We start from the raw sequence: 230,686 nt of genomic DNA, 5'->3' as shown, positions 1-230,686 counted from the left end.
GATCGCCGACGAGCACTTCGCGACCGTGCACCCCATATCGCCCTTGTCGTAGGACTCGTAGTAGAACGACGTCGGCCGCCACTGCACGATCCAACCCCACGGGTTCGACATGTACGGATGTTCCGAGTCCAGGCCGACGTGGAACGAGTACGCCGTGTAGTGGTAGTGCGCCAACGACGGCAGCCAGTCCAACCACTTCGGCAGCGCACTCCACCAACCGAAATTCTCCGCAGCCCACTGCCTGTCCCACGCATCGTCCGACCGGATCCACCCGGTCCAGCACGCCACATAGGTCACGAGCGCGATCGGCACGAGCTTGAAGAACGATGGGATGCTGTCGCGGATGAGCATCCCCAGCCACGGATGTACGACCCCGGCCCGAGACCGCGAATGCACGTCCCACAGCACGAGCAGAATCCCGAACACCGCCAGCGCATACAGACCCGACCACTTCACTCCCGTAGCCAGGCCGAGGCTGATCCCCGCCGCGAAGATCCAGGGACGCGCGCCGAGGCGGGGCCCGAAGTTGATCACGTCCCTTGACCTGGTCCGAGGCCGACGTTGGGTGGCTGCGGTGGGCGGGGCCGCCTCGGTGAAGGGGACGGCAGAGATCGACTCGCTGAGTTCGGTCGGGAAGGTTCGGGGAACCTCGGATGGGGAGGATGGGGTGGAGACGGCCGCCTCGGTGGGGGTCGGTGGGGGAGTGGCAGCCGCCTCGGCGAGGGGATCTGGATTCTGCTGTGGGAGGGCCGGTGCGAAGCTGTCGATCTCCGCGGTGCGCTGGGTCCAGGTGGCCAGGCGCTTCGTCACCTGCTCGCGGTCGAGGAGGATGAAGAAGAAGGCGAGGAGGACGAAGGCCATGAGCACGATGTCGAGCAGGCTCGTGCGAGAGTGGACGAAGTGCTCGCCGTCGATGGCGAGCAGGCCGGCGGCGACGCAGGCGAAGAATGCCGAGCGGAAGAGCTTCCACGCGATGACGCCGAGGAGGAAGATCGTCAGGGTGCCGATGATCGCCACGGTGAAGCGCCAGCCGAATGAGTCGTCGGCGCCGAAGAGGTCGATGCCCCACCCGATGAGCCATTTGCCCAGGGGCGGGTGTACGACGTATTCGGGAGTGGGCTCGATGACGCTGGGGTCGCCGGCGTTGAAGGAGTCGTCGGCGTTCTCGGGCCAGGAGCGTTCGTAGCCGAAGTTGAAGACCGAGTAGCCGTCCTTGACGTAGTAGGTCTCGTCGAAGATCAGGCGGTGCGGGAAGTCGAGGCGGAAGAAGCGCAGGGCCGCACCGATTCCGGTGATGACGAGCAGTGCGGGCCACATCCACAGCGGTGCGCGGGTGGCCCACATGCCGGCGTGGAAGGTTTCGCGGCGCATCGCAGCGGCACCGGCACGCACCTTTTCGCGTTTCCTCGCCAGGCGCTCGCGGGCGATGCGCCTGGTGGGGGCCGGGGAGTCTGCGGTGTGTGTCATCGGAGTCCAGTTTAGAGATCTCGGCGGGCGGGGCTCTCATGCGACCCGCAGGAACGCCAGCGGTTGTTGAGGGGGTGAGTCGCCACAGCATGAGGTTCGGCACCTTGAGCAGGATTCTTGGGCATTCGCCGACGTGCATCACTAGAGTAGTGGGAGACAGCCGGAGTCAGAGCGAATGGTGCACAACGTGTCGAATAACCCCAACTACCGCCCGAGCGATCCTCCCCAGGTCGGCTCGCAGCAGTTCAACAACAACTACGGGTCCCAGCCGCAGTACGGGCAGGGGCAGTCGGGCCAGTACGGTTCCGGCGCGGGACAGTACGGATCTGGTGCAGGTCAGTACGGTTCCGAAGCGGGCCAGTATGGGTCCGGTTCAGGACAGTACGGGTCCGATGCGGGTCAGTATTCGCAGGGGCACTACTCGCAGGCACAGCCTTATGGGCAGCAGAACTCCTATGGACAGTCCGGCGCCTACGGTCAGCAGAACGCGTACGGGCAGTCAGGCGCCTACAGCCAGCCGGGCGCCTACAGCCAGCCGGGCGCCTACAGCCAGCCCGGCGCGTACAGTCAGCCGATGACCTACGGTGCGCAGCCGGTCTTCGTCCGGCCCGCACCCAACAAGATGGCCGTGTGGTCGATGTGGATGGGCATCACCGGAATCGGCGGCGGATTCGTCTGCGGTCTGCTGTCGATGATTCCGTTCATCGGCGTCATCTTCAGCATCATCGCGATGCTCCTATGGATCGCACCGGTGCTCGCCGTGATCTTCGGCCACATCGGCCTCAACCAGATCAAGAACACCGGCGAAGACGGCCGTGGGCAGGCGATCGCCGGGCTCATCATCGGCTACGTGACCATCGCCCTCGGGCTCATCATGGCGATCATCATGATCGGCATCCTGGGCATCGGCTTCTTGGGCATGATGAGCAGCTACTGAGCCGCCGGACGTGACCGCGGACGACCGCCGAGGTCATGCGGGCACGGGACCGCCTCGTCTGACTTGGGGCCGTCCACCCGGGACACTCCGTGCACCCTGAGTTCACGCGGGTCCGGGGCGGTCGGGCCGCCTCGGCGAGGGGATTCTGCAACCTGTGGTGCAGGACTGCAACACGATTCGGCCACCGCGCTCGTCGCAGGTGGGTAGCGTTGATCTCAGACATCGGGACATCCGACGATCACGGCCCGAAACAGCCCTGACGATCAACGACAGCCAGCGGAACGGAACGGACATGAACACTCGCGTACTGCCCCTCGGGACCACCTACACCGGGTCGAACGGTTCGGCCCACGCACCCGCAGCGGCCCACGCACCCGTCGCGGTCCGCACGCCCGCACCGGCTCGTGTTTCCGCACCGGTCCATTCGCCGGCCCTGGTCCAGGCGCCGGTGACCTACGGGAACGGGGCACCGGTCGTCGTCTACCAGCAGGTGGCGCCGACGAACTCCTCGTCGATCGTCGCGCTGGTGCTCGGCCTCATCTCGTTCATCTCCTCGTTCTTCTTCCTCGGCATCGTCGGCATCATCTTCGGCCACGTCGCCCGCTCGCAGATCAAATCCCGCGGAGAACGCGGCAACGGGATGGCCGTGGCCGGGCTGTGGCTGAGCTACCTGAGCGTGCTCTTCTGGGTCGGATTCTGGCTGGTCTACTTCGGCGTCATCGCGCTCATGGTCGGCGCAGCGATCGCCGCCGGAGGAGGAACCGTCAGCTGACCGCCCCGCCAACTGTGACTGACCTGTAACCGCCCCGCCTTTTGCCGCCACCGACGACTCTGTACCGTTGAAGGCAACCACAAGGAGACTTCGCCATGAGCAGCCAGAACAACTGGAACAACCCGGACATGTACTACCAGCAGCCCCAGTCGAGCGCCGGCGGCTCATACGGTGCCCAGTCGTACAGTCAGAACAGCGCCTCCGCTGCCAATGCGCAGTACGCCGGCGGACCCGGCTACGTGTACCAGCCGCTTCCGCCGACGAATGTGCTGGCCATCGTCGGCATGTGCGCCTCGATCTTCGGCTTCATCTCGTCCGTCTTCATCGGCGGCATCGCCGGCATCATCATGGGCCACATCGCCCGCAAACAGATCCGCGAACGCGGAGAGCGCGGCGACGGCATGGCGATCGCGGCCCTGTGGGTCGGCTACATCGGCACCGCGCTGTGGGTCCTCTTCTGGGTCTTCATGATCCTCCTCTACGTCGGGTTGTTCGCCGTGCTCTTCGCGGCTGAAGGCGCTTCGTGACCGAGGATTCCACGATTCCCGATCGTGAGTTCTCCTCGAACGAGGAACCCGCCGAGGCCGCCGACCACCGAAACGACGACAACCCCACCGAGGCCGCCGACCACCGAGCCGACGACCTCGCCGAGGCGGCGCCGTCCGATGACATCGACCACACAGACCACGCCGAGGCGGCCCCGCCCGACCAGACCGATCAGACCGACCCCGCCGAGGCGGCCCCGCCCGACCTGACCGATCAGACCGACCCCGCCGGGCTGAGCTCCGGTCCGAACCTCACCGGCGGTCGACTGATCCTGGTCGGGACTCCGATCGGCAACCTCGGTGACGCGAGCCCGCGGATGCGGGAGGCCATCGAAACGGCCGATGTCATCGCCGCCGAGGACACGCGTCGGTTCCTGTCGCTGGCGCAGCGGCTCGATCTCACTCATACGAAACGGGTCATCAGCGTCTTCGACCACAACGAGGGCCACCGCGCCCCCGAACTCGTCGACATCATCACCGCCGGTGAGACCGTTGTTCTGCTCTCCGACGCGGGAATGCCCGCCGTCTCCGACCCCGGCTACCGCGTGGTCAGGGCCTGCGCCGAGGCGGGACTTCCGATCACGTCGACGCCGGGCCCGTCCGCGGTGCTCATGGCGCTCGCGGTCTCGGGACTGCCGAGCGATCGGTTCAGCTTCGAAGGGTTCCTGCCGCGCAAGTCCGGGCAGCGCAAGACCCTGCTGACCGAACTCAAGGCGGAGAAGCGGACGATGGTGTTCTTCGAAAGCCCGCACCGGATCGCCGATGCGATGGACGACTTCGCCGAGATCATCGGCATCGACCGGCCCATGGCCATCAGCCGCGAACTGACGAAGACCTACGAGGAGACTCTGCGCGGAACCGTCGGTTCCCTGCGTGATCAGGCCGCCGGGGGACTGCGCGGGGAACTGACCCTTGTGCTCGCCGGTGCCACCGCGGTCGAAACGGCTCCGGAGGACCACCTCGGCGAGGTCAGCGCGCTGGTCGACTCCGGAGTGCGCGCCAAAGATGCGGCTGGGCAGGTGGCGAAGAAGTTCGGCCTGTCCAAGCGCGACGTCTACGAGGCCTGGCTCCACCGCGAGTGAAGAACTTTGCGCGGGGCGGGACTGTTCGGGCGGAGGTGCTGCTGAGCGCCTGTGGCAGATGATCCCCCGGGATGCCGTCCACGGGTCACTGGATGCCTGAGTAGTGTTCTGCATGCTTACCGCAGAAGGATGCACTCGCACGCTCCACCTTGTTGAGAAGTTCGGTACACCCTGCTCTGAATTGCACATGGAGAAACCTGGGCACTTTGGAAACACCTGTATCGAAAACGGCGTCAGGCTTGCGCAAATGCTGAGAGATTGTCGCGGTGAGTCGTTATCGGTATCGGTTAGATCCTCACCTGTTTGGGGTAGGAAGGGTCGACGACTTCGACGTAATTTCCTGTGGACGGTGCGAATCTATCCACAGGCAGTGATTCAACCTAGTGACTAGACCGCGGTGAAGCCGCACGATCAGCAGATGACACTTGAATATCTGGACAGGTACAACGTCGTCGACTACAGAACCCTCAGAGCAGTCGGGATGACCCATGCAGCCATCTCCAGTGCTGTGAACTGTTGCCTGCTGAAGTTGTCACGTGGAACCTATTCGATCGTCCGTGCCTGTACTGAGAGCAAACACCGGTCGGTGGCGAAATTGATCAATGATGAAGACTGGGTCGAGTATTTTCGTACGACGACAGCGGCCGGCCGGGCAGCTGACTACCGGTTCGAGGAACACATGGCGCGTCTGAAAATCGTGCATTATCGCCACTTCCGGGCTGCAGACGCTGTCAGCGGAGCCTCGGCCGCGATTCTTCACGAGCCGCCGTTGTACGAAGCCGAGTTGGATCGGATAACTGTGTCGAATCCCTCCGCGGCTTCACGCAGCCCTGAGATCATCAGGCGGCGGCGACAGTTCAGCTCCGAGGACGTGTGCACGATCCACGGGGTCAGGGCCTTCACATCGGTCCGCTCCGGACTGGACATGATTACAGAGAGTGGACCGGCCGACGGCATGGCCGCGTTGGAAGGCGGATTGCGCACGCAGGTTGAGAAAGAATCCGGCGATTCACAGATCGGCAAGAACAATCCGCGGCGCATGCATAAGATCGGCAGAGAGATCGTGGCTCGTGATTTTGTTCCAGCAGCGATGCGACTTCGCCAGGGGAGGGAGTGCGCCCTGCGAATACTGACGATCATCAGTCCGCTGTCGGAGAACTACGCAGAGAGCCGGACATCCTTCGCGCTTCACCAGACGGGTCTGCACGACTTCACTCAGCAGTGGAACGTCGGACGCGACGGTGACCTTCTTGCGAGACTCGATTTCCTGCATCGGCCGACCAACACTGTGCTCGCATTCGACGGAGGTCAGAAATACGCCGACTTCGGTGGCGAGCGAATCAAGCATGAAGGTCGCCAGCAGAACGAGTTGTTGAACATGGGCTTCCGAATCGTGCATTTGGAGTTCGGCGACGTCATGAACTTGAAGCGGTTTGAGACGAAGCTGTTCGCACAGTCCCCGCAGCTCTTGGATTATCGAGGCAAACCGACTCTGAAGTAGTGCAGATGCCGGCAACTCCAGAAGGCTTTGCACTGTGGTCAATGGGAAAACGAGTGGATCCGCTCCTGGCACGAACAGTGTGGAAGACAAGAGCTGCGGAAAGCACTCGTGTCTTTGAATTGCACAGGTTGTTCAGTGGGCAGTTCTAAGAAACCTGTACCTAACCGACGGCGGAGGTGGGTTCATGCCATCTGGAGGCCGAACTCAGTTCAAGGCCGCAGACGGTCATTCCGCCGCGGATACGGGCAGCGCTGGAAAGCGCCCACGCGCCCTACGGCGCATCCACTCCGAGCCCTCCACACACTTTCCCGCACCTGCCATCCGCCTGCGCCGTGTTCCCGCAACGTCAAGCCTCCACCCGTTGACGGTGCCACACCCACCCGCACCGCGCACCCACCCGCTCACCGCCAGCGGACCCATGCGCGCCCGTCGCACCGCGTCCCTTAGACTGAGTTCCCTATGGGTTACTACTTGACGACAGCGATTGCCTACCCCAATGGGGCCATTCACATCGGGCATGCCTATGAGTACATTGCGGCCGACACGATCGCCCGGTTCAAGCGACTGGACAATCATGATGTGTTCTTCTGCACCGGCACGGACGAGCACGGACTGAAGATGCTGCAGGCGGCGAACAAGCTCGGCATCACCCCCAAGGAACTCGCTGACGACAACGCGAAGAACTTCCGCGACACCCAGCTCGCCCTCGGCTCGACCTTCGACCGGTTCATCCGCACCACCGACGACGACCACTACACCGCGTCGCAGGCCATCTGGCGCAAGCTCGAAGAGGCCGGCGACATCTACCTCGACACGTACTCCGGCTGGTACTCCGTGCGCGACGAGGCCTTCTACACCGACGACGAGACCGAGGTCGTCGACGGTGTCCGCCTGTCCAAGGAAACCCGCACCGAGGTGACCTGGACCGAAGAGGAGTCCTACTTCTTCCGCCTCTCGAAGTACCAGGACAAGCTGCTCGAGCTGTACAAGAACCACCCCGAGTTCATCGGTCCCGACTCCCGCCGCAACGAGATCGCCTCCTTCGTCTCCTCCGGGCTCAAGGACCTCTCCGTCTCCCGCACCACCTTCGACTGGGGCGTGCCCGTGCCCGGCAACGACAAGCACGTGATGTACGTGTGGATCGACGCCCTGACGAACTACATCACCGCCGCCGGCTTCCCGGACGACGACGAGAAGTTCGCGAAGTGGTGGCCCGCCGACGTCCACATCATCGGCAAGGACATCATCCGCTTCCACTCGGTCTACTGGCCCGCGTTCCTCATGAGCGCCGGCATCGAGCTGCCCAAGCGCGTCCACGCTCACGGCTTCCTCTTCAACTCCGGAGAGAAGATGTCGAAGTCCGTCGGCAACGTCGTCGACCCGCTCGACCTTGTCGACGCCTTCGGCCTGGACACCCTGCGCTTCTTCCTCTTCCGCGAGTTCTCCTACGGCCACGACGGCTCGTACACGAAGGACTCGATCATCACCCGCAAGAACTCCGACCTCGCCAACGAATACGGCAACCTCGCCCAGCGTTCGCTGTCGATGATCCAGAAGAACTGCGATGCCCAGGTGCCGCAGCCAGGCGTTCTCAGTGAGGCGGACGAGAAGCTCCTCGCCCTCGCCCGCGCCGTACCGGAGACCGCCCGACGCCACGTCGACACCCAGGCTCTCCACCTCTACGTCGAGGCCTGCTGGAAGGTGCTGTCCGAGGCCAACCGCTACTTCTCCGCGCAGGAGCCGTGGAAGCTGAAGAAGACCGACCCCGATCGCATGGCCACCGTGCTGTGGGTGACGATCGAGGTCGTACGCATCATCTCCATCCTCATCCAGCCGGTCATGCCCGATTCCGCGGGCAAGATCCTCGACCTCCTCGGTGTGCCCGCCGGCAGCGGTGAGGCCGGTGCGAAGGTCCTGCCGACCGCCGTCGATTCCGGATCCGGCGCCGAGGCGATGGGTGCCGTGTCCGCGGGTGCGGGCATCGGTGTCGCCGCCGGTGCCGCCTACGCTTCGGCCGCCCTGGCGCCGAACGTCGCCGAGGCCGCTGCCGATGGCATCGCCGCCGCCGAGGCGGATCCCCGGTCGTTCGCGGCCGTCGAGTTCCCGCTCGAGCCGGGCACGCCCCTGCCGAAACCCGAACCGGTGTTCCCGAAGTTCGTGGAGGAGACCGAATAATGGCCTCGCGCGCCGCCGGAACCTATCCACCGGTGCCCGAACCGCTCGCTCACCCCATCGTCGACACCCACACCCACCTCGACATCTGCACGGGTGTTCGGCTGCCGTTGGGCGCCGGCGAACCGGAACCCGAGGTGACCCCGGAGACGGACGAAGAGTTCCCGACGCTGGATTTCTTCCATGACACCGCCGCCGAGGCAGGTGTCCGTCGCATCGTCCAGATCGGCTGCGACCTGCCGGCAGCCCGGTGGACGACGGCGCTCGTGGCATCCCAATATTCAGGCACCCCCGCCGAGGCGGCCACGCAGGTGGGATCCCTCGCCGAGGCGGCCGACCCCCGCACCGTGCCCACTCCTCCTGCCGAGGGGCGGACGTGGATGATCGGCGGAGCCGCACTGCACCCGAACGAGGCACCGCGGCTGGCCGAACGCGGCCTGCTCGACGACGCTCTCACCGAGATCGAATCGCTCGTGAGCTCGCATGAGCGCATGCGTGTGGTGGGGGAGACCGGTCTCGACTACTTCCGCACAGCAGAGGAGGGCGTCGCCGAACAGCAGCGCTCCTTCCGTGCCCATATCGAGATCGCCAAGCGCACGGGACGTGCACTGCAGATCCACGACCGGGAGGCACACGCCGATGTGCTGCGCATCCTCAAGGAGGAAGGCGCCCCCGAGGTCACGATCTTCCACTGCTACTCCGGAGACGAGGCAATGGCCCGCGAGTGTGCCGCGGAAGGCTACTACATGTCGTTCGCCGGCAACCTCACGTTCAAGAACGCCGACGAACTGCGGCGGGCCGCGGCGGCGGTTCCACTGGAGCTGCTGCTGACGGAGACCGACGCACCGTTCCTCACCCCGCATCCTCACCGCGGGAAGCCTGGAGGTCCCTACCTCACGGCGATCACGGCGCGGAAACTCGCCGAGGTGCGTGGAATGAGCGAAGAGGATCTGTGTGCTGCCGTGTGGACCAACGCGGAGCGGGCCCTCGGCAGCTGGGACTGAGAACTCCAGCCGATCGATGAGACAGCCGACCGTTGGCGCGTGTCGCACAGCGACCGTCGGGCTGGCCCGAGCCTCAGGCTCAGTGAGCGAGGTAACGAATCGGTGCGCCGCCTCGGCGAGGAAATATCACGATCGGGAATGCCCCTAAAACATGGGGAACTCCAGGTCAGACACGCCCTCAGGAAACTCACACCGTTACATTTCCGTGATATTTTGCGAACCGTGTAACGAATCGGTTACAGTGAACGGGTCGATAAACTCTGCTCAGGGATATTTTTGTGATTGATTTTCTGAAGAACCGCAAGGTTCAGATCGCTGCACAGGCGGTCGTGATCACCGGACTCGTCGGTGGCACGGGCGCGGTTGTGACCATGAACAAGCCTGTGACCTTGGAGGTCAACGGACAGGCCGAAGAGATCCGAACCTTCGGCGGAACGGTCGGGGACATCCTCGACAGCCACGAAATCGATGTCGATAAGCGCGACCAGGTCAAGCCCGGTGTGGGCACCAAGGTCGACCGTGACATGACGATCACCGTCAACACGGCGAAGAAGGTGGCGCTGTCCGTCGATGGCGAGGAAACGAACGAATGGACCAACGCGAACACCGTGGGTCAGGCTCTGGCCGACCTCGGCGTCGACGCGAAGGGCGCCGATCTCAACGCGAAGGCCAGCCAGCGTCTGAAGGACGAGGGCAATGACATCGAGGTGACCACGTCGAAGGACCTCACCGTCGTCGCCGATGGCAAGGACCACAAGGTCTCGGCCGCTGTGGGCACCGCGAAGGAGGCGCTCAAGGACACGGGCGTCAAGCTCGACAAGGACGACTTCCTGTCCGTGCCGATGTCCGCCGAGGTCTCCGACGGCCAGGTGCTCACCGTCAACCGCGTGAAGAACGACACCGTTAAGGACAAGCAGACCATCAAGGCCAAGGTCGAGACCAAGAAGTCCGACTCCCTCTACGAGGGTGAGACCAAGGTCGAGACCGAAGGCAAGGACGGCGAAAAGCAGGTCACCTACAAGGTCAAGACGATCAACGGCGAAGAGGTCAAGAAGGAGAAGAAGGACGAGAAGGTCCTCTCCGAACCCAAGACCAAGGTCGTCATCCAGGGCACCAAGAAGAAGGAAGAACCGGCGGACACCGGCGGCTCCGACTCGGGTGATTCCGGCGATTCCGGTTCGAGTGACTCCGGTGACTCGAGCACCGGCGGCGGCTCCGGCGGCGGTTCCATGTCCACCGCTGAGATCAAGGCGATGCTCGGCGGACCCGGTTCCAAGTGGTACTCGGTCGTCGAGTGCGAGTCGAACTTCAACCCGCGTGCATCGAACGGCACCCACTTCGGTCTCTTCCAGTTCCTGCCCTCGACCTGGGCGGCCATGGGCGGCAGCGGCAACCCGTCGGATGCCAGCCCGCAGGAACAGTTCCAGCGCGCCAAGAAGCTCCAGGCTCAGGAAGGCTGGGGGCAGTGGGCCTGCGCCTGATCTGAGATCAGAGCCGGTTTGCCGACTGGGCGCCTGAAGACAATGAACTCTGGCCGCCATTGACAACAGATATCGACAACTGAGCTGAGGCGGTCAGCAAGGAGCGTGGGCCCCGAGGAGAGATCCTCGGGGCCTATGCTTTTTTGGCACAGCTTCCGACAGCCTGCAGCCCTCGGGTATGGAGACCCGGGACCAGCGAGGACCGGCTGGCAACGGCGAGTTCCGGACGATTCGTGCGGGAAATGCGGCTCGAATCCCGCATGGATCGTCCGGAACTCGGTACGAGAAGCTGGCGTACGCCCGGAACTCGGCGGCTGAAGCGCCCGGCTATGACCCTCCCGAACCCACCCAATCTGAACTTTCGCCCAGAGCATGACGAATTGCTGGCACTCAAGTTGACCGAGTGCTAAGAGCGTTCTAGAGTCAGAATTAGCACTAGCACTCATTGAGTGCCAGTTTCATGAGACGGTCGAATCGCTCGGCACCCGCGACGACGAGAGGTTCATGGCAACAGCCGCCGTCTGACTCGATGAAATAGAACCCAGCGAAGGGAGAGGGCCCGATATGTCGGTCTCCATCAAGCCACTCGAAGATCGGATTGTCATCCGTCAGGTCGAAGCAGAACAGACTACCGCCAGTGGTCTGGTCATTCCCGAAACCGCCAAGGAAAAGCCTCAGGAAGGCGAAGTTGTCGCAGTGGGCCCGGGCCGCGTTGCTGACAACGGCAACCGCGTGCCGGTCGACGTCGCCGTCGGCGACAAGGTCATCTACTCCAAGTACGGAGGCACCGAAGTCAAGTACGCAGGCGAAGAGTTCCTCGTACTCTCGGCTCGCGACGTGCTCGCCGTCATCGGCTGAATCCCCTGAACAACAACTTCACTGACAGGAGGACGAATGCCTAAATCATTGGAATTCAACGACGAAGCCCGTCGTGCACTCGAAAAGGGTGTCAACACCCTGGCCGACACCGTCAAGGTGACACTGGGACCCAAGGGCCGCAACGTCGTGCTCGACAAGAAGTGGGGCGCTCCCACGATCACGAACGATGGTGTGACCATCGCCCGTGAGGTCGAGGTCGACGATCCGTACGAGAACCTCGGCGCACAGCTGGCCAAGGAAGTCGCCACCAAGACCAACGACATCGCAGGCGACGGAACCACCACTGCGACCGTTCTCGCTCAGGCCTTCGTCAACGAAGGACTGCGCAACGTTGCCGCAGGTGCCGCACCCGGACAGCTCAAGCGCGGCATCGAGACCGCCGTCGAGGCCGTCTCGCAGCAGCTGGGCACGATCGCCCGCGACGTCGCCGACTCCTCGGAGATCGCACACGTTGCCGGTCTGTCGGCTCAGTCGCCTGAGATCGGCAAGCTCATCGCCGATGCCTTCGACAAGGTCGGCAAGGACGGCGTCATCACGATCGACGAGTCGCAGGCCGCGTCCGTCGAGCTCGAGATCACCGAAGGAATGCAGTTCGACAAGGGCTTCCTGTCGCCGCACTTCGTGACCGATGCCGATCGTCAGGAGGCTGTGCTCTCCGACGCTCTCATCCTCATCAACCAGGGCAAGATCTCCAACATCCAGGAGCTCCTGCCCGTCCTCGAGAAGGTGCAGCAGGCCGGCAAGCCGCTGTTCATCATCGCCGAGGACATCGAGGGTGAAGCTCTGTCGACCCTGGTCGTCAACAAGCTGCGCGGAATCATCAACGTCGCCGCCGTCAAGGCTCCCGGCTTCGGTGACCGCCGCAAGGCCATCCTCGAGGACCTCGCCGTCCTCACCGGTGGCCAGGTCGTCACCCCGGACATGGGCATGAAGCTCGACCAGGTCACCCTGGAAGAGCTCGGCAACGCCCGCACCATCACCGTCACCAAGGACAACACCACCATCATCGATGGTGCCGGTGCCGACGATGCTGTTGCCGGTCGTGTCGCTCAGATCCGCGCCGAGGTCGAGAACACCGATTCCGACTGGGACCGCGAGAAGCTGCAGGAGCGCTTGGCCAAGCTCTCCGGCGGAGTCGCCGTCATCAAGGTCGGCGCCGCCACCGAGGTGGAGCTCAAGGAGCGCAAGCACCGCGTCGAAGACGCCGTGTCCGCTACTCGTGCCGCCATCGAAGAGGGCGTCGTCGCCGGCGGTGGATCGGCTCTGATCCACGCTGCGAAGGTCCTCGACGGCAACGACCTCGGTCTGACCGGTGACGCACTCACCGGTGCCGAGATCGTCAAGCGCGGAGTCGTCCAGCCGCTGCGCTGGATCGCTGCCAACGCGGGCCAGGACGGCTACGTCGTCGTCGCCAAGGTCCAGGACCTCGAGTCCGGCCAGGGCTACAACGCCGCCATCGATGAATACGGCGACCTCATCGGCGCCGGAATCATCGACCCCGTCAAGGTCACCCGTTCGGCACTGCGCAACGCCGCTTCGATCGCCGCCCTGGTTCTCACCACTGAGACCCTGGTCGTCGAGAAGAAGGACGAAGAGGACGAGGACTGAGCCACCCGCTCGGACGTCAGTCTTCTCTGACCACGACAGTGGCCCGGAACATCACGTTCCGGGCCACTGTCGCATTCACTGTCGCATTCACCCTCACCGAGGCGGCCCGTCCTATGAGATCGCCCGTGCCGTTCCGAGGTCGCCGACTTCGCCGGTTCGGCCTGTCGTCCCCGCCTCTGTTCACTCGACTGTCGCGCCTCATTCACTTTCCCGAGGTCTCTCGCAGCTATGGTGTCGCGGAGGCTCCCGATCCGGGACCTCTCCGCAGATCCAAGGGAGATATGAAGCGCATTACGATGATCGGCGATGTCGGGTGGAGCCGGTTCTACCACCTCGGCGATGAGGCGATGACGGAGCTGGCCATCGATGAGCTTCGTGCCCGAGCGGATATCGCCATCACGCTTGTCGCCGGTGAACCCCAGCACGCGAGCGAAATGTACGGCGTCGACGCTGTCAGACGCATCGGGTTCAGGCGCGACCGACGTCCCAATACCTCTCGGCTGAAGACGATCCTCGACTACGTCGCCGGAGATCGGAATGCGCTGAAGGCAGATGACCCGGCGATCGATGTCATTGAGGCAGTCCGGGACTCTGATGCCGTCATCATTGCGGGCGGCGGCAACCTCAACTCGATGTTCGCCCATCACATCTACGAGCGGGCGACCCTGGCGAAGATCGCCCGTGCCCTCGGCAAACCGTATGCGTTGACCAGCCAGACGCTCGGCCCGCTCATCTACGACGAGGATCGGGACATCGTCCACGATCTCCTCGCCGAGGCGGAGTTCGTCGGAACTCGTGAAAGCTACACGACCCAGCTCGCCGCCGACCTCGGGCGAGGTTCCGCGACCGTGCGCCGTCAGGTCGACGACGCGTTCTCATTGACAGCGCGCGACGAGGACCGGTCTGCCGTATCGGATCTGACAGAGCGTCCATTCATCCTGGCGAGCTTCGCCGAGAAGGCCTCAACCCCGATGCTCAGCGATGACGATTACCACGGGCGGCTGGCGGAACTCACTCGTCGACTCGCCGAGGATACCGGTCTGCGGGTGCTGCTTGTGCCGCACGGAGGGGCGCTGCCCCCGGCACCGGAGACGAGAGACCAGCTCACTGATATGAAGATCGCTCAGGCCAGCGGGCATGCCGAGGTCGTTCCCACGCGGATGCTCACAGCACGAGAGCTCATCGCTCTGACGGAACAGGCTCAACTGGTCGTTGGGACCCGATACCACGCGGCGATCTTCGCCGGAGCTGCGGGCATTCCCTTCATCTCGTTGGCTCCCAATCTCTATTCGTCCATCCGCATGCGCGGAGCCGCGGAGAACGTCGGAATGGAGGACTACGTGCTGCCGCTCGATTCGGTCGACGACATCGTGTCGACAGCTGTCGGCGCGGTGGGAAACCGAGACGAGCTCAGGGGCCGATTGAGTTCGCAGTCGCAGAAGCGCCGTGCCGAGCATCGGAAGTGGTGGGACTTCGTCGTCGCGAAGACGCTGGGCGACACCCCCGGAGCGGCGGAGACCGAAGCGCCCGGCTTCTTCCACGCCGAAGCGATCGACAACCCATTCGTCGACAACATCGGCGTAGTCCGCGAACGTCTCAACGCCGTCCAGAACTACGGGCTGGTGATGGCGCTCAAGGACCGGAAGGCGGCACGGGCGAACGAAGAGGTGCAGGCGGTGAAGTCGCAGCTGCAGCGCGTACGCACCGAACGCGACGAGGCCCGCCGACGTAATGAGCGCCGCGAGGCAGAGCCTGTCGTGCGCGCTGCACGACGAGTCGAGAGCGCTAGCCGACAGTCTGCAGACTTCGCCCGCCGCACCTATCGGAAGCTGCGCTCCTCACGTCGGCGCGCCTAGTCGCGGTTCGCTTCGAAAATGGCGCGAAGGCGAGCGAGATCGGCGCGGACCATGTCGGCGTCGCGGTCGAACTCGGCATCATCGACACCCGGCAGTCGATAGAGGGTGAAGACCACCTCGGCGCCGGTGCCGTTGGCGAGCACCCGGACGGGATTGTGCACGATCGTGCCGTCGGGGAAGATCACATCGTGATCGAGGATGCCCAGCTCCGTGTGCGGGCCGAAGCGGACCTCGACCTCGCCCATCGGAGAGTCCGTGATCCAGCGGCCGGCCGCCTCGCGGATTCCATTGCTCAGTCCTGCGGCCCAGGCCGGAAGGTTCGCGGGATCGCCGGCGAAGGCGGCCACCTCGGTGGGGGAGGCGTCGATCGACGTCGAGAGGTGAAGCGCGGTATAAGTCATGTCCCCAGTGGAGCACATCGCGCGCCGCGGGAACAGAGAGTGCCCACTCGAACGTGCTGCACAAGCAGGCGGTGAGGAGCTCTCACTGTTTCAAGCCGTACAGCCGCCTCACACCTACTGGCCAGTCGCTTTTCATGTTTCTTAAGCCTGATCCTCGTTAGTCTGGAAATGACAGCTTGCACCGACGCATGAGGAATCTATGACCACCGGCCCAACGATGCCCATCGCCCGACTTCGCGACGTTTCGAAGGTCTTCGATCCGAAAGGGGCCGCGGTCACGGCCCTCAGTGGAGTCAGTCTCGACATCGCACCGGCCGAACTGACCGCGGTGATGGGGCCCTCGGGATCTGGGAAGTCAACACTCATGCACGTCCTCGCCGGACTCGACCGGCCCACGTCCGGCGAGGTCCACCTCGGCGAGCAGGAGATCACGACGCTTGGCGACGACGATCTCACGGCTCTGCGCCGGCGCCGGATCGGGTTCGTCTTCCAGGCCTTCAATCTCGTGCCCACCCTCACCGTCAAGGAGAACATCCGACTGCCCTTCGAACTCGACGATCGTCGCCCGAACGCTGACGAACGCGCCTGGATCTCCACGGTCGTCCACCGCCTGGGGTTGGAGGACCGGCTCAAGCATCGACCCAACGAGATCTCCGGCGGCCAACAGCAGCGCACCGCCATCGCCCGGGCACTTGCGACCCGCCCCGATATCCTCTTCGCCGATGAACCGACCGGCAACCTCGATGCGAAATCCGGTCGCGAGGTCATGGCGATCATGGTCGAGGCCGTCCGCGACTTCGGCCAGTCGATCGTGCTCGTCACCCACGACCCGATCGTCGCCGCCCATGCCGACCGCGTCATCTTCATCGCCGACGGCACCCCGGTGACCGAACTGAACGACGCCATCACCGCCGAGGCGATCGCCTCGACCATGCTCGACATCGACGAACGCGCCGACACTGCGGTGAGCCGATGAACCCGCTGCGCGAAATCCGGACCAACCCGCGGCAGTTCTTCCCCAGCGTCCTCGTCGTCTTCATCGCCGCCCTCTTCGGCACCGCGATCATGCAGGGCATCGCGATCCTGACCGCGTGGCTGTCGTCCGAGAAGATCATCGCCGAATCCGAGACCGCGCAGAACCTGCTGACGATGGTCGGCTTCACCTTCTTCCTCATCGCCCTCTTCGTCTCCGCGATCGTCATCGCGAACACGTTCTCGATCATCATCGCCGGTCGCAGCCGCCAGCTGGCTCTGCTGCGCCTCATCGGGGCGTCGTCGAAACGGCTGCGCAGGGCCGCCTCGGCGGAGGGACTGATCATCTCCGTCCCCGCCGCGGTGCTCGCCTTCGCGGCGTCGACCGGGCTGGCGAAAGCGGCCCAGAATTATCTGGGCAACGCCATCACCGAGGAGGTCGCCCTCCTCACCCCGACCATGGCCGTTCCCGCCCTCGCCACCATCATCGTGACCTGGCTGTCGGCGTACCTGGGGGCGCGCCGCATCACGGGGATCTCACCGATCGAGGCGACCTCGCAGGCGGTGGAGGTCCGGCCGGAGGATGCCCGCGCCTCATTAGGGGGACTCACGGCCTCGCTGATTCTGCTGTCGATGGGTCTGACGTTCCTCGTCAACGCCGTGATCGGGGCTGCCGACCATCGGATCAGCCTGATCAGCGTGGTGCTCACCGCATTGGGGTCGAGCCTGACCTTCCTCGGCGTCATCATCGGCCATCCGTGGATCCTGCCGCCCCTGCAGGCGGCGATCGGCTGGCTGTGCGGGCGCACCGCGGTGTCCCGGTTGGCGGCCTCGACGATCGCCCGTCATCCCACCCGGAATGCCCGTACGGTCATCGGGCTCGTCATCGGCATCACGCTCATCGTCATGTTCGCCACCGCCATGACCACCTTCCGCGATCAGCTGCTGCGGTACGCGCGGTCGCTCGGCGAGGAAGGGTGGGGCGGCCTCGAGGACGCGCTGGCCACCGTCATCGACAAGTCGATGCTGTTCGCGCTGGCCCTCATCCTCTTCTCCGTGATCATCGCCGTCATCGGCGTCGCGAACACGCTCATGCTCTCCGTGCGTCAGCGCACTCAGGAGATCGGGCTGCTCATGGCGCTCGGCCAGACCCCGAAGCGCGTGCGGCGGATGATCACCGCCGAAGGCCTGCAGCTGAGCCTGACCGCCTGCCTGGTCGCCGTGCCGTTGGGCATCGGGTTCGGGTGGGTCGGCGCACTGACCCTGCTCTCACCTCTGCTCGGCCTCTTCGCTCCGAGCGTGCCCTGGACGGTCGTCATCGCCGTCATCGTCGGCACCCTCATCGCCGTGTTCGTCGCCAGCCGCGAACCCGCCCGCGCAGCCACATCGATCAGTCCCGTCGAGGCGCTCGAAGCCGTGTGAGGTGCGGGGGCTGGAGGTGCGGCCGACCGCTTCCGGCTACTGCTGCGCTGTCACTTTCTCCGTCGCCGCCCAGGTCGCCAGCAGCCGCAGCTTCTCCGAGGTCGGCGAATCAGGCTCGGCGACATAGGTCGACAGTGCGATGGACGGGGAGGAGGCAAGAGCGAGCTCTTCGAATCCGAGATCGAGTTCGCCGACCTCGTGATGGTGAAGCGTCTTGGCGCCGGTGCGGTGAATGCCGACATCGTGGGCGGCCCAGCGTGCGCTGAAGTCCGTGCTTCTCGTGGACAGCTCGCCGATGAGCTGGGTCAGCTGCCTGTTGTGCGGAGTCTTGCCGGCCTGGGCTCGCAGCATGCGCACGCAGGTGCCGGCCGCCTCGTCGATGTTGCCGAAGAAGGTGTCGGCTGCGGGATCGAGGAAGACGAATGCGGCCATGTTCGGCGGGGCGGAGTCCGACCTCTTCGTGGGGCTGGCAAAGACGACGTCGAAGAGAGCCCGGCCGAGAGTATTCGCCGCGACGATATCGAGCTGTTGGTTCAGCGCGACCACCGGTGACTCACTCATCGAATCGATGAGCAGCTGAACCTGCCGCGGTACGGACACCGCAGACCTCGGGTGCCGACGCGCCCGCGCGGGCCGACGGGACGTGCGAGCCAGGTCGTAGAGGTAGGCGGTCTCGTCCTCACCCAGCTGCAGCGTCCGCGCGAGGGCGTCGAGGATCTCGTCGGAGACGCCGCTCAAGTCGCCCTTCTCGATCCGCGTGTAATAGTCCACGGACACACCGGACAGCATCGCGACCTCTTCTCGGCGCAGACCGGGGACGCGTCGCACACCGCTGCCGGTGGGCAGTCCGACCATGTCCGGGGTGATCTTCGCCCGGCGTGTGGTGAGGAAGTCCCGCACTCTCTCGTCTTTCGCGCTCATATCACCATGCTAAGGACCGTCATCGACGGGAGCCAGGTTCTCCGAGAACCTCCGAACGGGAGGCTCCCGTTCGAACGGGAGGCGCCCGATCGAAGAAGGGCTGCGCACGATCGGCGAAGGGGGTTCTGACAGAACCTACCGCGAACAGGCAGACCGAAGAAGTATGGGTGGTGTCGAAGAGAGCGGGGACCGATCCGATCTCTCGACGAACACGACCACGACCGAGCTTGGAGGAACCGATGACTGAAGGTACGGAGCGCGTGAGCTTTCGTTCTCCGGGAATGGCCTGGGACCTGGCAGGCGTCATTCACCGCCCAAAGGGATTCGACCCGGACGGGTCGTATCCGGCGATCGTCAGCGTGCATCCCATCGGCAGCTGCAAGGAGCAGACAGCCGGGACTGTGTACGCAAAGGCTCTGGCCGAGGCCGGGTATGTGGTGCTGGCCTTCGACGCCAGCTACCAGGGCGAGAGCGGCGGGCAGCCGCGACTCGTCGAGGATCCCGCGCAGCGAGTCGAAGACATCAAGGTGGCGATCGACCACCTTGTCACACTTCCCTACGTCGATGCCGACCGGATCGGCGGAATCGGTGTGTGCGGCGGTGGCGGGTATGTCATCAGCGCAACCATGACCGATCGCCGCATCAAAGCCGTCACCTCCATCACCGGAGTGAACTTCGGCCGGCTCAGCCGTGAGGCCTTCAGCCAGTACGACCCGATCGCTGCTTTGGAGCAGATGGCTGCGCAGCGCACCGCCGAGGCCCGCGGCGAGACGACCCGTGTCGATGACTACCTGCCCGAATCCGTCGAGGCGGGAAAGCAGGCAGGCATCGACGACATCGACATGCTCGAGGCCACCGATTACTACAAGACTGATCGCGGGCAGTCACCGGGCGGGGCCACAAGCGCAGCGTTCTCGCGGCGTTCGGCGGCGGTCGGCTGGGACGCGTTCTTCGATGCCGAACAGCTGCTCACCCAGCCGCTGCTCGTCGTCATCGGCGACAAGCCCGGCGGGTTCGGTGCCTACCGTGATGGGCAGGAGATCTACGGTCGTGCGGCGTCGACGGACAAACAGCTGCTCGTGCTGCCGGACACGTCCCATTACGACCTCTACGACCAGCCGGAACCCACAGGCAAGGCCATCGAGGCCGCAACTGAGTTCTTCGGCACCCACCTGTAAGCGCACGATCACACCCGAGTGCTCACTGTTCGCAGAGCCGAGCGGTAACAACAACCGAGCCCCGCAAGCAACCGACCAAGGAGAGAACCATGAGCGAGAACATCGACATCACAACCCGCAACGGCTACGGCACCACACTGTCGGCCGTGATCAACTTCCCGCCGGAATTCGACGCCTCGAAGCAGTACCCGGCGATCGTCGTCTCCCATCCGGGCGGCGGCGTCAAGGAGCAGACCGCCGGGCTCTACGCGGGCAAATTAGCGGAGTTCGGCTTCGTCACCGTCGCCTACGATGCGTCCTTCCAGGGCGCGAGCACCGGTGAGCCGCGCCAGCTGGAGAACCCGCACATCCGCACCGAGGATGTGTCCGCCGTGGTCGACTACCTGACAGGACTCGATTACGTCGACAACGAGCGGATCGGCGGAATGGGCATCTGCGCCGGTGCCGGCTACACCGCGAACGCCGCGATCAACGACCCGCGCATCAAAGCAGTGGGCACGGTCAGCCTGGTCAACATCGGTCAGATGTTCCGCAACGGGTGGACCAACGACGTCGCCGATGCCGACGCCTTCCCGCTGCTGAAGATGGGGTCGGATGCGCGCACCACCGACGCCGCCGGCCAAGACAACCCGTTCCCGCTGGCCCCGATGAAGGAGGAAGACGCTCCGAACGAGGAGCTGCGTCAGGCGTGGGAGTACTACCACACTCCTCGCTGTGAGCACCCGAACGCTCCGGGCTTCATGACCGCACGGAGCCTCTCGCAGATCATCACCTACGATGCGTTCCACAAATCTGAGGCCTTCCTCACCCAGCCGCTGCTGGTCATCGCGGGCAGCGAGGCCGGCTCGAAGTGGATGAGCGACGACCTCTACGAGCGCGCAGCGAGTGCTGACAAGGCCTTCCACGTCGTCGAGGGCGCGAATCATATGGAGCTCTACGACGGAGAGAAGGAAGTCGCCGAGGCTGTGAGCAAGCTCGGACCCTTCTTCACCGACAAGCTCTGAGCAAGCTCTGAGACCGAAGGATTCCGAACCTGGGCCCTCTGAACTCTGAGGACCACGACCCCGAATCAAAGAATAGCCGCTGTCCCGCGCCACAGGTGCGGAGGCAGCGGACCTCCACAAACGAAAGGTTGGCCGAGACAATGGCTGCATGGACCGAAGACGAACTCAACCGCATCAACGCAGAGACCTATTTCACCGTCGGGGCAACCCTCCCGGACGGCACAACACCGAAGAACGTCGACATCTGGTCGGTACCCGTGGGAGAGCGGATCTTCATCCGCTCCTTCAACGGCACACAGGGCAAATGGTACGGCCCTGCCCTGGAGACCGGTCGCGGTCGGATCTCCGCCGGAGGCGTCGAGAAGGACGTCCGGTTCGTGCCTGTCGACTCCGAGGACGAGGAGACGAACCAGGCCGTCGACGATTCGTTCCTGAAGAAATATGCCGACAGCAAGTACTCGGTGACGATGTCGACCGAGCCGGTGCGTCGCAATACCCTCGAAGTCGTCCCCGTAGACTGACAAGCCCCGTCAACGGACAGTGTCCCGGAGGCTCAGACTCAAGCCTTCGGGACTCTGACATGCGCAGAAGGCCCCGATCATGACCGCTCAGACCCGTTTTCGTCTCGTGCCGATGACGCCCCGCGACCCGTCGGAGGAAGGTCGTACCGCCTCGACGTTGGAGCTGTTCTTCGACCTCGTGTTCGTTGTCGCGGTGAGCACCGCCGCCGTGTCACTGCACCACGCCCTCACCGAGGGCCATACGGTCGACGGGATCGTCAACTACGCCATCGTGTTCTTCGGGATCTGGTGGGCCTGGATGAACTTCACCTGGTTCGCCACCTCTTTCGACGTCGACGACTGGCTGTACCGAGTGCTCACCATCGCGCAGATGGGCGGAGTGCTGGTGCTTGCCTCCGGCATCGGACCCGCCTTTGAGGACCACGACTTCTCCGTACTGATCTACGCCTACGTCGTCATGCGCCTCGCGCTCGTGGCCCAATGGCTGCGTGCCTCCCGTTCGGCGGGCGCGGCACGCCGTGCCACCCTCATCTACGCGGGCGGGATCGCTGTCGTGCAGGTCCTGTGGCTCGCCTCCCTGATGCTGCCTGGCTCGATGTTCACCTTCGCGCTCGTCGTGCTCATCGTCGCAGAGCTCGCCGTGCCGATCGTCGCCGAACGCACGGGGACCACTCCCTGGCATCCTCATCACATCACCGAGCGGTATGGTCTGTTCACTCTGATCGTGCTCGGAGAGAGCCTGCTCGGCTCCGCCAATGCGATCATCGAGGCACTCCACGACACCGAGGAGCTCGGTTCGCTCATCTGGGTCGCCGTCCTCGTGCTCATCGCGACCGCAGCCCTGTGGTGGATCTACTTCTGGCCGCCCCATCATCGCGTGATCGGCAGCTTGTCCCGGTCGCTGGCCTATGGCTACGGGCACTACTTCATCTTCGCGGCCGCCGGTGCGTTCTCCGCCGGCATCGAAGTGGAGATCGATGTCCTCACCGGACACAGCGAACTGCACCAGCCGTGGGCATCATTCGCCTACACGGTCCCGCTCGCTGTCTTCGTCTTCGGCATCTGGCTGCTCGCGATCCGGCGGCACGCGGATCCCATCGTCAACACCGTCGTGCCGGCGGCCGGCGTCGTGGTGCTCTTGGACCCGCTCCTGCCGGTGCCGTTCGCCCTGACTGCCGTCATTCTGACAGGCGTCGTCGCCGTCCTCGTCTGGCGACGGCCGCGCGAAGTCTCCGCTGCCGACTGACAACCAGCTGATTCCCCTGCCGACAGCCGGACTGCGGCTGTCAATGCAGACACAGACGGACGTGCCTCAGCCGGCGGCCACCTGACTGCGCAGCCTGTGCTTGAGCAGTTTGCCCGACGGGTTGCGCGGCAGCTCGTCGATGGTGAAGATCTCGCGCGGGAGCTTGTAGCGCGCGAGCTTATCGGAGAGGAAGTCGCGCAGCTCATCGACGGAGAAGTCCTCGCCATCGGTGGTCGTGATGAAGGCGACGACCTGCTCGCCCCACTGCGGATCCGGCTTCGCCACGACAGCGACATCGGCGACCCGGTCGTGAGCGATGATGGCCTCCTCGACCTCGAGGGAGAACACGTTCTCACCGCCGACGATGATGACGTCTTTCGATCGATCGACGATGAAGAGATACCCGTCCTCGTCGAGCCGGGCGAGATCACCGGTCTTGTACCACTCACCCTCGAAGGCCGCCTCGGTGGCTTGGGGATTGCCGAGGTATTCGCGCATCCGGGTGTCACCGGCGAACCAGATCTCGCCGGTCTGACCGGGGCCCGCCTCGGCGCCGTCGGCCGTGACCACGCGCATGGCGTTGCCGACCATGGCGTGCCGGCCGACGGATCCCGCCTTGCTCAGCTGATCCTCGGGCCCGAGAAGGCAGCCGGTCGGACCCATCTCGGACATGCCGAAGAGGTTGTAGAACTGGTTCGTCCCGTAGGCCTCGATGAGCATGGCCGCCGTCGCGCGGTCGATCGGAGCGCCGCCGTAGTTCCACCGGCGAATGGACGAGAAGTCGTAGTCGGCGAAATCGAAGCCGAGCTTCTTCGCGGTCATGATCGGCGCGACATAGGCGACAGTGGGTCCGAAGAACGTCGTGATCTGCTCCGCTGCGATGATCTGCATCGACTCCACCGGGTGATACGCCCGCTGGAGGACGACGGTCCCACCCATCTGGATCGTCGGGATGAGGGCGATATTCAGCGGAGCCGAATGCCAGATCGGCATGCAGATGAGGTACCGGTCGTCGCTGCGGTAGCCCATATTGAGGTTGATGAGCGTGCCGACCTGGAAGATGTTGCGATGCGAATGCACGCAGCCCTTCGGTGAGCTCGTCGTGCCCGAGGTGTAGAGGATCTGCGCGACCTGTTCATCGGTGAAGTCGCCGGGTTCGGCCTCTGCGGCGGCATCGAGCTGCACGTCGAAGCTGCCCGGGGTGTTGGGTTCGGTCTCCAGCCAGGTGATGTCCGGTGCTCCGGCCCGCGCGATCTCGGCGAGTTCGGTGCTGACGATGCCGAGCCTCGCTCCCGAGTGCTCGATCGTGTATTCGACCTCCGGAGTTTGGAACTTGTGGTTGACCGGCACGACAGTCGCGCCGAGGTACCACGCACCGAAGGCGGCGAAGACGAACCCCGGGACATTGAAGGTCATGATGGCCACGACATCGCCGGAGCCGACGCCGTTGTCGGCGAGCACCTGGGCTGCCTTGAGTGCCCGGTGCCGCAGCTCGGTGTAGGTGAGGCGCTGATCCTCGAAGACCAGAGCCTCCTTGTCCGGGTGCCGCAGAACGGTGGTGTCGAGCATGGTTCCGAGCTTCATTGCTTCTCCCTGTGACGAGTGCCATACTGAAAACAATTGAACCACGATTCATTTCTTTGGGGAAGTGAGCCCTTCGACGATCCGAGGTGAGGATGGCGTACCGCGCAACCCAGCGCACTCGGGCCAACGCCGAGGCACGCCGGGCCGAGATCGAACGTGCCGCTCGACATGTCATCGCTCGCGGAGGATTCGCCTCGGCGAGCGTGGCCGCGGTCGCCGCCGAAGCTGCCTGCAGCGCCGGATCGATCTACACGTATTTCAGCAACCGTGATGAGCTGCTGCGGCTGGTCTTCGACCAGGCCGCCGGCCACGAACTCGACGTCATCGCCGGCACCGTCGACGAAGCATCCACTGCCGCCGAGGTCGCGGAATCGACCGTCGAAGTCTTCGTCCGCCGAGCCGTGGCCGGGCGCAGGCTCGCCCACGCGCTGCTGCTTGAAGAGGTCCCCGAACCCGTGCAGAGCGAACGGCTGCGGCTGCGCCGAGGATACGTCGCCGTCATCGGGGAAGCCCTTGGCCGGGTGGGCGGTACGACGATCCCCGCCGAGGTGGTTGCTCGGTCGATCGTCGGAAGCGTGGGAGAGAACCTCGTCGACATCCTCGATCCGGCCACCCCGAATCCGAGCTCCGCAGAGATCGAGACCCTCATCAAGGCACTGACCACGTTCACCCGATCCGCATTAGGAGAACCATGACCGCGACGCCCGACACCGCGTCAACGAAAGCGAACCCTGAAGTCGCGCGCTCCGCAGAACCTGCGGCGGAACCCACCACCCCGCGGACGACGCATACGGTGTTCAACCAGGCGCCGCCTCGGCGAGATATCAACGAATTCACGCTGAACACGGCCCTGAAGGATGCGCTCGCCCACTATGCGCCGGATGCCGCGCATGACGAGCTCGACCGCATCGGAGCGCTCGTCGGCAGCGCCGACTTCATCAATGACGCGCGCCTGGCCAACGTCCACGGGCCGGTGCTGCGCACCCACGACGACTGGGGCAACCGCGTCGACGAGATCGAGTTCCACCCGGCCTACCATCGGATCATCGGCGATGCGCTCGATGCGGAAGCCCACTCCTACGCCTGGACGCACCCCGGGCCGGGGGCGAACGTCGAACGAGCCGTGCGGTTCATGCTCTTCTCCCAGATCGAACCCGGCCACGCCTGCCCGGTGTCGATGACGCACGCGGTCGTGCCGTCCCTGCGCGCCGACTCCGCGCTCGCCGATTTCTGGGTCCCGCGCGCCACCGCTGCCGACTTTGATCCGCGGCGGATCGACCCGGCGGCGAAGACCGCAGTGACCTTCGGCATGGCGATGACGGAGAAGCAGGGCGGATCGGACATCCGCGCAAACACCACCTACGCGGTTCCGTCCGGAGACCACTACCTCCTCACCGGCCACAAATGGTTCTGTTCGGCTCCGCAGTCCGACGCCTTCCTCGTCATCGCCCAACTCGATGAGGGACCGAGCTGCTTCGTCGTGCCCCGAGTGCTGTCCGGCGGTGACCTCAATTCGGTGCGGATCCAGCGGCTCAAGGACAAGCTCGGGAACAGATCCAATGCCTCCTCGGAAGTCGAGTTCGACGCCACGCACGGGTGGCTGCTGGGTGAGCCGGGCAGGGGAGTGCGCACGATCATCGAGATGGTCGCCCAGACCCGGCTCGACTGCGTCCTCGGTTCGGCCGCGGGGATGCGCCAAAGTGTGGCCGAGGCGGCCTGGCACGCCCGCGGGCGTGCGGCCTTCGGCACCACGCTCATCGACCAGCCGCTCATGCGCGCGGTCATCGCCGACCTCGAGCTCGAAACCGAAGCGGCCACCTACACGGCACTGCACCTGGCGGCCGCCTATGACGACGACAGCGCCGAGGCGGCCGACTTCCGGCGTCTGGCCACGGCCGTCGGGAAATACTGGATCTGCAAACGCGGTCCAGAACACGCGTACGAAGCACTCGAGTGCCTCGGCGGCAACGGCTACACCGAAGCGTTCCCACTGGCCCGCCGCTACCGGGAGCAGCCGGTGATGGCGGTGTGGGAAGGCTCCGGAAACGTCATCGTCCTCGACGTGCTGCGTGCCTTGGCCCGTGAGCCGCGAAGTGCCAAGTCGTTCCTCGGCTTCCTCGAGACCGGCTTGGGCAAGCACGCGGACTTCGATGCAGCCTACGAATCGTTGGCGCGGTCGCTGCAGTCAGCGGTGCAGGATCTGGATTCCGGGGATGCGGCGGCGCAGGCGGCCCTGCAGGGGCGAGGCCGAGTTCTCGTGGAGAAGATGGCGCTGCTCATGCAGGCGGCGATCCTCTTCGAATCCGCGCCAGCTGAAGTGGCATCGAGTTTTGCGGCGGCCCGCCTCGGTGCCGATCGAGGCCGCGAATACGGTGCCCTGCCCGACGGCGTCGACATCGACTTCCTCGTCGAGCGGGCGTGAGCGGGATGCCCTGTCGCTGAAAGCACAGTGTGAGTTGAACAGCCCATGTTTGAAACTGGGCTATTCAACTCAAACTGTGCCGCGACGCGGGGCCTCCGGCGCGCAGCCGAGTGCGGTGGGGGCAGGGTGCAGCGGGGCGGTTGCTCAGTCGCGGCGGTGAGCGGAGACGCAGCGGCGGCGGTCGATGCGCATGACCCTTCCGCGGTTGCGCAGGCGACGCTGAACGCAGTCCGGCGGTCCGTCGAAATCCGGTCGCGGAGTGCGGGTGACGACGGCAGGTTTGTGCTCGAAGGCGAATGAATCGGCCTCCCACTCCGGGGCGCGTCGCGCGCCGAACTCAGAGGTTTCGATGAATGACCGGAACTCCGCGACCAGGCGCTCCTGCATGTCATAGAGGCTCTCATCATTGCCGGGGTAGTCGAGGAGGACTTCAACGGCCTCCCCGGCGACGACGATCCGCGCGAAGAGCCGACGCTCATCGTCGGAATCGCGGAGCATCGCGATGCTGTCCCACTCGTGATCGGCGAACATCGCGAGAACGATCGGAGTGACGACCTTCTCGCAGAGGACATCCTGCGTGAGTTCGATGCGGTCCATGTGTCCCACCATAGGTGCTCAGTCGGCGGGAATTCGAAGGCGTCTCGGAGTTTTGCGGAAACCGCGGCCGATCTGCGGTATCCGGCAGATTTCGTGCGGTTCCGCGCCAGTGCTTCCACGCCAGAGCTTCCGCGACCGTGCCTCCGCGACCGTGCCGATGGTGGCGCCGCATCGACTGGGGACGATGGTGGCACCGCATAGACTTGGCCCCATGCCCCGCAGTCCGCTCCCGCCTCGAGAGGGAATCTCGGCGACCGCTCTGCGCGCTCCCGGTGGCAAGGCCACCCACGCGAAGAACCACCTGCCCGTTCCCGACTCGATCGGGGACTGGCTGGAGACCGAATTCCCCGAGGCGGCCCCCGAGTCCCGACAGGCGCTGCTGACCGATGGGGACATGTGCGACGAGGCGGGGCGCACGGTGACCTGGGACGATCCGGTCATTCCCGGCGGGTTCTACTTCTTCCACCGTCCGGTCCCACCCGAAGAGCGGATCCCCTTCGACGTCGGGATCGTGTTCGAGGACGAGGACCTGATCGTCGTCGACAAACCTCATTTCCTCGCCAGCACCCCGAACGGATGCTTCGTGCGCGAATGCGTCGTCACCCGGCTGCGTGTCGATCTCGACCAGCCCGACCTCGTCGCCATCCACCGCCTCGACCGGATCACCGCCGGTCTGCTGGTCCTGTCGAAACGGCCCGAGACGCGCGGCCGCTACCAGCGTCTGTTCCAAGACCGCAGGGTCCACAAGACCTACCGAGCCCTGGCGTCGGCGCCACCGGCAGACATGGAGTTTCCTGTCATCCGCGAATCACGTTTGGTCAAACCGGTCGGCGGACGCCAAGTGCTCGAAGTCGCAGGGGAGCCGAACGCGGTCAGTCGGATCCGCCTCGTGCGCACCATCGGAGCACGGGGACTCAGCCCCAGTAGGACTCGAGTGGATACGGATGGCGCTGGGCCGCCTCGGCGAGGGGGAGGTGACCATGCACCGTCCGAATGGGCGGGAGACGGAGACGAAGGGCCGCCTCGGGGAGGGGTTGCCGAGTACGAACTTGCGCCGGTCACGGGCAAGACGCACCAGTTGCGGGTGCACATGAACGCGCTCGGGCTGCCCATCCTCGGTGATCCGGTCTATCCGGTCGATCTTGCCCCGGATCCGTACGACTTCTCGTCGCCGCTGCAGCTGTTGGCCGCGGAGATCGCATTCGACGATCCGCTGACGGGGTGCCCGCGCCATTTCAGCTCGCGTCTGAGCCTCGACCCGGGTGCCGTCGCTGCGTCCTGAGCGGTCGACTCAGGCAGAGTCGGCGGCGAAGTTCGCCCACGGCCGGCGGGGACACGGTAGCCTGGTGGTATGAGTCCACATTCCCCCGGCTGCACGTCAGAGGCGATCGTCGCCCTTGTCCGCACCCGCATCACCGACGGTGAATACCCGGCGGGAAGTCCGGTCCGCGATGGTGCCTTGGCCAAGGAGTTCAACGTTTCGCGCAACACCGCCCGCGAATCGCTGAGCCTGCTGCGCCACGCCGGGCTGCTCACCCAGGAACCCAACCGGGGCTTCTTCGTCTCCACCTTCGGCATCGACGAGCTCAAGGACCTCTACCGTGCCCGCCGGGTCTTCGAGATCCGCGCCGTCCAGGAATCGCAGGACGCCACCGACGAGGCGATGGCCGCCGTCGAAGCCTCCGTGGTCCGGGCCGAAACCGCACCGAAGAACGAAACCTGGGCCGATGCGCAGGAACACTCGGCATCGTTCCACCGCGCGATCGTCGGCCTCCTCGGTTCACCACTTCTCGACGAGTTCTACCTCAACCTCATGGCTCGGCTGTCGACGACGTTCTCGCGCTCGCCCGAACCCGGCAAATACCACTCGCACTGGGCGAACCCGCACCGGGACATCCTCGAGAAGATGAAATCCGGGGACCGGCAGGGCGCCGAAGGACTGCTGCGCATCCACCTCGACGACTCCGAAGCATCGACCCTCGACCTTGCACGGTCCGTGGGGGAGGGGCGGTAGATCTTCGGTGAGGATGGGGCGGCGGCCACCCGCTTCGGTGAGGGATTGACGATGAGCCGCCTCGGTGAAGGATTCCCGCACGAATCCGACAGCTTTCCCCGTGTAGTCAGTCTCACAGTGCTCGGTACTTGAACCCATAGCGGTCGACTGTCGCGCTCCGATAGCATTGAGCCACCGTATCTTCGCGTCGAAAGGCTGTCTTCATGGGAATCCCTGAGCAGGAATCACAGGCCGCAAACGATCCGTTCTCGCTGACGGGACTCACGTATGACGATGTCCTCCTCCTGCCAGGCGACACCGATGTCATCCCTTCCGAAGCCTCCACGGCCTCCCGGCTGACCAAGGAGATCGAGCTCAACATTCCGCTCGTCTCCGCGGCGATGGACACCGTGACCGAATCCCGGATGGCGATCGCCATGGCCCGCATCGGCGGCCTGGGCATCATCCACCGCAACCTCTCCGCCGAGGATCAGGCGAACCAGGTCGATTACGTCAAGCGCTCCGAATCGGGCATGATCAACGACCCGCTGACGATCACCGCTGACAAGACGCTGGAAGAGCTCGACGAGATCTGCGGCAAGTACCGCATCTCCGGACTGCCCGTCGTCGATGAGAACAATGTGCTCGTGGGCATCGTGACCAACCGCGACCTGCGCTTCGTCACCCGCAGCGAGTTCCCCACGCGCACCGTTGCCGAGACCATGACGAAGATGCCGCTGGTCACTGCCCCCGTCGGCGTGGCCGCCGAGAAGGCCTTCGAGCTGCTTGCCGAACACAAAGTCGAGAAGCTGCCCCTCGTCGATGACAACAACGTCATCCAGGGCCTCATCACCGTCAAGGACTTCGTCAAGACCGAGGAATACCCGCTGGCCACCAAGGACGACGAGGGGCGCCTGCGAGTCGGTGCCGCCGTCGGATTCTACGGCGACGCCTACGAACGTGCAGGACTGCTCGCCGAGGCGGGAGCCGACGTCCTCGTCGTCGACACCGCCAATGGTCACGCCCGCGGAGTCACCGACATGATCAAGAAGGTCAAGTCCGATCCGGCGTTCTCCGCCGTGCAGATCATCGGCGGAAACGTTGCCACGAAGGAAGGCGCACAGGCGCTCGTCGAGGCCGGAGTCGACGCCGTCAAGGTCGGCGTGGGACCCGGATCGATCTGCACCACCCGCGTCGTCGCAGGTGTCGGCGTCCCGCAGGTCACCGCCGTCCACCTCGCCGCTCAGGCCGCCCGAGCCGCCGGCGTCCCGGTCATCGCCGACGGCGGACTCCAGTACTCCGGTGACATCGGCAAGGCGCTGGTCGCCGGTGCCGACACCGTCATGCTCGGCTCCCTGCTGGCCGGATGCAACGAGTCGCCGGGCGAACTCATCTTCGTCAACGGCAAGCAGTACAAGGCCTACCGAGGCATGGGCTCGCTGGGCGCGATGGCTCCGCGCAAGGGCAAGTCGTATTCGAAGGACCGCTACTTCCAGGCCGATATCGCCACCGACACCGACCTCATCCCCGAGGGCATCGAAGGTCGCGTCGCCTATCGCGGTCACCTCAAGCAGGTCGCCCACCAGCTCACCGGAGGTCTGCGCCAGACGATGTTCTACGTCGGCGCCCGCACCGTCGACGAGCTCAAGGCCAAGGGCAAATTCGTCCGTCTGACCACGGCTGGGCTGAAGGAAAGCCACCCGCACGATATCCAGATGACCGTTGAGGCCCCGAACTACGTCGTGAAGTGAGGTAGTGAGGTCCCCCGAAGGAGGGGTCTCTGGTCGATGAGAAGCCGCAGCTTCCGCGTTCGCGCGGAGGCTGCGGCTTACTTCATGAGGGGACTCGGGCGGTGAATCTCCCGAGTTCCGGACGATCTGTGCGGAATTTTGCCTCGGGGCCCCGCACGAAGTGTCCTGAACTCGTCAGCTGGATCCGCCTGGAACGTCTCACGATGTTGGACAACACACCTCAATGTGACGAAGGCCACTCAGCGCTTTTCGGCCCGATGCACCCGTAGTGCGAACAGCCTCCTTGCCGCATGAAACCTGGGCGCGGGCACCGCCTTGCCCGACGGATGCGCGACGCCCGTAGTCGTCGGGCCGGCGAACAGACTCTTCGCCAATGCAGAAAGTTAGGGTAGGTTTCCCTAATGCGAGCCGCGCTTCGCGGTGCGCATCATCGAAGGAGGAAACCTCACAGTGACGACTTCTCTGCTCTACGACACCGAAGCGACACCCACCTCAGCACCCCTTCAGACCCCCGAAATCCCCCACACCGATGCCCTCCTCGGCGCCCACAGCGCAGACGAGTACACATCGCTCATGCACGACGTCGTCGACATCCTCGGCGAACGTTTCCGCACCATCGAGCGGGCCGCCTCGGCGAAGGATCGCTCCGGACTCCAGGTCGCAGTCGATGCCGTCGACCTCGACACCGCAGGCGTCGGCAACGCCGAAGCCCTGCGCGAAGTCGACGCCCTCTACGCCGACAATGCCGTGTGGTTCCACCACCCCAGCTACGTCGCCCACCTCAACTGCCCGGTCGCCGTCCCCGCCGTCGCCGCCGAAGCGATGCTCGCCGCCATCAACACCTCGGTCGACACCTACGACCAATCCGAGGTCGCCACCCTCATGGAACGCCGGCTCATCGAGTGGACCTGCGGCCACCTCGGCTTCGCCGGCGGCGACGGAATCTTCACCTCCGGAGGCACCCAGTCGAACCTCCAGGCGCTGTTTCTTGCCCGCGAAAACGTCCTCGGCGAGGTGGCAGGACACGATGAGACCGAACCTCGCCGAGGCGGCCCTGGCCTGGGCGCGCCCACCCGTCGTGACCTGCTGTCCCGGCTGCGGATCCTCGCGACCGACCAGGCCCACTTCTCCGTGTCGCGCGCGGCATTCCTCCTCGGCCTCGACGCCGAGGCGGTCGTGACCGTCCCGACCGACCAGTCCGGCCGAATGGACGCCGAAGCGCTCAACGCCAGCCTCCTCGCGATCGAGGCGAACGACCAGATCCCCATGGCCGTCGTCGCCACCGCCGGAACCACCGACCGCGGTGTCATCGACCCGCTCGAGACCATCGCCGGGGTCTGCGAATCAGCGAACGTGTGGCTGCACGTCGACGCCGCATACGGCGGCGGACTGCTCTGGGCCCCGGCTCGCGCCCACCTGCTCGACGGGATCTCCGGGGCCACCTCGGTGACCATCGACTTCCATAAGACGTTCTTCCAGCCGGTGTCCTCCTCGGCCCTGCTCATCAGGGACGCGAGCCTGTTCGCGCCGACGATCCACCACCACGACTACCTCAACCCCGAAGCCGAAGCGCACGAAGCCGACGCCGAACCGAACCAGGTCGACAAGTCCCTGCAGACCACCCGCCGCTTCGACGCGCTCAAGCTCTGGACGACGCTGCGCGCCCGTGGGGCAGGCGAGATCGGATCGATGCTCGACACAGTCTGCGACCTCGCGGCCGACGTCCGGGAGCTGCTCGAGGCCCAGGCGGACTTCGAGGTGCTCGGCGCCTCGGACCTGTCCACGGTGCTGTTCCGCTTCACCCCGGCGACCGCGGACCCGGCCACCTGCGACGAACTCGTCCCGCTCATCCGCCGAGTCCTCTTCCGCTCCGGCCGCGCCGCCATCGCCCGCACCGTCATCGACGGAACGCCGTGGCTCAAACTCACCCTGCTCAACCCCGACACCAGCATCGATGACGTCACCGCCGTGCTCGACCTCGTCCGTGCCACCGGGCACGGCATTCTCGCTGGCCGGGATCTCGAGGACGCCGCAACCGAAGGAGGCGCAGCATGAGCGCAGATTCCACGCCCATCCACGACATCCTCGGCGTCGGCATCGGTCCCTTCGGACTCGGCCTGGCCGCACTGTCGGAACCGCTCGACGACGTCGACGCGATCTTCGTCGACCAGCGCCCCGAATTCCGCTGGCACCCGGGCATGATGATCGAAGGCTCAACCATCCAGGTGCCGTTCCTCGCCGACCTCGTCACCATGGCCGACCCCACCTCCCCGTACTCGTTCCTCAACTTCCTCAAGGAGCGCCGGCGGCTCTACCCGTTCTACATCCGCGAATCCTTCTACCCCCTGCGCGCCGAATTCGACGAATACTGCCGGTGGGTTTCCGCCCAGTTGGATTCGCTGCGATGGAACCGTCGCGTCGTGTCCGTGACCAGGGAGGACGGTGTGTACACCGCCCTCGCCGAGGTGGCCGACGACTCCGGTTCGATCGTGGGCACCGAGACCTACCGCGCACGGCATCTCGTGCTCGGCGTGGGAACGCAGCCCGTACTGCCGCCTGCGCTGCAGGGGCTCGAGGGCGATGCCGGCGCTGGTGCGTCCGGCACGGGCCCGGACGGTGCCGTCAACTCGCCCGCTGCCGGCCCGGACAGCGCCGCCAACTCGCCCGCTGCCGGCCCGCTCATCCACACCGCCGACTACCTCGAGAACCGGGACGCGCTGCTCGACTCCGGGGCGATCACGATCGTCGGCAGCGGCCAGTCCGCCGCCGAGATCTACCGTGACCTCATCGACGACGCCGAAGACCGAGGCGTACGCCTCGACTGGGTGACCCGGTCGCCGCGGTTCTTCCCGATGGAGTACACGAAGCTCACCCTTGAGATGACCTCCCCGGAGTACACCGACCACTTCCGGGCGCTGCCCGATGAGCTGCGCGAACGCGTCGGCCGGGAACAGCGCACGCTGTACAAGGGCATCTCCGCCGACCTCGTCGACGACATCCACGACACTCTCTACCGACTCAGCCGCGGCGGGCGAGAACTGCTGACAAACCTCATCTCCGAAGCCGAACTCGTCACCGCCGACATCGATCAGATCAGCGGCGAATACCTGCTCGACTTCCGCAACACGGCACTGGGAAAGACCTTCACCAGGCGGTCCGGATCGGTTATCGCGGCCACCGGATACAAATCCCAGGTCCCGGACTTCCTCAGCCCTCTCGGTGACGACATCCGTCTGGACTCCCGAGGCCGCCTCGACGTCAGCCGCCACTACACGATCAACGACGAAGGAACCATCCACGTCGTGGGCGGCGAAGAGCACACCCACGGCGTGACCGCCCCCGACCTCGGCTTCGGCCCGTGGCGGGCCTCGGTGGTGCTGGCCGCAGTGACCGGCCGGGAACCCTATCCGATCGAACGGGCCATCGCCTTCCAGACCTTCGGGGTGCCGGCCGACGAATCCGATGCCGTCCCCGATGCCGCCTTCGCACTCGAGAACTCCAAGGAGATGTCGCACGTATGACCACCGAACTCATCACCAGCCTGACCACCACCGAGGCGGACGAAACCGACCCGACCGTTTCTGCGGTTGGTGCGAACGCCACTTGTACGCGCACGGACCGCAGTTCGGACGTGAAGCTCACGGCCGCCTCGGCGACGGTGACCATCCGTCCTCTCGACGTCGACCGGGACACCGCCCGGATCCACGAGTGGCTGGCCCATCCGCGCGCCCACTACTGGATGATGACCGACCTCGACGAGAACGAGGTCCGGACCTACTTGGATGGCATTCGCGACTCCACGGATGACGCCGGTTGGGTCGGCTCCGTCGACGGCATAGACTGCTTCTACGTCGAGACCTACACCCCTGGCAGCCTCATCCCACAGAATGTCCTGGCCACGGGACCTGCGGACATCGGGATGCACCTGCTCGTCGCCCCTCCGGCAGGACCCGCCGTACACGGCCTCACCGACCGCATCATGGCCGAGGTCATCGACTTCTGCCTGAAGCCGGTTGACCAGGGAGGACGCGGCGCCGAGCGCGTCGTCGTCGAACCCGATGCCAGGAACGACGCGATCATCGAGAAGAACCGCGCCGCCGGGTTCACCCCCATCACCGAGGCGACCATCATGATGGGCGAGATCGAGAAACTGGCGCTCGTCAGTGTGTGCACCCGCGCGGGCTTCGAGGCCAGCGCGCTGGCGCCGTTCGTCGGAGCCGGAGTCCGAGAGTCGCGCGCGGCTGAGACCGGGGAACCGGACAGTGACCAGAGGTCCACCAAACCGCGTACGGGTCGGCCGTTCGCAGCCCCGCCGGCTCCGTATGCCCATCTCAACGGCGATGCGTTCGCCGCCGTGCAGCGCCACCTCGTCGCCAAAGCCCTGTCCGAATTCGCCCACGAACGACTCATCGCACCGGTGAGCGTCGGTGAGGGGAGGGGAGTCGTCGTGAACGGCAGTGCACATGCGGATGGGAGTTCGGACCTGGGGGACCGACCATCCACGACTGGGGGAGCCGCCTCGGCGAATGGCGAAGGCGAGACCTGGGAGCTGAGCATCGACGGGGCCAGCCGATACACATTCACCGCGCGTGTGCTGCCGCTCGAGCACTGGGTGATCGACGAAGCCAGCATCACCCGGTGGCGCGACGGATCCGAGGTTCCGCTCGACGCACAGGAACTCGTCGTCGAACTCCAGGACGAACTCGCCATCCCCGAGGGCCTCATCTCCACCTACCTCGAGGAACTCGCGTCGACCCTGGCCGGGGCCGCGTTCAAACTCGAGGACGCTCGGGCCGGGCGCAGGCCCGATGCACGGGCACTCGTCGACGCGGATTTCCAGACCACCGAGGCGGCCATGACCGAGGGCCACCCGGGGTTCCTTGCGAACAACGGTCGCATCGGCTTCGGTCTCAGCGACTTCCGGACGTGGGCACCGGAGAACGGACAGCTCAACCGCATCGAATGGGTGGCAGTGAGGCGCGAACTCAGCCATCTGTCTTTGGGAGTCGGACTCGCTGAGGAGGGCCACCTCGGTGAGGTGCTCAGCGAGGCCGAACGGGATCTCTTCGGTACCCGGATCCGGGCGGCAGGGCAGGATCCTGCTGACTTCCATCTCATGCCGATCCACCCCTGGCAGGCCGACCACCGCCTGGCGATCACCTTCGCTGCGGACATTGCCCGCGGCGATCTGCTGCCGCTCGGGGAGGGACTCGATAAGCACCAGGCGCAGCAGTCCCTGCGCACATTCTTCAACCATTCGCGGACCGGAGCTCCATATGTGAAGGTCGCGCTCGCCGTGCAGAACATGGGATTCCTGCGCGGGCTGTCGCCGAAGTACATGCGCGACACCCCGGCCATCAACGACTGGGTCACTGGCTTGGTGGGATCCGACCCCACCTTCGCCGAGGCGGGATTCCGAGTGCTGCGGGAGCGTGCCGCACTCGGCTACACGGGGGATGTCTACCACCGGACGAAGGAGACGAATCCGCACCGGAAGATGCTCGCCGCCCTGTGGCGGGAGAACCCCGTTTCGCGTATCGAACCAGGTCAGAAGCTCATCACCATGGCCGCTCTGCTGCACCGGGACCATCATGGAGTGTCGCTGGCGGGTGAGCTCATCAGCGCATCCGGTCTGAGTGCCGGGGCGTGGCTGCGCAGCTACCTGCGGGCCTACCTGAAACCGCTCGTCCATGCGCTGCTCGCGCACGATCTCGTATTCATGCCGCACGGGGAGAACCTCATCCTCGTCCTCGACGAGCATGTGGTGACCGGGGCATTCATGAAGGACATCGGTGAGGAAGTCGCCGTGCTCGGCCACCGCGAACTGCCCGCCGATGTCGAACGCATCCGCGCCGTGGTGTCGGGAGAGGAGAAGGCACTGTCCGTCTTCACCGACATGTTCGACGGGGTCCTGCGGCACCTCTCCGGCATCCTCGACGCCGATGGACTGCTGCCGGCCGACAGGTTCTGGGCGATCGTCGCCGAGGTGCTTGATGAGTACGAGGCCGAACACCCGGATGCGGCCCGCGGTGTCAGCGGAGACGTCGATCTGCGTGCCGAACGTTTCGCCCATTCGTGCCTCAACCGACTGCAGCTGAAGAACACGAAGCAGATGGTCGACATCGGCAACCAAGCAGAATCACTGCTCTACGCGGGCACGATGCCCAATCCCGTGGCTCGCTGAGGCGGCCTGACAGCCACCTCGCCGACCGCTCACCTCGGCGCCGACTGCTCGCCACATAACTTGATACAGCGACGGCAACTCGAGCGGTCGGTGATATGACGGCGAGCTGAAGTGCGCGCTCGCAGCTGAGCTGAGCGGTCGGTGAACCGACGAACAACCTCGCCGAGGCGGGACTCCAGAGAGATCCCGCCTCGGCGAGTACCATTCACAGTGAAAGCGACCTTGACTGCACCGCTGACCAGAGAAGAGCATGCGATGACACCCGAGCAGACTTCACTCGTCGAACGAATCCGTGCGCTCATTGCCGGAGGGCCCGTGGTCCGAGAGGTCTCGATGTTCGGCGGCCGCGCGGTCATGGTCAACGAGAAGATGATCGTCAGTGCTGGTAAGACGGGCGATCTGCTGGTGCGAGTCGATGCCGCTCGGCACGACGAGCTCCTCAAGCGACCGGATGCGGCCCAAGCCGAGATGGGAACCGGGCGAAACATGGGGCCGGGATGGATCAACGTAAGCGCAGAGTCTGTCCGTGATGACGAACAGCTGGCATTCTGGATCGAGACCGCCATGGACTTCAACCGGGCAGTGACGAGCCGGCCGGACTGATCCCGGGGACCGTTGACGCGGCCGCTATCTGCCGACCGCTCACCTTAGCGACACTGCAGCGAGCTATGCGGCGCGCGGTCGGCGCTGACTTGAGCGGTCGATGCGATGCGACCGAGCCGATGCGCGCGGTCGGCGCGGACTTGAGCGGTGGGTGAGGCGCCGAAGTCCGAACGCCGCACTCGCCGAGGTGGGGCTTCGCAACGGAGCCCCACCTCGGCGAGTGCGTTCATCCTTCACCTCAGCGGTTAGTATCATTCCAACGGTTGCCTGCGCGTCGCTGCGCAGAGTCACGAATCGGTCCTCAGACTCAAAGGTGCGCACATGGCGAAGCAGAACGATCGGCCGACCCTGGCCACGGTCGCTGCCCGCGCAGGTGTGAGCATCAAGACGGCCTCCCGCGTCCTCAACGGCGAAAAGCACGTTGCCGCCTCGACCGCAGAGAAGGTCGAAGCCGCCGCAGAAGAACTCGGATTCCGACTCAATTCCACGGCCCGGCGCTTGCGTGCCGGAGGCCGCTCACCGTATATCGGCGTGGTCCTCTCCGATGCCGGGGACGCCTTCCAGGCCCGTGCCTTCGCCGCCGTGGAAGCCGAACTCGCAGCCGTCGACCTGCGCCCCGTGGTGACCGTGGTCGGTGACGATCCCGACCGGGAGGAAGCCTTCCTCGACGAATGCCTCGCCAACGATCTGACCGGGATCATCGTCATCCGCGCCCACCCCGAGGCGGCCGAGACCTACGCGCGAGCCGCCTCGGCGCCGGGCACCAGAATCGTCTCCCTCGACCCTGCGGTCGACAGTCCCGGCATCAGCATCGTCGCAGGTGATGACCGTGAAGCGGGACGCCTCGCGGCCGAGCAGCTGCTCGCTCACGGACACATGGCACTCGGCGTCATCGGAGATCAATCGCCCAGCCTCATCACCACCCGCCGCCTGCAGGGAATCCAGGATGCCGTCGCCGGCCGTCGCGGTGTCGGCTGGCGCGCCTATATGCGCGAAGACGCCCACGACGAAGCCAGCGCAAAGAACGTCGTCGCCGCCTGGCTCGGCTCCCGCAGCGCCCCCGGCGCCCTCATCACCCTCTCGGCCACGCTCACGCAGGGCGCCATCGATGCCTGTCGCCGCCTCGGGGAATGGCCGGCCCTGGTGGGCATCGACGATTTCCCCACGGCCGAACTCCTCGACGTCACCGTCGTCGATCGCAACGTCGAATCCATTGCCGCCGAGGCGGTCCGCAGGCTCCGGGCCGGTGCGGAACCTAGCGGTGCCGGGGCAGGCGGGGGCCGCCTCGGTGAGGGAAATGGCCCGATCGCGGCGGAGGCGATGGGGCGTGGGCGTGTCGACGACAACGTGCCCGATTTCGACAATGCACTGTGCATCATCGCTCGTGGCAGCGGTGAAGAACCGCCGGACACCCGCTGAAAACTTTTGTCGAAACAGTTGACAGCAGGCGGCGTTCAGCGAATCATATTCAACAGCCTGACAACGTTGTCAGATTGATTGAAAGGTTCACAATGAGGCACAACCTTAAGTCCCACAAGAAGCTGGCGCTCTTCGGTGCCTCGGTCGCGATCGGTGCTCTTGCGCTCAGCGGCTGCGGCAACCAGAAGGGCCAGGGAAACGACGAGGCGGACAGCGGATCCGGCGGCGACGGGGACGTCACGATCGCCCTGCTGCTGCCCGAGTCGAAGACCACTCGCTACGAGTCGCTCGACAAACCGAACTTCGAGAAGTACCTCAAAGAGGCCAACCCCGATGCGAAGGTGAAGTACAGCAACGCCAACCAGGACGCGACTCAGCAGCAGCAACAGGTCGAAGCGGCTGTGACCGAAGGCGTCGACGCCATCGTCCTCGATCCCGTCGACGCTTCGGCAGTCTCCTCCGCACTGTCGAAGGCCGAAGCGAAGAAGATCCCGGTCATCTCCTACGACCGCTTCTTCGAAGGCGCCGCGTACTACACCTCGTTCGACAACAAGAAGATCGGCAACCTGCAGGGCCAAGCCGTCCTCGACGGGCTCAAAGACGCCGGCGTCGATCCGAAGTCGGGCCCGGTTTGGATGGTCAACGGAGACCCGAAGGACCCGAACGCCGCGGACTTCAAGGCCGGTGCCGAAGAGACCCTCAAAGGCGCGGGTGTCGACATCGCCGCCAGCCACGACACTCTCGACTGGAACCCGGACGACGCCCGACAATGGGTCGAAGGCCAGCTGCAGGGCGGCGATGAGAAGCCGATCGCGATCTATGCGGCCAACGACGGTACTGCCGGCGGCGTCATCGCTGCAACGAAGAAGGCCAAGGTCGAAACCGTCGTCACCGGTCAGGATGCCGAGGTCGACGGTCTGCAGAACATCCTCAAAGGCGACCAGTTCGCCACGATCTACAAGTCGATCCCACCGCAGGCCGAGTTCGCCGCCAAGGCCGCTGTGGCTCTGGCTGCGGGAGAGGACGTCGATGCGGGAACGACCTACAAGGACACTCCGACGGACTTCGTCGAGGCCAAGGTCGTGACCAAGGACAACATCAAGGACATCGTCGGCGACCAGATCAAGGCCGAGGACATCTGTTCGGGAAGCGTAGAGAAGCTCTGCGAAGACGCCGGAGTCAAGTGAGTCGGTCGTGCAGCTGAGTCTGCGCTGCGACACGGCAGACGTGACATGACCGTCCCTGCTGCCGGCACCCGATGAAGTGCCGGCAGCAGGGGCAACCCAAAGTCGGGCCGCCCGACCGAAACAAGTAGGAACAGATGACACCAGAGACACCTGAACCGGCATCCGCAGCGACGCGGACGCCGGGCAGCGACAGCGAGCCGGTGCTCGAACTGCGCGGAATCAACAAACGATTCGGGGCCGTGCAGGCCCTGACCGACATCAACCTCGCCGTCGGCCGCGGCGAAGTCGTCGGCCTCGTCGGCGACAACGGCGCCGGCAAGTCGACGCTGATCAAGGTCATCGCCGGAGTCCACGGTGCTGATGAGGGCGAACTCATCATGAACGGGGCGGCGCAGAGGTTCTCGTCTCCGAAGGATGCACAGAGGGCCGGAGTGGCCACCGTGTTCCAAGACTTGGCTCTGTGCGAGAACCTCGACGTCGTGGCCAACCTGTTCCTCGGACATGAGAAGACCCGCGGCGGCGTGCTCGACGAGGTGTCCATGGAAGCCAAATCCTGGGAGCTGCTGCACAGCCTGTCGGCGAAGATCCCGAGCGTGAGAGTGCCGATCGCGGCACTGTCCGGAGGCCAACGTCAGACGGTCGCCATCGCTCGCTCGCTGCTGGGCGAACCCTCCCTGGTCATGCTCGACGAACCGACCGCAGCCCTCGGCGTCGCCCAGACCGCCGAGGTGCTCAACCTCATCGAACGCCTCAAGGAACGTGACCTCGGAGTGCTGCTCGTCAGCCACAATATGGCCGATGTGCAAGCAGTGTGCGACCGGATTCATGTCCTGCGACTGGGCAAGGACGCTGGTGACTTCCCCGGTGATGAGCGCACAGACGTCCTCGTCGCAGCGATCACCGGAGCCAGCGACAACGTCGTGACCAAACGCGCGACACGGAGGGGTGAGCGCCGATGACCCGCAATTCCTTCATCACCGATGAGCGCATCTCTCATGAGGGCTTCGTCGGCACTTTCGTCCGACGGGTGCGCGAGGGGCAGCTCGGGTCACTTCCGGTCATCCTCGCGCTCGTCGTCATCGTCATCGTCTTCCAGTCGGCGAACAGCAGCTTCCTGTCACCGGCAAACCTCGTCAACTTATCGTCGACGGTCGCCTACATCGCGATCCTCGCCCTGGGAATCAACCTCATCCTGCTCCTCGGCGAGATCGACCTCTCGCTCGCCCAGCTGGGTGGTCTGGCGGCCTCGCTGCTCGGTGTCCTCGTCGTCAGGCAAGGTGTGCCGCCTGCGCTGGCGCTCATCATCATGCTGTTGCTCGGCCTCGTCGTCGGTGCGATCCAAGGCTGGTTCTTCGCCGTCATCGGCATTCCGGCATTCGTCGTGACACTGGCCGGTCTGCTCGCTTTCACCGGATTGACTCTGACGACCCTGGGCACACAGAAGAACCTGTCGATGTCCGACACCTTCGCCTTCGACTTCGCGAACTTCTACTTCCCGGCGATCTGGGCGTATGTATTCGGTGCCATCGCGATCATCGGCTTCGGTGCCGGAATCATCTACTCCAAGCTGCGCCGTCATCACGTGGGCCTCGACGCCCCGAGCTGGGCAGCTGTGATCGTGCGCATCGCTCTGCTCACGGTGGTCGTATTCGGATTCCTCATCCTCGTCAATCAGGACTTCGGTCTGGCGATGCCCTTCTTCCTCATGATGGTCATCGCGATCATCATCGACCTCGTGCTGCGCAAGACCCGCTACGGCCGATCGATCTACGCCGTCGGCGGCAAGGTCGAGGCGGCGCGTCGTTCTGGTATCAGGGTGACTTGGGTGCGGATCAGCGTCTTCATGGCGGCCGGGGTGCTGGCCGCGCTGTTCGGCTTCATCAAGGCCGGTGTGACAACGAACGCCGGTTCGACTCTCGTGCCGACGCAGGACCTGCTCAATGCGATCGCCTCGGCTGTCATCGGCGGCACCTCGCTCTTCGGCGGTCGCGGAACCGCATGGGCGGCGGTGCTCGGTGCGCTGGTCGTCGGTGCGATCAACAATGGTCTCTACCTCATCGGCTTCAACTCCGATGCGCAGCAGATCATCACCGCGCTCGTCCTGCTGGCAGCCGTTGTCATCGATGCGCTCAGCCGCCGCGGCCAGAGGTACGTCGGGCGGGGGTAGCAGGGCGAGTCGGCGGCACAGGGGCGTCCGCTCAGCGCTGAGCGCTCAAGTTGTCGTCGACCGCTCGGTTCCGCAAGAGCTCCCTCTGCCGACCGCTCGCCTGAGCGTCGAGCGCGCAATGCACAGCTTGATACAGCGACGTTAAGTCGAGCGGTCGGTGCTGACGAGATACGAGGTTCTGAAAGTCACGGCTCGGTGATCAGTTCGGCCTCGATCGCCGGAGTGATCGGGTTGCCCACTCCCGTCGTGATGAGCTGGTGCAGGCTGTCGTGGGCGTGGCGTGTCCATCCTCGAGCGCATCCGTCATAGCAGGCCAGCGCCGGGGTCAAGCCCACATGGGTGAATGTCAGCCGAGTGCCTGACCCCGTGGGCTCGATGTCGAAGCGGACGGTCGTCCCGGCCCACTCATCGATCTCGTCGGGTGAGGTTCCGAACTGGTTGTCCAGGATTCTCTAGACGACCCGTTCCGAGGGAACCAGCTCGATGATCTCGGCGCGGGTGGTGTGGATCTGCGGCACCGTGTAGACGAATTCGCCGAGGCGGTCGGTCGCCCCGTCGATGCGCTGCGACCACCAGCCGCGCACATTCGTCACCGCATCGAAGACTGCGTGTGGTGATTGCGTGACCTCATAGCTGAAGGTGAAGTCCGATGTTGATTCGGTGTCGGGAAGAGCAGTGGGATTGTGTGCAGACATTGTCAGGCTCCTTTGCCGTTGTTTGTCGTTCTCTCAACTTGCGTCATGCAAGTCGATGGATCGATCATCCCACCTATGCTTTCGTCATGCAAGTGAATAGGTAGACTCTCTTCTATGTTGGGCAGAACGTATGACGATGAAGTGTGTTCGATCGCGCGGACCTTGGAGATCGTAGGCGAACGCTGGAGCCTGCTGATCATCAGAAACGCGCTCTTCGCCGGGGTCACTCGCTTCGGCGACTTCCAGAAGCGATTGGGAGTGGCGACCAACATCCTCACCAAGCGGCTCGACGGCTTCGTCGATGCCGGAGTCATGACTCGGCAGCCGAATCCATCCGGAGTCGAGTACGTGCTCACCGACAAGGGACATGATCTCAAAGGCGTGCTCATTGCGTTCACCGACTGGGGAGATCGCTGGGAAGCGCCGAACGGGAGGCCGATCATCTACCGACACGACGACTGTGAAGGCGAAGTGCACAGCTCGATTCGCTGTGACTCCTGTGGTCAGCAGCCTGACATCGTCACCGTCTCCAAAGGGCCGGGAATGCCCGACGAGAAATGGGCGCATCGGCAGAAGTAGGGCATCACAGCGGAGTGCGGAGCTGAACTTGGACTATTTTCGTTTGACAGTAGCGTGCTTGACCTTTTGCAGTTTCGCGAGATCTTCTGGACTCATAGGCCCGGTGTGCAATCCATCCAGGTAAGGCCTCTCGGCTTTGAATACGTCGAAGTTGTTCAGATCGCCCAGCGAACTCTGCCAGAGGCGAAGCTTGGATTCGTATGTGATGCGATGGTGCATGTGGCTGCCGAGAGCCTGAGGTACCCAGTCGTACTTTGATTCGCGTTCGAGTTGGTAGTCGATGGCTCGGCTGACAGATGCTGCTATCCAATCGGCAAACTGAATATTGGAGCTGAGAGCACTGTCGATGTGCATGGGCGGCTCAATGGCAGCATTCATTTCCCTGAATTCTTGGGCACGCGAGAATATGTGTGCGTATATCGTCGCTACTCTTGCAGCCCGTTGCTTCTCATTGATCTGGTCCATCAGCATCAGTAGATTCTCGCCGCAATTGTCCGCGTGACGACAGAGACGATTGACCGACTCTCGCATAGCTGAAGCTTCGCGTTGCTCATCGGAGAGTCGCACCTGCTTCCTGGTGCCGACCTCCTTCTGTTCGGCATAGAAGAAGACGCGTCCGCTCAGTTCTGCGAGCCTGTTGATCAGTCCGCGAAAGACACGGATCTGCTCACCGTAACTTCGCCAAGCGTCTGGGGTGAAGATATCTGAGCCCTTTCGCTCCCAGCGGCCCGGGTTCTCCACGCCCCGAAGCTCGCTGGCAAAGACGCGTCGCTTCTCTGCTGTGAAGATCTGACCGAACCTCCGAGCCGAGCTTTCGGGAATGACGAAGCCTGCATAGCCGAAGACGGGATTAGTGTTGAATCTCGGGTGGTCTTTGGCGACGTAAGGGCCGGGTTCACCGATCTCATCGATATAGGCGAGCAGCATGGGCAAACTCTACCCAGCGGCTCTGACACGAGGCCCAACGCAAAAACCCACGTCTGAGACGTGGGCTTGCGACTTGGCGCTCTAGGAGGTGAACTCCTTGCTACCACCTCAATAATCTCACAGCACCGAGGTCCGCGCAATCAGTCTTGCACGGAGACTCAACGGCCAGCATGGCGCACAACGTGGATCGGCGCTCATTCCCCGGCTTGACCTTGTGACTGTGGAAGTCGCCCGTGTCCGGACAGGCTGATACAGTCGAAGCCAATGACATGGGGTGCCTCATGAGGATCCGTTCGCACCGAGACGCTGCGCACGGAGGACACCGAGGCTGAGAGAACACCCATCGAACCTGATCTGGGCCATACTAGCGAAGGGATCGTCATGGTTGACTTCGACCTGCGTTCTGCGAATGCGCGACTGCGCGCAAGCAATCCACTCATCCAGTGCATCACGAACACCGTCGTGCAGCAGTTCAGCGCGAACGTGCTCCTGGCTGTCGGCGCCTCCCCGGCGATGCTCGACCACGAAGCCGACGCCGGACAGTTCGCCGGAATCGCCGGCGGAGTTCTCGTCAACTTCGGCACCGCCTCGAACCATCAGCTGCTCGCCGCCGATGCCGCCATCGACGTCGCCAACGCCGCCGGCAAACCCTGGGTCCTCGACCCCGTGAGCGTCGGTGCCGTCGACTTCCGCACCTCCCGCATCCGCCGCGCCGCCGCCGATCACCCAACCGCCATCCGCGGCAATGCCTCCGAGATCGCAGCACTCGCCGGAGTCGGACTCGGCGGTCGTGGAGTGGACTCCACCGACGAAGTCGACGCCGTCCTTCCCGCCGCCGCAAAGCTGGCCCGAGAAACCGGTGCCATCGTCGCCGTCTCCGGACCCACCGATGCCGTCGTCGCCCATATCGACGGCGCCGACCACGTCGCCCGCGTCTCCGGCGGACATGAGTTCATGCCGCTCGTCATCGGCACCGGGTGCTCACTCGGCGCCGTCACCGTCGCTTACCTGGCTTCCGCCCGGGCAGGCCTCGCCGACTCTGACGGCGATGCCTCGGCCGTCAACGCAAGTGAGCGCACCACCGACGGTGGGGCCGCCTCGGCGAGGTTCGAAGCCGTCATCGCCGCCCATGCACACTTCGCGGTCGCCGGCGAACTCGCGGCCGACGGCGCAAAGGGGCCGGGAAGCTACTCGGTGAACTTCCTCGACGCACTCCACGCCGTCGACGGCGACCGACTCGCAGAGGCGAGAATCAGCCTCGACACGCTCACCTCTGTCAGCGATACGGCCGGCGAAGGCGTCCAGGCATGACCGCCGGATCCGCCCACATCGCTGACAACCCGAACGGCGCTGCCGTGACCGACCGCGCCGCCGTGACCGACCGCGCCGCCGTGACCGACCGCGCCGGTGCGACCGACCGCTTCGCCGGAATCGACACGCGCCTCTACCTCGTCACCGACTCCGCGCAATGCGAAGCCGCCGGCCGCAGCGTCGCCGAGACCGTGCAGGCCGCCGTCGACGGGGGAGTGGGCATCGTCCAGGTCCGCGACAAAGACATCGACGATGCAGCCTTCTACTCGCTCACCCGCCAGGTCATCGCCGCAGTCGACGCCGCCACCCGCGACACCGACCGCACGGTCCCCGTCGTCCTCAACGACCGAGTCGAGGTGGCCCGCCGCCTCATCGACGAAGGCGAGACCGTGCACATCCACGTCGGCCAAACTGACACCACCGTCGCCGAGGTGCGCGCCGCCCTGGGTGCGGCACCGCTCATCGGTCTCTCGGCCGCGGACAGCGACGAATTCGCCGCCGCCCGCAACTCCGGAGTCGTCGATCTCGTCGGCATCGGACCGGTCTATGACACCTCCACGAAAGCCGACGCCCCCGACGGCATCGGACCGGAGCGCCTCGGGGAGTTGGCGGCAGAAGCCGGCCTCCCCGCCGTCGCCATCGGCGGCATCACCGCCGACCGTGCCCCCGACCTGCACGGACGTGGACTGATCGGAATCTGTGTGGTCTCGGCGATCTGCCTGGCCGACGATCCGAAGGCGGCGGCCGAAGAGCTGCTCGCCGCTTTCACCGGGAGCGACCAGTGACGACCCGCCCGCCGATCACCTTGTCCATCGCCGGCACCGACCCCTCCGGCGGCGCCGGAATCCACGCCGACCTCAAGACCTTCACCGCGCGGAAGACCACGGGCACGACCGTCATCACCGCCCTCGTCGCGCAGAACACGCACGGGGTGTCGCGCGTCTATCCGGTCGACGTCGATTTCGTCGCCGACCAGTTCGACTCCGTGCTCGGCGACCTGCCCGTCGATGCGACGAAATCGGGGATGCTCGGCAGCCGTGACCTCGTCGAACTCGTCGTCGCCCGCGCCGCCGAAGGCCGGCTCGGCTTCTTCACCGTCGACCCGGTGATGATCGCGACCTCCGGCCACCGCCTCCTCGAGACCGATGCCGTCGACGCCGTGCGCACCCACCTGCTGCCCGTCGCCGACCTCATCACCCCCAACCTCCCCGAGGCGGCCCTGCTCATCAGCGATGACGAACCCGAAGCGCGGACGACCGAAGCCATGCGTGACCAGGCCGGACGCCTGCTCGAGCGGGGGCCCGGAGCGGTCCTGCTCAAGGGTGGACACGGCAGCGATGACGAGGTCATCGACATCCTCGCCACGGCCGACGGTCAGGTCCGTGAGTTCACCCATCCTCGCGTGACGACGATGAACACGCACGGAACCGGGTGCACTCTCTCGGCCGCGATCACCGCCGAGGTGGCCGTCCTCGGCCGCGAACGCGCAGCTACCGCCGGGGGACCTGCCGATCCGGTGGCCCCGACCGGGAAAGATCGGTCACGCGCGGCGATCGGGTCCGACCTCCTCGGCGAGGCTGTCGGCCATGCCCTCGATTTTCTCGCTCGCGCCCTGAACTCGGCTGCGGACTGGCAGCTGAGCCTGGATCCGGAGGGCGCTCACGGACCCGTCGATCACCAGGTCGACATCGTCCGCGGTCGACCCGCCTGACCAGCCCCGACCCGCCGAATCGCCACGTCTGACGAACACCCCGGCACACGCACCACCATGTCAATCGAAACACCCCGGCACACGCACTACCACGCCATCCGAACCACCACGTCACACGAGCACAAAGGAGTTTCCATGACCGTCACCTTTACCGCCGGGCCATTGACCACCCAGCTGTGGGATCGCGTCCGCCCCATCATCAAGCAGATCGAAGCTCTGCCGTTCCTCGCCCAGCTCGCCGACGGCAGCCTCGATCCGAAGGCGTTCGTCAACTACATCTCGCAGGACAGCCTGTACCTCAACGGATACGCCAAGGCCATGTCGTTCCTCGCGGCGAAAACCGTCGATCGTGACGAGTCCCGGTTCTGGGCCGGTTCCGCTGCCGAGGCGATCACCGTCGAAGAGGAGATGCATGCAGAGCTGCTCGCCGACGCCCGACTCGCCTCGGCGCTGGAGGAGCTCACCGCGGAAGGCTCCCGATTCAAGGCCTCCCCGACGACGCTGGGCTACGTGTCCTTCCTCGTGGCCACGGCAGCCAGCCGATCCTACGGCGAAGGCGTCGCCTCCGTCTTGCCCTGCTTCTGGGTCTACGCCCACATGGGCAAGGTGCTGATCGACCAGGCCGGCCAGATGTCCGATGACCACCCCTACCGCACCTGGGTGCAGACCTACGACTCACCGGAATTCGACGAATCGACCCGCCACGCCGTGCACATCCTCGAACAGGAACTGGCGAAGGCCCCGAGCGAGGAAGCCGCCCGCATGCGCGCCGCCTTCGAACAGGCCTGCGTGTACGAACTCCACTTCTGGGCGTCGGCCCACGCGATGCAGAACTGGGACGTCTCCGTGTTCCTGCCCCAAGAAGTCACCGTCTGACCCAAGAACCTTGCGCAGGCCCTTCGCCGAGGCGGCCCTGACCTCTGGTCGGTCACCTCGGTGGGTGGGCGGGAGCGTTCCCACCCCTGCGGTCGGGATGGACCGCAGAGTCACCTCGGCGAGGTGGCCGCAGCCGGCGACGTGGTCACCTCGACGGGGTGAGTCTGCGGTAGAAGCGCCAGACGGCGAGTCCCGTGGCGGCGAGGAAGACGGCCGTCGGCACGACGGTCAGCCATTCCGGCATCGTCGCCGAGCGAGCCCCCTCGGTGATGATGACGAGGATGGCTGCGAAGAGCAGTGCGGTGAGTCCGGCGGTGATGCGCAGGAGTTCCATGAGGCAGTCGATGAGGTAGGTCTTGTCGCCGCGCTCGATCCAATAGTCCTTGTGCGGGGCATTGATGAGCGAGATCGGCAGCTTGGCAATCAACGGCCGGATCGACATGAGAGCGGGCAGGCCGAGCCCCACGGGCACGAAGATCCCCAGAAGTCCGGCCTTCGACGTCCAGTCATCGGGCTGACCGCCGGAATCGAAATGGGTGGCCACGGTGTCCGGGGCCAGCCCCCAGAACCAGACGCAGAACCCGAGGAAGACGAGGATCGAAAGGCACGCAAAGATGAGCGCGGCGGTCTCACTCGGTGGGTTCCGATGCGGTTGAGAAGGGGAAGGCATGTTGTCACTCTAACAACAGCTGTGCGCTACTGGCCTGCGGCGATCGTCCGATAGGCACGGCCCCGACTGAGGCGACGGAGGTTCGCCCCGACCGAGGCAACGGAGGTTCGCCCCGGCTGGGGCAGCAGAGCCTCAGGCGCGGGATGCGCCCGAGGGATCCTCCGGGTAATGAGTGAGCGGTCCGAAGGAACCGAGCACATGCCAACCGCGGCGCAGGGCGGTCCAGAGGAGCACATGATCGACCTCGATGAGGGGCACTCGGTCATGCTTCGGGCAGGCGTATCGTCCGATGACGAAGACGATCGTCGCGAACATCACTGCGATCATGAACAGAATCAGAAGATCCATGGCGGCCCCCTCACACCCTGAGACGAATGCTTCTCTTTCAGTCTCGCCCCAAAGTACCGAGAAAGATAGGGGTATCCCACCTGGTGAGCGCGAAGGTGATCAAAAGCACGCCGGAGTGAGACGAAGCTCGCTTCAGCGGCCCCGAATAGCCTCAGGCGAAGCTCGTGGCCAGGCTCTCGGCGGCGGCGATGACGGACTGCGCGGCAGCGCGTCCCTGCTCGCCGGTGATCGAGGAGGGGAAGGTGAAGCGCACACTCGTCTGCGCGACCTCGGCGGCGATCCCCAATGCCGTGAGCACATGAGAGGGCTCGTCGGAGCCGACCGCGCAGGCCGAACCACTCGACGCCGTCACCCCGCGGCGTTCGAGCTCGAGCAGCACCGCCTCTCCGGAGGTGTGCGAGAAGCAGAACGACGCATGGTTCGGAGTCCGAGTCTCCCGGCCGTCAGAGCCGGCCGTGCCCACCGCGCCTGTGAGGAACGCCCCGGGCACGCTGTCGAGAACAGCGGCGATGAACTCATCGCGGACGGCACGGACACGATCGGCGGCCTCACGCCGCTCCGCCTCGGCGAGTTCGAGGGCCGTGGCGAACGCGACGGCCAGGGCCACGTTCTCCGTGCCCGAACGGCGTCCAGACTCCTGCCCGCCGCCGTGGATGAGCGGTTCGACGGGGACGCGGGCGCGGATCGCGGCGACCCCGATGCCCTTCGGTGCACCGACCTTATGCCCGGCCAAGCTGAGCGCATCGACGCCCAACCCGGTCAGCGGCAGCCAACCGGCCGCCTGCACCGCATCCGTGTGGAAAAGGGCGCCGGCGTCATGGGCGATGCCGGCCAAGCTCGGGATGTCGGCGACGGTGCCGATCTCATTGTTCGCATAGCCCACGGTCACGAGCACGGTGTCCGGGCGCACGGCCGCGGCCAGCGCCTGTCCGGTCACGGTCCCATCGGAGGTCGGGGCCACCTCGGTGACGGTGAATCCGTGGACGCGGGCCAGGAACTCCACCGAGGCGAGCACGGCTTCGTGTTCGATGGGGGAGGTGACGATATGACGCCGAGGCGGCACCACAGTCCCGGCCAGACTCTGGGGCTGAGCTCGTCCCTGGGTCTGGTGCCCGAGGGCCATGCCGATGATCGCGAGGTTGTCCGCTTCGGTACCCCCGCTGGTGAACGTGATGTCCGTGGCGCGCATGCCGAGCACTTTCGCCACCCGAGCCCGGGCGTCGGTGAGGGCGTCGGCAGGTCCGCGACCGAACTCGTGATGGCTCGACGGATTGCCGAACGCGCCGGCCAGATACGGCCACGCGGCCTCGAGGGCCTCCCGGCGCACGGGGGCCGCGGCCGCGGTGTCGAGGTAGAGGCGCCCGGTCATCTCAGGCCTCGAGGGTCAGGTCGAGACCGAGATCGATCGCACGGACACTGTGGGTCAGCGCCCCCGATGAGATGACGTCGACGCCGGTGGCGGCGATCTCCGGGATCGTCTCCAGAGTGACATTGCCGCTGGCCTCGACGACCGCACGACCATCGATGAGTGCGACGCCGTCGCGCAGCTGAGCCGGGGTGAAGTTGTCGAGCATGATGACATCGGCACCGCCGTCGAGCACCGCGGGCACCTGGTCGAGTCGGTCGACCTCGACCTCGATCGTCGTCGTATGCGGCAGACGGGCACGGGCGGTGCGGATCGCCTCGGCGACGGACAGCCCGGCACCGGTGAGAACGGCGAGATGATTGTCCTTGGCCATGACCGCGTCGGAGAGTCCGAAACGGTGATTGTGCCCGCCGCCGCAGACCACGGCGTGCTTCTCGAACGCCCGCAGGCCCGGGGTGGTCTTGCGGGTGTCGACGATGCGTGCGCGCCCGGCAGCGGCATCGACAAAAGCGTAAGTCTGGGTGGCGATTCCGCTCATCCGTTGGCAGAAGTTCAACGCGATCCGCTCGGCCTGCAGCACCGTTCGTGCAGGGCCCGCGACCGTGGCAAGTACCTGACCTGCGGTGAAAGAGTCTCCATCGGCAGCGGCGAGGTCGACCGTGACGCTCGGGTCGACGAGGGTGAAGGCGCGGGCGAAGACCTCGATTCCGGCGAGCACTCCGTCTTCGCGGGCACGCAGCTCGGCCCTCGCCGAGGCGGAGGCGGGGATGAAGACCTCGCCGGTGATATCGCCCCAGGGCGCGTCTTCGTCGAGGGCTGTGCGCAGTGCGGAATCGATGGTTGATGCGGTCAGCATGCGGTGGCCTCCTGAAGCAGAGCGGTGGGCGAAGTGGCGGTGGACGGCGCGGTCGTCGTCGACGACGTGAGTGTCGTGTCGGTGCGGGTATGCGCGCCGAGGCTGTGCTCGCGGGCCAGGGCATGCCGAGCCATATGTTCGGCGATGAGGGCGAGATTCGCGGTCTCGAGTGCCTCGACGCGGGCCGCAGCCGGGGCGGTGGGGTGATCATCGGCGTTGTCGGCGCGGTTGGTGGAAGTGCCGGCAATGTGGGGACCGTTGTCGGCACCGTCATTGCGGGCACCGTCACCGAGGCGGTCGAGCAGGGCCCGCAGACCCGCGGCCGTGCGCTCCACACCCAGATGAGCCCAGGTCAGGTCCTGCAGATCGGTTCGTGTCAGTGCCGTCTGGTGGAATGAGTCGAACTGGGGGAGTGGGAGGTTATGGTCTCTGTTGACCGGCAGTGCGTCGATCGCCGCGGCGGCGCGGGCGGCGAAGACTGCGCCCTCGAGCAGAGAGTTCGAAGCCAGCCGATTGGCTCCGTGGACTCCGGTGCACGCGACCTCCCCGACGGCGAAGAGTCCGTCGACGCTCGTGCGACCGTCGCGATCCGTGGCCACCCCGCCCATGAAGTAGTGGGCGGCGGGAGTGACGGGGATGAGGTCCCGGGACAGATCGAGTCCATGAGCAGCCAGACCGGCGGTGATGCTCGGGAACGTCGCCTCCACATCCGGGATGGACCGCGCATCGAGGAAGCACGGACGTCCGCCCTGCACCGCCTGGCGACGGTGCAGGGCGAGAGCGACGACATCACGGGAGGCGAGCTCGGCACGATCGTCGACATCAGCCATGAAGCGGCGGCCCCGCTCATCGAGGAGGAGAGCGCCGGCACCGCGGACGGCCTCGGAGATGAGGAAACCGGGACCCGACAAGGCAGTGGGATGGAACTGGAAGAACTCGAGATCGGCGACCTCGGCACCGGCACGGATGGCGGCGGCCAAACCGTCTCCGGTGGCGGCCGCAGGATTCGTCGTGTGTGCGAAGAGCTGCCCGGCACCGCCGGTGGCCAGCACGATCGCATCGGCGGCCAGGGTCTCGACGCGGCCGTCGCGGAGTACGGTGATCCCGGTGGCTGTGGCGACTTCGGTGGCTCGAGCCGGGCGCTGATTGTCGTCGCTGGTGAGGATGTCGACGAGCATCGTGTCCTCGAACAGGGTGACTCGCCCTGCCGCGACCTCGGTGCGCAGCTTCTGCGCCAGTGCGGTGCTGATCGCCTGTCCGGTCGCATCGCCTCCGGAATGGAAGATGCGCCGGTATGAATGCGCGCCCTCCATTCCTCTGGCCCAGGCTCCGGTCGGGTCGGTGTCGAAGTCCACCCCCGCCTCGGCGAGGGAGACGATCGCGTCCGAACCGGCTTCGCAGAGGGTCCGCACGGCTTCCGGATCACAGTGTCCGGCACCGGCGGTGAGCGTATCGGCGACATGAGCATCGACCGTGTCATCGGGGCCGATGACACCGGCGATGCCGCCCTGTGCCCACTCGGTGTTCGACTCGCCGAGGCGTTCCTTCGTCACGAGCGTGACCGTGTGACGGCCCGACAGGCGCAGTGCCGCGGTCAGCCCGGCGATCCCGGAACCTGCGACGATGACGCGGCTCATCAGATCCGCGGCTTCGCGGCGAGCATCCGTTCCAGGGACACGCGGGCGGGATCGGCCACCTCGGCGTCGACGGAGATATGGTTGACGATCTGACCGTCGATGAGGGATTCGAGGACCCAGGCGATGTAGCCGGGGTGGATGCGGTACATCGTCGAGCACGGGCAGATGACGGGATCGAGGCAGAAGATCTCGTGCTGCGGGTGTTCGGCGGCCAGCCGCTGGACGAGGTTGATCTCTGTTCCGATGGCGAATGTGGTCGGTTCGGTCGCCTCGGCGATGGCCTTCGTGATGTATGCGGTCGATCCGGCCTCATCGGCGGCCTCGACGGTCTCACGCGGGCATTCGGGGTGGACGATGACGCGCACGTCCGGGTGCTCAGCGCGGGCCTTGTCGATCTGCGCCGGGGTGAAGCGCTTGTGCACGGAGCAGAAGCCCTGCCACAGGATGACTCGGGCCTCGCTCAGGGTCTGTTCGTCGTTGTTGCCCAGCGGTCGGGCCGGGTTCCACAGCGGCATCTCGTCCAGACCGATGCCCATGTTCACAGCGGTGTTGCGGCCGAGGTGCTGGTCGGGGAAGAACAGGACGCGCTGTCCGCGTTCGAAGGCCCATTCCAGGACCACCTCGGCATTCGAGGAGGTGCACACGATGCCGCCGTTGCGGCCGCAGAAGCCCTTGATCGCGGCCGAGGAGTTCATGTAGGTGACGGGGATGACCGGGACGCGACCGTCGGCATCGGGTTCGGTGCCGAAGAGTTCGGTCAGCTGCTCCCAGCAGTCCTCGACCTGATCGATGCTGGCCATATCGGCCATCGAACAGCCGGCGGCGAGGTTGGGCAGGATGACCGACTGCTCCGGTTTCGACAGCAGGTCGGCGGTCTCGGCCATGAAGTGGACGCCGCAGAAGACGATGGCTTCAGCCTCCGGATGATTCTGGGCGGCCCGGGCGAGCATGAACGAGTCGCCGATGTAGTCGGCATGTTCGACGACCTCGACCCGCTGGTAGTGGTGGCCGAGCATGACGACGCGATCACCGAGGGCGGCCTTGGCGGCGCGGATGCGGGCGTCGAGCTCTTCAGGCGATGCCTGCTTGTATTCGTCGGGAATGTCGCCCTGACGTGGAGCGGCGACCGGGATCGGGTCGGCCATCGAGGAACCGGGACCGTAGCCGGGGCGTTCGTCGACGTCCCACGGTGCATCGAGCAGCTCCGTCGAGCACATGTCGTCGTTCGCGCCCGAGGCAGAGATGTCCTTGAGGGTGAGTTCGATCGAAGCTGTCGTGGTCATCATCGTCCTTCGCTCGGTGGGTGGAACCCGTGCCTTGCACGAGGTGAAGCCGCCCGAAATGTTTTGCGCACTTGTGCGTTTATTTGTTTGCGCAGATTTGAGCTTAATCCTGGGGGCGGGCAATGTACAACTCGGCGGTCGATGGCTCTGCGCTGTGGCGGTCGATGGCTCTGCGCTCGGGGATGCAATAGGCTGTGGTCTGGCTCGCAATCCGAGTCGATGCGCACTGCGGTGGGCGCCCCCGTGAGAGTCACCGAGGCTTCTGACCGAAGCGTCGGCCTCGCCCCGCCCGCGCCGGCACCGACGACATCGCATATCCGAAGGATTCCCATGCCCGAAGCGGCACACTCGAACCAGTTCACCTCCACGCCCGACACAGACGGGTCCGGCGGCGTGACCCCCGGCAACGCGACAGGCGGCAACGCGGCAACCGACAGCGGGACTGCCGGCGGCAGTGCCCCGACGGGGGCCGCCTCGGCAGAACAGCCGGCGCCGTACGGCGGTCCGGTGTCCGCACCGGCGGCGCCGCCTCGGCGAATCCGGACCCTCGACCTCATCAAAGCCAAGGCCGAAGGCCGGCGGTGGGCGATGCTGACCAGCTACGACCAGTACACGGCGGCCCTGTTCGAACAGGCCGGGGTCGAGGCCCTGCTCATCGGCGACTCCGCGGCGAACAATGTCTACGGCCATGCGACGACCCTGCCGGTCACGGTCGACGAACTCATCCCGCTCGCCCGGGCCGTCGCCTCGGCGACGAGCCGAGCGCTCATCGTCGCCGACCTGCCCTTCGGCAGCTACGAGATCTCCGATGAACAGGCCGTGGCCACGGCCGTGCGCTTCATGAAGGAAGCCGGAGTCCACGCAGTCAAACTCGAAGGCGGGGCACGGATGGCCTCCCGAATCAAGGCGATCACGACGGCGGGCATCCCCGTCATGGCGCACATCGGCTTCACTCCGCAGGCCGAGCACAACCTCGGCGGATACAAGGTCCAGGGCCGCGGCGAGGCCGGCACGGCGCTGCTCGACGACGCCCGCGCCGTCGCCGAGGCCGGCGCATTCTCCGTAGTCATGGAGATGGTGCCTTCCGGGCTGGCCGGCCAGGTCACCGCCGAACTGCCGATCCCGACCGTGGGCATCGGCGCCGGCGCGGACTGTGATGCCCAGGTCCTCGTGTGGCAGGACATGGCAGGCCTGCGCACGGGGAAGGCCCCGCGCTTCGTCAAGCGCTACGCCGACCTGCATTCCGTGCTCACCGAGGCTGTCGGTTCCTATGTCGAGGAAGTGAAGTCCGGGGTGTTCCCCGAGCCCGAGAGGAGCTTCGACTGATGGAGGTCGGCGGCATTCAGGCGCTGCGTCGGTGGCGGGCAGAACAGTCCGGCCGCGTCGGACTCGTCCCCACGATGGGTGCCCTGCACTCCGGTCATCAGGCGCTCATGACTCGTGCCCGATCCGAATCGGATCTCGTCGTGGCCTCGATCTTCGTCAATCCGCTCCAGTTCGGCGCCGACGAGGACTTCGTCCAGTACCCGCGACCGATCGAAGAGGACCTGAAGAGGTGCGAGGAGGCCGGAGTCGACTTCGTCTTCGCTCCGGCGCTCGCGGAGATGTACCCGTCCGCACCCGAAGTGCGGGTCGTCGCCGGGCGCATGGGGGCGGTGTTCGAAGGCGCGGCCAGGCCCGGGCACTTCGACGGCGTACTCACCGTCGTGGCGAAGCTCTTCACCCTCATCGCCCCCGACGTCACGGTCTTCGGGCTCAAGGACATTCAGCAGTTCGTTCTGGTCAAACGCATGATCGCCGACCTCAACTTCGATATCGAGCTCATCGGACTGCCCGTCGTCCGGGACGCCGACGGGCTGGCCATGTCGAGCCGTAACTCCTACCTGGCCGCCGACGATCGGGCCCGGGCCCTGGCGATTCCGCGGGCCCTCGATGCCGCCGCCGAGGCGGCCGAACGGGGCCGTGGAACGACGGGGCCCAGCGCCGGTGGCGGCAGCAGCGGCAGCGGCGGCGGTGGCACGGGTGCGGGCCTGCCCGCCGCTGTCGAGGCAGCCGCACTCGCCGAACTTGAACCGGCGGCCGAGCGCGGCGATCTCGAGATCATCTACTGCAGCCTCGTCGAGTCCGCAACCCTGCAGCCATGCCCACCGGACTTCACAGGGCCCGCACTCCTGCTCGTCTCCGCGACGGTCGGCGGAACTCATCTCATCGACAATCTGCCGCTGGAATTCTGATACGAGATGCGATTGTGATCGGTTTATGACGATTCTGTTGAGCGATCGACATATGCCTATGTAACCGACCGAGATGCGTCGACATCTGTGGTTTCAATTGTCAGCTATCCGTCGCTGGACCCTTGTTCTCAGTGTTCTCTGAGAATAGACTCAAAATCAGCAAGAGGAAACAGAACTTGTCGATTCGCTGAGTTCGAAGGAGATAAGCGACATGCAAGGTATGGATATCTGGTCGGTCCTGGCGAAAGTCGGGCTGGCAATCGTCATTCTCATCGTCACCTGGATTCTCGCCGCCATCGTCAAATGGGCGATCGGCAAACTTGTCACCAAGGTCCCCGCTCTGCAGCGGGACGGAAGCAATGGTCAGCAGATCGGCAAGTCGGTCGGGCAGATCGCCGGACTCGTCATCTGGCTGCTCGGACTCATCGCCGTTCTCCAGCTGTTCAACCTCGATCAGGTGCTTTCTCCGCTGCAGGGTCTGCTCGATGGAATCTTCGGGTTCCTGCCGAACATCATCGGCGCAGGATTCATCTTCTTCATCGGCTATGTCTTCGCGAAGATCGCCAAACAGCTCGTCCAGACCGCGCTCAATGCTGTGGACCTGACGAAGCTGACCTCGAAGTTCCGCTCACTCGGTGACAAAGCCACCGGAGTCGCCGAAGGCACCGGACATGCTCAACCGCAACCCGGCACCACCCAGCAGTACGCCGCACAGGGCCAGCAGGGCGGTCAGCCAGGTATGCCGCCGCAGGGTCAGCAGGGCGTTCCACCGCAGGGCCAGCAGGGTATGCCGCCGCAGGCCGGCCACCCCGGTCACGCGCCGAACCCGAACGCTGAGGCGAACGCGAAGATCTCGAACCTCATCGGCAACCTGGTCTTCGGGATCATCATCATCGTCGTCGCGATCTCGGCGCTGCAGGTCCTCGGCATCAGGGCGATCTCGGAGCCTGCCCAGCAGATGCTCCAGATCTTCCTCAACGCGATCCCGCTCATCATCGCCGCCGGCATCCTGCTGGCCATCGGCTTCGTCATCGCCAAGTTCCTCGGCAATCTGCTCGAGCAGATCCTCCAGGGCATCGGCACCGACAGAGCCATCAACGAGATCGGGATCGTGCCCGAAGGCACCAGCGCTTCCAATGTGATCACCCGTCTCGTGCAGGTGGCCATCATGATCTTCTTCGCGATCATGGCCGCCCGGATGCTCGGATTCCCCGAGATCACGAACATCCTCAACGAGATCCTCGACCTCGGCGGCAGCGTGCTCTTCGGCGCTGCGATCATCGCCGCGGGATTCCTCATCGCCGCGATCATCGGCAAGTTCATTACGAACAACCTCGCGTCCAAGGTGCTGCGCTACTCGGCGATCGCCCTGTTCATCGCGATGGGCCTGCGTTACATGGGCCTGGCGGATTCGATCATCAACCTCGCCTTCGGAGCCGTCGTCATCGGCGGTGCCGCGGCAGCCGCCCTGGCCTTCGGCCTCGGCGGACGTGACGCGGCCGCGAAGATGCTCGACAAGGTCGACCTCGCCGAGGCGGCCGAGAAGCAGAATCCCGACGCCGTGGACAGCTCCACTCCGGGGACCGCAACGCCGACCACCGGAAACGGCGGTGGCAGCGGAAGTGGGGGAGCCTCCTCGGCGAATGAGAGCTGAGTGAGCGTCTGCGCGCCCAACCGAAGGGGGCGGGGCAGCCGAGGATCGACCTCGGGGCCCCGCCCCTTTCGCATGCTCGGGGAGTCCGCGCCTCAGATGGGGATCGCGATGACCGCGATGCCGATGATGAGCAGGATGAGCGTGGAGGCGGCTTCGATGACGAAGTCGGCGCTGCGGTGGGCCATCGCCGATGCGGCGAGGCTGGCCAGGCATGCAAGGACGAGCTGATAGGACAGGAGCACGCCGAGGATCAGTGCGACGAGCACGGTGTAGTCGATGCCGGTCGGGGATGCGGGCACGAGGGTCGGCAGGATCGCGAGGAAGAACAGGCCGACCTTCGGGTTGGACAGCGAGGAGATGATGCCGCGGCGATAGGACACGAACGAGCGCAGGTGGCCCCATGAGGCCGTCTCCATGACCTGGGCGAACTCCGTGACGGGGCCGTCGGGGAGGTCGGGAGTCTCGGAACCGGCGGACGGTCCAGGTCCGGTCGATACAGGTCCGGACGATGCGGGCCCGGTCGACGATGCGGGGGAGACGTCCGCGGTGGGTCCGCCAGCCGCCTCGGCGGCCTTCAGCTCACGGCGCAGGCGAAGGGCCTGCCTGCCGGCGAGGACGCCGAGGAGACAGAGATAGAGGCCGCCGGCGATCTTGAGCACTTGGACGGCGGCAGGGTAGACGGTCAGCAGGGCGGAGACGCCGGTGAGCGCGAGGATCATCCAGATCACGGTTCCCGTGGCCGTGCCGAGCGCATAGACGAGCCCGGCCTTGCGGCGCAGTGAGGACAGGCGGATCGTCAGGATCGTCTCGGGGCCGGGCGTGACAGCAAGCGCCGCCGCGGCTCCGGTGATGGTGAGGATCTCGGGTCCGGTCACGGCACTCCTTCGGGGGCGAGGACGGTCGGCGGGGAGGAAGCATCAGGTGGTCTCCGAAGTCGGCGGAGCCGAGCACTATTCTGCCGGAATCGATCAATCGGGAAAAGCAACTGATCGTGAACGATCATCAGGTCATGCCTAATGATATTCCGGGGGGTCTGCGACTACTCTTGAGGGCATGTGGGATCTCAATCGTCTGCGGGTCTGGCGGGCCGTCGCGGCCACCGGCTCCGTGGTCGCCGCGGCGAAGAACCTCAACTACACCCCGGCGACCGTCAGCCAGCACATCACCACCCTGCAGAAGGCCGTCGGGGCACCGCTCTACCGGCGGTCGGGTCGCGGCATCGAGATCACCGAGCTCGGCCGACGTCTGGCCGATGACTCCGCGGAGGTCTTCACAGCGGTGGGCCGCCTCGACGATCTGGTCGAGGGCTTCCGCAATGTCAGCAGACCCCGGCTGCGGATCGCGGCGTTCACCTCGTTCAACGCGCGTCTGCTGCCGGGCATCATCGACACCGTGGCCCAGGATCATCCGAACCTGCGATTCGATATCCAGCTCAACGAACCGGCGAAGAATCGGCGCGGGCACTGCCTCATCGAAATCCGCGCCGAGGTCCCTCAGGATGGGGAGATCCACCTGCCGGAGATGACGCGCATTCCGCTCTTCGATGATGACTATCGGGTCGTGGTTCCCGAGGGCCACCGGTTCGCAGGCCGCCGGTCCGTGCCGTTCATCGATCTCGAGGACGAGCACTGGGTCGACTACGACATGTGGGCCGGGCCCTCGAGCAAGGTCGTCGACCATGCATGCGCCGCGGCCGGATTCGAACGCAAGAGCTTCGCCGCCTGCGAGGACGACTTCGCGGCTCTGGCATTGGTGGCGTCGCATATGGGCGTCACGGTCCTCCCGCGGCTCTCGACTCTGCAGCTGCCGCCCGGCCTGACCGCCGTCGACCTCACCGACCCCGTCCCGATGCGCCGGGTCGTCATGCACATCCGCGACAAAGACGCGCACTTACCCCACGTCCGTGCCTTCGCCACGGCAGCGGAGCAAGCCGTCGCACCCCACCTCACCCCTTAATTGCTATCCGACGGGGGCCCAGCAACCTCGCGCGAGGTTGCTGGGCCCCCGTCAGGTAGTCCTGGGAGGGGAGATGCGCTGTTCCTCATAGTGGGCTGAGACCGTGTGCGGAGAGCGGTGGGATAGGCTGTTGGGGTGAGTTCTGAAATCGAAATCGGCAGAGGCAAGCGCGGCCGTCGCGCCTATTCGCTCGACGACATCGCCATCGTCCCCGCTCGCCGCACCCGTGACCCCGAAGACGTGTCCCTGAGCTGGCAGATCGACGCCTACCAGTTCGAGCTGCCCTTCATCGGCGCCCCCATGGACTCGGCCATGTCCCCGGAGACCGTCATCGCCCTCGGCCGATTCGGCGGCCTCGGCGTCCTCGACCTCGAAGGACTGTGGACCCGGTACGAGGACCCGACCCCGCAGCTGGCCGAAATCGCCCAGCTGCCGGCCGAGATGGCGACCTCCCGGATGCAGGAGCTCTACTCCGCACCCATCCAGGCCGAACTCATCACCGCCCGCCTCGAGCAGATCCGCGAGGCCGGAGTCACCGTCGCCGGCGCCCTGACCCCGCAGCGGACCCAGGAGTTCTACAAGACCGTCGTCGACGCCGGTGTCGACATCTTCGTCATCCGCGGCACCACGGTCTCGGCCGAGCACGTCTCGACCCACACCGAACCGCTCAACCTCAAGCAGTTCATCTACGAACTCGATGTGCCCGTCATCGTCGGCGGAGCCGCCACCTACACCGCGGCCCTGCACCTCATGCGCACCGGTGCCGCCGGCGTCCTCGTCGGCTTCGGCGGGGGAGCGGCGGCCACGACTCGCAAGACCTTGGGCATCCACGCCCCGATGGCCACGGCCGTCGCCGACGTCCACGCCGCCCGGCGCGACTATATGGACGAATCCGGCGGCCGCTACGTCCATGTCATCGCCGACGGCGGACTCGGCACCAGCGGCGAGATCGTCAAGGCCTTCGGAGTCGGCGCCGACGCCGTCATGCTCGGCACCGCCCTGGCCCGGTCGACCGAAGCCCCCGGCCGCGGCATGCACTGGGGCGCCGAAGCCCACCACCCGGACCTGCCGCGCGGCCACCGCGTGGAACTGGGCACCGTCGGCAGCCTCGAACAGGTCCTCTTCGGCCCCGGCCGCACCGCGATCGGCGAACTCAACCTCGCCGGTGCCCTGCGGCGGGCACTGGCGACCACCGGCTACCTCGACCTCAAGGAATTCCAGCGCGTCGACGTCACCGTCTCGCCCTACCAGACCGGTTCGGTGGTCTGACTGTTCCGCCTGGCACTGACTCCCAAATGGCTGGGGTCCCTGCTCCTCGTCCTGGTGCTCGTCACCTGCTTCGTCGGTCTCTCCGCATGGCAGGTCGACCGAGCCCAGCACAAGAACGACGTCGCAGAATCCTCCGGAGTCGATGAGCTCAAGGACTTCAACGACGTCATGGATGCCCAGGCTCCGATGCCCGGCATCCTCGCCGACCAGCGGGTCAGCCTGTCCGGACACTGGATCCCCGACGCCCAGATCGTCGTCCCCGGCCGCGTCCAGGACGGCGAAACCGGGTATTGGGTCGTCACGATGTTCGCCCCCGACGGGGCCCACCTCGGTGAAGGCATCAAGGCCGCGAACGCTGAGAAGAAGACGATCGCGATCCCCGTCGTCCGCGGTTTCACCACCGACGAGGACACGGCGATGACGTCGGCGGCCCGGGACGGCCAGGTCGAGCTGACCGCTCGGATCGGTCCGATCGAAGGCCCCGTCGAGGGCAATGACCTGCCCGAGGGGCAGGTGCACACGGTCTCGACCTCGCAGATCATCAACCTGTTCCCCGACCTGCTCACCTACTCCGGATTCCTCATTCCCGAAACCGCGGACGGAGCGGCCGCATCGGTGGGCACCGACGGCCTCGAGCAGGTTCCGACCACGACGACGCGCGACGAAGGCGGATTCGATCTGCAGTCGGCGGTCTACGCCCTCGAATGGATCATCTTCGCAGCCATGGCCCTCTACATGTGGTTCCAGCTGCTGCGCGACGACTACTTCCGGCGCCGCCTCGGCGAGGATTCCCAGGAATCGGAGAAGCGCGTCGAGTATGTTGTCGTCAAACCCGCAGGCGACGCGACCATCGACCCCGAGGTGATGTCCGGACTGACCGGACTGCCGGCCCATCGTCACGGTGGACAGAAAACGGGGAAGAAAACCGGGAAGAAGGCCGGAGACAAGCCCGGCCCGACCGACACCGACACTTCCACGACCGGAGGAAACTGAGCGTGAGCGAAGAACACGAGTCCTTGGACTCCCGCCCCGATTTCGACGAGAACGAGGTGTGGAGCGTCAAACGCTTCACCTCGGCCCGCAATGCGCTGAAGTTCTACCGCGTGATGGCCCTCATCACCGGCACGATGCTGCTCATCCTCACGGTCGAGATGATCTACAAGTACCTCATCGCCGCCGACTCGGAGACAGCCCTGAACTTCGGCGGCTTCAACCTCGCCGCGGCCATCGCGATCTGCCACGGCTGGTGCTATGTCGTCTACCTCATCGGCTGCTTCTGGCTCAATCAGCAGATGCGCTGGAGCCTCGGCCGCTATCTCATCCTCGCCCTGGCCGGCGTCGTGCCAGTGATGTCGTTCATCTTGGAGCGCCGCATCCACCGCCAGGTCGACGCGGAGCTCGAAGCCGCCGTCGTCGTCGCCCCCAGGTCCTAGGACAGCATCCACCCTCCCCGAGGCGGCCCGTCGGCTCGTGCGCATCCGCACTGCGAGGGGAGCGCAACCCGAATTCGGGCGTCCGGTCGCCGACGCTTAGAATTGGACCATGACGCAATCCCAGAGCACGCAGGTGCCCCCTGTCCTCGTCGTCGATTTCGGCGCCCAGTACGCCCAGCTCATCGCGCGCCGCATCCGCGAAGCCGGTCTGTACTCGGAGATCATCGCCCACGACGCCCCGGCGTCCGAGTTCGCCGCGAAGAGCCCCGTGGCCATCGTGCTCTCCGGTGGCCCCTCGAGCGTCAATGACGCCGGCGCCCCGAGCTTCGACACGTCCGTGTTCGACCTCGGAGTGCCCACGATGGGCATCTGCTACGGCTTCCAGCTGATGTCGACCGCGCTCGGCGGTCGCGTGGCCAAGACCGATAAACGCGAATACGGATCGACCCCGGTCTCCGTGTCCCAGACCGGAGCACTGCTGGCCGAGACCCCTGGCAACTACAAGGTCTGGATGTCCCATGGGGACTCCGTCGCCGAGGCGCCTGCCGGCTTCGACGTCCTCGCCTCCACTCCTGACACTCCCGTCGCGGCCTTCGAATGCGCGGCGAAGAGGTTCGCCGGCGTGCAGTGGCACCCCGAGGTCCTCCATTCGGAGAACGGGCAGAAGATCCTCGAGAACTTCCTGTTCAACGTCGCCGGCCTCGAAGCCGACTGGACGAACGAATCCGTCATCGACGAGCAGGTCGAACTCATCCGCGCCCGTGTCGGCAACAAGAAGGTCATCTGCGGCCTGTCCGGCGGAGTCGACTCCTCCGTGGCCGCGGCCCTGGTCCACAAGGCCATCGGGGACCAGCTCACCTGTGTCTTCGTCGACCACGGTCTGCTGCGTCAGGACGAACGCGTCCAGGTCGAGAAGGACTACGTCGACTCGATCGGCGTCCGCCTGGTCACCGTCGACGCCCGTGAGCAGTTCCTCTCCCAGCTCGCCGGGGTCACCGACCCGGAGGAGAAGCGCAAGATCATCGGCCGCGAGTTCATCCGCACCTTCGAGACTGCTGCCGCCGACCTCGTGCTCGAGGCCCAGGAGGGCGAGGGCGAAGAGATCGCCTTCCTCGTCCAGGGCACCCTCTACCCCGACGTCGTCGAATCCGGCGGGGGATCGGGCACCGCGAACATCAAGAGCCACCACAACGTCGGCGGCCTGCCCGATGACATCCAGTTCCAACTCATCGAACCCCTGCGCGCCCTGTTCAAGGACGAGGTCCGCGCCATCGGCCGCGAACTCGGCGTCCCTGAGGTCATTGTCTCCCGCCAGCCGTTCCCCGGCCCCGGCCTGGGCATCCGCATCATCGGTGAGGTCACCGAGGAACGCCTGAACACACTGCGCAAGGCCGATGCGATCGCCCGCGCAGAGCTGACGAAGGCCGGCCTCGACGGAGAGATCTGGCAGTGCCCGGTCGTGCTCCTGGCCGATGTCCGCTCCGTCGGCGTCCAGGGCGACGGCCGCACCTACGGCCACCCCGTCGTGCTGCGCCCGGTCTCGAGCGAGGACGCGATGACCGCGGACTGGACGCGCATCCCCTACGATGTGCTCTCCGTGATCTCCAACCGCATCACCAACGAGGTCGACGACATCAACCGCGTCGTCCTCGACGTCACCTCGAAGCCTCCGGGCACCATCGAATGGGAGTGATCCTCCGCGACCGTTGAGAGGTCCCTGCGCACGTGAACGTGCGCACTCCCTCGCCCAGGCGGCCCCGACCGCGACCCCGAATACCGCTCCTGAACACCGTTCAGTTACAGTGGGAGGGTGCTCGGGGCCGCCTCGAGCGTCCCCGACCGCGGTCGGGGAGGATCACGACCAATGGAGTACTCATGACACCGACCCACAGCACCACCTCGGCGGGCATCACCCGTCCTCGCTCGGCCGGCAGCGATATCGCCCTCGTCGCGGTCTTCGCGGCGATGCTCGCCGCCTTCGCCATGATGCCGCCGGTCCCGGTCGGTCCCCTCGGTGTGCCGATCACCCTGCAGACCTTCGCGATCGCACTGTGCGGCATGGTGCTCGGACCCTGGCGCGGCTTCGCCGCCACGCTGCTCTACGTCGTCCTCGGGCTCATCGGACTCCCGATCTTCTCGGGGATGCGCGGCGGAATCGGCGTCCTCGCCGGCCCGAGCGCCGGCTATATCCTCTCCTTCGCCCTCTACGCCCTCCTCGCCGGACTCATCGCCCGCTGGGCCGTGCGTCGCTTCAGCGGAATGAAGCTCGGTGTGGTGCTGTTCCTCGGCGGCTTCGGCGGCAGCCTCCTGCTCAACCACCCGCTGGGCATCCTCGGCATGTCGATCAACGGCGACCTGCCACTCGGCGTCGCCGCGGTCGCAGACCTCGCCTACTGGCCCGGTGACATTGTGAAGAACATCCTGGCCGCCTCGGTGGCGGTGCTCATCCACCGTGCGTTCCCCGATGTGCTGCGTCGTCGCGGCATCAGCGTCGAATCGGTGGCGACCGGTCAGGAGCGGGGCGCGAAGTGACACGTGAGATCCGGTTGAGCGACGTCGGCGTCGGAGTCATCGACGACGGACCCGACGGCGATGTCGTGCGCCCGATCCTCACACACATCACCCTCACCCTCACCGAGGATGTCGTCGCCGTCATCGGCGCCAACGGTTCGGGGAAGTCGACCCTGCTGCAGCTGTTCAACGGGCTGGTCACCGCAAATGCCGGTGAGGTCCTCGTCGACGGTTTCGACCCGCGCTGGCAGCCGGCGAAGGTGCGCTCTCGCGTCGGTTTCGTCTTCACCGATCCGGCCGCGCAGCTGGTCATGCCCACCCCGATCGAGGACATCGAACTGTCCCTGCGCAAGTCCGTGCCCAAGCGTGAGCGGCGGGCCGCGGCCCTGGCGGTGCTCGACGAACTCGGCATCGCCGACCTGGCCGAACGCAGCGTCTACGAACTCTCCGGCGGTCAGCGACAGCTCGTCGCCTTGGCCGCGGTACTCGCGGTCGATCCGCAGATCCTCGTCCTCGACGAGCCGACGACCCTGCTCGACCTGCGCAACAAGGAGCGCCTGCGCGTGCATCTGCAGAACCTCGTGTCCAGGCGCGGGGTGCGCATCATCCTCACCACCCATGACCTCGAGTTCGCGCAGATCGCCCAGCGGGCAATCGTCGTCGACGACGGTCGGATCGCTTGCGATGCCACCCCCGCCGAGGCGGTCGCCGCCTACCGGAACCTCATCATGAGCGATACGCCATGAGTGGGAAACGTCCTGTCGGGGTCGGCGATACCGGCGTTGGTGCCGGTGACACCGGAACGACGTGGCGGAAGCACGCCGGCATCAAGGCCAGGCCGCAGCTCTTCGGGAAGGTGGCGCATCCTCGGGGATGGCTGCATTCGGTGCCGACGGGGGTGAAGTTGGCGGTGATCGCCGTCGTCGGCATCGTCGCGCTCATCTTCCGTGACGCGGTCATCAACTGGTCGATGTTCGCGGTCCTCGTCGTCCTCGGCTTCACCGCCCGGCTGCGGGTGACGCACTTCCTGCGCACATGGATCTATGTGGCGGTGCTCGTGGCCATCGTCATGGGGCTGCAGTACCTCTTCGGGTCCATGGAGTCGGGTCTGGCCGTCGGCGGGACCGTGTTCGCCTGTGTGCAGGCGGCCCTGATCCTCACCCTGACGACGTCGGTAGCTCAGCTGCTCGACACGTTCACGGTGCTGGTCTCGCCCCTGCGGTTCTTCGGTGCGAACACCGAAGCGGTCGCACTGACCGCGAGTCTCATGGTCAGGGCGATCTCCCATATCTCCGGTCTGCTCGGGGAGGCCGAGCGTGCTGCTCGGGCCAGGGGACTGGACTCGAGCATCAAGGCCCGAGTGGTGCCGGCGATCCTGCGGTCGGTGAAATACGCCCAGGACACCGGTCGGGCGCTCGATGCCCGCGGCATCGTCGACTGATCGTCTCCACCGACCGCTCGGCGAGGGGAAGTGTGTATGAGCGGCTTCAAAGTTCTTACGTGGTGATTGTGATCAGTGCGTATGCATCTTGAACCCGCGGGTGCTTCTTTCCCGGAAGTATTGCAATGAGGCTTCAGGTGGTGAGCCGTTCGCACCAGGCCAGTCTGTCAGCCGTGATCTCCTGCGCCAGATCCGTGCACTGAGGGAACAGGCTCGGCGGGGAATCGGCCGGTGAACCCGGAGACCCAGCCCATCTGAAGATCGGTCTCAGCGGATCATCCGGTATGAGGAGTAGCCTCGGCGACAGAGGGAACGACCCCCCCCACCCGAACCGAAGGAGACATGATGACCGGCACCGCGAACACTGTCCTGTTGGCCATGGACTTCCAGAACGGCATCGCAGGCGACGACGCATTCGCCGCGACCGGTGTGCTCGAACGCGCACGGGACGCCGTCGCCGCGGCCCGCAGGCACAACATCCCCGTCGTATGGGTGCGAGTGGCCCTGCGCGAGGGACACCCGGAGTTGGCGGCAACCGCATCGTTCGCGCAGATCGCCGCCCATGGTGACCTCGACGAGGCGCACGCCTCGACGAGCATCCACGACACCCTTGACCGCCATCAGGGGGAACCGATCGTGACGAAGCGCCGCATCAGCGCCTTCACCGGCAGCGACCTCGAAGTGCTGCTGCGCGGCTGCGGGGCGACGTCGCTCGTGCTGGCCGGTGTCGCCACGAGCGGTGTCGTGCTCTCGACGGTGCGCCAGGCTGCCGATCTCGACTTCGAACTCACGGTGCTCTCCGACGCCTGCGCCGACCGCGACCCCGAGGTCCACCAGGTGCTCACCGAGAAGGTGTTCCCCAAACAGGCCAGCGTGCTCACCGTCGCCGACTGGACCGCCGGCCTCAGCTGAGTGCATCGGCTTCTCTGCACCGACCGCTTACCTGCGCGCCGACCGCTCACCTCAGCGGCCCGCGTTTTCGTCGACCGCTCACCTGCGCGCCGACCGCTCACTGTATAACTTGATACAGCGACGGTAAGGTGAGCGGTCGGTGAAAGAGCCGTCGGCGGTCAGGCAGTGTGGGCACTGTCAGAAGGGCAGGGTGTCCTCAAAGCGAGAGTTGACCATCGAGCTGAACCCGCGGCCGAGCACCTGCGGGGAGGGATTCTCGATCGCCCGCGAATAGTGGCCGACGAGCTGCGAGCACACGCTCTTCCAACTCCTCGCCTGCACCTGCTCACGACCAGCGACTCCGAAGGCCCGCCGTTTCGCCTCGTCGCCGAGGAGGTCCGCCGCATGCGCTCGCATGGCCCGCAGGTCCTTCGGGGTGTAGAGCCACCCGGTCCGCGATGAGTCGACGAGGTCGAGCGGGCCGCCCCGGGCGGGAGCGATGACCGGCACCTCGGAAGCCATGGCCTCCTGGATGGTCTGGCAGAAGGTCTCGAGTTCGCCCGGTGCGACCATGAGGTCGAAGCTCGCCACCGCCTGGGCCAGTGCATCTCCGCCGAGGAACCCGGTGAAATGAGCCTCCGGCAGCAGCCGCTGCAGGCGCGTCCGCCAGGGACCGTCACCGACGATGACGACCTTCGCCCCGGGCAGGTCGGTGAGCGCGGCAAGGTCGTCGACCTGCTTCTCCGCGGCCAACCTGCCGACGAAGCCGATGATCTTCTCCCCATCCGGGGCAACGCTTCGACGCCACGCCTCGGACCGGTGAACCGGGTCGAAGCGGGAGGAATCGACCCCACGGGCCCACAGGGCCACCTCGGCGACACCGAGCCCTTCCAGCTGATCGATCGTGTACGACGACGGGGCCAGCGTCAGGGAGGAATGCTGGTGGATATTGCGGACGTGGTTCCACAGCATGGCTTCGATGCCGTGCATGCCGTACCGGGCGGCATAGGCGGGAACCTCGGTCTGGTAGATCGCCACGGTCGGCAGATTGAGCGCCTGGGCGGCCAGCACCCCGCGCCAACCGAGGACGAACGGGCTGGCCAGGTGGACGACGTCCGGGGCGAAACGCTGCAGCAGCCGGCGGATGCGGGTGACGCCGCCGGGAGCCACACGGATGCGCCGATACTTCGGCAAGGCGATCGAGGGAACCCGGACGATGCGGGCGCCTGCGACCTCCTTCGGGCCGTCCCTGCGCGTGCCCGGAGCGATGACGAGGACCTCGTCACCGCGGTCGGCCAGATGGTCGAGGACCCGCAGGAGTGAGTGGGTGACCCCATTCATATTGGGGAGGAAGGATTCTGCAATGATCGCTACTCTCACGATTCCCAGCTAATGCCTGCCGAGTGACGATTGCGTGACCCGAAGGCGACCGGTCGGCGACATCTGGCCGAAATCGGTCCAGCGCACAGACGCCCCGGTGTCCGGGTGGTGGCCTGTTCGCGACGAGTCTGAACCCCGCGTAAACTGAGGTGTCGGAAAAGCTCGCGCAGCACAGGGAACGAGGAGATCGGCCATGGTCTGGTTCATCGTCGGCGGTTGTGTACTCGCCGCCCTCATCGTCCTCTTCGTCGTCCTCATCGTCCTGCGCTTCAATCAGTTGTCCATGGCCCGGTCGCTGTGCGACGAGGCCAGACGCCAGCTCATCGGTGAGATCCGCGCCCGCCACGCTCTCGTACCGGCCTATATCGGCACGCTCCAGCAGATCGCCGGGCAGGACCTGTCCCGGCTCGAACTCGCGCTCGCCTCTGCCGAACGCGCCCCCTTCGACCACCGAGGAGCCGCGGCCGAGAACGCTCTGACCGCCGCCGTCGACGACGCCGCGCTCATCCCCGCGGCGCTGACGGAGAGGTCCCTGACCTCAGACTCTGCCCGGTCCCAGCAGGCAGCGGTCAACGACGAGGTCGACACGACGATCCAGCTGCTGCACGGTCAACTGCAGGTGCTCACCGAACGGATCCTCGCAGGCGCCCGCTTCTACAACACGAACGTCGATCGCTATCACCGGCAGCGGGAGCGACTGGTCTCCCGTCTCTTCGGCGGGGTCTTCAAGCCCCGCGCCCCGTTCACCGAAGCGATCGATGACGACGGCGGGCCCGGCATGGCGGGCCCCGCCTCGGCGAGGATGACTCCATGACCCGCTTCCGCCTCGATCTGGGCTACCGCGGCACGGATTTCCACGGGTGGGCCAAGCAGCCGGGGCTGCGCACGGTCCAAGCCGCCGTCGAATCCGGGCTCGAGCAGATCACCGGCACCGAGGTGGCCACCGTCGTCGCCGGCCGCACCGACGCCGGCGTCCACGCCCGCCGCCAGGTCGTCCACATCGACCTCGGCGATGAGGCGATCGGCAAGCTCATCGGCCAGTCGAATCGACCCGCCGAGGCGGCCCTCCTGTCCCGTCTTCGCGGAGTGCTGATCGCCGGTGAGTTCCACGACGTCGTCGTCCACGCGGTGACAGAGGTGCCCGAGGACTTCGACGCCCGGTTCTCCGCGCTGTGGCGGTCCTATCAGTACCGATTGGCCGACCACCGGTCCTTCATCGACCCGCTGCTGACCCAGGTGACGCCACGGCACAAGGGCGAGCTCGATGCCGAAGCCATGGCCGAGGCCGCGAGCGAGGTCCAGGGACTCCACGATTTCCTGCCGTTCTGCAAACCCCGCGAGGGAGCGACGACGATCCGCACCCTCCATGAGCTGCGAGTCTCGCGCGATCAGGATGCTGTGATCACCATCGATCTGCGCGCCGACGCCTTCTGCCACCACATGGTCCGGGCCCTGGTCGGCGGGTTGATCAAGGTCGGTTCGGGCAGCTGGGACGTGACCCGTCCCGCCGAGCTCATCGCCGAGGCGGACGCCGGGCTGCCCCCGGATGTGCCCATGTTCGTCACTCCTGCCGAAGGACTCGTCCTCACCGAGGTCGGCTACCCGGCACCCGAGGACTACGCGGCTCGGAACGCCCAGACGATGGCCCGCCGCGACCACGAATAGGCCGGGGGTTCGGCGGGTGCGTCGGCCGATGCATCAAGACGCCTTCTATCGCGCAATTCTCGATTATGTGAGAATTCCTCTTTCCAGGTGTGAGAATCCTGTGTAGATTCACATGTAAGTAACTTTCAGTTCGCATTGGCACTGCAGGATGGAATCCGTCTTCATCCCCACCAGCACGGTTGATGTGCGCCTCACTGAACGATCGAAGGAACCGAATACATGTCGAAACTTGTGACCAAAGTGCTGGCTGCAGGCGCCGCAGTGTCGATGCTGACACTGCCCAGCCTCTCACCGGCCATCGCGGCGCCCTCTCTGGGCAACGGAAACTCCACCGACGACAGCGTCACGAAGCCGAGCGAAGCAGCTCCCGCTGACCCCGAGCAGTCGTCGAACGAATCATCCACCGGCGGCAAGTCCGAGACGGCAGAGGACTCCGGCAGCGATGAGCAGGACTCCGGCAGCGCTGCGCAGTCGGCGCCCGAGGGCACCGCGGTCCAGCTGCTCAACATCACCGACTTCCACGGACGCATCTCCGAGGCAGGTACTCAAGTGGCCTCGGTGGTCGAAGAGGAGCGCGCGAAGTTCGGCACCGGCGGCGACAATGCGGGCACCGCGCTGTTGTCGACCGGTGACAACATCGGTGCCTCGACTTACACTTCCTCGTCGCAGAACGACACCCCGACCCTCGATGTTCTCAACGTCATGGGACTCGACGCCTCGGCTGTCGGCAACCATGAATTCGACAAAGGCATCGATGACCTGACGGGACGCGTGAGCGACGAAGCCGATTTCCCGTACTCGGCAGCCAACGTCTACGACAAGGGAACTCAGAACGTCGTCGACGGTCTCGACGAGTACTCGATCGTCGACGTGGCGGGAGTGAAGATCGCCGTCATCGGCGTCGTCACCAAGGACACGACCTCGCTCGTCTCACCGGACGGCATCCCCGACCTCGATTTCGGAGATCCCACGGACGCAGTCAACCGCGTCGCCGACGATCTCGAGAACCTGCCCGAGGATGAACGCCCGGATATGACGGTCGTCGAGGCCCACCTCGGCGCCTCATCGGCTGAGAGCCTCGAGGACGCGGAGGCGTCGAACGCCGAGTTCAAGAAGCTCGTCACAGAGGCCGACGCCTCGGTCGACGCCATGTTCACCGGCCACACCCACATGCCGTATTCCTTCGAAGCGCCGGTGCCGGGAGAGTCCGACCGAACCCGTCCCGTCATCGAAGCCGGCAGCTACGGCGAATACGTCGGGCAGGTGACTATGCGCGTCGACGGCAACGGCGACTGGCAGGCAGGCGGCATCAACCTCATCGAGACCGAAGACAAGAGCTTCGACTCCGAGGTCGTCGACAAGGTCGCCGCCATCGTCAGCGACGCAGAGGACAAGGCCAAGGAGCTCGGCTCCGAGGTCACCGGCACGATCAGCGAGGACATCACCCGCGCGAAGAAGGACGGCGAGGAGGACCGCGGTGCCGAGTCCACGCTGGGCAACCTCGTCGCGGATGCACTCAAGGAAGGCGTCGAGGAGACTCAGCTCGAGGAAGCCGATTTCGGGATCACGAACCCGGGCGGACTGCGCACCGACCTGCTGTGCGATGACATCTACAACACCGAGGACGAGTGCGAAGTCACCGTCGCCGAGCTCAACAGCGTGCTTCCCTTCGCCAACGACCACGGGGTCGTGACGATGAAGGGGTCGGACGTCATCGGCCTCTTCGAGGAGCAGTGGCAGCCCGAGGACGCGTCCCGCCCGTTCCTGCACCTGGGCATCTCCGATGACCTGGACGTCGTCTACGACACGGACGCTGACAAGGGCGAGCACGTGAAGTCCGTCAAGGTCGATGGCAAGGACCTCGACCCGGACAAGGACTACCGGGTCGCGACGCTGAGCTTCCTCGCTGCCGGTGGTGACAACTTCTCCTCCTTCGCCAAGGGCGACTTCGAGCAGTCGGGACTGACCGACTTCGAGACCTGGGAGAACTACTTCAACAAGCACCAGGCCGAGGGCGAGGACGTCACCCCGGACAAGAACGAGCGCCAGGCCGATGCGGCCAAGGACGTCATCGACAGCGGCGACCTCACCGCAGAGCTGACCGGGCCGACATCCATCAAGCCCGGTGAGAGCGCTGAGTTCGCGCTCAGGACGAATGCGAAGTCCGAGGTCGCAGGCCCCATCGACGTCACCGTCGACCTGCCGGAGGGATATACCGCCGAGGTGGCCCAGCAGGCCGGAGCCCAGTCGGCTTCCGCGAAGGCTGCTAAGAGCACGTCCTCTGAGGTCAGCGCCGAGGCGGCCGCCACGACGATCACGCTCGACTCGATTCCGGCGGGGGAGTCCGAGACTCCGGTGACCGTGACCGCGCCGGACGATGCCTCCGGCGAGGTGACCGTGACGGTCAGCGTGCAGGCGAACGCCGATGGTCCGTGGTGGGATGACAACCCGCTGCCGCTGGCTCACGAGTTCGAAGCCACCGCTGCAGTCGGTGACGATGCGAATGCCTCGGCCGGCGACGACGGTTCGGCCGACGGCGGTGCCGCTGACGGCGGAGACAGCGCGGCCGGCGGCAGCGCCGATGGCGGGGACAGCACGGCCGACGGATCCGATAACGGTTCGTCGAATGCCGGCAGCGGAGCCGACGGTTCGAACGCCTCAGCCGACGGCGGTGCGGCCGATGGTTCGGGGGCCGATGCGAACGGTTCGAAGGACGGCGGTGACCTGCCGCGCACCGGCTTCGAGACCGTCAACATCGTCGCTGCGGCCTTGGCGCTCATCGTCGCCGGCACCACCGCGGTCACGATCGTCCGCCGCCGCAAGCTCAGCCTCCAGAGCTGAGTCGGGCTGCTCAGAAACACCTGACGCTCAGGCGAGATCGTCGCCGAGACCGGCGGGGTCGGAGAGTTCTTCTCTCCGGCCCCGCCGTCGTTGGCCCCGCCGTCGTTCGCAGACGCTTTTCGAACGGACAGTCTCCTGCGCGGGGTATCCCTCACCGGTAGCGCAGCACCCGCGCGCTGCTCGCAATATGCGCGATTGCACAGGGGTGTTTTGTCACCGAGGAAGGGGTCTGCGAGGAATGGTGAGTGCAGCGACCAACGGTGACAGATGCGTCGCTGAGGGGCGTTTGGCGCGATGCATCCCACGCCCTGAGCGTCATCTCCACCCGGTAGTCGCACGTCGCACCGGTGCAACGGGGCGTTGTGTCGCTGCGGGGGTGGTTTGCGAGGAAGGGTGGGTGCTGACGCTACCGGTGCGTGATGCCCGCAGCGTCAGGGGCGTGACGATGTATCGGAGCCGTCGGCCTCGGCACCGGAGCCGGCAGGGGTCGCATCAGCATCGGCGGCGGCGTCACCGGCGGCCGGGACTTGCGGGCGGCCGGCGCGGAAAGTCTCGAGGTGAGTGAGCACCGGGACGAGGAAGAGGATGCCGACGGCCGGGACCACGATACCCGAGTCGTTGATGAGGGTGCCGACGCCCAGCAGGATCGCCAAGCTGATCATCGCAGCTCTCAGCAGCGGAACCCGCCGGTACGTGTCTTGGAGTCCCTGCAGCCGGAAACGCTGCGGGTCCAGTGCCATCCAGAACACGCCGATGATGATGAGCGGGAGCACCAGAGTCATCCACGACTGGGTGAGGATGTCGATGTTCATCCCGATCTTGCGGGCCAGCACGCTGAGCGCCTGTCCGCTGATGATCGAATCGAAGAACCGTCCGAAGTGCGTGCGCTGATCGGCCGGGCGCAGCCAGTCGAGGAACAGCACGGTGAGCATGACGAAACCGGCGATGCCCACCGTCAGCCCCAGCCGTTTGACCGAGAACCGGATGCTCGCCGCCGCCAGCACGAGGTAGGCAACCCCGATGATGAGCGTCGGCACGGACCCGAACTTCGTCCCCAACCCCGGGGCGGCCAAGATGACACACGAGACGAGGACGGGCACAGTGACGATGAGTACACGGTGCAGAGGCTTCGTCACCAAGGACGCGAAGCCGGTGACGGCCAACAGCAGCGCACAGCAGTACAGGGCCAGCGCGGAGTTCCCGATCCCGTAGAACCGGGAGGCGATGAGCAGCGGCTCGCCCAGCAGCGTCGACATCTGCAGCTGGGACCCGGTGACGACGTCGTAGGCGAGCACGACGACGGTCACGGTGGACACGAAGAGCACCGGCCCGAACGTGTGCCGCCGCCAGGGGCCGAGCAGCGCCAGCACTCCGAGCAGCAGCGACCACCCCGCCAGAGCACCGAGCATCGCGATGTCCGGATTCGTCGCCCGTTCCCACGGCACGGTGTTGACCAGATACGTCGAGATCGGCATCGCCGCGAACACGACACCGAGGCGGTACGCCCCGGAATGGACGAGCTCCCGGTGGTTCTTGCGCATGAACCACGCCAACGCCAGCAGCCCGACCATGAGCGTGGCAACGACGGGGAAGAACCAGGTCGACAGGTCGTTCTGCGTCTTCACCGCCACCTGCCGGTCGAGCACGGCCTGATAGCGCGAATGCCAATCGGATCCGTGCGCACCCGAGGTCATCGGTGCCCCGGCCGCGTTGTCCATCTCCTCGGCCCCGGACAGAGCCGCGAGCGTCGGTGCCAGGTCGGGCACCTGCACCAGCCCCGGCTGGCGCGTCGACGAGGAGGTGAGCAGACCCGCCGGCTCACCCGGTTCGACCATCATCGTCGCCTGCATCGACGAGCCTTCGTGCGTGCCGTCGGCGATCGAGGAGAACACCACGGGAACGGTTCCCTCGCCGAGGCGGTTCGGCCGGTCCGCACTCATCCACCCCGTCGATTCGAGGATGTCCCCGACCTGTGCATCGAGATTCTTCAGAGAGTAACCGTCGGCGGCGGTGTTGCCGAGATCGACGAGGGTGAGCTCACCGTCGGCGGCCGATTTCGCCACGTCCGCTCCCAGGTCGGGCCCGACGGGCGACCAGTTCTCGACATGGCCGGAAGGGGAGGCGGCGGCGATCGCGGCACCGTTGCCGAAGGCGCGGATATCGGGCACGGCCTCGGCCAGCGCTCCGAGGGACGCATCGTAGTTGTCACCGCGGGCCACCTGCGCGTAGACGTCCCAATCGGCGACCCAGCCGTCGAGCGGTGAGGCCGGTACGCGGCACTGATCGCGGGGTTCGTCGGCGGCCCGCCGTCCCGAGCCGAGCCCCAGCCAGCCGTCGACCGGGCAGCTCGTCGAGCGCACGCTGCGCGGGGTGATCGTCCCGATTTGACCGCCCTTCATCATCACCCACAGGTGCGGTGTGGTGCGCGGGTCGAGGTCCTCGAAGCGGAATCCGGAGACGTTGATCGACACGACACCGGAATTCGCCGAGGCGGCCCCGCCCTCGCTCTCTTCCGCAGCCGGGCCCGCGGCCGGGGCCGCCTGCCCGGCGTGGGGCAGGCCGAGGACGAGAAGCACGATGGCGAGCATCCCGAGGAGAACCCGGGCGGCAGGGGAGGTCACGGGGGCTCTCATCGGTGAGCCTCCTCGGCGTGTTCAGCACTGAGCGCCAGTAGGAAGGGCAGGAGAACCATGGCTCCGGTCGAGGGTACGGCGACACCGGAATCGGTGAGTACGAGCCCGACGCCGAGCCCGGTGGCGGCGGCGAGGAATCCATAGTGCAGGTCGGAATCGGCGAAGAGTTGGGGGAGCCGACCCCGCCACTTGTTGACCAGGCGCCCGGTCCGGCTGCCGGCGTGCACGCGGGGGAAGTGGAGGAGGTAGCGGAGGAAGATGAGGATCGCGATGACCGCGAGCGGGGTGACGATCGCCAGGGCCGGGTTGATCTGGATGATGTGGAGGTTCGCGCCGAGCTTGCGGCCGATCACCTGCAGGGCCTCACCGGTGACGATCTGGTCGAAGAACGTGCCGAAGTGCGAGCGGGCCCCGGCCGGGCGCAGCCAGTCGAGGAAGGCGATGCCGATGAGGATCGCCAGCGATGCCACGCCGATGAGGGCGAGGCGCAGCAGAGTCAGTCGGATCTTCGTCAGCAGCGCCACGAGGACCATGAGGCCGGCGAGGATGGCGATCGTGCCGCCGAACTTCGCACCCCAGGACGGGTTCCCGGAGACGAACACGGCTGCCAGACCGATGGCGATCGGCACGATGATCACGGCTTTTCGCCGGCCGCGCGCCCGCAGCCACGACACCACGACGCTTAAGAATATGAAGAGGCTGACGATGAAGATCGCCGCACCCTGATTGCCGAGCCCGTAGTAGCGGCCGCCGACGATCGGGTTGTAGCCGAGCAGCGAGTTCGCCTGCAGATGGGACCCGGTGGCCAGGTCGGCAGCGAGGATGAGCAGGTTCGCCCCGGCCAGAGCGCCGACCCGTCCCCGCCAGGTCCGCCCCCACGGTGGGATGAGGGCGACGACGAACAGGACGGCGGCCGTGCCGATGACCGAGAGGAACAGGCCGAGTCCGGGATCGGCCGTCCGCGACCAGGGGACGAGCCCGGCGAGGAACGCCCCCATCGGCAGCGACGCGACGGCCAGGGACACCCAGCCGAGGAAGCGGTGGACGTGGGCAGCTCGGGTGGCGCCGCCTCGGCGACCGAGGATGGAGCGGTTGAGCAGAATCGCACACGCGATGAAGAGGACGTAGAAGATGATATCGAGGGTGATGGAGAACGTCGAGAGATTCTGGTGGATCGTCGTCGACTTCTGCGCCTCGGCGACGAGATCGTCGATGCGCTGCTGCGGATCATCTTCGGTGGGGTTGGAATCGAAGCCGACGGCGCGCGGGGAATCGACGTCGAGGACATCGAGGATGCCCGGTGCCAGATCCGTGATCTGCAGCAGCCCCGGGGTGCGGGTCGTCGCCGAGGACAGCGACCCGGGCTCGAAGCCCGGGCCTGCGGCGATGAACGCCCGCAGCTGCGGCAGACCGGAACTGTCACCGAGGCCGGCGACGATGATCGTCGGCTCCGCGGCCCCGTCCTTCGCGTTCTCCCGCATTTCCTGCAGACGCACGCCGAGGCGGCGGTCGGCTTCGGCGACGCGGGCCTCCCGATCGAAATCCGGCGGAACGGTATAGGAGTAGTTCGGGATCGGGTCGAACAGCCAGGAGCGGATGCCGATCGCACCGAGGTCGACGACGCCGAGGCGGCAGTCCGTGGCGGTCGCATCCTCCGTGAAGTTCGTCACCACCCCGTCGTCGTCCGCGGTGGCATAGGCGGCGCCGGGGCCTTCGGCGGCGACGCAGGGTTCGAGCAGGGAGTCCGCATCGGCCGCGTCGGTGCCGGCGGGCACGGCCTTGCCGGCTCCGGCGACGGCGCGCGCGAGCATGCCGTAGTCGACGGAGTAGCCGGAACCGATGTTGGGCTCCTTGACCGCGTCGAAGCCCTCGATCCGCGCGGTCGTCGCTCCCGTGGCCGTTTCGTCAGCATGAGCTTCATCACTGTCCGCGGCGTCCTTCGCCGAGGCGGCCCCGTTCTCGGTGTCCGCGGAACCGTCCGTGGTGGGGGCGATCATCGTCGGGCATCTGGCTGAGTCATCGGCGTCGGCATCCTCGGCGGCGGGGGAGGGCCCGGCCTGCGCACGGGCGCCCGCGCCGAAGGACAGCCAACCCGACGCCGGGCAGGTGGCCGCGCCGATCGTGCGCACGTTGAGATTCGCGGCCGCACCCTCGGAGAGCAGGCGGTAGAGGTTCGGAGTGCGCTCGGGATCGATATCATCGATGGTCAGACCCGGAATGCCGAAGACGATCGTCTGCCCGGCCGGGGGCCTACTGGCGTCGGCGGCCTGCGCGGAGGATGCGCTGACGTTCGCAGCCGAACCATTGGGCGATGCCGTATCGTCGGGCGATGCCGACGCGGAGGCGGGGCCGAGTCCGAGGCCTGCCGTCAGCAGCCCGACCAGCAGACCCAGCATCAGGATTCTCAATGCGGGAAGTCGGAAGAGCAGGCTGGAATGAGTCGGCACAGATCAATACTATCGGCTCAGGTTTCTGCTGGCCCTGAGACCGCTCTGGGCGTTTGCTCCCCGGGCCTGCGGCCATGTATATTTGATTGTCGTTGTGTGTGCTTGTCGCACTCCCTTACATAGCCTCATGCGTTGCAGGCCCGTAGGTGAGGGGAATGCGTCGATAGGTTCACCCGATTGAAGACAACCAGCGCTTGAGACCCATTGGACTCACGACCCGATGAGGACCCGGCGCTGCACTGAACACAGATACGAAAAGAAGGCTACTTTTGCGTACGTATACAGCTAAGCCCGGTGACGTTGAGCACCAGTGGCACGTCATTGACGCCACTGACCAGGTGCTCGGTCGCCTTGCTTCGCAGGTGGCACGCCTCCTGCGCGGCAAGCACAAGACCACGTTCACTCCGAACACGGACACCGGTGACTTCGTCATCATCATCAACGCCGACAAGGTCGCGCTGACAGGTGCGAAGCTCGAGAAGAAGCGCGCTTACCGTCACTCCGGTTACCCGGGTGGACTCAAGAGCGTGAACTATGCCGAGCTCCTCGCCACCCACCCCGAGCGTGCAGTCGAGAAGGCTGTCGCCGGTATGGTCCCGAAGACTCGTCTCGGACGTGCCCAGATGCAGAAGCTGAAGGTCTATGCAGGTGCCGAGCACCCGCACGCCGCTCAGAATCCGCAGCCGTACGAACTCAGCCAGGTCGCGCAGTAAGCGCCTGAGCTCTAGACATCCCGAGGAGAACCGTGGCTGATACCACCAACGCGACAGAAACTGTCGAAGAAGAGATCACCGAATACACTTCCGAGACTCCCGCATCCGCTGGCCTGGGCGAAAGCACCGCCGGTGGACGTGGACAGTCCCTGACCGCTCCCGGCAACGGAGTCGGCCGCCGCAAGCAGGCAATTGCTCGCGTGCGCCTCGTCCCCGGCACCGGTGAGTGGACCATCAACGGACGTACTCTCGAGGAGTACTTCCCGAACAAGCTGCACCAGCAGCTCGTCAATGAGCCCTTCACCCTGCTGGACCTGGGCGGACGCTTCGACGTCATCGTCCGGATCTCCGGCGGTGGACCTTCCGGCCAGGCCGGTGCCGTCCGCCTGGGCGTGGCTCGTTCGCTCAACCAGATCGACGCGGAGTCCAACCGCGCCGAGCTGAAGAAGGCCGGATACCTCAGCCGCGATGCTCGCGTTCCTGAGCGCAAGAAGGCCGGTCTCAAGAAGGCCCGTAAGGCACCTCAGTTCTCGAAGCGCTGATCTCGCTGGCGAACCGACTGCGGCTGGTCTGCCACTGAGTCGCAGTCATCGACAGTTCAGCATCATGAACATGAGAATGCGGTCCCGAACCTGGTTCGGGGCCGCATTTCTCATATCCGGACTCATCTCACACGGTCACTGACGTGGCCACGGGTGCGGTCGGCCGCCTCGGCGAAGGTGCCGATATCACGGCCGACACTCCGCGGATCGACTAAGATCGACTCCGACATTGACGAAAGGATCCCCCCACCATGTCTCGACTCTTCGGCACCGATGGAGTGCGCGGATTGGCCAATCGCGACATCTCGGCCAAACTCGCGCTCCAGCTCTCGGTCGCAGGTTCGCGCGTGCTCAGCCGCGGCTGGACGGGCGAGAAGCGCCCCTTCGCCGTGGTCGGACGTGACACGCGTGTGTCCGGCGAATTCCTCTCCGCCGCACTGAGCGCCGGCATCGCCTCGACGGGAGTCGACGTCCTCGACGCGGGCATGCTGCCGACGCCGGGCATCGCCCAGGTCGTCAAGGACACTGGTGCCGCCTTCGGCGTCGTCATCTCCGCCTCCCACAACCCCATGCCCGACAACGGCATCAAATTCTTCGCCGCGGGAGGGACGAAGCTCGACGACGCGGTCGAAGACGAGATCCTCGCCATCTTCGACCACGACTGGGATCGTCCGACCGGCGCGGACGTCGGTCGCATCGCGCGTTACCCGGCCGCTGCCGACGAGTACACCGAACATCTTGTGCGCTGTGTCGACGCCGACAATGTGCGCCCGCTGTCGGGACTCAAGGTCGTCGTCGACTGTGCTCACGGTGCGGCCTCCATCGTCGGACCCGCCGCACTGCGTCAGGCCGGCGCCGAAGTCATCGTCTCCGCCGCCGAACCCGACGGCTTCAACATCAACGACGGTGTCGGTTCGACCCACCTCGAACCGCTGCAGCGCCTCGTCGTCGAGACCCAGTCCGATCTGGGCGTGGCCTTCGACGGTGACGCCGACCGCTGCCTGGCCGTGGACTCGCTGGGCCGCGTCGTCAACGGCGACCAGGTCATGGGCATCCTCGCGATCGGGCTCAAGGAGCTCGGTGAGCTCCGCGGCAACACCCTGGTCACCACCGTCATGTCGAACCTGGGCCTGACGCAGGCGATGGACAAGTACGGCATCAAAACCGTGCAGACGGCTGTCGGCGACCGCTACGTGCTCGAACGGATGCTCGCCGACGGGTATGCACTCGGCGGGGAACAGTCCGGACACGTGCTCATGCTCGATCACGGCACCACCGGCGACGGTGTGCAGACGGCACTGCACCTGATGAAGCGGATGGCCGATGCCAAGCGCACCCTGGCCGACCTCGCCGCGGAGATCCCGCAGCTGCCGCAGGCGCTCGTCAACGTCAAGGGCGTGGACAAGAACAACGTCGATCACCCGCAGGTCGTCGCCGCGGTGGCCGCCGTCGAAGCCGAACTCGCCGACACCGGTCGCGTGCTGCTGCGTGCCTCGGGCACCGAGCCGCTCATCCGCGTCATGGTCGAAGCTGCCACCGAGGATGCCGCCGCCGCCCAGGCCGAGCGCCTGGCCGCATCGGTCAAGGAACACCTCGCGCTGTAGAGCGGTCGTGCCGCCGGCTGCGGCAGTGCCTTGCGGGGCGTCCTCAGCGTCGAGCGCGCATCGTGCGGCTCTCGCAAGTTAAGTGGGGCCAGATTGCACAATTTTCGCGCGAAAATGGCAATCTGACCCCACTTGACTCGCGGGAAGCGGCTGTCCCTGCCGCTTGAGTGCAGCCCGCGCATCGAAGGTGGTGCAGCGGCATGCCTCAGCTCGAGGCGAACTGGGTGGCGTAGAGCTCGGCGTAGCGACCGCCGCGGCCGACCAGCTGCTCGTGAGTCCCGGATTCGACGATGCGACCGGCCTCGACGACGAGGATCGTATCGGCCTGCCGGATCGTCGAGAGGCGGTGGGCGATGACCAGAGCCGTCCGCCCATGCATCGCCTGGGCCAGGGCCCGTTGGATCGCGGCCTCATTCGTCGAGTCCAACGCCGAGGTGGCCTCGTCGAGCACGACGATCTCCGGGGAGGCCAGCAGCATCCGGGCGATCGTCAGCCGCTGACGTTCGCCTCCGGAGAGTCGGTACCCGCGCTCACCGACGACCGTGTCCAGTCCATCGGGCAGAGCATCGATGACACCTCGCAGCTGTGCCCGGTCGATGGCATCGAGCATCTGCTCCTCGGTGGCGTCGGGATTGACCAGCGCCAGGTTGGCCCGGATCGATTCGTGGAAGACATGACCGTCCTGGGTGACGACGCCGACGGCCTCGCGCAGATCGGCGAACGACAGGTCGCGGACATCGACTCCGCCGATGGTGATCGTCCCGCCCGTGACGTCGTAGAGCCGCGGCAGCAGCGAGGCGATCGTCGACTTGCCCGCACCTGAGGATCCGACGAGGGCGACGGTGTGCCCGGCGGGAATGGTGAAGCTCAAGTCGTGGAGAACCTCATCGCCGCCGCGGGCGTCGAGCACGGAGACGTCCTCGAGACTGGCCAGGCTGACCTGAGAGGCGCTGGGGTAGGCGAAGTCGACGTGATCGAATGTCACATCCAGCCCACCGGCGGGCAGAGCCTTCGGCCGCGAGGGTTCCTTGAAATAGGGCACGAGATCGAGGATCTCGAAGACGCGTTGGAAGGACACGACTGCGCTCTGGATGTCCAGACGTGCATTGGCGAGCATCGTCAGCGGTGTGTAGAGCCGGGTGAGCAGCAGTGCCAGGGTCACGACCTGACCGGCGTTGAGGTTGCCGACGACCGCCTGCACACCGCCGACACCGTAGACGAGGGCCAGCGCCAGAGCAGAGACGAGAGTCAGGGACGAGACGAATGTCGACTGCAGCATTGCGACCTTGACGCCGATATCGCGGACCTGACCGGCGCGGTCGGCGAACTCCTCGTTCTCCTGCCGGGGATTGCCGAAGAGCTTGACCAGGGTGGCCCCGGCGGCGGAGAACCGTTCGGTCATGCGGGTCGACATGTCGGCCGAGTTGTTGGCCGCTTCGAACTGCAGGGACGCGAGCTTTCCGCTGAGCATTCGGGTGGGGATGATGAACAGCGGCAGCAGCAGGATCGACAGCACGGTCACCTGCCAGGAGATCGTGACCATGACTCCGACGGTCAGAGCCAGGGAGACGAAGTTCGACACGATGCCGGACAGGGTGTTCGAAAATGCCCGCTGCGCACCGATGACATCCGTGTTGAGTCGGGAGACCAGGGCTCCGGTGCGGGTGCGGTTGAAGAATGCGATCGGCATCGACTGGACGTGATCGTAGACGGCCGTGCGCAGATCGAAGATGAGCCCCTCGCCGATCCGTGAGGACAGGTACCGGTTCGTGATCGAGATGGCCGCATCGGCGATGGCCAACCCGCCGATGGCCACGGCCAGCCACACGACCGTGGACACGGGACCGCCGCCGGTGATTGCGTTGACGACGTCACCGGCGAGCACCGGATTGAGGACGCCGATGCCAGCGGTGAGCACGGACAGCAGCAGAAAGACGATGAGTTTGCGCTTGTGGCGAGTCGCATACCCGCCGATCCGCTTGTAGATGCCCGGTTGGATGCGCGTTTCGGGGGTCTTCTTGCTCTTGACCGAGGAGTACATGAGGTGATGTGCGGACGGCACACTCATAGTGGGTCCCTTTCTGCTGCCGAAACGACCGAGCATGCACGGGGACTCCCGTGACGGTGCGGGGATCGCCCGCCTCCGGTCGCCGCCGCAGGCAGGTGGCCTGCTGGCGGTGAGTGGTTCAGTGCACCCAGTGCAACCGTCGGAGGCGTGAAACTATTTCCTCACCGCCCAACGACTCCAGTCACACCGCCCCGCCCGGCGGCGGTCCCGCTCACAGCTTCCGCAGCTGCACCTTCCTGATGGTGTGGTCCGAGGACTTGTGGAGCACGAGGTCGGCGCGGCCGCGGCTGGGCTGGACGTTCTCGCGCAGGTTCGGGAAGTTGATGGAGTCCCAGATCTCCGTGGCCAGGGTGATCGCTTCGTCATCGTCGAGCTGCGAGTACCGGTGGAAGTAGGAGTCCTCGTCCTGGAACGCGCCGTGCTTGAGTTTGAGGAACCGCGAGATGTACCACTGCCGGATATCACGGGAGCGTGCATCGACGTAGACGGAGAAGTCGAAGTAGTCGCTGATGGCCAAGCCCACGGTTCCGTCCTGACGGGGGCGGGCGGGTTGGAGGACGTTGAGGCCTTCGACGATGAGGACATCGGGGGAGCGCACGACCACCTCGGCGCCGGGAACGATGTCGTAGGTGTGGTGCGAGTACACGGGAGCGCGGACCTCGGGGGCCCCTGATTTCACGGCGGAGATGAACTTGAGCAGCTTGCGCCGGTCGTAGGATTCGGGGAATCCCTTCCGCCCGTTGAGGCGGCGACGGTCGAGTTCGGCATTGGGGTAGAGGAATCCGTCGGTGGTGATGAGCTCGACCCGCGGAGTGTCGGGCCAGCGGGCGAGCAGTTCGCGCAGCACACGTGCCGTCGTCGACTTGCCCACGGCCACCGATCCGGCGACGCCGATGACGAAAGGCGTGCGTTTGGCGTCCTGCGGTTCCAGCCCGCGTTCGTGCAGCGGAGAGAAGAACTCCCTGGTCAGGTCGTGCTTCGCCCGCCGTGCGGAGACGTAGAGGTTGAGCAGCCGGGACAGGGGCAGGTACACCTGAGCCACCTCGTCGAGGTTGATCCGATCGCCGAGCCCGCGCAGCCGTTCGATATCGCGCTGCTTCAGCGGCAGGGGAGTGGCCTGGGCGAGCGTGCCCCACACCTCCCGGTCGAATTCCCAGAACGGGGACGTCGTGTCCGGTTCGCTGCGCCGGGCGGTATTGAGTCCGGCGAGCTTGCGCGCACGGTCCAATTGAGGGTCGACATGGCTCATTCCCCCATTGTGTCACGCGTCATGTTCTGCCCCCGCGCCAGGTCGGCGAATGCCCCCACCCGGGACAGGTCGGGCAATGCCCTCACCCTCACCGAGGCGGTCCCACCGTGCCCGCGTGCGCGTGCGGTTGGTCACGTTGACCCGATCGTGACTCGCCGAAATATACGAGAACGGGCGGGAGTGCGTAAAATCTCCCTCATGTGTGGAATCGTTGGCTATGTATCCAAGGCCCCCGTTGACAATGCCGATCACTCGGCGCTCGATGTCGTGCTCGGCGGCCTGAAGAGGCTCGAATACCGCGGCTACGACTCGGCCGGTGTCGCGCTCGTGACCGAAGACGGTCAGCTCGCCTCGGCGAAGAAGGCCGGAAAGTTCTCCGCCCTGACCGAGGAGATCGAGACCAACCCGCTGCCGGCTGCGCAGACCGGAATCGGCCACACCCGCTGGGCCACCCACGGTGGGCCCACCGACGTCAACGCCCACCCGCACCTGGCCGACGGTGGGAAGCTCGCGCTCATCCACAACGGGATCATCGAGAACTTCGCCCACCTGAAGAAGGACCTCGTCGCCGAGGGCGTCGAATTCCTCTCCGAGACCGACACCGAGGTGGCCGCCGCCCAGCTGGCGAAGAACTACCGGGAGACCGGCGACCTCACCGCCGCGATGCGCAGGACCGCGACCGAACTCGAGGGCGCGTTCACCCTGCTCGCCGTCCACGCCGATGCTCCCGGCAAGGTCGTCGCCGCCCGCCGGAACTCGCCGCTGGTCATCGGCCTCGGCGAGGGGGAGAACTTCCTCGGCTCCGACGTCGCCGCGTTCATCGACTACACCCGCACGGCCGTCGAGATCGGCCAGGACGAAGTCGTCACCATCACCCCGGAGGCGGTGACGATCACGGACACCGACGGCAACCCCGTCGAAGGCGAGCAGTTCGAGGTCGACTGGGACACTGCCTCGGCGGAGAAGGGCGGCTTCGCGTCCTTCATGGACAAGGAGATCCACGATCAGCCGCAGGCCGTGGCCGACACCCTGCTCGGCCGCCTCGACACCGAGGGCCGCCTGACGTTGGACGAGATGCACATCGACGAGAACGTGCTCAAGTCCGTGGACAAGATCGTCGTCATCGCCTGCGGCACCGCCGCGTACGCCGGTCAGGTCGCGAAGTACGCGATCGAGCACTGGTGCCGCATCCCCACCGAGGTGGAGCTGGCCCACGAATTCCGCTACCGGGACCCGGTGGTCACGGAGAAGACGCTCGTCGTGGCGATCTCGCAGTCCGGGGAGACCATGGACACGATCATGGCCGTCCGCCACGCCCGTCAGCAGGGCGCGAAGGTCATCGCGATCTGCAACACCTTCGGCTCGACGATCCCGCGCGAATCCGATGCCGCGCTCTACACCCACGCCGGCCCGGAGATCGCCGTGGCCTCGACGAAGGCCTTCCTGTCGCAGGTCGTCGCCTGCTACCTGCTCGGCCTCTACCTCGCCCAGCTGCGGGGCAATAAGTTCCGCGATGAGATCGCCACGATCCTCGCCGAGCTGCAGTCCATCCCGGAGAAGATCCAGCACATCCTCGACGAGACGAAGTCGCAGGTCCTGGCGCTGGCCGACCGCAATCAGGACGTCGATTCCGTGCTGTTCCTCGGCCGTCACGTCGGCTACCCGGTGGCGATGGAGGGTGCGCTCAAGCTCAAGGAGCTCGCGTACATCCACGCGGAGGGCTTCGCCGCCGGTGAGCTCAAGCACGGACCGATCGCGCTCATCGACGACGGTCAGCTCGTCATCATCGTCGTCCCGTCCAAGCGCGGCCGGGATTCGCTGCATGCGAAGGTCATCTCGAACATCCAGGAAGTCCGCGCCCGCGGTGCGAACACCGTCGTCATCGCCGAGGAGGGCGACGAAGAGGTCGATCAGTTCGCCTCCGAGGTCATCTTCGTGCCCGAGACGACGACGCTCATGGCTCCGCTGCTGACGACCGTTCCGCTGCAGATCTTCGCGATGGAGCTGGCCACGGCCAAGGGCCTCGACGTCGACCAGCCGCGCAACCTCGCGAAGTCGGTCACGGTCGAATGATCCGCCTCGGTGCCGGGCACGACATCGGTCGGTCCGGCATCTGAGTCGGTCGGGTATCTGAGGAGGTTCGATTGTGGCGATTCTAGGCATCGGCACGGACATCGCCGACGTGCCGCGCTTCGCGGAGCACATCGAACGCGTGCCCGAACTTCTTGATCGCCTGCTCACCCCCGGTGAACAGCTCAAACGCAACGGCAAACGCCGGACCGATGCCTCCCTGGCTGCGCGGTTCTCCGCGAAGGAGGCGCTGAAGAAAGCGATCGGCTTCCCCGGATGGCTGCCGTGGCAATCCGCCGAGGTGGTCCCCGCGCTCTCCGGTGCGCCGAGTTTCCGTCTGCGCGGGCTCGTGCTCGAGCACTTCCGTGCCATCGGGGGCACGAACATCCACCTGTCGATCACCCACGATGCGCACCTGACGATGACGTTCGTCATCGCAGAGGGCGACGGCCCGTCGCTGAGCCCCGGCATCGAAGGGATCGCCGACCACTTCACCCATTCGATGTACGGGAAGGGATCGCGCCCGGGTTCGACGCCCGGCCGGTAGGGTTTCGCCTGTAATACGCTCAGCACGTCATTCACTACGGCGGGCACGTTCTTCACAACGGCGGGGACCGTCTTTTCACCCTTCTCACCGAAGCGCTAGTCGCAGAAGAAGCGAATCGCCGTGTATGGAGTCAGGCTCCCGCTCCCCGGCGAATTCGAATCCCAGCTTGCCGAGCACATTGAACGAAGCAGAGTTCCACTCGCGAACAGTCGAGGCCAGGTATCGATAACCGATGTGCTCTGCGCGCTCGACGACCGCCCTTGAAGCTTCGGTGGCGAACCCCCGTCCCCAGCACTCCTGCAGGAACTCGAAAGCCAGTTCGGGCTCGTCGGGGTGACCCACGCTGTTGTCGACGAGCCCGCAATAGCCCATTGGGGCCTCCGTCAGCTTGTTGTCGACGACGAGCAGCCCCGGTTCCGGAGTCGAATCGTAGGTGCGAATCCATTCCTCCAGATCCACCTGAGTGGGACGACCGTCAGCCGAGATGCGTCGACGTGCGGGAACTTGCTTGTCGCGTTCCTCCCAGAGCCGGCGGTGAAAGGCCGCATCCGAGACCCTCCACGGGCGCAGTCTCAGCCGGGCAGTGCAGATGCCGCCATCGTGGACCATGGCCACCAGTATGCCCCACCGGTCATCGGGCCGAAGGATGTCGAATTTCCGCGGCAGGCTCCTCGAAAGAAGAACTGGCGACTCGAACAACAGGCACGGTAATAGACTCAAGGCATGAGTTCACTTCCCAACGCCGCCACCACCGCCGCAGCCGACATCGCCGCACCTACGATCCCGACCCCCGCCGAGGCGGCCGCCACCTCCGTCCACCTGCCCACCGCCGATGACGCGAATGACATCGCGCCCGGCCTGGTCACCCTGCGCCGGGCGCTGCACGAGAACGTCGAGGTCGGACTCGACCTGCCGGTGACGCAGAAGCTCGTCCTCGACGCCATCGAAGGCCTCGACGTCGAGGTCACAACGGGGGAGGGGCTGTCGTCGATCGTCGTCGTCCTGCGCGGCGGTGCCCGCAAGGAGGACTCGACCGGCGTCGTGCCCGCCGTCCTGCTGCGCGGAGACATGGACGGACTGCCCGTCACCGAGGCGACCGGATTCGACTTCGCGGCCACCTCGGGGAGGATGCATGCCTGCGGCCACGATCTGCACACCGCCGGACTCGTCGGCGCACTCAAACTCCTCCACCGCGACCGCGACTGCCTGCCCGGAGACGTCGTGTTCATGTTCCAACCCGGCGAAGAAGGCTTCGACGGTGCCGGGACAATGATCGACGAAGGCGTCCTCGACGCCGCAGGCCCCCGCGTCAAGGCCGCCTTCGGCATCCACGTCTCCGCCGACGCCGACCTCGGGGTCGCCAGCTCCCGTCCGGGTCCGTACATGGCGGCGTTTTCGAAGATGACCATCACCGTCAACGGCAAGGGCACGCACGCCTCCCGCCCGGCCACCGGCAAGGACCCCATCCAGGTCGGCGCGATGCTCGTGGGCCAACTGCAGGAATACGTCACCCGCCGCTTCGACATCTTCGACCCGCTCGTCGTCACCGTCGGCCAGTTCAACGGCGGCACCGCCCCCAACGTCGTCCCCGACTTCGCGACCTTGGTCGTCAGTGTGCGCACGTTCTCCGAGTCAGTGACGTCCCGCGCCGAGGCGGAGCTGCCTCAGCTCGTCCGTGACCTCGTCGCCGCCCACGGTCTGACCGCCGACGTCGAGTACGAGCAGATCCTGCCGCCGACGATCAACGACGATGCCGAAGCCGAATTCTTCCTGGCCACCTTCACCGACCTCTTCGGCGAGGAGCGGACCGTGCGCAAAGCGAATCCGCTGCCCGGGTCCGAGGACTTCTCCCGGGTACTGGACGCCGTGCCCGGAGCCTATGGACACTTCGGCGTCGCTCTGCCGAACCTGCCGGTCTCCGAACGCGAAGCCAATCATTCCCCGCGCGCCCGCCACAGCGACGACGGACTGGCCGACCAGGCACTGTTCCTCGCGCATCTGGCCGGGCGCCGGCTGGCGCAGCTGGCCGAATACTGACCTGCCGGGCCCTGGCCTGGACGGTGGAAACGGCATACGGTGCAGGGATGAGCCCTGTGCAGGGCGACAACGAAGCAGGACCCGCGTCGTGAAGAGGAGCAGTCGATGAGTGTGTTCGCCTACCCGAGCGAGACCATCAGGGAGGCCGAGGTGCCTCTCCTCGAGGCCGGTGTCCCGCTGATGGCCCGAGCCGCCCGGGCGCTGGCGAACATCAGCATCGACACCCTCACCGCCGGCTTCGGCCGGGTCGCCGGCACCAGGGTGTGCGTGCTGACCGGGCCGGGCAACAACGCCGGGGACGCGCTCTTCGCCGCGGCGACACTGGGCAGGCGCGGTGCCGCCGTCACCATCATCACTCTCTTCGACCGCACTCACGGCGAGGGGCTGACTGCCGCGCGCCGTGCCGGGGCACAGGTCATCGCGTTCACATCGGCCGAGGCCGACCCCGCCCGCGCCGATGCTCTGCGGGAACTCTCCCGCGCCCATCTCGTCCTCGACGGCATCCTCGGCACCGGCGGGCGACGCGGACTGCCTGACCACATCAGCTCACTCATCGCCGACTGGGCCCCGCACCGCACCGGCCGCCTCATCGCCGTCGACTTCCCCTCCGACCTCGACCCGAACCACACCGGAGCCGAGAAACGACTCCACGCCGACCGCACTGTGACCTTCGGTGGGCTCAAGACCGAACTCATCGATCCGCGCGCGTACGAGTTCACCGGCACCATCGACGTCATCGATATCGGACTCGGCCTCGACCCCGGACGGGCCACCACGGAACTGCTCGATTCCGACGATCTCATCACCGGATTCCCTCGCCCCGATGCGACCGGGCACAAATACTCCCGCGGTGTCACCGGGGTCCTCGCCGGATCCGAGGACTACCCGGGTGCTGGAGTGCTCACCACCACCTCGGCGGTGAACACCGGAGCGGGCATGGTCCGCTATCTCGGCTCACCGCTCGTGGCCGAATACGTCCTCGGACTCCACCCCGAGGTCGTCAGCGCCTCCGGCCGCATCGACGCCGTCGTCCTCGGCCCGGGCGACCCCGAGACCGAATTCGTCCAGAACGTCGCCGAGGCGCTGACCGGCAACCGCACCCCGGTCGTCGTCGACGCCGGCGGCATCGACATGATCGCCCGGGCCGAATCGATGGCCGGCACCTGGCTGGCCGACCGACCGCTCATCATCACCCCGCATGCCGCCGAGCTGGCGCGGCTGCTCAGCCGCCTCCTCGGCGAGATCATCACTGCCGGTCGGATCGGGGCGAACCCGATGCGGTGGGCACAGCGGGCCGCGGAGCTGACGGGTGCGATCGTTCTGCTCAAGGGCCATCACACGGTCATCGCCGCTCCCGACGGACACCTCGTCCTGCCGGCGCCCGGGCCGGGCAGCCTGGCCACGGCGGGCTCCGGGGACGTGCTCGCCGGGATCCTCGGCACGCTCGCGGCGATCACCGCCGCCCACAGTCGTTACGACAGCGACGATCGGACGCGTCCGCCCCGTGAGTGGGCTCGCCTGGCCGGACTCGGAGTGCTGCTGCACAACGAGGCCGGCCGGCGCGCGGTGACCGCGTCCGGATTCGCCGATGCCCTCGCCGAGGTGGTCGGCGAACTCATCCACGGCACCGACTGACTCTGCTCACCCGCCTCAGTGGATGAGGATCTGCGTCTTCGTCGTGCCCTCCCACTTCATGGCCTTGACGAGGCTGGACTCATACATCGACACGCAGCCGGCGGTCTTCATCGACTCCGTGTTCGCATGGAGGAAGATCGCCGATCCCTTCCCCGGTGTGCGTGCCTCGTTGTAGCCGATCACCTGGGCATACTTGTACGGCTTCGGCTGGTAGAGGGATTCGCCCTCGTACCCGTCGGACTTCAGCTGCATCGTGTTGTAGCCCTCGGCCTTCGTCGCGTCACCGTCGACCCAGACATGATCACGAGTGACCTTCGTCCACGGCTTGCCCAACCCGGGATTCGCCGAGGTGCCGAAGCCGTCGCGCATCCAGAACACGCCCTTCGGGGTCTTCCCGTCGCCTTCCCGTTTGCTCGACGTCGTTCCGTTGTAGCCGAGGCGGGCCTTGTACGGGCCGCTGTCGCGGACGTACCGGTCACCGGACTTTCTGCACAGGTAGATATCGGCGGTGATCGTCGACCGCTGCTTGACTTCGATGGCCTTCGCAGCCGTGACCGACGTGTTCGCCTCGACGCCGGTGCAGTACTTCGCGGCTGCCTCGGCGGGGCCGGTCTGTCCGACCACGGTGAGTCCGGCTGCGAACAGGACGGCCGTGATCACCATCGCGAGAGTGCGGGCTGGTGTGGTGTGCATGATTCTCCTTCTTCATCGAATGGCTCGTCGAGCCGGTCTTCGCCGAACACATCGTCGGCTGCACCTGCGAGGTCGGCATCGATGGCACCGACGATCGCGGGGGATCAGCGTAGCGAAGGTGCTGGTCGGCGGAGGTCGGCGGTAGTCTTATCCAGTGACATCTTTCGACATCCCCGAGGCTCTCGTGCGGGCCGAGATCGACGAGGCGGCCCTGCTCGACAACGCCGCCGTCCTTGCCGATCGCCTCTCACCCGCCCGCCTCAAATGCGTCGTCAAGGCGAACGCCTACGGCCACGGCATCGACCTCATCGCACCCGCCCTCTTCTCGGCCGGATGGCGCGAGTTCTGCGTGGCCACGATCCCCGAAGCCCTTCGCCTGCGCAGCCTGCTCGGCCCCGAAGCGCAGATCCTCGCCTGGCTCTACGGGCCCACCACCGACCTCGACGAAGCGGTGCGCGCCGACATCGAACTGGGCATTTCGACGGTCGGGGCTCTCGAACGACTCGCCGAGGCGGCTCGCCGCACCGGCGTCACCGCCCGAGCCCATCTGAAGATCGACACCGGTCTCGGCCGCAACGGACTGTCCCCGGAGGCTCTTGTCCGCGCCTTCGACTGGCTGCGCCGCCACGCCGAGGACAGCCGCACTGATGACGCCGAAGCCCGCGACGCCGCTGCCGATATCCGCATCGTCGGGATCATGAGCCACTTCGCGGTCGCCGACGAACCCGAACGCCCCGAGACCGCTGCGCAGAGCGCGGTCTTCTCCTCCGCCCACGGGCAGCTGCGGGCAGTGCTCGACGCCGCGGACGGCCGCCTCGGCGAATCGGACGACCTGGACGTGCACATCGCGAACTCACCGGGCGCGCTCACTCTGGGACCGTGCCCGGGCACCTCGGCGCGGGTGGGGCTCGCCCTCTACGGTCTGTCCCCGCTCGAAGACGGCGATCCGACGGTTCTCGGGCTGCGACCGGTCATGCGGCTGGTCTCGACCGTCATCAATCTCAAAGACATTCCCGCAGGTCACGGCGCTTCCTACGGGCTGACGTTCACCGCTGCGACCGACACCCGGTTCGCGCTCGTGCCCGGTGGGTACGGGGACGGACTGCCGCGGGCGGCATCCAACCGCGCCGAGGTGGCCATCCGCGGTCGCCGCTATCCCGTCGTCGGGCGCATCGCGATGGATCAGATGATCATCGACATCGGCGCCGGCAACGATGAGGTGGCCATCGGCGACGAGGTCGTCATCTTCGGTCCCGGTGGGCCGAGCGCGGCCGAGTGGGGGACCTGGGCGAACACGATCAACTACGAAATCGTCACCCAGCTCAGCGCCCGCGTCGACCGGGTCGCGTGCAAGGGAGACGGACGATGAGGGTCCATCTCGAATCCCTGGAGCAGATGCGCGCCTTCGCTGCGGCCCTGGCCGACCACTTGCGCGCCGGTGACCTGCTCATCCTCACGGGCAACCTCGGTGCGGGGAAGACGACGTTCACCCAATCGCTGGGGAAGACCCTCGACGTGGCCGGGCGGATCACCTCACCGACGTTCGTCATCGCCCGCGAACACCCGTCGCGGACGGGCGGCCCTGCCCTCGTCCACGTCGACGCGTACCGCTTGGCCGACGGGGAGGAGCTCGAGGACCTCGACCTCGACTCCGAACTGGACGAGTCGATCACGGTCGTCGAATGGGGTGCCGGGATGGCCGAACAGCTCAGCAGCGATCATCTCGACATCACCATCACCCCGGTATGGGACGAGAACGCCGAGGACGAGATTGCCGTCGGCTCGGTCGGTGCGGATGACGAGGACGAATCCGAGGACGAACGGCGCACCGTCGACCTCACCGGTCGCGGAGCTGCCTGGGCCGAACGGATGCCCGCGGTTGAGGCCGCTGTCTCGGCACTGGCAGGCGTGAGAGTCGACGACGTGAGCCCTGCAGACCGGCCTGCCGAGGACTCGGCGAATGAGGGAGACGAATCATGATCATTCTGGCCATCGACACCTCGCAGTCGGCCTCCGTGGCGCTGGTGGACACGGATGCCGGTTCGGTCATCGCGGCCGAACAGGCCGATGACCAGCGTCGACACGTCGAGTTCATCGGTCCTGCGCTCGCCGGCGTGCTCGCCGAGGATGTCCAACCCGACCTCGTCGTCGTCGGCATCGGACCCGGACCCTTCACCGGTCTGCGGGTCGGCATCGCCGCCGGAATCGCCGTCGGTCAGGCCCGCGGGATCCCCGTCAAGGGACTGCTGTCCCAAGCCGCGATCGCCGAAGAGTGCGTGCGCAGCGCCGCTGACCTGGCGACACCTGAGTCGGAGGCCGCGTCGCCCGCGGCAAACGAATCCGACCGTCCCGTCCTCATCGCCTCCGACGCCCGTCGCAAAGAGGTCTATTTCAGCGTCTACGACTCCACCGACGCCACGCTGAGCGCCGGAGCTTTTGTGGCGAAACCGGCCGAGGTCGCCTCGGTCCTCGCTGACAACGGCTTTCGGCTCGAGACGATCGAGGAGAGGCTCGGCCGTGGGTTCCTCCTCTATCCGGACATTCTCGGAGAGCCGAGCGTCGAGTCGATCACCGATCCTCGTGCCGAGTACCTCGCCCTCGCGGCGGCACGGGAACTCGCCGCCGGCCGAGAGCTGCGCGAACCGATTCCCGAATACCTGCGCGAAGCCGATGCGAAGGCGACCCCGGTGCGGGAGAGCTCACTGAGATGACGTCCACGACCATCGCCGAGCTTCCCTGGTGGGACCTCGCCGAGGTGGCCGACCACGATGCGGCGATCTTCGGCCCGACCGCGTGGACGCTCGGCTACTACTGGTCGGTCAAGGCGCAGAACGGCACGATCATGCTCGCCGCCAGAACCGCCTCGGCGAACGAATCGGATGCGGACTCCACAGCCGCAGGCAAGGACACCACCGCCTCGGCGGGGGAGCTGGCCGGGTGGATAGTCATGTCGGGGGCCGGTGCGGAGGCCGATGTGATGACGATCGCGACCACCGAGGCGGCACGCGGCCAGGGCATCGGCCGCGCCCTGCTGCAGGCGGGAATCGACTGGGCGAAGGACCGCGGGGCCGAGGTCGTCCACCTCGAAGTCGACGAACGCAACTCCGCGGCGCTGGGGATGTACGCAGCCTTCGGATTCGAGGAATGGGGACGGCGCCCGGACTACTATCCGGGAGCCGCGGGAATCCTCATGCGTCTGCGGATCCGAGCCTAGGCCACCGCAGCCGCGCGGTTTTCGGTCGCCTCGCTGAGGTCGACCATGAACGTGGTGTGCTCGGCATCAATGCACAGCGATGCCGTGGCCTGACCCGAGCTCCGGGTGATGATCCGGTCCCGAAGTCGTGGAGGTCGAAAGGGTAGTCTGGAGGGTATGACACGTGTGCAATTGGCAGATACCGATCTCTTCGTCCACCCTCTTCAGTTGGGCGGCAACCCCTTCGGCTGGGGTGCGGATCGGGATCAGAGCTTCGCTGTCCTCGACGCCTATGCCGAGGCCGGTGGAAATTTCATCGACACCGCGGATGCGTATTCGGCCTGGGTCGAGGGAAACTCGGGCGGAGAGTCCGAGACGATCATCGGCGAATGGATGAAGGCGCGCGGCAACCGCGACGACATGGTCATCGCCACCAAGGTCGGCATGCACCCGCAGGGCCGGGGCCTCGATCCGGCGAACATCCGCAACTGCGTCGATGACTCGCTGCGCCGACTCGGCACCGACCGCATCGACGTCTACTACGCCCACAGAGACGATGACGACGTCGACCAGGTCGCCGTCGCCGAGACCTTCGACGCGCTCGTCCGTTCCGGCAAGGTCAGCTACCTCGGAGCATCGAACTTCAGCCTCGAACGTCTGCAGAAGGCCCGGAAGATCTCGACGAAGTTCTCGCTTGCCTGCTATCGGGTCGTCCAGGACCGGTTCAACCTCGTCTCCCGTGCCGCCGTCGATCCGCAGAAGCAGGCGTACCTGCGAGCTGAGGGCATCGCCGAACTGCCGTTCCACTCGCTGGCATCGGGGTTCCTCACCGGCAAACACACCGGCGGAGACGCCACCGGAAGCGTCCGCGGTGACCGTGTGGCCGATTTCGTCGACGACCAGAATGCACTCGGCGCCCTCGAAGCCCTTCATGATGTCGCCGCCGACCACGGAGCGTCGATGACGGCCACGGCCATCGCCTGGCAGCTTACGCACGATTTCATCCCCTCGACGATCGCCTCGGCACGCGTGCCCGAACAGCTCACCGAGCTGCTCGCCGGCACGGAATTGCAGCTGAGTGCGGATGAGAAGGCCGCCCTCGACGGAGCCTGGGTCGAAGCATGAGCGAGCCCAGCCCCCGCCTGGTCACCTGGGAGAACGGCACCGACCTCGTCATCGAGCTGCTCCTGGCCCGCGACGTCGAAACGGTGTGGAACGCACTGACCGATGCCGAGACCGCAGGAACATGGTTCGCGCCGTTCCGCCTCGGCGAGGAAACGGCAGATACGGGCGACGATGGCGATGGGCCCGCTTCCCGGCCGCTGACCTTCGAGCTCGAAGACGCCGACTTGGACGGCTCCGTCCTCAGCTGCGAAGACTACGACCACGTGCTGCTCGAACTCGAAGCCTTCGGAGTCCTCGGCATCCGGCTCCTGCCGATCGAAGGAGATTCGGGTGACGAGAGCCTGCTGGTGTTCACCCACACCGCCGCCGATGCCGAGTCTGCCCGAGCTCAGGCAGCCGATTTCGGCCCCATGTGGGACACGCACCTGCGCCTGTTCGCCCGCACCCTCGGCATCGACATCGCCGAGGCGACCGAACCCGAACTCGTCGCCTCCTATTCCGATCTCTCGCACGAGGCTGCGGATACCGGGGACGGCACGGATTCGGCCGGTGCTGACGAGGACGACGCATGAGCGAACCACTCGTCCTCGGCATCGAATCCTCGTGCGACGAGACCGGGGTCGGCATCGTCCGCGGACGCACGCTGCTGACGAACACCGTGTCCTCGTCGATGGACGAACATGTCCGCTTCGGCGGAGTCGTGCCCGAAGTCGCCTCCCGCGCCCATGTGCAGGCTATCGGCCCGGCCATCGCCTCGGCATGTGAGGCCGCCGAGGTGGAGCTGGGCGACATCGACGCCATCGCCGTCACCGCCGGGCCGGGGCTCTCCGGTGCACTCATGGTCGGGGTCGGTGCGGCCAAAGGGCTTGCCGCCGCTCTGGGCAGACCGCTCTACGGTGTGAACCATCTGGCCGCGCACGTGGCCGTCGATCTCGTCGCCGAGGATGTCGACGGGCTGACCACTCCGACCATCGCCCTGCTCGTCTCGGGCGGTCACACCGAGATTCTGCGCATCGGAGACGTCGTCGACGACATCGAGCTCCTCGGTGCCACGATCGACGATGCCGCAGGTGAGGCCTTCGACAAGACGGCGCGTCTGCTGGGGTTGAACTATCCCGGCGGCCCGAACATCTCGAAGGCGGCCCTCGGCCTGCTCGACGGCACCGGAGTCCCCGGCGACCGGAATGCCGTGAAGTTTCCGCGGGGACTCGCGAAGAAGCAGGATCTGCGTGACCCCGAGCGCCGGTACAATTTCTCGTTCTCCGGGCTCAAGACCGCGGCCCTGCGCGAGGTGACGAAGGCCGAGACGCTCGGCGCGGACCTGCGGGTGGCAGATATCGCCGCCGGGTTCGAAGACGCCGTCGTCGACGTGCTCGTGACCAAGACTCTGCTCGCTGCGGCCGATACCGGCATCAATCATGTCGTCCTCGGTGGGGGAGTGGCTGCGAACTCGCACCTGCGTGAGGTGCTCGCGGCTCGCTGCGCAGAGGCGGGTGTGACTCTGCGGGTGCCGCCGCTCAAGCTGTGCACGGACAATGGAGCCATGGTCGCAGCTCTCGGCGCGGAGCTCGTCTCCCGCGGAATCGGGCCGAGCGACCTGTCCTTCGCCGCAGTCTCCTCATTGGATGTCGATCATGTCCTCGTCTGAGAACGAAGAGACTCGAGCCGACGGCGAGGCTGCCAGCAGCGCTGCGCACGATGCGGTGATCGACGCCGCCGAACGCAACGCACAGGCGGCGAAGTCCACACATCTGCCTGACGGTCGGCCGCCTCGGCGATCCGGTGATGGGTGGACGTACGGGTCCGATGGGAAGAAGCATTGGGGTCTCAACGGGGCCGCTGGGCTCATGCTCGTCGATCCTGAGCGCGGGGTGCTCATGCAGCACCGGGCGCTGTGGTCGGTCGAGGGCGGAACCTGGGGCTTCCCCGGCGGCGCCCGCGATATGGGCGAGTCGGCCGTCGACGCCGCGGTCCGGGAGTCGTGGGAAGAAGCCGGGGTGCCCGACCAGGACGGATCGGGCATCGAGATCCTCGAAACGCATGTCCTCGACCTCGGCACCTGGAGCTACACCACGGTGATCGCGAAGACCCTGCGCCACTTCGACGCCGTCATCAACGATCCCGAGAGCATCCAGCTGTCATGGGTGCCGGTGGACGAGCTCGACGATTTTGAGCTGCACCCGGGAGTCGCCTCCGCACTGCCGACGCTGTTGGAGCTGCTTCGCCCGCATCTGTGAGGGGGTGCCCGCCTGCCTGCTGCCGAGACACGGGTGGAGTGTCGAAAAACGGGTGCGCACGTGCGTTTCTCGACACTCCACCCGTGTCTCGGCGGACGGCTGCTCGCCCAGCCCCTCAGCTGTAGGAGTTGCGCAGGTCGCCGATGAGGGAGCGGGTCACCTCGGTGAGAGAACCCGTCGTCCCGAAGACCTTCTGCAGACGCTGGTAGGGCACGCCGCGTTCGATGATCGACGTGATCGAGTGCAGCTCGCTGCTGCAGCCCAGCCGTTCGGCGACGGGGGAGAGCCGCTCGATTTCGTCGGCGAGGCATTCGGTGACGAGACGCTCGTCGGCCGCGGCGTTTTCGATGATGATCGCGTCCATGCCGTAGCGGGCGGCGCGCCATTTGTTCTCGTTGTGGAACCAATCGGGCATCGTCGGCAGGGTCTCACCGGCGTCGAGGCGGGCAGACATGTCATCGACGAGGCATTGGATGAACGCGGTGACCGCGAGGATCTCCTCGAGCGTCGGCAGTCCGTCGCAGACGCGGACCTCGACGGTGCCCCAGTGCGGGGCGGGGCGGATGTCCCAGCGGATCTCGTTGATGTTGTCGATGATGCCGGTGGTGAGCATATCGTCGACGTACTTCTCGTAGTCCGCCCACTGATCGAACTGGAACGGCAGACCCGCCGTGGGCAGCTGCTGGAACATCATCGCCCGGTTCGAGGCATAGCCGGTGTCAGTGCCGCCCCAGAACGGAGACGACGCGGACAGTGCCTGCAGATGCGGAACATAGGCCAGCAGTGCGTTGACGATCGGCAGCACCTTGTTGCGCGAGTCGATGCCGACGTGGACGTGGACTCCGAAGATCAGCATGTTCCGACCCCACCACTGGGTGCGATCGACGAGTTCGAGGTACCGGTCCTTCGCCCTGACCTCCTGCGACTGCCACTGGGCGAACGGGTGAGTGCCCGCCGACATCAGTTCGACGCCGCGCGCCTCGGTCAGCTTCCGCAGCGCTCCGATCGAGGTGGCCAGGTCATCCGCGACGGTCGACACCTGGGTGTGCACGCCGGTGACGAGCTCGATGGTGTTCGTGAGCATCTCACCGACGATGTGCTTCTCGAACTCGGGCGCATGCTCGGCCACATCCGTCAACAGAGTCTCGGCAGCCGGAGTCAGGTCCAGGCTGCGAGAATCCAGCAGAGCCAGTTCCCACTCGACACCGAGGGTGGAGCGGGCAGAGCGTGCGAAATCGACCATGATCCGATCATAATCGCGCACGCTCGATTCGCCTGACTCAGCGGCGAGATTCGGCCTGTGTGATGTCCCGCATTCCCGCACCGAGGCGGCTCTGCCGTGCCGCGGTGCGCTCGCTTCCCTCGCCCCGCCGAGCACGGCGCCCGACCCGCCGATCACGCAGCGCGGCGTGCGTCCTCTGTCAGTCGGCTGCCCGAAGCGGTGTCGAAGAGGTGCAGGCGTGCGGCATCGGGAGCCACGCGCACGGTGTCGCCGCGGCGGATCGTCGACCGACCGGCGACACGTGCCACGACCGTCTTCTCGCCCGAGGCCAGTCCCGCGCGACCGTGGACGAAGGCATCGGCGCCGAGCTCCTCGACGAGATCGACGGTGACCTCGAGGCCTTGCGTCTCGGTGACCTGCAGGTCCTCCGGACGGATGCCGACGGTGACAGTCTCACCCGTGACCTGGTCACGCTGCTGCGCAGTCAGGGACAGTTCGACATCGCCGAGGCGCAGCGACGTTCCCTCGACAGGCACGTCGATGAGGTTCATCGCCGGCGAGCCCATGAAGCCCGCGACGAAGAGATTCGCCGGACGATCGTAGAGATTCGCTGGAGTATCCACCTGCTGCAGCCTGCCATCGGCGAGGACCGCGACCCGGTCGCCCATCGTCATCGCCTCCACCTGATCGTGAGTGACGTAGACCGTGGTGACACCGAGGCGGCGAGTCAGGGAGGCGATCTGCGCGCGAGTCTGCACCCGCAGCTTCGCATCGAGGTTCGACAGCGGCTCGTCCATGAGGAAGACCTGCGGGGAGCGGACGATGGCGCGTCCCATCGCCACCCGCTGTCGCTGACCGCCGGACAGCGCCTTGGGTTTGCGGTCGAGGTACGGCTCCAGGTCGAGCAGCCGGGCGGCTTCGGCGACGCGCTCATCGCGTTCCTGCTTGGCGACTCCCGCGATCTTGAGCGCAAACGCCATGTTCTCGCGCACGCTCATATGCGGGTAGAGCGCATAGTTCTGGAACACCATCGCAATGTCGCGTTCCCTCGGGGAGAGGTCCGTGACATCGTGGTCGCCGATGCGGATGTGCCCGGAGTCGACGGGTTCGAGCCCGGCGAGCATGCGCAGGGTCGTCGACTTCCCGCAGCCCGAGGGACCGACGAGGACGAGGAACTCTCCGTCGGCGATATCGAGGCTGACCTCGTCGACGGAGGGTTTGAGTGCCTCGGGATATTGACGCAGTGCTTTGTCGAAGGTGACTGTGGCCATTGTTCTCAACCTTTCACGGATGCGTGCGCACCCGAAGATCCACGGTGATCGGGCAGTGATTGATCGGACGATGAACGATCGGGCAGTGATTGATCGGACGACGAGCGTTCGGACATAGAGGGTTCTGACGAAGACCGTTCCGGCGTTGTGCGGTCGGGCGAGGCGAGACTCGCCGTCTGCTGCGCAGCCGTCTGCGCTGCAAAGGACCGGTACTGCTGCCGCACCTGAGATGGCCGCGGATGCAGCGTGGCGACGAGCTCGACGGTCCAGTCGGGCAGGGTTCCCGACAGTGTCCAGGCCGCCTGACGAGCCGCCCCGATGGCGACGTATTCGGCCTGTTCGGGAACGTCGATGGGTACGGTGAAGATATCGCGGGCGACCTCCCGGACGGCAGGATTGCGCGCCGCCCCGCCGATGAGCAGCAGCCGTCCGGCTTCCAGACCCTGCGCCTGCACGGCATCGAGTCCGTCGGCCAGACCGCACAGCATGCCTTCGACGAAGGCGCGAGCGACGTTCTCCGCCGAGGAGTTGCCCAGAGTCATCCCCTCGAGCCGGGCCGTGGCATCGGGCAGGTTCGGGGTACGCTCGCCCTCGAAGTACGGTACGAGCGTGAGCCCGTCCGCTCCCGGCCGGGACGCCAGCGCCAGGGCCGCGAGTTCGTCGTGGCTGACCCGCAGCAGCGACGCCGCCGAATCGAGGACCCGGGCGGCGTTGAGCGTGGCAACCAGCGGCAGGCGCCCGCCGTCGGCGGAGGCGAATCCGGCCACCGCTCCGGACGAATCGGCAATGGGCAGGTCGGTGGTCCCGAAGACCGTGCCCGAGGTTCCGATCGAGATGACGAGATCCCCCGAGGTGACCCCGAGTCCCAGCGCCGCGGCCGCATTGTCCCCGGCCCCGGGCCCCACGACGATTCCGTCCGGGCTGTGCCCGGCCGCCTCGTTGGGGGTGAGGACGCGGGGAAGAATGATCGCCGAGGCGGCGCCGCCCTTCCCGTCCACGTCCGGCGAATCCACCTCGACGTCCGTATCCGCGGCGCACGGCAGACCTGCGGCCTCACGAGCGGACGCACCGAAGGTGATGCGGAAGAGATCGAGATCGTAGCGCGAAGTGGAGGGGTCGAAGTAGGCGGTGCCGCTGGCATCGGATGCATCGGTGACCAGAGCCTCGAGCACGGGACCGCGGGCGGAGGATTCCGCGGGGCCGTATCCGAGGAAGCGCCAGCTCAGCCAGTCATGGGGCAGGGCGACGGCGGCGACCCGGGCGGCATTGACCGGTTCGGCGACCTTGAGCCATCGCAGCTTGGCGCCGGTGAAGGAGGCGACGGGCAGGATCCCGGTGCGTGCGACATAGTCGGCGGCTCCGACCTCGGCGATGAGATCTCTGGCCGCGGCCTTGCTGCGCAGATCGTTCCACAGCAGGGCATCGCGGATGACCCGGCCCTCGGCGTCGAGGGCGACGAGTCCATGCTGCTGACCGCTGATGCTCAATCCGGCGACGTCGTCGAGTCCGCCGGCGGCCGCGATCGCTGCCTGCAGGGCAGTCCACCATGCCTCGGGGGCGACCTCGGTGCCGGGAGGGTGCGGGGCCGAACCGGTGCGGATGATGTCCCCGGAGTCCGGATCGGCGATGACGACCTTGCAGCTCTGCGTCGAGGAGTCGACACCGGCGACGAAACGACGGATGCTCATCGAGACTCCTCGGCAGAGGCGGGGGCGACCTCGGAAGGTTCGGCGGCGGGCGCACCGGGGCCGGCCGCCTCGGCGAGGATCTCATCGGCCAACGCCCGGTCGATGATCGCGATATCGAGGATCCCGGCAGCACAGGCCGCACGGACCGCGCGGGCGCGTTCGGCTCCGCGAGCGACTCCGACGGTCGTCGTGGCGCGGCGGAGCTGATCGAGGGTGACGGCGATGACGCGGTCGTCGATCGTGGTGACATCGGCTCCGTCGGCGGCGAACAGACGACCGGACACCTCGGCGATGGCACCGTCGTCGATGCCCGCCTGACGCTGGGCGGGGGAGCACTTCTCCCACACCGAGGACAGGCCTTCGGCCCACGAGGCCACGGAGACCACGGCGAGGTCGAGGTCATCGGCGGCGGCCAGGGTTCCGGAGATCTCGGGCAGGGCACGCAGGTCGTCGGCGGTTCCGGCCTCGGTGACGAGCAGCGGGGCGGGCAGGCGAACCATGCTCACGGCCGGATCCTGGCCCAACCGGGTGAAGATCTCCGAGCTGGGACGGTGCGATTCCAAACGGAGGGCACCGGCGAGCTGGACGATCGTGCACCGCGGCAGGGCCGGGGTGAACGCGGCCGCCGAATCGAGGGTGCGCGACCAGGACAGGCCGATGCGCATCCCTGCGCGAGCCTGCCGGCCGACCAGTGACAGGGCGGCCCGGCCCATCTGTTGGGAGGCCTGGGAGGCATCGGGGATGTCGACGATGACGACCGAGTCGAGACTCAAGGTCGCGGCGACCTGCTCGGCCACGCCGTTGTTCTCACCGGCATCGGCTTCGATGGTGATGGTCACGACGCCGGTGTCGACGGCCTCTTGGAGGAGTCGGGCGACCTGGAACCGGCTGAGTCCGTGCACCTTGCCGATCTCGACCTTGGAGCGCCCCTCGAGGTAGTGATCGCGGGCCAGCTGCGCGAGAAAGCGGCGGTGGCGGGCGGTGGGCACCGTGGACATGGTCCTCCCTTCGGCGTCGACGTCTCTGTGTTCGCTCATATGTGAAGTGTTGCACATCTGATTGGTTCGTGACACAGTATTGCACATATGAGCACAGATGCTCATATGATTTTCTCGCAGCGAACCGATGGCGGGCTGCAATCCCGCAAGGACGAGGGAAGGCACAACGATGAAACACCTGATCACAGGCCGGAGAGTCACATGGGCGGCCATCGGCATGGTCGGAGCGCTGGCATTGTCCGGCTGCGGCGGCGCCGGCGGCAGCTCGGCCGGAGGCGGCGGCGATGAAGTCAACGTCCTCATGGTCAACAACCCGCAGATGCAGGATCTGCAGAAGCTCACGGCCGACCATTTCACCAAGGACACCGGCATCAAGGTCAACTACACCGTGCTGCCCGAGAACGAGGTGCGGGCGAAGATCGGCCAGGAGTTCGCCGCTCAGGCCGGCAACTACGACGTCGCCTCGCTGTCGAACTACGAGATCCCGACCTATGCGAACAACAAGTGGCTCACGCCCATGGACGAGGGCGTCGCCGACGCCGAGGGTTTCGACCAGGACGATATCCTCGCCCCCATGGCCGAGTCGATGACGGTCGACGATCAGATCTACGGTGAGCCGTTCTATGGTGAGGGCTCGTTCCTCATGTACCGCACCGACATCTTCGACAAAGCCGGTGTGGAGATGCCGGAGAAGCCGACCTGGGACGAAGTCGCGAAGCTCGCGGCGAAGGTCGACGGTGCAGAGAAGGGCACGAAGGGCATCTGCCTGCGCGGACTGCCCGGCTGGGGTGAGATGTTCGCCCCGCTGACGACCGTGGTCAACACCTTCGGCGGAACCTGGTTCGACGAGGACTGGAACGCCCAGGTCGACTCGAAGGAATTCAAGGAAGCGACGAACTTCTACGTCGACCTCATCAAGGACCACGGCGAATCCGGTGCCCCACAGGCCGGCTACACCGAATGCCTGACGAACCTGCAGCAGGGCAAGGTCGCCATGTGGTACGACTCGACAGCCGCCACCGGCACCCTCGAAGCCGATGACTCTCCCGTCAAGGGCAAGATCGGCTACGTCGCCGCCCCGGTGAAGGAGACGGACTCGAGCTCCTGGCTCTACACCTGGGCATGGGGAATCCAGGCAGCGGGCAAGAACCAGGACGCGGCGAAGCAGTTCGTCGCCTGGGCCTCGTCGAAGGACTACGAGGAGACCGTCGCCGAGGAACTCGGCTGGCAGCACGTGCCGGCCGGCAAGCGGACCTCGACGTACGAGAACCCCGAGTACCAGAAGGCCGCCGAACCCTTCTATCAGCAGACGGAAGATGCCATCAACTCGGCCGATCCCGAGAGCCCGGGCGTGCAGCCGCGCCCGACGCTGGGAGTCCAGTTCGTGACGATCCCCGAATTCGCGGACCTCGCCACGGGCATCTCCGAGGACGTCAGCTCCGCCATCGCCGGACGCACGACCGCCGACAAGGCGCTGGAGAAGGGACAGAAGGAAGCCGAGAAGGTCGGAGACAAGTACAAGAAGTGACTGCCCGCACCACCCACCCGACGAAGGATGTTCGAAGTGTCAGCTCCCGCCGCCGAGCGTGCATCGCAGCCGATCACGCCGCCGAAACCCCGTGCCAAGGACCGATGGCTCAAACGTGCGCCCATGCTGCCGGCGCTGATCTTCGTCATCCTCGTCACCCAGATCCCGTTCGCGATCACGATCATCATCTCGTTCATGAACTGGAACGCCGCCTACCCCGATGACATCAGCTTCGGCACCGTGGCCAACTATGTCACCGTCTTCACCGATGCGAACCTGCTCAAGGCCGTCTTCGTCACCGTCGGACTCACCGTCGGCGTCGTGTTGGCCTCGGCGCTGCTGGGCCTGGGCATCGCCCTGCTGCTCGATCGGAAGTTCATCGGCCGCGGCTTCGTCCGCACCCTGATGATCACCCCGTTCCTCGTCGTGCCCGTCGCTGCGGCACTGCTGTTCAAGCACGCGATCTTCAACCCCTCGTACGGACTGATCAACGGGCTGCTGACGACCGTGTTCGGTGACAACGCCCCGCAGCCGGACCTCATGACCTCGAACCCGCTGCTGGGCATCGGAATCGTCCTCGTCTGGCAGTGGACGCCGTTCATGATGCTCATCATGCTCGCCGGACTGCAGTCGCGACCCATGGACGTCTACGAGGCGGCCCTGGTCGACGGGGCCGGACACTGGCAGACCTTCCGCTTCATCACGCTGCCCCACCTGCGCCGATACATCGAACTCGCCGCACTGCTGGGCACGATCTACATCGTCCAGAACTTCGACATGGTCTTCACCATGACCTCCGGCGGGCTCGGCACCGCCACCCTGCCGTACGTCATCTACCAGGAGTTCTTCGTCGCCCAGGACTACGGAGTCGCCTCCGCCGTCGGCGTCATCGTCGTCATCGCCTCGCTCATCATCGCGACCTTCGCCCTGCGCACCGCATCGACCCTGCTCAAGGAGGAGAACTCATGAGCACCCCCGACCTCACCGTGGACGACCACCCCGCACCCGGGGTGACCCCCACCCCGACCGAACCGGGCGGACCCGGTTCCGCAGAGCCGCCTCGGCGAAAGGCGAACGCACCGAGGCGGCCCGGCCAGGGGCGGGCCGGTAAGATCCTGCTGGGCCTGTTGGCCTGGTTCGTCGGACTCCTGTTCGTCTCACCCCTGCTGTGGATGCTGCTGACCAGCCTGCACGCCGAAACCGACGCCTCGACGAACCCGCCGAGCTACTTCGCCCCACTGACGCTGGAGTCCTTCGTCAACTTCTTCGGCGGCGGCAACGGCGCGAACCCGTGGCCGTTCCTCATCAACTCCGCGGTCGGCGCGATCGTCTCGACGCTGATCGTCCTCGTCCTGTCCACGATGGCCGCATACTCGCTGGCGATCCGCCGCATCGAACGCTGGTCGGACGTGCTGTTCTTCCTCCTGTCGACGAAGATGCTGCCGATGGTCGCGGGCCTCCTGCCCGTCTACCTCGTCGCGAAGTCCGTCGGCATCCTCGACACCTGGCTGCTGCTCATCATCATCTACTCGGCGATGAACATGCCGATCGCGGTGTGGATGATGCGCTCCTTCCTCGCCGAGGTGCCCGTCGAAGTCCTCGAAGCCGCCGAACTCGACGGTGCCCGTCTGCCGCGCGTGTTCCTCCAGATCTTGCTGCCGCTGACCGCCCCCGGACTGGCCGCGACCGCCCTGATCTGCTTCATCTTCTCGTGGAACGAACTCCTCTTCGCCACCGTGCTCACCTCCACGGCGGCGTCGACGGCACCCGTGTTCCTCACCAGCTTCGTCACCTCCCAGGGCCTGTTCCTGTCGCAGGTGTGCGCGGCCTCGCTCATCATCTCCGTGCCCGTCCTCGTGGCCGGAATCGCCGCCCAGGACAAACTCGTCCAGGGCCTGTCCATGGGAGCCGTCAAATGACCGCACCGCACACCGCACCGTCCGATCCTCGCCGAGGCGCGACTCCCTTGGCCCTGACCACGGAGAACCTCGCCGAGGTGGCCGACCACGGCATCGCCGTGCCCACCTATGACCGCTCGGCCGTGAGCCCCGGCATCGTCCACTTCGGAGTCGGCGGATTCCACCGCGCGCACATGGCGATGGTGCTCGACGACCTGCTCGGGGCTGGGCTCGCCGCCGACTGGGGGATCGTCGGAGCCGGTGTGCTGCCCCACGATGTGGGCATGCGCGATGCGCTCGCCGACCAGGATCACCTGTACACGCTCACCCTCAAACATGCCGATGGAACCAAGGAACGGCGGGTCATCGGGTCGATCATCGACTACCGTTTCGGGCCCGACGACCCCGCCGGACTGCTCGATCTGCTCACCGATGAGGCGATCCGGATCGTTTCGCTCACCGTCACCGAGGGCGGATACAACGTCAATCCCGTCACCGGAGAGTTCATCACCGATGAGCCGACGATCGTCGCCGATGTCGAGGCGCTGCGGGCGGGTAAGCTGCCGGCGACGGTCTTCGGCTATGTCGTCTCCGCTCTGCGGAAACGACGCGCGGCCGGGATCGCTCCGTTCACCGTGCAGTCGTGCGACAACATCTCGGAGAACGGCGATGTGGCGGCGAAGATGTTCTCGGCCTTCGCTCGCCTCGTCGACGCCGAACTCGCCGAGTGGATCGCCGCGTCCGTGGCGTTCCCGAACTCGATGGTCGACCGCATCACCCCGGCCACCACAGACGGCGACCGCGCCGACCTGCTCGCCGACACAGGCGTGGCCGATGCCTGGCCGGTCGTCGCCGAACCGTTCTTCCAATGGGTGCTCGAAGACGATTTCACCTCTGGTCGTCCGCCCTATGAAGAGGCACGGGTGCAGGTCGTCGACGATGTGCAGCCCTATGAGCACATGAAGCTGCGCCTGCTCAACTCCGGGCATCAGGGACTCGCGTACTTCGGCCTCCTCGGCGGATACACCTTCGCCCATGAGGCGATGGCGAACCCGGACATCCCCGTCTACCTGCGCCGATACATGGATGAGGAAGGCACACCGAGTCTGGCACCGCTGCCCGGAATCGACCTGGACGCTTACAAGGACTCGCTCATCGAACGGTTCAGCAACCCGGAGATCCGCGACACCCTCGCGCGCCTCGGCGCAGAGTCGTCTGACCGGATCCCCAAATGGCTGCTGCCGGTCGTCAAGGACAACCTCGCCTCGGGCCACCCGATCGAGGTAGCCGCGGCGATCTGCGCCTCGTGGGCCCGCTATGCCGAAGGGCATGACGAAGCCGGCGCTCGGTTCACCATCGTCGACCGCTATGCCGACGAACTGCAGGCAGTTGCCGCGACACAGGGAGAGGACCCGCTGGCATTCGTCCGGCAGGAACAGTTCTTCGGACCGCTGGCCGAGGAGCCCCGGTTCACCGAACCGTATCTCAAGGCACTGACATCGCTGCACGAACGGGGAGCGAAGGAGACCGCCCGCCGCCTGGCCGCTCACGACGAGCTCTGACCCAGGCGGCACGCAGGCGAGAACGTCTAGCATGGAGACATGTTGCGTTCTCGCCTGAGCTTTCTGGCCCTGACCACGACTCTCGCGCTCGTCGGCTGTTCCGGCGGAGCGTCAGCCCCCGAATCCTCCACGGCCGGACAGAACTCCTCCGCCGATTCGGGTGCTCAGACCCAAGCACAATCCGAAGCCCAGACCGAATCGTCCCTCGACGACCCCGCCGACGCGGATCCGGCCGATTTCGAGGACGAGGCCGCGGACATCGTCGGAGACTTCTCCGACGAGGAGCTTGCCGGGTCGCTCATCATCGGCACCTGGGAAGGCACGGACACGCAGACCCCGGTGGACATGGTCAAGCAGAACCACCTCGGCGGGGTCATCGTCATGGGCTACAACCTGCCGGAGAACCCGACGAAGGACCAGGTCACTGAACTGACCGGTCAGATCTCCGGGGCGCGGACGAAGGGTCAGCCCGTATCGATCGGCGTCGACCAGGAGGGCGGCCCGGTGTCACGCCTGGGCACCGCTGCGCTGCCGTTCCCGCCGCTCATGGGCTTAGCCGCGACTGATGATTCCGATCTCATCACCGACGCCACGACCGTGCAGGGGCGGAACCTCACCGATCTGGGCTTCACCATCGACTTCGCTCCGGACTCCGACGTCTCGGTCGGGCCGAAGGACAAAGCGATCAACGTCCGTTCGGGCGGCACCGACCACGAGGATGTCGCCGAGGTCGTCGCCGACGCCGTCGAGGGATACCGGTCCGGTGGGGTGTCGAGCTCGGCGAAGCATTTCCCGGGGCACGGCCGCCTCGGCGTGGATTCGCACGAGAGCCTGCCGGTGTCGGAGAAGTCGATCGAGGAGATGGAGGACTCGGACCTCCTGCCGTTCAAGTCTGCGGTCAAGGCCGGTGTGCCGATGGTGATGATGGGCCATATCGGTCTGCCCGATGCGAAGACGACGCCCGCGACGCTGAACAAGAAGGCCTACTCGGCGCTGCGCGAGACCCTCGACTATGACGGTGTCATCACCACGGATGCGCTGAACATGAAGGCCGTGCCGCAGAACCTCAAGGGCGGAGAGACGGTTAAGGCGCTCGCTGCCGGAGCCGATATCGCGCTCATGCCCCCGGACTCGGCGGCCGCGCAGAAGGCGATCGTCACGGCGATGGGGGACGGGACGCTTGAGAAGAAGGACCTCGTCGAGAAGTCCGAACGCGTCGTCGCCGCACAGCTGGCCACCGCCGAGGCTCAGAAGAGCGTGCAGGCAGGGGACTCGGATGCGAAGGATCCGAAGAAGGTCCTGACGAAGGTGGCCGACAAGTCGCTGACCGTGCTCAAGGGCGAATGCTCCTTCACAGGCACCGATTCGATCTCGATCGTCGGCGGTAGCGACAAGGAGAAGGCAGCGCTGAAGGAAGCGGCCGAGGCCGAAGACCTCACCGTCGGATCCGGTGGAACCTCCGTGAGTCTGAGTCCGTCGACGTCGGCCGAGGTGGCCGTGGGCACCGCCGCTCCGTGGACGATGCGCAGCACTCCGGCGAAGTCTGCGGTGACCGCATACGATTCGAACCCCTATGCGCTGCGGGCCGTGGCGAAGTGGCTGAAGGGCGACCTCAAAGCATCGGGTCAGCTGCCTGCCGAATACGACGGCAGCGACAAGGCCCCCGACTGCGGGTGAGCACGGCCGACCGGGACCGGCCGGGGCCGACCGGGGCTGACCGCAGCCGACTGTGCGAGTTCCGGACGATGCGTGCTGGAAAACCACTTGGAATCCCGCACGGATCGTCCGGAACTCGCTCCTGTGACCCCTCGGGGCCGAGAAGCACAGCAGCCCCAAGGATTCGGAGACGAGAACACCCCTCGCCAGCCGGCGAGGGGTGTCCCTGGAGTTGAGAGGGTTCCTCCGAGTTCAGGTGACGGCTCAGAGCTGTTCTGGGAATCAGAGGACGCGGACGAACTGGGCGCCCTGCTGAGTCATCCAATCGACGCTGCGGTAGCTGGTGTTCACGCGCGTGTTCCCTGCGTCGTACATCATTCCGTCGCCCGCGTAGATGCCGACGTGGCCCGGCGACCAGATGATGTCTCCGGCCTTCGCCTCGGATGCCGAGACGATCTGCCCGGCACCCTTCTGAGCCGAAGACGTCCGCGGAAGATTCACCCCCACCTTGCCGTAGACGTATGAGGTGTAGCCCGAGCAGTCCCAACCGCTGGGCGACGTTCCGCCCGACACATACGGCGTGCCGACGTACTGTTTTGCGATGGCGATGACCTGCTCGGCCTTCGAACCGTCCGGGACCTCGACGCCCCCGGAACCCGAGTCCGCGCCGTCGTCCTTGCTCTTGTCATCGCCCGAATCGGCTGGACCCTCATCGCTGGTGCCGGGGGAATCGGATGAACCATCGTCCGAGGACTCGCTCGGCTCCTCCTCCGGCTCCTCGGCAGGCGCCGGCTCTGCGACGGTCGTCTCCGGCTCCTCCTTCGGCTCAGGTTTCGGCTTCGGATTGGGCTTCGGCTTGGGAGCGGCTTCGGCGGTGACGAGATCTGTGTCGACGGTGACCTCAGCCTCCTGATCGCCCTTCTTCGAGGTGCCGCCGGCGTCGATCGTCGGTGTCTGGTTCTTGAACTCGACGGGCGCCTGCTTCTCGGACTCAGCTGCGACCTTCGCCTCATCGTCGGTTCCCTGTCCGGCAGCGGGGAGGACCGCTGCGGTGAGCAGTCCGCCGCTGGCGGCGACGACTGCGGCGCGGCGGCCGAATGCGCCGGAGTTCGCCGCGAGCAGTTCGCTCAACTCGGTCAGTGGTGTTTTGGCTTTGACGTTCGCGGCGCGGCGGCCGTGCTGCTGAGATGCCACGATTTCCTCTCGTTGCCTGGCTGTCTGTGACGATGTGCTCCACTGTAACTAATTCGTGATCTTCTGTCACGTTTTTGTTACAAAAGGATTCAGCGGCATCGAGAGGTGCGTAATCCCAGGTCACAGGCTTAACGCCGATAGAAATGGCTGGTGAGAGGTCGTGTTCCCGTCTGCTTGTGCCTGTGGTTTCGCGTCCAGTCGCAGCCGTGAATAACGGTTCGTGACATTCGCGAAGCGTGATTCTCGGGTCGATCCGCGGCGTTTTTCACGCCCAGACCACCGTGGATGGACCCAAGAATGCCGATGGCGTCGGCGGTGGTGAACGAGTCTCAGGCTCCGGTTTCGGCGGGTCGGTCGGGATCGGACGACCAACCGGACCAGCTCGCGGGGTAGAGGCTGGCTTCGATCCCGAGGGTCGCCAGCGCCAGAGCGTTGTGGCAGGCGGTGACTCCCGAACCGCAGTACACGCCGACGGGACCATCGAGGGCGCCCAACTCATCGAAGCGTTCGCGCAGCAGCGCCTCGGGCAGGAATGTCCCTGCGGGGACGTTGTCCGTGGCAGGGGCGCTCTTCGCCCCGGGAATATGACCGGCCCGCGGATCGAGCGGTTCGGTCTCCCCGCGGAAGCGCTCACCGGCGCGGGCATCGAGCAGGACTCCGTCGAAGCCGGCCGCCTCCTCGGCGCCGATGACGGGCAGTGAGTCCGGGCTGATCTCCACGGCACTGCGGGCGATCTCGGGGGAGTCGCCGGTCTCGACCGTCCCGCCGGCATCACGATAGGCGGCGAGTCCGCCGTCGAGGACCCGCGCGCTCAGCCCGGCCCAGCGCAGCAGCCACCAGGCGCGGGCCGCACCGAGGGACGAGTTGTCGTCATAGACCACGACCTCGGTGTCTTCGTCGATGCCCCAGGAGCGTACCGTCTTCTGGAAGGCTTCGGCGCTCGGCAGCGGGTGGCGGCCGGCCGTCGGGTCGGTGGTGCCGTGGTCGGCGAGTTCGGTGTCGAGGTCGACATAGATTGCGCCGGGGATGTGCCCGGCGGCGAAGTCCTCGCGGCCATCGGGTTTGGGCAGGGTCCAGCGGACGTCGAGCAGCCTCGGCGCGGGGGAGTCGGCCATTCGGGTGAGCAGGTCATCGGCGCTGATGAGAACGTCGGAGCGGGTCATTTCGATCTCCTTCTTGGACGGGGCCCTGGGACGGGGTCACACTAGTTGGGGCAGGGTCACACCGGTTGGGTGAGCAGGACGACGTGCTTGTCGCCGAGCCGGGTGAACACGAGTGTGGCTTTGTCGCCCTTGGGCAGTTTGAGTTGGCGTCGGACCTGGTCGGGCACGATGTCGGCCCCGCGTTTCTTGATCACGACCGAGCCGATTCCGCGGGAGACGAGCTCCTTGCGCAGGCTTGGGACCTTCGCGGGCAGAACGTCGACGACCTCGTAGGCGGTGACACCTGCCGACGCCGGGCCGCTCGGTGCGACATCGGTGGTCAGATACGCGATCTTCGGGTGCAGTCGGCGGGCCTGCAGCGGCGCGCACAGGGCGGCGACGAGTCCGGCGCGCACGATCGCGCCGTCGGGTTCGAGGAGATACTTTCCGAGTTCCCCGATGTCCGCTTCGTCCTCGTCGGGCAGGTTGTCCTCGTGGACGAGGAGGGTGCGGTCGCCCATGACGAGGGCCCCGCGGCCGGGTCGCTGACAAGCTTCACCGAAGTAGAGGCAGACCTCGACGACCTCTCCGCTGTGGGAGACCCATTGGGCTTCGGCTCCTTCCGGTACGAGGTCGTGGTCGAGTGCCGGGCCGAGCTTCACTCCGGCCGACTTCGCCGCGCTCGCCTGCTCGATCACCCAGGACAGTGAGGGGGAGAACGCCTCGGGGTCGGTGATGCGGGCAGTCGATCCGCGTTTGTCGGCCTTGCCGACGGTCCGCCGGGCCGGATCGAACCAGAGGGCATCGAATCCGCCTAAGTCGACATCCTCGGCGCGAGCGTGTTCGACGGCGGCATCGGGCAGATGACGGAGGTTGAAGGCGGCGATGGCGGCGGTGACCTCGTCGGCGTCGACGGCCGAGACCTGCGCGCCCATTCCGGCGAAGGCGACCGAATCCGCGCCGATCCCGCATCCGAGATCGGCGATGCGGAACGACTCACCCTCGGCCCCGTCCCCGATGAGGCGACGCGCGTGATGAGCGGCGACCGGCAGCCGCGTGGCCTGGGCCAGCCCGTCCCGGGTGAAGAGCATATCCTCGGCGAAGGGGCCGAGCTTCGCTGCCGCCTCCTGCCGCAGCCGCGCCTGAGTGAGCAGGGCCGCGGTCACCTCGGCGGAGTAGCCCTCCTTCCGCAGGGCCGTCGACCGGGCGAGCTCATCGCCTGCGAGGTCTTCGATGCGGTCGAGACGGTCGAGGACGGCGACGTCGAGCAGTTCGGTCAGTGTCTGCGGATCCATAGGCTTCACCCTATCGTCTGCGCGGTGGGGTCTTCCCTCGCCGAGGCGGCCCGGCCGAACCGCCGGACCGCCGAGGTGATTGTGACGGCTGGGTGGTGCGGTAAGTTGTTGGCTGTGACGTTACTGACCGCCCGCGATATCCGCGAACTAGCCGCCGACATCGGTCTGCGCCCGACGAAGCAGAAGGGCCAGAACTTCGTCATCGACCCCAATACCGTGCGGTCGATCGTCGCTGCCGCGGGACTTGCGGAGAACTCGAACGTCGTCGAGATCGGTCCGGGTCTCGGTTCGCTCACCCTCGGCCTGCTCGAGGCCGGCCACACCGTCACCGCCGTCGAGATCGACGACCTGCTCGCGCAGAAGCTGCCGAGCACCGTCGACAGGTTCGCCGGCAGTGATGCCCCGTTCCACCTGGTCAACGCCGATGCCCTCCGTGTCACGACGCTGCCCGCGCCGCAGCACACGACCGAACCTGTGGACGATCGGCCCGATGCCGCGAACCACCCCGACGCACTCGTGGCGAACCTGCCCTACAACGTGGCCGTGCCCGTGCTGCTGCACTTCCTCGAGACCTTCCCGAGCCTGACGACCGTCCTCGTCATGGTCCAGCTCGAAGTCGCCGAACGGCTCGCCGCCGCGCCCGGCTCCCGCACCTACGGCGTCCCCAGCGTCAAAGCGCAGTGGTACGGGGATGTGCAGCTGGCGGGCAAGATCGGCAAGAACGTGTTCTGGCCGGCCCCGAACATCGACTCCGGACTCGTGCGCATCGACGTCACCCGCACCGACAGCGACCCGGCGACCCGCAGCCGCCTCTTCACCCTCATCGACTCAGCCTTCGCCCAGCGCCGCAAGACCCTGCGCGCTGCCCTGTCCGACTGGGCCGGCAGCCCCCAGCAATCCGAAGACCTGCTGATCGCGGCCGGAATCGACCCGAAGACCCGCGGCGAGGCCCTCACCGTCTCCGACTTCGAACGCCTCGCCGCCGTGGCCGTCGACGATGACGCCTCCGCACCGGCCCCGCCCACCGAGGATCCCTCACCATGACCGTCCCGCTGCACCCGCGTATGACGATCCCTGCCCCGGTGAAAGTGTGGGCGCCGGGGAAGATCAACATCCACCTCGGTGTGGGCGCGGTCAACGACGGATATCACGAGCTCGCGACCGTGTTCCAAGCGCTCAACCTCGGCGAGACCCTCACCCTCATTCCGGGCGGAACTCGGACGATCATCATCCAGGGCCGCTACGCGGATGCCGCGGTCCCACGCGATGATTCGAACTTCGCCAGACGCGCCGTCGACCTCCTCATCACCGCACTCGAAGACGATCGTGACGTCGCCGTGCTGCGTGACCTCGACATCGTCATCGACAAGCAGGTTCCCGTGGCCGGCGGAATGGGTGGGGGATCGGCCGACGCTGCCGCCGCCCTCGTCGGAGCCGCCCACCTCGTCGGCGGCGTCGACGAGGCGATCCTCCACGAGTGCGCGGTCGCCGTCGGCGCCGACGTCGCGTTCCTCCTGCGCGGGGGCACGGCCATCGGCCACGGTCGCGGGGAGAAGCTGAGCCCCGTGCTCACCCGCGGAACCTTCCACTGGGTGATGGCCACCTCGGCGTCGCCCCTGCCCACCCCGGACGTCTACGCCCGCTTCGACGAACTCAACCCCGACCCGGCGCCTGCGACCGTCCCCGACCGGGTGCTCACGGCGCTCGCCGCCGGTGAGCCGGACACGCTCGCGGAATCCGCGGCGAACGACCTCACCGAGGCGGCTGTGTCCTTCATGCCCGAAATCGCCGAGGTGATGGAGGCCGGCCGGGACGCCGGAGCGCTCCTGCCCCTGCTCAGCGGGTCAGGCCCGACGATCGGCTTCCTCGCCCGCGATGCCCACCATGCCCTTGACCTCGCCGTTCTCCTGCAGGCCACGAGAGGCGTCAACGAAGCGCTGCGCACCACCGGGCCCGCCCCCGGAGCGCACATTGTGGACGGCGGCTGACCGTGGGGGAGAGCAACGGCGCCCCCGCCGAGGCGGCCGGCAGTCCGAAATCGGGGCCGGAGAACCGCAGCAACCTCCATGAGACGCTGCGCGACCAGGTCGGGCAGGACATCGTCGCCGGGCGGCTGGCCGCCGGAACGATCATCAAGGCCGAGGATCTGCGTGCCCGCTACGACGTGTCGCTGTCGGTGGTGCGCGAAGTCGTGCGAGTCCTCGAATCATTGGGAATGCTGCAGCCGATCCGTCGAGTCGGTCTCGTCGTGCTCGCGATGAGCGAATGGATGCTGCTCGACCCGCTCGTCATCCGCTGGAGGATGACCGAGACTCCGGCGCGGCAGCTGCGATCGCTGACCGAACTGCGGGTGGCCATCGAACCCGAAGCGGCCGGACTGGCCGCTCAGCATGCCCCGGCGGACGTCGCCGAGGAGATCATGGGTCTGGCCGCCCGGATGAGGGCGACGGGCAGACAGGGCGATGTCGAAGCGTTCCTCGATGCCGATGTGGCGTTCCACCGGACGGTGCTCGGCGCCGGCGGCAACGAGCTCTTCGCCGCCTTCGACACCGTCATCGGTGAGATCCTCGCCGGGCGCACCGGGGCGGGGCTGATGCCGAAGTTCCCGCATCCGGATGCCCTGCAATGGCATTTCGACGTCGCCGACGCCATCGGCGGGCAGGACCCGGCCCGGGCGAAGGACGCGATGGCGAAGATCGTGGCCAAGGCCGATGCGGAGATGGGCAGCGTCTGGGCCGACGAACCCCGGCACACCGGACACTGACGAAACCGACGCCTGGTTCGAGAGGCCCGTCGCATGGTCCGAGGCGCCCGTCGACTGGTCCGAGGCGCCCGTGCGGCCGAGAACCTGTCCTAGAACAGGCTGACGATTCCGTAGAGGACCAGGCTGAGCAGGAATCCGACGGTGCCCAGCAGCGTCTCCGCAACGGTCCAGGTCTTCAGCGTCGTCTTCGTGTCCATGCCGAAGAAGCGGGAGACCAGCCAGAAGCCGGAGTCGTTGACGTGGCTGGCGAAGACCGAACCGGCCGCCAGCGACAGCACGATCGCGACGACCTGCAGGCTCGAGAAGTCGGGGTTGCCGACGACGATCGGCTGGACGAGAGCCGCCGCGGTCGTCAGCGCCACTGTGGCCGAACCCTGCGCGATGCGCACGATCGCGGCGATGACGAATCCGGCGACGATGACGGGCAGGCCGAGGGCGGCAAGTGATTCGGCCAGCGAATCGCCGATGCCGCTGGCACGCAGGACTCCGCCGAACATGCCGCCGGCGCCGGTGATGAGGATGATCGAGCACACCGGGCCGAGCGCGGAGTCGACGACGGTCTCGATGAGCGACTGGCCCTTCTTCTGCTTCCAGCCGAGCAGCCACATGGCCATGATGACGGTGATGAGCAGGGCGATCGGGGTCTCTCCGAGCAGTCGCAGGGAGCTGATGAACACCGATTCGACATCGACCCACTCGGCTTCACCGGCGAAGTTCAGCCCGGTGTTGAGGAAGATGAGCACGAGCGGCAGGACGAGGAGGAAGATGACGTGGCCGAGCTTCGGGCGCGAGGAGAAGTCGGCATAGGTGTCGTCCTTCCCTGCCGAGAGGACCGACGGGACCGCGACGTCGATGCGTCGGCCGATGATGAGCCCGAACAGGTACCCGGTGAGGTACCAGGCCGGGATGGCGACGACGAGTCCGCAGATGAGGACGAGTCCGACGTTCGCGCCGAGCAGTCCGGAGGCCGCGACCGGGCCGGGGTGCGGGGGCACGAAGATGTGCATGGCGGAGAACGCCATGGCCGCGGGCATCGCGTAGAGCAGCAGAGATCCACCGAGGCGGCGCGCGATCGTGAAGATGATCGGCAGCATGACGACGAGGCCGGCGTCGAAGAAGATCGGGAAGCCGAAGAGCAGTGAGGTCACACCGAGGGCGAACGGTGCTCGCTTCTCACCGAAGAGGCGGATGAGGGCATCGGTGAGCACCTCGGCGCCGCCGGAGAGTTCGAGCATCCGCCCGAGCATCGCACCGAGGCCCACGAGCAGGGCCACGCTGGCCAGGGTCGACCCGAAACCGTCGTAGAGGACGTCGATGAGGTCGCCGGGCATGATTCCGGCGGCCAGCGCCGTGATCACTGAGACGATGACGAGGGCGATGAAGGCATGGACGCGTGCCTTGATGATGAGCAGGAGCAGCACGGCGATGGCCGCGGCTGCGAGACCCAGCAGGGCCGGGGTCGACAGAGTCCAGGCCAGTTCGAGTTCGGTCATTGTTCCTCTTCCTTGAGGTCAGGTGGATGGACGGACGGTGGACGGGGTGATCATGCGCTCATCCGCTTCACGGATGCGAGGATCGCACCCAGGACATCGGGGATCGACTGGTCGACGTCGACGGTGGCGTGAGCTTCCTCGGCAGCGAGCGGTTCGAGGGTGGCCAGCTGCGAGTCGAGCAGGTCGGGGGACATGAACTCATGGTCGCGGCGGGCCAGATGGTCGGCGATGACCTCTCGAGGACCGTCGAGGTGGATGAAGACGAGCTCGGGTGCGGACCTGCGCAGCAGGTCACGGTAGGTGCGCTTGAGTGCGGAGCAGGCGATGACGGGAGCCGGGGTGCGGGCGGCTTCGAGTGCGACACTGTCGAGCCAGGGGGCCCGATCCTCATCCGTGAGCGGCACCCCGGAGCCCATCTTCGCTTTGTTCGCCGCGGAGTGCAGATCGTCGGCGTCGACGAATCGACGGTCGAGGGCGTGCGCCACCTGCGCGCCGAGGACGGTTTTGCCGGTTCCCGAGACACCCATGATGACGAGCGGTGGAAGGAAAGGGCTGTGACCCATAACCGAAACCTCTCGATAAAATATGAAGAAATATCTACAATCAGTTATTAAAACAGATTTATTGCACCGTAGTGCTGGCAGGAAGCGACTGTCAACACTGCAGATCACAGGGAAGAGGAATGCTCATGAAGGCCGATGTCGCAGTGATCGGAACCGGTGTGATGGGATCGAATCTCGCCCGCAATCTCGCCCGTCAGTCCGGCCACCGTGTGGCCGTCTACGACCGGGACGTCGAACGCGCCCAGAGCCTGGCGCAGGACTTCCCCGAGGCCGATTTCATCGTCGCCTCCGACCCGGCCGACCTGGCCGCGAAGCTCGCCGAACCGCGGGTGGCGATCCTCATGGTCAACGCCGGAAGAGCCACGGATTCGGCGATCGGCGACCTCGCCGAGGCGTTCGCACCGGGTGACATCATCGTCGACGGCGGCAATTCCCACTTCCGGGACACGATCGACCGTGGGGTCCGACTCGAGGGCACCGGCATCGAGTTCGCCGGGGTCGGCATCTCCGGGGGAGAGGTCGGCGCTCTGCTCGGACCTTCCCTCATGGTCGGCGGATCGGAGACCGCATGGCAGCGTCTGCGCCCCCTGCTCGAACCCATCGCGGCACGGGCCGGAGATGAGGCCTGCGTCGACCACATCGGCACCGACGGGGCCGGGCATTTCGTCAAGATGGTCCACAACGGCATCGAATACGCCGATATGCAGCTCATCAGCGAGGCCTTCGCCCTCCTGCGCGACGGCCTGGGGATGACGCCGGCCGAGATCGCCGAGGTCTTCGCCGACTGGAACACCGGAGAGCTCGAGTCCTACCTCATCGAGATCACCGCCGACGTCCTCGCCCACGTCGACGAGGCGACGGGCCGGCCGTTCGTCGATATCGTCGCCGATGCGGCGAAGGCCAAGGGCACGGGTGCGTGGACAGCGCAGGTCGGGCTGGATCTCGGGGTTCCGGTGCCCACCATCGCCGAGGCGGTCTTCTCCCGGTCGCTGTCATCCGCGCTCGATCTGCGCGCTCAGGGGCTCCGGCTGGCCGGTCCCCGTCCCGGCGCGGAACCGTCGTCGCTGCCCGGCCACGAGCGGACGGCTCGCATCGACGAGATCGGTCGGGCGCTGCTGCTCGGCAAGGTCATGGCCTACGTGCAGGGCTTCCACGAGATCTCTGCCGGGGCTGCCGAACACGGCTGGGACATCGACCTCGGGCGCCTCGCTGGGATCTGGCGGGCCGGATGCATCATCCGGGCCCGACTGCTCGATCGCATCGTCGGGGCCTTCGATTCCCCGGCCCCTCCAGAGATCCTGCTGGCTGCCGAGTTCGTCCGCGAGGTTGCCGAGGGCTGCCAGGAATCCCTGCGTTCGACGGTCGTCCAGGCTATCGGTGGCGGCATCGCCGTCCCCGGACTGGCCTCGACGTTGTCCTACTTCGACGGACTGCGCTCCGAGGCGGGCAGCGCCGCTCTCATCCAGGCCCAGCGCGACCGCTTCGGTTCGCACACCTATGCGCGCACCGACCGTCCCGGGACCTTCCACACCCTGTGGTCGGGGGATCGCAGCGAAGTCGAGCTCTGAGCCGATCGAGCTCCGAACGGTCGGCCGCCTCGGTGACAGTCGACCGGAACGACGGGGCCGCCTCGGTGTCGGTCGAACTGATCTCACTCATCGACTGTGGTGGCCCGGATGTCGGACTGTCGATATGTTAGAGCCATGACTTTGCCACACGAAGATGTTGACCCAGACGGCCTGCTCGAATACTCGGTGGTCTTCACCGACCGATCGCTCAACCATATGTCGCAGCGATTCGTGTCCGTGATGCAGGAGATCAACCGGATCCTGCGCTCGGCCTACGATGCCGATTCCGCAGCCATCGTCCCCGGCGGCGGCAGCTACGCCATGGAATCCGTGGCCCGCCAGGTGGCCACCGGCAAGAAGGCGCTGATCGTGCGCAACGGTCTGTTCTCCTTCCGCTGGTCGCAGATCCTCGATGCCGGAGCCATCGCCTCGGAGACGACCGTGCTCAAGGCCTCCCCGGACAGCGCCGAGCACCAGTCGCCGTGGTCACCGGCTCCCATCGCCGAGGTGGTCGCCGCCATCGAGCGCGAGAAGCCCGCTGTCGTGTTCGCTCCCCACGTCGAAACCGCCTCGGGAATGGTCCTGCCCGATGACTACGTCCGCCAGGTTTCCGAGGCCGTGCATTCGGTCGGCGGAATCTTCGTTCTCGACTGCATCGCCTCGGGTGCGGTGTGGGCATCGATGACCGATCTCGGTGTCGATGTGCTCATCTCCGCCCCTCAGAAGGGCTGGAGCGGATCGCCGTGCGCCGGATACGTCATGCTCAGCAAGGCCGGCCGTGCCGCCGTCGAGGCGACGACGTCGACGAGCTTCGCGATGGATCTGAAGAAGTGGCTGTTCATCGCCGACGAATACGAAGCCGGTCGTGCGCCGTACCATGCGACGATGCCCACCGACGCTCTGGCGCACAACGCCAAGCTCATGGCCGAGAGCGAGGAGCGCGGCTTCGACAAGCTCGCCGCCGCGCAGGCCGAGCTCGGACAGCGCGTGCGCGCGGTCTTCGCCGCTCGTGGACTGCCCTCGGTGGCGTCGGACGAGTTCGCCTCGCCGAGCGTGGTCGTCGTCCACACCGACAACCCGCAGCTCGCCACCGGCGCCGGCTTCAAGGAGGTCGGCGTGCAGATCGCCGCCGGCGTGCCGCTGCAGTGCGATGAGCCCGAGGATTTCTCGAGTTTCCGCATCGGCCTGTTCGGTCTCGACAAGCTCGGCGACATCGACGGCACGATCGCTCGCCTCGAGGCCGCTCTCGACTCGATCGGCGTGACCGCCGAAGCCTGAGCGCTCACGGGCGATCCCGCGCGGTCGCCAAGCATCGCGCACCGTAACCGGCACTGCCTACAGGCGGAACGCCGGGAAGCATCACGCACCGACAGCGTCACTGCCTACCGGTAGTCGCAGCACATACAGTCAGCGCCATATCCTCCCGTTGCAACGAGGGGCTATGGCGCTGACTGTATGTGGTCGCCCTGACGGTGAGGGATGCTCGGCACCCTCGTTCGCCTAGCTGTGAGCGATGCTCCCGAGTCTCACCCGTCTCTGGGCGCGGAAGTCGGCTGCGGTCCCGCGGCACGCGTGAGTGCCGCGCACCAGCCGCAGACGGACGGGCGTCAGGCGGAGTCTCCGAGGGCGACGACGTTGTCGGCGAGCCGTTCGTTGCTGCCGTACATGAAGTGGTTGGCCATGTTCTCGGAGAACCGGCTGGCTTCTGTGGTCAGCCCGACCGCCTCGGCGACCTCGCGGATGTGCATCGGGGTGGCGCCGCAGCACACGCCGATGTAGTTGACGCCCAGGTCGTAGGCCTCCTTCGCGAACGCACCGATCTCGTAGCGGTTGGTCTGCAGGGGATCGAGGGCGGTGGGGAACGTGCGCCCGTGCGGGGAGGCCACCTCGGCGCGGGGGTCGGAGAGGTTGAAGAAGGTCGGCTCGTCCTCCGTGGTGCGGTAGGGGATCGGCAGGGCGCCGACGTGACAGGACACGGCTGCTCGGATCTCCTTGAGCCACGGCAGCATCGTCGCGGGACCGCGGAAGCAGTTGAGGCCGACGACATCGACGCCGAGCTGCTCGAGGCGCTGCGCGGTCTCGACGATCCCGACCCCGTCGGCCATCTCCTGGAAGGCCATCGGCGCCAGTGTGAGTACGACGGGCAGGCCGCTGGCCTTGGCGATCTCGGCGGCAGCGATGGCCTCACCGGCGAAGTAGAAGGTCTCGCCGATGATGAGGTCGGCACCTTCCTCGACCGCCCAGCCGACCATTTCGGCGAACATGGCCCGCACTTCGGCCTGCTTGGACTCATCGGCAGGGTCCCAGATGTTCGAGTTCGAGATGTTGCCGGCCATGAAGTTCCCGGGCTTCGCGTCGGCGACGGACCGGGCGATCTGCAGGGCGGCGCGGTTGAGCGGCTCGAGCAGATCCTCCTTGCCGATCACGCGCATCTTCTCGCGGTGGCCGTTGTAGGTGAAGGCCTCGACGATGTCGGAGCCGGCCCGCTGGAAGTCGACGTGGAGGGAGCGCAGGGCATCGGGGAATTCGAGGGCCACCTCGGGGACGAACTCGCCTGCGGACAGGTATCCGCGTTTCTCGAGCTCGAACAGGAAGCCTTCCGCGCAGATCACGGGGCCGGCATCGAGGCGTTGGGTCAGTGCGTTGGTCGCGGTCATGGTTGCTCTCCGATTCGATGATGTGGTCGAGCCCGGGCGAGCGGCCCGAACCTGGGTATCACACCATCGATCGGCGCAGCGACGTCCGTCACATCGACATAAATCGTCGCCGATCGCCATGAAAGGACACAACCTTCGCCGAGACGGCCCGAGGTCCCGAAGACGGATTCGGCTCGGTCGGGGGCAGGAACCGCGGGTGCGGCCCGAGCGTCAGCGGTCGTCGCCGCTGAGGTAGACCGGCAGGCGACGGTAGCGCATTGCCCGTTGGGCGGCTCCGGCGGGAACTTCCTGAGTGGTTTCGTAGGTGGCGTTGTTCTGCGGAACCTCGTGCGAACCCGGCAGCGGGTACGGCTCGCCCGCAGCCGGTGCCGGCGAGGCGAAGGACTGCTGCTGGCCCGGCTGCTGTTCGTAGCCGGGGGAGTGCTGGTAGCCGACTCCGGGCAGCGGCTGCAGGCCGAGTCCCTGCCGGTCCGGTCCGTCGCCCTCGCTGTAGGAGTTGCCGGGGTGATGAGCGTCGCCGGGGTAGCCGGCGTCTCCACGGCGACCACGTCCGCCGCGACCTCGCTCTCCGCGACCTCGCTCTCCGCGACCTCGCCCGCCGCGCCGGTCGGAATCCTCCGGTCGCAGGAACGGGAACGGTTTGAGCAGCAGGCCCGTGACGGTCGACGACCACCAGCGCAGGGCGCGTTCGAAGGGCCCCCAGGACAGCACGCCCGTCCACACCACGGCCAGGGCCACGCAGATGAGGAGGACGACGGCGTCGTGGAGGACGGTGCGGCTGTCGTCGAGGACCGGCTGCAGGCCGCGGACGACGAAGCCGTGGAGAATGTATACAGCCAGGCTGTGCTTGCCGATCGTGGCGAGCGTGTCCTTCGTGTTCGACAGCCAGGTCAGCAGCGCCAATGTCAGCAGCACCGCTCCGAGGTCGACGATGAGACGCAGGCCCACGCCTTCGGGAACGCTGACGCCGAAGTGGGCGAAGTTGAGGCTGCCGTAGAGCCAGTTGTGATCGACCTGGTCGAGGTAGAAGTATCCGACTGCTGCGAGTGCGGCGACGCTGAGGCCGAGTTTCTGCCAGATCGCAAGGCTGCCCGCCCAGCCGATGATCTGCTTGCCGTAGAGCTTGCCGATGACGAAGAACGGCCAGAACGCCATCGTCCGAGCCGCGGAGAGTTCGGTGTCGAGGATCGGCAGCAGTCCGCCGAAGAGCCCGACGACGAGCGAGGCGACGAGCATCGTGCGTGGGAAGCGCTCGATGAAGGGGACCGTGATCATCCACCACGCCATCGACAGCAGGAACCACGTGTACCAGAACGGTCTGAGGAAGTCGTAGTCGGGATTGAGCCCGAAGATCCACATCCACCCCCACATGAGCGGCAGCACCGTGGCGAGGAGAACGAAGTAGGTGAGCACCCGCTCGGCCAGCTTGTTCGACTTCGCCGTGATTCCGGCGAGGAAGACGAACGCCGGCATGTGGAACATGTAGATGAAGTACATCGGTGCGCCCAGGATCGGCGACTCCCACGGAGAGGTTCGAGCGAGAAGGTGGCCCAAAACCACCAGGAAGATCAGTATTCCCTTGGCGCGGTCGATGCGATAGTCCCGTGTTGACACGCCGATACACTACCGCACCCGGCAGGCTTTGGGGAAAGATCACACCATCGCCGAGGTGGTCGCCCGGTCATGTGGGACGCTGGCCCCGCGTGTGCGACCGGGGATGGAGACGACTAGCCGCGGGCGGCGCAGTCCACGCACGTCGCCGCGTAGGGGCGGGCCTCCAGCCGCGCCTCCGCGATGGGTCTGCCGCAGTCGATGCAGGTTCCGAACGTGCCCGCGGCGAGGCGGTCGAATGCCTCGGCGATCTCATCGAGGCGGCCCTCGGACTGTTCGAGCAGGGTCGCGGCCTGCGACCGTTCGAAGGCCAGCGTCGCCCCTTCCGGATCGTGTTCGTCGTCGCTGTTGTCACCGTCGCGGGCGGCCGAGACCTCGTCGATACCTTGGGTCAGGCGGCCGATGAGCGCCTGCGTCTCCGCCCGCTCATCCTCGAGCCGCTCTCGCATCTGCGCTTCGTCGATCATCGTCGTCTCCTCGGCTTCGACTGGTCCGTCGTCCGGCGTTATCGTCGTTCGTCGCCTCGAACCCTCAGGCTTCCAGCGCCTCGGACGCTTCGAGCCAGCGCATCTCGAGCTCGTCGAGTTCGTCCTGGGACTGACGGATCGCTGCCGTGAGCTCGGCCAGTCCTTCGAAGTCGGTCTGGTCGTGGGCGGCCATCTCCTCGTGCTTCTGCGCGATCTGAGTGTTCAGCTTGTCCATCCGCCGTTCGATCGCGGACACTTCCTTCTTCGCCGCTCGTGCTTCCGCACCGGACAGTTTCGGAGCCGATGAGGATCCCTCGCTCGCCGAGGCGGCCCCACCGGAACCGTCCCCGCCGGATCCCGTCGCGGCCCCGTTCGAACCGCCGGAAGCCCTGTTCGAACCGGCAGCGCCGCGACGTTCCTGTTCGGCACGCAGCCGCAGATACTCTTCGACACCGCCGGGAACATGGCGCAGACCGTTGTCGAGGATCGCGTACTGCTGATCGGTGACCCGCTCCAACAGGTACCGGTCGTGGGAGACGACGATGAGAGTGCCCGGCCAGGAATCGAGGAGATCCTCCATCGCCGCGAGCATGTCGGAGTCGACGTCGTTCGTCGGCTCGTCGAGGATGATGACATTGGGTTCGGCCATGAGCAGCAGCAGAAGCTGAAGTCGGCGCTTCTGCCCGCCGGAGAGCTCCTTGACCCTGGCGGACAGATGCTCCTTCGCGAAGCCGAGCCGTTCGAGCAGCTGGGCCGGAGTGAAGTCCTTGCCTTCGATGGTGAACGAGGTCTTCGACTCGGCGAGAACCTCGCGGACACGGGAGTCGGCGATGCGGGCCAGATCCTTGAACTGCTGATCGAGCACACCGATCTGCACGGTCTTGCCGCGCTTGACCCGTCCGGCATCGGGGTCGATCTCTCCCGAGATCAGACCCAGCAGGGTCGACTTTCCGGCGCCGTTGGGGCCGAGGATGCCGGTGCGTTCGCCGGGACCGATGCGCCAGGTGACATCGTCGAGGATCGTCGTCTCACCGAAGTGCTTGGACACGTCGAGCAGATCGACGACGTCCTTGCCCAGGCGGGCCGTGGCCATCTTCTTCAGCTCGATCGGATTGCGGACCTCGGGCACGTCGGCGATGAGCTGGTTGGCCGCCTCGATGCGGAACTTCGGCTTCGACGTTCGGGCGGGAGCGCCGCGTCGCAGCCACGCGAGTTCCTTGCGCATGAGATTCTGTCGCTTCGCCTCGGTGGCGGCCGCGATCCGGTCGCGTTCGACGCGTTGGAGGACGTACGCGGCATAACCGCCTTCGAAGGGCTCGACGATGCGGTCGTGGACCTCCCAGGTCTTCGTGCACACCTCGTCGAGGAACCACCGGTCGTGGGTGACCAGGAGCAGGGCTCCGGCGTTCTTCGGCCACCGGCCGCGCACATGCTTCGCCAACCACGCGATGCCGTCGACGTCGAGATGGTTCGTCGGCTCGTCGAGGATGAGCATGTCCCAATCGCCGATGAGCAGCGCAGCCAGAGCCACTCGGCGGCGCTGACCACCGGAGAGCGAGGAGATCTGCGCATCCCAATCGAGATCGGCGATGAGACCGGAGATGATGTCACGGGCCTGCGGATCGGCGGCCCATTCGTGATCGGCGGCATCGCCGACGACGGAGAAGCCCACGGTCGCTTCGTCATCGAGGTCATCGCGCTGGCCGAGCATTCCCAGACGCAGACCGCCGCGATAGGTCACGCGTCCGGAATCGGGTTCGATGGTGCCGGCGAGCATGCCGAGCAGACTCGACTTGCCGTCGCCGTTGCGGCCGACGATGCCGATCATGTCACCGGACTCGACACCGAGGGTGACCGAGTCGAAGACGACGCGCGTGGGGTATTCGAGGTGGAGGGCTTCTGCCCCGAGGAGATGTGCCATAGCGCTCCCTAGCCTAGTTCACGATGGGCGGGCCCCTGCTCCCGCCGGGTGTCTGCCTCTATGCGCCCGCGGAGTGTCCGATCCTGCGTCGGTCGGCTGTCTCCGCGCCACGGTCGACTGTCTCAAAGATGGAGGTCTGCGAGTTCGCATTGCGGACCGAAATCGGCCGTCCGTGACGGAATATTTCTTTTTCATATCGGTGTCCGTGATTGAGGTGCTAGCGGAGCCGCTGAAACGACTTCATTGCATTAGACTGACCGAAACTCATCAAAATATGACAGTTCGTCCAGTGGTTTCACATTTTCGGTAGGGGCAGACAGGGCCCTCATCCGTGTGCACTGTCTGTATCAGAAAAGAGAAAACGTGAAGAAGCTCGCTTCAGCGGTGTCGATGATCGCCGCATCCGCCCTCGTCCTCTCGGCCTGCGGTTCAGGCGAAGGAGGCGAATCCGGTTCGGATTACCTCGCCTGCATGGTCTCCGACTCCGGCGGTTGGGACGACCAGTCCTTCAACCAGTCCGGTCGGGAGGGCATGGAGAACGCGAAGAAGAACCTGGGAATCGAAGAGAAGCTCGCCGAATCGCAGGGCGACGCGGACTTCGGGCCGAACGTCGACAACATGGTGCAGCAGGGCTGCAACCTCACCTTCGGCGTCGGATTCCTCCTCGAGGACACGATCCAGGAAGCCGCCGAAGCGAACCCGGACCTCAACTTCGCGCTCATCGACTCCACATTCTCCGACGCCGACGGCAAGCCGGTGACGATCGACAACGCCAAGGCAGTCGTCTTCAACACCGCCGAGGCCGCGTACCTGGCCGGCTATGTTGCGGCCGCGACCTCGGAGTCGGGCAAGGTCGGCACCTTCGGCGGCATCCAGATTCCGTCGGTGACGATCTTCATGGACGGCTTCGCCGACGGCGTGGACAAGTTCAACGAGGACAACAAGAAGGACGTCAAGCTGCTGGGCTGGAACAAGGAGAAGCAGGACGGCTCGTTCTCCGGTGACTTCGAGAACCAGGGACAGGGTCAGGAGCTGACCAAGCAGCTCATCTCGCAGGGCGCCGACGTCATCATGCCCGTGGCCGGACCCGTCGGCCTCGGTGCCGCAGCGGCGGCGAAGGAAGCCGGCGACGTCAACCTCGTGTGGGTCGACTCCGATGGCTACGAGTCGACCGAATACGGCGACATCATCCTCACCTCGGTGGTCAAGCAGATCTCGCAGGCCGTCGAAGACACCATCAAGGAAGGCACCGAGGACAACTTCTCCAATGAGCCCTACGTCGGCACGCTCGAGAACGAAGGCGTGGGCCTCGCTCCGTACCACGACTTCGAGGACAAGGTTCCCGAAGACGTGAAGAAGGACGTCGAGGAGCTGAAGAAGCAGATCATCGACGGCAGCCTCGTCGTCGAGTCGGAGAGCACACCGAAGTAAGCTCGTCGGTTAAACTGCAGGGCCGAGTTCTTTCGGCCCTGCAGTTTTCAAGTTTGTGAGGAGAACCGGAAGCAGTGAAACTCGAGCTTCGCGGGATGACCAAGGTGTTCGGATCGTTCGTGGCCAATGACCACATCGATCTCACCATCCAGCCGGGCGAGATCCACGCCCTGCTCGGTGAGAACGGCGCCGGCAAATCCACCATGATGAACGTCCTCTACGGACTCTACGACGCCGATGGGGGAGAGATCCTCATCGACGACGAGCCGGTGAAGTTCTCCGGCCCGGGCGATGCCGTGGCCGCGGGAATCGGCATGGTCCACCAGCACTTCATGCTCGTGCCCGTGTTCACCGTCGCCGAATCCGTGGCGCTGGGCTACGAACCGACGAAGAGCCTCGGACTCCTCGACATCAACGAGGCGCGGAAGAAGGTCAAGGAGATCTCGTCGCGCTTCAACTTCAACATCGACCCCGACGCCCTCATCGAGGACCTGCCGGTCGGCGCCCAGCAGCGGGTGGAGATCATCAAGGCCCTGTCCCGGGACGCCGAGATCCTCATCCTCGACGAGCCCACGGCCGTGCTGACCCCGCAGGAGACCGACGAACTCATCTCGATCATGCGCCAGCTCAAGGAGCAGGGCACTTCGATCGTGTTCATCACCCACAAACTCCGCGAAGTCCGCGCGATCGCCGACGCGATCACCGTCATCCGCCGCGGCAAGATCGTCGGCGAGGCCTCCCCGGACTCGACCGAGACCGAACTGGCCAGCCAGATGGTCGGCCGCGCCGTGTCCCTGACGACCGAGAAGGACGCCGCCGATCCGGGCGACGCCACCTTCCAGGTCCGCGGACTCACCGTCGTCGACAAGGCCGAGAACGTCGTCGTCGACGACGTGTCCTTCGACGTCCGTCGGGGGGAGATCCTCGCCGTCGCCGGTGTCCAGGGCAACGGGCAGACCGAACTGGCCGAGACGATCATCGGCGTGACCGAACCCCGCCTGGGCTCGATCACCCTCGACGGCAAAGACCTCATCGGGAAGTCGGTGAAGGGCCGCCTCGGTGCCGGCATCGGATTCGTTCCCGAGGATCGGTCGACCGACGGCATCATCGCGGAGTTCGCCATCCGCGAGAACATGATCCTCGACGTCTACGACCGTGAGCCCTATGCCAAGGGCCTCAATCTCAAACCGAAGGTCATCACGGAGGAGGCGAAGAAGAAGGTCGACGAGTTCGACATCCGCCTCGGCAGCGTGGTCGACCCGATCGCGACCCTGTCGGGAGGCAACCAGCAGAAGGTGGTGCTCTCCCGCGAGCTCGGTCGTGACCTGCGACTGTTCATCGCCAGCCAGCCCACTCGCGGACTCGACGTCGGATCGATCGAGTTCGTGCACAAGCGCGTCATCGCCGAACGCGATTCCGGAACTCCCTGCATCATCGTCTCGACCGAACTCGACGAGGTCTACGGCCTCGCCGATCGCATCGCCGTGATGTACGCCGGACGCATCGTCGGCATCGTGGGACCCGAGACCTCTCGTGAGGCACTGGGCCTGATGATGGCCGGCGTTCCCGCCGACGAAGCCCTCGAAGCCACGGCCGGCAGCACGAGCACCGATGGAGCCGCGAACCCGGCAGACGATGCGGAACCGGCCGCCACCTCGGCGGATTCCGCATCCACCGCCACCCCGGCGGACGACGACGACTCAGCCACCACCTCGGCGGAGGAGACCAAATGACGACTGATACCTCACCGGCGGCTCCTTCGGCGGCGCCGCCGCCGGAGTCCGAGGCCGCAGACGGCAAGGAACAGACCCTGCTGCAGCAGATCATGTCGGGATCCTGGCTCGTCTCGCTGCTGGCGATCGTGCTCGCCCTCCTGTTCGGCGGCGTCCTCATCGCCGTGTCGAACGCTGAGGTCGTCGCGGCGGCCGAGAACTTCTTCGCCGCTCCCGGCGATTTCTTCGCCACGCTGTTCCAGACCGTCGGCAACGCCTATTCGGCGCTGTTCCGCGGGGCGGTCTTCGACTGGGAAGCACGCACCACCGAACGCGCCATCCGGCCCCTGACCGAGTCGATGGTCTCGGGCACCCCGCTCATCCTCACCGGTCTCGGCATCGCCCTGGCCTTCCGCTGCGGTCTGTTCAACATCGGCGGTCAGGGCCAGGTCATCCTCGGCGCGACCATCGCCGGATTCCTCGGCTATGCGCTGCCGCTGCCTCCCGTCGTCCACATGCTCGTCGCCGTCGTCGGCGGCATCATCGGCGGTGCGATCTGGGCCGGCATCGCCGGCGTGCTCAAGGCGCGCACCGGCGCCAACGAGGTCATCGTGACGATCATGCTCAACTCGATCGCCGGCTATGCACTGGGCTACCTGCTCAAGCAGAACTGGTTCACGCACACGAGCTCGGCCAACCCGCAGTCACGTGTCATCGATGACTCCGCGCAGATGTTCCTGCTGCTGCCTGCGCCGTTCCGCCTCCACTTCGGCTTCATCATCGCCATCCTCGCCACGATCTTCGTGTGGTGGCTGCTCGAGCGGTCGACGATCGGCTTCGAGTTCAAGGCCGTCGGTGCGAACCCGCACGCGGCCCGGACCGCCGGCATCTCCGTGTCCAAGGTGACTGTGACGGTCATGATCGTCGCCGGCGCCCTGGCCGGACTCGGCGGTGCCGCCCAGGTGCTCGGCACCGAATACAAACTCACCGGCGGCATCAGCGGGTCGATCGGCTTCGACGCGATCACCGTCGCCCTGCTGGGACGGTCGAAACCGCTGGGGACGTTCCTCGCCGGTCTGCTCTTCGGTGCGTTCAAGGCCGGCGGCTACCTCATGCAGTCCCAGACCGGTACGCCGATCGACATCGTCCTCGTCGTCCAGTCCGTCATCGTGCTGCTCATCGCGGCCCCGCCCTTGGTGAGGTCGATCTTCCGGTTGCCCACACCGGTGCTCAAGCGGAAGGAGGACTGAGATGACCGCTCAGACCATGGATAAGACACCTTCGACCCAGGTCAAGGCGCTTGCGCCGATCGCCTGGAAGTTCCCGATCGTCTATACGATCCTGGCGCTGGTCTCGCTCATCTTCTTCGGCCTCATCGGCCGTGACGGAGAGACGACCTTCCGCGTGGCCACCGGCGGAGACTTCTTCGCCATCCCCGACTTCGCCGTGTCTTCGACTGCGGCGGGGCTGACGCTGGGCATCCTGCTCGTCATCATGGCCGCCGTGTCGATCTATGTGGCGATCAAGCGCATCGACACGGGCTCCTGGTTCCCGATGCTCTTCGGCGTCATCTTCGTGCTGTCCTTCCTCGCCTGGGCAGGCGGCGGATCCGGCGGCGTGATCCCGCTGACCACGCTGCTCGCCGGTGCCCTGGCACTGTCCGTGCCGCTGATCTTCGGCGCCATGTGCGGACTCGTGGGAGAACGGTCGGGCATCATCAACATCGCCATCGAAGGCCAGCTGCTGGCCGGCGCCTTCCTCGCCGCGGTCGTCGCCTCGGTGGTGAAGAACCCGTACGCGGGCCTGCTCGCCGCCCCCATCGCCGGAGCGCTCGTCGCCGTGGTGCTCACCTTCTTCGCGGTGAAGTACTGGGTCAACCAGATCATCATCGGCGTCGTCCTCAACGTCCTCGTCGTCGGCATCACGAGCTTCCTGTACTCGACGGTGCTCACCCAGGACCCGGGACTGTGGAACTCCCGGCAGAAGCTGCCGAATCTGCCGATCCCGCTGCTGTCGGACATTCCGGTGCTCGGACGGGTGCTGTTCGACCAGAACATCCTCGTCTACATCATGTACGTCGTCGTCATCGCCCTGCAGATCTTCGTCTTCCGATCGAAGTGGGGACTGCGGATGCGCGCCGTCGGTGAGCACCCGAAGGCCGCGGACACCGTCGGCATCAAGGTCAACTTCACCCGCGTGCGCAACACCCTGCTCGCCGGTGCCATCGCCGGTCTCGGCGGTGCCTTCTTCACCGTCGGCTCCGGACTGGCCTTCGGCAAGGAGATGTCGGCCGGACAGGGCTATATCGCCCTGGCCGCGATGATCCTGGGCAAATGGAACCCGAAGGGTGCGCTGCTGGCGGCCCTGCTGTTCGGCTTCTCCAAGAGCCTCGGCAACACTCTGCAGTCCATCGGCACCCCGGTGGCCAACGAGCTGCTGCTCATGCTGCCCTACATCGTCACCGTCTTCGCCGTCGCCGGCTTCGTCGGTCGGGTCCGCCCGCCCGCCGCGGAAGGTGTGCCCTACGTGAAGTGAGTCCCGCCTCGGCGACGGATCGGTCAGCCACCGTCCCCGACGAACCGGCACGACCCCTCGAGCACCCCACAGTCACCACCCGAAGGAAGAGGTCTCCCCATGACTGTCCCCGAACCTCACCCGACCGACCCGGCATGGAGCGAGGAACCCACCCCGGTCGCCCCCGAGGACCTCAGCGAGGGCACGTGGGAGCTGCTGCGGGCCGAAGCGAAGCGGGCGATGACGAAGGCCTATGTGCCTTATTCGAACTACCCTGTCGGAGCGGCCGGTCTCGTCGACGACGGTCGCATCGTCGGCGGCTGCAATATCGAGAACGCCTCGTTCGGGGTGACTCTGTGCGCGGAGTGCTCGCTCGTCTCCGAGATGTTCATGACCGGCGGCGGCCGCCTCGTCGCCTTCGACTGTGTGGACGGGCAGGGCAACACCCTCGTTCCCTGCGGACGGTGCCGGCAGCTGCTGTTCGAACACGGCGGCAACGACCTCGTCATCAACATGCCCAGCGGACGTGCGCCGATGTCCGTGGTCCTGCCCGAGGCGTTCGGCCCCGATCACCTGAGCGCCGAGCGCAGCGACCATACGGCCAAGCACTGACCGATCGTCCCCTCGCCGAGGCGGTCGTGGCCGGAACGAGACCGCAGGGCCTTGAGGGCGACGACCGAGCCGACAACGAAGATTTCGACGACAACGAAGGATTGAGACCGTGAGCGTAGAAGCATTCGACACCGTCGACGTCATCGCCGCCAAACGCGATGGCCGGGCCCTGAGCAAGGAGCAGATCGACTGGGTCATCGACGCCTACACCCGCGGCGCCGTCGCCGACGAACAGATGGCGGCCCTGGCCATGGCGATCTTCATCAACGACATGGCACCGGTTGAGATCGCCCACTGGACGCAGGCGATGATCGACTCCGGTGAGCGCATGGACTTCTCGTCGCTGACCCGACCGACGTCGGACAAGCATTCGACCGGGGGAGTCGGCGACAAGATCACCCTGCCCCTGGCCCCGCTCGTCGCCGTCTTCGACGTGGCCGTCCCGCAGCTCTCCGGCCGCGGTCTCGGCCACACCGGCGGCACCTTGGACAAACTCGAATCGATTCCCGGGTGGCAGGCGGGACTGAGCAACGAGGCGATCGTCGCACAGCTTGACGACGTCGGCGCCGTCATCTGCGCGGCGGGATCCGGTCTGGCTCCGGCGGACAAGAAGCTCTACGCACTGCGCGACATCACCTCGACCGTCGACTGCATTCCGCTCATCGCCTCCTCGATCATGTCGAAGAAGATCGCCGAGGGCACCTCCGGGCTCGTCCTCGACGTCAAGGTCGGCTCCGGTGCGTTCATGAAGGATCTGACGAAGGCCCGCACGCTCGCCGAGACGATGGTCGAGCTCGGCAAGGCCGCCGGAGTGAACACCTCGGCGCTGCTGACCGATATGTCCACGCCCTTGGGGCTGACCGTCGGCAATGCCCTCGAGGTCCGCGAATCCGTCGAGGTCCTGGCCGGTGGCGGACCCGCCGACGTCGTCGACCTCACCGTGGCCCTGGCCGAGGAGATGCTGCGCCTGGCGGGCAAGACCGATGTCGACGTCCGCGCCGCCCTGAACGACGGGCGGGCCATGGACAAGTGGAAGCAGATGATCCGCGCCCAACACGGCGACCCGGACGCCGCTCTGCCCGTGGCCGAGCACACCGAAGTCGTCACCGCGACCGATTCCGGGGTGCTCACCTCACTCGATGCGCTCTCGGTGGGAGTCGCCTCGTGGAGGTTGGGTGCCGGGCGGGCGCGGAAGGAAGACCCGGTGCAGGATGTGGCCGGAATTGAACTCCACGCCAAACCCGGGGACACGGTCACGGCCGGACAGCCGCTCATGACACTGCACACGGCCACCCCGGAACGGTTCGACCGGGCGATCGAGGCCCTGGAGGGCGCGGTCGAGATCGGCGGGGACGCCGCCTCGGTGCCGGAGTCGATCGTCTTCGACACGATCACCTGAGTTCGATCACACACCGGCGGGCCTACTGCGCGGCCGCCGACCTCACTACTCTGGAACCACAGCCCGAGAAACTGCACCACTGACGGCACTACTGACCTTGGAGGAACCCATGACCAGCCGCACCGATGTCGCCGCGATCATCGACCACACCCTGCTCAAGCCCGAAGCGACCCCCGCCGACGTCTATGCCCTCGTGGCGGAGGCGAAGGAGCTGGGCGTACTCGCAATCTGCGTGTCGCCGTCCATGCTGCCGATCACCGATCCGGGTGAGCTCGTCGTGGCCACCGTCGTCGGGTTCCCCTCCGGCCAGGTGAAGCCGGAGATCAAGGCCGCCGAGGCTGCTCAGGCAGTCGCCGACGGTGCCGCCGAAGTCGACATGGTCATCAACATCGGACAGGCCGTCGCCGGAGACTTCGACGGGCTCGAAGCCGATATCCGCGGTGTCGTCGAGGCCAGCGGGGATGCCCTCGTCAAGGTCATCATCGAGTCGGCGGCGCTGGGCGATGAGCAGATCGTCGAGGCCTGCCGTCGCGCCGAGGCCGCTGGAGCCGGGTTCGTCAAGACCTCGACCGGATTCCACCCGGCCGGAGGCGCCAGCGCTCATGCTGTGTCGCTGATGCGCGAGACCGTGGGTGACCGCCTGGGAGTGAAGGCCTCCGGCGGAATCCGCACCGCCGAAGCCGCCGAGGAGATGATCGCCGCCGGCGCGTCCCGTCTGGGCCTCTCCGGCAGCGCCGCAATCCTCAACTCCCTCTAATTACTACCTGACGGCGGCCCAGCAACCTCGCGCGAGGTTGCTGGGCCGCCGTCAGGTAGTAATTGGGGGTCAGAGGGCGAAGAAGGTTTTGAGTTCGGTGCTCAGCGAGGTCAAGCGTTCCTTGAGGGCCGGTTTGAGGGAGGCACTCGCCGAGGCGGCCGGCAGACGCACTCCTGCGCTGGCGGCCGCACGGGCATCGGCATCGGCCGCAGCCTGGAGCTCGGAGGGGTCGGCGACGACTTCGAGATAGCACTTGAGCTTCGGTTCGGTGCCCGAAGGACGCACGATGACCCGCGAGTTCGACTCCGAGAGCAGCAGGATTCCGTCGGTCGGAGGCAGCCCCTCATACCCGGCGGAGAGGTCGTGGACCTCGGCGACGGGGGAGCCGGCCAGCGTGGCCGGAGGATTCTCACGCAGCTTCGCCATCGCCGTGGCGATGAGGGAGACATCGTCGAGGCGGAAAGACAGAGGAGCGGTGGCGAAGTATCCGTCGCGATTGCGGATCCGATCGAGTTCGGCCTCGATGCTCGATCCCTCGGCCTTCAGTCGGGATGCCAGAGCCGCGAAGGTCACGGCCGCCGAAATGCCGTCCTTGTCACGGACCACAGCCGGATCGACGCAGTAGCCGAGCGCCTCTTCATAGCCGAAGACAAGGTTGGGAACTCGGGAGATCCATTTGAAACCGGTGAGCGTGTTCACCGCGGCGAACCCGTGGCTGGCGGCAGCGGCGGCCAGCCCACGGGAGGACACGATCGAGTTCGCGAAGACGGCACCATGCGACCCGCTTTCCTCAAGCCGACCAGCGGCATCCTCACCGAGGAGGAGCCCCACCTCGTCGCCGGACAATTGCCGGTAACCGGTCGCGGCAGACTCATCCGGAATGGCCGCGGAGAACCGGTCGGCGTCCGGATCGTTGGCGATGATGAGCTCGGCGCCGACCTCACGGGCCAGCGCGAAGGACTCGTCGAGAGCCCCGGCCTCCTCGGGATTCGGGAACGACACGGTCGGAAAGTCCGGATCCGGTGCCTGCTGGGAAGCCACGGGATGAACGTCGGTGAACCCGGTGCGGGTCAGCGCCGCCTCGGCGACTCCGGCACCGACACCGTGCAGTGAGGTGAGCACGATCGACAGATCCGCTTCGGCCCGCACCCTCAGATCATCGATGCGAGACAGGTACTCCTCGACGATCGACTCGTCGAGGTGCTCCCACCCTGACTCGGCTCGTGCCACCGAGGCCACGGATTCGACTGCGGCGATCTTCTCGGCGATCAGCGCATCTGCCGGGCTGACGATCTGCGCTCCGGCACCGGCAAGGGCGGCAGCAGGATCGGATTCGATGGCCTGCAGCGGACGCTGTCCCAGGTAGACCTTGTACCCGTTGTCGGCCGGCGGATTGTGGCTGGCCGTGACCATGACTCCGGCGTCCGCTCCCCGCTTTGACAGCGCGAACGCCAGCAGCGGGGTCGGCAGCTGGTCGGGCAGTTGGATCGCGACCCCGCCGGCGGCGGTGATGACGGCGGCGGTGTCGCGAGCGAACTCCGCGGACTTGTACCGGGCATCGCAGCCGATGACGACACGGAATCCCTCACCGACAGTGTCTGAGAGGAACGCAGCCAAACCGGCGGCGGCACGGATGACGACGGCCCGGTTCATCCGGTTCGGGCCGGCTGCGATCTCACCGCGCAGGCCGGCGGTGCCGAAGACGAGGGGACCCGAGAATCGGTCCTCGAGGTCGGCGATCGCCGCCTCGTCGCCGCTCTCGGCCTCGGCGAGGATGTGCTCCAAGGTGGTGGCCGTCTGCGGATCGGGGTCATCGGCGATCCAGGCGCGGACCACCTCGGCGTCGAATCCATGTCTGAAGCGATCGGCTACGCGGGTCATATGAGTCCTTTGCGTGTTCGCGGTGGCGGGTTGGGGGAGTGCGGAGTCGGGCGGGCCGTCTCAGAGCTTCGCGACGATGTCGGCGAGCAGGCGAGAGATGCGCGGGGCCGCTGCGGCTCCGGCTTCGATGACTTCGGCGTGGGAGAGCGGGGTCTCCTGGATGCCGGCGGCGAGGTTCGTCACCAGGGAGATGCCCATGAGTTCGAGCCCGGCCTGACGTGCGGCGATGGCCTCCAACGTCGTCGACATGCCCACGAGGTCGGCACCGAGGATCCCGGCCATGCGCACCTCGGCGGGGGTCTCGTAGTGCGGTCCGCGGAACTGCGCGTACACGCCTTCGTCGAGCGTCGGGTCGATTTCCTTGGCGATGGTGCGCATGCGCGGGGAGTACAGATCGGTGAGATCGACGAAGTTCGCGCCTTCGATCGGGGAGGTCCCGGTGAGGTTGATGTGATCGGAGATGAGCACCGGGGTGCCGGGTGCCCAATTGCGGTTGAGGCCGCCGCACCCGTTCGTCAGCACGAGCGAGGAGCAGCCGGCCGCAGCCGCGGTGCGCACACCGTGAGCGACTGCGCGGACCCCCTTGCCTTCGTAGTAGTGGGTGCGCGATCCGAGGACGAGCGCATGCTTGCCGCTGGCCTCGATGCGCACCGTGCGCAGGGTCGCACCGTGGCCTTCGACGGCCGGAGCGTGGAATCCGGGGACCTCGGCCGCGGAGATCTCGGCAACGGTTTCGCCGAGGAGGTCCGCCGCCCCGCCCCAACCGGAGCCGAGGACGAGCGCGATGTCATGTGATTCGATGCCCGCGTTGGCGTTGATGGTCGTGGCCGCGGCGTGCGCGGCGGCGGTAGGATCGCTTAAGTCAGTCATGACGCCAAGATTATCAAGTTCCCCACCGCCCAAGGAGCGAGCACATGCCGATTCGAGAGCTGACCGACGGTGACGATCTGCGCCTGAATGAGGTGTTCGCCGACGCGACCACCCCGGCCGGTCATATGGCCAGGTCCCTGTTCCGTCCGTCCTCGGACTCGCCGCTGATCCGCTCCGTCATCGCCGAGGTGGTTCCCGACGTTCCCGTCGGAGCCGCCGCGATCGCCGAATCCCCGCTTCACCCCTACCGGGCGTGGGTCCATGTGGAGGTTGCAGCCGAGGAACAGGGCCATGGTCAGGGGCGTGAGCTCTTCGAAGCGGTGTGTGCCGAGACGCGGGGAACCGCGCTCGAAGGCCTCGATCTGCGCGCCCGTGTGCACGCCGGCAGCCCGGGCGAGGGCTTCGCGCAGGCACTCGGCTTCACCCCGCTGACGACGACTCGCGTGATCAAGGTGCCCGCCGGGGCTCTGCCCCCGGCAGGAGGCGGTCGGGCCGAGGACCTCGAGATCGTCGCCACCGGTTCGGTGAAGCTGACGAAGGCGTTCCTCAACTGGTACACCGCAGTCAACCGCGACGATGCCGTCGGCCCACTGACCATTGGACAGGTGAACAACGCGTTCCTCTCCGAGGCGGCCGGTGCCCACGGTGCTGCTCTGCTGAACGGCGCGGCCGGAACCGCCGAGGCGGGTGGGCTGAGTGCCTTCGCCGTGTCGTATGCGAGGGAAGCCGATGAGACAGCCGGTGTTCTGCCCTCGGCCGGTGAACCAGGTGCCGGAGACGGACCCGGTGACGGGCCCGCTGTCGTCGATCAGGTCGACGAGGAGCCGCCGACCGAGCTCATCCTCGGGTCGATGTTCGAGACCCGCGACGATGCCGCCGACACGACGGGCGAGGACTTCGCCGCGGCCGTCGCCGATGCCGAACTCCTGCTGGCCCGGCTGTCGGTCGATGCCGATGTCGTCATCGAAGTCACGAGCGGAATGCCCGTGATCTCCGCTCTCGCCGACCGGCTGCTCGAAGCGGGAACCGCGACCGAGCTCTACCGTTACGAGACTCTCTCAGGACCTCCTTCCGACGTGAGCTGAATCAGGTGCGACTCCCGTGGGGCTGAAGACGCGGACGGGGCGGGCCTGATCCTCGGTGACGAACCAGCCCGTCCCAGCCAGCCCATCGAGCGGGGCCCGTCGCAGCACCCCGAGCCCGGTGAGATCCTGCCCGGTGTGTACGCCGAGCACGAGCAGCGGCCCGAGATTCTGAGCCTTGGCCAGCGGGGAACCATATCCGGGAGTGAACCGTGTCGGCGCGGTGAGCACATGGTCGTGTCCGTCGAGCAGATCCCAGTCGAGCGGGTCCGACTCCAGATGGGCATCATCGTGGACATCGACCACGCCGAGGCTGCCCAGGTAGGTCGCGAATCCGGTCTTGCCGCTCTGCGGAGAGCCGCGAACCGTGAGCACCGAACCGTCCCGCCGGGGATCCCACATGACGGAGTCGCCGAAAGCGTCGACACCGATGGGGATGCAGCCCGGGATGGTGCCGAACGATTCCTCAGACGCGACCGTAGGACGGTCAAGGCCCCGCCAGCGTGGAGCGAATCCCTTTCGGGACTCCGGAATGCCGGGTGGTCCGCCGAGGATGCTCGTACCCGCCTCGGACATCGACGAATCGAATCGTGCCGCGACAGCGGGCGCGAATTGCACATCGGCGCCGTCCTCGCCGGCGGCCCGTGCGCACGGGCCGCGGATGACGGCGCGCAGATCCGGCCAGCTGCCGGCGAATCGCTGGCGGCTGAGCCCGACGCTCGTCCCGTCTTCCCCGGCCTCGGGAGGGAAGATGATCTGAGTGGCGAACCGCGAACTTCTGCTCGTCATGTTCCGGCACCCGGCAAGCAGGAAGACGAGATCTGATCCGGGACCATGCCCGAGGAGACGTTCGGTGCGTTCGGCCCAACAGTGGTCGAGCGAGTCGACGAATTCGGCCCAATTGCTGCACACGAGCAGGCTCGGCGGCTGTCGACTCGGCCCCGAACTCGTCGGGGTTTCGGTGCCGGTGCCGTCTCGGGGGTTCCTGGCCGGACCCCCGCTGGCCGCGAGATGGTCGAGAACCGCCTGAATCTGCCAGCCTGAGCTCATGCCGCAGCTGATCTCGGCCCAGTCGAGGGCTGCGGCGATCCTGCCGATCGCGATGATCCGTCGGGTGGGGGCGGCCGCTCGTGCCATGGTCGCGATCACGGATTCCACGGTGTCCGGGCTGCCGCCCGTGAGGATTGAGGAGCCGTCCACATCCGGGTCGAATGTCCACATCTCCTGCCGCTGGTGACTGGGAACATCGACGATTCCCGTGACCCCTGCGAACGGTTCACCGCCTGCCGCCCCCGGTTCATCGAAGTCCGCGGCCAGCGCTCGAGAAGCCCGCGACGATACGTCACCTGCCCGGGCTGCCACCTCTTCCGGTTCGGGCAGCGGCGGTAGCACCACCTGCCGCTGAACCGACGGTTCCCCGGGATCGTCACTGTCCCCGGCCGCTGTGACGATGTTGTCGACGTCGACGCCGACGACCCCGCCGGCCAGGGACGGAACCGGTCCCCGACCCCAGGAGCGAATACGGGGTCGGAGGACCGCCTCGGCGTGGGTGTCATGTCCGAACGGCACCGCCACGCGGAACCGGGTGACGCTGATCCCGGAGTCCAGGCAGGCGGCACCGGGTTTGTCCGCGGGCAGGAACGCGCCCGCCTCCGTGCCGATCACGTCGAAGGAATCGGTCTCATCGCGCACTCGCAGGCACACGCGGACGTTGATGTTCGCCTTCATCTGCCCGGTCACGACGCCCATGGGGCGCTGTGTGGCGAGAATGAGATGAACGCCGAGGGACCTGCCCAGGGCGGTGAGGTGTTCGAGCAGGTCAGCGGCTCGCGGATGAGTCGCCATGAGTGCATGGAACTCGTCGATGACAACGACGAGACGTGGGGGAGGAGCAGCGAGATCGGCGACATCGGCGCACCCATGATCGGCCAGCAGCCGCTCCCGATGGGTGATCTCGGCGCGCACCGAGACGAGAGCGCGAAATGCCAGACCGGAGTCGAAATCGTCGAGCACACTGTCGGTGTGCGGCAGCTCCTGCAGCGGTGAGAACGTCGCCCCGCCCTTGAAATCGATGAGGACGAAGCGCAGTCGCCGAGGCGGCTGTGCCAAGGCCATCGACAGCAGCCATGTCTGCAGGAGCAGGGATTTCCCGCTGCCCGTGGTGCCGGCGACGAGAGCGTGGGGACCGTCGGAGAACAGATCGATGCCGGTCTCACTGTCGGTTCCGCGACCGATCGGCACCGGCCCCGCGGCCGGAGACCGCCACCGTTTCCGAATGGATTCGGGCGCGTCGTCGCAGAGTTCGCCGAGTCCGTGGTCGGGCCAGGCGCGGAGGCCGGTATCGGCAGAGCGGCCACAGTGCAGGGTGACGAATCGGGCGGCCGGCATGAGCGTGGCGATGAATCTCCGTCCGGGCACCGGGCCGCCGGGCGCCGTCGAGGAGTCGGTGCGAGCCTGCGCGAGGCTGCCCACCGTCATCGAGACGGCAGAGCCGGCATGCGGGGCGGTGAGCGTGAGAACGGCAGGGTCGACATCCTCGTCGAGGGTGATCGCGATGGGATCGTCCATGTTGGTGTCTGCGCGGGTACCGGACCGGACCTTGGTCGATGCGCAGTCGCCGGAGAACTCGGTGCCTGCCAGCTCCGGCAGCAGTGCGAGTTCGGAATCCGGCCGCCATCTGAATCGCCGGTCGGCCAGCCAGGCGAAGGCCATGGTGCGCAGGACTGTCGGCGTCCCGCTGACGGTGACCGTCGTTGTGCGCGGATCGATGCGGATCGGCATATCGGCGCAGGCGACTCGACCGTCGACGTGGTCGGTTCCGTCCTGCAGCTGTTCGTCGATGGTGAGGTCGCTGAAGACCGTCCCGAAACCCAGACACAGACCGGGGGAGGAGAAGATCCTGTGTCGCTGCGCTGCCTCGAGGCGGCGCAGCCTGGCTCGTGCTTCGGCCACCGCTTCGTCACGGTCGAGTCGGCATTGTGCGCTGTCGCGAGTGAAGCGCTTCTTCTCCACCAGGTAGGCGACCCACCCGGAGAGCGGGGCCGAGACGCTGAAGAGGAGGAACCACCACATTCCGGTGGCAACGGCCAGCACCACGCCGATGCCGACGGGGATGAGGAACGTCCACCACTGTGGGGGTCTGGCCGGGCGAGGATCGTCGATCGTCTTCGGGGCGATGTGGATGTCGTTGCTGTGGTGCAGCGGTGGGGACCGGATCGGCGGAGCCGAACGGGCAGCCGAGGAAGAAGAGCCGGCCGACGAACCATCTGCTGTGCCCGGTGCGAGCACAGTCGTTCCCAGACGGATTGCGGGCTGATCTCCTGTGGCATCGAGTCGCAGCGGCTGCGGGGTGCGGGAGATGCTGGGGTCGATGACGGTCAGGCAATCGGTGTGGGACAGCCGAGACAGGCGGGCTCGCCGAGGGTCGAGGCTCAGAGCGAAGCCGGAGTCGGGTCCTGCCAGGACGGATACGCTCGTCCGTGCGGAGTCGGCGCAGGTGTCGGCATTGCGCAGAGAGTTCGCCCCGACAACGGTGATCGGATTGAGTCGCTGCCAGTGACCCCAGCTGATCGACTCGATGCTGCGGTTCTCGAGCCGGTTGCCGGTGATGAGGTCCTGATGCGTCAACTCGGGTCCGAGGGCAGACCGGAAGACGTCGACGGCCGGTTGGGCTGATTCGGCCTCGATGCTCATGCTCGTGACGGCTCCGTTCGTCTCAATGCGGTGGATGAGCCCCAGAGTTCTCATGCCCACAGACTCACCGCGATCGCACGGTTCGGGCAAGAGCGAGAAAACACCCTGTGGAAACGGTGTGGGCATCCACAGCTTCAAGGCGTGTGAGTGGGCCCGGAATCCACAGGAATCGGAGGCGAAGTGACGACGACGGGCCGCGATCAGTCGAGGCGCAGGGCGCCCCGGGCATAAGCGGTGGCGTGGAGGTCGATGAGGCCGGGGACGAACGGTGAGAGCAGCGCCGGAGAATAGCGGGCCTCGATGCGGATGCGTACCGAATGCGCCCCATCGGCATCGGCACTCAACCGCAGATTGCCCATGTCCTTCGGAGTCGGCACCGCATCGAGGTACCGTCCGGCGGCTCGTTTGGCCGCTGGAGGTGAGAATACGAGACCGGGATCGTCGCCGGGAGCCGGTTCGAATGAGTCGGAGGCAGCCAGCGCCGCAGAGTCGGCCAGCCCCTGCAGCTCTCGGCGGGCCATGTGCAGGTCGGTCAGGGCCGCGATGAGGAGGGCCAGCAGCAAGGCGATGACGACGAAGCCGATGGCCAGCGGCGTGATGGACCCGGCATCCGAATCATGATCCGGCTCTTGACCGCGTGTCGGATTCCCACGCCGCTTCGAGCCGTGCTCTCCCGTGGCCGACATATCACTGGCTTCCTGTGGCGACGACGTCGGTGTGGTTTGCACGCAAGGTGATGTGCGGTGAACGGTCGGAGCCGAAGAGGAGCGGGAACCCTGGCAGCGACACTTTCGTCACGACTCGTGCGGTGATGAGGGACCCGGCCTGTCCACAGGGCCCGGTGCACGAGTAGGTGATGGAAGTCGGCGCATCCCGCAGCCCGAAATCCGCGAAATGCATGTCGGCGACCGCGCGGGCTCGAGCCTCCGAGGGGTTCGCGTCGCGAGCGGCGATGCGTGAGGCCGACATCGCCGCCGAGGTGGTCGCATAGCTGGCCGCCTGCAGCTGAGAGAGGGTGAGCATGAGGTAGATGACCGGGATGAGCAGGACGATGGAGGCGAAGATGAACTCGATGACCGCCGTTCCCTCATCTGCTGATTCGGCCGCAACCTCCCGGCCGACCTCGGGTTCAGTCACGGTCGATGTCCTCGACGATGGATCGACCGCGCAGGTCCCAGACCTCGGCGGGGCCCCACAGCCCGAGAACCGGGAGTGGAGTCGTCACCCGCACCTCGACGATCTCGACGGCACCGCGCTGCGACGTCGAGACGGTGACCTTCTGGGCGTAGCGCTCGCCCACGGACACGCGGATGAGGTCGCGGGTGAGCTTCTGCCCGTCGCTCGGAGTCTGATCGGCCAGGCTCGCCTGCCTCGCCCCGGCGATGGCGGAATCGATGACCGTGTTGCGGACATGGATGACGAGACCGATCTGCAGGGCTCCGGCCAGGATGAGGGCCAGCAGCGAGGCGATGAGGGCGAACTCGGCGACGGCGGATCCCGAATCGCTGCGCTCGCCTGCCGCCGTCACCGAGTCAGCCCTCCTCCGGCCGCCCGGTTCCGTCTCGTCGTCTGTGGTCACCGCCTGGTCACCCGGCCCCGCGGACCTTGTTCATCGCGTCTTGGAACATCGAGGTGAAGGCTTCGCCGGCCAGCGCCCACAGTGCAACCACCAACCCTGCGGTCATGAGAGTGATGAGGACCCAGCCGGGAACGTCCCCGCGATCGGGTCGGTCGACATGGTTCGCGTCGATGTCGGTCTCGGCCGCCTCGGGGATGGTGGTTCCCCCTCGTGGAGGGGGACCGGGGATGAGCCCGAGCATGAACGGGACGAGGCGGTAGGTGAACTGGCGGAACATCGTGTCTCCTTCATCGGCGAGGTCGAGGTGTCGATCCGCGTGGTCGGTGGTGCGGGACTGGCTGTGGGTGCGGGGAATGGTCGGTGGTGCGTGGCGTGGACGTTATGGACTGAGGTCGAGGACGGTCAGGGACGGGAAGACGGCGAAGATCACGGTGACGGGAAGCACGAATACGACGACCGGTACGAGCATCCCGATCTCTTTGCGACCGGACAGTTCGAGCAACCGCCGTCGGGACTGTTCGCGCACATCAGCGGCTTGGGAGCGGAGCACTTCGGCCAGCGGTGTGCCGCGGGCCATCGACACGGCGAGGCCGTCGACGAATTGGACGATCTCCGGGATGGCGATGCGCGTGGCCATCGTGTCGAGCGCTTCGACCAACGGTGTGCCGGTGCGGGTGGCGGCCAGGGCCGCGCGGAGTTCGTCGATGAGGTCGCCGGAGCAGGTGCGGCACACTCGTTCGAGGGCCTCCACGATTCCCTCACCTGCGGTGATGGACAATGCGAGGAGTTCGGCGACGGTGGGGAATTCGGCGAGCACGCGGGATTCGTGGCGGGCGATGGCTTGGCTGAGTCGCCAATCGTTGAAGACGTGCCCGGCGACGCCTCCGCTGATGATAAGGACGACGGTGACGATGGGGGAGAAGCCGCGTTGTGCCGACAGCGCACCGGCCAGACCGCCGGCGACGATCATCCCGACGAGGATGCTCAGCACCTGGCTGATGCGGAACCGTTCGATCGTGGCGTTGCCGCCGAGGCGGTCGATGCGCAGCCGCAGAGTCGCATCCGTGGTGATGCGCGACGTCACCCACAGGGTCGAGCTGACCAGCCATGACTTCGCCAGCCCCCAGAAACCGTCGGCGCGCGGGGTCGGCGGAGCGTAGATGTCGACCAAGGATTCCTGATCCCGCAGATAGGGTGCGATCCGTGAGGACAGCGTCGGCCTGCGCAGCGGCGGAAGGGAGAGGACGAAGACACACAGAGCGAAGCCGTTGAAGAGTCCGAGGGCCAGGATCGACAGAGGCTCGCCGAGGAGACTCATGCCGCCCGTCCGTCCGCGGAGTCGTCGCTGTCGGCGGTGAATCCGCTGCTCATGCCGGCGTTGTCTGCGAAACGTCGGTGGGCGGCGCTGAGCGAGGACCCCTCGATGACCCGGGGTTCGGCCGGGAGTCGACCGATGCGCTTCATCGCCTGATACGCCAGCAGAGAGACGACGAAGCCCGCCGCCAGGAGGATCAGCCCGGTCCGCGAGTTGTACGCCACCGCCGTTTCGGGTCGAGTCGACAGGAATGCGAGGACCACCCACGGTGCTGCGACGGCCAGTCGGGCACCGTTGACCGTCCACTGCTGCCGGGCGGAGAGCTCGTTGCGGGTGCGGGCATCATCACGGACGAACTGTGCCAAGGCCCGCAGCATGGTGCCCAAGTCGCTGCCGCCGACCTGCCGAGTGACGCTGAGTGCGACGACGATGCGGTCGGCCACCGGGTCGGCGCTGACCTGTCTGAATCGCTCCAACGCCAAGGCGAATGAGCCGCTGGCCCGATATTCCTCGGCGAAGACTTCGAACAGCGGCCGCAGCGGTTCGGGTCCGCGATGGGCCAGAGAACTCAGCGCTTCGGGCAGAGACAGTCCCGCGCGGACTCCGGAATTGAGATGGTCGAGGGTTTCGGGCCACAGCTCACGCCGCATCACCTGTCTGCTGCGCGCCCGATGCTGCAATGCCCGGTGCGGCAGCCAGGAGGCGAAGAGGCCGAAGCACAGCGCGATCGCCCACGATCCGGTGAGCACTGTCGATACGACGGTCACAATACAGAACGCCGCGACCGAGATGAGCAGCAGATGGGCCGGACGCAGCCTGGGGAATCCGGCACCGGTGAGCATGTCATCGAGTTCGCGCACCCACCGCGACTGAGTCCGCTTGCTCTGCGGTCGCTGCCACAGCGACGTCCAGATGAGGAAGAGTCCCGCCCCGAGGCAGGCACCGCTGAGCAGAGCGAACTGCGAATAGCTCATGCCGCCTCCAGAATGGAGTGAAGATCGCGGCCGATGGCCGCAAATCGCTCGCCGAGGTGGCCGAACCCCTGACCGCGGATGAGCTGTCCGCGGGGCGAATGGAAGATCGTGTCGAGTTCGACGACGTCGCCTTCGACTCCGCCGGGCACCGCGCAGATCTCATCGACCCGGCGTACCCCGGACGGATCTCTGCGCAGGTGGACGACGACGTCGAGGCTGACTGCGACCGTGGGAACGACGAACGCCGAGGAGATGTTCGCCCCGGCCAGTAGATAATACAGGATGTGTAAAGATATAATGGTGAGATGACGGAACGGGGAGTGATCTACGGTCGCGCGTCACGGGACGTGAACCATACTGGCACTAGCGTCCAGAAGCAGATCGAACGCGGTGAGCTCTGGGCCTCCGGGGAAGACATTGAGCTCCTGGAACCCATCAGGGATCCCAATATGGGGGCGACGAGGGGCTCGAAGGAACGTCCTGGCTTCAAGAAGGTTCGCGGTTTGATCGAACGCCAGGAGATTGACGTACTGATTCTCTGGGAAGTGTCGCGATCGACGCGCGACGCAGCCGAATCGATGAGCCTCCTGGACGCCGCGGAGGACAATCACGTCGATCTGGTGGTCGATGGCAAGCGCTACGATCCATCCGATGATGCGGACCGCATTCAGCTTCAGTTCATGTTTGTCATGGCCGACAGCGAAGGTCGACGAACGAAGAAACGGAATATCGATTCCGTGACGATCAACGCTCGACGCGGGACACCCCATGGCAGGCTCCCGTATGGATACCGCCGCATCTACGATTCGACCAACGGGGTCCTCCTTGAGCAGACCCCCTACGACGAAAACGGACGCCTGCTTCCCGAGGCGCAGGTGCTTGTCGATGCCGCCAGAGACGTCCTCGCGGGAGTTCCGATCAGGCGAGTGTGCAAGCAACTCAACGAGCGGGGAGTTCCCAGCCCTCGCAAGCCGCGGAAGAAAACGTTGCAGGAGAACCCTGATGATGTGGTCACTGTCTGGGAGCGAGCAACACTTCGACAGCTTCTTCTCAATCCGACGATCGCCGGCAGGCGAGTCTATCGTGGCGAAGACATCGGCCCGGCCCAGTGGGAACCGATCGTCGCCTATGACGAGTGGCTGAGGCTCAAGTCGCTCCTGTCGGACCCCTCTAGGCTCACAGTGGCCGTGGCAAGGGGACCTTCGCCTCGGCATCTGCTGACCGGCATAGCCAAGTGTGGTGTGTGCGGGTCCAGGCTCAAAGCCTCGGTCAACATGAGGGGACTGAAGAAGGCTTATGTGTGTCGGCACGAAGGATGCATGAAGGTCACTGTCACGGGAGAGAAGGTCGACGCGATGATCGACGCGACCGTGCTAGCGCTATTCGCAACGCCGGGATTCCGCGGCAGCCTCGCATCGGCGTACCGTGAGCGTTCTGAGTCTCAGGCGAATGGGGCGGACATCGGAGCGAGGATCGCGGATCTGGAAACCGAACGGGACGAGCTGGAAGCGATGCGTGCGCAGGTTCCTCCGGCTATTTCCTTGCGTGCCTACGCTGCCGAGGACCAGCGAATCGAGAAGGCGCTCGACGAGCTCCGCGCATCCGAGGTCGCTATGGTGACGTCCCCGACGCTCCAGAGGATGCTACGTGCCTCGGACCTGGAAGAGCGCTGGGCTGCGGCCGACCTGATGGACCGACGAGAGGTGATTCGAATTCTGCTCGAGATCACGATCAATCGCCCGACGAGGAACACCGGCCGACGGTTCGATCCGAACCGTGTAGTCGTCGCGCCCAGCGACTTCCTCCGTGATGATGTTCTTCAGGGGAAGCCGTTGGGAGCGAAAAGCTAAGCAGCATCGGACTGGCGAGCTTCTCGAGCGAACTCGTGCGGATCGAGTACATCGATGAGTCGCTTGGCAACTGTCGGTCCGGGGGCAGGAATGCCGTCCAAAGTGGCAGATAGCCACTCGTGAAATTCGTTCGTGTCGGTGAGGGATTGGTGGTTGGTTGATGGGTCGGCCATGGCGAAGAACCTTCGGGGTCAACGATGACCCGGTTCCCCGCCTCGGTAGTTGGGCTGTTTGACCGGCTTCCTATTCGGGAGCAGTACCCCGTGCTTCGCTGTCACGGCCCCGATGGGATCTCAGCTGTACAAGTCAATTCTAGCAATTGAAACGGTGTCCCGATAGAGCATGAGAGGACTGGCGGATCGTTGGAAATGTTGACGGCGAGAACTTCGACTGGCTAATGGGGGAGTGCGTAGTTGCGCGATGCTTGAAGCTGCGGGGCACGGCGAGGTGATGCGGGTATCATCGCCTGGAATCGGGCTACCGACACGGGCCAACAATGAAGAGATCGGCAAGGTGGGTTAACGGTTGTGAACTGTTCGATGTTGGTCGATCTCGTTCGTGAATAGGGTCTACAGTCACCCGCTCGTACTCCCCGAGAATGACTGGCGAATCTTCGTGCTTTTACGCGAACTGCACCCTATTAATCGTGGTCAGCCGTGGCATATGCCATAGCATTCTGACCCAAGAAGCTCCCAAATAGTGTCTCCCTGAATCAACGATTTTTCGCCCATGTCGCGGCCTCTCCGACCGTTGTTTCGAGTATTCCCGAGCTGTAAACCACGCTTTCGACAGCTTCGTTGTTCCCGCCACGAGACGTTGCCTGCGCAAGTTGCTTCACCCAATCATCGAACTTCTGGCTAGTTTCAAGATCAATCGCGCCCTGCAGGTCAGAGAGTTCGATCGCACCACGGTCTACAATTCGTGACAAGATCGTCGCCAACTGTCGTCGATCTGCTTCGACAGTTTCCCTCCGGTCGAACTGCGTTCCAGGCCCACGGATTTCTGATCGCAGTTCTCGGACTTCCCCCAGCAGAACGGCCATACTGTTTTCAATCGGGTTCTCGCTCTTAGAGTACGCAAGGAATTGCTGCGAGTGCGAAAGAGGGGTTAAAGCGTCATTGGGTCTCGACATCGCCGCCTCGGCATACTTTGCTAGAGTCGCTCGAGCTTCGTCCAAGCTGTCCGGCTTCGTCGTGTCGTAGGTCACCAGGCGCATATCCTGAAGGTCAAAGGGCGGCTTTTCTCCATCCCGCTCGATGTGAACAATCGCCTTCCGGTAACCGTGGGCGATAGCCACCTCGTAGAAGACATTCGCGTTGTGCCCTGATAGATCGGCGACAATAAGATCAGCTTCCAAGATCGAGGCTACGATTCGCGAAGTAATAGATCCAGGGTTGGTGTCTTCGTCACCTCGAATCACCTGAAATTTGGGTTCGAGAGATTTTCGAATGAGATGCTTCAGCACCGTGTCGGCGTCTTCCCGAACGGTTGAGCCTTTCGACCCTATAGGGGAAATTACGAAACAGGAAGGCTGGTCCTGGTTGATGCCGTCTTCGTTCTCCATAGAAGAAGTGTCATGCAAAGGGGCAGAAATCACAACGCGCAGGTGGCTTCGCGAGAAGCTATTGCTTCCCCGGCCACCACGCAACAATCGGCGACAACCACACGCCAGCCGTCTTCAGACGTCGGTCGTTGAGCTGCACGAAAATCGCACCATCGAAACCGAGCTTTGTCGTTGTCCCGTCGATCCACACTTCACCACCCCGCTCGAACACGAGTCGAGCCCGCACCAACACCACTGGACAGTCCCGGTAAGAGCCGCGGGCACCGACCGCGTTATGGATTGTCTGCCAGTAGCTCCAGGTAGCGGTGCGTAGTCCTCAGCTATGTGTTCGATTATGCATCGCAAATTTCACAGCAGTCACCGTAACGTTCGTATAACAAAATTCACTCAACACCACTGCCGGATTGCACCCGATTCCACCTTGTTACCCCTGGTCCCACCTTTCACCAACAGGAGCTCCTTGTTGCACAAACCAGGATGAGAAATAGAGCTGACAATTAGGGCTTAGAGTTCAGTTGACGACCGACAGTTCTTCTAGTTTGAGGTAGCGGTGCCATCTTCCAGTGACGCAACACCAGAGTTCACGGACGCAGAAGTACTCGCGCTAACCAGCGTTGTCAGCAGCTCCGAGGCTCTGCTGGCTTCGTTCGCCGAGGAGGCTGCGGCTACAGAAAATGCTCCCCAAGGGGTTCACGGGCTGCAAGAGGCACCAACCCTTCTGCCTCGGTTGTCGGCATTCATTGACGAGTCAGAACAGGGCGGCGAGTACTACTTCCTTGGTGCACTTCTGGCAACTGACCGACAAGTAGAGCTTATCGAGACCGCTTTAGACTCACTCCTCGCAGAGTTTTCGAATGCCCACAAGGTAGTCGACGCGGCCGCCGAATTTCACGGTTACGAAATGATGCAGGGACGGGGTAAGTGGAAGAAGGTTCCAATTCGCATGGTAGGCAACATTTACGTTAGAGCTCTTGAAGCGATTTCGGCATCGGGTGCTTCGTTCTATTTCGAGGGCATCGACATCCGAGCACTTCACGAGCGCTACATCACACCATGGCCGCCGCGAGAAGTAGCAATGTCGCATCTGCTTGAGAAGATCGACGAGCACGCTGGCCGTCTCCGTTCTACTGTTCATTTGCACGCAGATGAACATCACACCGCCGAGGATCACCGCCAGCAATTGAACTTGGCCCAACAGAATGGCACCTACGGCTACAAATCGAGTAAGCTGCAGAACTGCCACTCCGACTTCAAGTTCCTAGATTCCAAAGACTACCGATGTATCCAGGCAGCGGATCTCGTTACATACATCCTGAATCGAGAGAAGGCAGTCGTTGAAGCGAACGACAAAGCTCTCACATTGAAGCGGCGGATGATTGCTGGGCTCATGCCCGCACTAAACCGAGGCCGTCACAGAATCTGGCCTTAGATGCACGACAACCCCGCAGAGCGGGGTTGAAGGCGACACGGGAGACGTGATTTACACGCGTCCTGTAAAGCCAAACATAGCACGTGCTCGCCACCGCCTAAAACCTTGACCCGCCCGAGCAAAATACGCATTGAGACTCACTGGAACCAAAACGAAAATGGCTCCCACCGCACATGCGGTGGGAGCCCTGCTGTGTCACGGGCAGACGTCGGGTGCAGCTCTGGCAGCTGCGTCCTTCGCCTCGAGGAGACTCCTCACGCTAGTCGACTTTTTCGGCCCATCTGGTGGTGACTCGTCGATGCTACAAGCGAGTCGGTGGAACTTTCTCGAACGTGCCGCACACTGTATTCGTCGGGCACCGGTGTCGCGCCCGTCTCGCGATCCGGGTATCGCTTGATGTGCGCGGCGAGCTCGTCGGCCAGCGCGTTTGTGTCGGCGTAGATGAAGGGCGACTATCTCGCCTAGTAGTCACCTGCCGGGTCACATCCTTACACGCGCGGACACCCGCATTTCCAACGGCATGACCCCCTTATCAGCCTCCTATGTCCATCGACAGTCACTTCATTGACCATGGGGCAGCAGTCCAAGAGTTCGGCTGGGGCTCTGGTAACTGCGCTTATCAGGGCATGGATGCCAGGTGCCGTCGCGTGACCATGGGTGCTGACGATCCGGCCACATCTAGCCATTCCGCGCTTTGAGCTCCTGGTACCGATGTCTGTCTGATCTAGGAATTACTGGGCATTTCGTCGTTGCGTCACACCTCACCGGTAGTATCGAGCCAACTCACCATTTTGTCTCGTCTACCAGGAGAAATCTCGATCGTGTCAGCTCTGTCAGGCTTCGTGTGGAGTGTCGCAGACACACTGCGCGGCCCGTACTCCGAATCCGAGTACGGCTCTGTCATTCTTCCCTTCACGGTGCTTCGTCGACTCGAATGCGTCATGGAGCCGCATCGAGGAGCGATGTCGGAGATCGTCGCCAGTTACGAGGGGGAGCAGCAGCGGCGCACGCACCTGAAGCTGAAGACCCGAACGACCGACAACCCGGGCTTGTCGTTCTGGACGACGAGCAGCTATACGCTGAAAAAGGCGCTTCAGGACCCCGACAACCTCGCGGAGAACCTCATCGACTATGTCGGCGGGTTCTCAACGAACCTCGACGTGTTCAAATTCTTCGACTTCGAGAACATCATCCGTACGCTCGACAACCGCGAGCGGCTTTCGCAGGTGACCCAGCACTTCGAGGGTATCGACCTGTCGCCGGATGCAGTGTCCAACGCCGACATGGGTGACCTGTTTGAGAACCTCATCTACCGCTTCGCCGAGTCGGCCAACGAGGGAGCAGGTCAGTTCTACACGCCTCGTGACGTCGTTCGCCTCTTGGTTGATCTGCTCTATGCCGATGATGCGGATGCTCTTCGTGGTCGTGGCACGGTTCGGTCGATCTATGACCCGACAGTCGGCACCGGCGGCATGCTCAGCGTCGCCGATGAGCACCTGCGCAGCTTCAGCCCGGACGCGTCGACGGCGCTGTACGGGCAGGAGATCAACAAGCGCACTTACGCGATCTGCAAGGCAGATCTGCTCATCACCGGCCAGGATCCGACCAACGTGCGTCAGGGCGACACTCTCACCGTCGATCGCTTCGAGGACCGTCAGTTCGACTACGTCCTGTCGAACCCTCCATTCGGCACTGATTGGAAGGCAGTCGAGTCGCAAGTGAAGGCCGAGCACGCCCGTGGGGGACAGGGGCGCTTCGCTCCGGGGCTTCCCGCCGTTGGTGATGCAGCGATGCTCTTCCTCCTCCACGTCGCCTCGAAGATGCGCGACGTCGACGAGACGGGCCGCGGAGGCAAAGCCGGCATCGTCCTCAACGGCTCGCCGCTGTTCAACGGTGGCGCAGGGTCCGGTCCGTCGGAGATCCGCGGCTACATGCTCGAGAACGACCTCGTCGAGGCGATCGTGGCACTGCCCAACGACATGTTCTACAACACGGGCATCGCGACCTACCTGTGGATCCTGTCGAACGCGAAGCCAGCAGACCGCAAGGACACGGTTCAGCTCATCGACGCGACCAAGCTCGGCACGAAGCTGCGCAAGTCGATCGGGTCGAAGCGCAACGAAATCCCCGAAGCACACCGGGAAGCCGTCGTCCGTGCGTTTGCCGGCACGCTAAGCGAAGATGACGTTGAGGTCCCGGTGAAAACCTTCAACAAGCGCGACTTCGCCTACTGGACAGTCACGGTCGAACGCCCTTTGCAGCTGCGGTTCCAGTGCACGACCGAGGTGATCAGCGCTGTGGCCGAGCAGAATACGCTGGCGAAGGTCGACGGGCTCACCGAAGCGCTTGAGGCGTTCGGCGACGAGGTGTACCTCAACCGGGAGAAATTCGAGAAGGAGCTCGGCCGCCACCTCGGTGACCACGGCGTGCGGCTCACACCGGCACAGCGGAAGAAGCTGTGGCAGACGATTGGCGTCCACGATGAAACTGCCGACTACTGCGCCATTCAGTCTGGCAAGTACAAGGACGAACTCGAGCCGAATCCTGACCTACGAGACACCGAGAAAGTTCCCTTCGGATGGGGAGATCATCCCAAGACTCATGAGGCGTGTGAGGAGACTGTACAGGCGTACTTCGACGCCGATGTGAAGCCGTACATCGCCGATGCGTGGATCGACTGGGACAAGACGAAGACCGGATATGAGATTCCCTTCACCCGTCACTTCTACGAATACGAGCCGCCTCGGCCTCTCGAAGAGATAGACGCCGACTTGGAACGCGTTGTCGGCGAAATCTTGGGGTTGCTTCGCGAGGTAGAGGGATGAACGAGGATCTGATTGACTCTCAAAATAGAACGAAGGGCCGCCTTAAGTGGGACGCGCGTTTGGTTTCGGGCGGGACGCCGTCAACAAATGAAGCGTCCTACTGGACAAATTACGGCGCGCTTGATGGGACGCCGTTTGTTGCGATTGCAGACATGAGTGGTCGGGAGCGTATCAACGAAACGAATAAGGCCTTGACTAATGCCGGTATGCAATCTCGAAACATGCCAGTTGGCGACCCCGGAACCTTGTTATTGGCCATGTATGCGAGCGTTGGCGAAGTCTCTCTGTTAGGTATTCAAGCAACGTGGAATCAAGCGTTGCTTGGGATTACACCGGATCCAAGGTGCGTCAATGCTCAGTACCTTCGTTATGTACTGCTGGCAATGAGGCCTGAACTCCTTCGCGATGTGCGGAGCACGACGCAAGACAATCTGAATGCAGGCCAGATTGGAGACATTTGGTATCTGAAACCACCCCTCAGCGAACAGCGCGCCGTCGCAGACTACTTGGACCAGGAGACGACCCAGATCGACGAGCTCGTGGCGAAGCAGGAAGAGTTCATCGGCCTGTTGAAAGAGCGCAAGTCTTCATTAGTGACCCATGAGGTAGTGCACGCTGTCGCTGAGCGCAACCCACTAAGACGCGTCGTCGACGTCATAGATTGTGCCCATGTCACCGCTGACTTCGTAGACGACGAGCGTTATCCAGTCGCGAGTATTCGTGAATGCCAGGGAGCGACTGTCGACCTCACCGGCTGCAATTACACCACTGAGGAGTTCTACAATCATCTCCGTTCTTCCGGGCGGGCCCCTCGTGTCGGCGATCTCTTGTTCGTTCGAAACGTATCAGTAGGCCTTGTGGCAGAAGTTGCGCCCGGAACTCGCGATTTTGCGATTGGGCAAGAGACTGTCCTACTTCGCCGCAAAACAAACATTGACCCCAAGTTCTTGCGTTACGCATTGACGAGCGCAGAGGTCGGGCACGCGATCGAGAATGCAATGATCGGGGCAACCTTCCGCCGAATCAATGTCTCGGCTATTCGTGCTCTTCCCGTCCCGGTGCCTCCGCTCGAAGAGCAAACCCGGATCGCTACCCGATTAGAGCAGCAGATTTCCCGCATCGACGCCCTCATCACCAAGGCCGAAGAGCACATCGCCCTAGCTAAGGAGCGTCGCGCGGCGCTGATTACCGCGGCGGTTACGGGGCAGTTCGATGTGCGCACAGCACGAAAGGCTGGGTGAAGACAATGGCGTCATCAGACGGTACCCGTGAAGAAGCGCTTGAAGCCGAGATCGCCGAATACCTCTGTGAACACGGGTGGATCTACAGCCCTCACGCCGACGGCTATGACGTAGAGCGAGCGATCTGGCCCGAGGACGTGTTCTGGTGGCTGAGCGAGACCCAGCCAGACGAATACGCGAAGGTCGTACGCCCCGGTATGGGTACCGAGCCGGCTGACCGCGAAGCCCTGCTATCGACGCTCGTCACACGGCTGGACACCCCGATGAGCTCGGGCGGCGGGACGCTCAATGCTCTGCGTCGGAAGTTCTCACACACTCGTGGGGCGACGGCTCATTTCCGGATGTGCCAGTTCAAGCCAGCGACGACGCTGAACAAGACCGTGACCGAGCACTACGAGAAAGTGCGGCTGCGCGTGGCTCGGCAGGTGTACTTCTCGCCAAAGCGCGGCGACAAACGGTCGATCGATCTCGTCTTCTTCGTCAACGGCCTGCCCGTGGCAACCTGTGAATTGAAGTCGTTCTTCAAACAGCAATGGCGCACCGCCGTCACGCAGTACCGGAAAGACCGCGACCCGGCTGGCCAGCCGCTGCTGGGGTTCGGCACCCGCGCATTGGTGCACTTCGCTGTCGATGACGACCAGGTGCACATGACGACGAAGCTGGCGGGGGAGAAGACGTACTTCCTGCCGTTCAACCTCGGCCATGACGATACTGGTGCCGCAGGCAACCCTGCCAATCCCTCGGGGCCGGCGACGTCGTACCTGTGGGAAGAGGTGCTGCAGCGGGAGAACTTCCTGTCCGTCCTCGGTTCGCAGATGTTCCTCAAGACCGATGTCGATGAGGAACCTGCGACGGGGAAGATCAAGCGCTCGACGGCGCTGATGTTCCCGCGCTACCACCAGTGGCGTGCGGTGAAGAAGCTCGTCGACACGATCGGCGACGAGGGTCCGGGCCGCAGGTATCTCATCGAGCACTCTGCCGGTTCGGGGAAGACGAACACGATCGCGTGGACGGCGCATCGCCTCGCGCGCCTGCACGACCGGTTGAACGACAAGGTGTTCGACAAGGTCATCATCGTCTCCGACCGCCGTGTCCTCGACGCTCAGCTGCAACAGGCCGTTGAGCAGGTCGATGACACCGGCAGCAGCGTCGCAGTAATCGACTCAGCCGCTGTCCGCCGGTCCGGGGGCTCGAAGTCCAGAGCACTGCTGGACGCACTGACCGGCTCATCGCTGATCATTGTCGTCACGCTGCAGACTTTCCCGTTCGTCAAAGACCTGCTGGAGACGACGCTGGGCACGAAGAACTTCGCGGTGATCGTCGATGAGGCTCATACCTCCCAGTCGGGCAAGACGGCAGCTGAGCTGAAGAAGGTGCTCACCGAAGGCGGCGAGGTCGCCGATGATGAAGGTGAGTTCGACGGTCAGGACGTGATCAACCAGCTCGTGGAGGCTGACAGTGATTTGGAACGCCAGATCGCCTCGGAGACGGCGGCGCGCGCAGGGGCCAGGAACGTGTCCTTGCTAGCGTTCACTGCGACGCCGAAGGCGAAGACGAAGCAGCTCTTCGGCCGTCCGGGTGATGACGGTAAGCCGATCTCGTTCGATGTGTACCCGATGCGCCAGGCGATCGAGGAGGGCTTCATCCTCGACGTCCTGCGCGGCTACCAGACCTACAAGACAGCGTTCGAGATCGAACAGCACGGCCAGTCCGGGATCGCCACGGGTATCGGCCCAGACGATGACACGCTCGTGGACCCGAAGACCGCGACGCGGAAGATCATGCGGTTCGCTAAACTGCATCCGACGAATATCGGCCAGAAGGTCGAGATCATCGTCGAGCACTTCCGTGCCAATGTCGCGCACCTATTGGAGGGGCACGCGAAGGCGATGGTCGTCACGGACTCTCGCCAGGCTGCGCTGCGGTACAAGATCGAGACCGACAAGTACCTCAAACAGCGAGGGTACGCGTACCAGTCGATCGTCGCGTTCAGCGGCAAGCTGAGCGACGAGGACTACGGCATCGAGGACGCGACCGAGGCCTCGATGAACCCGGGCATCGGGTCCGACCTCGCGCGCGAGTTTCGACGTCCTGAGTACCGTCTGATGATCGTCGCCGACAAGTTCCAGACCGGCTTCGACCAGCCGCTGCTGTGCGCGATGTATGTCGATAAGAAGCTACCGGACGTGCACGCCGTGCAGACACTGTCTCGCTTGAACCGCACGTACCGTTCGCCGTCGGGGGAGATGAAGGACCGCACGTTCGTCCTCGACTTCGTCAACGATCCCGACGACATCCTTGAGGCGTTCTTGACGTACTACCTCGAGGCGCATGTGGAGAAGGAAACCGACCCGAACCTCGTCCACCAGCTCGCCACGAAGCTCGCGCAGGCGCGAATCTACACGCCGAACGATGTCGAGCGCTATGCAGAGGCCTGGTGGGCGAAGAAACAGTCGCATGCCGCACTGGCCGCGGCCGTGACCCCGGCACGCGACGAGTTCGTCGCCCGGTGGAACGACGCACAGATCGGCGAAGACAGTGAAGCGCTCGACGAGCTGCGTACGTTCCGGAAGGACTGCGGCTCGTACGTGAGACTGTATGACTTCATGTCGCAGGTCGTCGACTTTGGCACGAGTGATTTGGAGAAGCTCGCCGAGTTCCTGCGCCAGCTCGTGCGCCTGTTGCCGACCGACGGGGCCGATGCGGACGTGGACGTGTCGGGCTTGGAGATGCGCAGGGTCCGACAGATCGACCAAGGCAGTGCCGACATCGCGCTGTCCGGTGATCAGGAGACGCCCGGTTTGCAGGGCATCACAGGTATCGGAACGCGAGTGGCACACCAGGATCCGCAGCAGGCGCTGCTGTCGGAGGTGGTCTCGAAGATCAACGAGCTGTTCGGGTCCGAGTTCGCCGACCCGCAGATCGAGGGCTTCGTCCGCGCCGCGGCCGGCATGGCCGAGGAAGATCCGCGCATTGCTGATCAGATCGACCACAACGCTCTCGACCAGTTCATGGCCTCGCCCGACCTGCGCGAGACCCTCACCGACGCCGCTGTCCTCAACGAGGGCGCGTTCGGCAAACTCACCGGTGCGCTCACCGGCGAGAGCGACCGCGCTGATGAGTTCGTCAGATTGATCGGGCAGTACCTGTACCAGTCGCGCAGGTTGCGAATGGATGATGCACGCGACGACGAAGACGGCTACCGCCCGGAAGGGAGCGAGTGAATCTGATGTCACAGAAGAAGAACTCTCCCCATCCTGCGCTCGAGTACGTGCTGGGAAACCTCAGCGAAGATGATTTTTTGGAAGGTGGCCAGCGCGATTTCGCTACGGACGTCCACACGACGAGCCTTTCGCTGGCACGTGCCCTCACGGTCGGCTGTCTAGCTCGTCTCGACTCAGCTACTTCCTCCGTCAACATCTGGGACCCGACGGCGGGTTCCGGGTTCGCTGGATCTGTTCTCGTCAACGCTCTGCAATCTGCCGGTCTGCAGACGTGCTACAGAGGTCAGGAGATCAACGACGCCGCGGTGGCAGAGAGTCAACGGCGATTCCAAGCGGACCCTAAAGCAGAAATCGCCCTTGGCGATACGCTCAGCCATGACGCGTTTCCGGACTTCCGCGCGGATCTCGTGGTTCTCGACCCGCCGTGGTCTATGAGCTGGAAGAGTTCATTCTTTCAGGTCAAAGCTAGGCAGAACGAGGGGGAGTACTCATTCGGGCTTCCCTCTAGTTCGGATAGCACTTGGCTATTTATCTCGCTCGCACTTGAGAAGTTGCGTCCCGGCCTCGAGGGTGGAGGACGTGTAGCTGCTTTGGTCAATCCCGGTGCACTCTCCAGTAGTCGAGCCAGCGGTGCTGTGAGGCAGAAGATCGTCGAGGCTGGTCTGCTCGAATCGGTGACCCGCCTCCCGGACGGGTTAGCACCGAACACAGGCATCCCTCTCTACCTCGTCACTTTCAGCAACCGGCCGAAAGACATCGGGCGAGGGAAGGCGGTGATCGCTGATCTCCAGACTGAGTTCACGACCGAGCGCCGCCGACGCACAATGCCGGTCACTGCCTTCCAGGAACTTGAAACGGCGCTAAGGACCGGGAAGTCTGGACCTCGCAACCGCGGCATCGACGTCGGACAGTTCACTCGACGAGACGCGCGCCTCGAACGTGTGTCGAACGAGGGAAAGCGGTTGTCATGGCGGGCGACGACGTTCGCCGACACACCAATCGACGACCGGTTCCTGGAGTCCCGGTACGGCCCGGCCATTGGGGTGTCGGTCGTCGACGACGTGCGGGAGACTATCGATCTCGACCCGAGCCGCTTCTTCGGAGACGATTCGCGTGAGCTCATCAAAGACATTGAGGCGAAGGGATGGCAGGCGCGTCGTCTGAGCAGTCTGATCGCACTCGAGCCTGTACCGGTGAAGGCGTCAGGCGGTGTAGATCCAGACGGGCAGCTGTACGTTCCGACGAGTCAAGAGGGAAAGGTGGCCACGGAAACTTCTGCCACCGGATCCGGCGGCCGGGTCCTCTCGATCCGGCTGGACGACGAGACGCTCGACCCCAGCTTTTTGACGGCTTGGCTCAACTCGGAGCAGGGCGTCTCCAGTCGCCGGCGGGCAATTGAGGCCAGCAGCACCGGGAGTTTCCTCAATGCGCTGAGATCGGACCCTCGATCCTTGATGCGCTGGGCGGACGAGCTCATCGTCCCCCTACCTGATCGCGGCACGCAGCTCGCGCTCGCGTCGGCCGACGAGCGACTCTCCTCGTTCGAAGCAGAACTGAATGCCCAGCGAGAGAGCGTCTGGGCGTCTCCCGAGAGCGCTGAGTCGGTCGTGAGCAGAGTCGCCAGTGCGTTCGACGACTCGCTCAGTGCCTGGCTGGACCAGCTGCCGTATCCAATTGCATCAGCGCTCTGGACAGCTGAGACTGCGTCGTCACCCGGGGAACAGCAGCGTGCTTACATCCATGCATGGGAGGCGATAGTGACTTTTCATGCGACCGTGCTGCTCTCTGCGTGCCGCACAGACCTGGGGCGCAGCGGGGAGGTTGAGTCCGCGATCGGAGAGACGTTGCGTCAGCAGCATCTGGGCATCGAACGTGCCTCGTTCGGGACTTGGGTGATCATTATCGAACGAGTCTCGAAAGAGTTTCGCCGAGCGCTCGAGAGTAACGACGCCGACGAGATCGCCCGTGTACGCCGATCCTTCGCCAGCCTCGGACAGGCCGGAGTTGAGCGATTGGTGTCGAAAGAACTCGTCAATAAGGTCAACGAGGTGAACACCAAGCGGAATCGGTGGCTTGGCCACACCGGCTACACCTCGGACGAGGAGTGGCGGGCGCAGGTGGTGTCCCTGGTGTCGGACCTCAGCGAACTCAGGCAGATCCTTGGCAGCGTTTGGGCGCAGCTGCTCCTCGTGCGTGCCGGAAGCTCGAAGCTCCGGCGCGATGGACGCATCCAGACGGCAGAGGTGGCGGTTGGGACCCGGTCCCCGTTCAAGACCCGAGAGTTTCTCGTCGGGGATGAAATGATCGACGGGGAACTCTACCTGGTGAAGGACGGATCGCAGTCGCCCCTGCTTCTGGGGCAGTTCGTGCAGCTGCGCGCGGCTCCGAGGGACGCGCAGTACACGACCTACTTCTACAACCGCACGGAGGGGACCAGCGTCCGCATGGTCAGCTACCAGAATAGCCCTGAGAGCGAGATCCGGGACGATGCTGAAGGTTTCCGCTCGCAATTCGGGCGACTGGCGCTCGGATGACACTGACCCTCGACGCAGTCCTTCGCAGCGCCGGGATCGAACCTGCCGAGACTCAGGCGATCCGTCACGCCTTCGTGCGCGAGCACGAGGATTCGGGAGCACCCGGCATCAACGCGAATTCGACCGACGCGGAGATTCTCGCGTACACGTGCGAGCAGTCGGCGAAGCCGCGGATTTTCCCGGCGGTCCTGCCCAGGCTCTGGGTAGTGTTCATGCCCGAAGGCGGCGACCGGGCAAGACTCTGGTCAGTACTGGAGAACCGAGGCGAAGCGACTAACGACGGTGCTCGACGTACCTTCGACCTCGTTGCCACCGATCTCCTCGCTGACCTCACTGGTCGACTTGTGATCGGTTGGAGGTCCCCACGCACCTGGCGACTCAATGGACCGACTGCCGCCGCCTACCCAGTCTTGGAGATCGCCGACGCACAGCCGGTGCCATTCCCCGGATTCGACTGGCTCGTCCTCGATCATTTTCAGTTGCAGGCAGTCATGCGCGAGCACCGGTACGCCTCGTGGAGGACCGCACTGTCATCCGTGGTGGGCATCTACCTCATCACCGATACCCGAGACGGTCGCCAGTACGTCGGAAAGGCCGACGGCGCAGAGAGCATCCGGCAGCGCTGGAGCACCTACGCGACCAACGGACACGGCGGCAACGTCGAGCTGCGCAACGTCGACCCGAGCAGCTTCCGCTACTCGATCCTGAGGGTCTTCGACCCGGCGACGCCGACGCGGGTGATCGACGAGGCCGAGAGCCACTTCAAGCACGCGCTCGATACGCGCGGGCACGGGTTGAATCGCAACTGATCCAGGTCCTGCCATGAAGAGGGACCCCTGGGCCCTCCTCGCTGGGACGTGAGGCTGCTGAACCAAATTGAGACGAGAGCTCGATTCTCGAGCTTCTGGAATAATCGCCAAAAGTATTGACTGAGTAGTCAGTCAACTCTAGAGTGCTGTACACCACAAAAATTGATTCATTAGTCAAATGAGGGAGTCAGCGATGGCAGGAAGTTTGAACGGCAAGGTTGTGGCGATCACCGGTGCGGCGCGCGGGCAAGGGTTTGAAGAAGCGAAGCTGCTTTCTTCCCATGGAGCTAAAGTGCTGGCGTTGGACGTGTTGGAACCTCATGAGGTACTCCCTGACGGTGTCACCTTTCGGGACCTCGACGTGACAGACCCGCATCAGTGGGCTGAGCTTGCGAAATATATTGAGGCTGAGTACGGATCTCTCTTTGGCCTCGTGAACAACGCGGGCATTGTCGGAGCTCGCGGTAGCGCGGGACGACTAGAGAATGTCGACGTTGAGGACTGGAACAATCTTCTCGCGATCAACACCACTGGCCCAATGTTGGGGATCCAGCAACTTGCGCCGCTGATGTCCCACGGCGGATCGATTGTCAATATTTCATCGATCGCGGGGGCAGGGGCGCACTTCGCAGCTGCCTATGGGGTGAGCAAATGGGCGCTTCGTGGATTGGCTCGGATCGCAGCTATGGAACTGGGACCGCGGGGCATTCGCGTCAATACAGTTCTCCCCGGTTACATTGAGTCGCCCATGCAGCATGACACGCTTCCCGTGTTCTTAGAAGCCCACAAGTCATTGATCAGCTTGCCGCGGACTGGAACTGCCCAAGACATTGCGCCTGTTGTGCATTTCCTGATGTCTGATGCCTCGGAGTGGATTACGGGTGTCGACATCCCAGTAGATGGAGGAGCACTTGGGCATAACGGTCTCCAGATCATTTCCGAAGGTATGAAGAAGATGGCGGCAGAGTTGGAGGCCGACATATGAGCGTCGAAGTCCAGGACTCCCTGCTAAAGCGGGAATACACTGAATACGAATTTTCCTATCCGACCACTTCGCCCGGAGATGGTGAATCGTCGGTGGTAGCGGGACCTCGTGAAGAAGCCGGCCTTAGGCAGTTTGATTTCACGCGATTGATGGCGTACGGAATTGAACCCGGTGATGCAACACGGTTTATAGAGGCGCTTAAGGAAGGAGCCCACTGGGAAGAGGCCGCCCGTGAGATGGAAAGTAGCCTAAGCGATCGGCAAAGTATTTGGCAGTCACGCGAGATGCTAAGCCCGGCCTTAACAAAAGAATTCCTTGAGCGTCGATCCGCACTTCTGAGGATCAGCCAGGCGATGGAAGTGAGGAACACTGCCAGGAAGCGGGAGACCTATCTCGAGGCGGCCAGGCTCTATTCCGAGGCTAAAAGTTTCGATCCGCGCTACAGCAGCGAACAGATCTCCACACCGGTTGGGACACTACACGCCTGGCAGATCATGGCAGACAGTTCCACCTCGCGAGGCACGGTGCTAGTCCATGGCGGTGTCGACGGTTGGAGCATGGACTGGGACGGGCTCGCAACCGAGGTTGCCAGCGAAGGATTCAATGTCATAGTTCTCGACGGTCCCGGACAGGGGGAGTCGCGTTTTGTGTATGGCACTTACCTGACCGAGTTCTGGAGCGACGCGTACGGACCAGTCATCGAACATATGAAAGGCCTAGATCCTGAGCTGCCTCTCTTCGCCGTTGGGAACAGCATGGCAGCGGGGATCGTTCTCCAGCTCCAGAACCGGTTCAGAGCGTTCTCTGGCGTCTGTAGCAACGGCCCCGTCGCAAGTATGTCGGGGCTCTTCACGGGCAAAACGTACGGACTAAAACTGGCCTCCTTCTGTGGCGATGGCGAAGATGTTGCACACGCTCAGACAGTATTTCGCACCGTTGATCTCAAGTCCGAGCGAGTTGAACAAGACACCCCCGTATTGCTTCTTCAGGGAACTGCAGATCCGATGGTCCCTGTCGCCGATGGGAAACAAGTTCTTGAGTGGACTCGTTCTCCGCGTCAGTCATTCGCAATTTTCGAACGGGGCGAACACGTTCTTAACCGCTTCCCTTCCGACAAGCACATGTTGCTTCGTGCTTGGCTCAACTCACTGACATGAGTCGGTTGCCGGGGCAACTGTCGGAACAAACATTCCACGAAATAGAAAGGACTGTCTAACAATGACGCTAGAACAGGATCATGAGAGCCGCTATAGCCGGGCCCAGTCAGAATCGAACTCGTTCCAAGACGAGTTAAGAGCAGCGATCGACCAGGGTGAGCCGCAGACCGAGCTTCTAGTTTTGCTGGAACTTACTCGCAGTAGAGCTCAAGCGAGCAAATGGGCCAGCGGGATCACGGGCCCCAATCTATGGGATCACTCGTTTACCGATGAAGACATCCGAAGCATTAGAGATGAGCTGCATGAAGCTCTCATGTCGAGGCAACGCCAACAACCGAAGTCGAATTCTGGCCTCGATGATTTGCTGGATTTCGATGAGCTTTTAGACCTCGCGGGAGGCGAGCGTTTGTCGCCGGTCTACCACGATCTGGCGAAAAAGGAGATGGGGGTGCAGCCAGATACTGTCAACTGGACGGGGGCACCACCGGAGATTGCCAAGGATCTACGAGTGGGGATTATAGGGGCCGGGCCATCCGGAATCACATCCGCGATTAGGATGAAACACCTCGACTTGGAGTTCACAATCTTCGACTCCGCGGAAGACTTTGGTGGGACCTGGCTACATAACACTTACCCAGGTTGCGGAGTCGATATCGCCAGCCACTATTTCTCCTTCTCCTACGACCAGAAAAGCGACTGGAGTCGCTATTACGCAAAACAGCCAGAGATACTTGACTACCTGCAAGGTGTTGCAGAACGGGCGAAGCTTCATGCTAACGCACGCTTCGGCACAGAAGTCGTTGCAGCTCGCTTCGACGAGTCAGCCCACGAGTGGGAGTTGACTGTACATTCCAAAGAGGGGGAGGTCTCGACAGAACGGGTCGATATCCTAATCACTGCTGTTGGACTACTCAGCTCCCCAAAGATTCCGGATTTCCCCGGCCTTGCAAAATTTCAAGGCAAGTACTTCCATGCCGCCCAGTGGGACCACAAAGTCGATTACAAGAACAAGAGAGTTGCTCTCGTAGGCACTGGAGCATCAGCAAATCAGATTGGCCCAACTATCGCTCCGGACGTCGATGAGCTCGTAGTCATTCAGCGAAGTGCTCAGTGGAATGTCGCGGTTGAAAACTATATGAAGGAAGTATCCGACGGCGAAAAGTGGTTGCTCGCCAACATCCCAGAATATCAGCGGTGGTTCAGGGCGAGAACAATGCTGTCTCAAAATGACAGTCTGAGGCCAGCGGCCGAAGTGGATCCCGAGTGGAGTTCTAATGACGGGTCTATCAGCGCCGAAAACGCACGACTCTGGACAGAGCTGACTCAATATATCAAGGACGAACTGGGCGATCGTCAAGATCTTCTGCCCAAAGCAGTTCCCGACTACCCGCCATTCACCAAGAGAATGCTTCGAGATAACGGCTGGTATCGAATGATGCGCCGAGATAATGTCGACGTTGTCCCCGGTCGCGAGGTTCAATTTACCTCGGATGGAATAGTCGACGCTAACGGCAAAGAGCACAAAGTGGACATCGTTGTCTTTGCGACGGGCTTTGAAGCCTCTAGGGCCCTGGGATCACTTCAAATCGAAGGTCGGACTGGTCGAACGATTCGCGACGTCTGGGGTGAAGATGATCCGCGAGCTCATCTCGGAATCACTGTGCCCGGCTTCCCAAACATGTTTGTCATGTATGGACCCAACACAAATATCGGAACCGGGGGGAGCATCATCTTGCAAGCCGAGACATGGACGCGCTACGCAGCGGAAGCCATAGTCAAAATGGTCGAAGCGAACGCAGTCGAGATCGAATGTAAGCCGGAAGCTATGGATGAATATAACCGTGCAATGGATGCCCGTCTCGCGGAGATGATCTGGGCTGTCTCCAGTGGAAGTACTTGGTACCGCAACTCGGCTGGTCGAGTTGTATCCAATATGCCGTGGCCAACACCCGAATATTGGAATCTGACTAGACAGGTCAAGCAAGAAGACTACACCCTTCGATTCAGCAACGAAGACCGATCTGGCAATGAGGCGCAGAAGTATCGGCCTTCGGGCAAGGACGCAGAGCTAGAGATTGAGGCGAAATCGCTATGAAGGCAACTGTTAAAGTTCTGTCCGAAATTGCGCCAACGAAGTCGTCATCATTTACGTATAGTAAACGCCGTGCCTGGGCGGTCTCTATCATGCTGGTTCTCTTGGCTTTGGTCAATTGGGCAGATAAGGCTGTCTTGGGTCTTGTGGCTGTACCACTCATGGAGGATCTGAACCTCTCACCTGAACAATACGGAGTACTGGCCAGTGCGATCTACTTCCTGTTCTCCGCTTCAGCGATCGCGGGCGGTTTTCTCGCCAACCGCATAGCAACACGGTGGCTGCTCGTCGGTATCGTCATCATTTGGTCACTGACTCAATTTTCTATCTGGCTGGCCCCAACCTTTGCCATCGTTTTGATCTCTCGAATCTTCCTCGGCCTAGGAGAGGGCCCATCGGCTGGACTGTCCTTTCACGCCGCAGCAAAGTGGTTCAAAGACGATGAGAGAAATCTACCAACCGCGCTTCAGAATGTCGGCTCGTTTGGGGGAATTGCAGTTGCCGCGCCGCTGGTCACACTGATTGCGACGAAGTTCAACTGGCATTGGGCCTTCTTCGCAGTCGGATGCGCCGGAGTCATTTGGCTTCTTCTCTGGCTATTCATCGGAAAAGAAGGCCCGTACTCACCAAGCGACACTTCCGAGAGCGCGGAATCGATCGCTTCAAATCAAGTGGAATCCGCGAAAGATACGGTTGATATCGGCCTATCACAGACCACGCTACGAGTGCCATACCGGAAGATCTTCTTCTCAAGAACTTTCATTGGGACCTGCTGCGTTAGTTTTGCGGCATACTGGGCTCTTGCGATCGTGTCGGCATGGTTGCCGACATTCCTCAACATCACCAGTGGCTACGGGATGACAGTCGCGGCAAACATCGTCGCAATTGTCTCTGTAACAGCGATCGTATTCCTCGTCGGAGAAGCGCTGTTGACGACATGGCTGATGAAACGTGGGACAAGCAGCCGAATCGCTCGCGGATTCATGGCTTCTGGAACGACTCTCATCGCAGGAATTTTCATCCTACTGTCGGCGGCTATCCCCGGAGGCATTCTGCAGATCATTTTGACTGCACTCGGATTCGGCATGGGGCTGGTCAGCTTCACAACCGGAAGCGTCATCATCTCTGAGTTTGTTCCGGGGCGTCAGCGCGGCGCTGCGCAAGGAACCTACGTCGGCATCATCACGTCGGCTGGGTTCATCGCTCCGCTTGTATTCGGCAATATTGTTGGTGCTGGAGCCACGCCCGATGCCGGCTACTTCACGGCGTTTACGATCTCAGGAATCATCGTGGCCATAGGCGGTTTGCTTGGCCTGCTTCTCATCCATCCAGCAAAAGACATTGACCGGATGACCGCGTTGCTGCGATAGAACCAGTTGCACTTAGTGAAAAGCTTCACGCGAGAACCCGCTCGGCCACTAGCAAACCGACGAATGTCCGAGCGGGTTCTCGGCTACCTGCCATAGACTGATCGAATGAGCGATCGACCGAAGCCCGAGACTGATGGCAAGAAGGTGTCAACGCGACAACGCATCGTGGAGACAACGCAGGAGTTGCTTGCGCAACGACCCCCTGGACTGATCATCAACAAGGACATCGCAGACGCGGCCAAAGTGCGTCAAAGTCTGATCTATTACTATTTCGGCTCTCAAGCCGATTTGATGCGTGAGGCTATGTTGCAGTTGACGGAGGCATATATTGCTCGCCGCAAGGCGGGGGTCGATAGATCTGAGACTTTTCCGCGCCTGCCTATCTCAGATCACGAATTGTGGTGGAGGGCTGCCGCAAACTTCTCAGCAGATTCGGGTCACGCCTACTCGAAGCTGAACTGGGAATACCCGGTGGTGCAGTTTGAATACAACGAAATTCTTGCGCACCACCCGGAAACGGAACCAAACGCGGTCAAACGACACATCCTGCGTGAAATATGTTTCAACTTCGGATGGGTGGTCTACAAGGACACAGTTGCAGTGGGCTTGAATATGGACGCCGAGGAACTTCGAGCGGTAGAGCGAGATATTCTGGCCTGAACGCTGCAGAGCTGTAGCCGCGGTGGAAATCGAAGCGCATTCGATAGCATCGGCAGACAGTGCCCTTCCGTGAAGCGAGCAATTTCAGATAATCCACTTCCTGACTTCCACAATTCGTCGCTGATTTCGCGGTTTCGATTGTGTTTGTGCTGGTTACGGGTTCAGAGTTCGAGTTTGTGGGCCACTAATCGGCTCTCTATGATGGGTTGATGTCGCCTTGTCCACGGATGGATCCGGGGTCACAGCTGTCCAGATCGTGCGCAAACATCGTAGGAAAGTCACCGTCCGTGAACACCTCGGATCCGTTCGCACCGAGGCAGAAATGACAGCGATGCTCGCCGCCGGTGAAGAGAAGCTCTCCGACTAACCGAACGACTCGAACTCGAATTGGGTCTGCCTACTGATGCTGGCGCGCCACTGCGGCCCGAGCGGTTGTGGGATCACGGTCATCTGTCCTCAGCGACACCATCTCCCCGGCGTGGAAGAGACTCGGGTTCGGCGACGTGATAAATGACAACGCGTTCTTCCATCTCATGCTGGCACGGATAGTTGAGCCGGCATCGAACCTGTGCAAATCAGGTGTCAACAAAGTCGTTTGGCCTGAGTGGGACGCGAACACCGGGAACAATCCTGCCGAGGAAGCTACTGAGATTGTCTAGGCTCCTCATCACCCGGAAGGTCCAAGGTCGTAAGGCGGGACTTCCGGAAGAGCGGCGGCCAACAATAGTCTTCGCGCTCGAACTGCTCTTCGTGACCACAGCGTGGATTTCGACGCCGTGAAATTGTCGATGCGGTCGCTGTAGGTTCCCTTGGGACATGTCTACGCGACGTACGGAGTTGGCGATCGGCGACACCTCGTCAAGCTTCACCGAACACGAGTTCTCCGCCGATGATCGTCGCGGTCGGGCGGATGTCGCGAATGCTGGCCTCGCTGACGGCGAGAATGTCTTCGCTCAGAACTGCGAAGTCGGCTAGCTTCCCGACTTCAAGCGTCCCCACCTGATCTTCGTATCCGGCCGCGTACGCCGAACCGAAGGTGTAGGCCCGCAGTGCTTCAGCTGCGGTGACCCTCTCCATTCGGGCGAAGTCCGCGCCCGACGAGGTCTTACGATTGACTAAGTCGTGCATTGATACAAAGGGGTTGGCATCGGAAACGGGGGAGTCGGTCGAGCCAGGAACAATCATTCCTGCGTCGAGGAGAGAGCGCATCCGGTACGTGCCCGCACTGCGTTCGGAGCCAATTGCTTCGAGGATGCCGTCGCCGAACTCGGAGATGAAAACACCTTGCGGAACGGGAATGACACCGAGCTTCGCCGAACGCTCGACCTGTTCATCGGTGGCGATTGCGAAGTGCTCGATCCTGTGACGAGCCGGTCGACGTGAGCTGGCGAGTGCGGCCTCGATTCCGTCGAGAGCGTGATCGATCGCCCTGTCGCCTATGGCGTGTGTGGCAACAGTCCAACCGGCACGGTGGAAGGCCGGGATGAGGCTGAGTAGGTCCTCGGGTTCGACCACCATGAGCCCGGTGTTGTCGGCCTCACCGCAGTAGCATTGGTGCACTGCGGCAGAGCGGCCGATGAGTGAGCCGTCGGAGATGATCTTGACGGGGCCGAAACGCAGCCGTTCGTCGCCGAATCCGGTGCGGATTCCGAGATCGAGGGTCTTCATCCCCTCGGCATTGAGCTCGAGCTCGTGGAGGACGTGGTGGAAAGGCATCACAGTCATCCTTGGCCGTAAGGCGTTTTCAGCGATAGCCCTCTGATAAATATTCAGCACAGGGGCGTTGACACCCATCGCTCCGCCGACGAGGATGCCGGGTTCGGTCAGGCTCGTGAGCCCGTAGCGTAGTGACTGCTCCGAAGCGAGCCGGAGCGACTCGATTGCCTCCTCTTCGGTGACTTTCGCCGCCTCGAATTGAATCGGCTCTCCGGCGTTCTCTTGCAGCAACCCCTCGGCTCGCCCTTCTGCATCACGGAAAACACGCCCTCCTGGAAGGTCGGGATAGTCTCTCCTGCCTAGAGCTCCGACGCGTTCGAAAGCTGCCGTGTTCGCGACGATCATATGGTGTGAGACGTGCTCGATGATGGCCGGCCTTCCACCTGTGACCTTGTCGAGCGCTTCGGCAGTCGGATGGCCGCCGAGTCGGTTCTGATCGTAGCCGCTGCCCCTCACCCATGCATTGGCGGGCAGGGACTGTGCGTGTTTCCCTAGTGCTGCGTAGAGTTCTTCGAGGTTCGTCACCGCTGGGTAGCGCAAGTCGACGTTGGCGAGCTGCTCCCCGGTGCCCATCGTGTGGTGATGTGCGTCGTGCAAGCCCGGGACGATGCGAGACTCACCGAGGTCGAATTCCTCCCGCGCGCTGAGTCCGTCTAGATCGTCGACCGCGACGATCCGACTGTTGAGTACGGCAATGCTTCGCGCCTCCGGATAATCAGACAAGCCCGTCCAGAACCGTCCGTGCCAAATGCTGTCGATCTTCATGCTTTCCCTTCTCTCATGCTTGTGTCCTGTAAACACTTCGGCTTCGCTCAGCGTCGTTGTGTTAGCCGGATTCTGCTTCCCGATTCGTCGTGTCTTTGTCGTGAACGGAAGTAGCTGCGTCGAGTCATTCTTCTCGTTTCAGTTTGTAGAGTCCGACGACGCCGATGATCGAGAGCATGACCTGGACAATGTAGAACGTCATTACCGACCATGGGCTGTTGCCCGTCGTATTAAGCAGCCATTGCGCGATGATCGGCGTCGTGCCGCCGAAAATTGTCGCGCACAACTGGTAGGCCAGCGAAACTCCGGTGTAACGCACGCGGGCCGGGAACGCTTCGGAAAGCGCGGTGGCGAGCATCGCATAGTAGGCGGTGGCACCGATCGTATTAACGACGATCGTGACAGCAAGAAAGAGCTCGTTCTTTGACTGGATGGCGAGGAAGAACGGGGGAGTGACGATCAGAGTGAGAACGAGACCCCAGATGAGAATCGACCTTATGCCAAACTTCTCCGACAGCTTTGCCGCCACGGGTTGCCAGACAAATTGGACGATTGCGGCGAGCAGAATGAGGTTGAGGATGACGGTGCGGTCCATCCCGAGGATCCCAGTCGTCCATGAGAGCATGAAAGTGTTGTTGAAGTACGCCGAGGCGATTCCAACGATCGAAGCGAGGACGCCGAAGAAGACGAGGAGTCCGGCGACGTTGAAGGTTTCGAGGACTGGAACCTTCGGCGTCTGTCCCTGAGCCTTCACCTCTGTGAATTCCTGAGATTCCTCGACGCGACTGCGAATGAGTAGCGCCACGATGACCAAAATGGCAGAAAATAGAAATGGAACTCTCCATCCCCAGGACATGAACTGGTCGTCGGGGAGCAGCCCGACGAGCATAAACGCGACTGTGGAGAGGATCGAACCGGCCGGCGAGCCCTGCTGAACCCAAGCGCCGGCGAAACCACGCTTGCTCGATTCCGAATTCTCCGTCGCGAGTACCACAGCGCCGCCCCATTCGCCGCCAACGGCCAGGCCCTGGATTGCTCGCAGAACTATGAGGAGGATGGGCGCGGCAAGCCCGATCTGACCGTAAGTGGGTAGGAGGCCGATGCATGTCGTCGCAATGCCCATCATGAGCAATGTGACAATCAGGGTGTTCTTCCGCCCGAAGCGGTCACCGAAGTGGCTGAATATAAGTCCGCCGATGGGGCGGGCGAGGAATCCGACCCAGAATGTGGCGAATGATGCTAGCAACCCCGATCCCTGAGCGAGGTCGGGATAGAACACAGTGCCGAAGACAAGCGCGGCGGCCGTGCCGAAGGAGAAGAAGTCGTACCATTCGATTGCGGTACCGACGAAGGCCCCGAGGATGGAACGCTTCTGTCGTTGTGTGGATGTTTGGTGGGTTGAAGTCATGTGGTGTCTCCCTTGACGGTGTCCAATGACAGTGTCCAATTGCTGACTGGTCAGAGTGGTTTGGAACACGACAGTTTCACCCTATGAGCTCTCAGATATACGGTCCAATACTTATCTCGCGGGTTTGTGATAACTTCCGTGCATGGATAATTCGCTGTTCGAAAGTTTCCTTGCAGTTCTCGAAACTGGAACTGCCACGGCCGCGGCTGACAAGTGTTACATCTCGCAACCAGCGCTCTCACGCCAGATCAGAACCTTGGAGGAGCGCTGTCGCACACCACTGTTCACGCGCTCAAAGTCGGGAATGGTTCCGACGCGGGCAGCCCGGCAACTTGAACCTGTGGTGCGCGACCTTCTGCTGCACTGGGCCAGTGCCGAGTTAGCCATGTCTGCGCTTGTCGATCGCAAGATTCCGCTCACCCTCGCGTGCCCCACGATGGTTGCCGAACAACTCGTGTTGCCGTTTATCCCCGAGTCCGATCTCCTCGTGTCCGACGTCTTGGAGGCTCCATCTATAGATTTGTTTTCGCTCGTCTCCGAGCGCAGAGTCGACCTTGCTTTTGCCCCGCTCCTACCTCCTCCGGGTATCCCCTCGAAGCGCGTCTTTCGCATCCCGTTCCTCGTGTTAATCCCTCGGGATTCAGACCTCGCACAACGTTCGAGCATCGATATCCGAGAACTGCCCGACTTGGAACTCATCGTCACTGACCGCACCAGCGGTACTCGGTTAGAGCTGGATCGGATCCTCGCCTTGTCGGGTGTACAAGTCAAGTATCGGCACGAAGTCAGCCGGACACGGATTGGCGAGGCCCTCGCGCTGTCCGGTCGCGGTCAAGTTATTAGCATTGATAGGGCAGAGTTTGACCTCGTGGAAGTCCCCCTTCTCGATCGTGGCAGACCTATATTCGTTGAGGAATGGGCGGCCTGGCCGTCCGACCACTATGCCGAGGAGCAAGTGCGATCGTTCATCTCAAAGTTCACTACCTGGATTCGTAGTCGGCCCGAATATGCGGACATCGTGATCGGCTGACGTCTCAAGCGTCAGGCTGCAAGCGCGGCTCAACGCGTAGGGCCGCTGAAATACCGGTTCGCCGTGTGGGCGAGACCTCGCTGTGTCGATTCAGATCGTCTGTCGCTGTTCATGATCCAACTGAATGTCATCCCGGCGTCCCTTCGTCCGAGAATTTCGAGGTATCGCGGTGGCTCAGGGAATAGTCGTTGTGGTTAGTGCATCCCGCCTTGTCGACGCCGAAGACTCCTGCGGAAGGGGGAGCATCCAGAAAATGGCTCAAATGGAGGTGGGGCCCTCAAAAGGTCTCGTCGAGCGCACGTTTGAGGTTAGTGGTGCAAGTAGTATGCGGAGATCATCATTCCCCGTCGAATGCTGGTTGAGTGTATGCGACACTTCGACGCGGTCCATTGCGAGCCCGTCGGGTGACAGGTGGCTTGACACATTGAAGCGAGTGGTTCGGCTCAGATCGCGCCATCAAATACCGGTCCCCTTGATATCCGGTCGCGAGTCTTATCAAGTAGTTCTATCGTTCTGCACGAGAGGGCCACTCGTCAGCCCCAAAATCGTTGCTGCTGTCAGCCGCTCGATTGAGGCGCGGCAGGGTCTACCAGCAACGAGAGGGGCTCGATTTCGAGCTTCTCAGCCAAAGCTGTGAGCGAGTCCAGTGACATGTTTCGCTCGCCTCGTTCCAACGAGGCCACGTAGGTGCGGTCGTATCCGAGGTGTTCAGCCCACGCTTCCTGGGTGAAGCCGCGTTCAAGACGAATGGCACGGAGATTCGTCCCAAGTCGTTGGTTGAGTGGACCTCTTTTCTGCACTCAAACAGATTCGCTCGGTGGTACTTATAGATCCACGTACTTATAAGTATCATTGAAGTCATGATGACCGACCGATAGGCAACGAGAGCCGAAGCAATGTGCTACCTGTTCGCCGGCTTACAAAGAGATGAAACGGAGGAAGATCATGGTGACGAAGACGATTCTGGTCTCCGATCTGAGCGGCGAGCCCGAGGCCGAGACCGTGACGATCGGGTGGGAGGCCGCCTGGTACGAGACGGAGCTGACTGCGTCGGAGCGCGCTGAGCTCGATAAGATGCTCGCCCCGTACATCGCGGCCGGCAGGAAGGCGGCGAAGAAGCCGTCGAACCGATTCGTGCCTGACACGACTGCCGAGGAGCGCGAGGAGATCCGCGCCTGGGCGAAGCGACAGGGGTATGAAGTCGCCGAGTACGGCAAGATTCCGAACAGGGTCTACAAGGCCTTCATGGCTGCGCACGGATGACCCGTATCGGACCGATCAGGTACTACCAGGGCCGCGTCGCCTATCCCAGCCAGGAGCAGATGCGGCAGGCGCGGGCGCAGTTCGACTTCATCGAGCACGACGACGGAGGTCGGCCCACCGAGGACCGCGATTGCACGCACGCGCAGCGGATCATCGCGCGCGGGCCCTCGTCGCAGATCCAGCGGATAGACGAGCAGGCCCAGCAGAAGTTCTTCGACTACATGGGCTACAAGCACGGCTTCCGCGTGCTCACGCACGAGCAGAGCAGCGACTCGCACCAAGGCGAAGTGACGATCACCCACGAGATCGTCTACGTCGTCGAGTCGCAGCCGACGAAGGGGTACGTGAAGCTCACCCTGAAGTCGGAAGCGCCGTCAGAGGGATCGGCTGGGGGACGAATCGGGAACTATGCCGACAGCAGCGCACGATTCGACGGGCTCTTTTCCGACCTGGGCGAGGTTTTCAAGCGTCGGTGACTGCTGTCTCTGACGGCCTCTCCTCGACGTCGTGGTAGCCGACCTCGGTGATGTAGTCGGCGCGGGACCGCAACCACTTCGCGACTTCCGCGTCGCCTTTTCAGTCGCCTGACGCGCGCGAGCGTTCGTGCTTGCTCGCGCAGCGGCACCACCCCAGCAGAATCCAGACGACCCACCGGGCAGACACCCGGTGGGTCGCGAGGCCCCGATGCGTTGGAGCGCAGCAGGGCCGAAAGCACGAGTCACGTTTGAAGGAGTACTCGTACTATGCCCAAGTCTACCGACAAGAAGACGATCAATGCCTAATCCGTCTCGGGCCGAGCCCTGCGGTAACACTTCTCATCCGTCTGCCTCACCGGCTGCGAAGCGAGGTGTTCGGCCTTATCGTCGAGCGGCTGTCGAACGACGAGATCGCGGCCAGGTTCGTCGTCACCATCCACATGGTCAAGGCCCACACCGGGCCCTGTGCTCGAAGCTCTACACCTGGGGCCGACCCTAACTCGTCGCCCTCACCTACGAGAACTGGTTCGTCTCATGCCGACGCCAGTAAGTTGAGGGATCTATTGCGGTATACTGTCGAATGTAACGCCCCGGTGACTATTCGGACCTTATGGTTCGGACTCCCGGGGCGACAGTCTTCTCGAGGGAAGGTCCAGAGCGACCAGGGCATCGGAGCCCACTCAGGTCGCGGCAGAAAAATCCCCCAAGTGCGCATCGTCGAGAGGCGTGGGGGATGTAGTGGTCTCAGGCTAGCACTGCCTGGCCTGGACGGCTCGGGCCAGTGCGAGAATTCGCGACGACGAACCGGGTGCCAGGAGTTCGTCACCTTGAGGACCACCACCGCGACGAGCCAACCTGGAGAATGAGGACTGGCCCTAGGCGCGCCGAAACAGGCGGAAGCGGTCGTCGTGGACTAATCCTGTCGGGATTCGGAGTGCTCGACGAGAAGCACTCTGCCGAGCACTCGTTCCAGGAAGTCGGGACCTTGGGTCGGCAAACGGCGTCTCGTAGACACTACCTTTTCTAGGAACGACAGGGTTCCCGTTTCTAGGAACGACAGGGTTCCCGTGATCATGCAGGAGGACCGGTCTCAGAACTCTGTATCGCAGAGTTCTCCAGCAAGCCGTGCCGCATGCGAAGCGCCGGTCAGTCGGTCTCGTCGAAAGATTGGGCGTGCAACTCGAGGTCGAAATCGTCGTCGAGGTCGGCTGTGCCAATTTCGTACGCCTCCGCCGGTAGCTTCGCCGAAGTGAGCTCGTCGTAGCGGTCGATACTGAGCTTGCACACGTTGCATCCGAAAGTAATCGGCGTGAAGAGTAACCTCCTAAATCCGCCCGGGCACGACTCGTAGCTCTCGCCGATCTTCTCTACGTCCCAGTCGACATCGCTTTCAACGTCGAGGAAGCCGCCCAGTCTGCCGTTTCGCGTGCAGATCGGGCATGGGTGATCGATCGATGCCTCGAGCATTATAGAGTCGAAAGCGTCCCTGGCCTCTGCCTCGAGCAGCGCTTCCGCTTCAGCGAAGGCCGCGGAGCCCAGTTGCGCCTCAAGGTCGGCAATGCGATTCCGTGCACGTGCCTCCTTGGCGAGAACTCTCTCTTCGACTTCGGTCCGCTGGGCATCGAGGATGCCGACGACGGTGCTGTGCTGGTCGCCGAAGAAGGAGCCCGGGTCCGTTCCGATGTCCGCCAACAGCACCGAGCACAGTCGGAGAGCGTCGCGGAGGACGTGCGAGGAATTGCTCTTAGCTCCGACGTGCACAGATCCGTTCCGAGTGTCAATCAGTCGCTTCTTCTCGCTTATGGCCAGCGGAGAGGAGCCCAAAGTGCGCTCGAGCCGATCCAAGAGAACTCCGAGCCCGATGGTCCGGAGCTTTGGGTTGGCGATGTTCGGCCTGGACGTCAGAATCAGCAACGACTGCTCTGCACTGTTCGACAACGGGACCAGCAGTGCGGGGTTCCGCGACCACAGGACGGCCTTGCCCAGGTGCTCGACGCTGATCGGGGCGAGGAGCCCGACAGTCTCCGGGTCGTCGTCGACCCAGCCGGCCAAGGCTTTCCCCATCCAGCGCGAGGCCGAGGACACGAGAGCCGCAACGTTCTCGTCCTCGGCGATGCCGACCCAGGGGCGCGAGTTCATAGGCGCAGAGTCTTCCATGAACTCATTCTGCCAGGGGTGACCTGCTCAATGCCGATCGAGCGGTCGGCTGGAACCGACGACGTGATTGACGCTTAGCCGCCTCACCCGAACATCGCGGTGTAGGTCGGTGTTCACGTCCTGGATTGCGCGGTACGAAGCAGGGCTGTAAACAGATCCGAATCGCAATCCTTCGCGTGTATTGGATACCATCTCCCTGACGAGACGAGACCCGATCCCCGGCGCGAGGCCGGTGATCGGGTCTCGAAAAGTCGGTCTTGCTCGGTCACGTCCCGAAAGGTCCTTTCCGAGACGACTCACGAGATCAGGTCGCCGACGAGCCTCTCGAGCTCGCTGCGCTGCTGCGGGGAGAGTGCGGCGACCTCCGCGGCTAGCGCATGCAGCCGAGCCGAGGTCGGCCCAGACGCTGCGAGCAGCTGCTCGGCCTTCGTCCGGGCCCTCCGCCTCACCACTGACACGTCCGCTCCCGTGGTGGTGTGGCGCACGACCGTGCCGTCGTAGAGCCTGAGCGACCAGTCGAGCCGCCAGGTGCCGTTCCGCTCCCGAGGGTTGCCGCGGTCGATGGTGTGCTCGCCCGGCTCGAGCTTCGCGTTCGTCGCCCGGCGCGTGTTCACGACTGCGCCTGCTCGTCGTCTCCGTACCTGCCCTTGCCCTTCAGCGCCGTGTACAGGGTCTGCCGGCTCACGCCGAGCTCTCTGGCGACCGCTGCCTTCGGCACGCCGCGGTCGACGAGCTCGCGCGCTGTGAAGACCTGGCCGTCGGTGAGCTTCGGCTCCCTCTCGTAGACGCCGTTCTCCTTAGCGATCGCGATCCCCTCGGCCTGGCGCTCCTTGATCGTCGCCCGCTCGAGCTGTGCGACCGCGGCGAGGATCGTGAGCATGAACTCGCCCTGTGGGGTGTCGGTGTTGAGCGCCGGGCTGTCGACGAACTCGACGGCGACGCCCTTGCTCTTCAGATCCTTGACGAGCGAGAGCAGGTCGGTCGTCGACCGCGACAGCCGGTCGGGCGACTTCACCCGGACGACGTCGCCCTCGCGGACGTAGGCGATCATCTCCTTCAGCTGCGCACGGTCGTCGACGTTCTTGCCTGAGACCTTCTCGGCAAACAACCGGTCGACCTCTCCGATGGCCTCGACCTGCCGTGCCTCGTTCTGGTCGGCCGCGCTCTGTGAGTCGCAGCGGTAAATGGCACGTTTCTCACGGCGTTTAGTGGCCGATGAGGAGAGCCTGCCGCGCGGCCTCGACAACCTCGGGTGTCAACTCGTTCAGATTGTTCACAGTCTGCACGCGCTCGATCTGGGTGAGTAAACGGTCGACAAGGCGGAAGTTGCCTGCGGTGATCCGGACGATAGTCGCGATCGCGGTTGCGTGGGCGACGCCACCATCGGTTGCATCGCCTTCAGCAGGAAGTCGTCTGGCCAAGACTGCGGTGAGTTCATCCGCGCTCAGCTGACGATACTCGTGGGCGAAGCCGATACGGCTGTAGAGCTGCGGATAGCGGGCGAGGCGTTTCTCGATGCCCGGCATGCCAATGAGGATGACGCCCATGTGGTGATGGTCGAAGTAGTCACGGACTTGTTCAAAGCCGGTGGCCTTGAGACGATCGGCTTCGTCAATGATCAGCAGCTCGGTGCGTCCACTGGAGCGGGACTCGGTATGAACGTAGGGGTCGACTATGCCGTGCTCGGCGAAGTCGACGGCGAAGGAAATGCGTTGGCATGCTCGGGGCAGGCTCTGGTCTATTTGTTTCGGGGTGGCCATGACCGTGGGGGTGAAGAACGCAGTGCGGGCCTCAAGAACGCGTTCCGGCACAGGGCCGAGGGTGTCGGTGAAAAGGGATTCCCATTGTTCCCAGTCATCGACACCGGAGTAGTGCCGGGCGGAAAGTGTCTTGCCGACCCCAGGTGGTCCCCAGCACAGGCCGATATAGCGATGAGTGCGCACCGCGTCGGCGAACTCTGCGAAGCGGCGATGCTCATGAGTTGTCTGGAACGGTGGCAAGTCCGGCCGTGGCGGAGCGCTGGAGTTGATCTCCCCGAAATCGCCGAAAAGGAATCGGCTTCCCTCATCGTCTTTGCTGAGGAGACTGTGTTTTGGGTCAGTCGGTGGCATAGAGACGCAATCCGTGTCGTGGTGGGGCTTCGTCGACGTCAACTGGTTCCGCTTCGGGTGGTTCAGGCGGGGGGACATAACGGATATCGGTGGGTAGCGCGTCGGCGAGGCTGCGGCGGTGGCGTAACTGTCGCTTGAGGTCACGGCGACGTTGCGACCGGGCAGCCTGCAGCTCTCGTAGCGAGACGGACTCGGCGGCGAGTTCGGGAGCGATCGCGCGGCAGAGGTAGTCATCGTTGAAATAGACGCGGATCTCGCCGACGTCGCGCGGGTCGAACCGGACGGTGACCTGTTCACCGACGTAGGCGGCCAGTACCGGGGAGACATACCGGGTGGAGGCGAACTGGATCCCGTCGCGTTGAACCTTCCTTGTAGTCGCCGCAGTCAGCAGAAGTAGGTCCAAATCCTCCGGTCGCGCCGGGGCGCGCGGGATGAAGCCGGAGGATGCCCAGCGGTGGACGGGCGCGTGGTGGGTTTCCGAATGGGGGCGCTGGTTGTATTCGGTGACGATGAATCTTTCCAGGATCGCGTCGAGTTGCTCAAGACTGAACGCCGGGTCCGTGAGGCGTTCTCCGTTCGTTCCGTGCGGGATATACCCGGGTAGGTGCGGCAAAAGCTCGGTGGTGATGGAGCCATAGAACCGCTCGATCTTTCCTCGCCCCTGCGGAACGCCGATGCGTGAGTGGATGAGCTGGATCTGTGTGTCCAAGCAAACCCGTTCGAGGCGGACAGAGGTGAAGTCCGAGCCGTGATCGGAATAGAGCACATCTGGCAGACCGCAGACCGGCCAGGCAGGATTCGTCTTCTGATTGACCGCTTGGTGTAGTGCCAGCGCTGTCTGTTCGGCTGATGGGGCACCCAGGAAGAGGGTGTAGCCGGTTACGGCGCGGGAGTAATCATCAAGTAGCACCGTCAACCACGGCCGAACCGGCTCGCCAGCTTGGTCGAGTACCACAACGTCCAAGAGCGTGTGATCGGCCTGCCATTGCTCATTCGGGCTCGTTGCGGAGCGGCGGAAAACCAACTCGAACTGGTCCCGGTAGGCGGCATCGCCGTGCTGGGCGAGTGTGCGCAGGCCCGGGTCGATGGCACCAATGATCGCTCGCACACTGGAATAGCTCGGCGCAGTCAGTCCCCGATTGGCAGCGATGCCGCTGACTCGGCGATGAACGAACGCGACTGTGGGCTCGGGGCGGCGAAGCGCCAGAGCTTCGATCATCTCCACAATCTCGGGCAGTATTCGCCTCGTACCGTTGTCAGCTCGCCGGAGGCGTTGCAGGCCATTGGACGTTGGGATAGCGCGATACTTCGCGGCCCAGCGTGACAATGTTCGCACTGGCACGCCTGATTCGGCCGCGATCCGTGTCCAGGGGACACCGTCATCGTGCTGGCGCAGCAGAGCGAGCCTCTCCTCTGGGGTCCTCTGCGCCATGACGGTCACCAGTCCTGGATCAGGTCTCGGGATCGGCGGCAGTCTTCGGCGCGACTGTCACCGCTTCGGGAGGCCGCGGTGGTAGGTGGCGATACAGGCTGGTACGGGTGATCCCGGTTTTGGCCACGATATCGGCGATGGTGTGTCCGGTCGTGCGCAGGTGCTCGGCGTAGGCCAGTTTGTCCGGATCCACCACTGATGGCCGTCCGATGCGTCGGCCCTTCGCGGTCGCTACCGCTCGAGCGTGGGCGGCACGCTCCAGGGTGTATGTGCGTTCCATTTGTCCGAACAACGCCAGTAGCACGACCGATAGCTGCGCCATCGGATCATCCGGGTTCGACGAGTCCACTCTGATCGGGTCGGCGAGGTTGCGCACACCGATGTTGCGTTCGGAGAGGTCATGGATCAGGTTCAGAGTATCGCGCACCGTTCGCCCGAGCCGATCGAGAGTGTGGACGACGATGACGTCACCGTCGCGGGCATATTCCATGACTGCACGCAGTCCGGGGCGGTCGACCGTGGACCCGGACTTTTTGTCCACATAGATCCGTTCGGCCGCGATTCCGGTCTGGGTCAGAGCATCGATCTGTCGATCCAAGTCTTGTTTGACCGTCGAAACCCGCGCGTATCCCAATTCCATGCGCCCAGCGTACCAATATTCGTGTCTGTACGGAATGGATGGGACGTTGATTTGGGCCTTACTTATGGGACGGAAAATCAGGCCCTGGCCCGATCGATGAGGTAGCTCGTCCTCGGTGTCCCACTACCAAGGAACTGGAACGTCGCGATGAAAGCGCAGCCAACGCCAGAGAATTAGACTTGGCACGATGAGCATGAAAGGTATCGTCGAGACGATGGAACGCCGACAGATCGGTTTGTATCTGCTGGCGATTGTTGCCGGTGGTGTGTTCGGTTGGCTGGTTCCCTCCACGTCCGAGACGCTGGAACACTGGATCAACCCGGTCCTTGGATTGCTTCTCTATGCGACGTTTTTGGGAATTCCTTTCGCCGCGATTGGGCGAGCCGTGCGCGACTTACGGTTCATAGGAGCGACGGTCACCTTAAACTTCGTTTTCGTTCCACTCATCGTCTTCGGCCTTTCACGCTTCATCGCGGGCGACCAAGCACTCCTTGTGGGAGTACTCCTAGTGTTACTGACTCCCTGCATCGACTACGTGATTGTATTCTCCAGCCTGGCGGGGGCATCGAGCGATCGCCTGCTCGCAACAGCCCCGATCTTGATGTTGGCCCAGATGGTGACGCTCCCGGCCTACCTACTGATCTTCATCGGACCCGAGGTTATCTCAGCCATCGACCCGAAACCGTTCGTTGAAGCGCTGGTTGTTCTGATCATTATTCCACTTGTCATGGCAGCCATGACACAGAAGCTGGCCGCAAAGAGCAGGGTCGGCAGGGCTGCTATGGCCACAACGGAGAGTTTAATGGTGCCCCTGATGATGAGTACCCTCGCCATCGTTGTCGGATCCCAAATCGTCGGCGTGGGAGAAGAGATCGCCTCCCTATGGGCCGTCGTACCGATCTACGTAGCATTCTTAATCGTCATGGTCCCGGTAGGCCTAGCCACCTCAAAGATCTTCAGGCTTGATACCGGAAGTACGCGGGCGGCTGTTTTCAGCGGTGCCACCCGCAACTCACTGGTCGTGCTGCCGCTGGCATTAGCGCTACCGGAGCCGTTCACTTTGGTGGCCCTCGTGGTGGTCACTCAGACACTAGTAGAGCTTGTCGGAATGGTTGTCTACGTCAAAGTGATTCCGCGTATCGTCAAATAGCACACACCAACGACCCCCTTTAGCGTCGACCAAGAGCCTTGACGAGTGCCCGACTGTCAGTCAGCAGATCTTGTTCTCGGCTGCGTCGGATCGGCGCGTAGTCTTTGATTAGAAGCGCGTCCATGCCTAAGACGCCGAGGAAGGACATACAATGGCAGACTTCACCTGGATTCCCACCAAAGCCCCCTCGATTGAGACCTTCCTTGGCTTCGAGCTACAACCAATCCCGGTCATCCCCGTCCTCGCCGGGATTCTCGCCCTGTTCTACATCATCGGATGGATCCGACTCGCAATCCAGGGACGCCGCTGGCCAGTCTGGCGCGGAGTGTTATTCCTCCTCGGTTGCCTGCTGCTAGCTGCAGTCATGGGGCTGGCCATCGAAGGATACGGGCAAGTCATGTTCTCAGCCTTCATGTTCCAACAGATGACGCTCATGATGGCGGTACCACCACTTCTACTCCTTGGTGCTCCAGGGACCCTTCTTCTACGTTCGTCACCGCGGAATCTACCCGGGCGAATCGTTCTCAAACTCGCAATCTTCGGTCTACGCTCATGGGTAGGCAAGGTCGTTGTCCACCCACTGTTCTCGATTCCTCTATTCCTCGTCCTCTTCTATGGCCTCTACCTCTCAAATGCTGCGAATTTCGTGCTGAGCTCAGGCATTGGTGGCCATATCGGCCTTGAACTCGTCTTCCTCTTCACTGGAATCATCTTCAATGCGACGCTCATTCCGGCAGACCCGCTTCCTGTGCCCGAGTCTCACGTTGTACGGATTTTTCATTCTTTCCTCGAAGCCGGCCTTCACGCGTTCTTCGGTGTCATTGTCATGATGGCAACCCTGCCTTTAGTCGACCGATTCACCCAGATGCCAGCAAGCTGGGGCATCGACGTGATGGAAGACCAGAAGCTTGCGGGCGGTATTGCTTGGGCCTACGGCGAGGGGCCAGCGGTGGCAATTCTCCTCGTCGTACTCATTACTTGGTTCCGTCAGGAGTCGAAGAACAATGCAGTCCGTGATCGCGAAGTCGCACTTCACGGAGACAAAGACCTTGATGCCTACAACGAATACCTCAGGGCACTAAACCGCGGTGAGATCACGATCTGAACACCCAAACGCACTCCCATAATGAGTAAAACTTGGTACAGCTCAGTTCTATTTCCCAGTCAACGCATTCCTGCATCCTTCGCACAGTCAGCATGCACTGTATAGTCAGTGAATGCTGACTATAGCCCTTTGTGTCGCTGTAAAGAACCGACCGGTCTCCTGCCACGCCGTAGTGTCTGACCTCGGTCTCACGCGGGTGAACGTGGCGAACTAGTGAATCTGTGGCCCTGGTCGGTGGTGGCTCATGCCTTTCTTGCCGCTGTTCGACAGTACGGACACAACGTGACACTCCTGGCCACCCACAGAGGCGATCGAAAGCCGTGCACTGGCACCTAAGAGGAGTAGTCACGGATGGCCCCAGACCCAGCACTGGTACTCTAATCCCGTTGTCTACAGGAGGTAGAAATTGGCGCTCACAGTGATCCCGCGACCCACGAACCGGATGTTAACCGTTCTCGCACTGGTGTTGGTAGCTTTCCTGCTGCCTGTCGCACCAGCCTCGGCACACGAAGCCGTGACCGGGACAAACCCCGAAAATGGGCAGAAACTCAGTACCGCCCCCGAGGCCATCGAAATTTCGTTTAGTGATACACCACTGTCGATGGGGTCGAAGATCCAAATCACCGACTCTTCAGGCACGAACTGGGCCAAAGGAGATGTCGAAATCGATGGCGACGCCGCTGTTCAGCCCATCAAGTCCGGGGCGCCTGCCGGAGAATACACAGTGACCTGGCGAGTGGTCTCGTCCGATTCTCACCCGATCGACGGCACATTCTCCTTCACCGCGACGAACGGTGCCAGCACCTCCTCGGCCCCTACCCCCAAACAGACAAAGAACGACTCCTCGGCCCCAGAACCCTCACAAACGGAAACCGCGCAGACTGCTGACGAAGAGGACCTGAAGTTCCCCGCGAGTTTCATCGTCGTTTGGATCCTTCTCTTTGTCGCGGCCGTGCTCGTTATCGTCACGCTCGTCTTGCAACAGAAGCATAAAAGGCAATGAAACATGAACCAGCACTTTGAGCCGCGAGGCCACACTGATGAATAGTGCGACTCCCGGTCGTCGGGCCATGAGCGGACGCTGGCAATCCATAGTGTGGCTTCTGGCTACTCTGGCTGTTGCCGTCGCTGCTGTCATAGCAAGCGCGGCCTTCTCCGGTGCAGCAGCAGAACGTGAGGCGTTGGACCCCGGGGCATTCGTGCGTTGGGCGCTACCAATCGCCTTGACCGTGCATCATCTGGTGTTGGGGGTGGTCGTTGGCTGCCTGATCTTCGCGGCAACACTCGTTCCGCACAAAGACACTGACACGGCAGAAAAGCATTCAACTCCCCATCCGGTATTCACTCGCGTCCGAAGCGTTGCCGTCACCGCATCGTTCGTGTGGCTGGGTTCAGTGGTGGTGGTGACGGTGCTGACCTATGCCAATCTCGTCGGCCAGCCAGTATCGGGTAGCTCGGCCTTCCTAAGTCAGCTGACCTACTTCCTCACTGACCTCATCGTCGGCCAAGCCTGGGGTGCAATCACCGTCATTGCCTTCCTCGTGTGCAACTTAGCCTTCTTCTTTCGCTCCACAACCGGCCTAGCATGCACAGCCCTGCTCGCGCTGACTGCCATCGTCCCCATTTCACTCATCGGTCATGCTGCAGGCAGCGACGACCATTACGCCGGTGTCGGTGCACTGGCTGTGCACTGGCTCGGAGTCCTTGTCTGGGTGGGTGGCGTGGCAGCACTTGCCGTGACCATCCCCGTGCTGGCCTCAACGAGTACCACGCTCGTGACAAAATCGGTGATCGCCCGCTTCTCTGCACTGGCCGGCGTGGCGTTCTTCCTCGTCCTTAGCTCCGGTGTGATCAACGCTGCCCTCCGCCTCGACGCCTGGGACGGGCTGCTGAGCCGCTACGGTCAGCTGATCCTCATCAAGTTCTCGGCAACCCTGCTGCTCGGAGCCATCGGATTCGCCCATCGCCAATGGGCCATGACCCAAGTCCGAAGCAGATCCGGCACACTACTTGCCTGGCGATTGGTCATTGCCGAAGTCCTTATCATGGGCGCAGTCATCGGCGTCACCGCGGCACTGGGACGAACAGCCCCTCCTGTCCCGCTTGAACTCGAGCCAGCGATCACCCCCGCCGAAGTCCTCACCGACTATCCCATGCCACCGGCCCTGACCTGGTACCGGTGGCTCAGCGAATGGCGGTGGGACTGGCTCTGGTTAGCGTTCATCCTCACTGCTGCCGCCGTCTATCTCCTCGGAGTGCGCAAGGCTCGCATGACTGGAGACAAATGGCCACGGAAACGCACCGTCAGCTGGTTCACCGGCATTGTCCTGCTTGTTTATGTCACGTGTGGTGCCCCGACGATCTACGGCATGGTCCTCATCAGCGCCCACACCGTCATGCTCCTGGCCATCGCAGTCCTCATTCCACTTCTCCTGGCGATCGGAGCACCCCTGGACTTGTTGCGCCTGAGCGTGCCCCGGCGTACCGACGGCAGCCGAGGACCGCGGGAATGGATCGAGGCAAGCAACCCGACAGTCAGCACCGTGGTCAGGGATCCGCTGCTCAGCGGTACAGTCTTAATCCTTTCGTTCGCATTGTTTTACTACACTCCGTTGTTGCGACTGGCATTAGATTTCTGGATCGCCCACCAAGTAACCAATCTGTACTTCCTGATCATCGGATTCTGGTTCATGACCACGGTCATCTGCACTCAATCGAAGTCGCGAACTCGTCGCCGGCAGATCCTTACCATTGCTGGAGTCGCAGGTATCTTCCTGCTCTGGGCCAATATGCTCGCATTCGGTGTGAGTCCCGTTCTCGAAGTGGACTGGTTCGCCGGCCTGGCCCGCACATGGGGGCCGGCAATCGCCGTCGATCAGCAGAATGCAGGCACGGCAGTTCTCCTGATCGGGGTTGCGCCTCTGGCAGTAGTGCTCGCCACGTTCATTTCGTACAAATCCCGCTCAACTTCCACCGGTGCTACAGACACCAGCCGGTCCTTACCTGATGCCTCCCGCTGATCAAATGAAGCGGTTTACCATGACGAAACGCAACTACTCCTGCGAAGAACAAACGTCGTAGTCGTTGCCGCACACGGCACCGCACTTGACGCGGCCGATCGTCGAGTGAGACCCTTCAGCCAGGTTCAGATGTGTCTGTGACTGGTAGTCTCAGACCACGGTGGAAAAGCCGCCAATGAGACCCTGCAGTCCGTTGACCCATTGAGTCCATACTCCAGTGATCAGCAGTATTCCGATTCCGATGAGAACGGCCCCTCCGGCACGGGTAATTGCTGCATGGTGATCTTTGACCCACCTCATGCGACCGCCGCCTCTGATGAGCAGCAAAGAGACAAGCAGGAAGGGAATGCCAAGACCCAGGCAATAACTGAGGGTCAATATGGTTCCGCGAAGCAAGGCACCGGATCCTGTCGGCCCGAAACTGGTCGTCAACGCAAGCACTGCCGCTAATGTCGGCCCCATGCACGGGGCCCAACTGAACGCGAACGTTCCGCCGAGAAGCGGTGCTCCCCACAATCCCGCCTGAGGGCGACTCTTGATACGCCACTCCCGCTGGAGAAGACTCAACCCTCCCATGAAAATGATCCCCGCCACGATGACGATCGCACCCATGATGCGATTGATCACGTCCGCCCAGGCGCTGAGAAGTATTCCCGTGAGAGAAAAGACGAGTCCAATTGAGACGAAGACAGCCGAAAAGCCGAGCATGAACAAGAACACACCAATAACCACGCGGAATGTCTTCTGATCTTCGAGTGACTTCCCAGCAAGTCCCGTGACATAGCCAAGATAGCCAGGCACCAGCGGTAACACGCAGGGCGACAGGAACGAGATGATCCCGGCGACCACAGCAATCGGGATTGCCAACAGCATCGGGCCCGAGCTTGCTATCTGTGAGAACTGTTCACCGATTGTTGCCATGGCAATCACGCGTCTGTGGCAAGTACGTCAGTGATGAGGCCATCAAGAGTCGAGCGATCGACGATCCCGACGACACGAGCAGCAGGACGACCCTTGGAATCGAGAACCACCGTCGAAGGCACAGCCTGAGGTGGAAGAAGACCGCTCAACGCCGCTACCGCCTGACCTTCCTTATCGAGCATGGAGGGGTAAGTGATGCCGAATTGTCGAGCAAATGCGTTGGCCGCGGCAGCTTCATCTCGGACATTGATGCCCAGGAAGTGCACTCCCTCCTTGCGGAAGGATTCGTAGCTTTCTTGAAGGTCTGGTGCCTCTTCTCGACATGGTGGGCACGCTGCGTACCATAAGTTCAATATCACTGGGCTGCCCTGCCATTCTTGCAAGTCGAAGGCATCCCCGTTTGTCGTGTTTCCAGCCAGCTGCACGGGTGTTGAGCGCTTCGATTCGGGGATCTGGGTGATGACTCCCGTGCCTGACACATACCCCTGATCATTTGATCCGGAAGTGTCCTCGGCACTTTTGTTGGCGGGTGCGCATCCGGTGATCGCTGCCAGCATGACCGCTAGCACAGCGCTCCCATAAGCCAGACGGGAGAAGGCATGGATTCGGGATCGCTGTGCATACGCGTCTCGCACTGGGGCCTCCTTGAGGTAACAGTTATTCGACGTTATTCTACGGTATGTAGAAACATGGTTCCCGCTACTTCCACCGTCATTCACATGGGCAAGATCGACGGCAATAACCTCCGCGGAAAGGTCAGCAATTAATGTATAGTCATTGTATGCTGACTATAGCTTCTCGTGTAAATGTGATGAACCGATTGGGACGGGCCATGGCAGATGGGACACGGTCACGGATTCTGCTGTCCCTGCTGGATCGGCCTGGCTATCCCGCGCAATTGGCACGTGATCTGGGGCTGTCGCGGACGAACGTGTCGAATCATCTGGCCTGCCTGCGCGGTTGCGGGATCGTCATTGCTGAACCAGAGGGTCGACAGACCCGGTATGAGATTGCAGATCCCCATCTTGCTGCCGCGCTGATGGCGCTGGTTGATGTGACGCTCGCCGTCGACGAACATGAACCCTGCATTGATCCAGCATGCTCCGTCCCCGGGTGCTGCACGCCCCATGACGAGCCCGTAGCGAAGGCCCTGCAGTGAGCCGCGAATGCTGCGGACCCGACGACGCACCCCCAGGCCCAGTCGACGCCGACGAGGTCGCTGAGCACGAGGAGGTGCCACCGTGGTGGCGCGATCGCTCCCTGGCGCTGCCGGTCGCCTCCGGGCTTCTGTGGGCCACTGGCCTGATTCTGCAATGGATCGGTCTGGAGATTCCGGCACTGGTCGTGTTCGCACTTGGCTTAGCAGCCGGCGCGTGGACATTCGTGCCCGGCACGCTGAAGCGTTTGTTCACAGCCACCGGTCGCGGGCGCTTGGGTGTGGGGCTGTTGATGACGATTGCCGCGATCGGTGCTGTCGCGCTCGGCCACATCGGAGAGGCAGCAGCGTTGGCGTTTTTGTTCTCTGTTGCCGAGGCGCTGGAAGACCGGGCAATGGACCGGGCACAGCAGGGGCTGCGTGCCTTGCTCTCACTCATCCCCGACACTGCCCGCATCTCCCGATTGACTGGCGAACAGACGATCCCGGCCGCAGACGTCCGTGAGCTCGACGTTTTGCTTGTCGGTGCTGGGGAGCGAGTCGCCACTGATGGGATTGTGACCTCTGGCCGATCGTGGGTGGATACCTCGGCTATCACGGGAGAATCGATCCCGATCGAGGTCGCCCCTGGAGACAAAATCCTGGCCGGGTCAGTCAATGGCACGGGCACTCTCAGCATCGAGGCCAGTGCCGACGGGCGTGATAACTCGTTGACGAAGATCGTGCATCTGGTCGAGCAGGCACACGCAAACAAAGGTGAGCGTGCCCGCATGGCTGATCGTATCGCTCGGCCCTTGGTGCCGCTCGTGCTGATTGCCGCCGTACTGATCGCCGCATTTGGGTTCGTCGTCGGCGACCCGGGTACCTGGATCGAACGCGCTCTCGTGGTTCTCGTGGCAGCATCACCGTGTGCGTTGGCGATTGCGGTGCCGGTCACGGTGATCTCCGCGATCGGGTCGGCGAGCAAGTTGGGTGTCGTCATCAAGTCTGGTGCCGCGTTCGAAGAGCTTGGCACCATTCGCCGGGTCGCGTTCGACAAGACCGGCACTCTCACTCGCAACGAACCTCGTGTCGTGGCCACCCACACCAGTAACGACCACACGGAGGCAGAAGTTCTCGATCTCGCCGCAGCACTGGAAGCGACGAGTACCCACCCGTTGGCTGAGGCCATCAGCGCCGCCACACCAACCCGCCTGGAGGCCGTTGAGGTCCAAGAACTTCCTGGACACGGTCTCTCTGGAACAGTGGAAGGCCGTAGGGTGCGCGTCGGCAGCCCTCGGTGGATCACCCCTCACGGATTGACCACACAGGCTGCCGAGCTAGCCGATGAGGGCATGAGCATTATCGTCGTCGAAGTCGATGATCAGATCGGTGGAATCATCGGTATCAGAGATGAGTTGCGCCCTGAGGCGACTGAGGCGATTGCGGCTCTGCATGAACAGGGTATCTCGACAGTGATGCTCACCGGTGATAACGCCCGTACTGCCGAGGCGATAGCTACTCAGGCCGGCATCGATGAGATCCATGCCGAGCAATTACCTGAGCACAAGGCCGAGCGTATCCGCGCTTCCACCGCTCAGGTACCGACGGTGATGATCGGGGACGGCATCAACGACGCCCCCGCCTTGGCCTCGGCGACCGTTGGCATCGCAATGGGTGTGAGCGGATCTGCAGCTGCAGTGGAATCAGCCGATGTCGCATTCACCGGCACCGACCTGCGGTTGATCCCCGATGCCCTGGCACATGCCAAGAAGGGCCGAGCGATCATGACTGCCAATGTCGTCTTGGCTTTAGCAATCATTGTGGTCCTCTTTCCGTTGGCCCTGTTCGGTGTTCTCGGCCTCGCGGCCGTCGTGCTGGTGCATGAGGTTGCGGAGGTGGTCGTGATCCTCAACGGCGTCAGGACCGCCCGCCCGAAACGCCGTATCTACCCATCCGATGTCAGGGACGGAAGCACTCCGTCCTCGACTGCCCCAGTGAAAGCGAGCGACCGTTGAGCCGCAGCGTGAAAATCTCCCTAGCAATGATCGGCGTCGCCGCTCTCGTCCTCGTCGGCTTGCTGGTGTTCAATAACGACAGCAACGATCCAGAACCGGAAACTGCTCCCACCAGTGCAGACACTTCCGACTTGCTGGTCCGCGACGATAGCCCCCGCCTGTCTAAGGGTGGCGAAGCAGTGTTCGTGGAATTCCTAGATTTCGAGTGCGAAGGTTGCCTGTCGCTTTATCCGGTCATCGAGGATCTGCGAAAGGAATACGGGGACCGTGTCACTTTCGTCGTGCGGCACATGCCCTTGCACAACAACTCTGTCAATGCTGCCCTGGCCGCCGAGGCGGCCGCCGAGCAGGGCGAGTTCGAGGCCATGTATCAACGCTTGTTCGAAACGGTAGACGAATGGGGCCACCAAGAGACATCGCAACGCGAAAAGTTCTCCGGCTACGCTAAGGAACTCGGCCTGAACATGGAGCAGTTCACCGCAGCCTATGATGATCCGGCTACACTCGAGCGCGTTGAGCAGGGTCAGAAGGACGGGCAGGCCCTCGGGGTCACCGGCACTCCAACGTTCTTCCTCGACGGTGAGAAGCTCCAACCCGAAAGCGTCACTGACCTGGAGGAGGCCTTCGATGCTGCCCTCGAAGACTGAGACTGGCAACAACAGGGAGACACAAGAAACCGCGTTTAAGTCGTCTCGTGGCCTGGGAGCATTGTTCGTCGTCGGCGGGCTCATCGGGTTGATAGCGGCTGTGGTCTTGCTGGTGGAGAAGATGACACTAGCAGCCAATCCGGATTACATCCCCAGCTGCAACGTCAACCCGATCCTTTCCTGCGGGTCGGTAATGGGGACTCCGCAAGCCGCCGCTTTTGGTGTCCCGAACCCGATCATCGGCGTCGCAGGTTTCGCCATCGTCGCAGCTATCGGCACAGGTCTTCTCGCTGGAGGGCGATACACAGCCTGGTATTGGGGCACCATTCAGATCGGTGTAACGTTCGCGGTGGTATTCGTGCATTGGTTGATTTATCAGAGTCTGTACGTCATCGGGGCACTGTGTCCTTACTGCATGGCAGTGTGGGCAGTGACGATCCCCATCTTTTGGTACGCCACTACCCGAAACCTCAGATCCTTGAGCAAGGGACAAAAGTGGATCACTCTGGTCAATGAATACCGGGGAGCGATCCTGACTGGCTGGTTCCTCCTCATCATCGTTCTGATCGCCAACCGCTTCTGGGACTACTGGACCACTCTCGTTTGACCCTCAACGCATCGAGGCGTCACCGCACTAGGTAGTCTCGATACGCAGCGGAGGGACTTGGCCAACAGAGCTGCCATTTTGGTCTGTAAAAGGACCGCCATCTACCTCTGCAACTCACAGGCCGCGCTCACTCGCACGTACCCGACCACCTGCCCTTTGTGTCCAGTCATGTTTAGACCTCTCAATCACTTGTGTCGAAGACCTCCGAACCCAACCTCGTTGGACGGGATCGGGGGCCTCATGTCGTGTGTCCTGCGGGGTAGACCCAGATGGACATCGCACTGGGTTACCTCGTGGCAAGGAGCCAGACCAGCTCGTCGACGCCGGCGACGGAATCGACGACGTAGACCTCGGCACCGGCTCTGCGCATCTTCTCGGTGACCACCTCCTGCAGCCGACGGAGCTTCCCGCCGGGCCGCTTCGTCTCTACGAACACGGTGCCCATCGGCGTGACGACGACGCGGTCGGGGACGCCGGACCGCCCGGGGCTGGTGAACTTCATGCAGAGGAAGCCCATTTGCCGGCACCTGGCCAGCAAATGCGATTCGACCTCGCGCTCAAGCATCGGAAGCCACCGTCCGTTCGGCTTCGTGGACCTGAGACACCATGGTGATCATCGCCATGGTGGCTCAGAAAACGAAGTCGGCGGCGGTCTCGCCGGCGTCGACGCACATCCGCGAGAAGTTCCCTGCCTCGATTTCCGTGCGCGAGGTGGCGACGTCCGAGAAATTGGTCAAGGTGTCGTCGGTGATCTCGAGGCGGACCGACTCCGCCGCTACGTTCTCCAGTGGCGACTTCCCGATCCAGGTTGCTTCGTAGGCGGTCCCCTCGCCGCCTTCGGCCGGCTCGAGATTGGCGACGCCCTCGGACTCGGCCTGGCCGAGGCAGTTGATGATCGAGTACGTCACCTCGTCCGCGTCCTCGTCGAGGACCCAACGCTCGAGCGTGGGGGAGAAGTTCTGGATCGCCCGAACGTACTGGGTCTGCCCGTCCTCGACACCGAGGTCGGTCGTCTCGGCCGTCGGCTCGTCGTTGCCGTCGTTTTCAGTGCGCTCGGACGTATCCTCCTCGGCCGAGGTCTCCGGCGCGCTCGACGGTGCCGAGGTCGCCGGAGGCTGCGGGTCCTGAGCGCCGGCCGGGACGTTCTCGACGACGCATCCGGTCAGGACAAAGGCGGCCAGGGCCAGGCTCGCAGCGGTGGTGGTGATCTTCGTGGTCTTCATCGGGCCTCCTCTGATCCCTTGCGCACCATGCTCTGGCGGATCCACGCGAGGATCTGGTCCTGCGCGATGATCAGGCCGCCGATGATGAGCCCGACGGCGAGGGCGACCCACCAGGTGGTCAGGAGCCCGATGCCGAAGGCGACCGCGGCGCGCAGGACCAGAAAGCCGAGGGTGTGCGCCAGGGCGAAGAGGACGAGCTTGAGTAGCGAGGATTTGACGATCGCCGCCTGGATCTCGTCGTAGATGCGGCGCAGCGTCGACTTGGTGAACGCGAGGTCATCGTCCTCGGACTTCTCCGGCAGTCGGAGGATCCCGGCCTTGAACATGTAGCTGATGAGGGTGACGAGGAAGATCGTCACGCCGGAGGCCGCCATCTCGGCGAAGCCGGACAGCGACAGCCTCCAGGCGAGGATCGTCAGGCCCGCGGAGATGAAGAGCGTGACGAGGATGTTCCAGCCCTTGTTGCCGCCCACAGTGATGTTGATGTTCTGATCGGACATGGTTCTCACTCCTTAGTTCGCGGCCTGACTTCAGGCCCTGTACTCGTCGTTCTCGTCATCGAAGACGGGGTCGTCGTCGAACCCGGCGACGACGGGCGGCTCGGGGATCGTCGGCACGATCGGCACAGCAGGTGCCCTCGGAGCCGCAGGCTCGCCGTCCGGTTCCTCGGCGGTGATCTCGTCGGAACCCACGCTCTTCGGTGCCGTGGGCACGGCCGGTGCGACGGGCGCTCGAGGAGTTGCCGGGACCTCCGGTGTCTTCGCGCCCGCCTTGATCACCACGCCGGGCCACCCGTGGCGGCGGATTTGCCAGGCCGCGAGCAGCAGCCCGAGGACGACCTGGACCCACAGATAGATGAGCCCGACCGTCGTCCAGTGGACGTCGAGGGTGAGCGAGGGCCAGTAGGTCACCGTCGCGACGGTGATGAGGTGAAGTGCGACGAACCGCGCGATGAGGGCGAAGAGCGCGCCTGCACCGGCGACGGCGGCCGCCGCGAGGTACCACTGCCTCCGCTCGGGCACCCGTCCCTGCTTGAGTCGCCGCTCGGTGTCGACGGCGTAGGCCGCGTTCGAGATCGCGAGCGCTGGTCCGATCCAGACGACCAGCGTCGGGAGGATGAAGAGGACGAGGAACAAGGCGCGCAGGCCGCGCTCCTTGCTGTCCTCGCCGGCGGCGATGAATCGCGTGGCGATGGGCTTGATCCTGCCCTCGTGGTGGGAGCTCTCAGCGGCACCGGCCGCATTACGGTCCTTCTTCGAGGCGATTCTCTTGAGCTCATTCGCCATCCGGCGATCGGACAGATGCCACGACGCCTCGTTGGCCAGGAGCCAGTCGGCCCTGACCTTCTCGTAGCGCTCGACGGTCTTCGTCACGGCTGCTCACCGCCGTCGGTGGCAAGGCACGGCTCGAGCTGATCGGCCGTATCGGCGGGCAGGCATTTCTCCATGTACCGGAGCACGGCATCCTGGGTCATTCCGGTGGCGAAGCTGCCGCCGACGATGACGCCGAGCCCGAAGATCGAACCGACGATCACGAGGAACGCGATCGTTTTGAAGATGAAGCCGAAGTTCATGCGGCTGTCCTCCTGCGATATGTGCCTGTGTTCGCTGTAAGCTCCTATGGTACCGTAGGAATATGATTCTAGGGAACCGTACCGCGGAAGTTCTCGGGCGAGAGGAGGGTCGATACGATGGGCGAGGATCATAGAAACGCTCGTATACGAGGAGAAAACGTCGTGGTAGCAGGCAAAGAACTTTCGGTCTCGCAATCGGTGCCGATGCGCCCAGAGGACCGACAGCGGTTGCGCGTGCTCGCTGCCGAGAACGGCGTAGGGCCCGGTCTGCTCGGCCGTGCGCTGATCAAGGCCGGGATCGACATGCTTGATGACCCGCGGGTCCAAGCACGGCTCACTGGGGAGATTGAGGCCGAACAGGCTCGCCAGTCCGCGGCAGGCCAGGCAGCGATGAAGGCGCGCTGGCACGGTGCCGACGCACCCGCACAGGAATGACCCGCATTTCATTTCTTACCCGGCGCTAGTCGACCCAAGAGACCCGGAGCGCCCGATGCGCGCTCGATCCCCGAGAGGGGCGTCAGACGTCACGAGACGACGGTAGAACGCGGCCCCGGGACCCCGGACTTACCGTGAGGATTGGAGAACAACAAGGAGCAGTCTCATGCTGCGCAGCAAGAACAAGACGGCGGGTGCGGCCACGGAGCCCACCTTCGCTGAGATCAACGAGGAGCAGACGCCGTATGCCGGCTCGATCGACGGAGTGCCCGTCGAGACCGCGCCCCACGTCCTGGTGAGTGGTCCCACCGGTCGTGGCAAGACCACCAGGATCCTGTCGATGGGGGCGGTGCAGTGGGTCGGCCCCAGGGTCATCGTCAGCTCGAAGACCGACTTTCTGAAGTGGGTCGTGAAGAAGGGCATCGCTCGGCGCGGCCCGCTGTTCGTCATGGACCTCGCCGGCGAGCTGGACCCGAGCTTCGACTGGCTTCAGGGTGTCGACTACCAGATGGTGACGTCCGATCCGACGTCTCTTATCGCGAACGACGACGACGCGCTGGCCATGGCGTCGCTGCTGATGAAGGTCGGCTCGCTCGGTGCGTCGGACGGGGGCGATTCGGGCGGCGACGACGCGTTCTGGCAGACCCAGGCGGCCCAGCCGCTGGCGGCGCTGCTCCTGGCCGGAAAGGCCAGCGGCAAGGGCATCGCGTGGACCGTCCGGGCCGTGAGTAAGACCGCGAAGTCGGACGAGAGCGACGACTCGCCGTCCTGGGCGATCGCCTACGAGCTCATCGAGAAGGCGAGCTTCCACGCGGAGAGCCTGAATGCGGTCGTGGAGATGGAGGCGAAGCTCCGAGACTCGGTCATCGCGACGATGAAGGCCGGCCTCGCGCCGTGGCTGCTGACGAACGTCCGCGGTCAGCACGGTTCGGTGCCGTTCTCCCCGTCCATGCTCGAGGGACCGAACGAGCCGACCCTGGCGATTATCGCTCCGTCCGACGGCGTCGCCGCGGGCGCTGCCGTCGGCGCGATCGAGACCGTGATCCGGCACTGGCGGCGCGGCGTCGAGCGCGGGCTCATGCGGTTGCTCCTCAGCGTGGACGAGGCGGTGAACACCGCGCCGCTGCCGAAGCTGCCCACGTACATCACCGAGGCCCGCGGTCTTGGCGTCGCCTGCGTGATCGCCGTGCAGAGCACGAACCAGATGGAGCTGCGCTGGGGTTCTGTGGGCGCGAAGGTCCTGCGCGAGGTCTTCCCGGCCTTCCTCATCCTCGACGGTGCCCCCGAGTTCGAGGCGCTGGAGCTCGCCGAGAAGTGGTCCGGCGAGCACGACGTCTGGCGGGAGACGATCAACGCCGACCAGACGAGGACCATGACGGCAGAGAAGGCCCCGCGGCGCACTGTCTCGGAGATGCTCCCGGGGAGCGTCGAGGAGGGTCGCCTCCTGCTGTACGGCAAGGAGGGGACGCTGGTCCAGCTCCCGGGGATTTGGAACCTCCCGGACGCCGCCTGACACCGGGGCTGACAAGAGGCCGTGGACCCGATGGTCCACGGCCTCTTGTCATGCGCTCGACGCGCTGTGCTTCAGCGGCTCATGCCACGGTCCCGGTCACGCTCCTGCGCGGCCCGGGCTCGAGCGCTGAAACGGTCCGAAGCGCTCGTCTCGCGCTCCGGCTCCTCCCGCGGCTCGGTCTCGTGCTGGACCTCCTTCGCCTGCTTCTGTTCCTCGACGCGGCCGCGGTCGTCGTGCTCCTTCTCAGCGTCCTGGGACTTCGCCACATCGTGCTGACGCTCGACCTCGGCCTGACGCTCCTGCTCGATCTGCTGCTGGCGCTCCTGCTCCTGAGCCTGCCGCCGCGCCTCCTGCTCGGCGAGGGCCTGCTCCTGCTGCTGACGAGCGATCTCGGCCTGGTGCTGTCCGACGTCCTCGCCTTGGGCCGCCCGCTCACGCATCTCCTGCTGGCGCTCGCGCTGCGCCCGGAGGTTCCTCTCGGCGCGCTGGTACTCCGGGGAGTCCAGCTCCTGCTCGCCGAAGCGCTGGGCCACGGCCTCCTTGTTCTGCTGCGCGAGCATCTGCTGGATCTGCGCCGTCTTCTCGCGGTCGATCTGCTCCTGGGCCTTCTGTGCCATCGTCCTGTCCTCTCACTCGTTCTCTCGTGTCATGCGTTCTGCTGACGCAGGTGCGTCGCCCGGACCCGCAGTTCGCGGGCCTCGTTCCGGTACTGCTCGGCGATCTGCAGGGATTCGATGTAGCTGGAGCTGCCGCCGCCGTGGTAGACGGCAGCGCGTGTCTCGCGCTCCTCGGCGTGCTGCTCGCGCAGCGCCGCTAGCTTCTCCAGCCCCTCGGCCTCGATCGCCGTCATCGGGTCCATTGCCAGTGCCTCCTCTCGTCTCTCGTCGGCTGTGCGTTCCTGCCGCCGCTGGCGGCGTCGGGTCCTTGTCATCAGCGGCTCATCGAGTCACGGTCACGCTCCTGCGCCGCCTTCGCCCGCGCGCTGAAGCGGTCCGAGGCGCTGGGCTCCTCGTCGTGGTCGAGGCCGGAGCTGTAGTTCTCCATCGCCTCGCGGGTCTTCCGGTCCTGCTCCTGGTGTCGCTCGGCGGCTCGGGCGGCTTCCTCGTACCGGCCGTCCCTGACGAGTCCGTGGATCTCCTTCCTCCGCCCGTTCGTCTTCTCGATGCCGCTGTCGGAGGCGAGGATCCGGTTGTGCACCTTCAGCACCTCCTGTCGCTGCACCCAGCCGTGAGGATCGCTGCGTTCGCCGTCCACGCGGAGGTGGTCGTACTGCTCGCGCAGCCGCTGCCCCCGCTCGGCGTGCTCCTGGCCGCGCTGGCGCTCGGCGGCGCTGGCGGCCTTGGCCTGCACGCGCCACGTGAGCTGACGGCGAGTCTCCGGCTCGAGGTGCTCACCGTAATGCCGCATGAAGTGCGGGCCGACGCCGAATGCGTTGAGACGCGCTTCGTACTCGGCGTCGGGCAGCTCGCCGCGGTAGTCCTCCTCGAGCTCCGCCATGCCATCGAGGCGGCGCTGGACCGCCTCCGATCCGCCCTTCGCCTTCACACCGCGCAGGTCGGAGCGGAACGTGGCCGCCTCTGGCTTCTCGGGTTGTGCCGGTTCAGGCACAACGGCGACCGACTGCTCCGGTACCCAAGTGGCCGGTTGCTGCTCGTTTCGTGCCGGGCCCTGGCGGATGCTGTCGAAAACTGCCTGCGCATCGGCGTCGAAACGGGCCTGCACGGCCGCATCGTCGCGGGCGATCCGAACCCGCATTTCCTCGGTGACCTGCTCGCCGTCGTAGCTGCGTTCCTTCGTCTGCAGCGCCCGCTGTTGTTCCTCGTCCTGACGCACCCGTTCGTCCTGTGCGAGAGCCGCGATAGCAGACTTCAGCTGCTCGAACTCCGCCTGCTCCTCGGCGCTGAGCGACGTCGAGGTCAGCGGGAGCTGGGCCGGTTCCCCGACTCGCTGCTGGCCCGCCGGCACCTGGATCTCCAGCCCTTTCGCCTTGCGGGCGAGCTGTGCGTCGATGGCGTCGTGGGCGTACTCGGGACCGAGAGTCGCGCCTTTCACCGCCTGCTTCGCGCCGTCGACCTTGTACCGGAGGTCGTAGCCCTCGCCACGCTTTCCGCGCCGCATTCCTGCCTCGTCGACGCTGATGCCGCGGTTCATCATCTCGGCGGCGAACGAGTCGCAATCGGTGACGCCCGGCTCTTGGAGCGCTTCATAGGCCTCGCGCCGGATGCGACCCTGGTTGCTCTCCTTCGGGGCCATTCCCTCGCGTTCGGCCCGGGCGCGCTCCCAGTAGGAGCGTTGCCCGTCGCGGCGCTGTGCCGCCTCGTATTCCCTCGTGGCGACACGGGCGAGCGACTGCTCGAAGCCGTACTCGGGATGGGCGTCGAGGTACTGTTCGAAGCGGGCGCGGACCCTGTGCACGTCGCGCATGTCCCCGCCCATCTTCTGGCCGGCCCGGTACTCGACGCCGTCGAGCTCGAAGGCGCGGTAGACCGTCGCGTTCGACGCGACGTGGACGTGGAAGAGCCCGCTCTCGCCGTTGCGCTCTCCCCATATCGACTCCTGCAGCCCCGGGTAGTGCTCGTCGCGCTCGGCCTTGACGGCGAGGAAGGCGCGTTCGACGTCCTCCGGGTTCTCGGGGTTCACCAGGTCCGCGCCGAACGCATAGATGCTGTGCGTCGCCTCGGACTCCTTCTCCGGCAGCGCGTCTTCCGGCTCGATGCGCAGGTGCGTGGGAGTCTCGCCCGGACCGGCCAGCCGCTTCCGGTGGCGCTTGCCGTCCCAGTGTTTGATGTGCGTCCCGCGCTGGCCGCTCGCGTGAATGCCGGTGTCGGGATCGACGGTCTCGTACCTTGCCCTCGGCGACCGCGTCGCTCCCTGGGTGCCGTGCTCGACGCGCACGGCCTTCCACTCGGCGATCTGCGTCTCGGCGTCCAACGAGCAGTGCCGCGTCGCCATGAACAGCGGCGGCTCCTTGTCCTCCTTCGAGTCACGGTAGCGCTGCAGGCTCGCCGCGGTCCGGCCGCTCAGGACCTTGACCGCGACGCCGCCCCGCTTCGGTCCGCTCATGCCACATCGGCCTCACGGATAGGTTCCGAGGAGGTGAGCAGCGCGCGTACCTCGGTGGCCAGCGCGTCGTCGCCGCGCTCGGCCTCGGCCAGCTCTCCGAGCCGGCGCTCGATGCCCTGCAGAGCGAGCACCACCTCATCCACCCGCGTGCTCGTGGCTCCCGTCAGATCGCCGCGCTCGATCGCCATCCGCATGACGTTCGCGAGCTTCGCGACCTGGTTCGAGTGGACCCCGACGGCCCGGCGCTGGTGCGCCCGCTCATTGATCGCGTCGGTGAGTTCTCGGAGGCCGTCGATGAGCGGTGCGGCGAGGGATTCGAGGATGGCAGCCTTCGCGTCCGCTTCGGCTGCTCGCTGCTGCGCAGCAGTGGTCGCAGCGGCCCTGAAGTTGTCGTAGACGGCGGCGATCGCGCCGCCGCGCGAGAGACCGAGCTGCGCCCGGTCGGCGTCGACGTTCTCGAGTCGCTGGGGCGTCATTGGAACGAACACGCCCTTGGCGTGCGGCGAGAGATTCCGTCCGGCGCTGGAGCGTCTCGTCGCAGGCTTCGCGGCGTTCACGATGCGGACCTCCTCGGACTCGAATTGCTTCTTCGAATCCGGGCCCTTGCATCCCAGCCGCGCAGACCATTACGTCCTTAAACGCTCTGACAGGTCGTCAAGCCTGTCCGGCGGACCAGCACCATAGGGGTGTAGCCCGGTCGTCGTTATGCATCTTCATTGTTCCACCCGTACCCCCGAAAAGTGAAGGGGGTACGGGTATCGGGCAAGCATCCTGACCCCATATGTTCCCTCGCTGCGCTCGGCCGCGCTGCGCGCGACTGGTCAGGTGCTTGACTTGGGTGTGGAAAGGGGGCTGCCGCCCCCTTGCTCGCTGCCGCTCGCCACCCCCGCTGATGCGCATCCCTCGCGCTGCGCGCTCGGGCCGATGAGGTATCGACGACCACTGCGACGAGTCCGGCGCAGACGTGCTGCGTCCAGGTCGCGGCGGCAGCGCGGATCGGGCGTGCTCTGGGCATGAGAGAGCCCCGACCAAGCGGTGGTGATCGGGGCTCTTGCTCTCCGCCGGCGGTGTCGTCGCGGCGGCCCTACGCGGCCGATTGGTACGGCGTCGGCCACGACTCTTGACGTTCGGCGGCGCGGCCACTGCCCTCGCCGTCATCGAGGGGAGCGGAAGCGGAGGTCGAGCTCTTCCGAGGCTTCGGCGCGCGGGCGTCGACGCCACTTCGGTCGTCGTGCTTGAGTCGGTCCAGCAGCGCCGGATCGGCCGCGCCGACGATCTCGGTGACCATGTCCAACAGGCGCTGGGTGCGGACGGTCTCGTCGCGGTCGCGGACGGTGCGCGTGACCCTCGCCTCGGGCTGCACGTCGAGCAGGTCGTAGAGCTCGAGCGCCACGCGGGTGTGGTTCTCGCCAGCGTGCTTCTTGGCCTGCGCGATGCGCGCCTTCTCCTTCTTCTCCTCTTCCGCTTTCGCCTTCTGAGCGGCCTCGAGCTGGCGTTGCAGCTGCTCGATCTCGGCGTCGATCTTCTTCATGGTGATCACTGCTCCTTCACTGTCGTTGTGCGCCCTTCGGGCGGTCTCGTCCTTGTCGTCCGCGGCCTGGCGGCCGCTCGGCTGGTCGGGGGAGGGGAGCGGGCTCCGGTCTGGTGTTCCGTCATCGGCCCTGTCCTCCCGCCAGGGCCAGCGCCTCGAGCACGGCGTCGAGCGCATCCGGGTTGAGGCCGGTGATCGCGTCGGACAGGTCGACCGGGTGCTCGCTGCTGGCGAGGCTCGTGGCGATCTCGAGCACGCGGCGCTCTCCGCCGCTGAGGTGGCCCTGCTCCGCTTCGGCAACGGCTGGGTCGAACCAGAGGCAGCCAGCCTCGTCCTGTCGGACCCACGGCCCGCTCAGCAGCCGTCCGTCGAGGGCGGTGACGAGCAGCTCGACGGCGGCCTCCAGCGCCAGCAGACCGCGCGCCCAGGAACGGAGTGCCTCGAGACGGCCAACGTCGGGGCTCACGACGTCACCTCCTCGGTCTCGCTGGTGTCCGGCGCAGGCACCAGCGGTGCACCGGTCGGGCACCGAGAGGGCATCGCGACGTCCCTGCAGTGCCGTGCCCCGAGACGAACACTCCGGTGACCGGATCGGGCACGATTCGGGGCCGTGCGATGCTCCACCGGTGTCACTGCGGTGACCTCGCTGATGCGTGCCCGATATCGGTGACCGAGACGGTCACACGGAGGGCACTCCGGTGCCCGCTAAGCGCTCGGATCACGGCGTTTCACTGCTCCCAGGATCGCGGATCATCTCGATGCCGAGGGGTTGCACCACCGCGGCCCTGATACCGAATGCCGTCGAGAGGTCGTTGAAGAACGCCCGGACCTCGGAGTCAGCGCCGGGATCGCCCTCGACGACCTTCGTGAGCTCGCGCTCGAACTCGGCCCGCGAGAGCGACTTCCTTTTGGTGGTCGGCACCGTGCGGCGGGCCTTCGGGCTCTTCCTGCGCTTCTTGGACATCACTCAGCCTCCTTCTGGTCGTCGGCAGGCATGACCGCCTGCAGCTGCGCGTTCTCCACGAGGAGGCGTGCCAGCTTGATCTCAGCCGGCCGGGCATCTGTGGTCTCGAGGGCCTCGAGCTCGGCCCGGAGCCGGGGGAGGTCGCGGATCGCCTGTTCCCGGCGTTCGTCGGCCTTACGGCGCTCATCGGCGGCGAGGACCAGGTCCGCTGCGGAATCGGCGTCGGCCTGCTCCTCGGCCTCCTTCTGGTGGTCTCCGTTCACAGGCGTGTTGGGGTCAACCTGCTGCCGTCCCGCCTCGTACTCCTCCCAGGCAGTGCGCCGGACGAACCCGCGGCACAGACGCGGTGCCGCCTTCGGTAACTGCCACTTGCCCGAGATCTCCATGTACGGAGCGGAATGATGCGGCTGCCACTTCGCGACCGCGTCGATGTAGTGGTATTCCTCGAGCAGCGGCTCCGGCTTCGTGATCCACGTTCGTGTCACGAGCTGCTTGTCGGTCGTGCGGCCGTTCTTGCCGGTGGTGGCCGGCACGACCCATTCCTCAGGCTCGAGGAGCAGCTTGATCTCGGCCGTGAACTGGTTCTGATCGACGGGCTTCGCCGCCGGGTTCCGCTCCTTCGTCCACGCGTAGTAGTGCGCGTGAGCCTGTCCGAAGGCGACCATCGTCCCGACGAACTGGTCGAGGCACTCCTCGGCCCAAGCCGCCACGGACTGCGTCTCGAGCCGGTAGGCGTCGAGTGCCTGGCGCACGGCCTCCGGCTCGTCGGCGGTCATGTCCCAGAACTTCGGCATGTCGACGAGGACCTTGTACGCGATGTACTCGCGCACCTCGCGACGCAGGACGTAGTCCTCCTTGATCCGAGTGTTGTCCGCCTCTCCGATGAACCGCTTCGTGAAGGGGATCAGCTGGAACCGGCGCAGCAGCGATCCGGTCTTGTCGCTGGACTCGATCGGCGAGTTGAGGTTGTAGAGCATGCCGACGTTCGGCCGGAAGCTTACCGGCTTCTCGTACTTCCGGTCGATCGTGATGCGATCGTGCGTGATAGTCGCCTTGAAATCGGACACGTCGCGGTAGAAGCCCCCGACAGGGATCTCGTCGACGATGTTCCCGAGAGCGCCGATGAGGGGCTGGGTGCCGAACTGGCTGCCGAACGCTTCCAAGGTGACGCTGACGCAGTTGTCCGCGCCGATGAGCCCACGGATCAGCTCGTTCTCCGTGCCCTTGCCGGTCGAGCCGAGCGGGTCGGAGAACAGGAACGCCTTGCGCCAGTTCACCCGGTTGCGGAGCATCGCGCCCCTCACCTTCCAGATGTGCTCGGCCATGCCCGGTTCGGGGTGGGTCTGCTCCGTCCACGACTCCACCTCCCAGAAGCCGCCGTCGCACTGGTCGTCGGCGATGCGCGGCAGTTCGGGACGCTGCTCGGGCAGGGCAGTGTCGAACTTGGCCAGGAAAACATGCTCGGGCGAGAACGGGATCCGCTCGTTCGTCCGATAGTTGACGATGGTGTTCGCCATCGGGATCAGGTCGGGGTCGGTGCTCTCGGTCGCGCGCTCCGCGAACATGCGCACGAGGCGGCGGACCTCCTTGTAGCCCTTCTCGTCGATCGAGGCGTTGTAGTCCTGGACGAGCGACGCAAGCCCAGGGACGCTGGGAGCGTTGCCCTTGCCCGCGACGCCGCTGTACTCGCACGGGCGGTAGATCCCGCGATCGGGCCCGGATGTCTGGTAAATGCCGAGCACGCCGACGCCGTCGTCCTTGGCGCTCACACCGTCGGGCACGACCTCCTTGATGATGTAGAGGCGGTGCAGGATCCTCGCGATCTGCCAGCAGGTCAGGAGGCCCTTCAGCGGGAGCTTGTCCGGGTCGCCCTGAGCCTTCGCCCTCGCGTTCGCCATCTTGATGACGTTGTTGATGGTGCTCAGCAGCTGCCTCTCGAGCAGACGCGGCTCGGGCGGGTCGTCGGGGTCGAGGGCGGCGAGGTAATTCTCAGTGGCGACCGTGATGACCTCATTTATCGGAGGGACGCCATCGTAGGGGGCGAAGTGCTTTTTCGTCGTGATGGCGGCATCGACGAGGGGGTACGTGGACTGCTGGGACGGGTTGCTATCTGGCTCGTCGCCGGGGAAAATAGACATGAACGATCCTTTCGAGGACGCCTGGAATATGAGTCGCTAGCTCGCTCAGGCGGTTGAAGATCTGAATGAAGAAGCCTCGGTTTGCCCACCGGGGTTTCTTCATACTCAGACGACGGTGGTGACGGCTTCGACGAGGCGGCCCAGGTCCGATTCGCGGATCTTCCACGCGCCGGCGATCTTCACGGCGGGGATCTGCCCCTTGCGGATCTTCGCGAGATTCGTGTGCTTGGAGCCGTAGCCGAGTTCAGCCAACGCGCTGAGCTCGTAGAGCCTCACAGGGACTCCGTCCTCGGTGATGAGGCTGGGGAGCGCCCGGGGCGATGGGGTGAGTGCGGTGAGCATCACGAGGGCCTTTCGTCGAGGTCGGTCAGTCGTCGGTGATGATGTCCGGCTACTGCCCGCGCTCAGCGCGGTCCGGCCCCGTCCGAGTCCGTCCCTCGTCCCGCAGCCCCTCACGGCGTTAACGGTCTGGCTCATCCAGGACCTGATCGACCCTGGCCTCTGCACTGGATTGGCTGCACCAACTGGGTGCGGCCTTGCCTACAAGATTACACGATGCACTGCGATTGCACCAGTTTCAAAGTGCGGTACTGTGATTGCAGCAGTATCGACTTCCTCGTAGATCAGGAGACGCGCCGTGGCCGACACCTCGCCGACCGATACCTTCGCTCGACGCCTCCGCGAGGAGCGCGCCCGAGCGGACGTCAGCCAGACGGCGCTGGCCAAGCGGATCTCGGAGATACTCGGCTATTCCGTCGATGGGACTGCCGTCACGCGCATCGAACGGTCTCAACGGGCCGTCCGCCTTGATGAAGCCGTTGCTGCGGCTGAGGCCCTCGACGTGCCGCTCATGACCCTGCTGACCGCCACGAGTAGCGTCTACCGCAGGATCCGCGCGCTCCGGCGCGACCTCGAGCTGCAGGAGCAGCGAGCGAAGGCGGCAGAGTCGGAATTTCAGCAGGCGCAGTCCGCGATGGCTCATATCCAAAAGGAGATCGAGGGACTTGAGGCTTCCCTGGAGAACTGACCGCCGGATCGTATGCTCGCGCGCAGCGGCCCGGCGGCCAGGCTCTCCAAGGTCGGCGCTGAGTGCCGGGCTGGACGCTCGTGGAAGGGCGGCAGGCGGTGGCGGTGCGAGCTCCGGTCACACAGGATGTGTGACTGCGAATTGCTTGGTAAACCAGACGAAAACAACCCCGGTCACACAGTCACACACCCTTTCGACCTCTTGCGCGTATGCGCGGGGGATCTATATGTATATATCCCCCGCGCACGTACGCGCATACTTCTTTCGAGGGGTATGTATGTGACTGGTCGTGAGTGAGCATGCAGTGATGTTGGTTTATGAGGCGAAATGCCGGTCACACACCTAGTCACACACACCATCACGCACCCAGTCACACGGGAATCCGCGTGTGACTGAGGCGAGCCCCCAACCACCCGCCTTCCTCCCGCGACCCCGGCCTGGCGGCGAGCCGCCGCCCGTAGGGCGGGGCCGCGAACCTCCCGCCTGTCCCCACGTCCACGGCAGTCCTCCCGCAGCCGTTGCCTTCGAGCCGATCCTGTGTCCGTGCCCCGCCATACAGTTGATGCCATGGCCGACTTCCCGCCCACGTCCCGCGCCTTCGCCGACGCCGTCCACCACTACCGCCAGCTGCGCGACCTCAGCCTCGACGAGCTCGCCTACGTCCTCTCCCAGCTCGGCCACGGCCTGACGACCGCGGACCTGCGCCGCATCGAGCACTGGGAGCGGGCCGCCACCGTCGACAACCTCATCGCCATTGCGGCAGCCCTCGGCGTACGCCCGGCGATCCTGCTCAGTCTGCGGATCATGAGTCGAGTCTCTCGCATGCATCTGCCAGGGAGCGGCAGATGCGGAGACTGCCGTGGCACGGACCTGCTGGCGGTATTCGGCAGTCAATGACAACATTGGAAATATGGCATCGCTCCCGTCTCGCTTCCGTGCTTTCGGTACCACGATGGTCACCATCGTCCACAGCCCCGGTACCGAAGACGAGCAGCGATTTGACGTGGAGGCTCACATCCAGGCAAAGACCGGGTTCTTTGCTGTAGACACGCCGATATATGAAGGCGATGTCGTGGAGTTCCCGGACCCACGCGGCGGCACAGCTCGTAAGGTCGCGGCGGCTGTCGACGTCAACAATCCCACGGGGCCATCATTCCGCGGCATGGAGCACATCCACGTGACCTGGGGCGCTGCACCGCCGAGCCGAATAGCAGCTGTACGCCGACTGTCGATCGAGAACCTTCATGAGGACATCATCGGCTCATCGAGCGAACTGTTCGCCGACGGGCACTACGAAGCCGCCGTGAGCGAGGCATTCAAGTCGATCGAAGTCCGCGTGCGGGAGCTCACGGAGTCCACGCAGTCTGGCGTCAAGTTGATGGGTGAGGTGTTCGGCGGCTCGAACCCGCGGGTTTCTGTGTCCACCGCATCTGGTCAGAGCGGAAAGGACGAGCAAGAGGGGTTCGCAGCGCTCTTCCGTGGGGCGATGCTCGGAGTTCGGAATCCAAGGGCGCACGACCTGTTCCGGCCCCGGGACCCTCAACAAGCGTTGGAATACCTCGGATTCGCCAGCCTGCTTCATCGCCAGCTCGACGGCGCGACTGCGAAGTAGCGGCTCTCTCGCAGAGCGAGGTCTGAACGCCCGTCCGTACCGGAGCTTGGTCAAGTTTCGGCATAACGACTGACTTCGATTAGCGCGTGCCCGGGCGCTGATGCGATGCCCGGGCACGGCGATCCGCGGTCCTACTGTCGGCCGATGAAGGTAGAGGGCGTAGCACTTACTACCCCGTCAGCGAATCGGCTTGGTCGGAACGCTTTGAAAAGTGGCGAGTTGTCTCCTCGAACTTCATCAGCGACGAGCCGTCCTAGTAGGGGAGCCATGGTCATTCCGCTGTGGGTGACGAGCGAGTAAGCGCGGTGGTGGTCGTCGAGGTATCCGACGATGCTCAGACCGTCTTCCGGGAAGCTGCGTCCGCTGAAAATGACGTGGTCCACGGGGATGTGCGTGCCGAAGAGCGTTTGGAGCTCGGATTCCATGACGGCCCGGACCTCGTCGAGCAGCTCCGGGCTCTCTCCTTCCTCGGTACGAGCTTCCACTGAAGGAATTTGGACGAACATGCTGCCGTCGCGACGGGGCCTCACGTTAATCTTGTCTGAAATGATGATCCGGTTGAGGTTCACGTCAGTGGGAGCAGTGACACCCAGCAAACTGTGCGTCCGTGGTCCGGGCTGAGACAGATCTGCCACTGGAAGCAGGAGACCCGATCGATCTGCGATAGCTCCGGAGTCTGCGCCTGCGGCGATGATCACTTGGTCGAAGTTCCGAGTGCCTCCGTCGGCGAATTCCACGGCCGCCCCGTCTGCGTTGGTCTCCACGCGGATGACTTCTGCAACTTCCGGTGCAATGCCGGTCTCGTCGAGGAAGCCCTCGACGAGGCTGCCGAACGCTTCGTTGTCCAGGTGGGCTTCGAGAGGAAAGAACAAGCCTGAGTCCGTCGGCCAGTTGACGGTGGGTTCGAGCTCGCGTAGGCGGTCGGAGCCGATTCGCTCGACCGGGTAGTCGAGCTCAGCCGATTCAGTGAATCTCTCGTCATATCCGGTCACGTTGTCCGGCGAGCTGTCGAACATGATGCACCCGTGCTGGTGGAACCAGGTTCCATGACTGGCGAATCGTTTCTGGAACTCCTCGTGAGCTGCGATTCCGGCACGGTTGAGTCGGTGGTAATCGGCGGGCAGCTTGTGGTTGGCGTTGATCCAGGCGAATGACCGACTGCTTGCTTGTGCGTAGGGGCCGGTCTTGTCGACGATCGTGACGTCATGGCCGTCTTCGACGAGGTTGAACGCGGTGGTGAGTCCGAGGACTCCTGCACCGACGACGAGTATCTTCATGAAAGGGCTCCTTCTTCTTCGGAGAGTGTTCGGGCTTGCGGTTTCTTCACGGCAAGCATGATCAGGTAGGCGATGAGGCTCGCGATGATGCCGAAGACTGCGTAGGGAATGGTGGTTCCTGCGATGTGGGCAACCGCGCATACGACGAGGCCGGCCGCCATAGAGACGTATCCGACTGAAACGTCGAGGATCCATTTGTTGGTCAGGACCATGCCGAGGAGGAACGGTACAGCCAGCATCGAAGCCGAGTAGGCGTAAGTGGCAACGAGCCAGTTCAGCGCTGTGGGGAAGACGATGGCAAGGACTGCAGCGACTGCGGAGACTGCGACGGTGCACCAGCGAGACATCGCAACGAGGTCGGAAGATGTGTCCTTGTTCTTGACGAACGCTGGCCTCAGGTCATTGACCAAGTTGACCACGACAGAGTGCAGCGCCGACCCGGTGGTCGAGACGATCGTGGCCATGAGGAACGCACCGTAGGCCGCAATTAGCCAACCGGGCAGCTGGGCGAGGAACCACCCTGCCGCCTGTTCGCGGCCGTCGATGCCGAATTGGCCAGTCATGCTGCGAACTGAGGCCCCGATGATGAGTGCATAGACACCGGAGATTCCGATCAGGATACAGCTGAGGTAGATGCCCTGTCGGGCCCGTTTGACGTTGCTGGCAGCAAAGATGCGCTGATAGTAGAGCTGGTTGGTCAGGGTGCCGGGAAGGATGGAGAACAGCCACAGCAGGATCGTCAATCCGCCGGCAGCTGTGAGCCCGGTAGGCATCGTGGTCAGCTCGGCCGGGAGGTTCTTCACGATCGTCGACGGTCCGCCGGCGTTGATGATCGCGTATGCGCCGACAACCACTGATGCGATGACCATGAAGACGCCGAAGAAGAAGTCCGACCATGCGACTGACGTCAGACCGCCGGGGAGGACGAAGGCGATGGAGACCACGGCCATGATGATGATCAGTGGCGTGATCCCAATGCCCGTCACCGCGTTGAAGAGGTTGGCGAAGGCGATGAACTGTGTGGCCAACCAGCCGAACGGAACGACGATGACGGCCAGCGCGACCATGGAGAGCATGAGTCGGTGCTCGCCGTAGAGCTTCGTGAAGACTTCGGGGATGGTGGAGAACGTCCGGCGGCGCAGCCATCCAGCGAAGATCGCAATGACGAGGAGGCCGACGATGACGAAGATCTCGTACCAGAACACTGATAGGCCCCATGCGTAGGCGATGCCGACGTGGGCGACGAGCACGCCGCCACCGACTGCGGTGGCGTATTGCGTGAAGGCGATGACGTAGAGCGGGAGGCTACGGCCGCCGACGACCCAGGAGTCATTGGATTTGGCTCGTTTGCCGACATAGAACGAGATGAGTGCGCCGATCCCGATGACGATGGCAGCAGTGACTGAGATGAGTACTGTGGTGCCGATGTTCATGACGGGCTCCGATCAAAGCGCTGAGAGTCCATGATTGCGATCGCATCTGATGAGGTGCCCGTTTCGACGAAGTCGCTGACGATGGAGCCCATCATCGGTGAGAATTTGAATCCTTGACCGGACATCCCCACGGCCAACACGATGCGCGAGTCGGCACTTGAAGGGCCGACGATCGGAGCACCGTCGACAGTGAATCCCTCGGTCCACGTGGACACGCGGTAGGGAATGGGGTCGACCCCGGGCATGAGGCGGGCAACGGCGTGCTCGGTCGACTGGACGACCTCGTTCTCGATGAAACGCGGGAGGTCATCGACCGAGTCCAGTGTCTTCCACGCCAAGTGGTGAGGCAGAATCTTGATGCCGAGTCCGTCGAGGGCAGGGAAGCAGGAGAATCCGCCTTCTGGATGTCGACGGATGGAGATGGGCATGTGTTCTGGCGTGTGCAATGGGATGTCTTTGGCTGGGAACCACATGGCGACCAAGCGCAATGCTTCGACGGTGCTGGAGTCGAACTCGGTCAGTTCGTTCACCCATGGGCCGGTGGAGACGACGATCTTGTCGAATGCGTAAGCTCCATCGGCGGTGTCGACCATGACTGAGTGGCTCAGGGAACGGATATTGAGCACTCGAGAATAGGTCTTGAATTCCGTTCCGAGCCGCTCGGCTTCCTTGCGTGCGGCGAGGACGGCAGCTTCTGGTCGAAACACTCCGGCGACCGGATCGAAGACGCCTACTTCATCGCTGTCGAGCCCGAACTGTGGGTACCTTTTCGCCATCTCCGTTTGCGAGAGCACTTCGTGGTCGAGGTCCGCGGCCTGAGCACAGTCGATGACGGCTGCGACGTCTTCAATGTCGGGATGGCCGATCATGAGTCCGCCGCACATGGTGAGCACGGAGGTGTTCTGGTTCTTTTGCAGTTCTTGCCACTTGTCGAAGGACTTCCTCAGGATGGGCACGTATTCCGGGCCCTCCTTGTAGATGGTCCGAAAAATGCGGGATTCGCCGGCTGATGCGCCCCGGTCGTTAGGGGAGTTCCACTGGTCGAACACGGTGACGTCGTATCCGCGGGTGGCCAATTGCCATGCGGTCATTGTTCCGATGATGCCGGCTCCGATAACGGCGATCTTCTCGGGGTTAGCTGTTATCAATTTGACTGACCTCCAGAGTCATATTTCGGGGGTGGATGTAAAACTCGGCAACCTCGATGATGGAGTCATCGACCAGATGCGTGGTGCGCTGTTGACAGACGACTGGCTCCGAGGGAGAAATCTCGAGATGGCTGGCATCGAACGGCTCAAGGAGGGCTGCCCTGAGAACGGTGTTTGCTCGTCTGATCCCAAGGCCGAGAGAGTTGTAGTACGCGATTGTCGTCAGGTGTTCCAGGTTCTGCGAGAGGACCTCTGGCGCACGGCTGAGGTTGATGCAGCACCGTTCGAGAGCCAGTGGTTGACCATCAGCGCTGTATTTCAACCTCGTCAGCGAAGCTGTCGGCTGCCCTTTTGGGAACACGTTTCGACTGAGCGGAAATGATTCGGCTGAGGACACTTCGACGCTGACGACTTTGTGGTCGCCGTCGACTTCAGGACTGGTCAGCGAAGGATCCATCATCCGGAGCAGGTTGGTGCGCAGGCCAGTTGAGGCGACGGTCGTTCCGGATCCGCGTTTGCGAGAGACGAGGCCGGCTTCCGCCAGGGCGTTCATGGCCTTCTGCACGGGGTTGCGACTGACGCCGAAACGCTCCATGAGTTCTTTCTCTGTGGGAAGTTTCTGCCCCACGTCGAAGAGCCCTCTGTGGATGTCTGCTTCAATGCTCTCTCGGATCTCCAGGTGCTTCGCTGTCGCCATATTGTGATGCTAGACACACAAATAAGAGATTGCAATAGATCAAAGGTAATTACTTTTCGGCAGCGACCAACTTGAAATATGTGCCGGGCGAAATGATGCAAACGGCTGTCACTGTGTGACCCTGACGCGGAAGCTCACGGATGGTCGTAGGGTGCCGCCTCGTTAGGCGTCAGGCACTCATGCAACTCTCTGAACCCGCTTGCGCGTGTTATCTAACTGGCATTGAGAAGAAAATTTAGAACGTTCTCAGCGCATGAGAATATTTCCTTGCGGTACTCGGAAGATCCTGTTTAATGAACCACGGGAATCTCACCGCGACGATGAAGGAACTAATGGATAACGGAGCTGCCTCAGACTTTCGAGATTCGAGAGTGCTTCGTATCCTCAGCGCCTTGGCGAAAGTTCCCCAGTCCACCGTGCGTGACATCGGTGAGACAACGGGAATTCCGGTGAGCACTGTCTACCGACTAGTGAAATTGCTGGTTGCCTTCGGCTTCGTGCAGAAGACTTCCACTCGTCATTACGGTGCTGGCCCGATCGCCGTGCAGCTTGCTGCACGGTACCGTGACTCGACCCTGGCGACTGGCTCGATCACACCATACCTTCGTCAGCTGGCTCAGAGTTCAGGCGAGTTGGCGGCATTCATGGTGGCTCACAGCACCGAGGCCGTCTGCGTCGAAACGGTCGAGTCTAATCACACCCTGCGGTGTTCCTACTCAGTGGGAGCTTCCCAGCCACTCTTGCGGGGTGCCACGGCGACCGTTTTGCTGTCTCGTCTTGATGCCCAGACTCGCAATGAAATCTACACATTCTACGACGCCGACGTCGAAGTTCGAACCAAGTGCGAGCAAGAGTGTTCCAAGACACGAAGCGATGGGTATGCAGTCAGTTTCGGTGAGCTCGATTCGGGGATCTGGGGTGTCAGCGCTCCAGTTGTCGACGACGGTGGAAATCTGCGAGGAGCAGTCACTTTGATGGCCCCAGCTGAACGCAGTGTCGGCCGCAGCAGGGAACTGATCAATAGTGTGCGCCGTACGGCGGAAGCAATGAGCGGGGGAATAATTTGAGTAGAACGTACATGAGTTCTTGGACCGGACGCGATGATGGTCCGGACGCGCGGAACGCTCGGTGGCACAACACAATAGCTCCGTGGAGCTCTGGTGCCGAGGTCGGAACAGCTCTGCTCGGCTTTGCCAGCGACGAGGGAGTCAGACGTAATCGCGGACGTGTGGGTGCTAGATCCGGTCCCGAGATGCTGCGGTCCATGTTGGGGTCGATGGCAGTCCACCACTCGGGGCCCCTTTACGATGCTGGCGATGTGCATGTTGACCGTGAACTGCTCGAGGATGGCCAGGATGAGTTCGCCGATGCGCTGGCAGAATTGCTCGCCGACGGTCACTTCACCATCGGGCTCGGCGGCGGACACGAGATAGCCTATGCCAGCTATTCTGGCCTCTCTCAGGCACTTGGCGCTGGAGACGATTGGAAGCTAGGCGTGTTGAATATCGATGCCCACTTCGACTTACGCCGAGAAGCGCGCGCGACCTCGGGAACGGGATTCAGTCAGATAGCTGACACTGAGAGATCAGCTGGGCGCACATTCAATTACGCGGCAATCGGAATCAGCGAATTCTCCAATACACGTTTGCTCTTCGACCGCGCTCGGGACTTGGACGCGCGGATTTTGCGAGATGTTGACTGTCATTTCGGAAACGTGGGGCTCGTGGAGAGCTTCGTTACCGAATTCGCGGATTCAGTCGACTATCTCTATTTGACGATCGATCTTGATGTCCTCCCCGCCGCGTATGCTCCGGGAGTCAGCGCGCCGGCCGGGTTTGGGGTTTCCGCGGAAGTGGTTCGTCATATCGTCAACACGGCTGTTCGAACCGGAAAACTCGTTCACGCCGACATCGCAGAACTCAACCCTAAATTCGACATCGACAACCGAACGGCGCGCACTGGTGCGGCGCTGATCTCAGACCTAACAAGCAATCGAGGATGACTACGATGGAACTTCAACTTGATCTCGTCCAATCAGCGGCGCTGGCTCTCATATTGTTGGCTCTAGGGGAGTGGGCACGCCACAAGATCGCGTTCTTACGACGATTCTGTTTCCCCGCCCCCGTCATCGGTGGATTCCTCTTTGCTCTTCTCGTCCTCTTGCTTCGGCAGACTGGAGCTGCGCAGATCGAGTTCGACACTTCATTGCAGGAGCCTGCCATGGTGGCGTTCTTCACCACCATCGGACTGGCAGGCTCTCTGGCAACAATCAAAAAGGGCGGCCGACTGCTATTCGTCTATCTGATAGCGTGCTGGACACTCGCGATCGCGCAGAACCTCATCGGCATCGGACTTGCAAAGGTCATGGGGGTCAACCCTGTGCTTGGCGTCATGGCTGGTGCGGTCAGCCTCGAAGGAGGGCACGGCGCAGCTGCAGCCTTTGGGCCGACAGCCGAAGCCATGGGTGTTGAAGGAGCGACAACGGTGGCCATCGCCTCAGCCACGTTCGGACTCGTCGCTGGAAGCCTGCTCGGTGGAATGCTTGCGAGCTTCCTGGTCTCAAGGAGCAAGGTGAAAATTCCAGAACTCGAGCGCGTTCGTGTGAATGGCGGTTCCGCTGGAATCTCCGAGGGCACAGGAGAGAACGTCGACGTTTCGGGCTTGGATAACAAGGGAGGACCCAACTATTCGAGCCTTCTTGTCGTGGCTCTCATCATTGGCGTGATCATGACCATCGGCATCGCGCTGGGAAACTGGATCTCCACAGCGGCAGGTTTCTCGTTGCCGGCCTACGTCGGTGCCATGATCGTCGCGGTCGTATTCCGCAATGTCAACGACAAACTCGGCTGGGTGCGGATTGACGATCGTACGGTTGATTTGGTCTCACAATTCACACTCGGGTTCTTTCTCACACTGGCGATGATGAGCCTCAAGATTTGGGAGCTGTCGTCGTTGGCCGGACCGTTGGTCGTCATTCTGGTGGTTCAGCTTGCGTTCATTCTGTCGTTCGCTGCATTCGTCGTATTCCGCATGCTGGGGAAGAACTATGATGCTGCAACCATGGTTGCTGGCTTCATCGGCCACGGGCTCGGAGCTACACCGAATGCACTGGCCAACATGGACGCGTTCAGTGCCAAATTCGGTGTGCGATCGGAGAAGGCGTTTCTCGTCGTGCCACTCGCGGGTGCAGTCCTCATCGATCTAGTTGCTTTGCCGTGGATCGTGTGGTGCCTGAACTGGGTCGGTTGATTTGTTGTGGAGATGAATTAGTCCCCATGAGCGCCGGTGCTGTTCGCCGCGGGTGTCTGGTAATTGCGCTTATTGGGGCGTGGAAACACGACGGTGTCGCGTGAGCCGCGAGTCCCCTGTCGCATCGGTCGCACTGCCGTTCGCGCCTGTGTTGAGCGATACCACCGCACCACCGCGCGTAAGACTAGTTTTGGTCGCGAAACGGTAAAGGAAGCCCGAACCGATCATACTGTGTCTATGAGCTCAGCAGAAGACAGTAGTCAAGCGCTACCAAGTGATGGAGTCTACCGTCGACCACGACACGAATACCTCCGGCCGCAGAGGTCCTTGGATCTCGGGGCGCTTCCAGACCAAGGGTTCTTCAACATTGCCGGTACCGACTTCTACGAGGAGCGGATCGTCGCTCTGTCAGATAATAGTCTGAAAGTTGAACTGGTGCCGGAACCCGGTAATCCATGGGATAAGACTGCGGTTTCGGTTGAGCACGGCGGTACACGTCTCGGCTACATGCCGTCGAAACTTGCCTCTTCGTACTTCCCGCTGATCGTGACGTTCAACAGTTTGGGATTTGCGGTATTCACGAACGCGCGAATCACCGATGGCAACGAGTGGTCATCGAATCGCTTGACTGTCGAAGTGAGATTTTCGGGCCTCTCACTGGTGACCCTGCTGCGCATGTGGAGCGGAACTTTCGAAGTTGCCCGGGCCGTCTTCGCGACCCTACCTCTCGATGATGATGGAAAGTATAGCCTGTTCAACCTGTGGTCGGACCTCGAAACGACAGTGTTGGAGCGTGCTCACGAAATAGCTGATGCTGTGGATATACATAGCGATTCGGTCGTCAGCATTCAAAGCTCATGCAATAGTAGGTCATTTCTTGACTACCCGTTCCCACATCGCTCTGTTTTCAGACTGATCCAGAAGACTGAAAGAATCCGTCGAATCAGGTTGAAAAGAATTCGCCGAGCACTGAACGTTGAACTGGCCAGTCGAATGGTGTCAGAGGGCATGACACGAGTAGCTATTGGCAAGGTACTTGATGTTTCTTCAGGCACAGTGACTCGATATCTCAGCGAGCGTACTGGCCAAACTTCGGAACCGGTCGACGATGAACTTGAATACGCAGTTCCTACCGGTGAGTGGGCTGGTGCATATGAAACAGCGTTGGCTTCGGCAATAGAGGCGGCCGTGCCGCTAGATCGCGTATGGCCAGTGAGAATTGTCGAGGCGAAGCATTGTAGCGGTGGGGTGATGAGCTACTACGAGTGCTGCGTTCTGGCCCGACTCCTCGTCGATGCAGGGCTGACGCCTGCTCTAATCGCAGATCTCTTGAAAATCGACGTGGACTCAATCGGAGCTTTGGTCGCGGATGCCTACTTCTACGATGACCCGAGTTCCGACCGCGCCCGGAACTTAGCCATCGAACAATTTCGTGAGAGCGGAGCATCAATTGCATATCGTCCACGGTCTGCAGAAGAAGCCGATGCCATCACTCCGCAGGTATTCCATGACCACCTCAGCCTTCTGATTCGGAACTACTACAAGGGGACCCTGGGCTTGCAGTCGTTACGAAGCAAAGCGGAGCGTGCGATACAAGCAGCCGTTGCAGACAGGAGACTCAACTCCGTTACACCGGACACGCTTAGCCTAGACGAAAAGGACAGCATTCTTGCGCTCGCTGACCAGTTGTGGACTCCCTCAGAAATCGGGGACGAGTGCCAACTCCCGGAGGCGGTAGTACGAATAGTGATCAGCGACAGCGGGAAACGCGTTTGGACTCTCAACGACCGTTCGGCACTTGAGCGTGCATACCGTTGTTTCGACGCCCTCAATTTGAAGAGATCGGGTTTCACCTATGCTGAGATTGCTTCTCATCTCAAAGTGGGTCGATCGTCAGTTAAAGGCCTCCTTCGAGATGGCAGACGCTATGAAGAGCTTGCTGATGGTGGTGAATCATCGGTGAATCTGTCCGGCCGCTCCGCCGCTGTCCTTTACGGGCTTCGCCGTCAATGACTTCACCAAAAGATTTGTGACACGGAATTGCGGCTTTTGAACCGCTCTCATGAAGTCCGTTGATTCGATGTTCAGTTGACGGGCTCCATTTACCCACCCCTTTCCGAACACTGGCCCCGGCCAGCAGCGGCAGCGTGCAGATCTTCGTGATCGCCGCCCGGGCAGAGTTCGCGTGGATGGTGCCCATCCCGGGCAGCCCCGAATTCAATGCCACGAGGAGGTCGAGGCTTTCGGCCTCTCTGACCTCGCCGACGATGATGCGCGTCGGCCGCATCCGCAGCGCCTCTTTGACGAGGGCACGGAGGGTGACTTCGCCGGTGCCTTCCAATGAGGGCTGGCGACACTGCATGGGGACCCAGTCACGGCTGGGCAGATTGAGTTCGAAGACCTCTTCGCAGGAGATCGTGCGTTCACGGGCCGGAATCGAGCCGGCCAAGGCATTGAGCATCGTCGTCTTGCCCGCCTGAGTGGCCCCGGAGACAAGGATATTTGCCCCGCTGGCCACGGCCGCGTCGAGGAACTCGGCGGCCCCGGCCGTCAGCGATCCATGCGCGATCAGATTGGCGAGATTGCGCGGCCGGGCGATGAACTTGCGGATATTCACAGCTGGGTGGGTGCGAGTGATATCGGGCAGCACCACATGCAGACGGGACCCGTCGGGCAGGATGGCGTCGACGAACGGCTGCGACAGATCGACACGGCGGCCCGAGGTGCGCAGCATCCGCTCGATGAGGTCATCGAGTTCACCCGAACTGAGCTTCGTCGTCGTCAGCTGATGGATTCCGTCGACGGCGATGAACACCTCGCTCGGTGAGTTGACCCAGATCTCTTCGACGTGCGGATCGTCGAAATAGTCCTGCAGGGCACCGAAACCCGAGAGCTGATGATCGATATGCCGGAAAGTCGCCTCTTTGTCCTCGAGCAGGGGGAGATCGGCGACGAGGCTGCGCTCGTCGTATTCGGCGATGACGGTGCGAATGAGCTCACGAGAGCGCTGAATATCGGCGCGGGGATCCACATCGAGATCTCTGATCCGTTTGTGAACCTCGCTGGTGATGACTTCGGTGGCTTCCACTCTGAACCCTTGCCTGATCATTCAATAGACAGCGTGATTTGCTGTTTAACCTATCTGTAGTCGAATGAAGAATCCAGTGAAAAACCAAATCTGTGGATAACGGAGAATCGGTTCGGCAAATGCCCGCCGTGTAGTTTCACGAATGTCACTAAGGGGGCTTTTCGTCTTGCGCAGGGGTGGGTTTCGATCTATATTTTCCTCACCAGTCTTCGTGTGAAGCGATGTGAGCCGCGCCGCCGGCGGGATGAATGAGATCTCCCGCCGGCGGCGCTTTTCCTGCTGTCGAAGGGATCCTCGCCTCCCGGCTGGTACGAAGAATCTCATATTCTACAATGCGTAGAATTCGGCGTCGTGGTCCGAGTACGGTCGAAACTGCCAAGAACGACAGCGACCTGGAAAGGCCGTTCCCGCTGCGCGGTGCACCGGTGCCGCAAAAGGAGCACAAGTGATCTCCCGACCCGCTTTCACCATCGTCAAAGACACCCTTCCCGTCATCGGATCGGCCATCGGCGACATCACCCCGATCTTCTATGACCGGATGTTCACCGCCCGTCCCGACCTGCTTGCTGACCTGTTCAATCGCGGCAATCAGGCCCAAGGCGAACAGCAGAAGGCGCTGGCCGGCGCGATCGCCGCCTATGCCAGCCTGCTCGTGTCCGAGGATGCGCCGAACATCGACGCGATGATGAGCCGGATCGCGAACAAGCACGCCTCGCTGGGCATCACCGAAGACCAGTACCCGATCGTCTACGAGCACCTCTTCGCCGCCATCGGCGAGGTCCTCGGCGGAGCGGCCACCCCCGAGGTCGTGGACGCGTGGACCGAGGTCTACTGGGATATGGCGAATACCCTCATCGCCGCCGAACGTACGCTCTACGCCCACCACGACGTCGACCCCGGTGACGTCTGGTCCGACCTGGTCGTCACCCACCGCCGGCAGGAATCACCGCACACCGTCAGCCTCCTCCTCGCTCGCCCCGATGGTGGAGCTCTGCCGCAGGCTCGGCCCGGGCAGTACATCTCCGTCCAGGTGCAGCTGCCTGACGGGGCGCGGCAGATCCGCCAGTACAGCCTCACCCGGACGAGTTCGAACGACTCCTGGGCGGTGACGATCAAGGCCGAACCGGGCTGCGCGGAAGCGGGCGTCCCTGCTGGTGAGGTGTCGAACTTCATCCATGGAAATGTCTTCGAAGGCGACCGGGTCCGCTGCTCGCTGCCTTACGGCGACCTCGTCGTCGAAGAGGCCGAGACCCCGCTGCTCCTCGTCTCTGCGGGCATCGGCTGCACCCCGATCCTCGGTGCGCTCAATGACCTCGTGTCCAAGGAATCCCGGCGCGAGGTCACGGTCCTCCACGCCGACCAGTCGATGGCCTCCCACGCCCACCGGCAGGAGATGGCGCAGCTCGTGGCCCAGCTGCCGGGGGCCCGGATGCACCACTGGTACGAACAGCTCGGAGCGCGGGGGACGAGTGAGACCGTCCACGAGGGCTTCATCGATCTCGCCGAGGTGGACGTCCCCGTCGACGCGCAGGTGTACCTGTGCGGTCCGCCCCCATTCATGAAGGCCGTGCGCCGCGGACTCGATGCGCTCGACGTGCCCGAGGACAATATCCACTTCGAGGTCTTCGGCCCTGACACCTGGGCGACCGTGCCCGAGCTCGTCCCCGCCTGACCTCAACCGGGGGATGGTGCGGATGCGCGCCGAGGCGGTCCCGCCTCGGCGCGCATCCGTCGGTTCTGGGTGGGGAGGGGGCATGCACTAGAATCGCATCATTATGGCCTCCACTGATTACTCTTCTGAAATCGCCAACCTCCGCCAGACGTACAAAGCGATTCTCGACGTGTCCGATCTGGACAATCTGCGCGACGAGGTTGCCGAGCTCACGGAGCAGGCGTCGTCGCCGACATTCTGGGACGACCCCGACTCGGCACAGAAGACCTCGGCCAAGCTCTCGCACAAGCAGGGCACCCTGGAGAAGCTCGAGAAGTTCGGGCAGCGCATCGACGATGCCGAGCTGCTCGTCGAGATGTCCCAGGACGAAGGTGACTCGGATTCGCTCGAAGAGGCCGACCGCGACATCAGGAAGCTGCGCGATCAGCTGGCCGAACTCGAGATCTCGACCCTGCTCAGCCACGAATACGATGAGCGCTCCGCCGTTGTGACCGTGCGGTCGGGTGCCGGCGGCGACGACGCGACCGACTGGGCGCAGATGCTCACCCGTATGTACGTCCGGTGGGCGGAGAACCGCGGCTACAAGGTGCAGGAGCTCGACACCTCCTATGCCGAAGGTGCAGGCATCAAGTCCGCGACCATCCAGATCGACGCGCCCTATGCCTATGGCACGCTGTCGGTCGAAGCCGGCACCCACCGCCTGGTGCGCATCAGCCCCTTCGACAACCAGGGACGCCGTCAGACATCATTCGCTGCCGTCGAGGTGGTCCCGCTCATCGAGTCGACGGACCATGTCGAGGTCGACGAGAACGATCTGCGCATCGACGTCTACCGGTCCTCGGGCCCCGGCGGACAGTCGGTGAACACGACTGACTCGGCCGTGCGCATCACGCACATCCCCACCGGTGTGGTCGTGAGCATGCAGAACGAGAAGTCTCAGATCCAGAACCGTGAAGCTGCGATGCGTGTCCTCCAGTCCCGCCTCCTCGACCTCAAGCGCCAGGAAGAGGCCGCGCAGAAGAAGGAGCTGGCCGGCGACATCAAGGCCAGCTGGGGCGACCAGATGCGCTCGTATGTGACCCATCCGTACCAGATGGTCAAGGACCTGCGCACCGGCTACGAGGTCAACAACCCCTCGGCGGTCTTCGACGGCGACCTCGACGGACTCATCGAAGCCGGCATCCGCTGGCGCAAGGAACAGGAGATGGCCGAAGAGGCCGAGGCCTGATCCTTCGGGTAACGGTACCGAGCCGTCTCGCTCGGTCGATGGCCGACTGAGGGTCGGCCGCCTCGGCGAGGTTTCGACCATCACCGAGGCGACTGTGAACTTCATCAGATCGCACCACACGCCCGGCCGCCTCCGCGAACATCACGGAACTGTTACGTACAGTGGAAGCGGCCGAGCCACCCGCAACATGATTGAAGACCGACTTGATCAGATTCGACTCCGTTTCGAAGTCCTACGACACACGTTCCCGCAAAGCACTCGACGACATCTCGTTCGAGGCTGACCGCGGGGAATTCGTGTTCCTCGTCGGGGCTTCCGGTTCGGGAAAGTCCACGGTCATCCGACTCATTCTGCGTGAAGAGGTCCCCAGCGCCGGACGCATCCACATCGCCGGAAAGTCCGTGGTGAAGATGCCCAGCTGGAAGGTGCCCTACCTGCGGCGGGGGATCGGAACCGTGTTCCAGGACTTCCGCCTGCTGCCGAACAAGACCGTGTTCGCTAATGTGGCCTTCGCCCTCCAGGTGATCGGAAAATCCCGCGCGGCCATGTCGACGCTCGTCCCCGACGTCCTCGAGACCGTGGGCCTGGCCGGCAAGGAGAAGCGGTACCCCAGTGAGCTCTCCGGCGGTGAGCAGCAGCGTGTGGCCATTGCCCGCGCCGTGGTCAACAAACCCGGAATCCTCCTCGCCGACGAGCCGACGGGCAACCTCGACCCGGCCACGAGCGCAGACATTATGAACGTGCTGGAGAAGATCAACCGCAACGGCACCACCGTGCTCATGGCCACTCACGACGGAGAGATCGTCAACCGGATGCGCCGGCGGGTCATCGAACTGCGCGAAGGCGAAATCGTCCGCGACGTCGAAGAAGGCACCTACGGAGTCGCCTCATGAGGGCCGGTTTCATCCTCTCCGAAGTCTGGTCGGGCCTGCGCCGGAACTTCTCCATGGTCATCTCCGTCGTGCTCGTGACCTTCGTGTCCCTGCTCTTCGTCGGAGCCGCGATCCTGCTGCAGATGCAGGTCGGGCAGATGAAGGACTTCTGGTACGACCGTGTGCAGGTCTCAGTGTTCCTGTGCCCGCCGGATTCGGAGGCGACGAACTGCGTCGACGGTGAGGTCACTGGAGACCAGAAGGACCAGATCCGGGCCGAACTCGAAAGCTCCGATCTGGCCCCCTATGTCGACAAGGTCTACTTCGAGGACAAGACCGAGGCCTACGAACACTTCCAGGAGCAGTTCAAGGGCACCAGCCTCGAAGGCACCGTGCCCAAGGACGAGATGAACGAGTCCTTCCGGGTCAAGCTCAAGGACGCCGAGAAGTACGACATCATCAAGGAGACGTTCTCGTCGACTCCCGGGGTCGAAGAGGTCGTCGACCAGAACCAGCTGCTCGATCGACTGTTCGGGGTGCTCAACATCGCGACCATCGTGGCGATCGCGATCGCCGGCATCATGCTGCTGTGCGCGATGCTGCTCATCGCCACCACCATCCGACTCTCCGCGTTCTCCAGACGCAGGGAGACCGGCATCATGCGACTGGTCGGTGCGTCGAACACCTTCATCCAGATGCCGTTCCTGCTCGAGGGGGTCATCGCCTCGGCCATCGGGGCGACCCTGTCCGCCGGTGCCCTGGGGCTGCTCGTCCGCTTCGGAGTCAGCGGCTGGCTGCAGTCGCAGGCCACGGGATTCAGTCTCATCTCCGGATGGGACGTCCTCCTCATCACCCCCGTGCTCATCATCATCGGTGTGCTCATGGCCGGAGCCTCGTCGCTGATCACGCTGAACAAGTACACGAAGGTCTGAGATGAGACGCAGACTCGGACTCGTCGTCACGGCCGCCGCACTGGCGGTGATCATGCCGGTCACCTCGGTGGTGGCCGACCCGCGCGACGACAAAGGCGAGGTCGACGAACGCGTCAAGGAACTCCAGCAGGAGTTCGAAGGCCTCGACGAGGAACTCGCCCGCGTCATCGCCGAACGCGACGCCGCGCAGGAGAAGCTGCCGGATGCCGAAGCCGAATCGAAGGCCGCCGACGATGCGCTGGCGAAGGCGATCGAGAAGGACGAGGACATGGCCGCGCGCCTGACCTCGGCGGAGAATGCGCAGAAAGACCTCAAGGACACGATCAAGTCCGGCACCGAGGAGATCGACAAGCACAAGACCTCGGCCGCGCGCATCGGGCGGCAGGCCTACCAGAACTCGGGCATCACCTCTGATCTGGCGATGCTTCTGCAGATGGCCGAGGGCACGAGTGCCGACGGCGGTATCGGCCGCGTCGACTCTGCGGTGCGGTCCCAGCAGCGCACGATCGACAAACTCTCCGAACAGCGGGCGCTGAACAAGAACAACGAAGAGCGGCTCTCGGGCGTGACCGAGAAGATCTCCGACCTCAAGGACGAAGCCGCCGAGGCGGTGCTGGCCAAGGAGGCCGCACAGGTCGATGCGAAGAAGAAGGCCGACAGCCTCAACGATCTCATCTCCGCGAAGGACGATGCGGAGAAGACCATCTCCGACAACAAGGCCAAGACCGAGAAGCAGCTGGCCGACGAGAAGGCCGAGCAGGATCGTCTGGCCAAGAAGGTCCGGGAATGGGAGAAGGAGCAGGAGAAGAAGGGCAAGTTCGTCTTCGGTGACGGAGACTTGGCCAATCCTGCCAAGGGATACCCGACGACGTCGCCGTTCGGATACCGCGTCCACCCGATCACAGGCGCACGGAAACTGCACACCGGAATGGACTTCGGTGTCCCCTGCGGAACCCCGATCCGTGCGGCCGGCGACGGGATCGTCGTCACCTCCGGCTGGACCGGCGGCTACGGCAATCGCGTTGTCATCTCCCACGGCAAGATCAAGGGCGATTCGATCGCGTCGACCTACAACCACAACACGAAGCTCAAGGTCCGCGACGGGCAGAGGGTCAAGAAGGGCGACATCATCTCGTACTCCGGTACGACGGGCGCGTCGACCGGTTGCCACCTGCACTTCGAGATCATGAAGAACGGCACCTACGTCGATCCCAAACCCTTCATCTTCTAATTGCTACCTGACGGCGGCTGAGCAACCTCGCGCGAGGTTGCTGGGCCGCCGTCAGGTAGTTCTGGGAGGGGACGGGCGTGCGGAAGGTGGCCGATGGGATAGAATGGATGGCTGTGCCCGCAAACGCGTGCACTGGTGATCGGAAGCAGAATCGGGAGCAGAGAGGAGGCCGGTCATGCCGAAGGACACAGGCAAGAAAGTCATTGCGAGGAACCGCAAGGCGCGCCACGACTATCACATCGAAGACACGTGGGAGGCCGGGCTCGTACTCACCGGCACCGAGGTGAAATCGCTGCGCGAAGGTCGAGCCTCGCTCACCGACGGCTTCGCCCTCATCTTCCAGAATGAGGCCTGGCTGGAGAACGTCTACATTCCCGAATATATGCAGGGGACATGGACGAACCACTCGGCCAGGCGCCGCCGCAAACTGCTGCTCCACCGCGAGGAGATCCTCAAGATCTCGCAGAAGGTCAAGGAATCCGGTCGGACCCTGGTTCCGCTCGAGCTCTACTTCGACGGTTCACGCGTCAAGGTCGAGATCGCCCTGGCCAAGGGCAAGCGCGAATGGGACAAGCGTCAGGCTCTGCGCGAGGCGCAGGACAAACGCGAAGCCGAACGCGCCATGAAATCCAAGCAGTACCTGTAAGACGCGGCAGGTGAGCGGGTTCGATTCCCGCCATCTCCACCGACTTCCCTCTCCCTCGCCGAGGCGGCCGGAGCGCATTCGTGCACGCCCGGTCCCGTATTCGCCGAGTTCAGGGAATGCAATTGGCTCGGTGTGTGTTCTACGAGTATGCTGGAGTATCTGGTCGGCACCAGCAACCGCCTCGGCGGAGAAACCGCTGATCAGGTTTGGTAACAGAATATGGGGATGATCGGTTTCGACGTTGGACACTGCGTCGGGAGAAGCGGGCCGAGAATGCAGAGTCATCTCGTTAATGTCCTCTGCAAAACAATAGGTGCTAAGTCTAACAACCGCACCGATTTCGCCCTCGCTGCCTGATAGAGCGCGAGCTGCGAATCCGTCAGCCTAGAGTTGCCTCTGCTCTAGATCCTGGCGTCGCTTAAGAGGCCACTGCTTCAGATGCATGTTGGGGGCATCTGAGGGACTTTTACTCAACTCCGTTCGTTGGTCCATGTGTTCGTGCAGGGGCCAGAACCTAAGACACTGTTTTCACGAACTGCGCCCGGAGAAGTCCTGACAATCTGTCGACGGACGCGGGTTCGATTCCCGCCATCTCCACGTGACTGAGCCCCGGATTCCGCAAGGATCCGGGGCTTTTCGCTGCCCGAAAATCCCTAAACCAGCAGTGACGACACCTCGAAACGGGCGAACATCCTCGCCGAGGCGGTCAGACAGTTCCGCTCCCATCTGTCAGTTCGTCCGCCGCCGAGCTCACGACATCCGCTTGGTTCAGCCCCGGTGCGATACGGTGGATCCGAGTCCAAGGAGGAGACCGGCCCCGATGTTCTATCCGCCGCTGATCGGCTATCTCGTCCTCGCCGTAGTCTGCATCGCTCTCGTGCTCGTCATCCGCGGCGACCGCCTGCCCCGCAATCGTGCGATCGGGATCCGGACAGCCAAGACGATGCGGTCCGACGCTGCCTGGCGGGCCGGTCACCGTGCGACAGTTCCTTGGCTCATCACCATCAGCATCATCGCCGGCGGATTCGCATGTGCGTTGTCAGGCGTGGAGTCCTTTGCCTGGCCGACGGCTCTCGGAGACGTTCTCGCGGTCGCAGGGTGGCTGGTCATCCTCGGACTCTTCATCGGTGTCTGGACCACTGCCGACCGCGCGGCAAAGTCCGCAGAGGACTGACCTCGCCCAATTCCGGCCACTCGGCCGAGCGCGATCAGCCATTCGGCCGAGGTCCGGCCCGCCTGGAACGGGAAGGATCGATGGTGTCAGACCGCAGCCACGCGCCGGCCGTGAAACCCCGGCCCGGCACAATGACTGCCCACTCCGATCCGACAAGGACTCCACACACCCATGAAGAAGGCACTCATCGCCCTCGGAACCGTCACCGTCATCCTCATCGCCCTCATCGGCGGCCTCCTCATCGGCGAGAACCGTGCGAAAGCCGCACTCGAAGCCGACGTCGCCGACTATCTGGACGGCTGCGCGATCACCCCCGACACGATCGACGTCCACGGTCGCCCCTACCTGCTCTACGCCGCACAGCACACCGCCGACCTCAGCTACGTCGACCTCGACCCGGCGAAGGGAACGAACAAGGATCAGGTCCTCGTCCACCACCTCGTCGACGGCCACGCCGACCGGCTCACCCGCTTCATCACCTTCGACTACCCGTCGGGCCAGGTCCGGCCGGTGAAGAATCCCGACGACTCCTACACCGAGGTGGCCACCATCGATGGCAAGAAGGTGACCTTCTCCGCCCGGACGGAAGGCAACCGGCTCGACGTTCTCGGAAATGGGCGTTCCCTCACCGACCGCGCTCTGCCGCAGGAGGCCGAAGTGCGGAACGTGTCCGCGGGCGACGATGGCGTCGTCGTCGAAGTCGAATACGCGGACACCGCCTGCCGCTGACACGGACGGCCGTTGACACGGACTGCCGTCGTTGCCGGCAGCGCAGCACACGACAGTGCCGAAGCCGATAGCCCAGGCCCCGCGATCCGACGTTGACTAGACTGTGAGCAAATGAGACGACTCCTCACCCGGCTGTGGCTGATCCCGGTCCCGCTGACCTTCGCCCTGGAACTGTTCATCGGCAGCGGTTGGTCACCGATCCTCGGCAACGTCATCGCCGTGGCCGTCGGCGTGCCCATCCTCGTTCGCGCCCAGTCGCGTCCTGGACGGTCTGCACCGCTGGAGTGGGCCGTCCTCGGACTGCTCGGCGGCCTCGCCCTGGCCGCCGTCGCCGCCACGATGAGTCTGACGAGCCTGTGGCTGAGCCTGGTGGCACTGGCGATGCTCGCCCGGACTTCGTCGAGCCGGATGAACATCGCCTCCATCGTCGTTCTCGCAGTCGCGAACATCGTCTGTCCCCTGGTCATGGCCGACGGTGCGACCTTCGCGCTCATGGTGTTCGCCCTGGTCATCGCCGCGATCGCGATCGGACTGATGCTGCGATCGAATGACCGCACGCTGGTCGAGAGACAGGCCACCGCCGCCGAGGCGGAGCGACGTCGCATCGCCACCGAACTCCATGACCTCATCGCCCACGAGGTGACCGGCATCGTCGTCCTCGCCCAAGCCGCCGGGCGCAGCGACAACGCGGACCTGAGGTCGACGGCCCTGACCAAGATCGAAGATTCGGGGACCCGCGCGCTCGAGGAGATCCGCCGACTCGTCTCCGACGCCCGCAGCGAATCCCGCAGCGACACTCGAACCGATGATTCGCCGGTCACGGCGTCGACAACGGCGTCCGGTCCCGACTTCCAGCCCGCTTCCCGCACTCCCATCGCCACCGGCCCGCAGTCCCTGCGTGACCGGATCGCGGCGTTCGGCGAATCCGCGACGATCACGATCGAGGCCCCCACCGAGGTGGCCGCCCCCGTCTGGCCCGTCCTCGACCGTGTGCTTGTCGAATCCCTGACGAACGTGCGCCGTCATGCCGGAGCCGATGTCCCGGTGACGGTCACCGTCACGACTGAGCCCGCCGACCTGATCTCACCAGAGAGCACCGGGAACCGCACCGGATCCGACGGTCCCGGCGCTCTGATGATGACCGTGGCCAACGGACCCGGTGCCGGTGGGATCGGAGCCGGAAGCGGAACGGGACTGAGCAGTCTGCGTGTGAGGGTGGGCCACCTCGGCGGGAGGATCGAAGCGGGCCCCGAACCCGGGGGAGGGTGGAGCGTCATCACACGACTGCCGCTCGATCCACGCAGCGACCACCGACAAGGGGAGAACCGATGATCACCGTTGCTGTCGTCGACGATCAGGAGATGGTGCGAATGGGATTCTCGCTCATCCTCGACGCCGAAGCCGATATCCGCGTCATCGGACAAGCCGCGGACGGGGTCGATGCGATCGACCTGGTCAAACGCGAACAGCCCGATGTGGTGCTCCTCGATATCCGCATGCCGCGCCTTGACGGTTTGGCCGCGCTTCCACGGCTGACTCCGTATTCCCAGGTCATCATGGTCACCACCTTCGACGATGACGACTACGTCGATGCGGCTCTTGCCGGGGGAGCCAGCGGGTTCCTGCTCAAGGACGCCGGCGCGGACCTCCTGCTCGCCGGTGTCCGGGCGGCGGCGAACGGCGATGCGCTCATCTCACCGACGCTGACTCTCGACCTGCTCAGACGGCGCACCTCCGCACCCCGGTCGAAGACGGCGCACATCGACCGCCTCAGCGACCGGGAGTCCGAGATCGCGAAGCTTGTGGCAGTGGGGCGGACGAACCAGGAGATCTGCGCCGAACTCTTCATCTCACTCGGCACCGTGAAGACCCACCTGGGAAGTATCCAGGCCCGACTCGATGCTCGCAACCGCGTCGAGATCGCCGCCCGCATGTGGGAATCGGGGGTCATGAACTCGAACGGCTGATTCCAGCGGCCCCAGCTCCGACCTCCCGCTCGACCAGTCCGCTCGGTGTACCCGCTCGACCTGCCCAGTCGACCGGACAGAATCAGCCGAATGGCCGACCCCGCTCGTCTCTTCTCGGTCGCACGGCCGATGTGGCAGGTCTCCGATCCGGGAAGGATGGACACCATGACACAACCTCAATCCGACACCCCAGACTCTGCCGACATCACAGGCCCTGCCGACGCCACAGACCCTTCCGACACAGCGAGAGCTGCCGCCTCGGTGAGTCCCGCCGATCTCCGAGGCCGGCCCCGCATCGCCGCGCTCGACGTCATCCGCGGTTTCGCCCTGTGCGGGATCCTGCTGGTCAACCTGCCGCCGATCTTCGGCCTCGGCGTCGACGGTGGGGCCCGCGACTTCTACCGCTTCTATGCAGACTTCGTGCAGAATCGGTTCTTCCCGATCTTCTCGTTCCTCTTCGGAATCGGATTCGGGCTGATGTGGCTGACCGCGCGGGATCGCAGCTCCCGACCACGTCTGGCACTGCTGCGTCGGTTCGCCTTCCTCGGCATCCTCGGCGGCCTGCACCAACTTCTCCAGCCCGGCGAGGCGCTGCTGCCGTATGCGCTCGCCGGGATCGTCATTCTGCTGCCGGCTACATGGATCGCCGATCGGTGGCGCAACGGCGTCACAGTCGTCCTCGGCGTCATTCTGCTCGCGGTCGGAGTGGCCACCGGAGGCGGAATGGCCGTCATCCCGGGACTCTTCCTGGTCGGCTTCGCCATCGGAGCCAGTGGTTTCCTCCGTTCCGTCCTCAACCATCCCGGACGAGTCGCGATCGCCGGTGTCCTCGCCCTGGCCGCGACGATCGTCGGCTTCGCCGGTACGGACTACACGACCCGTCAGATCAACCAGTGGATCAACGCCGGCCTCGGCATTCTCATGGCCCTGACCTATATCGTCGCCGTCCTGCTGCTCCTGCGCACCCCCGCCGAGGCGGTCCTGAAGTCCGTATTCGCACCGCTGGGGCGGATGGCGCTGAGCAACTACGTCGGTGCCACCGTCATCCTCGTCACCGTGCGGCTGGCTGCGCCCGATCTTGCCCGGTTCGACGACCGCGGCGGTTACCTCGCCGGAGTCGTCATCTGTGCAGCGATCATCATCGTCCAGGTCATCGTCTCAACACTGTGGCTGCGCCGGTTCGGACAGGGTCCGTTGGAGAAGCTGTGGCGTCTCGTCACCTGGGGTCGATCGCCAGAACGACGCCACCAGCGCCGCGGCCACAGCCGCCACCAGCGCCAGGACCAGCGCCGCGACCGGCTGGGCGCGGTCACGAGTTCACGCGAATGACCTCTTCCTGGTACGGCGCGATGACCTCGCCGGAGATCCGCAGGTCGAGAAGCAGGAAGGGCCGTTCGTCGACC

The 230,686-nt window shown here is 64.4% G+C and carries 203 protein-coding genes, 1 other RNA gene and 1 riboswitch (2 of these 205 cut by a window edge); of the genes, 128 read left to right on the top strand and 76 right to left on the bottom strand.

Annotated features, from left to right (window positions below; genetic code table 11):
* Window positions 1–1,467: the 5' portion of a phospholipid carrier-dependent glycosyltransferase gene (locus HF684_RS14200; protein WP_248278955.1), read on the bottom strand. 450 nt of this gene lie to the left of the window's left edge; only the first 1,467 of its 1,917 coding nucleotides appear in the window; the start codon lies at window positions 1,465–1,467; its stop codon lies off the left edge, out of view.
* Window positions 1,468–1,654: 187 nt separating this feature from the next.
* On the opposite strand from HF684_RS14200, the gene HF684_RS14190 reads away from it, so the two are divergent.
* The 11 genes from HF684_RS14190 (at window position 1,655) to HF684_RS14140 (ending at window position 15,304) form a co-directional block, all read left to right on the top strand.
* Window positions 1,655–2,404: a DUF4190 domain-containing protein gene (locus tag HF684_RS14190; protein WP_248278954.1), complete on the top strand. Its 750-nt coding sequence runs from the start codon at window positions 1,655–1,657 to the stop codon at window positions 2,402–2,404.
* A gap of 292 nt (window positions 2,405–2,696) precedes the next feature.
* Entirely contained in the window at window positions 2,697–3,176 is a 480-nt protein-coding gene (locus tag HF684_RS14185) for a DUF4190 domain-containing protein (protein ID WP_169252986.1), read from the top strand.
* Window positions 3,177–3,271: 95 nt separating this feature from the next.
* Entirely contained in the window at window positions 3,272–3,703 is a 432-nt protein-coding gene (locus HF684_RS14180; RefSeq protein ID WP_169252985.1) for a DUF4190 domain-containing protein, read from the top strand.
* Window positions 3,700–4,803, top strand: coding sequence for a 16S rRNA (cytidine(1402)-2'-O)-methyltransferase (gene rsmI, locus HF684_RS14175; protein ID WP_348981391.1), 1,104 nt, complete (start codon window positions 3,700–3,702; stop codon window positions 4,801–4,803). Before HF684_RS14180 ends, rsmI begins: the two co-directional genes overlap by 4 nt.
* A gap of 418 nt (window positions 4,804–5,221) precedes the next feature.
* The gene (locus HF684_RS14170; RefSeq protein WP_169252984.1) at window positions 5,222–6,304 is read left to right on the top strand and encodes a hypothetical protein; all 1,083 of its coding nucleotides are present in this window, start codon (window positions 5,222–5,224) and stop codon (window positions 6,302–6,304) included.
* A 459-nt stretch (window positions 6,305–6,763) separates the two neighbouring features.
* Entirely contained in the window at window positions 6,764–8,479 is a 1,716-nt protein-coding gene (gene metG, locus HF684_RS14165) for a methionine--tRNA ligase (RefSeq protein ID WP_169252983.1), read from the top strand.
* Window positions 8,479–9,480 carry a TatD family hydrolase gene (locus tag HF684_RS14160; RefSeq protein ID WP_169252982.1) on the top strand — a complete coding sequence of 334 codons (1,002 nt, stop codon included), beginning with the start codon at window positions 8,479–8,481 and terminating at the stop codon, window positions 9,478–9,480. The genes metG and HF684_RS14160 overlap by 1 nt, the downstream gene beginning before the upstream one ends.
* A gap of 278 nt (window positions 9,481–9,758) precedes the next feature.
* Window positions 9,759–10,961, top strand: coding sequence for a resuscitation-promoting factor (locus tag HF684_RS14155; RefSeq protein ID WP_169252981.1), 1,203 nt, complete (start codon window positions 9,759–9,761; stop codon window positions 10,959–10,961).
* A gap of 564 nt (window positions 10,962–11,525) precedes the next feature.
* Window positions 11,526–11,819 (top strand): co-chaperone GroES, encoded by a 294-nt coding sequence (groES, locus tag HF684_RS14150; protein WP_039209993.1) that lies wholly within the window; start codon window positions 11,526–11,528, stop codon window positions 11,817–11,819.
* Window positions 11,820–11,855: 36 nt separating this feature from the next.
* A complete protein-coding gene (gene groL, locus HF684_RS14145) occupies window positions 11,856–13,448 on the top strand; it encodes a chaperonin GroEL (protein ID WP_169252980.1) in 1,593 nt (530 codons plus the stop codon).
* Between the two features lie 281 nt (window positions 13,449–13,729).
* Window positions 13,730–15,304, top strand: a complete 1,575-nt coding sequence (locus HF684_RS14140; RefSeq protein ID WP_169252979.1) for a polysaccharide pyruvyl transferase family protein — start codon at window positions 13,730–13,732, stop codon at window positions 15,302–15,304.
* Here HF684_RS14140 and HF684_RS14135 read toward each other — a convergent pair.
* A complete protein-coding gene (locus tag HF684_RS14135) occupies window positions 15,301–15,705 on the bottom strand; it encodes an SRPBCC family protein (RefSeq protein ID WP_169252978.1) in 405 nt (134 codons plus the stop codon). The two genes, HF684_RS14140 and HF684_RS14135, sit on opposite strands and share 4 nt — an antisense overlap.
* A 199-nt stretch (window positions 15,706–15,904) precedes the next feature.
* Between HF684_RS14135 and HF684_RS14130 the strand changes: the two genes are divergently transcribed.
* Together HF684_RS14130 and HF684_RS14125 are read left to right on the top strand one after the other, a co-directional pair.
* Window positions 15,905–16,681, top strand: a complete 777-nt coding sequence (locus HF684_RS14130) for an ABC transporter ATP-binding protein (RefSeq protein ID WP_169252977.1) — start codon at window positions 15,905–15,907, stop codon at window positions 16,679–16,681.
* Window positions 16,678–18,099 (top strand): FtsX-like permease family protein, encoded by a 1,422-nt coding sequence (locus HF684_RS14125; protein WP_169252976.1) that lies wholly within the window; start codon window positions 16,678–16,680, stop codon window positions 18,097–18,099. Before HF684_RS14130 ends, HF684_RS14125 begins: the two co-directional genes overlap by 4 nt.
* A gap of 36 nt (window positions 18,100–18,135) precedes the next feature.
* Here the strand turns inward: HF684_RS14125 and HF684_RS14120 are convergent, their stop codons facing one another.
* The gene (locus HF684_RS14120) at window positions 18,136–19,020 is read right to left on the bottom strand and encodes a helix-turn-helix transcriptional regulator (RefSeq protein ID WP_169252975.1); all 885 of its coding nucleotides are present in this window, start codon (window positions 19,018–19,020) and stop codon (window positions 18,136–18,138) included.
* A gap of 239 nt (window positions 19,021–19,259) precedes the next feature.
* On the opposite strand from HF684_RS14120, the gene HF684_RS14115 reads away from it, so the two are divergent.
* The 4 genes from HF684_RS14115 to HF684_RS14100 all read left to right on the top strand — a co-directional run bounded on the left by HF684_RS14115 (window position 19,260) and on the right by HF684_RS14100 (window position 22,969).
* Window positions 19,260–20,198 carry an alpha/beta hydrolase gene (locus HF684_RS14115; RefSeq protein WP_169252974.1) on the top strand — a complete coding sequence of 313 codons (939 nt, stop codon included), beginning with the start codon at window positions 19,260–19,262 and terminating at the stop codon, window positions 20,196–20,198.
* Window positions 20,199–20,287: 89 nt separating this feature from the next.
* The gene (locus tag HF684_RS14110) at window positions 20,288–21,202 is read left to right on the top strand and encodes an alpha/beta hydrolase (RefSeq protein ID WP_169252973.1); all 915 of its coding nucleotides are present in this window, start codon (window positions 20,288–20,290) and stop codon (window positions 21,200–21,202) included.
* 140 nt (window positions 21,203–21,342) lie between these two features.
* Complete coding sequence (locus HF684_RS14105) at window positions 21,343–21,723, top strand: DUF2255 family protein (protein WP_169252972.1); 381 nt, start codon at window positions 21,343–21,345, stop codon at window positions 21,721–21,723.
* A gap of 79 nt (window positions 21,724–21,802) precedes the next feature.
* Window positions 21,803–22,969, top strand: coding sequence for a low temperature requirement protein A (locus HF684_RS14100; protein ID WP_211168002.1), 1,167 nt, complete (start codon window positions 21,803–21,805; stop codon window positions 22,967–22,969).
* Between the two features lie 66 nt (window positions 22,970–23,035).
* On the opposite strand, the gene HF684_RS14095 is transcribed toward HF684_RS14100, so the two are convergent.
* The gene (locus tag HF684_RS14095) at window positions 23,036–24,553 is read right to left on the bottom strand and encodes an AMP-binding protein (RefSeq protein ID WP_169252971.1); all 1,518 of its coding nucleotides are present in this window, start codon (window positions 24,551–24,553) and stop codon (window positions 23,036–23,038) included.
* A gap of 92 nt (window positions 24,554–24,645) precedes the next feature.
* Here HF684_RS14095 and HF684_RS14090 point away from each other — a divergent pair, with 92 nt between their 5' ends.
* Complete coding sequence (locus HF684_RS14090; protein WP_169252970.1) at window positions 24,646–25,248, top strand: TetR/AcrR family transcriptional regulator; 603 nt, start codon at window positions 24,646–24,648, stop codon at window positions 25,246–25,248.
* A complete protein-coding gene (locus HF684_RS14085; protein WP_169252969.1) occupies window positions 25,245–26,975 on the top strand; it encodes an acyl-CoA dehydrogenase family protein in 1,731 nt (576 codons plus the stop codon). Before HF684_RS14090 ends, HF684_RS14085 begins: the two co-directional genes overlap by 4 nt.
* A 144-nt stretch (window positions 26,976–27,119) precedes the next feature.
* Here the strand turns inward: HF684_RS14085 and HF684_RS14080 are convergent, their stop codons facing one another.
* Window positions 27,120–27,572 (bottom strand): hypothetical protein, encoded by a 453-nt coding sequence (locus HF684_RS14080; protein WP_169252968.1) that lies wholly within the window; start codon window positions 27,570–27,572, stop codon window positions 27,120–27,122.
* A gap of 211 nt (window positions 27,573–27,783) precedes the next feature.
* Here HF684_RS14080 and HF684_RS14075 point away from each other — a divergent pair, with 211 nt between their 5' ends.
* The 11 genes from HF684_RS14075 to HF684_RS14025 all read left to right on the top strand — a co-directional run bounded on the left by HF684_RS14075 (window position 27,784) and on the right by HF684_RS14025 (window position 42,876).
* Entirely contained in the window at window positions 27,784–28,854 is a 1,071-nt protein-coding gene (locus HF684_RS14075) for a pseudouridine synthase (RefSeq protein WP_169252967.1), read from the top strand.
* A gap of 69 nt (window positions 28,855–28,923) precedes the next feature.
* Window positions 28,924–29,586, top strand: coding sequence for a GntR family transcriptional regulator (locus HF684_RS14070; RefSeq protein ID WP_169252966.1), 663 nt, complete (start codon window positions 28,924–28,926; stop codon window positions 29,584–29,586).
* 203 nt (window positions 29,587–29,789) lie between these two features.
* Window positions 29,790–31,316, top strand: a complete 1,527-nt coding sequence (gene guaB / locus HF684_RS14065; RefSeq protein ID WP_169252965.1) for an IMP dehydrogenase — start codon at window positions 29,790–29,792, stop codon at window positions 31,314–31,316.
* Window positions 31,317–31,766: 450 nt separating this feature from the next.
* Window positions 31,767–33,371 (top strand): pyridoxal-dependent decarboxylase, encoded by a 1,605-nt coding sequence (locus HF684_RS14060; RefSeq protein ID WP_348981390.1) that lies wholly within the window; start codon window positions 31,767–31,769, stop codon window positions 33,369–33,371.
* Complete coding sequence (locus tag HF684_RS14055) at window positions 33,368–34,837, top strand: SidA/IucD/PvdA family monooxygenase (protein WP_169252964.1); 1,470 nt, start codon at window positions 33,368–33,370, stop codon at window positions 34,835–34,837. The genes HF684_RS14060 and HF684_RS14055 overlap by 4 nt, the downstream gene beginning before the upstream one ends.
* Window positions 34,834–37,500, top strand: a complete 2,667-nt coding sequence (locus HF684_RS14050) for a GNAT family N-acetyltransferase (RefSeq protein ID WP_169252963.1) — start codon at window positions 34,834–34,836, stop codon at window positions 37,498–37,500. Before HF684_RS14055 ends, HF684_RS14050 begins: the two co-directional genes overlap by 4 nt.
* A 255-nt stretch (window positions 37,501–37,755) precedes the next feature.
* The gene (locus tag HF684_RS14045; RefSeq protein WP_169252962.1) at window positions 37,756–38,103 is read left to right on the top strand and encodes a TfoX/Sxy family protein; all 348 of its coding nucleotides are present in this window, start codon (window positions 37,756–37,758) and stop codon (window positions 38,101–38,103) included.
* A gap of 321 nt (window positions 38,104–38,424) precedes the next feature.
* On the top strand, window positions 38,425–39,522 hold the full coding sequence (locus HF684_RS14040; RefSeq protein ID WP_169252961.1) for a LacI family DNA-binding transcriptional regulator: 1,098 nt from the start codon (window positions 38,425–38,427) through the stop codon (window positions 39,520–39,522).
* A 92-nt stretch (window positions 39,523–39,614) separates the two neighbouring features.
* Window positions 39,615–40,709: a substrate-binding domain-containing protein gene (locus HF684_RS14035; protein ID WP_169252960.1), complete on the top strand. Its 1,095-nt coding sequence runs from the start codon at window positions 39,615–39,617 to the stop codon at window positions 40,707–40,709.
* Window positions 40,710–40,843: 134 nt separating this feature from the next.
* Entirely contained in the window at window positions 40,844–41,668 is an 825-nt protein-coding gene (locus HF684_RS14030; RefSeq protein WP_169252959.1) for an ATP-binding cassette domain-containing protein, read from the top strand.
* Window positions 41,665–42,876, top strand: coding sequence for an ABC transporter permease (locus tag HF684_RS14025; protein WP_169252958.1), 1,212 nt, complete (start codon window positions 41,665–41,667; stop codon window positions 42,874–42,876). The genes HF684_RS14030 and HF684_RS14025 overlap by 4 nt, the downstream gene beginning before the upstream one ends.
* Before the next feature lie 185 nt (window positions 42,877–43,061).
* Here the strand turns inward: HF684_RS14025 and HF684_RS18835 are convergent, their stop codons facing one another.
* Window positions 43,062–43,289, bottom strand: coding sequence for an SRPBCC domain-containing protein (locus HF684_RS18835; RefSeq protein ID WP_282433939.1), 228 nt, complete (start codon window positions 43,287–43,289; stop codon window positions 43,062–43,064).
* A gap of 39 nt (window positions 43,290–43,328) precedes the next feature.
* Window positions 43,329–43,571, bottom strand: coding sequence for a hypothetical protein (locus HF684_RS14015; protein WP_169252957.1), 243 nt, complete (start codon window positions 43,569–43,571; stop codon window positions 43,329–43,331).
* Window positions 43,572–43,685: 114 nt separating this feature from the next.
* On the opposite strand from HF684_RS14015, the gene HF684_RS14010 reads away from it, so the two are divergent.
* Window positions 43,686–44,150, top strand: coding sequence for a helix-turn-helix domain-containing protein (locus tag HF684_RS14010; RefSeq protein WP_169252956.1), 465 nt, complete (start codon window positions 43,686–43,688; stop codon window positions 44,148–44,150).
* A gap of 33 nt (window positions 44,151–44,183) precedes the next feature.
* Here HF684_RS14010 and HF684_RS14005 read toward each other — a convergent pair whose 3' ends face one another.
* Window positions 44,184–45,077, bottom strand: a complete 894-nt coding sequence (locus HF684_RS14005) for a DUF3800 domain-containing protein (RefSeq protein WP_169252955.1) — start codon at window positions 45,075–45,077, stop codon at window positions 44,184–44,186.
* A gap of 260 nt (window positions 45,078–45,337) precedes the next feature.
* Window positions 45,338–45,471: riboswitch (TPP riboswitch) on the top strand.
* On the opposite strand from HF684_RS14005, the gene HF684_RS14000 reads away from it, so the two are divergent.
* The 4 genes from HF684_RS14000 (at window position 45,459) to HF684_RS13985 (ending at window position 48,975) form a co-directional block, all read left to right on the top strand.
* Window positions 45,459–46,388, top strand: a complete 930-nt coding sequence (locus tag HF684_RS14000) for a hydroxyethylthiazole kinase (RefSeq protein WP_169252954.1) — start codon at window positions 45,459–45,461, stop codon at window positions 46,386–46,388. Its footprint overlaps the riboswitch before it by 13 nt.
* Window positions 46,385–47,173 (top strand): thiamine phosphate synthase, encoded by a 789-nt coding sequence (gene thiE, locus HF684_RS13995; protein ID WP_169252953.1) that lies wholly within the window; start codon window positions 46,385–46,387, stop codon window positions 47,171–47,173. Before HF684_RS14000 ends, thiE begins: the two co-directional genes overlap by 4 nt.
* Entirely contained in the window at window positions 47,170–48,099 is a 930-nt protein-coding gene (gene thiD, locus HF684_RS13990) for a bifunctional hydroxymethylpyrimidine kinase/phosphomethylpyrimidine kinase (RefSeq protein ID WP_169252952.1), read from the top strand. Before thiE ends, thiD begins: the two co-directional genes overlap by 4 nt.
* Before the next feature lie 135 nt (window positions 48,100–48,234).
* Entirely contained in the window at window positions 48,235–48,975 is a 741-nt protein-coding gene (locus HF684_RS13985) for a TenA family protein (protein WP_169252951.1), read from the top strand.
* Window positions 48,976–49,120: 145 nt separating this feature from the next.
* Here HF684_RS13985 and HF684_RS13980 read toward each other — a convergent pair whose 3' ends face one another.
* The 6 genes from HF684_RS13980 to nadA form a co-directional block, all read right to left on the bottom strand.
* Complete coding sequence (locus HF684_RS13980) at window positions 49,121–49,645, bottom strand: DUF1648 domain-containing protein (RefSeq protein ID WP_169252950.1); 525 nt, start codon at window positions 49,643–49,645, stop codon at window positions 49,121–49,123.
* Window positions 49,646–49,777: 132 nt separating this feature from the next.
* Window positions 49,778–49,993 (bottom strand): hypothetical protein, encoded by a 216-nt coding sequence (locus tag HF684_RS13975; RefSeq protein WP_025776844.1) that lies wholly within the window; start codon window positions 49,991–49,993, stop codon window positions 49,778–49,780.
* 151 nt (window positions 49,994–50,144) lie between these two features.
* Window positions 50,145–51,362, bottom strand: a complete 1,218-nt coding sequence (locus HF684_RS13970; RefSeq protein ID WP_169252949.1) for a cysteine desulfurase family protein — start codon at window positions 51,360–51,362, stop codon at window positions 50,145–50,147.
* 1 nt (window position 51,363) lies between these two features.
* Complete coding sequence (gene nadC, locus HF684_RS13965; RefSeq protein WP_169252948.1) at window positions 51,364–52,215, bottom strand: carboxylating nicotinate-nucleotide diphosphorylase; 852 nt, start codon at window positions 52,213–52,215, stop codon at window positions 51,364–51,366.
* Window positions 52,209–53,852, bottom strand: coding sequence for an L-aspartate oxidase (gene nadB / locus HF684_RS13960; RefSeq protein WP_169252947.1), 1,644 nt, complete (start codon window positions 53,850–53,852; stop codon window positions 52,209–52,211). Before nadB ends, nadC begins: the two co-directional genes overlap by 7 nt.
* Entirely contained in the window at window positions 53,852–55,135 is a 1,284-nt protein-coding gene (gene nadA, locus HF684_RS13955) for a quinolinate synthase NadA (RefSeq protein ID WP_169252946.1), read from the bottom strand. The genes nadB and nadA overlap by 1 nt, the downstream gene beginning before the upstream one ends.
* 330 nt (window positions 55,136–55,465) lie before the next feature.
* Here nadA and panB point away from each other — a divergent pair, with 330 nt between their 5' ends.
* The 3 genes from panB (at window position 55,466) to HF684_RS13940 (ending at window position 59,023) form a co-directional block, all read left to right on the top strand.
* On the top strand, window positions 55,466–56,461 hold the full coding sequence (gene panB / locus HF684_RS13950) for a 3-methyl-2-oxobutanoate hydroxymethyltransferase (RefSeq protein ID WP_211168001.1): 996 nt from the start codon (window positions 55,466–55,468) through the stop codon (window positions 56,459–56,461).
* The gene (panC, locus tag HF684_RS13945; RefSeq protein ID WP_169252945.1) at window positions 56,461–57,369 is read left to right on the top strand and encodes a pantoate--beta-alanine ligase; all 909 of its coding nucleotides are present in this window, start codon (window positions 56,461–56,463) and stop codon (window positions 57,367–57,369) included. The genes panB and panC overlap by 1 nt, the downstream gene beginning before the upstream one ends.
* Window positions 57,370–57,580: 211 nt before the next feature.
* Window positions 57,581–59,023, top strand: a complete 1,443-nt coding sequence (locus tag HF684_RS13940) for a mechanosensitive ion channel (RefSeq protein WP_169252944.1) — start codon at window positions 57,581–57,583, stop codon at window positions 59,021–59,023.
* A gap of 92 nt (window positions 59,024–59,115) precedes the next feature.
* On the opposite strand, the gene HF684_RS13935 is transcribed toward HF684_RS13940, so the two are convergent.
* Window positions 59,116–59,898 carry a LysE family translocator gene (locus HF684_RS13935; protein ID WP_169252943.1) on the bottom strand — a complete coding sequence of 261 codons (783 nt, stop codon included), beginning with the start codon at window positions 59,896–59,898 and terminating at the stop codon, window positions 59,116–59,118.
* A gap of 178 nt (window positions 59,899–60,076) precedes the next feature.
* Here HF684_RS13935 and HF684_RS13930 point away from each other — a divergent pair, with 178 nt between their 5' ends.
* From HF684_RS13930 to HF684_RS13890, 9 genes are all read left to right on the top strand, one after another.
* Window positions 60,077–60,979, top strand: coding sequence for a LysR family transcriptional regulator (locus tag HF684_RS13930; protein ID WP_169252942.1), 903 nt, complete (start codon window positions 60,077–60,079; stop codon window positions 60,977–60,979).
* A 135-nt stretch (window positions 60,980–61,114) separates the two neighbouring features.
* Entirely contained in the window at window positions 61,115–62,248 is a 1,134-nt protein-coding gene (locus HF684_RS13925; protein WP_169252941.1) for a GuaB3 family IMP dehydrogenase-related protein, read from the top strand.
* 54 nt (window positions 62,249–62,302) lie between these two features.
* Window positions 62,303–63,241: an SURF1 family protein gene (locus HF684_RS13920; RefSeq protein WP_248278953.1), complete on the top strand. Its 939-nt coding sequence runs from the start codon at window positions 62,303–62,305 to the stop codon at window positions 63,239–63,241.
* A 2-nt stretch (window positions 63,242–63,243) separates the two neighbouring features.
* The gene (locus HF684_RS13915) at window positions 63,244–63,681 is read left to right on the top strand and encodes a DUF3817 domain-containing protein (protein ID WP_169252940.1); all 438 of its coding nucleotides are present in this window, start codon (window positions 63,244–63,246) and stop codon (window positions 63,679–63,681) included.
* 109 nt (window positions 63,682–63,790) lie between these two features.
* On the top strand, window positions 63,791–65,374 hold the full coding sequence (gene guaA, locus HF684_RS13910; RefSeq protein WP_169252939.1) for a glutamine-hydrolyzing GMP synthase: 1,584 nt from the start codon (window positions 63,791–63,793) through the stop codon (window positions 65,372–65,374).
* A 182-nt stretch (window positions 65,375–65,556) separates the two neighbouring features.
* A complete protein-coding gene (locus HF684_RS13905; protein ID WP_169252938.1) occupies window positions 65,557–66,213 on the top strand; it encodes a biotin transporter BioY in 657 nt (218 codons plus the stop codon).
* Window positions 66,210–66,938, top strand: coding sequence for an ABC transporter ATP-binding protein (locus HF684_RS13900; protein ID WP_211168000.1), 729 nt, complete (start codon window positions 66,210–66,212; stop codon window positions 66,936–66,938). Before HF684_RS13905 ends, HF684_RS13900 begins: the two co-directional genes overlap by 4 nt.
* A complete protein-coding gene (locus tag HF684_RS13895; RefSeq protein ID WP_248278952.1) occupies window positions 66,935–67,633 on the top strand; it encodes an energy-coupling factor transporter transmembrane protein EcfT in 699 nt (232 codons plus the stop codon). Before HF684_RS13900 ends, HF684_RS13895 begins: the two co-directional genes overlap by 4 nt.
* 345 nt (window positions 67,634–67,978) lie before the next feature.
* Window positions 67,979–68,545 (top strand): isochorismatase family cysteine hydrolase, encoded by a 567-nt coding sequence (locus HF684_RS13890; RefSeq protein WP_169252937.1) that lies wholly within the window; start codon window positions 67,979–67,981, stop codon window positions 68,543–68,545.
* A 177-nt stretch (window positions 68,546–68,722) separates the two neighbouring features.
* Here HF684_RS13890 and HF684_RS13885 read toward each other — a convergent pair whose 3' ends face one another.
* Entirely contained in the window at window positions 68,723–69,904 is a 1,182-nt protein-coding gene (locus tag HF684_RS13885) for a glycosyltransferase family 1 protein (RefSeq protein WP_169252936.1), read from the bottom strand.
* A 193-nt stretch (window positions 69,905–70,097) separates the two neighbouring features.
* On the opposite strand from HF684_RS13885, the gene HF684_RS13880 reads away from it, so the two are divergent.
* From HF684_RS13880 to HF684_RS13870, 3 genes are all read left to right on the top strand, one after another.
* Window positions 70,098–70,718 (top strand): LemA family protein, encoded by a 621-nt coding sequence (locus tag HF684_RS13880; protein ID WP_169252935.1) that lies wholly within the window; start codon window positions 70,098–70,100, stop codon window positions 70,716–70,718.
* Window positions 70,715–71,569, top strand: a complete 855-nt coding sequence (truA, locus tag HF684_RS13875) for a tRNA pseudouridine(38-40) synthase TruA (protein WP_169252934.1) — start codon at window positions 70,715–70,717, stop codon at window positions 71,567–71,569. Before HF684_RS13880 ends, truA begins: the two co-directional genes overlap by 4 nt.
* A 219-nt stretch (window positions 71,570–71,788) precedes the next feature.
* The gene (locus HF684_RS13870) at window positions 71,789–74,410 is read left to right on the top strand and encodes a 5'-nucleotidase C-terminal domain-containing protein (RefSeq protein WP_169252933.1); all 2,622 of its coding nucleotides are present in this window, start codon (window positions 71,789–71,791) and stop codon (window positions 74,408–74,410) included.
* 431 nt (window positions 74,411–74,841) lie between these two features.
* On the opposite strand, the gene HF684_RS13865 is transcribed toward HF684_RS13870, so the two are convergent.
* Both HF684_RS13865 and HF684_RS13860 read right to left on the bottom strand, forming a co-directional pair.
* Window positions 74,842–77,043 carry a hypothetical protein gene (locus HF684_RS13865; RefSeq protein WP_248278951.1) on the bottom strand — a complete coding sequence of 734 codons (2,202 nt, stop codon included), beginning with the start codon at window positions 77,041–77,043 and terminating at the stop codon, window positions 74,842–74,844.
* The gene (locus tag HF684_RS13860) at window positions 77,040–79,490 is read right to left on the bottom strand and encodes a hypothetical protein (protein WP_169252932.1); all 2,451 of its coding nucleotides are present in this window, start codon (window positions 79,488–79,490) and stop codon (window positions 77,040–77,042) included. The genes HF684_RS13865 and HF684_RS13860 overlap by 4 nt, the downstream gene beginning before the upstream one ends.
* 269 nt (window positions 79,491–79,759) lie before the next feature.
* On the opposite strand from HF684_RS13860, the gene rplM reads away from it, so the two are divergent.
* The 3 genes from rplM (at window position 79,760) to glmM (ending at window position 82,349) form a co-directional block, all read left to right on the top strand.
* A complete protein-coding gene (gene rplM, locus HF684_RS13855; RefSeq protein ID WP_101554123.1) occupies window positions 79,760–80,203 on the top strand; it encodes a 50S ribosomal protein L13 in 444 nt (147 codons plus the stop codon).
* 32 nt (window positions 80,204–80,235) lie between these two features.
* Window positions 80,236–80,745, top strand: coding sequence for a 30S ribosomal protein S9 (gene rpsI / locus HF684_RS13850; protein WP_025779545.1), 510 nt, complete (start codon window positions 80,236–80,238; stop codon window positions 80,743–80,745).
* 251 nt (window positions 80,746–80,996) lie between these two features.
* A complete protein-coding gene (gene glmM, locus HF684_RS13845) occupies window positions 80,997–82,349 on the top strand; it encodes a phosphoglucosamine mutase (RefSeq protein WP_169252931.1) in 1,353 nt (450 codons plus the stop codon).
* 205 nt (window positions 82,350–82,554) lie between these two features.
* Here glmM and HF684_RS13840 read toward each other — a convergent pair whose 3' ends face one another.
* Window positions 82,555–84,417 carry an ABC transporter ATP-binding protein gene (locus HF684_RS13840; protein ID WP_169252930.1) on the bottom strand — a complete coding sequence of 621 codons (1,863 nt, stop codon included), beginning with the start codon at window positions 84,415–84,417 and terminating at the stop codon, window positions 82,555–82,557.
* A gap of 211 nt (window positions 84,418–84,628) precedes the next feature.
* The gene (coaA, locus tag HF684_RS13835; protein WP_025779539.1) at window positions 84,629–85,666 is read right to left on the bottom strand and encodes a type I pantothenate kinase; all 1,038 of its coding nucleotides are present in this window, start codon (window positions 85,664–85,666) and stop codon (window positions 84,629–84,631) included.
* Between the two features lie 198 nt (window positions 85,667–85,864).
* Between coaA and glmS the strand changes: the two genes are divergently transcribed.
* Both glmS and HF684_RS13825 read left to right on the top strand, forming a co-directional pair.
* Window positions 85,865–87,739: a glutamine--fructose-6-phosphate transaminase (isomerizing) gene (gene glmS, locus HF684_RS13830; RefSeq protein WP_169252929.1), complete on the top strand. Its 1,875-nt coding sequence runs from the start codon at window positions 85,865–85,867 to the stop codon at window positions 87,737–87,739.
* 73 nt (window positions 87,740–87,812) lie between these two features.
* On the top strand, window positions 87,813–88,283 hold the full coding sequence (locus HF684_RS13825) for a holo-ACP synthase (protein ID WP_169252928.1): 471 nt from the start codon (window positions 87,813–87,815) through the stop codon (window positions 88,281–88,283).
* Window positions 88,284–88,367: 84 nt separating this feature from the next.
* Here HF684_RS13825 and HF684_RS13820 read toward each other — a convergent pair whose 3' ends face one another.
* Window positions 88,368–88,892: a GNAT family N-acetyltransferase gene (locus tag HF684_RS13820; protein ID WP_169252927.1), complete on the bottom strand. Its 525-nt coding sequence runs from the start codon at window positions 88,890–88,892 to the stop codon at window positions 88,368–88,370.
* A 114-nt stretch (window positions 88,893–89,006) separates the two neighbouring features.
* Here HF684_RS13820 and HF684_RS13815 point away from each other — a divergent pair, with 114 nt between their 5' ends.
* Both HF684_RS13815 and HF684_RS13810 read left to right on the top strand, forming a co-directional pair.
* Window positions 89,007–90,320 (top strand): M20 family metallopeptidase, encoded by a 1,314-nt coding sequence (locus tag HF684_RS13815; protein ID WP_169252926.1) that lies wholly within the window; start codon window positions 89,007–89,009, stop codon window positions 90,318–90,320.
* A gap of 105 nt (window positions 90,321–90,425) precedes the next feature.
* Entirely contained in the window at window positions 90,426–91,955 is a 1,530-nt protein-coding gene (locus HF684_RS13810; RefSeq protein WP_169252925.1) for a bifunctional ADP-dependent NAD(P)H-hydrate dehydratase/NAD(P)H-hydrate epimerase, read from the top strand.
* 15 nt (window positions 91,956–91,970) lie between these two features.
* On the opposite strand, the gene HF684_RS13805 is transcribed toward HF684_RS13810, so the two are convergent.
* The gene (locus tag HF684_RS13805; protein ID WP_169252924.1) at window positions 91,971–92,648 is read right to left on the bottom strand and encodes a hypothetical protein; all 678 of its coding nucleotides are present in this window, start codon (window positions 92,646–92,648) and stop codon (window positions 91,971–91,973) included.
* Between the two features lie 154 nt (window positions 92,649–92,802).
* Between HF684_RS13805 and alr the strand changes: the two genes are divergently transcribed.
* From alr to HF684_RS13765, 8 genes are all read left to right on the top strand, one after another.
* A complete protein-coding gene (alr, locus tag HF684_RS13800) occupies window positions 92,803–94,017 on the top strand; it encodes an alanine racemase (RefSeq protein ID WP_169252923.1) in 1,215 nt (404 codons plus the stop codon).
* Window positions 94,014–94,628 (top strand): tRNA (adenosine(37)-N6)-threonylcarbamoyltransferase complex ATPase subunit type 1 TsaE, encoded by a 615-nt coding sequence (gene tsaE / locus HF684_RS13795; protein WP_169252922.1) that lies wholly within the window; start codon window positions 94,014–94,016, stop codon window positions 94,626–94,628. The genes alr and tsaE overlap by 4 nt, the downstream gene beginning before the upstream one ends.
* On the top strand, window positions 94,625–95,359 hold the full coding sequence (gene tsaB / locus HF684_RS13790) for a tRNA (adenosine(37)-N6)-threonylcarbamoyltransferase complex dimerization subunit type 1 TsaB (RefSeq protein ID WP_169252921.1): 735 nt from the start codon (window positions 94,625–94,627) through the stop codon (window positions 95,357–95,359). Before tsaE ends, tsaB begins: the two co-directional genes overlap by 4 nt.
* Complete coding sequence (locus tag HF684_RS13785) at window positions 95,356–95,862, top strand: GNAT family N-acetyltransferase (protein ID WP_169252920.1); 507 nt, start codon at window positions 95,356–95,358, stop codon at window positions 95,860–95,862. Before tsaB ends, HF684_RS13785 begins: the two co-directional genes overlap by 4 nt.
* A gap of 156 nt (window positions 95,863–96,018) precedes the next feature.
* Window positions 96,019–96,966: an aldo/keto reductase gene (locus HF684_RS13780; RefSeq protein ID WP_169252919.1), complete on the top strand. Its 948-nt coding sequence runs from the start codon at window positions 96,019–96,021 to the stop codon at window positions 96,964–96,966.
* On the top strand, window positions 96,963–97,538 hold the full coding sequence (locus HF684_RS13775; RefSeq protein ID WP_169252918.1) for a hypothetical protein: 576 nt from the start codon (window positions 96,963–96,965) through the stop codon (window positions 97,536–97,538). Before HF684_RS13780 ends, HF684_RS13775 begins: the two co-directional genes overlap by 4 nt.
* On the top strand, window positions 97,535–98,614 hold the full coding sequence (gene tsaD, locus HF684_RS13770; RefSeq protein ID WP_169252917.1) for a tRNA (adenosine(37)-N6)-threonylcarbamoyltransferase complex transferase subunit TsaD: 1,080 nt from the start codon (window positions 97,535–97,537) through the stop codon (window positions 98,612–98,614). The genes HF684_RS13775 and tsaD overlap by 4 nt, the downstream gene beginning before the upstream one ends.
* A complete protein-coding gene (locus HF684_RS13765) occupies window positions 98,601–99,203 on the top strand; it encodes an NUDIX hydrolase (protein ID WP_169252916.1) in 603 nt (200 codons plus the stop codon). The genes tsaD and HF684_RS13765 overlap by 14 nt, the downstream gene beginning before the upstream one ends.
* 115 nt (window positions 99,204–99,318) lie before the next feature.
* Here HF684_RS13765 and HF684_RS13760 read toward each other — a convergent pair whose 3' ends face one another.
* The 4 genes from HF684_RS13760 to HF684_RS13745 all read right to left on the bottom strand — a co-directional run bounded on the left by HF684_RS13760 (window position 99,319) and on the right by HF684_RS13745 (window position 104,421).
* Window positions 99,319–100,446: a glutamate--cysteine ligase gene (locus HF684_RS13760; RefSeq protein WP_211167999.1), complete on the bottom strand. Its 1,128-nt coding sequence runs from the start codon at window positions 100,444–100,446 to the stop codon at window positions 99,319–99,321.
* A 152-nt stretch (window positions 100,447–100,598) separates the two neighbouring features.
* Window positions 100,599–101,696, bottom strand: coding sequence for a sn-glycerol-3-phosphate ABC transporter ATP-binding protein UgpC (gene ugpC, locus HF684_RS13755; protein ID WP_169252915.1), 1,098 nt, complete (start codon window positions 101,694–101,696; stop codon window positions 100,599–100,601).
* Between the two features lie 5 nt (window positions 101,697–101,701).
* Window positions 101,702–103,384 carry an FGGY family carbohydrate kinase gene (locus tag HF684_RS13750; protein ID WP_169252914.1) on the bottom strand — a complete coding sequence of 561 codons (1,683 nt, stop codon included), beginning with the start codon at window positions 103,382–103,384 and terminating at the stop codon, window positions 101,702–101,704.
* On the bottom strand, window positions 103,381–104,421 hold the full coding sequence (locus HF684_RS13745) for a sugar-binding domain-containing protein (protein ID WP_169252913.1): 1,041 nt from the start codon (window positions 104,419–104,421) through the stop codon (window positions 103,381–103,383). Before HF684_RS13745 ends, HF684_RS13750 begins: the two co-directional genes overlap by 4 nt.
* 130 nt (window positions 104,422–104,551) lie before the next feature.
* On the opposite strand from HF684_RS13745, the gene HF684_RS13740 reads away from it, so the two are divergent.
* From HF684_RS13740 to HF684_RS13720, 5 genes are read left to right on the top strand one after another with little or no spacing between them, the layout of a single operon-like run.
* The gene (locus HF684_RS13740) at window positions 104,552–105,910 is read left to right on the top strand and encodes a sugar ABC transporter substrate-binding protein (protein ID WP_169252912.1); all 1,359 of its coding nucleotides are present in this window, start codon (window positions 104,552–104,554) and stop codon (window positions 105,908–105,910) included.
* A gap of 27 nt (window positions 105,911–105,937) precedes the next feature.
* The gene (locus HF684_RS13735) at window positions 105,938–106,879 is read left to right on the top strand and encodes a sugar ABC transporter permease (RefSeq protein ID WP_248278950.1); all 942 of its coding nucleotides are present in this window, start codon (window positions 105,938–105,940) and stop codon (window positions 106,877–106,879) included.
* Entirely contained in the window at window positions 106,876–107,829 is a 954-nt protein-coding gene (locus tag HF684_RS13730) for a carbohydrate ABC transporter permease (RefSeq protein WP_248278949.1), read from the top strand. The genes HF684_RS13735 and HF684_RS13730 overlap by 4 nt, the downstream gene beginning before the upstream one ends.
* The gene (locus HF684_RS13725; protein WP_169252911.1) at window positions 107,826–109,370 is read left to right on the top strand and encodes a mannitol dehydrogenase family protein; all 1,545 of its coding nucleotides are present in this window, start codon (window positions 107,826–107,828) and stop codon (window positions 109,368–109,370) included. Before HF684_RS13730 ends, HF684_RS13725 begins: the two co-directional genes overlap by 4 nt.
* A gap of 39 nt (window positions 109,371–109,409) precedes the next feature.
* Window positions 109,410–111,047 carry a glycoside hydrolase family 3 N-terminal domain-containing protein gene (locus tag HF684_RS13720; protein WP_248278948.1) on the top strand — a complete coding sequence of 546 codons (1,638 nt, stop codon included), beginning with the start codon at window positions 109,410–109,412 and terminating at the stop codon, window positions 111,045–111,047.
* A 261-nt stretch (window positions 111,048–111,308) separates the two neighbouring features.
* Here HF684_RS13720 and HF684_RS13715 read toward each other — a convergent pair whose 3' ends face one another.
* From HF684_RS13715 to HF684_RS13705, 3 genes are all read right to left on the bottom strand, one after another.
* Window positions 111,309–112,220 carry a C40 family peptidase gene (locus HF684_RS13715; RefSeq protein ID WP_169252910.1) on the bottom strand — a complete coding sequence of 304 codons (912 nt, stop codon included), beginning with the start codon at window positions 112,218–112,220 and terminating at the stop codon, window positions 111,309–111,311.
* Window positions 112,221–112,549: 329 nt separating this feature from the next.
* The gene (locus HF684_RS13710) at window positions 112,550–113,383 is read right to left on the bottom strand and encodes a sulfurtransferase (RefSeq protein WP_169252909.1); all 834 of its coding nucleotides are present in this window, start codon (window positions 113,381–113,383) and stop codon (window positions 112,550–112,552) included.
* 56 nt (window positions 113,384–113,439) lie between these two features.
* On the bottom strand, window positions 113,440–114,657 hold the full coding sequence (locus tag HF684_RS13705) for a class I SAM-dependent methyltransferase (RefSeq protein WP_169252908.1): 1,218 nt from the start codon (window positions 114,655–114,657) through the stop codon (window positions 113,440–113,442).
* Between the two features lie 114 nt (window positions 114,658–114,771).
* Between HF684_RS13705 and rsmA the strand changes: the two genes are divergently transcribed.
* Genes rsmA through HF684_RS13690 form a run of 3 tightly spaced genes read left to right on the top strand, consistent with a single transcriptional unit; the run spans window position 114,772 to window position 117,421 of the window.
* Window positions 114,772–115,701: a 16S rRNA (adenine(1518)-N(6)/adenine(1519)-N(6))-dimethyltransferase RsmA gene (gene rsmA, locus HF684_RS13700; protein WP_169252907.1), complete on the top strand. Its 930-nt coding sequence runs from the start codon at window positions 114,772–114,774 to the stop codon at window positions 115,699–115,701.
* On the top strand, window positions 115,698–116,645 hold the full coding sequence (locus tag HF684_RS13695) for a 4-(cytidine 5'-diphospho)-2-C-methyl-D-erythritol kinase (protein WP_248278947.1): 948 nt from the start codon (window positions 115,698–115,700) through the stop codon (window positions 116,643–116,645). The genes rsmA and HF684_RS13695 overlap by 4 nt, the downstream gene beginning before the upstream one ends.
* A 2-nt stretch (window positions 116,646–116,647) precedes the next feature.
* Complete coding sequence (locus tag HF684_RS13690; protein ID WP_169252906.1) at window positions 116,648–117,421, top strand: FCD domain-containing protein; 774 nt, start codon at window positions 116,648–116,650, stop codon at window positions 117,419–117,421.
* 89 nt (window positions 117,422–117,510) lie between these two features.
* On the opposite strand, the gene HF684_RS13685 is transcribed toward HF684_RS13690, so the two are convergent.
* The gene (locus tag HF684_RS13685) at window positions 117,511–118,914 is read right to left on the bottom strand and encodes a GntP family permease (RefSeq protein WP_169252905.1); all 1,404 of its coding nucleotides are present in this window, start codon (window positions 118,912–118,914) and stop codon (window positions 117,511–117,513) included.
* 50 nt (window positions 118,915–118,964) lie between these two features.
* Window positions 118,965–119,477, bottom strand: a complete 513-nt coding sequence (locus HF684_RS13680; protein WP_025779484.1) for a gluconokinase — start codon at window positions 119,475–119,477, stop codon at window positions 118,965–118,967.
* Window positions 119,478–119,602: 125 nt separating this feature from the next.
* On the opposite strand from HF684_RS13680, the gene gndA reads away from it, so the two are divergent.
* Both gndA and HF684_RS13670 read left to right on the top strand, forming a co-directional pair.
* Entirely contained in the window at window positions 119,603–121,045 is a 1,443-nt protein-coding gene (gene gndA, locus HF684_RS13675) for an NADP-dependent phosphogluconate dehydrogenase (protein ID WP_169252904.1), read from the top strand.
* A 135-nt stretch (window positions 121,046–121,180) separates the two neighbouring features.
* Window positions 121,181–122,323, top strand: a complete 1,143-nt coding sequence (locus HF684_RS13670; protein WP_169252903.1) for an aminotransferase class V-fold PLP-dependent enzyme — start codon at window positions 121,181–121,183, stop codon at window positions 122,321–122,323.
* Window positions 122,324–122,652: 329 nt separating this feature from the next.
* Here HF684_RS13670 and HF684_RS13665 read toward each other — a convergent pair whose 3' ends face one another.
* The 4 genes from HF684_RS13665 to HF684_RS13650 all read right to left on the bottom strand — a co-directional run bounded on the left by HF684_RS13665 (window position 122,653) and on the right by HF684_RS13650 (window position 127,701).
* Window positions 122,653–123,702: a homocysteine S-methyltransferase family protein gene (locus tag HF684_RS13665; RefSeq protein WP_169252902.1), complete on the bottom strand. Its 1,050-nt coding sequence runs from the start codon at window positions 123,700–123,702 to the stop codon at window positions 122,653–122,655.
* A 210-nt stretch (window positions 123,703–123,912) separates the two neighbouring features.
* Entirely contained in the window at window positions 123,913–125,316 is a 1,404-nt protein-coding gene (locus tag HF684_RS13660; RefSeq protein WP_211167998.1) for an acyltransferase family protein, read from the bottom strand.
* 113 nt (window positions 125,317–125,429) lie between these two features.
* On the bottom strand, window positions 125,430–125,780 hold the full coding sequence (locus HF684_RS13655; RefSeq protein ID WP_169252901.1) for a TraR/DksA C4-type zinc finger protein: 351 nt from the start codon (window positions 125,778–125,780) through the stop codon (window positions 125,430–125,432).
* A gap of 64 nt (window positions 125,781–125,844) precedes the next feature.
* A complete protein-coding gene (locus HF684_RS13650; RefSeq protein ID WP_169252900.1) occupies window positions 125,845–127,701 on the bottom strand; it encodes an ABC-F family ATP-binding cassette domain-containing protein in 1,857 nt (618 codons plus the stop codon).
* 363 nt (window positions 127,702–128,064) lie between these two features.
* Between HF684_RS13650 and HF684_RS13645 the strand changes: the two genes are divergently transcribed.
* From HF684_RS13645 to deoC, 7 genes are all read left to right on the top strand, one after another.
* Window positions 128,065–129,132 carry a BMP family ABC transporter substrate-binding protein gene (locus tag HF684_RS13645; RefSeq protein WP_248278946.1) on the top strand — a complete coding sequence of 356 codons (1,068 nt, stop codon included), beginning with the start codon at window positions 128,065–128,067 and terminating at the stop codon, window positions 129,130–129,132.
* A 74-nt stretch (window positions 129,133–129,206) separates the two neighbouring features.
* A complete protein-coding gene (locus tag HF684_RS13640) occupies window positions 129,207–130,865 on the top strand; it encodes an ABC transporter ATP-binding protein (protein WP_169252899.1) in 1,659 nt (552 codons plus the stop codon).
* Window positions 130,862–132,094, top strand: a complete 1,233-nt coding sequence (locus HF684_RS13635; RefSeq protein ID WP_169252898.1) for an ABC transporter permease — start codon at window positions 130,862–130,864, stop codon at window positions 132,092–132,094. Before HF684_RS13640 ends, HF684_RS13635 begins: the two co-directional genes overlap by 4 nt.
* Before the next feature lies 1 nt (window position 132,095).
* Entirely contained in the window at window positions 132,096–133,379 is a 1,284-nt protein-coding gene (locus HF684_RS13630; RefSeq protein ID WP_169252897.1) for an ABC transporter permease, read from the top strand.
* Window positions 133,380–133,478: 99 nt separating this feature from the next.
* Window positions 133,479–133,970 (top strand): cytidine deaminase, encoded by a 492-nt coding sequence (locus tag HF684_RS13625; protein ID WP_169252896.1) that lies wholly within the window; start codon window positions 133,479–133,481, stop codon window positions 133,968–133,970.
* A gap of 109 nt (window positions 133,971–134,079) precedes the next feature.
* Window positions 134,080–135,369, top strand: a complete 1,290-nt coding sequence (locus HF684_RS13620) for a thymidine phosphorylase (RefSeq protein ID WP_169252895.1) — start codon at window positions 134,080–134,082, stop codon at window positions 135,367–135,369.
* A 109-nt stretch (window positions 135,370–135,478) separates the two neighbouring features.
* Window positions 135,479–136,126: a deoxyribose-phosphate aldolase gene (deoC, locus tag HF684_RS13615; protein ID WP_169252894.1), complete on the top strand. Its 648-nt coding sequence runs from the start codon at window positions 135,479–135,481 to the stop codon at window positions 136,124–136,126.
* A 69-nt stretch (window positions 136,127–136,195) separates the two neighbouring features.
* On the opposite strand, the gene HF684_RS13610 is transcribed toward deoC, so the two are convergent.
* Both HF684_RS13610 and HF684_RS13605 read right to left on the bottom strand, forming a co-directional pair.
* Window positions 136,196–138,007, bottom strand: coding sequence for a phospho-sugar mutase (locus HF684_RS13610; RefSeq protein ID WP_169252893.1), 1,812 nt, complete (start codon window positions 138,005–138,007; stop codon window positions 136,196–136,198).
* 60 nt (window positions 138,008–138,067) lie between these two features.
* Complete coding sequence (locus HF684_RS13605; RefSeq protein ID WP_169252892.1) at window positions 138,068–138,877, bottom strand: purine-nucleoside phosphorylase; 810 nt, start codon at window positions 138,875–138,877, stop codon at window positions 138,068–138,070.
* 44 nt (window positions 138,878–138,921) lie between these two features.
* Between HF684_RS13605 and HF684_RS13600 the strand changes: the two genes are divergently transcribed.
* The gene (locus HF684_RS13600; protein ID WP_169252891.1) at window positions 138,922–139,962 is read left to right on the top strand and encodes a GNAT family N-acetyltransferase; all 1,041 of its coding nucleotides are present in this window, start codon (window positions 138,922–138,924) and stop codon (window positions 139,960–139,962) included.
* On the opposite strand, the gene HF684_RS13595 is transcribed toward HF684_RS13600, so the two are convergent.
* The 7 genes from HF684_RS13595 to HF684_RS13565 all read right to left on the bottom strand — a co-directional run bounded on the left by HF684_RS13595 (window position 139,936) and on the right by HF684_RS13565 (window position 147,520).
* Entirely contained in the window at window positions 139,936–143,706 is a 3,771-nt protein-coding gene (locus tag HF684_RS13595; RefSeq protein ID WP_169252890.1) for an FtsK/SpoIIIE domain-containing protein, read from the bottom strand. The genes HF684_RS13600 and HF684_RS13595 overlap by 27 nt on opposite strands.
* 146 nt (window positions 143,707–143,852) lie before the next feature.
* Window positions 143,853–144,338: a pilus assembly protein TadG-related protein gene (locus tag HF684_RS13590; protein WP_169252889.1), complete on the bottom strand. Its 486-nt coding sequence runs from the start codon at window positions 144,336–144,338 to the stop codon at window positions 143,853–143,855.
* 1 nt (window position 144,339) lies between these two features.
* A complete protein-coding gene (locus HF684_RS13585; protein ID WP_169252888.1) occupies window positions 144,340–144,789 on the bottom strand; it encodes a hypothetical protein in 450 nt (149 codons plus the stop codon).
* Window positions 144,782–145,180 carry a TadE/TadG family type IV pilus assembly protein gene (locus tag HF684_RS13580; RefSeq protein ID WP_169252887.1) on the bottom strand — a complete coding sequence of 133 codons (399 nt, stop codon included), beginning with the start codon at window positions 145,178–145,180 and terminating at the stop codon, window positions 144,782–144,784. Before HF684_RS13580 ends, HF684_RS13585 begins: the two co-directional genes overlap by 8 nt.
* A 58-nt stretch (window positions 145,181–145,238) precedes the next feature.
* Window positions 145,239–145,427, bottom strand: a complete 189-nt coding sequence (locus HF684_RS13575) for a hypothetical protein (protein ID WP_169253930.1) — start codon at window positions 145,425–145,427, stop codon at window positions 145,239–145,241.
* 183 nt (window positions 145,428–145,610) lie between these two features.
* Window positions 145,611–146,549, bottom strand: a complete 939-nt coding sequence (locus HF684_RS13570) for a type II secretion system F family protein (RefSeq protein ID WP_169252886.1) — start codon at window positions 146,547–146,549, stop codon at window positions 145,611–145,613.
* Entirely contained in the window at window positions 146,546–147,520 is a 975-nt protein-coding gene (locus tag HF684_RS13565) for a type II secretion system F family protein (RefSeq protein WP_169252885.1), read from the bottom strand. The genes HF684_RS13570 and HF684_RS13565 overlap by 4 nt, the downstream gene beginning before the upstream one ends.
* 17 nt (window positions 147,521–147,537) lie before the next feature.
* Between HF684_RS13565 and HF684_RS13560 the strand changes: the two genes are divergently transcribed.
* Together HF684_RS13560 and HF684_RS13555 are read left to right on the top strand one after the other, a co-directional pair.
* On the top strand, window positions 147,538–147,792 hold the full coding sequence (locus HF684_RS13560; RefSeq protein WP_169252884.1) for a hypothetical protein: 255 nt from the start codon (window positions 147,538–147,540) through the stop codon (window positions 147,790–147,792).
* A 33-nt stretch (window positions 147,793–147,825) separates the two neighbouring features.
* Window positions 147,826–149,370, top strand: coding sequence for a recombinase family protein (locus HF684_RS13555; RefSeq protein ID WP_169252883.1), 1,545 nt, complete (start codon window positions 147,826–147,828; stop codon window positions 149,368–149,370).
* A 712-nt stretch (window positions 149,371–150,082) separates the two neighbouring features.
* On the opposite strand, the gene HF684_RS13550 is transcribed toward HF684_RS13555, so the two are convergent.
* Entirely contained in the window at window positions 150,083–150,934 is an 852-nt protein-coding gene (locus tag HF684_RS13550) for a hypothetical protein (protein WP_169252882.1), read from the bottom strand.
* 550 nt (window positions 150,935–151,484) lie between these two features.
* Between HF684_RS13550 and HF684_RS13545 the strand changes: the two genes are divergently transcribed.
* The 11 genes from HF684_RS13545 to HF684_RS13495 all read left to right on the top strand — a co-directional run bounded on the left by HF684_RS13545 (window position 151,485) and on the right by HF684_RS13495 (window position 169,260).
* Complete coding sequence (locus HF684_RS13545) at window positions 151,485–152,363, top strand: DUF3800 domain-containing protein (protein WP_169252881.1); 879 nt, start codon at window positions 151,485–151,487, stop codon at window positions 152,361–152,363.
* 749 nt (window positions 152,364–153,112) lie between these two features.
* Window positions 153,113–155,188: a class I SAM-dependent DNA methyltransferase gene (locus tag HF684_RS13540; RefSeq protein ID WP_248278945.1), complete on the top strand. Its 2,076-nt coding sequence runs from the start codon at window positions 153,113–153,115 to the stop codon at window positions 155,186–155,188.
* Window positions 155,185–156,429: a restriction endonuclease subunit S gene (locus HF684_RS13535; protein WP_169252880.1), complete on the top strand. Its 1,245-nt coding sequence runs from the start codon at window positions 155,185–155,187 to the stop codon at window positions 156,427–156,429. Before HF684_RS13540 ends, HF684_RS13535 begins: the two co-directional genes overlap by 4 nt.
* 5 nt (window positions 156,430–156,434) lie before the next feature.
* Entirely contained in the window at window positions 156,435–159,653 is a 3,219-nt protein-coding gene (locus HF684_RS13530; protein ID WP_169252879.1) for a DEAD/DEAH box helicase family protein, read from the top strand.
* 5 nt (window positions 159,654–159,658) lie between these two features.
* A complete protein-coding gene (locus HF684_RS13525; RefSeq protein ID WP_169252878.1) occupies window positions 159,659–162,187 on the top strand; it encodes an N-6 DNA methylase in 2,529 nt (842 codons plus the stop codon).
* On the top strand, window positions 162,184–162,996 hold the full coding sequence (locus tag HF684_RS13520; RefSeq protein ID WP_169252877.1) for a GIY-YIG nuclease family protein: 813 nt from the start codon (window positions 162,184–162,186) through the stop codon (window positions 162,994–162,996). The genes HF684_RS13525 and HF684_RS13520 overlap by 4 nt, the downstream gene beginning before the upstream one ends.
* 193 nt (window positions 162,997–163,189) lie before the next feature.
* A complete protein-coding gene (locus HF684_RS13515) occupies window positions 163,190–163,981 on the top strand; it encodes an SDR family oxidoreductase (RefSeq protein ID WP_169252876.1) in 792 nt (263 codons plus the stop codon).
* Entirely contained in the window at window positions 163,978–165,138 is a 1,161-nt protein-coding gene (locus HF684_RS13510; RefSeq protein WP_169252875.1) for an alpha/beta hydrolase, read from the top strand. The genes HF684_RS13515 and HF684_RS13510 overlap by 4 nt, the downstream gene beginning before the upstream one ends.
* Before the next feature lie 61 nt (window positions 165,139–165,199).
* Complete coding sequence (locus tag HF684_RS13505; RefSeq protein WP_169252874.1) at window positions 165,200–167,233, top strand: NAD(P)/FAD-dependent oxidoreductase; 2,034 nt, start codon at window positions 165,200–165,202, stop codon at window positions 167,231–167,233.
* Window positions 167,230–168,600 (top strand): MFS transporter, encoded by a 1,371-nt coding sequence (locus HF684_RS13500; protein WP_169252873.1) that lies wholly within the window; start codon window positions 167,230–167,232, stop codon window positions 168,598–168,600. The genes HF684_RS13505 and HF684_RS13500 overlap by 4 nt, the downstream gene beginning before the upstream one ends.
* A 105-nt stretch (window positions 168,601–168,705) precedes the next feature.
* Window positions 168,706–169,260 (top strand): TetR/AcrR family transcriptional regulator, encoded by a 555-nt coding sequence (locus HF684_RS13495; RefSeq protein WP_169252872.1) that lies wholly within the window; start codon window positions 168,706–168,708, stop codon window positions 169,258–169,260.
* An 858-nt stretch (window positions 169,261–170,118) separates the two neighbouring features.
* Here HF684_RS13495 and HF684_RS13490 read toward each other — a convergent pair.
* A complete protein-coding gene (locus HF684_RS13490; protein WP_169252871.1) occupies window positions 170,119–171,741 on the bottom strand; it encodes an amidohydrolase in 1,623 nt (540 codons plus the stop codon).
* Between the two features lie 124 nt (window positions 171,742–171,865).
* Window positions 171,866–173,149: an MFS transporter gene (locus tag HF684_RS13485; RefSeq protein WP_169252870.1), complete on the bottom strand. Its 1,284-nt coding sequence runs from the start codon at window positions 173,147–173,149 to the stop codon at window positions 171,866–171,868.
* 142 nt (window positions 173,150–173,291) lie between these two features.
* Between HF684_RS13485 and HF684_RS13480 the strand changes: the two genes are divergently transcribed.
* Window positions 173,292–174,179 carry a LysR family transcriptional regulator gene (locus HF684_RS13480; RefSeq protein ID WP_169252869.1) on the top strand — a complete coding sequence of 296 codons (888 nt, stop codon included), beginning with the start codon at window positions 173,292–173,294 and terminating at the stop codon, window positions 174,177–174,179.
* Between the two features lie 557 nt (window positions 174,180–174,736).
* Here the strand turns inward: HF684_RS13480 and HF684_RS13475 are convergent.
* Window positions 174,737–174,979, bottom strand: a complete 243-nt coding sequence (locus tag HF684_RS13475; protein WP_169252868.1) for a helix-turn-helix transcriptional regulator — start codon at window positions 174,977–174,979, stop codon at window positions 174,737–174,739.
* A 148-nt stretch (window positions 174,980–175,127) separates the two neighbouring features.
* Here HF684_RS13475 and HF684_RS13470 point away from each other — a divergent pair, with 148 nt between their 5' ends.
* Together HF684_RS13470 and HF684_RS13465 are read left to right on the top strand one after the other, a co-directional pair.
* Window positions 175,128–175,442 carry an Lsr2 family protein gene (locus HF684_RS13470; RefSeq protein ID WP_169252867.1) on the top strand — a complete coding sequence of 105 codons (315 nt, stop codon included), beginning with the start codon at window positions 175,128–175,130 and terminating at the stop codon, window positions 175,440–175,442.
* Window positions 175,439–175,918 (top strand): hypothetical protein, encoded by a 480-nt coding sequence (locus HF684_RS13465; RefSeq protein WP_169252866.1) that lies wholly within the window; start codon window positions 175,439–175,441, stop codon window positions 175,916–175,918. The genes HF684_RS13470 and HF684_RS13465 overlap by 4 nt, the downstream gene beginning before the upstream one ends.
* Before the next feature lie 1,146 nt (window positions 175,919–177,064).
* On the opposite strand, the gene HF684_RS13460 is transcribed toward HF684_RS13465, so the two are convergent.
* From HF684_RS13460 to HF684_RS13435, 6 genes are all read right to left on the bottom strand, one after another.
* Window positions 177,065–178,075, bottom strand: coding sequence for a hypothetical protein (locus HF684_RS13460; RefSeq protein WP_169252865.1), 1,011 nt, complete (start codon window positions 178,073–178,075; stop codon window positions 177,065–177,067).
* A 296-nt stretch (window positions 178,076–178,371) separates the two neighbouring features.
* Window positions 178,372–178,689, bottom strand: coding sequence for a hypothetical protein (locus tag HF684_RS13455; protein ID WP_169252864.1), 318 nt, complete (start codon window positions 178,687–178,689; stop codon window positions 178,372–178,374).
* Window positions 178,686–179,261: a recombinase family protein gene (locus HF684_RS13450; RefSeq protein WP_169253928.1), complete on the bottom strand. Its 576-nt coding sequence runs from the start codon at window positions 179,259–179,261 to the stop codon at window positions 178,686–178,688. The genes HF684_RS13455 and HF684_RS13450 overlap by 4 nt, the downstream gene beginning before the upstream one ends.
* Window positions 179,262–179,280: 19 nt before the next feature.
* The gene (locus HF684_RS13445; RefSeq protein ID WP_211167997.1) at window positions 179,281–180,186 is read right to left on the bottom strand and encodes an AAA family ATPase; all 906 of its coding nucleotides are present in this window, start codon (window positions 180,184–180,186) and stop codon (window positions 179,281–179,283) included.
* Window positions 180,173–181,618, bottom strand: a complete 1,446-nt coding sequence (locus tag HF684_RS13440) for a Mu transposase C-terminal domain-containing protein (protein WP_248279218.1) — start codon at window positions 181,616–181,618, stop codon at window positions 180,173–180,175. The genes HF684_RS13445 and HF684_RS13440 overlap by 14 nt, the downstream gene beginning before the upstream one ends.
* Window positions 181,619–181,637: 19 nt before the next feature.
* Window positions 181,638–182,258 (bottom strand): recombinase family protein, encoded by a 621-nt coding sequence (locus HF684_RS13435; protein ID WP_025777886.1) that lies wholly within the window; start codon window positions 182,256–182,258, stop codon window positions 181,638–181,640.
* Between the two features lie 193 nt (window positions 182,259–182,451).
* Between HF684_RS13435 and HF684_RS13430 the strand changes: the two genes are divergently transcribed.
* From HF684_RS13430 to HF684_RS13415, 4 genes are all read left to right on the top strand, one after another.
* Window positions 182,452–183,408, top strand: coding sequence for a bile acid:sodium symporter (locus HF684_RS13430; protein ID WP_035320181.1), 957 nt, complete (start codon window positions 182,452–182,454; stop codon window positions 183,406–183,408).
* Window positions 183,409–183,559: 151 nt separating this feature from the next.
* Window positions 183,560–184,513, top strand: a complete 954-nt coding sequence (locus tag HF684_RS13425; RefSeq protein ID WP_025777888.1) for a cytochrome c oxidase assembly protein — start codon at window positions 183,560–183,562, stop codon at window positions 184,511–184,513.
* A 406-nt stretch (window positions 184,514–184,919) separates the two neighbouring features.
* Window positions 184,920–185,516, top strand: a complete 597-nt coding sequence (locus HF684_RS13420; RefSeq protein WP_169252862.1) for a copper resistance CopC family protein — start codon at window positions 184,920–184,922, stop codon at window positions 185,514–185,516.
* A gap of 67 nt (window positions 185,517–185,583) precedes the next feature.
* Window positions 185,584–187,533 (top strand): cytochrome c oxidase assembly protein, encoded by a 1,950-nt coding sequence (locus tag HF684_RS13415; RefSeq protein WP_025777890.1) that lies wholly within the window; start codon window positions 185,584–185,586, stop codon window positions 187,531–187,533.
* A 150-nt stretch (window positions 187,534–187,683) separates the two neighbouring features.
* Here HF684_RS13415 and HF684_RS13410 read toward each other — a convergent pair whose 3' ends face one another.
* Both HF684_RS13410 and HF684_RS13405 read right to left on the bottom strand, forming a co-directional pair.
* Window positions 187,684–188,463: a cytochrome c biogenesis protein CcdA gene (locus tag HF684_RS13410; RefSeq protein WP_025777891.1), complete on the bottom strand. Its 780-nt coding sequence runs from the start codon at window positions 188,461–188,463 to the stop codon at window positions 187,684–187,686.
* Entirely contained in the window at window positions 188,460–189,011 is a 552-nt protein-coding gene (locus HF684_RS13405; RefSeq protein WP_051505136.1) for a TlpA disulfide reductase family protein, read from the bottom strand. The genes HF684_RS13410 and HF684_RS13405 overlap by 4 nt, the downstream gene beginning before the upstream one ends.
* 224 nt (window positions 189,012–189,235) lie before the next feature.
* Between HF684_RS13405 and HF684_RS13400 the strand changes: the two genes are divergently transcribed.
* From HF684_RS13400 to HF684_RS13385, 4 genes are all read left to right on the top strand, one after another.
* Window positions 189,236–189,613 carry a winged helix-turn-helix domain-containing protein gene (locus tag HF684_RS13400; protein ID WP_081770369.1) on the top strand — a complete coding sequence of 126 codons (378 nt, stop codon included), beginning with the start codon at window positions 189,236–189,238 and terminating at the stop codon, window positions 189,611–189,613.
* A 101-nt stretch (window positions 189,614–189,714) separates the two neighbouring features.
* Window positions 189,715–191,607, top strand: coding sequence for a cation-translocating P-type ATPase (locus tag HF684_RS13395; protein WP_231488518.1), 1,893 nt, complete (start codon window positions 189,715–189,717; stop codon window positions 191,605–191,607).
* Window positions 191,608–191,633: 26 nt separating this feature from the next.
* Window positions 191,634–192,254, top strand: a complete 621-nt coding sequence (locus tag HF684_RS13390) for a thioredoxin domain-containing protein (RefSeq protein ID WP_081770370.1) — start codon at window positions 191,634–191,636, stop codon at window positions 192,252–192,254.
* Complete coding sequence (locus HF684_RS13385) at window positions 192,235–192,861, top strand: vitamin K epoxide reductase family protein (protein ID WP_025777896.1); 627 nt, start codon at window positions 192,235–192,237, stop codon at window positions 192,859–192,861. The genes HF684_RS13390 and HF684_RS13385 overlap by 20 nt, the downstream gene beginning before the upstream one ends.
* Window positions 192,862–193,147: 286 nt before the next feature.
* Here HF684_RS13385 and HF684_RS13380 read toward each other — a convergent pair whose 3' ends face one another.
* From HF684_RS13380 to HF684_RS13360, 5 genes are all read right to left on the bottom strand, one after another.
* Window positions 193,148–193,426 carry a VRR-NUC domain-containing protein gene (locus tag HF684_RS13380; protein ID WP_282433905.1) on the bottom strand — a complete coding sequence of 93 codons (279 nt, stop codon included), beginning with the start codon at window positions 193,424–193,426 and terminating at the stop codon, window positions 193,148–193,150.
* A 64-nt stretch (window positions 193,427–193,490) separates the two neighbouring features.
* Window positions 193,491–194,084, bottom strand: coding sequence for a hypothetical protein (locus HF684_RS13375; RefSeq protein WP_169252860.1), 594 nt, complete (start codon window positions 194,082–194,084; stop codon window positions 193,491–193,493).
* The gene (locus HF684_RS13370; protein ID WP_101596791.1) at window positions 194,081–194,584 is read right to left on the bottom strand and encodes a hypothetical protein; all 504 of its coding nucleotides are present in this window, start codon (window positions 194,582–194,584) and stop codon (window positions 194,081–194,083) included. Before HF684_RS13370 ends, HF684_RS13375 begins: the two co-directional genes overlap by 4 nt.
* A 30-nt stretch (window positions 194,585–194,614) precedes the next feature.
* A complete protein-coding gene (locus tag HF684_RS13365) occupies window positions 194,615–195,457 on the bottom strand; it encodes a hypothetical protein (RefSeq protein ID WP_169252859.1) in 843 nt (280 codons plus the stop codon).
* On the bottom strand, window positions 195,454–195,657 hold the full coding sequence (locus HF684_RS13360; RefSeq protein WP_169252858.1) for a hypothetical protein: 204 nt from the start codon (window positions 195,655–195,657) through the stop codon (window positions 195,454–195,456). The genes HF684_RS13365 and HF684_RS13360 overlap by 4 nt, the downstream gene beginning before the upstream one ends.
* Window positions 195,658–195,774: 117 nt before the next feature.
* On the opposite strand from HF684_RS13360, the gene HF684_RS13355 reads away from it, so the two are divergent.
* On the top strand, window positions 195,775–196,092 hold the full coding sequence (locus HF684_RS13355) for a hypothetical protein (protein ID WP_169252857.1): 318 nt from the start codon (window positions 195,775–195,777) through the stop codon (window positions 196,090–196,092).
* Window positions 196,093–196,258: 166 nt separating this feature from the next.
* A complete protein-coding gene (locus HF684_RS13350) occupies window positions 196,259–197,605 on the top strand; it encodes a TraM recognition domain-containing protein (RefSeq protein WP_169252856.1) in 1,347 nt (448 codons plus the stop codon).
* Window positions 197,606–197,676: 71 nt separating this feature from the next.
* Here HF684_RS13350 and HF684_RS13345 read toward each other — a convergent pair whose 3' ends face one another.
* The 9 genes from HF684_RS13345 to HF684_RS13305 all read right to left on the bottom strand — a co-directional run bounded on the left by HF684_RS13345 (window position 197,677) and on the right by HF684_RS13305 (window position 205,643).
* The gene (locus HF684_RS13345; protein WP_169252855.1) at window positions 197,677–198,222 is read right to left on the bottom strand and encodes a hypothetical protein; all 546 of its coding nucleotides are present in this window, start codon (window positions 198,220–198,222) and stop codon (window positions 197,677–197,679) included.
* A 29-nt stretch (window positions 198,223–198,251) separates the two neighbouring features.
* A complete protein-coding gene (locus HF684_RS13340) occupies window positions 198,252–198,536 on the bottom strand; it encodes a hypothetical protein (RefSeq protein ID WP_169252854.1) in 285 nt (94 codons plus the stop codon).
* Window positions 198,536–200,668, bottom strand: coding sequence for a hypothetical protein (locus tag HF684_RS13335; RefSeq protein WP_169252853.1), 2,133 nt, complete (start codon window positions 200,666–200,668; stop codon window positions 198,536–198,538). The genes HF684_RS13340 and HF684_RS13335 overlap by 1 nt, the downstream gene beginning before the upstream one ends.
* Entirely contained in the window at window positions 200,665–201,225 is a 561-nt protein-coding gene (locus tag HF684_RS13330; RefSeq protein WP_169252852.1) for a hypothetical protein, read from the bottom strand. Before HF684_RS13330 ends, HF684_RS13335 begins: the two co-directional genes overlap by 4 nt.
* A 527-nt stretch (window positions 201,226–201,752) precedes the next feature.
* Complete coding sequence (locus HF684_RS13325; protein ID WP_169252851.1) at window positions 201,753–202,199, bottom strand: hypothetical protein; 447 nt, start codon at window positions 202,197–202,199, stop codon at window positions 201,753–201,755.
* Between the two features lie 121 nt (window positions 202,200–202,320).
* Window positions 202,321–202,665 carry a hypothetical protein gene (locus HF684_RS13320; protein ID WP_169252850.1) on the bottom strand — a complete coding sequence of 115 codons (345 nt, stop codon included), beginning with the start codon at window positions 202,663–202,665 and terminating at the stop codon, window positions 202,321–202,323.
* Window positions 202,666–202,917: 252 nt separating this feature from the next.
* Window positions 202,918–203,163: a hypothetical protein gene (locus tag HF684_RS13315; RefSeq protein WP_169252849.1), complete on the bottom strand. Its 246-nt coding sequence runs from the start codon at window positions 203,161–203,163 to the stop codon at window positions 202,918–202,920.
* Window positions 203,163–205,301, bottom strand: coding sequence for a phage/plasmid primase, P4 family (locus HF684_RS13310; RefSeq protein WP_169252848.1), 2,139 nt, complete (start codon window positions 205,299–205,301; stop codon window positions 203,163–203,165). Before HF684_RS13310 ends, HF684_RS13315 begins: the two co-directional genes overlap by 1 nt.
* Before the next feature lie 105 nt (window positions 205,302–205,406).
* On the bottom strand, window positions 205,407–205,643 hold the full coding sequence (locus HF684_RS13305) for a hypothetical protein (RefSeq protein WP_169252847.1): 237 nt from the start codon (window positions 205,641–205,643) through the stop codon (window positions 205,407–205,409).
* Between the two features lie 295 nt (window positions 205,644–205,938).
* Here HF684_RS13305 and HF684_RS13300 point away from each other — a divergent pair, with 295 nt between their 5' ends.
* From HF684_RS13300 to HF684_RS13290, 3 genes are all read left to right on the top strand, one after another.
* Window positions 205,939–206,328 carry a helix-turn-helix domain-containing protein gene (locus HF684_RS13300; RefSeq protein ID WP_169252846.1) on the top strand — a complete coding sequence of 130 codons (390 nt, stop codon included), beginning with the start codon at window positions 205,939–205,941 and terminating at the stop codon, window positions 206,326–206,328.
* A gap of 567 nt (window positions 206,329–206,895) precedes the next feature.
* Window positions 206,896–207,225, top strand: a complete 330-nt coding sequence (locus HF684_RS13295) for a helix-turn-helix transcriptional regulator (protein ID WP_169252845.1) — start codon at window positions 206,896–206,898, stop codon at window positions 207,223–207,225.
* Window positions 207,226–207,280: 55 nt separating this feature from the next.
* A complete protein-coding gene (locus HF684_RS13290) occupies window positions 207,281–207,940 on the top strand; it encodes a TIGR02391 family protein (protein WP_169252844.1) in 660 nt (219 codons plus the stop codon).
* Between the two features lie 131 nt (window positions 207,941–208,071).
* On the opposite strand, the gene HF684_RS13285 is transcribed toward HF684_RS13290, so the two are convergent.
* Genes HF684_RS13285 through HF684_RS13270 form a run of 4 tightly spaced genes read right to left on the bottom strand, consistent with a single transcriptional unit; the run spans window position 208,072 to window position 212,495 of the window.
* A complete protein-coding gene (locus HF684_RS13285) occupies window positions 208,072–209,217 on the bottom strand; it encodes an FAD-binding oxidoreductase (protein ID WP_169252843.1) in 1,146 nt (381 codons plus the stop codon).
* Window positions 209,214–210,650 carry a sodium:solute symporter family protein gene (locus tag HF684_RS13280; protein ID WP_169252842.1) on the bottom strand — a complete coding sequence of 479 codons (1,437 nt, stop codon included), beginning with the start codon at window positions 210,648–210,650 and terminating at the stop codon, window positions 209,214–209,216. The genes HF684_RS13285 and HF684_RS13280 overlap by 4 nt, the downstream gene beginning before the upstream one ends.
* A complete protein-coding gene (gene solA / locus HF684_RS13275; protein ID WP_282433904.1) occupies window positions 210,647–211,798 on the bottom strand; it encodes an N-methyl-L-tryptophan oxidase in 1,152 nt (383 codons plus the stop codon). Before solA ends, HF684_RS13280 begins: the two co-directional genes overlap by 4 nt.
* Entirely contained in the window at window positions 211,785–212,495 is a 711-nt protein-coding gene (locus HF684_RS13270) for a GntR family transcriptional regulator (RefSeq protein ID WP_169252840.1), read from the bottom strand. Before HF684_RS13270 ends, solA begins: the two co-directional genes overlap by 14 nt.
* Before the next feature lie 293 nt (window positions 212,496–212,788).
* On the opposite strand from HF684_RS13270, the gene HF684_RS13265 reads away from it, so the two are divergent.
* The 4 genes from HF684_RS13265 to HF684_RS13250 all read left to right on the top strand — a co-directional run bounded on the left by HF684_RS13265 (window position 212,789) and on the right by HF684_RS13250 (window position 217,757).
* Window positions 212,789–213,562: an IclR family transcriptional regulator gene (locus tag HF684_RS13265; RefSeq protein WP_348981385.1), complete on the top strand. Its 774-nt coding sequence runs from the start codon at window positions 212,789–212,791 to the stop codon at window positions 213,560–213,562.
* An 11-nt stretch (window positions 213,563–213,573) separates the two neighbouring features.
* On the top strand, window positions 213,574–214,497 hold the full coding sequence (hutG, locus tag HF684_RS13260) for a formimidoylglutamase (protein ID WP_169252838.1): 924 nt from the start codon (window positions 213,574–213,576) through the stop codon (window positions 214,495–214,497).
* A gap of 5 nt (window positions 214,498–214,502) precedes the next feature.
* Window positions 214,503–215,744 (top strand): sodium/glutamate symporter, encoded by a 1,242-nt coding sequence (gltS, locus tag HF684_RS13255; RefSeq protein WP_169252837.1) that lies wholly within the window; start codon window positions 214,503–214,505, stop codon window positions 215,742–215,744.
* Between the two features lie 237 nt (window positions 215,745–215,981).
* On the top strand, window positions 215,982–217,757 hold the full coding sequence (locus tag HF684_RS13250) for an HIRAN domain-containing protein (protein ID WP_169252836.1): 1,776 nt from the start codon (window positions 215,982–215,984) through the stop codon (window positions 217,755–217,757).
* Here the strand turns inward: HF684_RS13250 and HF684_RS13245 are convergent.
* Window positions 217,642–218,832 (bottom strand): ATPase, T2SS/T4P/T4SS family, encoded by a 1,191-nt coding sequence (locus HF684_RS13245; RefSeq protein WP_248278942.1) that lies wholly within the window; start codon window positions 218,830–218,832, stop codon window positions 217,642–217,644. The two genes, HF684_RS13250 and HF684_RS13245, sit on opposite strands and share 116 nt — an antisense overlap.
* A gap of 445 nt (window positions 218,833–219,277) precedes the next feature.
* Here HF684_RS13245 and HF684_RS13240 point away from each other — a divergent pair, with 445 nt between their 5' ends.
* The 12 genes from HF684_RS13240 to HF684_RS13185 all read left to right on the top strand — a co-directional run bounded on the left by HF684_RS13240 (window position 219,278) and on the right by HF684_RS13185 (window position 230,612).
* Window positions 219,278–220,504, top strand: a complete 1,227-nt coding sequence (locus HF684_RS13240; RefSeq protein WP_169252835.1) for a globin domain-containing protein — start codon at window positions 219,278–219,280, stop codon at window positions 220,502–220,504.
* A gap of 103 nt (window positions 220,505–220,607) precedes the next feature.
* Window positions 220,608–221,732 carry a peptide chain release factor 2 gene (prfB, locus tag HF684_RS13235; RefSeq protein ID WP_025780922.1) on the top strand — a complete coding sequence of 375 codons (1,125 nt, stop codon included), beginning with the start codon at window positions 220,608–220,610 and terminating at the stop codon, window positions 221,730–221,732.
* A 203-nt stretch (window positions 221,733–221,935) separates the two neighbouring features.
* Window positions 221,936–222,625 carry a cell division ATP-binding protein FtsE gene (ftsE, locus tag HF684_RS13230; RefSeq protein WP_025780920.1) on the top strand — a complete coding sequence of 230 codons (690 nt, stop codon included), beginning with the start codon at window positions 221,936–221,938 and terminating at the stop codon, window positions 222,623–222,625.
* The gene (ftsX, locus tag HF684_RS13225; protein WP_169252834.1) at window positions 222,622–223,536 is read left to right on the top strand and encodes a permease-like cell division protein FtsX; all 915 of its coding nucleotides are present in this window, start codon (window positions 222,622–222,624) and stop codon (window positions 223,534–223,536) included. Before ftsE ends, ftsX begins: the two co-directional genes overlap by 4 nt.
* Window position 223,537: 1 nt before the next feature.
* A complete protein-coding gene (locus HF684_RS13220; protein WP_169252833.1) occupies window positions 223,538–224,767 on the top strand; it encodes a M23 family metallopeptidase in 1,230 nt (409 codons plus the stop codon).
* A 175-nt stretch (window positions 224,768–224,942) separates the two neighbouring features.
* On the top strand, window positions 224,943–225,413 hold the full coding sequence (smpB, locus tag HF684_RS13215) for an SsrA-binding protein SmpB (RefSeq protein WP_169252832.1): 471 nt from the start codon (window positions 224,943–224,945) through the stop codon (window positions 225,411–225,413).
* 221 nt (window positions 225,414–225,634) lie between these two features.
* Window positions 225,635–226,013, top strand: a transfer-messenger RNA (tmRNA) gene (gene ssrA / locus HF684_RS13210).
* 220 nt (window positions 226,014–226,233) lie between these two features.
* Window positions 226,234–226,587: an SdpI family protein gene (locus HF684_RS13205; protein WP_169252831.1), complete on the top strand. Its 354-nt coding sequence runs from the start codon at window positions 226,234–226,236 to the stop codon at window positions 226,585–226,587.
* A 171-nt stretch (window positions 226,588–226,758) separates the two neighbouring features.
* Entirely contained in the window at window positions 226,759–227,316 is a 558-nt protein-coding gene (locus HF684_RS13200) for a hypothetical protein (protein ID WP_169252830.1), read from the top strand.
* 111 nt (window positions 227,317–227,427) lie between these two features.
* Window positions 227,428–228,648 carry a histidine kinase gene (locus HF684_RS13195; RefSeq protein WP_169252829.1) on the top strand — a complete coding sequence of 407 codons (1,221 nt, stop codon included), beginning with the start codon at window positions 227,428–227,430 and terminating at the stop codon, window positions 228,646–228,648.
* Window positions 228,645–229,283, top strand: coding sequence for a response regulator transcription factor (locus HF684_RS13190; protein WP_169252828.1), 639 nt, complete (start codon window positions 228,645–228,647; stop codon window positions 229,281–229,283). The genes HF684_RS13195 and HF684_RS13190 overlap by 4 nt, the downstream gene beginning before the upstream one ends.
* A 165-nt stretch (window positions 229,284–229,448) precedes the next feature.
* Entirely contained in the window at window positions 229,449–230,612 is a 1,164-nt protein-coding gene (locus HF684_RS13185) for a DUF418 domain-containing protein (protein WP_169252827.1), read from the top strand.
* Here HF684_RS13185 and HF684_RS13180 read toward each other — a convergent pair.
* Window positions 230,593–230,686 carry the final stretch of a thiamine pyrophosphate-binding protein gene (locus HF684_RS13180; RefSeq protein WP_169252826.1) on the bottom strand. 1,583 nt of this gene lie beyond the right edge of the window, so only the last 94 of its 1,677 coding nucleotides appear in the window; its start codon lies off the right edge, out of view — the gene reads right to left on this strand; its stop codon occupies window positions 230,593–230,595. The genes HF684_RS13185 and HF684_RS13180 overlap by 20 nt on opposite strands.

It is taken from the genome of Brevibacterium sp. 'Marine' (genome assembly GCF_012844365.1).
Taxonomy (GTDB): domain Bacteria; phylum Actinomycetota; class Actinomycetes; order Actinomycetales; family Brevibacteriaceae; genus Brevibacterium.
Note: the sequence above shows the minus strand (reverse complement) of the source record. Positions and strands in the feature narration are given on the sequence as shown.

Coding starts and splice junctions, on each gene's coding strand:
- HF684_RS14185 (WP_169252986.1), top strand. CDS start 2,697: ATGAACACTCGCGTACTGCCCCTCGGGACCACCTACACCGGGTCGAAC.
- HF684_RS14180 (WP_169252985.1), top strand. CDS start 3,272: ATGAGCAGCCAGAACAACTGGAACAACCCGGACATGTACTACCAGCAG.
- HF684_RS14170 (WP_169252984.1), top strand. CDS start 5,222: ATGACACTTGAATATCTGGACAGGTACAACGTCGTCGACTACAGAACC.
- metG (WP_169252983.1), top strand. CDS start 6,764: ATGGGTTACTACTTGACGACAGCGATTGCCTACCCCAATGGGGCCATT.
- HF684_RS14160 (WP_169252982.1), top strand. CDS start 8,479: ATGGCCTCGCGCGCCGCCGGAACCTATCCACCGGTGCCCGAACCGCTC.
- groES (WP_039209993.1), top strand. CDS start 11,526: ATGTCGGTCTCCATCAAGCCACTCGAAGATCGGATTGTCATCCGTCAG.
- groL (WP_169252980.1), top strand. CDS start 11,856: ATGCCTAAATCATTGGAATTCAACGACGAAGCCCGTCGTGCACTCGAA.
- HF684_RS14140 (WP_169252979.1), top strand. CDS start 13,730: ATGAAGCGCATTACGATGATCGGCGATGTCGGGTGGAGCCGGTTCTAC.
- HF684_RS14135 (WP_169252978.1), bottom strand. CDS start 15,705: ATGACTTATACCGCGCTTCACCTCTCGACGTCGATCGACGCCTCCCCC.
- HF684_RS14130 (WP_169252977.1), top strand. CDS start 15,905: ATGACCACCGGCCCAACGATGCCCATCGCCCGACTTCGCGACGTTTCG.
- HF684_RS14125 (WP_169252976.1), top strand. CDS start 16,678: ATGAACCCGCTGCGCGAAATCCGGACCAACCCGCGGCAGTTCTTCCCC.
- HF684_RS14120 (WP_169252975.1), bottom strand. CDS start 19,020: ATGAGCGCGAAAGACGAGAGAGTGCGGGACTTCCTCACCACACGCCGG.
- HF684_RS14115 (WP_169252974.1), top strand. CDS start 19,260: ATGACTGAAGGTACGGAGCGCGTGAGCTTTCGTTCTCCGGGAATGGCC.
- HF684_RS14110 (WP_169252973.1), top strand. CDS start 20,288: ATGAGCGAGAACATCGACATCACAACCCGCAACGGCTACGGCACCACA.
- HF684_RS14105 (WP_169252972.1), top strand. CDS start 21,343: ATGGCTGCATGGACCGAAGACGAACTCAACCGCATCAACGCAGAGACC.
- HF684_RS14100 (WP_211168002.1), top strand. CDS start 21,803: ATGACCGCTCAGACCCGTTTTCGTCTCGTGCCGATGACGCCCCGCGAC.
- HF684_RS14095 (WP_169252971.1), bottom strand. CDS start 24,553: ATGAAGCTCGGAACCATGCTCGACACCACCGTTCTGCGGCACCCGGAC.
- HF684_RS14090 (WP_169252970.1), top strand. CDS start 24,646: ATGGCGTACCGCGCAACCCAGCGCACTCGGGCCAACGCCGAGGCACGC.
- HF684_RS14085 (WP_169252969.1), top strand. CDS start 25,245: ATGACCGCGACGCCCGACACCGCGTCAACGAAAGCGAACCCTGAAGTC.
- HF684_RS14080 (WP_169252968.1), bottom strand. CDS start 27,572: ATGGACCGCATCGAACTCACGCAGGATGTCCTCTGCGAGAAGGTCGTC.
- HF684_RS14075 (WP_169252967.1), top strand. CDS start 27,784: ATGCCCCGCAGTCCGCTCCCGCCTCGAGAGGGAATCTCGGCGACCGCT.
- HF684_RS14070 (WP_169252966.1), top strand. CDS start 28,924: ATGAGTCCACATTCCCCCGGCTGCACGTCAGAGGCGATCGTCGCCCTT.
- guaB (WP_169252965.1), top strand. CDS start 29,790: ATGGGAATCCCTGAGCAGGAATCACAGGCCGCAAACGATCCGTTCTCG.
- HF684_RS14055 (WP_169252964.1), top strand. CDS start 33,368: ATGAGCGCAGATTCCACGCCCATCCACGACATCCTCGGCGTCGGCATC.
- HF684_RS14050 (WP_169252963.1), top strand. CDS start 34,834: ATGACCACCGAACTCATCACCAGCCTGACCACCACCGAGGCGGACGAA.
- HF684_RS14045 (WP_169252962.1), top strand. CDS start 37,756: ATGACACCCGAGCAGACTTCACTCGTCGAACGAATCCGTGCGCTCATT.
- HF684_RS14040 (WP_169252961.1), top strand. CDS start 38,425: ATGGCGAAGCAGAACGATCGGCCGACCCTGGCCACGGTCGCTGCCCGC.
- HF684_RS14035 (WP_169252960.1), top strand. CDS start 39,615: ATGAGGCACAACCTTAAGTCCCACAAGAAGCTGGCGCTCTTCGGTGCC.
- HF684_RS14030 (WP_169252959.1), top strand. CDS start 40,844: ATGACACCAGAGACACCTGAACCGGCATCCGCAGCGACGCGGACGCCG.
- HF684_RS14025 (WP_169252958.1), top strand. CDS start 41,665: ATGACCCGCAATTCCTTCATCACCGATGAGCGCATCTCTCATGAGGGC.
- HF684_RS14015 (WP_169252957.1), bottom strand. CDS start 43,571: ATGTCTGCACACAATCCCACTGCTCTTCCCGACACCGAATCAACATCG.
- HF684_RS14010 (WP_169252956.1), top strand. CDS start 43,686: ATGTTGGGCAGAACGTATGACGATGAAGTGTGTTCGATCGCGCGGACC.
- HF684_RS14005 (WP_169252955.1), bottom strand. CDS start 45,077: ATGCTGCTCGCCTATATCGATGAGATCGGTGAACCCGGCCCTTACGTC.
- HF684_RS14000 (WP_169252954.1), top strand. CDS start 45,459: ATGGTTGACTTCGACCTGCGTTCTGCGAATGCGCGACTGCGCGCAAGC.
- thiE (WP_169252953.1), top strand. CDS start 46,385: ATGACCGCCGGATCCGCCCACATCGCTGACAACCCGAACGGCGCTGCC.
- HF684_RS13985 (WP_169252951.1), top strand. CDS start 48,235: ATGACCGTCACCTTTACCGCCGGGCCATTGACCACCCAGCTGTGGGAT.
- HF684_RS13980 (WP_169252950.1), bottom strand. CDS start 49,645: ATGCCTTCCCCTTCTCAACCGCATCGGAACCCACCGAGTGAGACCGCC.
- HF684_RS13975 (WP_025776844.1), bottom strand. CDS start 49,993: ATGGATCTTCTGATTCTGTTCATGATCGCAGTGATGTTCGCGACGATC.
- HF684_RS13970 (WP_169252949.1), bottom strand. CDS start 51,362: ATGACCGGGCGCCTCTACCTCGACACCGCGGCCGCGGCCCCCGTGCGC.
- nadC (WP_169252948.1), bottom strand. CDS start 52,215: ATGCTGACCGCATCAACCATCGATTCCGCACTGCGCACAGCCCTCGAC.
- nadB (WP_169252947.1), bottom strand. CDS start 53,852: ATGAGCCGCGTCATCGTCGCAGGTTCCGGGATCGCCGGGCTGACCGCG.
- nadA (WP_169252946.1), bottom strand. CDS start 55,135: ATGACCACGACAGCTTCGATCGAACTCACCCTCAAGGACATCTCTGCC.
- panB (WP_211168001.1), top strand. CDS start 55,466: ATGCCCGAAGCGGCACACTCGAACCAGTTCACCTCCACGCCCGACACA.
- panC (WP_169252945.1), top strand. CDS start 56,461: ATGGAGGTCGGCGGCATTCAGGCGCTGCGTCGGTGGCGGGCAGAACAG.
- HF684_RS13940 (WP_169252944.1), top strand. CDS start 57,581: ATGCAAGGTATGGATATCTGGTCGGTCCTGGCGAAAGTCGGGCTGGCA.
- HF684_RS13930 (WP_169252942.1), top strand. CDS start 60,077: ATGTGGGATCTCAATCGTCTGCGGGTCTGGCGGGCCGTCGCGGCCACC.
- guaA (WP_169252939.1), top strand. CDS start 63,791: ATGACGCAATCCCAGAGCACGCAGGTGCCCCCTGTCCTCGTCGTCGAT.
- HF684_RS13905 (WP_169252938.1), top strand. CDS start 65,557: ATGACACCGACCCACAGCACCACCTCGGCGGGCATCACCCGTCCTCGC.
- HF684_RS13895 (WP_248278952.1), top strand. CDS start 66,935: ATGAGTGGGAAACGTCCTGTCGGGGTCGGCGATACCGGCGTTGGTGCC.
- HF684_RS13890 (WP_169252937.1), top strand. CDS start 67,979: ATGACCGGCACCGCGAACACTGTCCTGTTGGCCATGGACTTCCAGAAC.
- HF684_RS13880 (WP_169252935.1), top strand. CDS start 70,098: ATGGTCTGGTTCATCGTCGGCGGTTGTGTACTCGCCGCCCTCATCGTC.
- truA (WP_169252934.1), top strand. CDS start 70,715: ATGACCCGCTTCCGCCTCGATCTGGGCTACCGCGGCACGGATTTCCAC.
- HF684_RS13870 (WP_169252933.1), top strand. CDS start 71,789: ATGTCGAAACTTGTGACCAAAGTGCTGGCTGCAGGCGCCGCAGTGTCG.
- HF684_RS13865 (WP_248278951.1), bottom strand. CDS start 77,043: ATGAGAGCCCCCGTGACCTCCCCTGCCGCCCGGGTTCTCCTCGGGATG.
- glmM (WP_169252931.1), top strand. CDS start 80,997: ATGTCTCGACTCTTCGGCACCGATGGAGTGCGCGGATTGGCCAATCGC.
- HF684_RS13840 (WP_169252930.1), bottom strand. CDS start 84,417: ATGAGTGTGCCGTCCGCACATCACCTCATGTACTCCTCGGTCAAGAGC.
- coaA (WP_025779539.1), bottom strand. CDS start 85,666: ATGAGCCATGTCGACCCTCAATTGGACCGTGCGCGCAAGCTCGCCGGA.
- glmS (WP_169252929.1), top strand. CDS start 85,865: ATGTGTGGAATCGTTGGCTATGTATCCAAGGCCCCCGTTGACAATGCC.
- HF684_RS13820 (WP_169252927.1), bottom strand. CDS start 88,892: ATGGTCCACGATGGCGGCATCTGCACTGCCCGGCTGAGACTGCGCCCG.
- HF684_RS13815 (WP_169252926.1), top strand. CDS start 89,007: ATGAGTTCACTTCCCAACGCCGCCACCACCGCCGCAGCCGACATCGCC.
- HF684_RS13810 (WP_169252925.1), top strand. CDS start 90,426: ATGAGTGTGTTCGCCTACCCGAGCGAGACCATCAGGGAGGCCGAGGTG.
- HF684_RS13805 (WP_169252924.1), bottom strand. CDS start 92,648: ATGCACACCACACCAGCCCGCACTCTCGCGATGGTGATCACGGCCGTC.
- tsaE (WP_169252922.1), top strand. CDS start 94,014: ATGAGGGTCCATCTCGAATCCCTGGAGCAGATGCGCGCCTTCGCTGCG.
- tsaB (WP_169252921.1), top strand. CDS start 94,625: ATGATCATTCTGGCCATCGACACCTCGCAGTCGGCCTCCGTGGCGCTG.
- HF684_RS13785 (WP_169252920.1), top strand. CDS start 95,356: ATGACGTCCACGACCATCGCCGAGCTTCCCTGGTGGGACCTCGCCGAG.
- HF684_RS13780 (WP_169252919.1), top strand. CDS start 96,019: ATGACACGTGTGCAATTGGCAGATACCGATCTCTTCGTCCACCCTCTT.
- HF684_RS13775 (WP_169252918.1), top strand. CDS start 96,963: ATGAGCGAGCCCAGCCCCCGCCTGGTCACCTGGGAGAACGGCACCGAC.
- tsaD (WP_169252917.1), top strand. CDS start 97,535: ATGAGCGAACCACTCGTCCTCGGCATCGAATCCTCGTGCGACGAGACC.
- HF684_RS13765 (WP_169252916.1), top strand. CDS start 98,601: ATGTCCTCGTCTGAGAACGAAGAGACTCGAGCCGACGGCGAGGCTGCC.
- HF684_RS13760 (WP_211167999.1), bottom strand. CDS start 100,446: ATGGTCGATTTCGCACGCTCTGCCCGCTCCACCCTCGGTGTCGAGTGG.
- ugpC (WP_169252915.1), bottom strand. CDS start 101,696: ATGGCCACAGTCACCTTCGACAAAGCACTGCGTCAATATCCCGAGGCA.
- HF684_RS13750 (WP_169252914.1), bottom strand. CDS start 103,384: ATGAGCATCCGTCGTTTCGTCGCCGGTGTCGACTCCTCGACGCAGAGC.
- HF684_RS13745 (WP_169252913.1), bottom strand. CDS start 104,421: ATGAGCGAACACAGAGACGTCGACGCCGAAGGGAGGACCATGTCCACG.
- HF684_RS13740 (WP_169252912.1), top strand. CDS start 104,552: ATGAAACACCTGATCACAGGCCGGAGAGTCACATGGGCGGCCATCGGC.
- HF684_RS13735 (WP_248278950.1), top strand. CDS start 105,938: ATGTTCGAAGTGTCAGCTCCCGCCGCCGAGCGTGCATCGCAGCCGATC.
- HF684_RS13730 (WP_248278949.1), top strand. CDS start 106,876: ATGAGCACCCCCGACCTCACCGTGGACGACCACCCCGCACCCGGGGTG.
- HF684_RS13725 (WP_169252911.1), top strand. CDS start 107,826: ATGACCGCACCGCACACCGCACCGTCCGATCCTCGCCGAGGCGCGACT.
- HF684_RS13720 (WP_248278948.1), top strand. CDS start 109,410: ATGTTGCGTTCTCGCCTGAGCTTTCTGGCCCTGACCACGACTCTCGCG.
- HF684_RS13710 (WP_169252909.1), bottom strand. CDS start 113,383: ATGACCCGCTCCGACGTTCTCATCAGCGCCGATGACCTGCTCACCCGA.
- HF684_RS13705 (WP_169252908.1), bottom strand. CDS start 114,657: ATGGATCCGCAGACACTGACCGAACTGCTCGACGTCGCCGTCCTCGAC.
- HF684_RS13695 (WP_248278947.1), top strand. CDS start 115,698: ATGACCGTCCCGCTGCACCCGCGTATGACGATCCCTGCCCCGGTGAAA.
- HF684_RS13685 (WP_169252905.1), bottom strand. CDS start 118,914: ATGACCGAACTCGAACTGGCCTGGACTCTGTCGACCCCGGCCCTGCTG.
- HF684_RS13680 (WP_025779484.1), bottom strand. CDS start 119,477: ATGGGTCACAGCCCTTTCCTTCCACCGCTCGTCATCATGGGTGTCTCG.
- gndA (WP_169252904.1), top strand. CDS start 119,603: ATGAAGGCCGATGTCGCAGTGATCGGAACCGGTGTGATGGGATCGAAT.
- HF684_RS13670 (WP_169252903.1), top strand. CDS start 121,181: ATGACTTTGCCACACGAAGATGTTGACCCAGACGGCCTGCTCGAATAC.
- HF684_RS13665 (WP_169252902.1), bottom strand. CDS start 123,702: ATGACCGCGACCAACGCACTGACCCAACGCCTCGATGCCGGCCCCGTG.
- HF684_RS13655 (WP_169252901.1), bottom strand. CDS start 125,780: ATGATCGACGAAGCGCAGATGCGAGAGCGGCTCGAGGATGAGCGGGCG.
- HF684_RS13650 (WP_169252900.1), bottom strand. CDS start 127,701: ATGGCACATCTCCTCGGGGCAGAAGCCCTCCACCTCGAATACCCCACG.
- HF684_RS13635 (WP_169252898.1), top strand. CDS start 130,862: ATGACGACTGATACCTCACCGGCGGCTCCTTCGGCGGCGCCGCCGCCG.
- HF684_RS13630 (WP_169252897.1), top strand. CDS start 132,096: ATGACCGCTCAGACCATGGATAAGACACCTTCGACCCAGGTCAAGGCG.
- HF684_RS13625 (WP_169252896.1), top strand. CDS start 133,479: ATGACTGTCCCCGAACCTCACCCGACCGACCCGGCATGGAGCGAGGAA.
- deoC (WP_169252894.1), top strand. CDS start 135,479: ATGACCAGCCGCACCGATGTCGCCGCGATCATCGACCACACCCTGCTC.
- HF684_RS13610 (WP_169252893.1), bottom strand. CDS start 138,007: ATGACCCGCGTAGCCGATCGCTTCAGACATGGATTCGACGCCGAGGTG.
- HF684_RS13605 (WP_169252892.1), bottom strand. CDS start 138,877: ATGACTGACTTAAGCGATCCTACCGCCGCCGCGCACGCCGCGGCCACG.
- HF684_RS13600 (WP_169252891.1), top strand. CDS start 138,922: ATGCCGATTCGAGAGCTGACCGACGGTGACGATCTGCGCCTGAATGAG.
- HF684_RS13595 (WP_169252890.1), bottom strand. CDS start 143,706: ATGAGAACTCTGGGGCTCATCCACCGCATTGAGACGAACGGAGCCGTC.
- HF684_RS13590 (WP_169252889.1), bottom strand. CDS start 144,338: ATGTCGGCCACGGGAGAGCACGGCTCGAAGCGGCGTGGGAATCCGACA.
- HF684_RS13570 (WP_169252886.1), bottom strand. CDS start 146,549: ATGAGTCTCCTCGGCGAGCCTCTGTCGATCCTGGCCCTCGGACTCTTC.
- HF684_RS13565 (WP_169252885.1), bottom strand. CDS start 147,520: ATGAGCTATTCGCAGTTCGCTCTGCTCAGCGGTGCCTGCCTCGGGGCG.
- HF684_RS13555 (WP_169252883.1), top strand. CDS start 147,826: ATGACGGAACGGGGAGTGATCTACGGTCGCGCGTCACGGGACGTGAAC.
- HF684_RS13550 (WP_169252882.1), bottom strand. CDS start 150,934: ATGGAGAACGAAGACGGCATCAACCAGGACCAGCCTTCCTGTTTCGTA.
- HF684_RS13535 (WP_169252880.1), top strand. CDS start 155,185: ATGAACGAGGATCTGATTGACTCTCAAAATAGAACGAAGGGCCGCCTT.
- HF684_RS13530 (WP_169252879.1), top strand. CDS start 156,435: ATGGCGTCATCAGACGGTACCCGTGAAGAAGCGCTTGAAGCCGAGATC.
- HF684_RS13525 (WP_169252878.1), top strand. CDS start 159,659: ATGTCACAGAAGAAGAACTCTCCCCATCCTGCGCTCGAGTACGTGCTG.
- HF684_RS13520 (WP_169252877.1), top strand. CDS start 162,184: ATGACACTGACCCTCGACGCAGTCCTTCGCAGCGCCGGGATCGAACCT.
- HF684_RS13515 (WP_169252876.1), top strand. CDS start 163,190: ATGGCAGGAAGTTTGAACGGCAAGGTTGTGGCGATCACCGGTGCGGCG.
- HF684_RS13510 (WP_169252875.1), top strand. CDS start 163,978: ATGAGCGTCGAAGTCCAGGACTCCCTGCTAAAGCGGGAATACACTGAA.
- HF684_RS13505 (WP_169252874.1), top strand. CDS start 165,200: ATGACGCTAGAACAGGATCATGAGAGCCGCTATAGCCGGGCCCAGTCA.
- HF684_RS13500 (WP_169252873.1), top strand. CDS start 167,230: ATGAAGGCAACTGTTAAAGTTCTGTCCGAAATTGCGCCAACGAAGTCG.
- HF684_RS13495 (WP_169252872.1), top strand. CDS start 168,706: ATGAGCGATCGACCGAAGCCCGAGACTGATGGCAAGAAGGTGTCAACG.
- HF684_RS13490 (WP_169252871.1), bottom strand. CDS start 171,741: ATGAAGATCGACAGCATTTGGCACGGACGGTTCTGGACGGGCTTGTCT.
- HF684_RS13485 (WP_169252870.1), bottom strand. CDS start 173,149: ATGACTTCAACCCACCAAACATCCACACAACGACAGAAGCGTTCCATC.
- HF684_RS13480 (WP_169252869.1), top strand. CDS start 173,292: ATGGATAATTCGCTGTTCGAAAGTTTCCTTGCAGTTCTCGAAACTGGA.
- HF684_RS13465 (WP_169252866.1), top strand. CDS start 175,439: ATGACCCGTATCGGACCGATCAGGTACTACCAGGGCCGCGTCGCCTAT.
- HF684_RS13460 (WP_169252865.1), bottom strand. CDS start 178,075: ATGGAAGACTCTGCGCCTATGAACTCGCGCCCCTGGGTCGGCATCGCC.
- HF684_RS13445 (WP_211167997.1), bottom strand. CDS start 180,186: ATGCCACCGACTGACCCAAAACACAGTCTCCTCAGCAAAGACGATGAG.
- HF684_RS13440 (WP_248279218.1), bottom strand. CDS start 181,618: ATGGCGCAGAGGACCCCAGAGGAGAGGCTCGCTCTGCTGCGCCAGCAC.
- HF684_RS13435 (WP_025777886.1), bottom strand. CDS start 182,258: ATGGAATTGGGATACGCGCGGGTTTCGACGGTCAAACAAGACTTGGAT.
- HF684_RS13430 (WP_035320181.1), top strand. CDS start 182,452: ATGAAAGGTATCGTCGAGACGATGGAACGCCGACAGATCGGTTTGTAT.
- HF684_RS13425 (WP_025777888.1), top strand. CDS start 183,560: ATGGCAGACTTCACCTGGATTCCCACCAAAGCCCCCTCGATTGAGACC.
- HF684_RS13415 (WP_025777890.1), top strand. CDS start 185,584: ATGAGCGGACGCTGGCAATCCATAGTGTGGCTTCTGGCTACTCTGGCT.
- HF684_RS13405 (WP_051505136.1), bottom strand. CDS start 189,011: ATGCTGGCAGCGATCACCGGATGCGCACCCGCCAACAAAAGTGCCGAG.
- HF684_RS13400 (WP_081770369.1), top strand. CDS start 189,236: ATGCTGACTATAGCTTCTCGTGTAAATGTGATGAACCGATTGGGACGG.
- HF684_RS13390 (WP_081770370.1), top strand. CDS start 191,634: ATGATCGGCGTCGCCGCTCTCGTCCTCGTCGGCTTGCTGGTGTTCAAT.
- HF684_RS13385 (WP_025777896.1), top strand. CDS start 192,235: ATGCTGCCCTCGAAGACTGAGACTGGCAACAACAGGGAGACACAAGAA.
- HF684_RS13380 (WP_282433905.1), bottom strand. CDS start 193,426: ATGCTTGAGCGCGAGGTCGAATCGCATTTGCTGGCCAGGTGCCGGCAA.
- HF684_RS13375 (WP_169252860.1), bottom strand. CDS start 194,084: ATGAAGACCACGAAGATCACCACCACCGCTGCGAGCCTGGCCCTGGCC.
- HF684_RS13370 (WP_101596791.1), bottom strand. CDS start 194,584: ATGTCCGATCAGAACATCAACATCACTGTGGGCGGCAACAAGGGCTGG.
- HF684_RS13360 (WP_169252858.1), bottom strand. CDS start 195,657: ATGAACTTCGGCTTCATCTTCAAAACGATCGCGTTCCTCGTGATCGTC.
- HF684_RS13355 (WP_169252857.1), top strand. CDS start 195,775: ATGGGCGAGGATCATAGAAACGCTCGTATACGAGGAGAAAACGTCGTG.
- HF684_RS13350 (WP_169252856.1), top strand. CDS start 196,259: ATGCTGCGCAGCAAGAACAAGACGGCGGGTGCGGCCACGGAGCCCACC.
- HF684_RS13345 (WP_169252855.1), bottom strand. CDS start 198,222: ATGGCACAGAAGGCCCAGGAGCAGATCGACCGCGAGAAGACGGCGCAG.
- HF684_RS13340 (WP_169252854.1), bottom strand. CDS start 198,536: ATGACAAGGACCCGACGCCGCCAGCGGCGGCAGGAACGCACAGCCGAC.
- HF684_RS13335 (WP_169252853.1), bottom strand. CDS start 200,668: ATGAGCGGACCGAAGCGGGGCGGCGTCGCGGTCAAGGTCCTGAGCGGC.
- HF684_RS13325 (WP_169252851.1), bottom strand. CDS start 202,199: ATGAAGAAGATCGACGCCGAGATCGAGCAGCTGCAACGCCAGCTCGAG.
- HF684_RS13315 (WP_169252849.1), bottom strand. CDS start 203,163: ATGTCCAAGAAGCGCAGGAAGAGCCCGAAGGCCCGCCGCACGGTGCCG.
- HF684_RS13310 (WP_169252848.1), bottom strand. CDS start 205,301: ATGTCTATTTTCCCCGGCGACGAGCCAGATAGCAACCCGTCCCAGCAG.
- HF684_RS13305 (WP_169252847.1), bottom strand. CDS start 205,643: ATGCTCACCGCACTCACCCCATCGCCCCGGGCGCTCCCCAGCCTCATC.
- HF684_RS13295 (WP_169252845.1), top strand. CDS start 206,896: ATGGCCGACTTCCCGCCCACGTCCCGCGCCTTCGCCGACGCCGTCCAC.
- HF684_RS13290 (WP_169252844.1), top strand. CDS start 207,281: ATGGTCACCATCGTCCACAGCCCCGGTACCGAAGACGAGCAGCGATTT.
- HF684_RS13285 (WP_169252843.1), bottom strand. CDS start 209,217: ATGAAGATACTCGTCGTCGGTGCAGGAGTCCTCGGACTCACCACCGCG.
- HF684_RS13280 (WP_169252842.1), bottom strand. CDS start 210,650: ATGAACATCGGCACCACAGTACTCATCTCAGTCACTGCTGCCATCGTC.
- HF684_RS13270 (WP_169252840.1), bottom strand. CDS start 212,495: ATGGCGACAGCGAAGCACCTGGAGATCCGAGAGAGCATTGAAGCAGAC.
- HF684_RS13265 (WP_348981385.1), top strand. CDS start 212,789: ATGAACCACGGGAATCTCACCGCGACGATGAAGGAACTAATGGATAAC.
- hutG (WP_169252838.1), top strand. CDS start 213,574: ATGAGTTCTTGGACCGGACGCGATGATGGTCCGGACGCGCGGAACGCT.
- gltS (WP_169252837.1), top strand. CDS start 214,503: ATGGAACTTCAACTTGATCTCGTCCAATCAGCGGCGCTGGCTCTCATA.
- HF684_RS13250 (WP_169252836.1), top strand. CDS start 215,982: ATGAGCTCAGCAGAAGACAGTAGTCAAGCGCTACCAAGTGATGGAGTC.
- prfB (WP_025780922.1), top strand. CDS start 220,608: ATGGCCTCCACTGATTACTCTTCTGAAATCGCCAACCTCCGCCAGACG.
- ftsX (WP_169252834.1), top strand. CDS start 222,622: ATGAGGGCCGGTTTCATCCTCTCCGAAGTCTGGTCGGGCCTGCGCCGG.
- HF684_RS13220 (WP_169252833.1), top strand. CDS start 223,538: ATGAGACGCAGACTCGGACTCGTCGTCACGGCCGCCGCACTGGCGGTG.
- smpB (WP_169252832.1), top strand. CDS start 224,943: ATGCCGAAGGACACAGGCAAGAAAGTCATTGCGAGGAACCGCAAGGCG.
- HF684_RS13205 (WP_169252831.1), top strand. CDS start 226,234: ATGTTCTATCCGCCGCTGATCGGCTATCTCGTCCTCGCCGTAGTCTGC.
- HF684_RS13200 (WP_169252830.1), top strand. CDS start 226,759: ATGAAGAAGGCACTCATCGCCCTCGGAACCGTCACCGTCATCCTCATC.
- HF684_RS13195 (WP_169252829.1), top strand. CDS start 227,428: ATGAGACGACTCCTCACCCGGCTGTGGCTGATCCCGGTCCCGCTGACC.
- HF684_RS13190 (WP_169252828.1), top strand. CDS start 228,645: ATGATCACCGTTGCTGTCGTCGACGATCAGGAGATGGTGCGAATGGGA.
- HF684_RS13185 (WP_169252827.1), top strand. CDS start 229,449: ATGACACAACCTCAATCCGACACCCCAGACTCTGCCGACATCACAGGC.